General features: G+C 66.5%; 213 protein-coding genes, 4 tRNA genes, 4 pseudogenes, 1 CRISPR repeat array, 1 riboswitch and 1 other annotated feature (2 of these 224 running past the window's edge). Of the genes and pseudogenes, 50 read left to right on the forward strand and 171 right to left on the reverse strand.

Annotation, left to right across the window (positions count from 1 at the left end; translation table 11 throughout):
* The 43 genes from V5F84_RS14125 to fumC form a co-directional block, all read right to left on the reverse strand.
* Positions 1–444: the 5' portion of an ATP12 family chaperone protein gene (locus V5F84_RS14125; RefSeq protein ID WP_394044978.1), read on the reverse strand. The gene continues 327 nt to the left of window position 1, outside the view; only the first 444 of its 771 coding nucleotides appear in the window; the start codon lies at positions 442–444; its stop codon lies off the left edge, out of view.
* Between the two features lie 30 nt (positions 445–474).
* Positions 475–1,167 carry an HAD-IA family hydrolase gene (locus tag V5F84_RS14130; protein ID WP_394044980.1) on the reverse strand — a complete coding sequence of 231 codons (693 nt, stop codon included), beginning with the start codon at positions 1,165–1,167 and terminating at the stop codon, positions 475–477.
* Positions 1,164–1,745 (reverse strand): hypothetical protein, encoded by a 582-nt coding sequence (locus V5F84_RS14135; RefSeq protein WP_394044982.1) that lies wholly within the window; start codon positions 1,743–1,745, stop codon positions 1,164–1,166. The genes V5F84_RS14130 and V5F84_RS14135 overlap by 4 nt, the downstream gene beginning before the upstream one ends.
* A gap of 235 nt (positions 1,746–1,980) precedes the next feature.
* Positions 1,981–3,054: an RluA family pseudouridine synthase gene (locus tag V5F84_RS14140; RefSeq protein WP_394044984.1), complete on the reverse strand. Its 1,074-nt coding sequence runs from the start codon at positions 3,052–3,054 to the stop codon at positions 1,981–1,983.
* Between the two features lie 61 nt (positions 3,055–3,115).
* On the reverse strand, positions 3,116–3,502 hold the full coding sequence (crcB, locus tag V5F84_RS14145) for a fluoride efflux transporter CrcB (protein ID WP_394044986.1): 387 nt from the start codon (positions 3,500–3,502) through the stop codon (positions 3,116–3,118).
* Positions 3,503–3,608: 106 nt separating this feature from the next.
* On the reverse strand, positions 3,609–4,919 hold the full coding sequence (locus V5F84_RS14150) for a replication-associated recombination protein A (RefSeq protein WP_394044988.1): 1,311 nt from the start codon (positions 4,917–4,919) through the stop codon (positions 3,609–3,611).
* Positions 4,920–4,943: 24 nt separating this feature from the next.
* Positions 4,944–6,368, reverse strand: a complete 1,425-nt coding sequence (locus tag V5F84_RS14155) for a Do family serine endopeptidase (protein WP_394044990.1) — start codon at positions 6,366–6,368, stop codon at positions 4,944–4,946.
* 230 nt (positions 6,369–6,598) lie between these two features.
* Positions 6,599–7,015 (reverse strand): 50S ribosomal protein L17, encoded by a 417-nt coding sequence (rplQ, locus tag V5F84_RS14160; protein ID WP_348845072.1) that lies wholly within the window; start codon positions 7,013–7,015, stop codon positions 6,599–6,601.
* Between the two features lie 75 nt (positions 7,016–7,090).
* The gene (locus V5F84_RS14165; protein ID WP_394044992.1) at positions 7,091–8,116 is read right to left on the reverse strand and encodes a DNA-directed RNA polymerase subunit alpha; all 1,026 of its coding nucleotides are present in this window, start codon (positions 8,114–8,116) and stop codon (positions 7,091–7,093) included.
* Positions 8,117–8,243: 127 nt separating this feature from the next.
* The gene (gene rpsK / locus V5F84_RS14170; RefSeq protein ID WP_348845071.1) at positions 8,244–8,633 is read right to left on the reverse strand and encodes a 30S ribosomal protein S11; all 390 of its coding nucleotides are present in this window, start codon (positions 8,631–8,633) and stop codon (positions 8,244–8,246) included.
* A gap of 132 nt (positions 8,634–8,765) precedes the next feature.
* Positions 8,766–9,134 (reverse strand): 30S ribosomal protein S13, encoded by a 369-nt coding sequence (gene rpsM / locus V5F84_RS14175; protein ID WP_348931591.1) that lies wholly within the window; start codon positions 9,132–9,134, stop codon positions 8,766–8,768.
* Positions 9,135–9,332: 198 nt separating this feature from the next.
* Positions 9,333–9,917 carry an adenylate kinase gene (locus V5F84_RS14180; protein WP_394044995.1) on the reverse strand — a complete coding sequence of 195 codons (585 nt, stop codon included), beginning with the start codon at positions 9,915–9,917 and terminating at the stop codon, positions 9,333–9,335.
* Positions 9,914–11,248 (reverse strand): preprotein translocase subunit SecY, encoded by a 1,335-nt coding sequence (gene secY, locus V5F84_RS14185; RefSeq protein WP_394044997.1) that lies wholly within the window; start codon positions 11,246–11,248, stop codon positions 9,914–9,916. Before secY ends, V5F84_RS14180 begins: the two co-directional genes overlap by 4 nt.
* Before the next feature lie 291 nt (positions 11,249–11,539).
* Entirely contained in the window at positions 11,540–12,016 is a 477-nt protein-coding gene (rplO, locus tag V5F84_RS14190) for a 50S ribosomal protein L15 (RefSeq protein ID WP_394044999.1), read from the reverse strand.
* A 10-nt stretch (positions 12,017–12,026) separates the two neighbouring features.
* The gene (gene rpmD / locus V5F84_RS14195; RefSeq protein WP_394045001.1) at positions 12,027–12,227 is read right to left on the reverse strand and encodes a 50S ribosomal protein L30; all 201 of its coding nucleotides are present in this window, start codon (positions 12,225–12,227) and stop codon (positions 12,027–12,029) included.
* Between the two features lie 28 nt (positions 12,228–12,255).
* A complete protein-coding gene (gene rpsE, locus V5F84_RS14200; RefSeq protein WP_348845067.1) occupies positions 12,256–12,813 on the reverse strand; it encodes a 30S ribosomal protein S5 in 558 nt (185 codons plus the stop codon).
* An 18-nt stretch (positions 12,814–12,831) separates the two neighbouring features.
* Positions 12,832–13,194 (reverse strand): 50S ribosomal protein L18, encoded by a 363-nt coding sequence (rplR, locus tag V5F84_RS14205; RefSeq protein ID WP_348845066.1) that lies wholly within the window; start codon positions 13,192–13,194, stop codon positions 12,832–12,834.
* A 12-nt stretch (positions 13,195–13,206) separates the two neighbouring features.
* Positions 13,207–13,740, reverse strand: coding sequence for a 50S ribosomal protein L6 (gene rplF, locus V5F84_RS14210; protein ID WP_394045003.1), 534 nt, complete (start codon positions 13,738–13,740; stop codon positions 13,207–13,209).
* 19 nt (positions 13,741–13,759) lie between these two features.
* Positions 13,760–14,158: a 30S ribosomal protein S8 gene (rpsH, locus tag V5F84_RS14215; RefSeq protein WP_394045005.1), complete on the reverse strand. Its 399-nt coding sequence runs from the start codon at positions 14,156–14,158 to the stop codon at positions 13,760–13,762.
* A 10-nt stretch (positions 14,159–14,168) separates the two neighbouring features.
* On the reverse strand, positions 14,169–14,474 hold the full coding sequence (rpsN, locus tag V5F84_RS14220) for a 30S ribosomal protein S14 (protein WP_348845063.1): 306 nt from the start codon (positions 14,472–14,474) through the stop codon (positions 14,169–14,171).
* 136 nt (positions 14,475–14,610) lie between these two features.
* Positions 14,611–15,168 (reverse strand): 50S ribosomal protein L5, encoded by a 558-nt coding sequence (gene rplE / locus V5F84_RS14225; RefSeq protein WP_348845062.1) that lies wholly within the window; start codon positions 15,166–15,168, stop codon positions 14,611–14,613.
* The gene (rplX, locus tag V5F84_RS14230; RefSeq protein WP_394045008.1) at positions 15,161–15,478 is read right to left on the reverse strand and encodes a 50S ribosomal protein L24; all 318 of its coding nucleotides are present in this window, start codon (positions 15,476–15,478) and stop codon (positions 15,161–15,163) included. The genes rplE and rplX overlap by 8 nt, the downstream gene beginning before the upstream one ends.
* Complete coding sequence (gene rplN, locus V5F84_RS14235; RefSeq protein ID WP_029006297.1) at positions 15,478–15,846, reverse strand: 50S ribosomal protein L14; 369 nt, start codon at positions 15,844–15,846, stop codon at positions 15,478–15,480. Before rplN ends, rplX begins: the two co-directional genes overlap by 1 nt.
* Positions 15,847–16,004: 158 nt before the next feature.
* A complete protein-coding gene (gene rpsQ, locus V5F84_RS14240; RefSeq protein WP_394045010.1) occupies positions 16,005–16,253 on the reverse strand; it encodes a 30S ribosomal protein S17 in 249 nt (82 codons plus the stop codon).
* A 7-nt stretch (positions 16,254–16,260) separates the two neighbouring features.
* The gene (rpmC, locus tag V5F84_RS14245; protein ID WP_348845059.1) at positions 16,261–16,470 is read right to left on the reverse strand and encodes a 50S ribosomal protein L29; all 210 of its coding nucleotides are present in this window, start codon (positions 16,468–16,470) and stop codon (positions 16,261–16,263) included.
* Between the two features lie 10 nt (positions 16,471–16,480).
* Positions 16,481–16,894: a 50S ribosomal protein L16 gene (gene rplP / locus V5F84_RS14250; protein ID WP_348845058.1), complete on the reverse strand. Its 414-nt coding sequence runs from the start codon at positions 16,892–16,894 to the stop codon at positions 16,481–16,483.
* A gap of 29 nt (positions 16,895–16,923) precedes the next feature.
* Positions 16,924–17,667, reverse strand: a complete 744-nt coding sequence (rpsC, locus tag V5F84_RS14255; RefSeq protein ID WP_394045012.1) for a 30S ribosomal protein S3 — start codon at positions 17,665–17,667, stop codon at positions 16,924–16,926.
* Positions 17,667–18,047: a 50S ribosomal protein L22 gene (gene rplV, locus V5F84_RS14260; protein ID WP_348845056.1), complete on the reverse strand. Its 381-nt coding sequence runs from the start codon at positions 18,045–18,047 to the stop codon at positions 17,667–17,669. Before rplV ends, rpsC begins: the two co-directional genes overlap by 1 nt.
* A 6-nt stretch (positions 18,048–18,053) precedes the next feature.
* Positions 18,054–18,332: a 30S ribosomal protein S19 gene (rpsS, locus tag V5F84_RS14265; protein WP_209105111.1), complete on the reverse strand. Its 279-nt coding sequence runs from the start codon at positions 18,330–18,332 to the stop codon at positions 18,054–18,056.
* Between the two features lie 11 nt (positions 18,333–18,343).
* Entirely contained in the window at positions 18,344–19,177 is an 834-nt protein-coding gene (rplB, locus tag V5F84_RS14270) for a 50S ribosomal protein L2 (RefSeq protein ID WP_394045014.1), read from the reverse strand.
* Between the two features lie 22 nt (positions 19,178–19,199).
* Positions 19,200–19,508 (reverse strand): 50S ribosomal protein L23, encoded by a 309-nt coding sequence (locus tag V5F84_RS14275; RefSeq protein ID WP_348845054.1) that lies wholly within the window; start codon positions 19,506–19,508, stop codon positions 19,200–19,202.
* A complete protein-coding gene (gene rplD, locus V5F84_RS14280; RefSeq protein ID WP_394045016.1) occupies positions 19,505–20,125 on the reverse strand; it encodes a 50S ribosomal protein L4 in 621 nt (206 codons plus the stop codon). The genes V5F84_RS14275 and rplD overlap by 4 nt, the downstream gene beginning before the upstream one ends.
* Positions 20,125–20,859: a 50S ribosomal protein L3 gene (rplC, locus tag V5F84_RS14285; RefSeq protein WP_394045018.1), complete on the reverse strand. Its 735-nt coding sequence runs from the start codon at positions 20,857–20,859 to the stop codon at positions 20,125–20,127. The genes rplD and rplC overlap by 1 nt, the downstream gene beginning before the upstream one ends.
* 22 nt (positions 20,860–20,881) lie before the next feature.
* On the reverse strand, positions 20,882–21,190 hold the full coding sequence (gene rpsJ, locus V5F84_RS14290) for a 30S ribosomal protein S10 (RefSeq protein ID WP_348845050.1): 309 nt from the start codon (positions 21,188–21,190) through the stop codon (positions 20,882–20,884).
* Between the two features lie 65 nt (positions 21,191–21,255).
* Positions 21,256–22,446, reverse strand: a complete 1,191-nt coding sequence (tuf, locus tag V5F84_RS14295; protein ID WP_509277114.1) for an elongation factor Tu — start codon at positions 22,444–22,446, stop codon at positions 21,256–21,258.
* Positions 22,447–22,502: 56 nt separating this feature from the next.
* Positions 22,503–24,578 (reverse strand): elongation factor G, encoded by a 2,076-nt coding sequence (fusA, locus tag V5F84_RS14300; protein WP_394046823.1) that lies wholly within the window; start codon positions 24,576–24,578, stop codon positions 22,503–22,505.
* A gap of 18 nt (positions 24,579–24,596) precedes the next feature.
* Positions 24,597–25,067 (reverse strand): 30S ribosomal protein S7, encoded by a 471-nt coding sequence (gene rpsG / locus V5F84_RS14305; RefSeq protein WP_394014820.1) that lies wholly within the window; start codon positions 25,065–25,067, stop codon positions 24,597–24,599.
* Positions 25,068–25,084: 17 nt separating this feature from the next.
* Complete coding sequence (rpsL, locus tag V5F84_RS14310) at positions 25,085–25,456, reverse strand: 30S ribosomal protein S12 (RefSeq protein WP_012171083.1); 372 nt, start codon at positions 25,454–25,456, stop codon at positions 25,085–25,087.
* A 470-nt stretch (positions 25,457–25,926) separates the two neighbouring features.
* Positions 25,927–26,589 carry a TPM domain-containing protein gene (locus V5F84_RS14315; RefSeq protein WP_394046821.1) on the reverse strand — a complete coding sequence of 221 codons (663 nt, stop codon included), beginning with the start codon at positions 26,587–26,589 and terminating at the stop codon, positions 25,927–25,929.
* A gap of 1 nt (position 26,590) precedes the next feature.
* Positions 26,591–27,400 carry a TPM domain-containing protein gene (locus V5F84_RS14320; protein WP_394046819.1) on the reverse strand — a complete coding sequence of 270 codons (810 nt, stop codon included), beginning with the start codon at positions 27,398–27,400 and terminating at the stop codon, positions 26,591–26,593.
* A 20-nt stretch (positions 27,401–27,420) separates the two neighbouring features.
* On the reverse strand, positions 27,421–28,032 hold the full coding sequence (locus V5F84_RS14325; protein WP_394046817.1) for a LemA family protein: 612 nt from the start codon (positions 28,030–28,032) through the stop codon (positions 27,421–27,423).
* 92 nt (positions 28,033–28,124) lie between these two features.
* Positions 28,125–28,730 carry a ParB-like protein gene (locus tag V5F84_RS14330; RefSeq protein WP_394046815.1) on the reverse strand — a complete coding sequence of 202 codons (606 nt, stop codon included), beginning with the start codon at positions 28,728–28,730 and terminating at the stop codon, positions 28,125–28,127.
* Between the two features lie 72 nt (positions 28,731–28,802).
* Positions 28,803–30,194, reverse strand: a complete 1,392-nt coding sequence (gene fumC, locus V5F84_RS14335; RefSeq protein ID WP_394046813.1) for a class II fumarate hydratase — start codon at positions 30,192–30,194, stop codon at positions 28,803–28,805.
* 281 nt (positions 30,195–30,475) lie between these two features.
* Here fumC and V5F84_RS14340 point away from each other — a divergent pair, with 281 nt between their 5' ends.
* From V5F84_RS14340 to V5F84_RS14365, 6 genes are all read left to right on the forward strand, one after another.
* Positions 30,476–30,652, forward strand: a complete 177-nt coding sequence (locus V5F84_RS14340) for a DUF4169 family protein (protein ID WP_509277213.1) — start codon at positions 30,476–30,478, stop codon at positions 30,650–30,652.
* Positions 30,649–30,927: a ribbon-helix-helix domain-containing protein gene (locus V5F84_RS14345; protein ID WP_394046809.1), complete on the forward strand. Its 279-nt coding sequence runs from the start codon at positions 30,649–30,651 to the stop codon at positions 30,925–30,927. Before V5F84_RS14340 ends, V5F84_RS14345 begins: the two co-directional genes overlap by 4 nt.
* Positions 30,928–31,120: 193 nt before the next feature.
* Positions 31,121–32,257 (forward strand): FtsH protease activity modulator HflK, encoded by a 1,137-nt coding sequence (gene hflK, locus V5F84_RS14350; protein ID WP_394046807.1) that lies wholly within the window; start codon positions 31,121–31,123, stop codon positions 32,255–32,257.
* Positions 32,254–33,210: a protease modulator HflC gene (hflC, locus tag V5F84_RS14355; protein ID WP_394046805.1), complete on the forward strand. Its 957-nt coding sequence runs from the start codon at positions 32,254–32,256 to the stop codon at positions 33,208–33,210. Before hflK ends, hflC begins: the two co-directional genes overlap by 4 nt.
* 17 nt (positions 33,211–33,227) lie before the next feature.
* Positions 33,228–33,413, forward strand: a complete 186-nt coding sequence (locus V5F84_RS14360) for a DUF2065 domain-containing protein (protein WP_394046803.1) — start codon at positions 33,228–33,230, stop codon at positions 33,411–33,413.
* 122 nt (positions 33,414–33,535) lie between these two features.
* Complete coding sequence (locus V5F84_RS14365) at positions 33,536–35,044, forward strand: Do family serine endopeptidase (RefSeq protein ID WP_394046801.1); 1,509 nt, start codon at positions 33,536–33,538, stop codon at positions 35,042–35,044.
* A 71-nt stretch (positions 35,045–35,115) separates the two neighbouring features.
* Here V5F84_RS14365 and serB read toward each other — a convergent pair whose 3' ends face one another.
* On the reverse strand, positions 35,116–36,015 hold the full coding sequence (serB, locus tag V5F84_RS14370) for a phosphoserine phosphatase SerB (RefSeq protein WP_394046799.1): 900 nt from the start codon (positions 36,013–36,015) through the stop codon (positions 35,116–35,118).
* Positions 36,016–36,036: 21 nt separating this feature from the next.
* On the opposite strand from serB, the gene miaA reads away from it, so the two are divergent.
* A complete protein-coding gene (miaA, locus tag V5F84_RS14375) occupies positions 36,037–36,951 on the forward strand; it encodes a tRNA (adenosine(37)-N6)-dimethylallyltransferase MiaA (protein WP_394046797.1) in 915 nt (304 codons plus the stop codon).
* A 110-nt stretch (positions 36,952–37,061) separates the two neighbouring features.
* On the opposite strand, the gene V5F84_RS14380 is transcribed toward miaA, so the two are convergent.
* The 3 genes from V5F84_RS14380 to V5F84_RS14390 all read right to left on the reverse strand — a co-directional run bounded on the left by V5F84_RS14380 (position 37,062) and on the right by V5F84_RS14390 (position 39,646).
* Positions 37,062–37,799 (reverse strand): hypothetical protein, encoded by a 738-nt coding sequence (locus V5F84_RS14380; protein ID WP_394046795.1) that lies wholly within the window; start codon positions 37,797–37,799, stop codon positions 37,062–37,064.
* 72 nt (positions 37,800–37,871) lie between these two features.
* Positions 37,872–38,762, reverse strand: coding sequence for a protein-methionine-sulfoxide reductase heme-binding subunit MsrQ (locus tag V5F84_RS14385; protein ID WP_394046793.1), 891 nt, complete (start codon positions 38,760–38,762; stop codon positions 37,872–37,874).
* An 89-nt stretch (positions 38,763–38,851) separates the two neighbouring features.
* Positions 38,852–39,646 carry a thymidylate synthase gene (locus tag V5F84_RS14390; protein ID WP_394046791.1) on the reverse strand — a complete coding sequence of 265 codons (795 nt, stop codon included), beginning with the start codon at positions 39,644–39,646 and terminating at the stop codon, positions 38,852–38,854.
* Positions 39,647–39,823: 177 nt separating this feature from the next.
* A riboswitch (TPP riboswitch) is annotated at positions 39,824–39,959 on the forward strand.
* A gap of 90 nt (positions 39,960–40,049) precedes the next feature.
* Here V5F84_RS14390 and thiC point away from each other — a divergent pair.
* Positions 40,050–41,915 carry a phosphomethylpyrimidine synthase ThiC gene (gene thiC, locus V5F84_RS14395; RefSeq protein WP_394046789.1) on the forward strand — a complete coding sequence of 622 codons (1,866 nt, stop codon included), beginning with the start codon at positions 40,050–40,052 and terminating at the stop codon, positions 41,913–41,915.
* 69 nt (positions 41,916–41,984) lie between these two features.
* Here the strand turns inward: thiC and V5F84_RS14400 are convergent, their stop codons facing one another.
* A complete protein-coding gene (locus V5F84_RS14400; RefSeq protein WP_394046787.1) occupies positions 41,985–42,359 on the reverse strand; it encodes a hypothetical protein in 375 nt (124 codons plus the stop codon).
* Between the two features lie 336 nt (positions 42,360–42,695).
* Here V5F84_RS14400 and V5F84_RS14405 point away from each other — a divergent pair.
* Together V5F84_RS14405 and V5F84_RS14410 are read left to right on the forward strand one after the other, a co-directional pair.
* Positions 42,696–42,772: transfer RNA gene (locus V5F84_RS14405), tRNA-His, on the forward strand.
* Between the two features lie 120 nt (positions 42,773–42,892).
* Complete coding sequence (locus V5F84_RS14410; RefSeq protein WP_394046785.1) at positions 42,893–43,972, forward strand: alpha-hydroxy acid oxidase; 1,080 nt, start codon at positions 42,893–42,895, stop codon at positions 43,970–43,972.
* An 8-nt stretch (positions 43,973–43,980) separates the two neighbouring features.
* Here V5F84_RS14410 and V5F84_RS14415 read toward each other — a convergent pair whose 3' ends face one another.
* The 3 genes from V5F84_RS14415 to V5F84_RS14425 form a co-directional block, all read right to left on the reverse strand.
* Entirely contained in the window at positions 43,981–44,220 is a 240-nt protein-coding gene (locus V5F84_RS14415) for a hypothetical protein (RefSeq protein ID WP_394046783.1), read from the reverse strand.
* Between the two features lie 193 nt (positions 44,221–44,413).
* Positions 44,414–44,490: transfer RNA gene (locus V5F84_RS14420), tRNA-Asp, on the reverse strand.
* 250 nt (positions 44,491–44,740) lie between these two features.
* Positions 44,741–44,816 (reverse strand) — tRNA-Val (locus tag V5F84_RS14425).
* A 177-nt stretch (positions 44,817–44,993) separates the two neighbouring features.
* On the opposite strand from V5F84_RS14425, the pseudogene V5F84_RS14430 reads away from it, so the two are divergent.
* Together V5F84_RS14430 and V5F84_RS14435 are read left to right on the forward strand one after the other, a co-directional pair.
* Positions 44,994–45,437 (forward strand): annotated as a pseudogene (locus tag V5F84_RS14430) (integrase core domain-containing protein); the annotation flags it as partial.
* 4 nt (positions 45,438–45,441) lie between these two features.
* Positions 45,442–45,536, reverse strand: a sequence feature (AL1L pseudoknot).
* 76 nt (positions 45,537–45,612) lie between these two features.
* A protein-coding gene (locus V5F84_RS14435; protein WP_509277214.1) for an IS3 family transposase occupies positions 45,613–46,742 on the forward strand; the annotation gives its coding sequence in 2 pieces (ribosomal slippage) (positions 45,613–45,856 and positions 45,856–46,742; 1,131 coding nt in all).
* A gap of 33 nt (positions 46,743–46,775) precedes the next feature.
* Here the strand turns inward: V5F84_RS14435 and V5F84_RS14440 are convergent.
* The 9 genes and pseudogenes from V5F84_RS14440 to V5F84_RS14480 form a co-directional block, all read right to left on the reverse strand.
* Positions 46,776–47,036: pseudogene (locus tag V5F84_RS14440) on the reverse strand (transposase); the annotation flags it as partial.
* 408 nt (positions 47,037–47,444) lie between these two features.
* The gene (locus V5F84_RS14445; protein WP_394046225.1) at positions 47,445–48,626 is read right to left on the reverse strand and encodes a polysaccharide pyruvyl transferase family protein; all 1,182 of its coding nucleotides are present in this window, start codon (positions 48,624–48,626) and stop codon (positions 47,445–47,447) included.
* Between the two features lie 321 nt (positions 48,627–48,947).
* A pseudogene (locus V5F84_RS14450) lies at positions 48,948–50,120 on the reverse strand (IS3 family transposase).
* A 546-nt stretch (positions 50,121–50,666) separates the two neighbouring features.
* Positions 50,667–50,945: an HU family DNA-binding protein gene (locus tag V5F84_RS14455; RefSeq protein ID WP_348845029.1), complete on the reverse strand. Its 279-nt coding sequence runs from the start codon at positions 50,943–50,945 to the stop codon at positions 50,667–50,669.
* A 211-nt stretch (positions 50,946–51,156) separates the two neighbouring features.
* Positions 51,157–53,574 carry an endopeptidase La gene (lon, locus tag V5F84_RS14460; RefSeq protein WP_394046227.1) on the reverse strand — a complete coding sequence of 806 codons (2,418 nt, stop codon included), beginning with the start codon at positions 53,572–53,574 and terminating at the stop codon, positions 51,157–51,159.
* Positions 53,575–53,904: 330 nt separating this feature from the next.
* Complete coding sequence (gene clpX, locus V5F84_RS14465) at positions 53,905–55,173, reverse strand: ATP-dependent Clp protease ATP-binding subunit ClpX (RefSeq protein WP_394046229.1); 1,269 nt, start codon at positions 55,171–55,173, stop codon at positions 53,905–53,907.
* A gap of 401 nt (positions 55,174–55,574) precedes the next feature.
* On the reverse strand, positions 55,575–56,207 hold the full coding sequence (locus tag V5F84_RS14470; protein WP_394014840.1) for an ATP-dependent Clp protease proteolytic subunit: 633 nt from the start codon (positions 56,205–56,207) through the stop codon (positions 55,575–55,577).
* Positions 56,208–56,286: 79 nt separating this feature from the next.
* The gene (gene tig / locus V5F84_RS14475; protein WP_394046313.1) at positions 56,287–57,636 is read right to left on the reverse strand and encodes a trigger factor; all 1,350 of its coding nucleotides are present in this window, start codon (positions 57,634–57,636) and stop codon (positions 56,287–56,289) included.
* A 112-nt stretch (positions 57,637–57,748) separates the two neighbouring features.
* A tRNA-Leu gene (locus V5F84_RS14480) sits at positions 57,749–57,833 on the reverse strand.
* A gap of 315 nt (positions 57,834–58,148) precedes the next feature.
* Here V5F84_RS14480 and V5F84_RS14485 point away from each other — a divergent pair.
* On the forward strand, positions 58,149–59,357 hold the full coding sequence (locus tag V5F84_RS14485) for a multicopper oxidase family protein (protein WP_394046231.1): 1,209 nt from the start codon (positions 58,149–58,151) through the stop codon (positions 59,355–59,357).
* Between the two features lie 108 nt (positions 59,358–59,465).
* Here V5F84_RS14485 and V5F84_RS14490 read toward each other — a convergent pair whose 3' ends face one another.
* Positions 59,466–60,959, reverse strand: coding sequence for an NAD(P)H-hydrate dehydratase (locus V5F84_RS14490; protein ID WP_394046233.1), 1,494 nt, complete (start codon positions 60,957–60,959; stop codon positions 59,466–59,468).
* A gap of 214 nt (positions 60,960–61,173) precedes the next feature.
* On the opposite strand from V5F84_RS14490, the gene V5F84_RS14495 reads away from it, so the two are divergent.
* Together V5F84_RS14495 and glnA are read left to right on the forward strand one after the other, a co-directional pair.
* Entirely contained in the window at positions 61,174–61,512 is a 339-nt protein-coding gene (locus V5F84_RS14495; RefSeq protein WP_348845278.1) for a P-II family nitrogen regulator, read from the forward strand.
* Positions 61,513–61,554: 42 nt separating this feature from the next.
* Entirely contained in the window at positions 61,555–62,964 is a 1,410-nt protein-coding gene (glnA, locus tag V5F84_RS14500; RefSeq protein ID WP_394046235.1) for a type I glutamate--ammonia ligase, read from the forward strand.
* Positions 62,965–63,072: 108 nt separating this feature from the next.
* Here the strand turns inward: glnA and V5F84_RS14505 are convergent, their stop codons facing one another.
* Together V5F84_RS14505 and V5F84_RS14510 are read right to left on the reverse strand one after the other, a co-directional pair.
* Positions 63,073–63,420 carry an AzlD domain-containing protein gene (locus V5F84_RS14505; protein ID WP_394046237.1) on the reverse strand — a complete coding sequence of 116 codons (348 nt, stop codon included), beginning with the start codon at positions 63,418–63,420 and terminating at the stop codon, positions 63,073–63,075.
* Positions 63,417–64,076, reverse strand: a complete 660-nt coding sequence (locus tag V5F84_RS14510) for an AzlC family ABC transporter permease (protein WP_394046239.1) — start codon at positions 64,074–64,076, stop codon at positions 63,417–63,419. Before V5F84_RS14510 ends, V5F84_RS14505 begins: the two co-directional genes overlap by 4 nt.
* A 318-nt stretch (positions 64,077–64,394) precedes the next feature.
* Here V5F84_RS14510 and pabB point away from each other — a divergent pair, with 318 nt between their 5' ends.
* Both pabB and V5F84_RS14520 read left to right on the forward strand, forming a co-directional pair.
* The gene (gene pabB, locus V5F84_RS14515) at positions 64,395–65,789 is read left to right on the forward strand and encodes an aminodeoxychorismate synthase component I (RefSeq protein ID WP_394046241.1); all 1,395 of its coding nucleotides are present in this window, start codon (positions 64,395–64,397) and stop codon (positions 65,787–65,789) included.
* Complete coding sequence (locus V5F84_RS14520) at positions 65,786–66,577, forward strand: aminotransferase class IV (protein WP_394046243.1); 792 nt, start codon at positions 65,786–65,788, stop codon at positions 66,575–66,577. The genes pabB and V5F84_RS14520 overlap by 4 nt, the downstream gene beginning before the upstream one ends.
* A 98-nt stretch (positions 66,578–66,675) precedes the next feature.
* Here V5F84_RS14520 and clpA read toward each other — a convergent pair whose 3' ends face one another.
* The 3 genes from clpA to V5F84_RS14535 form a co-directional block, all read right to left on the reverse strand.
* Positions 66,676–69,186, reverse strand: a complete 2,511-nt coding sequence (gene clpA, locus V5F84_RS14525) for an ATP-dependent Clp protease ATP-binding subunit ClpA (protein ID WP_394046245.1) — start codon at positions 69,184–69,186, stop codon at positions 66,676–66,678.
* 158 nt (positions 69,187–69,344) lie between these two features.
* Entirely contained in the window at positions 69,345–69,680 is a 336-nt protein-coding gene (gene clpS / locus V5F84_RS14530) for an ATP-dependent Clp protease adapter ClpS (protein WP_394046315.1), read from the reverse strand.
* A 269-nt stretch (positions 69,681–69,949) separates the two neighbouring features.
* Entirely contained in the window at positions 69,950–70,279 is a 330-nt protein-coding gene (locus tag V5F84_RS14535; RefSeq protein WP_394046247.1) for a phasin family protein, read from the reverse strand.
* A 299-nt stretch (positions 70,280–70,578) separates the two neighbouring features.
* On the opposite strand from V5F84_RS14535, the gene V5F84_RS14540 reads away from it, so the two are divergent.
* Positions 70,579–72,327: a serine hydrolase gene (locus V5F84_RS14540; RefSeq protein ID WP_394046249.1), complete on the forward strand. Its 1,749-nt coding sequence runs from the start codon at positions 70,579–70,581 to the stop codon at positions 72,325–72,327.
* Positions 72,328–72,347: 20 nt separating this feature from the next.
* On the opposite strand, the gene V5F84_RS14545 is transcribed toward V5F84_RS14540, so the two are convergent.
* Together V5F84_RS14545 and V5F84_RS14550 are read right to left on the reverse strand one after the other, a co-directional pair.
* Positions 72,348–73,088, reverse strand: coding sequence for a J domain-containing protein (locus V5F84_RS14545; protein ID WP_394046251.1), 741 nt, complete (start codon positions 73,086–73,088; stop codon positions 72,348–72,350).
* Between the two features lie 42 nt (positions 73,089–73,130).
* Complete coding sequence (locus V5F84_RS14550) at positions 73,131–73,838, reverse strand: VWA domain-containing protein (RefSeq protein ID WP_394046253.1); 708 nt, start codon at positions 73,836–73,838, stop codon at positions 73,131–73,133.
* Positions 73,839–74,047: 209 nt separating this feature from the next.
* On the opposite strand from V5F84_RS14550, the gene panC reads away from it, so the two are divergent.
* From panC to V5F84_RS14575, 5 genes are all read left to right on the forward strand, one after another.
* Positions 74,048–74,893, forward strand: a complete 846-nt coding sequence (gene panC, locus V5F84_RS14555; protein WP_394046255.1) for a pantoate--beta-alanine ligase — start codon at positions 74,048–74,050, stop codon at positions 74,891–74,893.
* Positions 74,894–74,927: 34 nt separating this feature from the next.
* Complete coding sequence (locus V5F84_RS14560) at positions 74,928–75,167, forward strand: DUF6894 family protein (RefSeq protein WP_394046257.1); 240 nt, start codon at positions 74,928–74,930, stop codon at positions 75,165–75,167.
* Positions 75,168–75,277: 110 nt separating this feature from the next.
* Positions 75,278–77,350 (forward strand): hypothetical protein, encoded by a 2,073-nt coding sequence (locus V5F84_RS14565; protein ID WP_394046259.1) that lies wholly within the window; start codon positions 75,278–75,280, stop codon positions 77,348–77,350.
* A 34-nt stretch (positions 77,351–77,384) separates the two neighbouring features.
* A complete protein-coding gene (locus V5F84_RS14570) occupies positions 77,385–77,657 on the forward strand; it encodes a helix-turn-helix domain-containing protein (protein ID WP_394046261.1) in 273 nt (90 codons plus the stop codon).
* Positions 77,658–77,796: 139 nt separating this feature from the next.
* Positions 77,797–78,015 carry a hypothetical protein gene (locus V5F84_RS14575; protein ID WP_394046263.1) on the forward strand — a complete coding sequence of 73 codons (219 nt, stop codon included), beginning with the start codon at positions 77,797–77,799 and terminating at the stop codon, positions 78,013–78,015.
* A 114-nt stretch (positions 78,016–78,129) separates the two neighbouring features.
* Here V5F84_RS14575 and V5F84_RS14580 read toward each other — a convergent pair whose 3' ends face one another.
* The 4 genes from V5F84_RS14580 to V5F84_RS14595 form a co-directional block, all read right to left on the reverse strand.
* A complete protein-coding gene (locus V5F84_RS14580; protein ID WP_394046265.1) occupies positions 78,130–78,645 on the reverse strand; it encodes a DUF4142 domain-containing protein in 516 nt (171 codons plus the stop codon).
* A gap of 67 nt (positions 78,646–78,712) precedes the next feature.
* A complete protein-coding gene (locus V5F84_RS14585; RefSeq protein ID WP_394046267.1) occupies positions 78,713–79,402 on the reverse strand; it encodes an O-methyltransferase in 690 nt (229 codons plus the stop codon).
* A 46-nt stretch (positions 79,403–79,448) separates the two neighbouring features.
* Positions 79,449–79,880 carry a DUF6163 family protein gene (locus tag V5F84_RS14590; protein ID WP_394046269.1) on the reverse strand — a complete coding sequence of 144 codons (432 nt, stop codon included), beginning with the start codon at positions 79,878–79,880 and terminating at the stop codon, positions 79,449–79,451.
* Positions 79,877–80,947, reverse strand: coding sequence for an enoyl-CoA hydratase/isomerase family protein (locus tag V5F84_RS14595; protein ID WP_394046271.1), 1,071 nt, complete (start codon positions 80,945–80,947; stop codon positions 79,877–79,879). Before V5F84_RS14595 ends, V5F84_RS14590 begins: the two co-directional genes overlap by 4 nt.
* Positions 80,948–81,168: 221 nt before the next feature.
* Here V5F84_RS14595 and hemB point away from each other — a divergent pair, with 221 nt between their 5' ends.
* Together hemB and V5F84_RS14605 are read left to right on the forward strand one after the other, a co-directional pair.
* On the forward strand, positions 81,169–82,215 hold the full coding sequence (gene hemB / locus V5F84_RS14600; protein ID WP_394046273.1) for a porphobilinogen synthase: 1,047 nt from the start codon (positions 81,169–81,171) through the stop codon (positions 82,213–82,215).
* Between the two features lie 176 nt (positions 82,216–82,391).
* Positions 82,392–83,651, forward strand: a complete 1,260-nt coding sequence (locus V5F84_RS14605) for a threonine ammonia-lyase (RefSeq protein ID WP_394046275.1) — start codon at positions 82,392–82,394, stop codon at positions 83,649–83,651.
* A 73-nt stretch (positions 83,652–83,724) separates the two neighbouring features.
* On the opposite strand, the gene ggt is transcribed toward V5F84_RS14605, so the two are convergent.
* Entirely contained in the window at positions 83,725–85,494 is a 1,770-nt protein-coding gene (ggt, locus tag V5F84_RS14610; RefSeq protein ID WP_394046277.1) for a gamma-glutamyltransferase, read from the reverse strand.
* 238 nt (positions 85,495–85,732) lie between these two features.
* Between ggt and V5F84_RS14615 the strand changes: the two genes are divergently transcribed.
* The 3 genes from V5F84_RS14615 (at position 85,733) to V5F84_RS14625 (ending at position 87,888) form a co-directional block, all read left to right on the forward strand.
* Positions 85,733–86,260 carry an RDD family protein gene (locus tag V5F84_RS14615; protein WP_394046279.1) on the forward strand — a complete coding sequence of 176 codons (528 nt, stop codon included), beginning with the start codon at positions 85,733–85,735 and terminating at the stop codon, positions 86,258–86,260.
* Between the two features lie 82 nt (positions 86,261–86,342).
* Positions 86,343–87,092 (forward strand): arginyltransferase, encoded by a 750-nt coding sequence (locus tag V5F84_RS14620; RefSeq protein ID WP_394046281.1) that lies wholly within the window; start codon positions 86,343–86,345, stop codon positions 87,090–87,092.
* Positions 87,093–87,180: 88 nt separating this feature from the next.
* The gene (locus tag V5F84_RS14625) at positions 87,181–87,888 is read left to right on the forward strand and encodes a MarC family protein (protein ID WP_394046283.1); all 708 of its coding nucleotides are present in this window, start codon (positions 87,181–87,183) and stop codon (positions 87,886–87,888) included.
* Between the two features lie 3 nt (positions 87,889–87,891).
* On the opposite strand, the gene V5F84_RS14630 is transcribed toward V5F84_RS14625, so the two are convergent.
* Positions 87,892–89,655, reverse strand: a complete 1,764-nt coding sequence (locus V5F84_RS14630; RefSeq protein ID WP_394046285.1) for a chloride channel protein — start codon at positions 89,653–89,655, stop codon at positions 87,892–87,894.
* A gap of 4 nt (positions 89,656–89,659) precedes the next feature.
* Positions 89,660–91,900: a DNA topoisomerase IV subunit A gene (gene parC, locus V5F84_RS14635; protein ID WP_394046287.1), complete on the reverse strand. Its 2,241-nt coding sequence runs from the start codon at positions 91,898–91,900 to the stop codon at positions 89,660–89,662.
* A 282-nt stretch (positions 91,901–92,182) separates the two neighbouring features.
* Between parC and V5F84_RS14640 the strand changes: the two genes are divergently transcribed.
* Positions 92,183–92,446, forward strand: a complete 264-nt coding sequence (locus V5F84_RS14640) for a hypothetical protein (RefSeq protein WP_394046289.1) — start codon at positions 92,183–92,185, stop codon at positions 92,444–92,446.
* Here V5F84_RS14640 and recO read toward each other — a convergent pair.
* From recO to V5F84_RS14680, 8 genes are all read right to left on the reverse strand, one after another.
* The gene (gene recO / locus V5F84_RS14645; RefSeq protein WP_394046291.1) at positions 92,440–93,195 is read right to left on the reverse strand and encodes a DNA repair protein RecO; all 756 of its coding nucleotides are present in this window, start codon (positions 93,193–93,195) and stop codon (positions 92,440–92,442) included. The two genes, V5F84_RS14640 and recO, sit on opposite strands and share 7 nt — an antisense overlap.
* Positions 93,196–93,202: 7 nt before the next feature.
* Entirely contained in the window at positions 93,203–94,138 is a 936-nt protein-coding gene (era, locus tag V5F84_RS14650) for a GTPase Era (RefSeq protein WP_394046293.1), read from the reverse strand.
* Complete coding sequence (gene rnc / locus V5F84_RS14655) at positions 94,135–94,845, reverse strand: ribonuclease III (protein WP_394046295.1); 711 nt, start codon at positions 94,843–94,845, stop codon at positions 94,135–94,137. Before rnc ends, era begins: the two co-directional genes overlap by 4 nt.
* The gene (gene lepB / locus V5F84_RS14660; RefSeq protein WP_394046297.1) at positions 94,842–95,594 is read right to left on the reverse strand and encodes a signal peptidase I; all 753 of its coding nucleotides are present in this window, start codon (positions 95,592–95,594) and stop codon (positions 94,842–94,844) included. The genes rnc and lepB overlap by 4 nt, the downstream gene beginning before the upstream one ends.
* Before the next feature lie 227 nt (positions 95,595–95,821).
* On the reverse strand, positions 95,822–96,238 hold the full coding sequence (gene acpS / locus V5F84_RS14665) for a holo-ACP synthase (RefSeq protein WP_394046299.1): 417 nt from the start codon (positions 96,236–96,238) through the stop codon (positions 95,822–95,824).
* The gene (locus V5F84_RS14670; RefSeq protein ID WP_394046301.1) at positions 96,235–97,008 is read right to left on the reverse strand and encodes a pyridoxine 5'-phosphate synthase; all 774 of its coding nucleotides are present in this window, start codon (positions 97,006–97,008) and stop codon (positions 96,235–96,237) included. Before V5F84_RS14670 ends, acpS begins: the two co-directional genes overlap by 4 nt.
* A 13-nt stretch (positions 97,009–97,021) precedes the next feature.
* The gene (locus tag V5F84_RS14675) at positions 97,022–99,238 is read right to left on the reverse strand and encodes a RelA/SpoT family protein (RefSeq protein ID WP_394046303.1); all 2,217 of its coding nucleotides are present in this window, start codon (positions 99,236–99,238) and stop codon (positions 97,022–97,024) included.
* 131 nt (positions 99,239–99,369) lie between these two features.
* Positions 99,370–100,344, reverse strand: a complete 975-nt coding sequence (locus V5F84_RS14680; RefSeq protein WP_394046305.1) for a quinone oxidoreductase family protein — start codon at positions 100,342–100,344, stop codon at positions 99,370–99,372.
* A 183-nt stretch (positions 100,345–100,527) separates the two neighbouring features.
* On the opposite strand from V5F84_RS14680, the gene V5F84_RS14685 reads away from it, so the two are divergent.
* The gene (locus V5F84_RS14685; protein WP_394046307.1) at positions 100,528–101,706 is read left to right on the forward strand and encodes a UbiH/UbiF family hydroxylase; all 1,179 of its coding nucleotides are present in this window, start codon (positions 100,528–100,530) and stop codon (positions 101,704–101,706) included.
* An 8-nt stretch (positions 101,707–101,714) separates the two neighbouring features.
* Here the strand turns inward: V5F84_RS14685 and V5F84_RS14690 are convergent, their stop codons facing one another.
* On the reverse strand, positions 101,715–102,674 hold the full coding sequence (locus V5F84_RS14690) for an AEC family transporter (RefSeq protein ID WP_394046309.1): 960 nt from the start codon (positions 102,672–102,674) through the stop codon (positions 101,715–101,717).
* A gap of 168 nt (positions 102,675–102,842) precedes the next feature.
* Between V5F84_RS14690 and V5F84_RS14695 the strand changes: the two genes are divergently transcribed.
* Both V5F84_RS14695 and hspQ read left to right on the forward strand, forming a co-directional pair.
* On the forward strand, positions 102,843–103,883 hold the full coding sequence (locus V5F84_RS14695) for an HpcH/HpaI aldolase/citrate lyase family protein (protein ID WP_394046311.1): 1,041 nt from the start codon (positions 102,843–102,845) through the stop codon (positions 103,881–103,883).
* 158 nt (positions 103,884–104,041) lie between these two features.
* Complete coding sequence (gene hspQ / locus V5F84_RS14700; protein WP_394046317.1) at positions 104,042–104,365, forward strand: heat shock protein HspQ; 324 nt, start codon at positions 104,042–104,044, stop codon at positions 104,363–104,365.
* Positions 104,366–104,485: 120 nt separating this feature from the next.
* On the opposite strand, the gene V5F84_RS14705 is transcribed toward hspQ, so the two are convergent.
* Together V5F84_RS14705 and V5F84_RS14710 are read right to left on the reverse strand one after the other, a co-directional pair.
* A complete protein-coding gene (locus tag V5F84_RS14705; RefSeq protein WP_509277115.1) occupies positions 104,486–105,427 on the reverse strand; it encodes an IS481 family transposase in 942 nt (313 codons plus the stop codon).
* A gap of 138 nt (positions 105,428–105,565) precedes the next feature.
* Complete coding sequence (locus tag V5F84_RS14710) at positions 105,566–106,312, reverse strand: invasion associated locus B family protein (protein WP_394043727.1); 747 nt, start codon at positions 106,310–106,312, stop codon at positions 105,566–105,568.
* A 194-nt stretch (positions 106,313–106,506) separates the two neighbouring features.
* Here V5F84_RS14710 and V5F84_RS14715 point away from each other — a divergent pair, with 194 nt between their 5' ends.
* On the forward strand, positions 106,507–108,291 hold the full coding sequence (locus V5F84_RS14715) for an extracellular solute-binding protein (protein ID WP_394043728.1): 1,785 nt from the start codon (positions 106,507–106,509) through the stop codon (positions 108,289–108,291).
* 209 nt (positions 108,292–108,500) lie between these two features.
* A CRISPR array of direct repeats spans positions 108,501–110,035; the repeat unit is 31 nt; unit sequence GTCGCCCCCTCACGGGGGCGTGGATCGAAAC.
* Between the two features lie 59 nt (positions 110,036–110,094).
* Here the strand turns inward: V5F84_RS14715 and greA are convergent.
* Positions 110,095–110,574 carry a transcription elongation factor GreA gene (greA, locus tag V5F84_RS14720; RefSeq protein ID WP_394043729.1) on the reverse strand — a complete coding sequence of 160 codons (480 nt, stop codon included), beginning with the start codon at positions 110,572–110,574 and terminating at the stop codon, positions 110,095–110,097.
* 211 nt (positions 110,575–110,785) lie between these two features.
* On the opposite strand from greA, the gene V5F84_RS14725 reads away from it, so the two are divergent.
* Positions 110,786–111,232: a hypothetical protein gene (locus V5F84_RS14725; protein WP_394043730.1), complete on the forward strand. Its 447-nt coding sequence runs from the start codon at positions 110,786–110,788 to the stop codon at positions 111,230–111,232.
* Positions 111,233–111,280: 48 nt separating this feature from the next.
* On the opposite strand, the gene V5F84_RS14730 is transcribed toward V5F84_RS14725, so the two are convergent.
* From V5F84_RS14730 to V5F84_RS14805, 16 genes are all read right to left on the reverse strand, one after another.
* Positions 111,281–111,778 (reverse strand): hypothetical protein, encoded by a 498-nt coding sequence (locus tag V5F84_RS14730; RefSeq protein WP_394043731.1) that lies wholly within the window; start codon positions 111,776–111,778, stop codon positions 111,281–111,283.
* Positions 111,779–111,895: 117 nt separating this feature from the next.
* On the reverse strand, positions 111,896–115,408 hold the full coding sequence (mfd, locus tag V5F84_RS14735; protein WP_394043732.1) for a transcription-repair coupling factor: 3,513 nt from the start codon (positions 115,406–115,408) through the stop codon (positions 111,896–111,898).
* A 103-nt stretch (positions 115,409–115,511) separates the two neighbouring features.
* Complete coding sequence (locus V5F84_RS14740) at positions 115,512–115,814, reverse strand: FAD assembly factor SdhE (RefSeq protein WP_394014882.1); 303 nt, start codon at positions 115,812–115,814, stop codon at positions 115,512–115,514.
* A 135-nt stretch (positions 115,815–115,949) separates the two neighbouring features.
* Positions 115,950–116,273, reverse strand: coding sequence for a hypothetical protein (locus V5F84_RS14745; RefSeq protein ID WP_394043733.1), 324 nt, complete (start codon positions 116,271–116,273; stop codon positions 115,950–115,952).
* Between the two features lie 81 nt (positions 116,274–116,354).
* Positions 116,355–117,122, reverse strand: a complete 768-nt coding sequence (surE, locus tag V5F84_RS14750) for a 5'/3'-nucleotidase SurE (RefSeq protein WP_394043734.1) — start codon at positions 117,120–117,122, stop codon at positions 116,355–116,357.
* 186 nt (positions 117,123–117,308) lie between these two features.
* Positions 117,309–118,778 (reverse strand): serine--tRNA ligase, encoded by a 1,470-nt coding sequence (serS, locus tag V5F84_RS14755; RefSeq protein ID WP_394043735.1) that lies wholly within the window; start codon positions 118,776–118,778, stop codon positions 117,309–117,311.
* A 103-nt stretch (positions 118,779–118,881) separates the two neighbouring features.
* Positions 118,882–119,682 (reverse strand): twin-arginine translocase subunit TatC, encoded by an 801-nt coding sequence (tatC, locus tag V5F84_RS14760; RefSeq protein ID WP_394043736.1) that lies wholly within the window; start codon positions 119,680–119,682, stop codon positions 118,882–118,884.
* Entirely contained in the window at positions 119,679–120,299 is a 621-nt protein-coding gene (gene tatB / locus V5F84_RS14765) for a Sec-independent protein translocase protein TatB (protein WP_394043737.1), read from the reverse strand. Before tatB ends, tatC begins: the two co-directional genes overlap by 4 nt.
* A gap of 55 nt (positions 120,300–120,354) precedes the next feature.
* Positions 120,355–120,585 carry a twin-arginine translocase TatA/TatE family subunit gene (locus tag V5F84_RS14770; protein ID WP_394043738.1) on the reverse strand — a complete coding sequence of 77 codons (231 nt, stop codon included), beginning with the start codon at positions 120,583–120,585 and terminating at the stop codon, positions 120,355–120,357.
* 173 nt (positions 120,586–120,758) lie between these two features.
* On the reverse strand, positions 120,759–121,850 hold the full coding sequence (locus V5F84_RS14775; protein ID WP_394043739.1) for an ABC transporter ATP-binding protein: 1,092 nt from the start codon (positions 121,848–121,850) through the stop codon (positions 120,759–120,761).
* Complete coding sequence (scpB, locus tag V5F84_RS14780) at positions 121,847–122,566, reverse strand: SMC-Scp complex subunit ScpB (RefSeq protein WP_394043740.1); 720 nt, start codon at positions 122,564–122,566, stop codon at positions 121,847–121,849. The genes V5F84_RS14775 and scpB overlap by 4 nt, the downstream gene beginning before the upstream one ends.
* Positions 122,563–123,369, reverse strand: coding sequence for a segregation and condensation protein A (locus tag V5F84_RS14785; RefSeq protein ID WP_394043741.1), 807 nt, complete (start codon positions 123,367–123,369; stop codon positions 122,563–122,565). Before V5F84_RS14785 ends, scpB begins: the two co-directional genes overlap by 4 nt.
* Before the next feature lie 4 nt (positions 123,370–123,373).
* A complete protein-coding gene (gene nagZ, locus V5F84_RS14790) occupies positions 123,374–124,387 on the reverse strand; it encodes a beta-N-acetylhexosaminidase (RefSeq protein ID WP_394043742.1) in 1,014 nt (337 codons plus the stop codon).
* 131 nt (positions 124,388–124,518) lie between these two features.
* Positions 124,519–125,700 carry a peptidoglycan DD-metalloendopeptidase family protein gene (locus V5F84_RS14795; protein WP_394043743.1) on the reverse strand — a complete coding sequence of 394 codons (1,182 nt, stop codon included), beginning with the start codon at positions 125,698–125,700 and terminating at the stop codon, positions 124,519–124,521.
* 125 nt (positions 125,701–125,825) lie between these two features.
* On the reverse strand, positions 125,826–127,097 hold the full coding sequence (locus V5F84_RS14800) for an alpha/beta hydrolase (RefSeq protein ID WP_394043744.1): 1,272 nt from the start codon (positions 127,095–127,097) through the stop codon (positions 125,826–125,828).
* A 90-nt stretch (positions 127,098–127,187) separates the two neighbouring features.
* On the reverse strand, positions 127,188–127,841 hold the full coding sequence (locus V5F84_RS14805) for a protein-L-isoaspartate(D-aspartate) O-methyltransferase (RefSeq protein ID WP_394043745.1): 654 nt from the start codon (positions 127,839–127,841) through the stop codon (positions 127,188–127,190).
* Positions 127,842–128,085: 244 nt separating this feature from the next.
* Between V5F84_RS14805 and recG the strand changes: the two genes are divergently transcribed.
* Together recG and V5F84_RS14815 are read left to right on the forward strand one after the other, a co-directional pair.
* Positions 128,086–130,194: an ATP-dependent DNA helicase RecG gene (gene recG / locus V5F84_RS14810; protein WP_394043746.1), complete on the forward strand. Its 2,109-nt coding sequence runs from the start codon at positions 128,086–128,088 to the stop codon at positions 130,192–130,194.
* 21 nt (positions 130,195–130,215) lie between these two features.
* Complete coding sequence (locus V5F84_RS14815; RefSeq protein WP_394043747.1) at positions 130,216–130,629, forward strand: YbaN family protein; 414 nt, start codon at positions 130,216–130,218, stop codon at positions 130,627–130,629.
* A gap of 44 nt (positions 130,630–130,673) precedes the next feature.
* Here V5F84_RS14815 and V5F84_RS14820 read toward each other — a convergent pair whose 3' ends face one another.
* The 3 genes from V5F84_RS14820 to glmU form a co-directional block, all read right to left on the reverse strand.
* A complete protein-coding gene (locus V5F84_RS14820; protein WP_394043748.1) occupies positions 130,674–131,840 on the reverse strand; it encodes a nitrogenase component 1 family protein in 1,167 nt (388 codons plus the stop codon).
* Positions 131,841–132,084: 244 nt separating this feature from the next.
* Positions 132,085–133,908, reverse strand: a complete 1,824-nt coding sequence (gene glmS / locus V5F84_RS14825) for a glutamine--fructose-6-phosphate transaminase (isomerizing) (RefSeq protein WP_394043749.1) — start codon at positions 133,906–133,908, stop codon at positions 132,085–132,087.
* 138 nt (positions 133,909–134,046) lie between these two features.
* Positions 134,047–135,390 carry a bifunctional UDP-N-acetylglucosamine diphosphorylase/glucosamine-1-phosphate N-acetyltransferase GlmU gene (gene glmU / locus V5F84_RS14830; protein WP_394043750.1) on the reverse strand — a complete coding sequence of 448 codons (1,344 nt, stop codon included), beginning with the start codon at positions 135,388–135,390 and terminating at the stop codon, positions 134,047–134,049.
* Positions 135,391–135,728: 338 nt separating this feature from the next.
* Between glmU and V5F84_RS14835 the strand changes: the two genes are divergently transcribed.
* Positions 135,729–136,118, forward strand: a complete 390-nt coding sequence (locus V5F84_RS14835) for a hypothetical protein (RefSeq protein ID WP_394043751.1) — start codon at positions 135,729–135,731, stop codon at positions 136,116–136,118.
* On the opposite strand, the gene V5F84_RS14840 is transcribed toward V5F84_RS14835, so the two are convergent.
* Positions 136,078–137,703 (reverse strand): glycoside hydrolase family 17 protein, encoded by a 1,626-nt coding sequence (locus V5F84_RS14840; protein ID WP_394043752.1) that lies wholly within the window; start codon positions 137,701–137,703, stop codon positions 136,078–136,080. The genes V5F84_RS14835 and V5F84_RS14840 overlap by 41 nt on opposite strands.
* 221 nt (positions 137,704–137,924) lie before the next feature.
* On the opposite strand from V5F84_RS14840, the gene V5F84_RS14845 reads away from it, so the two are divergent.
* The 3 genes from V5F84_RS14845 (at position 137,925) to gltA (ending at position 142,860) form a co-directional block, all read left to right on the forward strand.
* Positions 137,925–138,380 (forward strand): hypothetical protein, encoded by a 456-nt coding sequence (locus V5F84_RS14845; protein WP_394014902.1) that lies wholly within the window; start codon positions 137,925–137,927, stop codon positions 138,378–138,380.
* A 214-nt stretch (positions 138,381–138,594) separates the two neighbouring features.
* The gene (locus V5F84_RS14850) at positions 138,595–141,222 is read left to right on the forward strand and encodes a glycosyltransferase (RefSeq protein WP_394043753.1); all 2,628 of its coding nucleotides are present in this window, start codon (positions 138,595–138,597) and stop codon (positions 141,220–141,222) included.
* Between the two features lie 327 nt (positions 141,223–141,549).
* Positions 141,550–142,860: a citrate synthase gene (gltA, locus tag V5F84_RS14855; RefSeq protein WP_394043754.1), complete on the forward strand. Its 1,311-nt coding sequence runs from the start codon at positions 141,550–141,552 to the stop codon at positions 142,858–142,860.
* 196 nt (positions 142,861–143,056) lie between these two features.
* On the opposite strand, the gene lpxB is transcribed toward gltA, so the two are convergent.
* The 14 genes from lpxB to V5F84_RS14925 form a co-directional block, all read right to left on the reverse strand.
* Positions 143,057–144,229 (reverse strand): lipid-A-disaccharide synthase, encoded by a 1,173-nt coding sequence (lpxB, locus tag V5F84_RS14860; protein ID WP_394043755.1) that lies wholly within the window; start codon positions 144,227–144,229, stop codon positions 143,057–143,059.
* Positions 144,226–145,161, reverse strand: coding sequence for an LpxI family protein (locus tag V5F84_RS14865; protein ID WP_394043756.1), 936 nt, complete (start codon positions 145,159–145,161; stop codon positions 144,226–144,228). Before V5F84_RS14865 ends, lpxB begins: the two co-directional genes overlap by 4 nt.
* Positions 145,162–145,165: 4 nt before the next feature.
* Positions 145,166–145,972, reverse strand: coding sequence for an acyl-ACP--UDP-N-acetylglucosamine O-acyltransferase (gene lpxA / locus V5F84_RS14870; protein WP_394043757.1), 807 nt, complete (start codon positions 145,970–145,972; stop codon positions 145,166–145,168).
* A gap of 1 nt (position 145,973) precedes the next feature.
* Positions 145,974–146,489, reverse strand: coding sequence for a 3-hydroxyacyl-ACP dehydratase FabZ (fabZ, locus tag V5F84_RS14875; RefSeq protein ID WP_394043758.1), 516 nt, complete (start codon positions 146,487–146,489; stop codon positions 145,974–145,976).
* Positions 146,486–147,553: a UDP-3-O-(3-hydroxymyristoyl)glucosamine N-acyltransferase gene (gene lpxD, locus V5F84_RS14880; RefSeq protein WP_394043759.1), complete on the reverse strand. Its 1,068-nt coding sequence runs from the start codon at positions 147,551–147,553 to the stop codon at positions 146,486–146,488. The genes fabZ and lpxD overlap by 4 nt, the downstream gene beginning before the upstream one ends.
* 62 nt (positions 147,554–147,615) lie before the next feature.
* Positions 147,616–150,045: an outer membrane protein assembly factor BamA gene (gene bamA / locus V5F84_RS14885; RefSeq protein WP_394043760.1), complete on the reverse strand. Its 2,430-nt coding sequence runs from the start codon at positions 150,043–150,045 to the stop codon at positions 147,616–147,618.
* A gap of 169 nt (positions 150,046–150,214) precedes the next feature.
* Complete coding sequence (rseP, locus tag V5F84_RS14890; RefSeq protein WP_394043761.1) at positions 150,215–151,360, reverse strand: RIP metalloprotease RseP; 1,146 nt, start codon at positions 151,358–151,360, stop codon at positions 150,215–150,217.
* A gap of 198 nt (positions 151,361–151,558) precedes the next feature.
* Entirely contained in the window at positions 151,559–152,731 is a 1,173-nt protein-coding gene (gene dxr, locus V5F84_RS14895) for a 1-deoxy-D-xylulose-5-phosphate reductoisomerase (RefSeq protein WP_394043762.1), read from the reverse strand.
* A 10-nt stretch (positions 152,732–152,741) separates the two neighbouring features.
* Entirely contained in the window at positions 152,742–153,554 is an 813-nt protein-coding gene (locus tag V5F84_RS14900; protein ID WP_394043763.1) for a phosphatidate cytidylyltransferase, read from the reverse strand.
* Positions 153,551–154,321, reverse strand: a complete 771-nt coding sequence (locus tag V5F84_RS14905) for an isoprenyl transferase (protein WP_394043884.1) — start codon at positions 154,319–154,321, stop codon at positions 153,551–153,553. Before V5F84_RS14905 ends, V5F84_RS14900 begins: the two co-directional genes overlap by 4 nt.
* 28 nt (positions 154,322–154,349) lie before the next feature.
* Entirely contained in the window at positions 154,350–154,913 is a 564-nt protein-coding gene (gene frr, locus V5F84_RS14910; protein WP_394043764.1) for a ribosome recycling factor, read from the reverse strand.
* A 220-nt stretch (positions 154,914–155,133) separates the two neighbouring features.
* Entirely contained in the window at positions 155,134–155,850 is a 717-nt protein-coding gene (gene pyrH / locus V5F84_RS14915; protein WP_348844942.1) for a UMP kinase, read from the reverse strand.
* 20 nt (positions 155,851–155,870) lie between these two features.
* On the reverse strand, positions 155,871–156,794 hold the full coding sequence (tsf, locus tag V5F84_RS14920; RefSeq protein WP_394043765.1) for a translation elongation factor Ts: 924 nt from the start codon (positions 156,792–156,794) through the stop codon (positions 155,871–155,873).
* Positions 156,795–156,899: 105 nt separating this feature from the next.
* Positions 156,900–157,901 carry a 30S ribosomal protein S2 gene (locus V5F84_RS14925; protein WP_394014915.1) on the reverse strand — a complete coding sequence of 334 codons (1,002 nt, stop codon included), beginning with the start codon at positions 157,899–157,901 and terminating at the stop codon, positions 156,900–156,902.
* Positions 157,902–158,185: 284 nt separating this feature from the next.
* Between V5F84_RS14925 and V5F84_RS14930 the strand changes: the two genes are divergently transcribed.
* A complete protein-coding gene (locus tag V5F84_RS14930) occupies positions 158,186–158,983 on the forward strand; it encodes a crotonase/enoyl-CoA hydratase family protein (protein WP_394043766.1) in 798 nt (265 codons plus the stop codon).
* Here V5F84_RS14930 and gcvA read toward each other — a convergent pair.
* Together gcvA and dnaE are read right to left on the reverse strand one after the other, a co-directional pair.
* Positions 158,968–159,879 carry a transcriptional regulator GcvA gene (gene gcvA / locus V5F84_RS14935; protein WP_394043767.1) on the reverse strand — a complete coding sequence of 304 codons (912 nt, stop codon included), beginning with the start codon at positions 159,877–159,879 and terminating at the stop codon, positions 158,968–158,970. The genes V5F84_RS14930 and gcvA overlap by 16 nt on opposite strands.
* Positions 159,880–159,894: 15 nt before the next feature.
* Complete coding sequence (gene dnaE, locus V5F84_RS14940) at positions 159,895–163,326, reverse strand: DNA polymerase III subunit alpha (RefSeq protein ID WP_394043768.1); 3,432 nt, start codon at positions 163,324–163,326, stop codon at positions 159,895–159,897.
* Positions 163,327–163,487: 161 nt separating this feature from the next.
* Between dnaE and V5F84_RS14945 the strand changes: the two genes are divergently transcribed.
* Together V5F84_RS14945 and V5F84_RS14950 are read left to right on the forward strand one after the other, a co-directional pair.
* Positions 163,488–163,922 (forward strand): EamA family transporter, encoded by a 435-nt coding sequence (locus tag V5F84_RS14945; protein ID WP_394043769.1) that lies wholly within the window; start codon positions 163,488–163,490, stop codon positions 163,920–163,922.
* Between the two features lie 118 nt (positions 163,923–164,040).
* Positions 164,041–164,592, forward strand: coding sequence for a DUF1353 domain-containing protein (locus V5F84_RS14950; protein ID WP_394043770.1), 552 nt, complete (start codon positions 164,041–164,043; stop codon positions 164,590–164,592).
* Between the two features lie 268 nt (positions 164,593–164,860).
* On the opposite strand, the gene V5F84_RS14955 is transcribed toward V5F84_RS14950, so the two are convergent.
* The 24 genes from V5F84_RS14955 to V5F84_RS15070 all read right to left on the reverse strand — a co-directional run bounded on the left by V5F84_RS14955 (position 164,861) and on the right by V5F84_RS15070 (position 190,166).
* Complete coding sequence (locus V5F84_RS14955) at positions 164,861–165,571, reverse strand: ABC transporter ATP-binding protein (protein WP_394043771.1); 711 nt, start codon at positions 165,569–165,571, stop codon at positions 164,861–164,863.
* Positions 165,571–166,863 (reverse strand): lipoprotein-releasing ABC transporter permease subunit, encoded by a 1,293-nt coding sequence (locus tag V5F84_RS14960; protein ID WP_394043772.1) that lies wholly within the window; start codon positions 166,861–166,863, stop codon positions 165,571–165,573. The genes V5F84_RS14955 and V5F84_RS14960 overlap by 1 nt, the downstream gene beginning before the upstream one ends.
* A gap of 14 nt (positions 166,864–166,877) precedes the next feature.
* Complete coding sequence (proS, locus tag V5F84_RS14965; RefSeq protein ID WP_394043773.1) at positions 166,878–168,200, reverse strand: proline--tRNA ligase; 1,323 nt, start codon at positions 168,198–168,200, stop codon at positions 166,878–166,880.
* A 451-nt stretch (positions 168,201–168,651) separates the two neighbouring features.
* On the reverse strand, positions 168,652–168,924 hold the full coding sequence (locus V5F84_RS14970) for a DUF1467 family protein (RefSeq protein WP_394043774.1): 273 nt from the start codon (positions 168,922–168,924) through the stop codon (positions 168,652–168,654).
* Positions 168,925–168,934: 10 nt separating this feature from the next.
* Complete coding sequence (gene mce / locus V5F84_RS14975; protein ID WP_348844931.1) at positions 168,935–169,339, reverse strand: methylmalonyl-CoA epimerase; 405 nt, start codon at positions 169,337–169,339, stop codon at positions 168,935–168,937.
* 59 nt (positions 169,340–169,398) lie between these two features.
* Entirely contained in the window at positions 169,399–171,066 is a 1,668-nt protein-coding gene (locus V5F84_RS14980; protein WP_394043775.1) for a ribonuclease J, read from the reverse strand.
* Positions 171,067–171,074: 8 nt separating this feature from the next.
* Complete coding sequence (locus V5F84_RS14985; protein WP_509277116.1) at positions 171,075–171,737, reverse strand: biotin--[acetyl-CoA-carboxylase] ligase; 663 nt, start codon at positions 171,735–171,737, stop codon at positions 171,075–171,077.
* Between the two features lie 108 nt (positions 171,738–171,845).
* Positions 171,846–173,273 (reverse strand): NADH-quinone oxidoreductase subunit NuoN, encoded by a 1,428-nt coding sequence (nuoN, locus tag V5F84_RS14990; protein ID WP_394043777.1) that lies wholly within the window; start codon positions 173,271–173,273, stop codon positions 171,846–171,848.
* Positions 173,274–173,287: 14 nt separating this feature from the next.
* Positions 173,288–174,802 (reverse strand): NADH-quinone oxidoreductase subunit M, encoded by a 1,515-nt coding sequence (locus V5F84_RS14995; RefSeq protein ID WP_394043778.1) that lies wholly within the window; start codon positions 174,800–174,802, stop codon positions 173,288–173,290.
* A 2-nt stretch (positions 174,803–174,804) separates the two neighbouring features.
* A complete protein-coding gene (gene nuoL / locus V5F84_RS15000; protein WP_394043779.1) occupies positions 174,805–176,730 on the reverse strand; it encodes an NADH-quinone oxidoreductase subunit L in 1,926 nt (641 codons plus the stop codon).
* 4 nt (positions 176,731–176,734) lie between these two features.
* Positions 176,735–177,043 (reverse strand): NADH-quinone oxidoreductase subunit NuoK, encoded by a 309-nt coding sequence (gene nuoK / locus V5F84_RS15005; RefSeq protein ID WP_348844925.1) that lies wholly within the window; start codon positions 177,041–177,043, stop codon positions 176,735–176,737.
* A 9-nt stretch (positions 177,044–177,052) separates the two neighbouring features.
* Positions 177,053–177,667: an NADH-quinone oxidoreductase subunit J gene (locus tag V5F84_RS15010; protein ID WP_394043780.1), complete on the reverse strand. Its 615-nt coding sequence runs from the start codon at positions 177,665–177,667 to the stop codon at positions 177,053–177,055.
* A gap of 173 nt (positions 177,668–177,840) precedes the next feature.
* Complete coding sequence (gene nuoI / locus V5F84_RS15015; RefSeq protein ID WP_348844923.1) at positions 177,841–178,329, reverse strand: NADH-quinone oxidoreductase subunit NuoI; 489 nt, start codon at positions 178,327–178,329, stop codon at positions 177,841–177,843.
* 52 nt (positions 178,330–178,381) lie between these two features.
* Positions 178,382–179,401, reverse strand: coding sequence for an NADH-quinone oxidoreductase subunit NuoH (gene nuoH, locus V5F84_RS15020; RefSeq protein ID WP_394043781.1), 1,020 nt, complete (start codon positions 179,399–179,401; stop codon positions 178,382–178,384).
* A 113-nt stretch (positions 179,402–179,514) separates the two neighbouring features.
* Positions 179,515–181,593, reverse strand: coding sequence for an NADH-quinone oxidoreductase subunit NuoG (nuoG, locus tag V5F84_RS15025; protein WP_394043782.1), 2,079 nt, complete (start codon positions 181,591–181,593; stop codon positions 179,515–179,517).
* A gap of 9 nt (positions 181,594–181,602) precedes the next feature.
* Positions 181,603–181,809 carry a hypothetical protein gene (locus tag V5F84_RS15030; protein ID WP_394043783.1) on the reverse strand — a complete coding sequence of 69 codons (207 nt, stop codon included), beginning with the start codon at positions 181,807–181,809 and terminating at the stop codon, positions 181,603–181,605.
* 2 nt (positions 181,810–181,811) lie between these two features.
* Positions 181,812–183,119: an NADH-quinone oxidoreductase subunit NuoF gene (gene nuoF, locus V5F84_RS15035; protein WP_394043784.1), complete on the reverse strand. Its 1,308-nt coding sequence runs from the start codon at positions 183,117–183,119 to the stop codon at positions 181,812–181,814.
* A gap of 3 nt (positions 183,120–183,122) precedes the next feature.
* The gene (nuoE, locus tag V5F84_RS15040; protein WP_394043785.1) at positions 183,123–183,995 is read right to left on the reverse strand and encodes an NADH-quinone oxidoreductase subunit NuoE; all 873 of its coding nucleotides are present in this window, start codon (positions 183,993–183,995) and stop codon (positions 183,123–183,125) included.
* Positions 183,995–184,357 (reverse strand): hypothetical protein, encoded by a 363-nt coding sequence (locus V5F84_RS15045; protein ID WP_394043786.1) that lies wholly within the window; start codon positions 184,355–184,357, stop codon positions 183,995–183,997. The genes nuoE and V5F84_RS15045 overlap by 1 nt, the downstream gene beginning before the upstream one ends.
* Positions 184,354–185,562 (reverse strand): NADH-quinone oxidoreductase subunit D, encoded by a 1,209-nt coding sequence (locus tag V5F84_RS15050; RefSeq protein WP_394043787.1) that lies wholly within the window; start codon positions 185,560–185,562, stop codon positions 184,354–184,356. Before V5F84_RS15050 ends, V5F84_RS15045 begins: the two co-directional genes overlap by 4 nt.
* Positions 185,563–185,573: 11 nt before the next feature.
* Positions 185,574–186,200: an NADH-quinone oxidoreductase subunit C gene (locus V5F84_RS15055; RefSeq protein WP_394043788.1), complete on the reverse strand. Its 627-nt coding sequence runs from the start codon at positions 186,198–186,200 to the stop codon at positions 185,574–185,576.
* Between the two features lie 32 nt (positions 186,201–186,232).
* On the reverse strand, positions 186,233–186,817 hold the full coding sequence (locus V5F84_RS15060) for a NuoB/complex I 20 kDa subunit family protein (RefSeq protein WP_394043789.1): 585 nt from the start codon (positions 186,815–186,817) through the stop codon (positions 186,233–186,235).
* Positions 186,808–187,173, reverse strand: coding sequence for an NADH-quinone oxidoreductase subunit A (locus V5F84_RS15065; protein ID WP_394043885.1), 366 nt, complete (start codon positions 187,171–187,173; stop codon positions 186,808–186,810). Before V5F84_RS15065 ends, V5F84_RS15060 begins: the two co-directional genes overlap by 10 nt.
* A 449-nt stretch (positions 187,174–187,622) precedes the next feature.
* Positions 187,623–190,166 carry a response regulator gene (locus V5F84_RS15070; protein WP_394043790.1) on the reverse strand — a complete coding sequence of 848 codons (2,544 nt, stop codon included), beginning with the start codon at positions 190,164–190,166 and terminating at the stop codon, positions 187,623–187,625.
* Positions 190,167–190,399: 233 nt separating this feature from the next.
* On the opposite strand from V5F84_RS15070, the gene V5F84_RS15075 reads away from it, so the two are divergent.
* Positions 190,400–192,652 carry a flagellar biosynthetic protein FliO gene (locus V5F84_RS15075; protein ID WP_394043791.1) on the forward strand — a complete coding sequence of 751 codons (2,253 nt, stop codon included), beginning with the start codon at positions 190,400–190,402 and terminating at the stop codon, positions 192,650–192,652.
* Between the two features lie 104 nt (positions 192,653–192,756).
* Here the strand turns inward: V5F84_RS15075 and dksA are convergent, their stop codons facing one another.
* The 4 genes from dksA to V5F84_RS15095 all read right to left on the reverse strand — a co-directional run bounded on the left by dksA (position 192,757) and on the right by V5F84_RS15095 (position 197,787).
* Entirely contained in the window at positions 192,757–193,173 is a 417-nt protein-coding gene (dksA, locus tag V5F84_RS15080; protein WP_394043792.1) for an RNA polymerase-binding protein DksA, read from the reverse strand.
* A 194-nt stretch (positions 193,174–193,367) separates the two neighbouring features.
* Entirely contained in the window at positions 193,368–194,222 is an 855-nt protein-coding gene (locus V5F84_RS15085; protein ID WP_394043793.1) for a MipA/OmpV family protein, read from the reverse strand.
* Between the two features lie 161 nt (positions 194,223–194,383).
* The gene (locus V5F84_RS15090; RefSeq protein ID WP_394043794.1) at positions 194,384–195,676 is read right to left on the reverse strand and encodes an NAD(P)/FAD-dependent oxidoreductase; all 1,293 of its coding nucleotides are present in this window, start codon (positions 195,674–195,676) and stop codon (positions 194,384–194,386) included.
* Positions 195,677–196,146: 470 nt separating this feature from the next.
* On the reverse strand, positions 196,147–197,787 hold the full coding sequence (locus tag V5F84_RS15095; RefSeq protein ID WP_394043795.1) for an ATP-binding protein: 1,641 nt from the start codon (positions 197,785–197,787) through the stop codon (positions 196,147–196,149).
* 188 nt (positions 197,788–197,975) lie between these two features.
* Here V5F84_RS15095 and V5F84_RS15100 point away from each other — a divergent pair, with 188 nt between their 5' ends.
* The 3 genes from V5F84_RS15100 to V5F84_RS15110 are packed head-to-tail and all read left to right on the forward strand — an operon-like array spanning position 197,976 to position 201,026.
* Positions 197,976–198,497, forward strand: a complete 522-nt coding sequence (locus tag V5F84_RS15100) for a SixA phosphatase family protein (protein WP_394043796.1) — start codon at positions 197,976–197,978, stop codon at positions 198,495–198,497.
* 10 nt (positions 198,498–198,507) lie between these two features.
* Entirely contained in the window at positions 198,508–199,956 is a 1,449-nt protein-coding gene (locus tag V5F84_RS15105; protein WP_394043886.1) for a YcjX family GTP-binding protein, read from the forward strand.
* Between the two features lie 17 nt (positions 199,957–199,973).
* A complete protein-coding gene (locus V5F84_RS15110; protein ID WP_394043797.1) occupies positions 199,974–201,026 on the forward strand; it encodes a YcjF family protein in 1,053 nt (350 codons plus the stop codon).
* On the opposite strand, the gene V5F84_RS15115 is transcribed toward V5F84_RS15110, so the two are convergent.
* Both V5F84_RS15115 and V5F84_RS15120 read right to left on the reverse strand, forming a co-directional pair.
* Positions 200,984–201,610: a hypothetical protein gene (locus V5F84_RS15115; RefSeq protein WP_394043798.1), complete on the reverse strand. Its 627-nt coding sequence runs from the start codon at positions 201,608–201,610 to the stop codon at positions 200,984–200,986. The two genes, V5F84_RS15110 and V5F84_RS15115, sit on opposite strands and share 43 nt — an antisense overlap.
* Before the next feature lie 43 nt (positions 201,611–201,653).
* A complete protein-coding gene (locus V5F84_RS15120; RefSeq protein WP_394043799.1) occupies positions 201,654–202,160 on the reverse strand; it encodes an SAM-dependent methyltransferase in 507 nt (168 codons plus the stop codon).
* 97 nt (positions 202,161–202,257) lie between these two features.
* Here V5F84_RS15120 and mazG point away from each other — a divergent pair, with 97 nt between their 5' ends.
* Positions 202,258–203,088, forward strand: coding sequence for a nucleoside triphosphate pyrophosphohydrolase (mazG, locus tag V5F84_RS15125; protein ID WP_394043800.1), 831 nt, complete (start codon positions 202,258–202,260; stop codon positions 203,086–203,088).
* Positions 203,089–203,134: 46 nt separating this feature from the next.
* Here the strand turns inward: mazG and V5F84_RS15130 are convergent, their stop codons facing one another.
* From V5F84_RS15130 to dusB, 12 genes are all read right to left on the reverse strand, one after another.
* Complete coding sequence (locus V5F84_RS15130; protein ID WP_394043801.1) at positions 203,135–203,488, reverse strand: hypothetical protein; 354 nt, start codon at positions 203,486–203,488, stop codon at positions 203,135–203,137.
* A gap of 70 nt (positions 203,489–203,558) precedes the next feature.
* Positions 203,559–204,947, reverse strand: a complete 1,389-nt coding sequence (gene hflX / locus V5F84_RS15135) for a GTPase HflX (protein WP_394043802.1) — start codon at positions 204,945–204,947, stop codon at positions 203,559–203,561.
* A gap of 6 nt (positions 204,948–204,953) precedes the next feature.
* Positions 204,954–205,211 (reverse strand): RNA chaperone Hfq, encoded by a 258-nt coding sequence (hfq, locus tag V5F84_RS15140; protein WP_348844899.1) that lies wholly within the window; start codon positions 205,209–205,211, stop codon positions 204,954–204,956.
* 146 nt (positions 205,212–205,357) lie between these two features.
* Positions 205,358–206,218 (reverse strand): D-amino-acid transaminase, encoded by an 861-nt coding sequence (locus V5F84_RS15145; protein WP_394043803.1) that lies wholly within the window; start codon positions 206,216–206,218, stop codon positions 205,358–205,360.
* Positions 206,219–206,233: 15 nt separating this feature from the next.
* The gene (locus V5F84_RS15150; protein WP_394043804.1) at positions 206,234–207,652 is read right to left on the reverse strand and encodes a hypothetical protein; all 1,419 of its coding nucleotides are present in this window, start codon (positions 207,650–207,652) and stop codon (positions 206,234–206,236) included.
* A 12-nt stretch (positions 207,653–207,664) separates the two neighbouring features.
* Positions 207,665–209,041 carry a Trk system potassium transporter TrkA gene (trkA, locus tag V5F84_RS15155; RefSeq protein WP_394043805.1) on the reverse strand — a complete coding sequence of 459 codons (1,377 nt, stop codon included), beginning with the start codon at positions 209,039–209,041 and terminating at the stop codon, positions 207,665–207,667.
* 58 nt (positions 209,042–209,099) lie between these two features.
* Positions 209,100–210,464, reverse strand: coding sequence for a nitrogen assimilation response regulator NtrX (ntrX, locus tag V5F84_RS15160; RefSeq protein WP_394043806.1), 1,365 nt, complete (start codon positions 210,462–210,464; stop codon positions 209,100–209,102).
* Positions 210,465–210,467: 3 nt separating this feature from the next.
* Positions 210,468–212,705: a sensor histidine kinase NtrY-like gene (locus tag V5F84_RS15165; protein ID WP_394043807.1), complete on the reverse strand. Its 2,238-nt coding sequence runs from the start codon at positions 212,703–212,705 to the stop codon at positions 210,468–210,470.
* 123 nt (positions 212,706–212,828) lie between these two features.
* Entirely contained in the window at positions 212,829–215,024 is a 2,196-nt protein-coding gene (locus V5F84_RS15170) for a putative bifunctional diguanylate cyclase/phosphodiesterase (protein WP_394043808.1), read from the reverse strand.
* A gap of 149 nt (positions 215,025–215,173) precedes the next feature.
* Entirely contained in the window at positions 215,174–216,616 is a 1,443-nt protein-coding gene (gene ntrC, locus V5F84_RS15175) for a nitrogen regulation protein NR(I) (RefSeq protein WP_394043809.1), read from the reverse strand.
* A 7-nt stretch (positions 216,617–216,623) separates the two neighbouring features.
* The gene (locus V5F84_RS15180; RefSeq protein WP_394043810.1) at positions 216,624–217,751 is read right to left on the reverse strand and encodes a two-component system sensor histidine kinase NtrB; all 1,128 of its coding nucleotides are present in this window, start codon (positions 217,749–217,751) and stop codon (positions 216,624–216,626) included.
* Positions 217,748–218,782 (reverse strand): tRNA dihydrouridine synthase DusB, encoded by a 1,035-nt coding sequence (dusB, locus tag V5F84_RS15185; protein ID WP_394043811.1) that lies wholly within the window; start codon positions 218,780–218,782, stop codon positions 217,748–217,750. Before dusB ends, V5F84_RS15180 begins: the two co-directional genes overlap by 4 nt.
* Positions 218,783–218,975: 193 nt before the next feature.
* Between dusB and V5F84_RS15190 the strand changes: the two genes are divergently transcribed.
* On the forward strand, positions 218,976–220,157 hold the full coding sequence (locus V5F84_RS15190) for a bifunctional 2-C-methyl-D-erythritol 4-phosphate cytidylyltransferase/2-C-methyl-D-erythritol 2,4-cyclodiphosphate synthase (RefSeq protein WP_394043812.1): 1,182 nt from the start codon (positions 218,976–218,978) through the stop codon (positions 220,155–220,157).
* A pseudogene (locus V5F84_RS15195) lies at positions 220,154–220,742 on the forward strand (CinA family protein); the annotation flags it as partial. The gene V5F84_RS15190 and the pseudogene V5F84_RS15195, both read left to right, overlap by 4 nt.
* Here V5F84_RS15195 and V5F84_RS15200 read toward each other — a convergent pair.
* The 6 genes from V5F84_RS15200 to V5F84_RS15225 all read right to left on the reverse strand — a co-directional run.
* Positions 220,654–221,112, reverse strand: coding sequence for a type II toxin-antitoxin system RatA family toxin (locus tag V5F84_RS15200; protein WP_394043813.1), 459 nt, complete (start codon positions 221,110–221,112; stop codon positions 220,654–220,656). The pseudogene V5F84_RS15195 and the gene V5F84_RS15200 sit on opposite strands and share 89 nt — an antisense overlap.
* 4 nt (positions 221,113–221,116) lie before the next feature.
* A complete protein-coding gene (gene lipA, locus V5F84_RS15205; RefSeq protein ID WP_394043814.1) occupies positions 221,117–222,070 on the reverse strand; it encodes a lipoyl synthase in 954 nt (317 codons plus the stop codon).
* Between the two features lie 124 nt (positions 222,071–222,194).
* Positions 222,195–222,473, reverse strand: coding sequence for a GlsB/YeaQ/YmgE family stress response membrane protein (locus V5F84_RS15210; RefSeq protein ID WP_394043815.1), 279 nt, complete (start codon positions 222,471–222,473; stop codon positions 222,195–222,197).
* Positions 222,474–222,511: 38 nt separating this feature from the next.
* Positions 222,512–223,930, reverse strand: a complete 1,419-nt coding sequence (lpdA, locus tag V5F84_RS15215) for a dihydrolipoyl dehydrogenase (RefSeq protein WP_394043816.1) — start codon at positions 223,928–223,930, stop codon at positions 222,512–222,514.
* Positions 223,931–224,095: 165 nt separating this feature from the next.
* Positions 224,096–224,332 (reverse strand): HP1242/YdcH family protein, encoded by a 237-nt coding sequence (locus tag V5F84_RS15220; RefSeq protein WP_394043817.1) that lies wholly within the window; start codon positions 224,330–224,332, stop codon positions 224,096–224,098.
* Between the two features lie 151 nt (positions 224,333–224,483).
* Positions 224,484–225,639, reverse strand: partial view of a pyruvate dehydrogenase complex dihydrolipoamide acetyltransferase gene (locus tag V5F84_RS15225; RefSeq protein WP_394043818.1) — the 3' portion only. Its footprint extends 224 nt past the window's final position; 1,156 of the gene's 1,380 nt are visible here — the last part of the coding sequence; the start codon falls outside the window, past its right edge; the stop codon is at positions 224,484–224,486.

A 225,639-nucleotide genomic window follows, 5' to 3' on the forward strand; every position in this document is an offset into this window, starting at 1 on the left:
ATCGCGGAACCAGTCCAGCACCGGGTCCCAGGCCTGCGCCTGTTGCGCCTCCAGCCGCTCCGGCCCATCGGCGCGATAGCAAAGCAGATCGGTGCCGGCATAGCTCACCACCTCGGCGGCGGAGGCGGCGGGATCGCGCATCACACCGTCCAGCACCACATTCACGAGGCGCGTCAGGGGCATGGCGTGGGGGTTGATCTCGCCCACTTGCGCGTCCCATTCGGCGGCAACCGCTTCGGCGAGGGCGCGCGTGGGCAGGCGCAGGATATCGCGGGCGGGGGTGCGCACCGGCCGCCCATCCAGGAGAATGGTGAAGCCGTCCCCATCCGTGCCGACGCCCGCCGCCTGATAGAAGCGCTTCGGCAACGTCACCCGCTGGGCGGCGCGCACGGATTCCGCTGGGTCGATGCCGGTCGTCTCTATGCCTTCGAGAAGATCACGCATGTGGGGTCTCGTGTTTTCGCCGGGCGCGGTTCATGCGGGAACGCGCGCGAACAAGGTCTCGATGGCCGCCGGCAGATCCGCGAACCGCTCCACCATCAGATCCGCGCCGGCCGCCAGCAGCGCGCCGGGCTCGTGATAGCCCCAGCCGACCGCGATGGCGAAGGCGCCGGCGGCCTTCGCCATTTCCATATCGTAAGTGGTATCACCCACCACGACGGTAAAGCCCGGCTCGGCCCCGGTCTCCGCCATCGCCTGGAGCACCATGGCGGGATGCGGCTTGGAGGGCGCGTCGTCCGCCGTCTGAATGGTGGAGAACCAGCCTTCCATTTGATGACCGGTCAGCACCCGCCGCACCCCGCGCCGCGCCTTGCCGGTGACCATGCCCAATTGCAGGTCGGCGCGGGCGCGCAGCGCTTGCAGCGTCTCGCGCGCGCCATCATAGAGCGGCTCGGTGGGCGCAGCTTCGCGCTGCGTGCGGTAGGTGGAGCGATAGGCCTCCTCCAGTGCGACCACAGGGAAATCCACGGCCCCGCGGGACAGCACCGCGAATGTTTCCGGCAGCGAGAGGCCGACCACGGAGAGAATCTCCTCCCGCGCGGGCGGTGTCACGCCGCAGGAAACGAAAGCCGCGCTCATGGCTTCGACGATCGCGTGCTGGCTGTCCACCAGCGTGCCGTCGCAATCGAACAGGATGAGTAGGGGAAGCCGGTCGTCGGAGGTCATTTCTGGGTCAGCTTGTCTGTGGCGAGATCATAGGTCCAGGATATGGCGTTGGGATCGACGAATTGAATGGTCTTGAAGCCGCGCTGCTTGCATTGACGCGGGAACGGGCCGGAGGCGATCAGTTCCACGGCGGTCTTGGCGGGAAAATTGAACTTGATGGCGATGATCGTCGCCTCGGGTCCGCTGGTGGTGACCTGAAGATCGAGCCCGTTCTGGACGAAATTATCCTGGGTCGTCTTCGCGAACGCGCGCCGGGCCGGCTCGTCGGCGGGCGGCAGGGGAACGCCGGGACGAACGGTGGGCAAGCCGGCTTCGGGTTCCGGGGCGGCGGACGTGGTGGTTTCCGGCTGCGGCACGAGCTGGGGGGCGACGAGCTGGGGCTCGGGAGTCGCCGCAGCAGATGTCGCCGGCGCGGAAGCGGGCATGGGTGCGGCCGGAGCGGGTTGAGCGGGCGCGGCAGCCGGCGCGCTCGCCTCATGGGCCGGTCCGCCGGTCGGCGGGCTCAGCATGATCCACACGCCGGCACCGGCCAGGAGCGCCACCAGCACGCCCGCGGCACCGACAACAAGGGGAAGCATCGAACGGCGCTGCGGCAGGACGGCGCCGCACTCGGCGCATTCATGGGCGTGGGGATGCGTCGGTGCTCCGCAGCCGGGACACGAGTCTGGCTGTCGGCTCATGCATCGTCTCCTCACTCGAGTGGATGGCGCGCCCCCGGCATCCGTGTAGCGCGGTTTGTCCGCAGGGGAAACCTGCCCGGCCCGCGCCGCAGCGGCGACGCGGCCGCAAGCGCCGCCGGATCGCCTGCCAGGATCAGGATTCCGGCGCTTCCAGGATCGGGTCGTATTGCGTGGCGTCGAGCCCCAGCACCGCCCAGGATTGGGCCATGTGGGGCGGCAGCGGCGCCGAGACATCGATGACGCCGGTGCCGCGCGGATGGGGAATCACGATCCGGCGGGCCAGCAGGTGCAGCTTGTTCTGCATCCCGCCGGGAAACTCCCAGTTCTCGATGTTGAAATATTTCGGATCGCCGACGATGGGATGGCCGATATGCGCCATATGGGCGCGCAGCTGGTGGGTGCGGCCGGTAACCGGCTTGAGCGAGAGCCAGGACATCTTCTGCGCCGCCTGGTCCACCACGGCATAATAGGTCAAGGCGTGGCTCGCCTCGTCCTCGCCATGGCGGGCGACGCGCATGCGCTCCTCGCTCTCCTCGCGGGCAAGATAGGTGGAGATGCGGCCTTGCCGAGGCTTCGGCACGCCCGGCACCAGCGCCCAATAGATCTTGCGCGCCTCGCGCGAGCGGAAGCTCTTGGTGAGGATCGACGCCGCAAGCCGGGTCTTGGCAATCAGCAGGCAGCCGGCGGTGTCCTTGTCGATGCGGTGGACGAGGCGCGGCTTCTGGCCGTCGCGATCGCGCATGGAATCGAGCATGCCGTCGACATGGCGGTAGGTGCCCGAACCGCCCTGGACCGCGAGGCCCATGGGCTTGTTGAGAACCATCACATCCTTGTCCTCGTAGAGGATCATGGCCTTCAGCGCGGTGAGGTCTTCATTCTCGCGCCGGGCAGCGGCCGCGATCACGCCGCGCGGCGCGGCCGGGCGTTCACCGGCCTCGCCACCTGCCGCGGCGGCCCGCGCCGCCTCGTCAGCGGCATCCACCGGCTCGATCCCATCGGCATCGACGCCAAGCGGGGGAATGCGCACGCTCTGGCCCGGATCGAGCCGGGTGGAGGTCTTGGCGCGCCCGCCATCCACGCGCACCTGGCCCGTCCGCACCAGCTTCTGGAGATGGCCGAAGGAGAGATCCGGAAAATGGGCCTTGAACCAGCGGTCGAGGCGCATCCCGGCCTCGTCCGCACTCACCTGTTTTACTTCGACCGCCATGGGTCACATCCTCGAAACGGTCGGAACTTGCGCGCAGATTTACGCGTCCCGCGCCCGTCTGTCACGTAATGGCGCGCATGAGTGCCATGCCGGCCGTCACGGCGAGTATGCACAGCACCAGCGAGCCGATGGCATAGGCCATCGCATGCCCCCAGACGCCGCGCTCCATCAGCAGGGCGAACTCGAGGGAAAACGTGGAGAAGGTGGTGAATCCGCCCAAGACCCCGGTGGTCAGGAACAGGCGCGTGGGCTGCGACCAGCTGACCCCGGACCGCATCGCGAACCAGATGGTCGCCACTCCCATGATGAAGCAGCCCAGCACGTTGATGAACATCGTGACATAGGGAAAGTCCACCATTCCCAGCAGGCGCACGCCCGCCAGATTGAAAAGGTGGCGCATCAGGCCGCCCAGGCCCGCCCCGACGAAAACCAGAAGAGCAGGAATCATGGCTGCACCTGCAAGCGCGAAGGACCGCCTTCGTCTTAGCGTTCCCGCAAGCTCCGCATCAAGCTCGCGCGCCGGGATTTTTGCACCGCAGCAGGCGGCCGCGCCGTCACGGCTCGCCCCGCTCCGCGCGCAATCGCGCCCAATAGTCCATGCGTTTCTTGATTTCACGCTCGAAGCCGCGTTCCACGGGATGGAAAAAGCTCTGGCGCCCGAGCTGCTCGGGAAAATAATTCTGACCCGAGAACGCATCGGGCTCGTCATGGTCGTAGCGATACCCCTTGCCGTAGCCTTCGCCCTTCATGAGCTTGGTGGGGGCGTTAAGGATATGCTTCGGCGGCACCAGGGAGCCACCGGCCTTGGCGGTGCGCATGGCCGCCGACCACGCCTTGTAGACCGCGTTCGATTTGGGTGCGGTGGCCATATAGACAGCGGCCTCGGCCAAAGCGAGTTCACCCTCGGGCGAACCGAGAAAATCATAAGCGTCCTTGGCCGCGTTCGCGACCACCAGGGCCTGCGGATCGGCGAGCCCAATATCCTCCACCGCCATGCGCACCAGCCGCCGGGCCAGGAACAGCGGGCTCTCGCCCGCGTCCAGCATGCGCGCGAGATAATAGAGGGCCGCATCCGGGTCCGAACCGCGCACTGATTTATGCAGGGCGGAGATGAGATTGTAATGCCCATCCTCGCTCTTGTCGTAGATCGGCGCGCGGCGCTGCACCACGTCTTGAAGGGCGGCGGTGTCGAACATCTCGCCGGGGCGCGCGGCGCGCCAGACCTCCTCCGCCAGGGTCAGCGCGGCGCGGCCGTCACCATCCGCCATGCGGGCAAGCGCGTCCCGGGCTTCGGCGTCGAGCGGCAGGGGGCGGCCCTCCACCTCCTCCGCACGGGCCAGAAGGCGGGAGATAGCCGTCTCATCCAGGGCGCGAAACACCAGCACCCGCGCGCGCGACAGCAAGGCGGCGTTCAGTTCGAACGAGGGATTCTCCGTGGTCGCGCCCACCAGCGTCACCGTGCCGTCCTCCATCACGGGGAGGAAACTGTCCTGCTGGGCGCGGTTGAAGCGATGGATCTCATCCACGAACAGCAGCGTGCCCCGCCCGGTGGCCCGGCGATGGCGAGCCTGCTCGAACACCTTCTTCAGATCGGCGACCCCGGAGAAGATGGCCGAGATCTGCTCGAAATGCAGATCCGTGGCATGGGCCAGCAGCCGCGCCACGGTGGTCTTGCCGGTGCCGGGCGGCCCCCAGAGAATGAGCGAGCCGAGCGAACGGCCCTCCAGCATGCGCGTCAGCACGCCATCGGGGCCGACCAGATGGTCCTGCCCCACCACGTCGGCGATCTTCTCCGGCCGCAGCCGATCCGCCAGGGGGCGCGGCGCCCCCTGCTCCAGCCCGGCCGCTTCAAACAAGGTCGCCATGAACCGCCCAGACCCCTGTCGCGTTCAGCCGCCGATCACGGCATTGATGACGCGCCCGCGGCGCGCCACGCTCACCTGCCATGCGCGCATGGGCGCGCGCGTGGCCTGCTCCAGATCGCCGGTCCGGGCGATCTTGGTCCCGTTGACCGCCAGAATGACATCGCCCGCGCGGAAGCCCGCGGCGGCGGCAGGGGAATTCTCCGCGACATCCGCCACGACGACGCCGGTGTCGTCCACGTCGACCCGCATCTCCTCCGCGACCGCAGGCGACACATTCACCACCCGCGCGCCGGCGAAGGGCGAGCGGCCACGCAACACGATTTCCTGACGCGGCACGCTTTCCGGCGCCGGCTCCAGGGCGACCTTGACCTGGGTCTCCCGGCCCTGGCGGCTGAGGGTGAAGGTGACGGTGCCACCCATGGGGCGCGTGGCGAACCGATAGCCGAGGGATTCAGGATCATCGACGCCCAGCCCTTCCACCGCAACGATGAGGTCGCCGGTCTTGATGCCCGCCTTGGCGGCCGGACTGTCGGCAAGCACGCCTTGCACCAGCACGCCGGTCGGCCGGGCGATGCCGAGCCCTTCGGCGATCTCGGGCGTCACCCGCTGGAGCTTGGCGCCGAGCCAGGGCCGGCGCACCGTCGCGGAGCCCGCTTTCGCAGATTCGAGCACCACCCGCACCATGTTCGTCGGTATCGCAAAGCCGATGCCGTGCGAGCCGCCGGACCGGGAATAGATCGCCGTATTGATGCCGATCAGCCGCCCTGCCATATCCACCAGCGCGCCACCCGAATTACCGGGGTTGATCGCCGCGTCGGTCTGGATGAAGAATTGATAATCCGACACGCCCACCTGCGTGCGGGCGAGCGCCGAGACGATGCCCTGCGTCACCGTCTGGCCGACGCCGAACGGATCGCCGATCGCCAGCACCAGATCACCCACCGCCAGATCGTCTGAATTGCCGAGTTCGAGGCTCGCATAGGTCTTCTGATCGCCCTTGATGCGCAGCACGGCAAGGTCGGTACGCGGATCGCTGAGCATCAGATCCGCGTCGAACTCGCGCTTGTCGTTGAGAGCGATTCGGATCTGGTCCGCCCCCTGGATCACATGGTGGTTGGTCACCACGAGGCCGCTCGGATCGACGATCACCCCGGACCCCAGCGAGCGCTGCATCCGCTCGGGACCGCCGAGCCCTGGCGCATCGCCCCCCTGCCCACCCCCGAAAAAGCGCCGGAAGAAGGGATCGTCAAAGAACGGGTTGGAGCGCGGCGCGCTCTTGAGCGCATAGACATTCACCACCGCCGGGGCCGTGCGGGCCACCACCGGGGCGAAGCTGAGCGTGATTTCGCCCCGCGACGCCGGCACTTGCGCCCGCTGCGCCGGGGCCGCCGGTGCCGTCGACTGGGCCAGGGCTTCCCCTGCCGCCGCGATCACCAACAGGCCGAGCATCCCGGCCCCGCAGGCGCGCCACGCTCCGCGCAGCCCGGGCCGAGGGCAAACGCCCGGCAATGAAGGTTCGACACGAAAAAAGCGGGAGATGCCAAAAGCCATGAGCCACCCTGGGTCCGCGCCGGCGCCGCGCGGCGCCGCACGCAACATATAGAGCCTGCCTGAAACGAAAGAAGGGCGACCTTGCGGCCGCCCTCCCGAAACGTTCGGAACCTGAAAGAGATCCAGCCTCAGGCGGCGGCGGCCTCGGCGGCCGTGCGCGCGTGATCGGAAGCGCCCTTCGCGTCCACGTCACGATCGACGAACTCGATCACCGCGACCGGGGTCGAGTCGCCATAGCGGAAGCCCGCCTTGACGATGCGGGTGTAGCCGCCCGGACGCGCCTGATAGCGGGGCGCGATCACGTCGAACAGCTTCTTCACAACCGCGACGTCGCGCAGCTCGGCGATGGCCTGGCGACGGGCGTGCAGATCGCCGCGACGGGCGAGCGTAACCAGCTTTTCCACCACCGGGCGAAGATCCTTCGCCTTGGGCAGGGTCGTGACGATCTGCTCATGGGTGATGAGCGCCGCGCTGAGATTCATGAACATCGCCTTGCGATGTTCCCAGGTGCGGTTGAACTTGCGATGTACCTTGCCGTGACGCATGACGGCGAACTCCTAAAATCCGACGGCGTTTCGAGCCGGCTTATGGTTGAGCGGCTCGAGCCGCGTATGGAAAGCTCAGTAATGATCTTCGAAGCGCTTTGCCAGCTCTTCGATGTTCTCAGGCGGCCAGCCCGGCACTTCCATGCCGAGATGCAGACCCATGGAAGCCAGGACTTCCTTGATCTCGTTCAACGACTTGCGCCCGAAGTTCGGCGTGCGGAGCATCTCCGTCTCGCTCTTCTGGATCAGGTCGCCGATATAGACGATGTTGTCGTTCTTCAGGCAGTTCGCCGAGCGCACGGACAGCTCCAGCTCGTCCACCTTCTTCAGAAGCGCCGGATTGAAGGGCAGTTCCTGGATGGCGGTGGATTCGCTCTCGCGCTTGGGTTCTTCGAAGTTCACGAAGATCTCAAGCTGGTCCTGCAGGATTCGCGCGGCATAAGCCAGCGCATCTTCCGCAGAAATGGACCCGTCGGTCTCGATCTGCATGGTCAGCTTGTCATAGTCGAGGATCTGACCCTCACGGGTATTCTCGACCTTGTAGGAGACCTTGCGGACCGGCGAATACAGGCTGTCGATGGGGATGAGCCCGATGGGCGCATCTTCCGGCCGATTGCGGTCGGCCGCCACATAACCCTTGCCCGTATCGATGGTGAATTCCATGCGCAGCTCGGCGCCGTCATCCAGCGTGCAGATGACGAGATGCGGGTTGAGCACCTGGATGTCGCCCACGGTCTGGATGTCGCCGGCGGTCAGCACGCCGGGGCCGGTCTTCTTCGCGACCAGACGCTTGGGGCCTTCGCCCTGCATCTTGATGGCGATGTCCTTGATGTTGAGGATGATGTCGGTCACATCCTCGCGCACGCCGGGGATCGACGAAAACTCGTGCAGCACGCCGTCGATATGCACCGAGGTCACCGCCGCACCCTGCAGCGAGGACAGCAGGATGCGCCGCAGCGAATTGCCGAGGGTCATGCCGAAGCCCCGCTCCAGCGGCTCGGCCACGACGGTGGCGAGGCGCTTGGGATCGCGGCCAGCCGTGACCTGCAACTTCTCGGGCTTGATCAGTTCTTGCCAGTTCTTCTGAATCACTTGCGTCACCTTGCCTTCTCACCGGGCCGCTGCACTCAGGTGCGATCTCTGACCGCGAGGCGCCGACCCGTCCCGTATGCGGGGGGAGGAACCGGGCAGAAGGCTCGCCGACCGGGCCGGCGAGCCAATGGAACGCTCAGACGCGCCGGCGCTTGCGCGGACGGCAACCGTTATGCGGGATCGGGGTCACGTCCCGAATCGAGGTCACCATGAAGCCAGCGGCCTGGAGGGCGCGCAGGGCGGACTCACGTCCCGAGCCGGGACCGGAGACTTCCACTTCCAGGGTGCGCATGCCGTGCTCCGCTGCCTTGCGGGCCGCGTCCTCGGCGGCAACCTGCGCGGCGTACGGCGTGGACTTGCGCGAGCCCTTGAAGCCCATGGCACCGGCGGACGACCAGGAAATCGTGTTTCCCTGCGCATCGGTGATGGTGATCATGGTGTTGTTGAACGAGGCGTTCACATGCGCGACGCCGGAGGCGATGTTCTTGCGCTCACGACGTTTAACGCGGGTAGCTTCCTTGGCCATCTGTACTTTGATCCTTCAGGCGCGCCCGTAACACCAGGCGCTCGGGACAGGTGCTCCCTCGTGGGAGCGGGTCGAGCGAAACACAAAAAGGAAGGCCGGCGCACCGGCCTCCCCACTGCACCTAGGCGCAGATCACTTCTTCTTGCCGGCGATCGCCTTCGCCGGACCCTTGCGGGTGCGGGCGTTGGTGTGGGTGCGCTGGCCGCGCACCGGCAGACCGCGACGATGGCGCAGGCCGCGATAGCAGCCGAGGTCCATCAGGCGCTTGATATTCATCGACACTTCGCGGCGCAGATCACCTTCCACGATATAGTCGCGGTCGATCGTCTCGCGGATCTGAAGCACTTCCTGATCGGTGAGCTGATTCACCCGGCGTTCGGCCGGAATGTTCACCTTCGTCACGATCTCCTCGGCCTTCTTCGGGCCGATGCCGTGGATGTACTGAAGCGCAATGATTACGCGCTTGTTGGTCGGAATGTTAACGCCAGCGATACGAGCCACGTGTCTCTCCATGTGAACCGCCCACGGATGCGGACGGTGTCTCCGCGTCCGGTGGAGGCCGGCCCTTGCGGAGATAAAACAAAGCCCGCACGTCCCACGTCGCCGGAAGCGGCGCGGGCAGCACGGATGCCGAATGAAGGGAGCGCTGATACACGCTTATGAGGGAGGCGTCAAGTCGCACCTCCCTGCCGGTCCCCGTCAGACCGTTTCGAGCACCTCGGAGATGGCTTGCGTCACCTCGTCAATGGGCCGCATGCCGTCGATCTGCTGAAGCTGGCCGCGCGCGGCATAATAAGGCGCCACAATCGCAGTATCGCGATTATAGGCCTCCAGCCGATGGCGGAACACGTCCGGATCGTCGTCCTTCCGGACCGGTTCGCCGCGCGCCTTGGTCTCTTCTGCGCGGCGCAGGATCCGATCCGTCAGCAGCGCCTGGTCCACGACCAGCTCGATCACCGCATCAAGCTTCAGGCCCTTGTCGGCCAGCATGTGGTCCAGCGCCTCGGCCTGCGCGACCGTGCGCGGGAAGCCATCGAGGATGAACCCCTTCTGCGCGTCCGCGTGCTCGAGCCGCTCGGCAATGATGCCGATGACCACGTCATCCGACACCAGCCCGCCCGCTTCCATCACTGCCTTGGCCTTCAGCCCGACGGGCGTCTCGGCTGCCACGGCAGCCCGCAGCATGTCACCGGTCGAAAGCTGGACGATCCCGTGACGGGCCACCAGTCGCTGGGCTTGAGTCCCCTTCCCCGCCCCGGGAGGTCCCAGCAGAATCAATCTCATTTCCGTCTCCCCCCACGCAGCTTGGCCTTCTTAACCAGTCCTTCGTACTGGTGGGCCAAGAGGTGTCCCTGTATCTGAGATACGGTGTCCATCGTGACGCTAACCACGATCAACAACGACGTCCCTCCGAAATAGAACGGAACGGCCGCGTAGGAAATGAGCAGTTCGGGGAAGAGACACACTGCCGCAATGTAAGCAGCGCCCACGACAGTGATTCGGGTCAGCACATAGTCGATATATTCTGCGGTCCGCTCCCCGGGACGGATGCCGGGAATGAAGCCGCCGTGCTTTTTCAGATTGTCCGCCGTTTCCACCGGATTGAACACGATGGCGGTGTAGAAGAAGCAGAAGAACACGATCAGCGCGACATAGAGAATCATATACAGCGGCCGGCCGTGGCCGAGCTGCGTGGTGACGACGCCGAGCCATTCCGGACCCGAACCCTGCATGAAACTCGCGATCGTCGTGGGAATCAGCAGCAGAGAAGAGGCGAAGATCGGCGGAATCACACCAGACGTGTTCAACTTCAGCGGCAGGTGAGACGACTGCCCTTCGTACAGGCGGTTGCCCACCTGGCGCTTGGGATACTGCACCAGCAGGCGGCGCTGGGCCCGCTCCATGAACACGATGAAGGCGATCAGGCCGACCACCATCACCAGCACGAGCAGGATGATCGGGGTGGAAATCGCGCCCTGGCGGCCAAGTTCCAGGGTGCGCACGAAGGCGCCGGGAAGCTCGGCCACGATGCCCGCGAAGATGATCAGAGACGTGCCGTTGCCGATGCCGCGCGACGTGATCTGCTCACCCAGCCACATCAAGAACATCGTGCCGCCGGTCAAGGTGATCACCGTGGACACGCGGAAAAACAGGCCCGGATCCTGAACCACCGAACCGGAGCTTTCGAGGCCGACCGAGATGCCATAGGCCTGGAACAGAGCCAGGACCACGGTGAGGTAGCGGGTATATTGGTTGATCTGTTTACGACCGCTCTCGCCTTCCTTCTTCAGCGCTTCCAGCGTCGGCGAGACGGTGGTCAGAAGCTGAATGATAATGGAGGCGGAGATATACGGCATGATGTTCAAGGCGAAGATCGCCATGCGCTCGACGGCACCGCCGGAGAACATGTTGAACAGGCCGATGATGCCGTTCTGCGCGCCGTGAAAGACTTGCGACAGCGCATCGGGATTGATCCCCGGAAGGGGGATATAGGTTCCCAGGCGATACACCAGAAGGGCGCCGAGAGTGAACCAGATGCGCTTCTTCAGCTCCTCGGCCTTGCCGAGAGCGCCGAAATTCAGGTTCGCTGCGAGTTGTTCCGCCGCCGAGACCATGCCTTGCTCCGCTTGGGCCATCCGCGTGGGAACGGCCTATCCATGAGAGGCGGGAGCGCGCGGCGTCAGGGCGAGAGCCGGCACGCACCGCATCTTTCCATCGGTCATACCCGCACTCGCCGCGGCAGACCATTGGCGAGATGACGCGCCGGGCCTACGCGATGAGGCGGAAGGACCGCCTCTAACTTCGGCCCCATGCCCGGTGGGACCCTAAATTCCTGAACTCAAATGCTTTTCAGAAAACGAACGGACGACGGCGGCGAAGCAGATCCTGCCCGCCGCCGTCAGAAATCACGCAGCTTCCACCGCAACCGCAGACATGGTGACCGTGCCACCCGCCTTTTCGATCGCCTCGACCGCCGACTTGGTGGCATAGGACACCTCAAGCGAAACCTTCGCCTTCAGCTCGCCCGAGCCGAGCACGCGCACGCCGTCCTTGGCACGACGCAGAACACCGGCCGCCACCAGGGCGGCGGCATCGATGGTCGCGCCGGCATCCAGCTTGCCCGCGTCGATGGCGGTCTGAATCCGGCCCAGCGACACCTCGTTGAAGTCGAGGGCGAAGATGTTGTTGAAACCGCGCTTCGGCAGGCGACGATGCAACGGCATCTGGCCGCCCTCAAAGCCCTTGATCGCAACGCCGGTACGGGCCTTCTGACCCTTGACGCCGCGACCCGCAGTCTTGCCCTTGCCGGAGCCAATGCCTCGGCCGACGCGCATGCGCTTCTTGCGCGCGCCTTCGTTGTCTCTGATCTCGTCGAGCTTCATCTGATGGCCCTCACTCGCCCTCGACCACGCGGACGAGATGGCCGACCTTCGCGATCATGCCGCGCACGGCCGGCGTATCCTGGAGAGTGGAGCGGCGATGCCGCTTGTTCAGGCCGAGGCCGACCAGGGTCGCCTCCTGCACGAACGGACGGCGGATCGGCGAGCCGATCTGCTCCACGGTTACGGTTTTTCCTTCAATCGCCTTAGCCATGGCGCGCTCCTGATGGTTGCTGCCTGGCTCAGTCCGTCGCTTCCGCGTCTTCAACGCGGCGGCGGGACTGGAGCTGCGATACCTTGATACCCCGGCGCGAAGCGACGGAGCGCGGGCTGTCCTGATTGACCAGGGCGTCAAACGTAGCGCGTACCATGTTGTAGGGGTTGGAAGACCCGAACGACTTGGCGACGACATCGTGGATGCCGAGGGTTTCGAACACGGCGCGCATGGGGCCGCCGGCGATGATGCCGGTACCGGCCGGGGCGGCGCGCAGGATGACCTTGCCGGCACCGTGATGCCCATGCACGTCATGATGCAGGGTGCGGCCTTCGCGCAGCGGCACGCGGATCAGCGCGCGCTTGGCGCTTTCCGTGGCCTTGCGGATGGCTTCCGGCACTTCACGCGCCTTGCCATGGCCGAACCCGACGCGACCCTTCTGGTCGCCGACGATAACCAGGGCGGCGAAACCGAAGCGCCGTCCACCCTTCACAACCTTCGCGACACGGTTGATGTGGACCAGCTTGTCCACGAACGTGTTGTCACGATCCTCGCGATCTCCGCGGTGTTCCCGTTCACGGGCCATTTCGCTACGTCCTTCGCGTCAGAACTGAAGGCCGCCTTCGCGGGCGCCCTCAGCGAGCGCCTTGACGCGCCCATGATAGATGTATGCGCCACGGTCGAACACGACCGCGGTCACGCCCTTCGCCGCCGCACGCTCAGCAACCAGCTTGCCGATGGCCTTGGCGGCCTCGGTATCTGCGCCGGTCTTCAGGGTGCCGCGCAGGTCCTTTTCGAGGCTCGAGGCGGCCGCTACGGTCTCGCCCTTCGCATCGTCGATGATCTGCGCATAGATGTGCTGCGAGGTGCGGTGCACCGACAGGCGGGGACGCCCGTTGGCCGCAACGCGAATCGCACGGCGCACCTTGGCCTTGCGGCGCGCCAGCGCCTCCAAATCCTTAGCCATGGTTCGCCTCCGTTACTTCTTCTTGCCTTCCTTGCGGAAGATGAATTCGCCTGCGTATTTGACGCCCTTGCCCTTATAGGGCTCGGGGCCGCGGAACTCGCGGATCTCGGCAGCGACCTGACCGACCTTCTGCTTGTCCACGCCAGAAACCAGCACTTCCGTGGGCTTCGGGGTCGCGATCTGGATCCCTTCGGGGATCGCGTAGATCACGTCGTGGCTATAGCCGAGCGACAGGTTCAGGTTCTTGCCGGCAGCCGCGGCCTTGTAGCCGACGCCGGTGATTTCGAGCTTCTTCTCGAAACCCTTCGTCACGCCTTCGACGAGGTTGGCGACCAGGGTGCGGGACATGCCCCACATCGCCCGATGGCGCTGCGTCTCGCCGCGCATGGAGACCTGCAGTTCGGCGCCGTTCAGCTCCGCCAGCACTTCTTCCACGAGAGTCAATTCCAGGGCGCCCTTGGGGCCCTTCACCTTCACCGTCTGACCGTCCACGCTGACATTGACGCCGGCGGGAATGGCGACGGGATGCTTGCCGATCTTCGACATGTTTCTCTCCGTCGCTCGCTCAGAACACCGTGCAGAGCACTTCGCCGCCGACATTCTTGTCGCGGGCGTCGTGATCGGCCATCACGCCCTGGGGCGTGGAAACGACTGCGATGCCGAGACCGTTCGCAACGCGCGGAAGGGTCTTGACGGACGCATAGACCCGGCGGCCCGGCTTGGACACGCGCTTGATCTCGCGGATCACCGGCTGGCCGTCGAAATACTTCAGCTCGATCTCGAATTCGGTCCGGCCGTTGCCGTGATCGGTCGAGGTGTAGCCGCGGATATACCCCTCGTCGCGGAGCACATCGAGCAGGCTGGCGCGCAGACGCGAACCGGGGCTCGAGGTCTTCTCCTTGCGCCGCATCTGGGCGTTGCGGATACGGGTGATCAGATCGCTGATGGGATCGTTGATGGACATGAGCCTCTCCTCACCAGCTCGACTTCACGAGACCCGGGACAAGTCCCTGGGACCCGAGCTCGCGCAGCGCGATACGGCTCATCTTGAGCTTGCGATAAAACGCGCGCGGGCGGCCGGTGACTTCGCACCGATTGCGCACGCGGATCTGCGCGGAATTCCGCGGCATCTGCGCGAGCTTGAGGGTGGCGGCAAACCGCTCCTCGATCGGCAGGGTCTTGTCGTTCACGATCGCCTTCAGACCCGCGCGCTTGCCGGCCAAGCTCTTGGAGAGCTTGCGGCGACGCTCGTTTGTCTCGATCGCGCTCTTCTTCGCCATGTCTTGCTCCTGTTCTCCGCGTCTGAAGAGGCCAAAACCCCTCCACAGCCGGAAAATCACAACCTTCTCTTGATTTGAGAGGGAAACGCGCCCGGCGGGAAACCCGATCCAGGCGCGAATCGCCTCTTCTATACCGTCACTGGCGGAAGGGGAAGTCGAAAGCGCGCAGCAGGGCCCGCGCCTCATCGTCCGTCTTCGCCGTGGTGCACACGATGATGTCCATGCCCCAGACCTGCTCGACCTGGTCATAGTTGATCTCGGGGAACACGATGTGCTCCTTGATGCCCATGGCATAATTGCCGCGGCCATCGAAGCTCTTCGGGTTCAGGCCGCGGAAGTCCCGCACGCGCGGCAGCGCGATCGTGACCAGGCGGTCGAGAAACTCGAACATGCGCGCCTTGCGAAGGGTGACCTTCGCGCCGACCGGCTGGTTCTCGCGCAGCTTGAAGTTCGAGATCGCCTTGCGGGCCCGCGTCAGGACCGGCTTCTGGCCGGCAATGCGCGCGAGATCGGCGGCGGCGGTCGTCGCCTTCTTGGTGTCGGCGGTCGCTTCGCCGACGCCCATGTTGATGACGATCTTCTCGATCGCCGGAACCTGCAGCGGGTTCTTATAGCCGAACTGCTCGATCAGCTTCGGCCGCACGACTTCGTCGTAGTGCGTACGCAGCCGGGGGGTATAACTCACCTCAGCCATCGATCCTCTCCCCGGAACGCTTGGCCACGCGGACCTTGGTCCCGTCTTCCAGCACCTGGAAGCCAACGCGGGTCGGCTTGCCATCCTTGGGGTCGGCGACCGCAAGGTTGGACAGATGGACGGGGGCCTCCTTCGAGATGATCCCGCCTTCCTTGTCCGCCGTCTGGCGCTGGTGGCGCTTGACGATATTGACGCCACGGACGAGCGCACGCTCCTCCTTCGGCATCACCTGAATGACCTCGCCGGAGCGACCCTTGTCGCGGCCGATGAGAACGACGACCTTGTCGCCCTTTTTGATCTTCGCCGCCATCACAGCACCTCCGGCGCCAGCGAGATGATCTTCATGTGGTTCTTGGCGCGGAGTTCGCGCGGAACCGGTCCGAAGATACGAGTGCCCACCGGCTCTTTCTGATTGTTGATCAGCACGGCCGCGTTGCGGTCGAAGCGGATCACAGAACCATCGACGCGGCGAATGTCCTTGGCCGTGCGCACCACGACGGCCTTCATGACATCGCCCTTCTTCACGCGGCCGCGCGGAATGGCTTCCTTGACCGACACCACGATGATGTCGCCAACGTGAGCATACTTCCGCTTCGACCCGCCCAGCACCTTGATGCACATGACGCGACGCGCACCGGAGTTGTCCGCCACGTCGAGATTGGTCTGCATCTGGATCATGACGCACCTGTTCTCGTCATCCAGCGCCGCCGGCAAGCCGGCATTGCCCGTTCCACATACCGTGCCCGCTCATCGGTACACGGTTCTCACTGCGATGCGGTCTCCACTCGGTCCAGGCGTCCCGAACTCGACGGACCCAGCATCGGAGCGCTTCGTTATCAGACCTCGGCCCGCTTCTCGCCCTGGATCACGATCCAGTTCTTGAGCTTAGACAGAGGCCGATGCTCTTCGATCCAAACGATATCGCCCACGTGATACGAATTCTCCGCATCATGCGCGTGATACTTCTTGGACCGACGAACGGTCTTCTTCAGCAGCGGGTGAGTGAAGCGACGCTCCACCCGGACCACCACCGTCTTGTCCTGCTTGTCGCTCACCACGACGCCTTGGAGCACGCGCTTCGGCATCGTTCCCTCACTTCGCCTTCGACGCGGCCGCGCCGCGCTTGGTGGTCTGCACGGTCTTGACCCGCGCGATATCGCGACGGATCTCCTTCGACCGCGCGGTGTTCTCCAGCTGACCCGTCGCCTTCTGGAAGCGCAGGTTGAACTGTTCCTTCTTCAGCTTCAGCAGCTCATCGGCGAGCTGATCGGGGCTGAGGGCCCGAACGTCCTCGGCTTTCATGAGCCTCTCCTCACTCGGCGATGCGCTGAATGAAGCGCGTCTTGATGGGCAGTTTCGCGGCGGCGAGCGTGAGAGCCTCACGGGCCGTCTCGACGCTGACACCGTCGATTTCGAACATGATGCGGCCGGGCTTGATCTTGGCCGCCCAATATTCAGGAGCGCCCTTGCCCTTACCCATACGAACTTCGGTGGGCTTGGAGGTCACGGGCACATCGGGGAAAACGCGGATCCACACCCGGCCGGCACGCTTCATGTGACGGGTCAGTGCGCGACGCGCGGCTTCGATCTGGCGGGCCGTCACACGCTCGGGCTCGAGCGCCTTGAGGCCGAATTCGCCGAAATTCAGTTCCGTGCCGCCCTTCGCGACGCCGTGAATGCGTCCCTTGAACTGCTTGCGGAATTTCGTGCGCTTGGGTTGCAGCATGGCTTATCGCCTTTCTCTCTGCTCGAGCGTCAGGCCGCGTCGCGATCGCGGTCGCGACCATGGTCGCGATCACGTTCACGCCGGGGCGGACGCCCGCTCGGGCCGTCGCTCTCAGCCAGGCGCTTGTCCTGGGCCATGGGATCGTGCTCGAGGATTTCCCCCTTGAAGATCCACACCTTCACGCCGCACGTCCCATAGGTCGTGAAAGCAGTGGCGGTGCCGTAATCCACGTCGGCGCGCAGGGTGTGCAGCGGCACACGACCTTCGCGGTACCATTCCAGGCGCGCGATCTCAGCCCCGCCGAGACGGCCGGAGCAATTGATCCGGATGCCTTCGGCGCCGAGACGCATCGCCGACTGAACGGCGCGCTTCATGGCGCGGCGGAACGCGACGCGACGCTCCAGCTGCTGGGCAATGGACTCGGCCACCAACCGCGCATCGATTTCTGGCTTGCGGATTTCGATGATGTTGATGAAGACCTCCGACTTGGTCATGTCGGCAACCTTCTTGCGAAGCTTGTCGATGTCGGCGCCCTTCTTGCCGATCACCACGCCCGGGCGGGCGGAATGGATCGTCACGCGGCACTTCTTGTGCGGACGCTCGATGACCACCTTGGACACCGCCGCCTGCTTCAGAAGCTTGAACAGCATCTTGCGGATCTTGATGTCCTCGTGGAGCAGCTGCCCGTATTCGCCCTTGTTGGCGAACCAGCGGCTATCCCACGTGCGGTTGATGCCGAGCCGCAGCCCGATCGGATTGACCTTCTGACCCATCAGGCCCGCTCCTCAACTTCACGCACCACGATGGTGATCTGCGCGAACGGCTTCTCGATGCGCGAGGCGCGACCGCGCGCACGCGGCGAGAACCGCTTCATCACCAGGCCCTTGCCCACATGCGCTTCGGCGACGATCAGATCGTCGACGTCCAGCTCGTGGTTGTTCTCGGCGTTGGCGATCGCGCTCTCGAGGCACTTCTTCACGTCGCGGGCGATCCGCTTGCGAGAGAACTCGAGATCGGCGAGGGCCGTCGCCACCTTCTTGCCGCGGATCAAACCCGCGACGAGGTTCAGCTTCTGGGGGGAGACGCGCAGATTGCGCGCAACCGCCTTGGCTTCGTTGTCCGCGAGAGCGCGGGGCTTTGCCTGCTTACCCATGGCCTATCACCGCCGCTTCGACTTCTTGTCAGCCGCATGCCCGTAATAGGTACGGGTCGGCGAGAATTCGCCGAACTTGTGGCCGACCATGTCTTCCGACACATAAACGGGGACGTGCTTCTGGCCGTTATAAACGCCGAAAGTAAGGCCCACGAACTGGGGGAGGATCGTGGAGCGACGGCTCCAGATCTTGATCGTATCATTGCGACCCGAAGCACGCGCGGTGTCTGCCTTCTTGAGCAGATAGCCGTCGACGAACGGGCCCTTCCAAATCGCTCTTGACATAAGTCAGGCCCTCACTTCTTCCGCTTGTGACGGCTGGTCACGATGAACCGATCCGTCGCCTTGTTGTTGCGGGTCTTCTTGCCCTTGGTCGGGAGGCCCCACGGGGTGACCGGATGACGGCCGCCCGAGGTACGTCCTTCACCGCCGCCGTGGGGGTGATCGACCGGGTTCATGGTCACGCCGCGGTTGTGCGGCTTGCGTCCGAGCCAGCGGTTACGACCCGCCTTGCCCAGAGAGATGTTCATGTGGTCCGGGTTCGAAACCGCACCCACCGTCGCGTAGCACGCGCCGTGCACCAGGCGCTGCTCGCCCGAGTTCAGGCGAACGATCACATAGCCATGGTCGCGGCCGACGATCTGCGCATAGGCGCCGGCGGAACGGGCCATCTGGCCGCCCTTGCCGATCTTCAGCTCGACATTGTGCACGATCGTGCCCACCGGCAGGTTCGACAGCGGGCCGGCATTGCCCGGCTTCACGTCGACCTGCTCGCCGGCGATCACGCTGTCGCCCACTGCCAGGCGCTGCGGCGCCAGGATATAGGCAAGATCACCGTCCTCGTACTTGACCAGGGCGATGAAGGCCGAACGGTTGGGATCATATTCGATCCGCTCCACCACGGCCGCCATGTCGCGCTTGGCGCGCTTGAAGTCCACCAGACGGTAGGTCTGCTTATGGCCGCCGCCACGGAAGCGAACCGTGACGCGACCATTATTGTTACGGCCACCCGAGGAGCTCTTGCCCTCGGTCAGCGTCTTCACCGGCTTGCCCTTGTAGAGGCCGGAGCGGTCCACGATCACGAGCTGGCGGAGGCTCGGCGTGACCGGCTTGAAATGCTTCAGCGCCATGGTCTTATTCCCGTCCCTCTGCTCACAGGCCCGTGGTGACGTCGATGGTCTGGCCCTCTTCGAGGGTCACGACCGCCTTCTTCACGTCGGACTGCACACCTTTGCGGCCTTTGAAGATCTTCACCTTGCCCTTGCGGACCAGGGTGTTGACGCTCTTCACCTTCACGTCGAACAGCTTCTCCACCGCCTCCTTGATCTGGGGCTTGGTGGCGGTGCGGGCGACCTTGAAGACGACCTTGTTGAATTCGCTCGCCGCCGTCGCCTTCTCGGTGATGACGGGAGACAGGATCACGTCGTAATGACGTGGCTCGATGTTCCGCTGCGGGCTCATTTGAAGCGCGCCTCCAGCGCGTCCACGGCTGCCTTGGTCAGGACCAGGGTGTCACGCCGCAGGATGTCGTAAACGTTGATGCCCTGGATCGGCAGAACGTCCACGTAGGGGAGGTTGCGCGCCGCCATGGCGACGTTGGCCTCCACTTCGGATCCGTCCACGATCAGCACCGAAGCCCAACCGAGCTTCGCGAACTGTTCCTTCAGGGCCTTGGTCTTGGGGTCGGTCAGCGACATCTGGTCGAGAACGACGATCTGCTCCGCCTTCGCCTTGGACGAAAGCGCATGCTTCAGCGCCAGGGCCCGCACTTTCTTCGGCAGGTCGATGGCGTGGGAACGCACGACCGGACCGAAGGCGCGACCGCCGCCACGGAACTGAGGCGCAGACGCCGCTCCGTGACGGGCATTGCCCGTGCCCTTCTGCTTGTAGAGCTTCTTGGACGTGCGGTTGATTTCCGAACGACCTTTGGTGCGATGGGTGCCGGCCTGGCGACGCGACAACTGCCACGTGACACACCGGTGCAGGATATCCGCACGGGGCTCGAGACCGAAAATCTCGTCCGAAAGTGTCACCGACCCTGCGTCGGATCCATCGAGCGTCTTGACGGCGATTTCCATCACGCGCCCTCCCCGTTCGTCGCTTCAGCCTGCACCTCGGCCGCGCCGCCATTGCCGTCGCGCAGCTTGAACGCGCCGGGCTTGGGGGCTTCGGTGGGCAGACGCTTCTTCACCGCATCACGCACCGTGATCCAGCCGCCGGCGTGACCGGGAACCGCACCCTCGACCGCGATCAGGCCGCGCTCGACGTCGGTCATCACGACCTTCAGGTTCTGGGTGGTCACGGTGACATCGCCCATGTGACCCGGCATCTTCTTGTTCTTGAAGGTCTTGCCGGGATCCTGGCGACCACCGGTCGAACCGATGGAGCGGTGGGAGATCGACACGCCGTGAGAGGCGCGCAGACCGCCGAAATTGTGCCGCTTCATACCACCGGCAAAGCCCTTGCCGATGGTGGTGCCGGTGACATCCACATACTGGCCCACGACAAAGTGGTCAGCGGTGATCTCGGCACCGACCGGGATGAGGCCTTCGGCATCCACGCGGAATTCCGCGAGCTTGCGCTTGGGCTCCACCTCGGCCACCGCGAAGTGGCCCCGCTCGGCGCGGGTGGTGTTCTTCGGCTTGCGACGGCCAGCACCGAGCTGAACCGCGACATATCCGTTGCTATCGAGCGTGCGGTGGGCAACCACCTGGCAGCTCTCAACTTTCAGCACAGTGACCGGGACATGTTCACCAGCATCCGTAAAGATGCGTGTCATGCCGACCTTCTGGGCGATGACGCCTGACCGCATGGTCGTGTCTCCTCGCCTCACTTCAGAGCTTGATTTCGACGTCAACGCCGGCGGCGAGGTCGAGCTTCATCAGCGCGTCCACCGTCTGGGGCGTCGGATCGACGATATCGAGCAACCGCTTGTGAGTACGCATCTCAAACTGCTCGCGCGACTTCTTATCGACGTGCGGAGACCGGTTGACGGTGAACTTCTCGATCCGCGTCGGCAGCGGAATCGGGCCGCGCACCTGCGCGCCCGTGCGCTTGGCCGTGGCGACGATCTCGCGTGTTGACGCATCGAGGATGCGATGATCGAACGCCTTCAGGCGGATTCGAATGTTCTGGCCGTTCATGGCTCTAGGGCTCCACGAAAGAGGGACGCATGGGCGAACCACGCGCCCCCGTTCAAACTTCTATTTCACTCGATGATGGAAGCGACGACGCCTGCGCCGACGGTCCGGCCACCTTCACGGATGGCGAAGCGCAGCTTCTCCTCCATGGCGATGGGGACGATCAGGGCCACGTCCATCGAAACATTGTCCCCGGGCATCACCATTTCGGTGCCCTCGGGCAGCGTGCAGATGCCCGTCACGTCCGTCGTGCGGAAGTAGAACTGCGGGCGGTAGTTGGTGAAGAACGGCGTATGGCGGCCGCCTTCTTCCTTCGTCAGGATGTAGGCTTCGGCCTTGAACTTCGTGTGCGGCTTCACCGAACCCGGCTTGCACACGACCTGGCCGCGCTCCACGTCCTCGCGCTTGGTGCCGCGCACCAGGATGCCCACGTTGTCGCCCGCCTGCCCCTGGTCCAGGAGCTTGCGGAACATTTCAACGCCGGTCACCGTCGTCTTGGTGGTCGGGCGGATGCCGACGATCTCGACTTCCTCGCCCACCTTGATCACGCCGCGCTCCACGCGACCCGTCACCACCGTGCCGCGGCCCGAGATCGAGAACACGTCCTCGATCGGCATCAGGAACGGCAGGTCCACCGGACGCTCCGGCTGCGGGATGTAGCTGTCCACCGCTTCCATCAGCTTCAGGACCGCGTCATGGCCGAGCTCGGGGGACTTGCCCTCAAGCGCCATCAGCGCCGAACCGTGGATGATCGGGATGTCGTCGCCCGGGAAGTCGTACTTCGACAGAAGCTCGCGCACTTCCATCTCCACGAGCTCCAGAAGCTCGGGATCGTCCACCATGTCGCACTTGTTCAGGAACACCACCAGCGCCGGAACGCCCACCTGGCGCGCCAGAAGGATGTGCTCGCGGGTCTGCGGCATCGGGCCGTCGGCCGCCGAGACCACCAGGATCGCGCCGTCCATCTGCGCCGCGCCGGTGATCATGTTCTTCACATAATCGGCGTGCCCGGGGCAGTCCACGTGCGCATAGTGGCGGTTCGGCGTCTCGTATTCCACGTGCGCCGTCGAAATCGTGATGCCGCGCGCCTTCTCTTCCGGCGCCTTGTCGATCTGGTCGTACGCCGTGAACGTCGCGCCGCCCGCTTCCGCAAGCACCTTCGTGATCGCAGCCGTCAGCGACGTCTTCCCATGGTCAACGTGACCAATCGTGCCGATGTTGCAGTGCGGCTTCGTGCGTTCAAATTTTGCTTTGGCCATGGGACTCTCCGTTGGGTCTCTCTGGCGATTTCTCGATCAGGGTTCGGTTATGAAGTTCAGGCGTATTTCGCCTGAACCTCCTGCGCGACGTTCGACGGCACCTGCTCGTAGTGGTCGAACTGCATGGTGAAGGTGGCGCGGCCCTGGCTGAAGGACCGCAGCGTGTTCACGTAGCCGAACATGTTGGCCAGCGGCACCATCGCATTGATGACGTTCGCATTGCCGCGCATGTCCTGGCCCTGGATCTGGCCACGGCGAGAATTCAGATCGCCGATCACCGAACCCGTATAATCTTCCGGCGTCACCACCTCGACCTTCATGATCGGCTCCAGCAGCACCGAGCCGCCCTTCTGAAGGGCTTCACGGAACGCCGCACGAGAGGCGATTTCGAACGCGAGAGCGGACGAGTCCACTTCGTGATACGCGCCGTCGGTGAGCTGAACCTTCACGTCCACCACCGGGAAGTTCGCCAGCACGCCCGCACCGAGCACGCTCTCGAGACCCTTCTGGACGCCCGGGATATATTCCTTGGGCACCGCACCGCCGACGATCACGCTCTCGAAGCTGAAGCCCTTGCCCACTTCGTTCGGCTCGACCGTGAACTTCACCCGAGCGAACTGGCCGGTACCGCCGGTCTGCTTCTTGTGGGTGTAGTCGACTTCGGTCTTCTTCGTGATGGTTTCGCGATAGGCCACCTGGGGGGCGCCGATGTTGGCGTCCACCTTGTAGGTCCGGCGCAGGATGTCGACCTTGATGTCGAGGTGCAGTTCGCCCATGCCCTTGAGGATGGTCTGGCCGCTTTCGAAATCGGTCGACACGCGGAAAGAGGGATCCTCCGCCGCCAGCTTCGAGAGGGCGATGCCGAGCTTTTCCTGGTCCGCCTTGGACTTGGGCTCGATGGCGATCTCGATCACCGGCTCGGGGAATTCCATCTTTTCAAGGATGACCGGCTTGGTGGTGTCGCACAGGGTGTCACCAGTGCGCACATCCTTCAGGCCGGCGAGGGCGACGATATCGCCCGCATAGGCTTCCTTGATGTCTTCGCGGTTGTTGGCGTGCATCAACAGCATCCGGCCGACGCGCTCGCGCTTGTCGCGGGTGGAGTTGAGCAGACCCATGCCGGTCTCGAGCTTGCCCGAGTAGACGCGGCAGAAGGTGATGGTGCCGACGAAGGGGTCGTCCATGATCTTGAACGCGAGAACCGACAGCGGCTCGTCGTCGCTCGGAAGACGAACGGTGTCTTCCTCGGTCTTGAAGTCGATTCCCTTGATCGCGCCACGATCGATCGGGCTCGGCAGATAGTCGACGACCGCATCGAGCAGGGGCTGGACGCCCTTGTTCTTGAAGGCCGAGCCGCAGAACACCGGATTGAACTTACGGGTCACGACCGCCTTGCGGATCAGCGACTTGAGGGTCGCTTCGTCCGGCTCGGTGCCGTCGAGGTACGCAGCCATGGCATCGTCGTCGAGTTCGACGGCGGCTTCCACCAGCTTGTTGCGATATTCGGCAGCCTTGTCGGCGAGATCCGCAGGGATCTCTTCGTCATGAAACTTCGCGCCGAGGGCTTCGTCTTCCCACACGACCGCCTTCATGCGGACCAGGTCGATGATGCCCTTGAAATTGTTCTCGGAGCCGATCGGCAGCTGGCAGCACACGGGGTTGCCGGCCACGCGGTCGATGATCATCTCGACGCAGCGGTAGAAGTCGGCGCCGGTCTTGTCCATCTTGTTGACGAACACGATGCGGGGCACGTTGTACTTGTCGGCCTGGCGCCACACCGTCTCGGTCTGGGGCTCGACGCCCTGGTTGCCGTCGAGCACGCAGACCGCGCCGTCGAGCACACGCAGCGAACGCTCGACTTCGATGGTGAAGTCCACGTGGCCGGGGGTGTCGATGATGTTCAGGCGCTTGCCGTTCCAGAAGGCGGTCGTCGCAGCAGAGGTGATCGTGATGCCACGCTCCTGCTCCTGCGTCATCCAATCCATGGTGGCGGCGCCATCATGGACTTCGCCGATCTTGTGGCTCTTGCCGGTGTAATAGAGAATTCGCTCGGTGGTCGTGGTCTTGCCGGCATCAATGTGGGCCATGATGCCGAAATTACGGTAGTCCTCGACGGCGTTAATGCGCGGCATGACTGAGGTCCTCTCCGATCACCAGCGATAATGAGAGAAGGCACGGTTGGCTTCCGCCATCCGGTGCGTATCTTCACGCTTCTTCACCGCGTTGCCGCGATTGTTGGCGGCATCAAGCAGCTCGGCGGAGAGACGCTCCACCATGGTCTTCTCGTTGCGGGCCCGGGCCGAAGCGATCAGCCAGCGGATCGCCAGGGTCTGGCGACGCTCGACGCGCACTTCAACGGGCACCTGGTAGGTGGCGCCACCGACGCGGCGCGACCGCACTTCGACGGCCGGCGCGACATTTTCCAGCGCGGTGACGAACACCTCGACCGGATCGTGCTTGGCCTTGGACTCGACCACGTCGAGGGCGCCGTACACGATGGTTTCCGCAACCGACTTCTTGCCGTCACGCATGACGGAATTCATGAAACGGCTGAGCACGAGGCTGCCGTACTTTGCGTCCGGAATGACTTCGCGGCGCTCGGCTTTATGACGACGAGACATAGCTCAAGCTCCCCTGATCACTTCGGCCGCTTCGCGCCGTACTTCGAACGGCGCTGCTTGCGGTTCTTCACGCCCTGGGTATCCAGCACGCCGCGGAGGATGTGATAACGCACGCCGGGCAGATCCTTGACGCGGCCGCCGCGGATCATGACCACCGAGTGCTCCTGAAGGTTATGTCCCTCACCGGGGATGTAACCGATCACTTCGTAGCTGTTGGTCAGCCGCACCTTGGCGACCTTACGAAGCGCCGAGTTCGGCTTCTTCGGGGTCGTGGTGTAAACGCGGGTGCAAACGCCGCGCTTCTGCGGGCTCGACTGAAGAGCAGGAGCCTTGTCCCGCGCCTTCTGCGCTTCCCGCGGCTTCCGGATCAGCTGGTTGATCGTCGGCATGTACGCCTTCGCCTCGTCCTGACCTGCGGCTTTCGCCGCATCCATGAATTTTGCGACCCCCTCGGGGACCGCCACGATTTAACGGCCGAAGCCGCCACAAAACAGTTTCGACGCCGAAAGGCTTTCGCCCTTCAGCGGCACCGCAAACGCCTCAGCATCGAATGCTGATTCAACAGCATTCCGCTTCGTTCGCGACAGAGGATCACGCCACTCCATCTCCTTTCGGAGATTGGCGCCGCGATCGTGCACCCTTGTCTCGCAGTGCTCTTCCAGGCAGCTTTTGGCTATTTGATCAGGGCGCCCCGGATACCGGGAAAGCTGCTCCGATCGCTCAGACGCGAACGTCTGCCGTGGAAGTGGAGCGTGGTGTAGCCGCAGAGTCGCCGTGCGTCAAGGGCTCGCAAGCTTCGTGACAGCTTTATTGCAAGTTTCGTCCCGCTTCCCGGGGCAAAACCGGCGTCTGCGTCATATTATATTAATACGACCCTGTCGGAGAGTTCGTTTTTGTCTCCCGGTACCGCCGGCAGGTGCGGCGCCAGCAGTGCGCCCGCCTGGGAGACGGCGGCAGCAATACCCTCCGCGAGCGCACCTTCCCCCGCGCGTTCAACCACCGCGCCACAGAGCGAAGTCCAGGCCTCATGCGGGATTGCCGCTTGAACCCCCTCGTCGGCCACGATTTCCACCAGGCGATCGCGCGGGGCGACGAAGATCAGCAGGCCGCTGCGCGCCTCGGTCTGGTGCAGGCCGTGGGCATGGAACAGCTCAAGAGCGCGCGCACGCGCCGCCTGGCGGCGAGCGGCGAGCGGAACGATGCGGGCAGCGACCTGCGGCCGGGTGAACACCAGGCCGAGCACGATAAAGCACCCCGCCTGGATCGCCAAAAGCGACACTGGGCGCATCGGCAGGACGGCGATGATTCCCCAGGGCACGATCAAAGCGGCAAGCGCCGCCCAAAGGATCGCGTGAAACGGGTGTCCCACCACGCCACCCGATGCGACGACGACGCGGATTTCCGCACGGGTCTCCCGTTCGGCCTGTCCAATGGCCTGGGAGATTCGCTCCAGTTCCGCGGGGGTCAGGATGGCTGGCTGCGAAGGCTGCGTCGGGCGTTCGAGAATGGTATCGCGGCTCATCTCACCATCCCCCCGATGCGCCACCGCCGCCCGACGAGCCCCCGCCGCCGGAAAAGCCTCCGCCACCCCCCGAGCCGCCGCCCCAGCCGCCGGACATGGGGCCGGGAATGAACACGCCGCGGCGGCGGCCGCCCAGTCCTCGTCCACCGCCGGAGCCGCGGTAGATGAAATAGAGGAACAGCAGAACCATGATCGCGAAGACGGCGATCTGAACCCAATCGTCCTCGGTCAATCCGCCCTGCGGCTCTGCGCTACGGGCGCGCGCCTTCGCCTCGTCCGGGTCCAGATTGAGAATCTCCAGGATCGCGGCAGCCCCCGCCTCGATGCCGGCGGGCATGTTCCCGGCCTTGAAGGACGGGAGGATGGCGGTTCGGATGATGGTGCCGGACACCGCGTCGGTCAGGATCCCCTCAAGGCCATAGCCGACCTCGATGCGAACCTTGCGCTCGGCCGGAGCGACCAGCAGGAGCACCCCGTTATTCTTGCGCGCCTGGCCGATCTGCCAGAAGCGGAACAAGCGGTTCGCATAATCCTCGATCGACGTGCCCTGGAGCGAGGGCACGGTGGCGATCACGAACTGGTCGGTGGCCTTGGCCTCCTGAGCCGCCAGTTTCGCTTCGAGACTGCGGACGGATGCGGCGTCGAGAATGCCCGCCGCATCCACCACCCGCCCGCTCAAGGGCGGAAAGCTCAGCTCGGCCCAAGCTGTCGCCGCGAAAAGCGCGAGGGCGCAGAGCAGCCATAGCCCCGCCCACCCCCGCCGGGCCGCGAGGCGCCGCGCATTGGGATCGACCCGGGGGCTCCGGCCCATGGCACCGCCTCCCGCGCGGCTCAGTTGAATTTCACCTTCGGCACCTGCATCTGCTGCTCGGAGATGGTGAAGGTCTCCATGGGCTTGTTGCCGCGATACAGGGTGGCCGCCCAGATCGAGCCCGGGAACGTCTTCAACTCGGTATTATAGACGCGCACCGCCTCGATATAATCGCGCCGTGCCACCGCGATGCGATTCTCCGTGCCCTCGATCTGCGACTGGAGCGCGAGGAAGTTCTGGTTCGATTTCAGGTCCGGATAGGCCTCCGATACGGCGATCAGCCGGCCGAGGGCGCCGGAGAGCTGCGACTGGGCATCCTGAAACTGCTTGAACTGGGCCGGGTCGGTGATGGTGGAGGCGTCCACGCGAATGGATGTGGCCTTGGCGCGCGCCTCGACCACGGAGGTGAGGACGTCCTTTTCCTGCGCGGCATAGCCCTTCACGGTCTCGACCAGGTTCGGGATGAGATCGGACCGGCGCTGATATTGATTGAGCACCTCGCTCCAGGCCGCCTTTGCGCGTTCTTCCTCGGTGGGGATCGCGTTCACCCCGCACCCGGCCAGGACCAGCGCCACGAGCACCATCAGGGACGGGATCTTCACGCGATCCGCAAAAGCGCTGATTGAGGACATGACAAGCCTTTCTCGGGCAGACCGTCTGATGCGACCGATCATATCGATAATGGATGAACGTGCCGCGTCGCGGCGCGCTGCGAAACCCGACCCTATTTTCCCTTGCCCATATATCCCGGCAGGTCCTGCGCCTCGTCGAGCTGCGCCAGTTTGAGCGCCAGATCCTCGGCCAGGTTCAGGCTGGTTTCGATCAAGCGCTTGCTCATGAAAGTGCGGAAATATTCGCCCCACATGAATTCCTTGAAGGGCGTGTCGTCGTCGTCGCGGAACGCCGTCCCGCGTACGCCGCGCGCGAGGGTGCGCCAGGGATTGTCGGTCAATTCGCGCACATGGTCCGGGATCCGCACATAGGGGCGCCGGTTCCCGTCTGCGTCGATCGGCCAGCACATGCCGGCGCGATCCATCGCCGGCCAGAATTCGTCGGCGTCCATGTGCGACCAGTCCTTGGTCGCATCGACATCCTGTATCGCCGTGGAGCGCCCGCACAAAAGCAGGGCGCGGCACAGATGGTGATGGTCGATCATATAGAGCTTGCCCTTGGGGCCGATCACGCACGGCACGGGGCGCTTGCGCACCAGATCGTCGAGATCGTCCTTGTCGAGCGCGGCCATGCGCTTGGCGCGCCGCGTCACCTCGGCCATGCCGAGGGTGAGCTGGGTCGGATGCAGATCGTCGATCGCAATCGTGCGATTTCCCATGGCGCCCCTCGCTGAAGTGCGGGCCGCGCCACGCGCGGCCCATCCGTCTTGTCTTGAAGGCCGAAGCGCCGCTCAGCCCGGCGAGATCATCTGCTCGGGCCGCACCACCGCGTCGAACTCTTCATTCGTCACATAACCACCGCCAACCGCTTCTTCGCGCAAGGTCGTGCCGTTCTTGTGCGCGGTCTTGGCGATCTTCGCCGCATTATCGTAGCCGATCTTCGGGGCGAGCGCGGTGACCAGCATCAAGGACCGCTCGAGCGCCGCCTTGATATTGTCCTCGCGCGGCACGATGCCGACCACGCAATGCTCGGTGAAGCTGTTGGCCGCATCCGCCATCAGCCGCACCGACTGAAGGAAGTTATAGGCCATGACCGGGTTATAGACGTTCAACTCGAAATGGCCCTGGCTGCCGGCGAAGGTGAGCGCGGCATTATTGCCGAAAATCTGCACGCACACCTGGGTCATGGCCTCGCACTGGGTCGGATTGACCTTGCCAGGCATGATCGAGGAGCCGGGCTCGTTCTCCGGCAGCGACAGTTCGCCGAGACCGGAGCGCGGGCCCGAGCCCAGCAGGCGGATATCGTTGGCGATCTTGAACAGCGCCGCGGCCGCAGAATTGATGGCGCCGTGCGAGAACACCATGGCGTCGTGCGCCGCCAGGGCCTCGAACTTGTTGGGCGCGCTGGTGAACGGCAGGCCGGTGATGGCGGCGATCTGCTCCGCCACCTTCTCGGCGAACCCCACCGGCGCATTGAGGCCGGTGCCCACCGCCGTGCCGCCCTGAGCCAGTTGCATCAGGCCCGGCAAGGTGGATTCAAGGCGCGCGATGGCGTTGCCGACCTGCTGCGCGTAGCCGGAAAATTCCTGGCCGAGCGTGAGCGGGGTCGCATCCTGGGTGTGGGTGCGGCCGATCTTGATGATCGTCGACCATTCCTTCGCCTTCGCGTCCAGGGCTGCGTGGAGCGTGCTGAGGGCGGGGAGAAGGCGGTGAACGATCTCTTCCGCACACGCCACGTGCATGGCGGTGGGATAGGTGTCGTTCGACGACTGGCTCATATTGACATGATCGTTCGGGTGCACCGGCTTCTTGGAGCCCCGCTCGCCGCCGAGAATCTCGATCGCGCGGTTCGAGATCACCTCGTTCGCATTCATGTTGGACTGGGTGCCGGACCCGGTCTGCCAGACCACCAGCGGAAAATGATCGTCGAGCTTGCCGTCGATCACTTCCTGGGCTGCGGTGACGATCGCGGCGCCGAGCGCCGGGTCGAGACGGCCAAGCCCCATATTGGTTTCCGCCGCCGCGCGCTTGACGATGCCGAGGGCCCGCACGATGGGCAGGGGCTGGCGCTCCCAGCCGATCTTGAAGTTGCCCAGCGACCGCTGCGCCTGGGCGCCCCAATAGCGGTCTGCCGGCACCTCGATGGGGCCGAAAGTGTCTGTCTCGGTACGGGTCGCTGTCATGTTGGGAGGTTCCCTGTCGCCAAATTCTGGGAGCGACGAGGCTTTTAGCACAGCCCGGAACAAGGCCGAGGCCCAACGAATGGTAAAATAGTTATAAGACGGTACCGGAGGAGGGCCGTTCTCTCTAGATTTGCCATAGGTTCGCCGAGGATCAGGCGTGTTGTGACCTGATCGCGCTTTCAGGTGGATAGACCAAGGTTTTATCTATTCTGAAGGTCGTGAAGCTCGGCCCGGTTTGGGGGGAACCATGCCGCTTGTCGAGGCTTGAAGTGAGCGAGATCGTGAATCTTCGGCGTTCGCGCAAAGACCGCGCACGCAGAGAGGCGCAGGCTGAGGCCGCCGAGAACCGGATTCGGTTCGGACGCACCAAGGCTGAGCGGGAAGCTGAGGCCGCGGAACAGCGGAATAAAGCCCTGCGTCTTGAGGGTCATTTGCTCACGAAGAGGGAAAACACATGAAAAGCCCCGTTGTGAAAAGATCCATCGTGATCGCCGGTCACAAGACCAGCGTGAGTCTCGAAGATGCCTTCTGGGACGCCCTGAAGGAAATCGCGAGCAGCCGCCGCCTCACATTGTCTGACCTTGTCGCGACCATCGACTCGTCGCGCACGCAGGGGAATCTGTCTTCCGCAATCCGCCTCTTCGTTCTCGATCACTACCGCGGTCATGCGGCACCCAGTCGCGCCTCCAGCGCCACCGACCGCACGGGAGCAACCGGAACTCCCGTTGCGTAAGCTTGGTGGGGCCCCTATCTGACTCTCTTGTGAAGCACGCGCTGCGTTGAAACGTGGCGCGTGCCTTTCTATAACCCGCTGCCAGTCAGACGATCCGGACGCGCCTTCTGGGCGAGTCGTTGGAGCTCAGAGACGCAGGCGGTTTCGATTGTGGTGGACCGCCCGTGTGTGGCGCTCCAACGGGAGACGGCGGATGTCGTGGAAGAATCAGGGCGGTGGCCCGTGGGGAAGCGGGCCGCGCGGTCCCTGGGGTACGGGACCTTCCTCTTCGGGACCAACGCCAACGGACATTGAAGACCTGATCCGGCGCGGTCAGGATCGGCTCAAGAACATGCTTCCGGGGTCCCTGGGCACCAAGGGCGCGATTCTCGTGGTGGCGCTCGTCGTGGCCGGCTGGTTGCTGTCCGGCTTCTATCGGGTCGAGCCCGACGAGCAGGGCGTCGTGCTCCGCTTCGGCCGGTTCGTGGAGATTACCCAGCCGGGCCTCAACTACCACCTGCCCTATCCCATCGAAACGGTGATCACGCCCAAGGTGACGCGGGTGAACCGGCTCGATATCGGCATGCGCCTCACCGAGGATCCGCGCCGCGGCAGCACCGTGATGCGCGACATTCCCGAAGAGAGCCTGATGCTCACGGGTGATGAAAACATCGTCGACGTCGACTTCGCCGTGTTCTGGGTGATCAGCAACGCCGAGAAGTTCCTGTTCAACGTGCAGAATCCAGAGGGCACCATCAAGGCGGTGGCGGAAAGCGCCATGCGCGAGGTGATCGGCCGCACCAATATCCAGCCGATCCTCACCGGCGCCCGACAGACCATCGAGCAGGACGTGCACGACCTCATGCAGCGCACTCTGGACAGCTATGGCGCCGGCGTGCAGATCACCCAGGTGCAGATGCAGAAAGTCGATCCGCCCTCGCAGGTCATCGATTCCTTCCGCGACGTCCAGGCCGCCCGCGCCGATGCGGAGCGCGCCCAGAACGAAGCGCAGACCTATGCCAATCGGGTGCTTCCCGAGGCGCGCGGACAGGCGGCGCAGATCGACAACGCAGCGCAGGCCTATCGCGAGCGCACCGTGGTGGAAGCCCGTGGTCAGGCCGAGCGCTTCCTCAGCATCTATGACCAATATGTGAAGGCGAAGGACGTGACCCGCCAGCGCATGTATTTCGAAACCATGGAGCGCGTGCTCGGCGGCATGGACAAGGTGCTGGTGGATCAGAATTCCACCGCCCGCGAAGGCGGCGTGGTGCCGGTGCTCCCGCTCGCCGACATCGGACGCAGATCGACGGCGCCCCAGGGCACCACCCAGCCCCAAGGAGCCGCCCGATGAAAAATCCCGTTCTCGGCGGCATCCTGGCCGTCATCGCCGTGGTCGTGCTGATCGGCCTTTATTCCTCCGCCTTCATCGTCAACCAGACCCAGCAGGCCTTGGTGCTGCGGCTGGGCGATCCCCTGACGCCCATCACCACGCCTGGCCTGCACTGGAAGATCCCGTTCATCGACAGCGTGGTCTATCTGGATAAGCGCATCCTGGACCTGGAAAATCCCTCCCAGGAAGTGATCGCCTCCGACCAGAAGCGCTTGGTGGTCGATGCCTTCGCCCGCTACCGCATTTCGAACCCGCTGCGCTTCTATCAGGCGGTGGGCTCGATCGAGGCCGCCAATTCCCGGCTCGCGACGATCCTCAACTCGTCGCTGCGGCGCGTTCTTGGCGAAAGCACCTTCACCAGCGTCGTGCGCGACGAGCGCGAAGGACTGATGCGCCGGATCGCCGAGCAGGTGAATCGGGAAGCGTCCAACTTCGGTATCGTCGTCGTGGATGTGCGGATCCGCCGCGCCGACCTGCCCGAGGCCAACAGCCAGGCGGTGTTCCAGCGCATGCAGACCGAACGCCAGCGCGAGGCCGCAGAAATCCGGGCGCAGGGCGCGGAGGCGGCCCAGCGTCTACGGTCGCGGGCGGAGCGTGAAGCCACCATCGTTGTGGCCGAGGCAACCTCGCGCGGCGAGCAGTTGCGCGGTCAGGGCGACGCGGAACGCAATGCCATCTTCGCCGATGCGTTTGGCCGCGATCCGGACTTCTTCGCCTTCTATCGCTCCATGCAGGCGTATGAGGCGAGCCTCAAGCCCGGCGACACGCGCCTGCTGATCAGTCCGGACTCGACTTTCTTCCGCTATTTCGCCGACCCGTTCGGCAATGGCGGAAAGCCGGTCCCGTCCGCGTCCGTGCCGACACCGGCCGCCGGCGCGGCCTCCGTCCCGGCGCAACCCGCGCCCGTGCGCTGATCGCGGCGCGGGAGTCGATGCGCGATCTGGTTGCCGCCCTCGGCTTGGTCCTCGTGATCGAGGGTCTTTGCCTCGCCGCCTTTCCGGCGGCGTGGCGCAGCGCCATAAAGGCGGTGCTGCAAGCGCCGGAAACGCCGGTCCGCATCGCCGGGCTGGTCGCCGGGGCGCTGGGGGTGGTTCTGGTCTGGCTGGTCCGCGGATAAACTGCGCGGCACGGTTGACGCCGCGTCGCGTTTCCGCCGCATTGACAGGCGAGGCCTAGCACTCGCCGCCGTCGTGCGGCTTTGCCTGGGTCCTTGTTTCGCCCCGCCCCTGAGGAGAGGCCATGTCCGCTCGCTTCATGTCCGCTCGCCTTTTCTCCGCGCTCAAGATGCCGCTGCTCGCGGTGGCGCTGAGCGCACCCCTCGCCTGGTCGGCGCCGACCCTCGCGGCTCCCGGCAAAGGCCCCGATACCGTCGCCGACGTGGCCGAAAAGGTCATGGACGCGGTGGTGAACATCTCCACCTCGCAGAATGTGGCGCCCTCTCGCAGCGTGCCCACGCCGCAGCTGCCGCCCGGTTCGCCGTTCGAGGATTTCTTCGACGAATTCTTCAAGCGCCGTCAGCAGCAGGACGGCGATCAGAACGGTGAAGGTCGGGACGGCGGACGCGGCCGCAAGGTTTCCTCCCTCGGTTCCGGCTTCGTCATCGATCCTTCGGGCCTGATCGTGACCAACAATCACGTGATCGCCGATGCCGACGAAATCTATGCCAATTTCAACGACGGCTCGAAGCTCAAGGCGGAACTGGTCGGGCGCGACACGAAGACCGACCTCGCGCTGTTGCGGGTGAAGCCCGAGAAGCCGCTGACCTTCGTGAAGTTCGGCGATTCCGACAAGATGCGGGTCGGTGACTGGGTGATGGCCATCGGCAATCCGTTCGGCCTGGGCGGCACGTTGACGGTGGGCGTGGTTTCGGCGCGCAACCGCAACATCAATGCGGGCCCGTACGACAACTTCCTGCAGACCGACGCCGCCATCAATCGCGGCAATTCCGGCGGTCCGCTGTTCAACATGGACGGCGAAGTCATCGGCATCAATACGGCCATCATCTCCCCCTCGGGCGGCTCGATCGGCATCGGCTTCGCCGTGCCCGCGTCCACGGCGACCCCGGTGATCGCCCAGCTTGAGCAGTTCAAGGAAGTGCGCCGCGGCTGGATCGGCGTGCGCATCCAGAGCGTCAGCGACGAAATCGCCGAGAGCCTCGGCCTCGGCAAGCCGCGGGGCGCGCTGGTGGGCGGCGTCAATGACGGCGGGCCGGCCGCGAAGGCGGGCCTCAAGGCCGGCGATGTCGTGGTGCGCTTCGACGGCAAGGACGTGAAGGAAATGCGCGACCTCCCCCGTCTCGTCGCCGATACGGCGGTGGACAAGGAGGTGGATGTGGTGGTCGTGCGCAAGGGGAAGGAAGAAACCCTGCGCCTGAAGATCGCGCGCATGCCCGATGACGAAAAGGCCGCCGCCGCCACGAAGGCGCCCGGCGATGCGGCAAAGCCGGAAGCCAAGAAATCGCTCGGCCTGGAACTCGCGCCCATGAGCGATGACCTGCGCAAGCGCTTCAAGATCAAGGACACCGTGAAGGGCGTCGTGATCCTCAATGTGGATCGCAATTCGCCCGCGGCCGAAAAGGGCCTCAAGCCCGGGCAGATCGTGGTCGAGGTGGGCCAGGAAGCGGTTTCCAGCCCCGACGACGTGCAAAAGCGAGTCGACGGGTTGAAGAAGGACGGCAAGAAATCCGCCCTGCTGCTGATTTCCGATGCCGACGGGCAGGTCCAGTTCGCGGCCATCCCGCTGAACTGACCGGTTCATCCAGGCGCAGAAAAAGCCCGGCACCTCCGGGCTTTTTTATCCCGTTTGATTTCCCGATGTGTTCAAGCCTGCCGGATATCTTCGGCCGAATAGCCCTGGAGATACAACAGCGCGGTGAGGTCCCCATGGTCGATGCGAGCATGGGCCGCCTCGGCCACCTTCGGCTTGGCGTGGAACGCCACCCCAAGGCCCGCCTCGCCCAGCATGCCGAGATCGTTCGCGCCATCTCCCACCGCCAGGGTCTCGGACGGGGAAAGATGCAGCCGGTCCCGCAGCTCGATGAGGGATGCGGTCTTGGCATCGCGCCCCAGGATCGGCTCCTCCACCCGCCCCGCGAACAGGTCCTCTTCGATCACCAGCCGGTTCGCCCGATTTTCATCAAAGCCGAGCAGCGAAGCGACCGCATCGGTGAACAGGGTGAAGCCGCCGGAAACCAACGCCGTGTATGCCCCGTTCGCCTTCATGGTGGCGACCAGCTCGGCACCGCCGGGGGTGAGCGAAATGCGGCTGCTCAGAACCTCATCGACCACGCGCGCCGGCAACCCCTTGAGCAACGCCACGCGCTCGCGAAGCGCCGGCTCGAATGCGATTTCGCCGCGCATCGCCCGCTCGGTGATCGCCGCCACATGGGCCTTGATGCCGATCACGTCCGCCAGTTCGTCGATGCATTCCTGGCCGATCATGGTGGAATCCATGTCGGCGATGAATAAGCGCTTGCGCCGGGCGGCGGCCAGTTGCACCACCACGTCCACCGGCGCGCCGGCGAGCGCGGTGCGTACTTCATCGGCGAGGATGCGCGTATCAGCCCCAAGTTCAGGGTCGAAGGGAATGTCCACCGCCACCTCGGCGGCCAGAACGCGCTCCTCCTCCGCGCCGGGCAGAACGGCGCGTGCGGCGTGAATCATTTCGCGCGTTAAGGTCGCGTCAGAGGGATTTACGATAAGTGTCGCGACATACACCATGGTCTGTCCAATGAGGAAAGCTTGAAACCGTCGGCGGTGCTCATCGCAGGTCCAACGGCCAGCGGCAAGTCCGCGGTCGCGATAGCCCTCGCCGAACGCACCGGCGGTGTCGTCATCAATGCAGATTCCATGCAGGTTTATGGGGACTTGCGCATTCTCACCGCGCGACCCAGCCCTGAGGAGGAAGCGCGGGTGCCCCACCGGCTCTACGGCCATGCCGCCGCAGCGGAGGAGTATTCGGTCGGCCGCTGGCTCGCCGAGGTGATCGCCGCCATCGCGGCGGCGCGGGAGGCGCATCAGCTTCCCATCGTGATCGGCGGCACGGGCCTTTATTTTCGTGCCCTGACCGAGGGGCTGGTCGCCATTCCCCCGATCCCCGGCGAGGTGCGGGCCGCCCTTCGCGCCGCGGCCGAAGGCGAGAGCGCACCCGTGCTCCACAGCCGTCTCGCGACACTGGACCCGGAGACCGCCTTCCGCCTTGCGCCCAACGACCGCCAACGCATCTTGCGCGCGCTGGAAGTGGTTGAGGCGACCGGCCGTTCGCTCAGCGCGTGGCAGCGCACCATGCAGCCGCCCGCCTTGCCGGCTGAAGGGGTGGTGAAGCGCGTGCTTCATCTCGAGCGCGAGGTCCTGCGCCGTCAGATCGACCTGCGATTCGACCTGATGATGGAAGCCGGCGCCCTGGCCGAGGTGGAACGGCTCGCCGCCCGCGGTCTGGCCGCGGACCGGCCGTTGCTCAAGGCCTGCGGCGTGCCGCCCCTGATGCGCCATCTCGCCGGCGAGATCGCGCGCGACGAAGCGGTCGCGCTCGGCCAGGGCGACACGCGCCGCTATGCCAAGCGCCAGGAAACCTGGTTTCGCCACCAGATGCCCGACTGGCCCCGCACCTCCCCCGCCACGGCGCTCGATGGGCTGATGGACGAGATGGCCGCCTGAGGCGCGCTCTAGAGTATTTTCGCGCGAAGCGGACACCGCTTCGCGTAAAGAAAATGCGCTAATGCAATGGGTTAGAGATTTTCATCGCTTCTACGAAACGATGAAATCCTTTAGGCGGCCGCAAGGCCGGTGCGGGCCACGGCCGGCCGGGCAGAAAGGCGAATCCATGCGCCTGCGACCGCCAGCAGCAGGAAGCCGATGGGTCCATGGGGGCTGGCGTGGGCGGTCTGGATCTCCCAGCCGAACGCCACCAGCAGAACCAGCGCCGGCCAGGGCGCCCGCCGGGTCAGATGCAGGGCGACGGCGGCGCAGAGCGCGGCCAGGAAGATGGTCCACGAGCCGGACAGGCTGATGAAGGAGCCCACCCCGCCCACCCAGGGGTCGGTCCAGTTCCGGTTCAGCAGGGCGATCGCACCCTGGGCCTGCTCGGCGCTCAGCGTTCCGTCCAGGCGCATGGCATCGATATTGAGCATGCTGCGGCCGAGCCCGATTCCGCCAATGGAATCAAGCGCCGTATAGGTGATAAGAAACAGGAAGGTGGCGATGCGGGACAGCCACGCCAGAAGGCAGGCGACGCCCTCTTCGATACCGCTCACCGCCATCCAGAGCCCCACGGACACCAGGCCGAGCATCGGCAGCTGGATCATATGCATGGTGAACCACCAGTGCGGTCCGAAATAGCCGAGCGCCCAATAGCGCGGGTCGAACGGCTGGGACGTGCACAAATAGGCATACATGCCTGGATCGGTGGTGAAGCCCGCCGGGTGGAAAAGCTCCATGCCGGCGAGAATGAGAGGCGCCACGACCAGGCACGCCCACCACAGGATTCCCTTGATCTTCTTGTCCATGCCCGCCCCCCTGCGATCCCCGTTCAAGCTTAGCCCATCGGGCGGCCGGCCGAAACGGATCGCGGGAGCGCGTTATCGGGCGAGCGTGGACTGGGGCGCCGGCGCCTTCGCCCCGGTCGGCTTGCCCGCACGGGTCGCCTTCGCCGGCGGGAACGCGACCTGCCGCACCGCCGCCGCCAGCGCCAGCGAAAGGCCGGCGATCAGCACCCATCCGGCAGGGCTAACCCCCAGCTGCGGCTGAAAATTCGCAGTCGCCACCAGCCAGGGATCGACGCCGGTCAGAAGGCCGTACCAGGCGATTTCGCCGAGCCCGGTCAGCACGGCGCCGACCACCGCAACGCCGGCAAAGGCCAAGGGCCCCACGCGGTTCGTGAAATGGAAGACGATGCGATAGACGAACAGCACGATCAGCAGGCCGCCCATCATGACGGCCTCGGTCACATCCAGCTTCGACTGGATGAGGAAATGCGCGATGGCAAGGATCGCAATGGCATAGACGCTGGCGTGTAAGGCATTCCAGCGCTTTGCCCCCATGCGGCGGATGACGCGGTCAAACGAGGTTCCCCCCAGCGCCAGCAGCAGGGCAACGGCCACGGCGCCGATGGTCAAATAGAATCGCAAGACGATTTCACGCCCCGCCGCCGTAAAGCTATACCCTTGATCCACAACGAACAATCCGAGATGGAGCACGGCATAGAACAGGGCCGCGAGGCCGAGATTGCGGCGCGCCAGGACCAGTTTCGGCCAATGGAACAGGCGCCGGACCGGGGTGACGGCGAGGCTCAGGAGCAGGAAACGCACCGCCCACAGGCCGGTGAAATGGATCGCCGCCGCGACCGGCCGGCCGCCGAGATCACCGGCCAGAGCCCAGCCCGCGAGCCAGAGTACGGGGATCGCCGCCCCAAGAAGAGTGAGCGTCAGTTCCGGGCTGAACTTGCCGTTGCGTTCGTGAAACAGGGCCATGGGGCGTATTCTCTCGCTGTCGCCCAAGTTACGCAAAGCCCGGCGCCGAAGTTACGGCCGCGCGTTACACAAGGGCGTGAGGCCCCACATCATACGGCCACCGGTGCCTTGATGGCCGGATGGGGATTATAATCCTCGATCGCCACATCCTCATAGCGAAACGCAAAGATGTCGCGCACCTGCGGGTTCAGCACCAGACGCGGCAGGGGGCGCGGGGCGCGGGTCAATTGCTCTCGCGCCTGCTCCATATGGTTGGAATAAAGGTGAGCGTCGCCCAGCGTGTGAATGAATTCGCCAGCTTTGAGCCCCGTTACCTGCGCCGCCATCGCGGCCAGCAGGGCATAGGAGGCGATATTGAAAGGAACGCCGAGGAAAACGTCCGCCGACCGCTGGTACAGCTGGCAGGAGAGCTTGCCGTCCGCCACATAGAACTGGAACAGGCAATGACAGGGCGGCAGCGCCATCTTCGGCACATCGGCCGGGTTCCATGCGGTTACGATGAGGCGCCGGGAATCCGGAGTGCGCTTGATGTCGGAAACAACCTGGGCGATCTGGTCGATCACGCCGCCTTCCGGGGTCGGCCAGGACCGCCACTGATGGCCGTAGACGGGGCCAAGATCGCCGTTCGCGTCCGCCCATTCGTCCCAGATGGAAACGCCGTTTTCCTTGAGATATCTGATATTTGTGTCGCCCGCCAGAAACCACAGCAGCTCGTGGACGATGGATTTCAGATGCAGCTTCTTGGTGGTGACCAAGGGGAAGCCATCGGCCAGGTCGAACCGCATCTGGTGGCCGAACACGGAGAGCGTGCCGGTGCCGGTGCGATCTTCCTTGCGGACGCCTTCGGCCAGAATGCGCAGAAGAAGGTCGTGGTACTGGCGCATCTCAGCCCTTCTCCGTCCGAATTCCGCGCTTCTCCGCGAGATTTAGGCACTCCACCAGGAAAAGTCATGGCCGCAGGCTGCAAAGCCGCCTCCGGACCCACACAAATCCGTGTTGCGACGCACCGCGACATCGCTGCACCGCAGCGTTGACATGGATCAATCCCCTGCCCACTGTGGACGCATTCCAAGGGGAGCCCCGCGAGGGGGCTGAGAGATCGCCTTCCGGATCGGTCGTCACGACCGCCGGCGCCGCGATGACCCTTCGAACCTGATCCGGGTCATGCCGGCGAAGGGATCGGAATAGGCGCGCCGGGATTCGCATGCGAATCGCTCTGCGGGCCCCCCGTCTCCTAAGCTCGAATCCCCGGATCTCATTTGAAGCGCGAGCTTGAAGGAGATCCGTATGCTCGACGAAGCCTCCACCTCATCCCTGAAGGTGACGACAGGCCCCCTGCTCCAGTCCCGCAAGGTGTTCGTTCCCGCCACCCGTCCCGACGTCCAGGTGGCGATGCGGGAGATCAGCCTGTCCGATCCCGCCGAACGCCCGGTGCGGGTCTATGACACCTCCGGCCCCTATACCGATCCCGCGGCGCTGATCGACCTCACCAAGGGCCTCGCCGAGCTGCGCCGCGGCTGGGTGCTCGAACGCGGCGATGTCGAGGAAGTGGAAGGCCGCGCGCAGAAGCCGGAGGACGATGGCCTGAAGCCGGGCCAGACCAGCCACCTACCGGCGTTCGACCGCACCGGCAGGAAGCCCCTGAAGGCCAAGCCGGGCAAGCGGCCGACCCAGATGGCCTATGCCCGCGCCGGCATCATCACCGCCGAGATGGAATATGTGGCCGCGCGCGAAAACCTCGCCCGCGCCAATGGCGGCGCCCACCCGCACCACAAGGCCATGGGCTTAGGCTCGGCCATCCCCACCGACATCACGGCCGAGTTCGTGCGCGAGGAAGTGGCGCGCGGCCGGGCCATCATCCCCAACAACATCAACCATCTCGAAACCGAGCCGATGGCCATCGGCCGGAACTTCCTGGTGAAGATCAACGCCAATATCGGCAATTCCGCCGTCACCTCGGGTGTTGCCGAGGAGGTGGACAAGCTGGTGTGGGCGATCCGCTGGGGCGGCGACACGGTCATGGACCTGTCCACCGGCAAGAACATCCACACCATCCGCGAATGGATCATCCGCAACTCCCCCGTCCCCATCGGCACGGTGCCGATCTACCAGGCGCTGGAGAAGGTGAACGGGGTCGCCGAGGACCTCACCTGGGAGATCTTCCGCGACACGGTGATCGAGCAGGCCGAGCAGGGCGTGGACTATATGACCGTCCATGCCGGGGTGCGCCTCGCCTATGTGCCGCTCACCGCCAACCGCGTCACCGGCATCGTCTCGCGCGGCGGCTCGATCATGGCCAAGTGGTGCCTCGCGCACCACAAGGAGAGCTTCCTCTACGATCATTTCGAGGAATTGTGCGAGATCTTCGCCCAATATGACGTCGCCTTCTCGCTCGGCGACGGCCTGCGTCCGGGCTCCATCGCGGATGCCAATGACGCGGCCCAGTTCGCCGAGCTGGAGACCCTGGGCGAGCTCACCGAGATTGCCTGGAAGCACGATTGCCAGGTGATGATCGAGGGGCCGGGCCATGTGCCGCTGCACCTCATCCGCGAGAATGTGGAAAAGCAGCTGAAGGTCTGCCACGAGGCCCCCTTCTATACGCTCGGGCCTTTGGTCACCGACATTTCCCCCGGCTACGACCACATCTCCTCGGCCATTGGCGCGGCCATGATCGGCTGGTTCGGCACCGCCATGCTCTGCTACGTGACGCCGAAGGAGCATCTCGGCCTGCCCAACCGCGACGATGTGAAGACGGGCGTCATCTCCTACAAGATCGCCGCCCATGCGGCGGATCTCGCGAAAGGCCATCCGGCCGCGCGCATCCGCGACGATGCGCTCTCCCGGGCCCGCTTCTCGTTCCGCTGGCGCGACCAGTTCGCGCTGTCGCTCGACCCGGAGACGGCGGAATCCTTCCACGACGAGACCTTGCCGGCGGAGGGCGCCAAGGTGGCGCATTTCTGCTCCATGTGCGGGCCGAAATTCTGCTCCATGAAGATTTCCCAGGAGCTGAAGATCGAGGCCGGCGACATCGCCCGCGCCGAAGCCGACAACCAGGCCGCGGCGGGCATGGCGGAAATGGCGCAGAAATTCCGCGACGGCGGCAGCAAGATCTACACGCCCGCGCCCGACGTCGCCGAACCGCCCGCGGCCTGAGCGCCCGCATCCGCAAAAGAAAACCCCGCCCTTCACAGGGCGGGGTCAAGACACGGAAAGTCGCCTTGCTCAGTCGAATGTTGCGCTCGTGGTATCAGATTTACGATTATAGCGAATCGTAATCTTGGCCACGCTGCAAAGATCGATATTTTTCCACACGGCGGAGGAGTCGTCGTCCGAATAGACCACCTTCAGGTCCCATTTGCACGCGTTCGTGTTGCGGCTGAACTTGATCGTCCAAGCATCGCCGTCTTCCAGAACATCCTTGCCGAGAACGTCTTCTTCCCAGTCGTCAGACTTCACGGGAGACACATAGACGTGGCTGATGTCATAGCCAGTTTTATTGACGAGCACGAAATCCTGTTTGCCGGCCGCATTCGCCGGTACCGCGATCATCAACAGACAGGACAAAGCAAAGCAGAGACCTGCGAACGTGTATTTCATTACCTCCACCCCCATAAAACCCTTAATCGGGTGAATTTTTTTAAGATTTTATTTGATCCCGTCAATCGTGACGCTTTGTCATATGGAAAAACTTGGATCTCATTCATGACGGCTGAGAGAGATGTGCGCGGCCGGCGACGCACCCATGGGTCGCACCCCGCGCAACAGGCGGCAGATCCAAATTCGGTCTACGGCGATGAGGCGCCGACGCGGCGCCTTCACCGCTGAGAGAAAGCTCAAAACGGCGCTGGACAATCCGCGCCGCCCCCCTTGAAATGCCGGAACGTCCCGAGTAGGTTCCGCGCTCTCTTCGGCGCCCCCGCGCGCCGGAGCTTCGCAGGTGTAGCTCAGTTGGTTAGAGCGCCGGTCTGTGGAACCGGAGGTCGGTGGTTCGAGCCCACCCACCTGTACCATTGCCAATCCCCACCATTTCTGCGCGCCGGTCTTGCGTCCCCTCCCCGTGCCCGAAGCGCGGGGCCGCGCTCGCATCCCGCCCCGCGCATCGCGCGCGGCGCTGGTGTATGAAACGGAGCATGGATTTCTCAACCCCCGCCGTCGCCCTCGCCGATTATGAAGCGCGCGCCGAACAGCGCATGAGCGAGAGCGCGCGCGCCTATGTGAACGGCGGCGCGGCGGACGAAATCTCCCTGCGGGAAAACCGCGCCGCCTTCTCCCGCATCAAGCTTCAGAACAGCGTGCTCGCGGACCTTTCCGGCGCCGAAACCCGCCTCTCCCTGCTGGGGGTGGCGCTGGAACATCCGATCCTGCTGGCGCCGGTGGCCTATCACCGGCTGGTCCAGCCGGAGGGCGAGATCGCCACCGTGATGGGCGCGGGCGCCGCCAAGGCCTTGACGGTGGTCAGCACCCAGGCCAGCGAGAGCCTGGAGCGCATCGCCGCCGCCGCCACCGGGCCGCTGTGGTTCCAGCTCTATATCCAGCACGACCGGGGCTTCACGGCCGATCTGGCGGCGCGCGCCAGGGCGGCCGGCTATCGCGCCCTGGTGGTGACGGTTGACGCGCCGGCGAGCCTGCGCAACCGCGAGCAGCGCGCCGGCTTCCGCCTGCCGCCCGGCATCGAGCCGGTAAACCTCTACGGCATGCGCGCCGGCCCGCCGGCCAACGCCGAGATCGGCCGCAGCCCCCTGTTTTCCGGCTTCCTGGAAGGCGCGCCCACCTGGCGCGACCTGGATTGGCTCGCCGGCCTCACCGATCTGCCGATCGTGCTGAAGGGCATTCTCAACCCCGCCGATGCCCGGCGGGCGGTGGAGGCGGGCGCGGCGGCCGTGATCGTCTCCAACCATGGCGGGCGCGCGCTCGACACGGTGCCCGCGACCATCGAGGCGCTGCCCCGCATCGCCGAGGCGGTGGCCGGCGCCCTGCCCCTGCTGCTGGACGGCGGCGTGCGGCGTGGCACCGATATCCTCAAGGCCCTGGCCCTGGGCGCGAGCGCGGTGCTCATCGGCCGGCCCTATATCCACGCCCTGGCGGTGGCGGGCGCCGCGGGCGTGGCGCACGCGGTTCACCTGCTGCGGGCGGAGCTGGAAGTCGCCATGGCGCTCACCGGCCGCGCCAGCCTGGCGCAGATCGATTCCGGCGTGCTCTGGCGGGCATGAACTGCCCCTCATCCCGGCGGCCGGCGCGGGCGCGCGGGACGGCGCACAAAGCCCGCCGAGGCGCGCAGGCTCATGTCCCGTTCCAGCATGGCATAGGCCACCAGCAGCGCCCGGACGGTCGCGCGCGCATCGCCCTCGCAGGCGGTGATGGCCTCATCGATATCCTGCTCGCTGACATCGAACGCGGCGAGGTCCGCGTCGGCGCGGCGGGATCGCGGGGAAGGACCGGGCTCAGGCTCTCGCGGCATGGGGCACCTCGTTGGATGAGCCCCAGGATTCCATAAGAACAAATCAGGAACAAGAAGAGTCTGGGATCATACCCGGCGGCGCCGGCGGAAAACCTCCGCACAAGGCCTGCCGCGAGGCCGAAGCCTCATGCACGGTCACGCGTCGCGTCACGGCGACGCAACGCAAGACGATCATGATCTGTCTGGGAATGAGTGGCGGGAGTGACGGGGCTCGAACCCGCGACCTCCGGCGTGACAGGCCGGCGCTCTAACCAACTGAGCTACACCCCCCGAGCGACGCTGCCTTCGTGGCGGCGCGTCGAGATGGCGGGTGATAAGGCGCGCCCCGGACCAAGTCAAGCGAAGCGCCGGCATTTTTAGCCGGCCTGTGCAAAACTCTCCGTCCCGCCACCGCCACGCCGCACGCAAGCTGGATTTCACACGCCGCGCCGCACGCCGCGCCGGACACGCCTCCGCGCGGCCGCGGCCAGGGTCGAACCGTCTCACGCGGCAACGGAACACTGAAGATTCGGAAGAGAAATGGTGGGCGGTGACGGGCTCGAACCGCCGACCCTCTCGGTGTAAACGAGATGCTCTACCAACTGAGCTAACCGCCCGAACCGTTCAAGCTGCTCGCTTTTCCGGTTCCCGCCTTTTCCTCGCTGGCGCGTAAATGGCGCGAACCAGCTTTTGCAACACCTCACCACCGGCAGCCATATAGGCCGGGTCGGCGTGGGCGTAAACCTCCATGATGTGGGACCCAGGCAGAGGGTGCCCCAGGAACGCAGCTTCGCTCGCGAACTCTCGATCGGCTGCTGGCGGAGCGTGGCCGCCCGCTGATGATCGCCAGCGCCAATGGCAGCGCATTCACCTCCAATGTCATTCTGGGCTGGGCGGACTCGGCTCGAGTCGAATGGCATGACATCACCCCTGGCAAGCCGATGCAGAATGGCTTCATCGCGAACTTCAACGGCCGCCTACGGGACGAGCTGCTGAATGAAACGTTATTCTCCAGCCTGATCCAAGCCAGAGCGGCTCTCGCCCAGTGGCAGCTCGACTACAACACCGCGCGGCCGCACTCGAAGCTCGGACGGCAGACGCCAACGGCCTTCGCCTCAACGTGCCATCCGCGGAGGGATCAGACGCTCCGGGCCAAGAATGGCTCCGTGTCTGCCCCCGCCGCTCCGCAAGCCCGACAGGGCAAATACAACCGTCACAGCAAACTCACAGCTGGATAGAAGTTGGGACAACGTCACCCCATATGCCCCGCGATGATCGTCGATAAATGCGACGATGGCTTGAACCGGCGGTCGAGCTCCGCCTGGGCAAAATACGCCGACGCCTTGCGCAGGATTGAATAGCCCCTAGATTTTTGGACGCCTTCTTCCCTAATTTTGAGGCAAGGAGGCCATGATGGGGCCCGGACATTTCACGGACGATTTCAAGCGTAACGCGGTCGCGCAGATCACGGAGCGGGGCTACCCTGTTGCAGAGGTGTCCAAGCGGCTCGGCGTTAGCCAGCACTCGCTTTACGCCTGGAAGCGGAAGTTCTCGAAGCCACCGGCCCCGGCTGGTGTTGACCAGGCTGCAGAGATCCGCCGTCTGAAAGCGGAACTGGCGCGGGTCACCGAGGAGCGCGGCATCCTAAAAAAAGCCACCGCGTATTTCGCCAAGGATGCAAAGTGAGATACGCGTTTGTGGCCGAGCATCGCCGCCAGTTCCCGGTGCGGGCGATGTGTCGCTGCCTGCGCATCCAGCCCAGCGGTTTCTATGCCTGGCTGAAGAATCCGTTGAGCCGGAGAGCTCGGGAGGATGCGCGCCAGATCGAGCTTCTCGATAAGGCCTGGAAGGAAAGCGGCCGGGTCTATGGCTACCGCAAGCTGCATGACGACCTGCTCGATCAGGGCGAGACCAGTTGCGCCAACCGGGTCGCCCGCCTCGCTAGGCTGGCCGGGATCAAGGCTCAGATCGGCTATCGACGCCGGCCAGGATCTCATGGCGGCAAGCCGTCGGTCGTGGTCGACAACACCCTCGCCCGACAGTTCGATGTCGAGGCGCAGGACAAAGCGTGGGTGACGGACATCACCTACATCAGGACCCAGGAAGGCTTTGCCTATCTGGCAGTGTTGATCGACCTGTTCTCCCGCCGTGTCATTGGTTGGTCACTGCAGAGCCGGCAGGTCACCGACGTCGTGCTGCAGGCGTTGCTCATGGCGGTATGGCGACGGAAGCCGAAGACCACGGTCCTGGTTCACTCGGATCAGGGCTCCCAGTTCACCAGCATGGATTGGGCTGCCTTCCTGAAGCACCACAATCTTGAGCACTCGATGAGCCGGCGCGGGAACTGCCACGACAACGCGGTGGCAGAGAGCTTCTTCAATCTGCTCAAGCGGGAGCGAATCCGCCGCAAGACCTACCGAACGCGCGAAGAGGCAAGGCAGGACGTGTTCGACTACATCGAGATGTTCTACAACCCCAAGCGCAAGCACGTCAGGAACGGGATGCTGTCACCCGTGGAGTTCGAACGGCAGCAAAATACGTAGCCCGACGGCGTCTACGAAACTCGGGGCTATTCAGATCTCGTTCGCCTGCCGCAGCTCGCAATTCTCGCGTTCGAGCGCTTTCAACCGGACGTCTGTATCGGTCGGGACGCCCCGCCCGCTTGCCGGCATCAACTTCGGCCTTCTTGATCCATTCGTTCAGGGCCTGGGCAGTGCAGCCGATATTCTCGGCCACAGAGACAATCGTTGCCCACCGGGACGGGTGCTCGTGATCGAGGACCAGGCGCACAGCGCGACCCGCACCTCAGGCGAAAACTTGTTCGTCGTCTTGCTCATGGTGGCCCCACCTTCTCAAGAGTTGGAGCCTCCGGCAAACCCTGGGCGGTTCAGTTGAAGCTCATAGGCCTCAGGCCGGATAACAGCATTTCCACCCAGAGATCATGCCTCTCTTAAAGAGAGAATTTTCGACTTCACGCGCAAAGCATGAGCCAATTGTGAATACAGAGGCCGGAGCGGGCCGGAGCGTCGAGTTTTGAACTTTGGCTTATGACAATCGCCGGAAAATCACGCCTAATGCCGCGTTCAAATCCGCTGCGCTCTTCGCCAGCGGCGCGGGCAAAAATGCGCTGTTTATTTGCGCTGACCTTATCCCAGACTGACGTAAAGTCATTACATTTCATCTTTCACCCTGACATATTCAGAAGAACGGGTGGGAGAAAATTTGTTGAATATACCTAGATGAAATCACATTCTATTTGGAATTCCCGCATTGTCCAGGTACCCTTTAAACTGGTCGTAGTTCGCGGGGAAGTTCGAAAGAAACGCGTTGAACTGTTCTTGGGCGAACATTTCGTCGAAGGGGCGCGCCAGTACCTCCTTGTCAGCCGCACGCGGAATCGAGAATGTCTCGGCAAGCTCGCCCGAGCGGCTATCATAGTCAACAAGCACGCCCGGCGTGCCGTTGGCCAGCGCCGGCAAAATGCCATGGACGCGATAGCCGATCGCGAAATCCTGCGTCCGAATAAGGGCATCATAATCTTCTACGCGATCGTTGAGGAACAGCCGCGCGCCGTAAATCTCGGTCAGCCGCTGTTCGAACTCCGGCGTGAACCAGCCGTTTTTGCGAAGCGTCTCGGTGGCCCTGGCGATGGCCGCGGCATCGCCGGTGAAGAAAGCCTTTTCCTCCGGTTCTCCATGGATGGTCACTGTGGTGTCGTAGGCGCTGGCAATGCGCAGCAGCAACTCGCGTTGTGTTGACACGAACGACTTCATATCGGCTGCGTAATAGTGGCTCGTCTCACGTCTCAAGCTGAATGCCACCTTCTTAACATCCATTGGCACCCTTAATCGCAATCCAAGGTTGCGATCGCGGTTGCGGAACAAAGATGGGCAGCCGACGATCTCGGTGTTCTTGATTCCGTTGTCGTTCAGGACTTCCGCTGTATACGATCCGCGTACGCCGACCGCCACCGAGCGCTCGGCGATCAGCTCCCAGACCTTCCGGCTCTCCGGCGGCAGCGAGATCTTGCGTCGGGTCTCAGCCTGGGCGCCGACGCCGATAGCGTACACCGGGATCTTGATTTGGTTCAACACCCATTCGGCTTTCTCCCATTGCATATGCTCGTGGATGAAGTTTGAGCCGCGCAGAATGACGTAGTCAAAGCTTCTATTGTAGCGGTCAATATCGGCTTCCGTTGGATTGGCGATCTTGAGCACGTCCATGTCATGGAAGTCGAGCAACTTGAGCATGGAATCATAGACCATCATGTCGCCCGTGTTGAAGTACGACCTGATATAGTCGTCGCGGACTTGGTCGTAGATCATCACATTGTCGTGCTGGTAGCGCTTGCCAGCAGGGATCATCACGAGTATGCGCGGCTTGTGGCCGTATTTTTTTACCGTTGCTTGCGGCGATTGTTCAACCACTAGTCTTAACTCCATTGGCGATCAGCGGGTTTAATGCGCTCTCGTCAGCCGCGCGTCGCTATCGCAATCCGTACGCACCAAGACAACAATGTTTCGTTGAGCCTTAGCGTGGCCCGCCACACGGCACAAGTCCGGCGCAATAGCTGCAACTGAGCATGGACGGCGCTCGGCGATAGCCAGGAAGCCGGGGCGATGCGGCTAACTGTGAGCTGCCGTCGAAGGGGTCGAAGGACAGATTTTATGACAGACAGCTCGCATTCACGATGCTTTGATCACGGAAGTGAAGCGAGGGGTGATCTTCTCCCGAAAAAGTGGACGGGGTTAAGCCGCTCTGCGTTCCATCTCGGCCGGGCTGATGTAGCCGAGGGCCGAGTGCAGGCGGCGTGAATTGTAGAAGCCCTCTATATACCCGAACAGGTCCCGTCGCGCCTCGGCCCTGGTGGCATAGAGGCGATGATGGACCCGCTCGGTTTTCAGGGTATGGAAGAAACTCTCCATCGGTGCATTGTCCCAGCAATCGCCCCTGCGGGCTCATGGATGGGGTGATGCCCGCGGTGGCAAGCGCCCCGCGGTAGGCCTCGGCAGCATATTGAATGCCGCGGTCCGAGTGGTGGATCAGGCCGGGTGCCGGCCTCTGGCGCTCGATGGCCATGGCGAGGGCCTCCAGCGCGATCTGTGTGTGCAGTGTCTCGCGCATGGACCAGCCGACCAGCTTGCGGGTGTGCATGTCGAGCACGCCGGCAAGGTAGAGCCAGCCCTCGCCTGTGGGGATGTAGGTGAGGTCCGCCAGCCAGACCTGGTTCGGGGCGGAGGTCGTGAAATTGCGCGCGAGCCTGTTGGGAGCGATCGGATAGGAATGGCGGCTGTCGGTCGTCCGCGTGCGCCTTGGCTAGGCGGCCAGGCCCCGGATGCCAGCGCGGCGCATCAGCCGCTCGATCCGGGAACGGCCCACGCGCCGACCGTGCCCCCGCAGGACCGCATGGATCCGCGGGGCACCATAGGTCCCGCTGCTCTCGGCGTGGATCAGCCGGATATCTTCGGTGAGCGCCCGGTTGGTCTGCGCGCGCGAACTCTCCGGCCGGGCGCGCCATGCATAATAGCCACTGGCCGACCGCCCCAGGGCCTCGCACATCACACGGACCGGCCACACATCGCGATGCTCATCGACGAACCCGAACGTCATCGGGAGGCCGCTCCGAAGATGAGCGCGGCTTTTTTTAGGATGTCGCGCTCCATCCGCAGCCGTTCGTTCTCCCGCCTGAGCCGCGCGTTCTCCGCAGCAAGGTCTGCCGGCGAGGGGGCCGGCGCCTGCGGGATCGGGCGCCGCGCCGGCCCCCTCGCCTGGGGGGCGAGGTCTCTCACCCACCGGCGCAGCACCGTCTCGTGCAACCCCAGCTCCTGTGCCACCTGCCTGGTGGCAACGCCGCTGGAGGTCACCCGGTCAACGGCCTCCTGCTTGAACGCCTCTGGAAACACCCGACGCCGTCTGCCCATCGAACACTCCTCTGAAGCTCGCAAAAGCTAACATGGGTGTCCACCAAATCGGGGGAGGATCACATCTCAGGTCCGGGGGACCGTTACCGGACGAGCTTTAAGCGCCGTCCGCTCCGCACGCAAGCGACGCGCGGCGGCATCCCCAAATGCCAAAAACCCCGCGCGGAAGGCCTTCGATGCCGGACGATCCCAGCGCCGCCTCGCAGGCGCGCACGGCCTGTTCGACGCCGCAGCGAAGAGAACGGGATGGGGAGATCATGGTCTGGCTCCTGTGGAGCCTTCAAACGCTCGGGAGGGGCATCGCGCCGATGCGCATTCGGCGCCGCAGCCCACCCAAACGTCCCGGACGACCCAGGAGCCGGAACCCAAGCGGCCCGCAGTCCGATTTGCGCGCACTGGGCGGCCGGCCCGGCGAAGCCTCACATGGCGGCAGAGGCGATCGGCGCGCGTGAGACAACACGCATCCTCCGGCGCCGGCTGCACCGCCGCGACCCGGGGGGCGCTTCTTGGTCTTGGCGACGAAGCAGCACCCCCACGGGTGGACGATCAGCCGTTGACGGCTTCCTTGAGGCCCTTGCCGGGCGTGAACTTCGGAGCCTTGGAGGCCTTGATCTTCACGGGCTTGCCGGTGCGGGGATTGCGACCTTCGCGCGCCGCGCGGCTCACCACCGAGAAAGAGCCGAAGCCGATGAGCTTCACTTCTTCACCCTTCTGCAGGGCCTGGGCGATGATATCGAACGTCGCGTCCACCGCGGCCGCCGCAGCCGCCTTCGTCAGCTTGGCCTCGTCGGCCACCGCGGCGATCAGTTCGTTCTTGGTGGTCATGTGACCGTTCCTTCCGTTGTTATCTTCGAATCGAGGGACATCAAAGCCCGCAGCGATGGGCGGGAAGCTTTACGGAAAATGCGGCTTTTGCAAGCGCGATCCGCCACAAACCCGCATCAATGCACGATTTCCCGCATGACGTGACGCAAAACGAAAGAGGCGGCACCCTTTCGGGGCCGCCTCTCTTTATGGCTTAAGTCTTTGAAATTGCTCAGTGAGCAACCACGCCAGCGGCATCTTCCTCCGGCACGGCGGCCGTGATGGGCCGTTCGGTCCATTCGATGGGCTCGGGCGTGCGAACCAGCGCATGCTTGAGCACTTCGTCCATCCGCGAGACCGGAATGATCTCCATGGCGTTTTTCACATTGGCCGGAATATCGGCCAGGTCCTTCGCGTTTTCCTCGGGGATGAGGACGGTCTTGATGCCGCCGCGCAGGGCCGCGAGCAGCTTTTCCTTCAGCCCGCCGATGGGCAGGACACGGCCGCGCAGGGTGATTTCACCCGTCATGGCCACGTCGCGCCGCACCGGAATTCCGGTCAGCACCGAGACGATCGTGGTCGCCATGGCGACGCCGGCGGAAGGGCCATCCTTCGGGGTCGCGCCTTCGGGCACGTGGACATGGATGTCCCGGCGCTCAAACAGCGGCGGCTCGATGCCGAAATCGACCGCGCGCGACCGGACGTAGGACGCCGCCGCCGAGATGGATTCCTTCATCACGTCCCGCAGGTTTCCCGTCACCGTCATCTTGCCCTTGCCGGGCATCATGACGCCTTCGATGGTCAGCAGTTCGCCGCCCACCTCGGTCCAGGCGAGACCCGTCACCAGGCCCACCTGATCCTCGCCCTCGATCTCGCCATAGCGGAAGCGCGGCGCCCCGAGGAAGTCCTCGAGATTCTTGGTGGTGACCTTCACCGACTTGCGCTTGGACATCACCAGCTCCTTCACGGCCTTGCGGGCCAGTGTGGAGAGCTCGCGCTCCAAATTGCGCACGCCCGCCTCGCGGGTGTAGCGGCGGATCAGCAGCATCAGGGCGCCATCGTCGATGGCGAATTCCTTCGGCTGCAGGCCATGCTTCTGAACCGCGTTCGGGATCAGATGCTTGCGCGAGATCTCCGCCTTCTCATCCTCGGTGTACCCGGCGATGCGGATCACCTCCATCCGGTCCAGCAAAGCCGGCGGGATGTTGAGGGTGTTGGCGGTGGTCACGAACATCACGTTCGACAGGTCGTAATCGACCTCCAGATAATGGTCGTTGAACGTGGCGTTCTGCTCCGGATCCAGCACTTCCAGCAGGGCCGAGGACGGATCGCCGCGGAAGTCCGCGCCCATCTTGTCGATTTCGTCGAGCAGGAAGAGCGGGTTGGACTTCTTCGCCTTGCGCATTGACTGCACGATCTTGCCGGGCATGGAGCCGATATAGGTCCGCCGGTGACCGCGAATCTCCGCCTCGTCCCGCACGCCGCCGAGGGAGACGCGCACGAACTCGCGGCCGGTCGCCTTGGCGATGGACTTGCCCAGCGAGGTCTTGCCGACGCCCGGAGGGCCGACGAGGCACAGGATGGGGCCCGAGAGCTTGTTCGCGCGGCTCTGCACGGCGAGATATTCGACGATCCGCTCCTTGACCTTGTCGAGGCCGTAATGGTCGGCATCGAGGATCGACTGGGCGAACGGCAGGTCCTTCTTGACCTTGCTCTTGATCCCCCACGGGATCGACAGCAGCCAGTCCAGATAATTGCGCACCACGGTGGCTTCCGCCGACATGGGCGACATCTGGCGCAGCTTCTTCAGCTCGTGGGTCGCCTTTTCACGGGCTTCCTTGGAGAGCTTGGTCTTCTTGATGCGGTCTTCCAGCTCCTGAAGGTCGTCGCGGCCGTCCTCGTCGCCGAGTTCCTTCTGGATCGCCTTCATCTGCTCGTTGAGATAATACTCGCGCTGGGTCTTCTCCATCTGGCGCTTCACCCGCGTGCGGATGCGCTTCTCCACCTGGAGCACGGAGATTTCGCTCTCCATCAGCCCGAGCACCTTCTCCAGGCGCTCGGCGACCTTGATGGTCTCCAGCACGCCCTGCTTCTCGGGGATCTTCACCGCGAGATGGGAGGCGATGGTATCGGCGAGCTTGGAATGGTCGTCGATCTGGCCGACGACGCCGACCACCTCGGGCGACACCTTCTTGTTGAGCTTCACATAATTCTCGAACTCATTGACCACCGAGCGGGCCAGCGCCTCGCCCTCGACGCGGTCACCGACCTCGTCGTCGAGCGTGATCGCCTCGGCCTCATAGAGGTCGGTGCGCTCGGTATACTTGACCACCTGCGCGCGGGTGATGCCTTCCACCAGCACCTTCACGGTGCCGTCGGGCAGCTTCAGCAATTGCAGCACGGTGGCGAGCGTGCCGACGTTGTAGATCGCGTCGGTCGCCGGATCGTCGTCGGAGGCATTCTCCTGGGTCGCCAGGAGGATATAGGTGTCGCCGCGCATCACCTCTTCCAGCGCGCGAATGGACTTCTCGCGGCCGACGAAGAGGGGAACGATCATATGGGGGAAAACAACAATATCCCGAAGCGGAAGCACCGGGAACGTCTGAGAGACGCCGGCAACGAGCGCAGGGCGCGGCTTTTGGCTCGTCATGACCCAATCCTTTCTTTTGACGCCGGCACAGACGGACGCCTGTCCGCCTGCACAGCGCAGCCGGGACGGGAGCGGATTTTCAATGCTGGAGCGGGCAATGCAGAAGGGGCAAAGCCGCGAGAGGCACGAGTACCGAGCCCGGGGACCGGATTCTTCGAAATTGAAATGGAGAGCCGACCCACGGGTTTCAAGATCGCCGGATCAAGTCTCCGGCGGATCGGCTCGAAAGTGCCAGATCCCGTTCCGCCGAAAAGAAAAGCCGCGCCATGGGCAAGCTTCGACACCACCCCCGCGCGCGCGGCGCGAGGGGCTTGAGCGGAATGCGAAGCGTCACGCACTGGCGCCGGCATCGCCGACACGGTCGGCGTAGATATAAAGCGGCCGGGCTCCCTGCTCGACCACCTCCTTGCTGATCACCACTTCCTCCACGCCCTCAAGGCCGGGGAGGTCGAACATGGTGTCGAGCAGGATGCCTTCCATGATGGAGCGCAGGCCACGGGCGCCGGTCTTGCGCTCGATCGCCTTGCGGGCGATGGCGCCGAGTGCCTCCTCGTGGATGGTGAGATCCACGTTCTCCATCTCGAACAGGCGCTGATACTGCTTCACCAGCGCGTTCTTGGGCTCGGACAGGATCTGCTTCAGGGCCGCCTCGTCGAGATCGCCGAGCGTCGCCAGGACCGGCAGACGGCCGATGAACTCGGGGATCAGGCCGTACTTCAGCAGATCCTCGGGCTCCACCTCGCGGAACACTTCGCCCGGCCGACGCTCTTCCACCGGCGCAACCTTGGCGCCGAAGCCGATGGAGGTGCCGCCCTTGCCGCGGGTCGAGATGATCTTGTCGAGCCCGGCGAACGCGCCGCCGCAGATGAACAGGATGTTGGTCGTGTCCACCTGCAGGAATTCCTGCTGGGGATGCTTGCGGCCGCCCTGGGGCGGCACGGAAGCGACCGTGCCTTCCATGATCTTCAGCAGCGCCTGCTGCACGCCCTCGCCCGACACGTCACGGGTAATGGAGGGATTGTCGGACTTGCGACTGATCTTGTCGATTTCGTCGATATAGACGATGCCGCGCTGCGCCCGCTCCACATTGTAATCGGCGGCCTGGAGCAGCTTGAGGATGATGTTCTCCACATCCTCGCCCACATAGCCCGCTTCGGTGAGCGTGGTGGCGTCGGCCATGGTGAACGGCACGTCGAGGATGCGCGCGAGCGTCTGCGCCAGCAACGTCTTGCCCGAGCCGGTGGGCCCGATCAGCATTATATTGGACTTGGCCAGTTCGACGTCGCCATGCTTCGTGGCGTGGTTGAGGCGCTTGTAATGGTTGTGCACGGCCACCGAGAGGACCTTCTTCGCATGCTCCTGGCCGATGACATAATCATCCAGGACCTTGCGGATTTCCTTCGGGGTCGGAATGCCATCCCGCGACTTCACCAGCGAGGATTTCGACTCCTCGCGGATGATATCCATGCACAGTTCGACACACTCGTCGCAAATAAAGACCGTAGGTCCTGCGATGAGCTTGCGGACCTCGTGCTGGCTTTTGCCGCAGAACGAGCAGTAAAGCGTGTTCTTGCTGTCGCTGCCGCCGGTCTTGCTCATCTTCTTCTCCGTCCGGTCCGCCCGTCCACCCGCCTAAGCGCGCTGACGTTGGACCAAATTCAGGACCAGACGCGGCAGAGGCCGCCCCCGGTACCGTTCGGCTTTCGGCCGAAGTTCAGCCAATCACCCTCTCGCGTTGCAATCAAGGCACATGCACAGATTATGCCCAGACCGCTTGCCTGAGGATGGCATCGTCGAAAAGAGGTGAAGCTTCCCGATCGACGCAGTGACGCCAGTCGACACGGCCTGCCGTGGCGGGTCCCTGAACAGTGTCCCGAGGCGGGAAGAACCACAGGGTACCGCCACAGCCGGTTCAAATGCCGGCTCATGGCCCCATGCAAGCGCGATCTTGCACTGCACGCAAGGGCCGTGCGTCCACTTGGCCCCTAAAAAGGGGCGGATCAGGCCTTGGCGGGCTCTTCCGCGGGGCGCTGGTCGAGCACGGAATCGATCAGGCCGAATTCCTGCGCGGCCCCGGCCGTCATGAAGTTGTCGCGTTCCAGCGCGTTCTCGATTTCGCCAAAGGTGCGGCCGGTGTGCTTCACATAGATTTCATTCAGCCGCTTCTTGAGGCTGAGGATTTCCTGGGCGTGGAGCATGATGTCCGTGACCTGGCCCTGGAACCCGCCGGACGGCTGGTGGACCATGATTCGGGCGTTCGGCAGTGCGAAACGCAGGCCCTTTTCGCCGGCGGTGAGCAGCAGCGAGCCCATGGACGCGGCCTGCCCGATGCACAGGGTGGACACCGGCGGGCGAATGAACTGCATGGTGTCGTAGATCGCGAGGCCCGACGTCACCACCCCCCCGGGGGAGTTGATGTACATCGAGATTTCCTTCTTGGGATTCTCGGCTTCCAGGAACAGGAGCTGCGCCACCGCCAGGGTGGACATGCCGTCTTCCACCGGCCCCGTGAGGAAGATGATCCGCTCCTTCAGCAGGCGCGAATAAATGTCGTAGGACCGCTCCCCGCGATTGGTCTGCTCGACCACCATGGGAACCAGATAGCTGTTGTACGTTTCAATGGGGTCGCGCATCTCGCATCCTCAGGCGCGGCCACCCCGGACGGGGCGCCGCGCGATATCGTCGCAGTGGAAGCAGGTGACGACCTGAGGCTCAGGCCGCCTTCTCGTCTTCCTCTTTGTAGAGCTCTTCGCGGGAGACCGGCTTTTCGGTCACGTTGGCAAGCTCGAGGAGGAAGTCGACGACTTTTTCCTCGTACAGGGGAGCGCGGACGGAGGCCATCGCCTGCGGATTGCGGCGATAATAATCCCACACCTGCTGTTCCTGTCCGGGAAACTGGCGCGCGCGCTCCACCACCGCACGCGTCACTTCATCGTCGCTGACCTGAATATTGTTGCGCTCACCGATTTCCGCAAGAACCAGCCCGAGGCGCACGCGACGCTCGGCGATCCGCATATAGTCGCCGCGCGCGGCTTCCTCATTGGTGCCTTCGTCCTCGAAGGTCCGGCCCTGGGCCGTGAGGTCCTGCTGGACCTGCTGCCACACGCCGTCGAACTCCTGCGACACCAGGGTCGGGGGCACGTCGAACTTGTGCAGCGCGTCGAGCGCGTCGAGCAGCGCGCGCTTCACCCTCTGGCGGCTGGCGCCGGCATGCTCCTGGGTGATGCGGGCGCGCACCTGCTCCTTGAGCTTGTCCAGGCTTTCCTGGCCGAGGGTCTTGGCGAACTCGTCGTCCAGCACCAGTTCGCCGGGCACTTCCACGAGCGTCGCGGTCACCTCGAACGAGGCCGCCTTGCCGGCCAGTTCGCGGGCCGCATAGGCCTCGGGGAAGGACACGTTGACGGTGCGGGTCTCGCCGGCAGAAATGCCGAGCAGCTGCTCTTCGAAGCCGGGGATGAAGCTGTTGGAGCCGATCACCACCTGGATGCCTTCGCCCGAGCCGCCCTCGAACGCCACGCCGTCGATGGTGCCGACGAAATTGGTGGTGACGCGGTCGCCCTTCTCGGCGGGACCCTGCTTCTCGCTATAGGGGCGATTGGAATCCGCGAGCCGGCTGAGGGTCTCGTCCACTTCGGCGTCGGACACGTTCGCCACCAGCTTCTCGATGGAGATGTCCTTGAAATTGCCCAGCTCGATCACCGGCAGGATCTCAAGCTCGACGGTGTAGGCGAGGTCGGCCTTGCCCTCGATCACGTCCGTGACCTCGGCTTCGTCCTTCGGCAGCTCGACACGCGGCTGGAGCGCGAGGCGGAAGCCATGCTCCTCGACGATCTTGCCGTTGGCTTCGGTCACGGCCTGCTCGATCACCTCGGCCATGACGGACTTGCCGTACACGCGCTTGAGATGGGCGACCGGGACCTTCCCGGGGCGGAAGCCGTTCAGACGGACCTGGCCCTTGAGCTCGGTCAGGCGGCCATTGGCCTTGGCATCCAGGTCCGCCGCGGGAAGCACCACGCGAAAGGCGCGCTTGAGGCCGTCGGCCTGGGTTTCGGTCACCTGCATCGTCTTGCCTTCGTTCATTTTCCGCCGCGGCGGTGTCATTCCATCAAAACTCAAAGTGCGCCGCGTCCGGCAAGGCGCATGGCGCATCCTGAAAGGGTGCGGTCCGGTGACGTGGTGCGGGCGGAGGGGCTCGAACCCCCACGACTTTCGTCACGGGAACCTAAATCCCGCGCGTCTACCAGTTCCGCCACGCCCGCGTGCCCGAATTTCACGCACTCGGGAGCCGCGCGAGGCGCGCTTCTCTTACGTGCGCGACCGATTGAATCGGCACCGGCCGGGCTGGGGCTTATATCATGCTGCTGTCACCGTGCAGCAAGAAAAAGCACCGGCGAGCGCCGCTCGCGCGGCCGTCCTCGGGAATTTTCCCGCCTGCCGGCCGCGATGGTAAATCCGGCTTGCCCTTTGCCCGGCGGCAGGAGAAGGTCCGCTCCGCTCAACCGTTCATTTCCAGGAGAGCTGCCTTGCGCGTTCCGGCCCCTTCCCGTCGTGCGGTTCTCAGCGGAGCCGCCGCCTTGGCGCTCAGCGCCCCGTTTGCGCGCACCGCTTTCGCCCAGCCGGCAACCCCGCCGGACACCGCGAACCGGCTCAAGGCCGCCGATACCGTGCGCATCGAGCTTGGCGGGCAATCTCCCATCGCCCTGTTCGGCGAATCCATTCCCGGCCCGGTGCTGCGCGTGAAGCGCGGCGCGCCGTTCGCGGTGAATGTGGAAAACACCATCGACGCCCCCCTCTCCCTGCACTGGCAGGGCGTGCGGGTTCCCAATGCCGTGGATGGCGTGCCGGGCCTCACCGGGACCGCCATTCCCAACGGCGAAACCCGCAGCATCGCCTTCACGCCGCCCGACGCCGGCACCTTTCTCTATCGCGCCTTTGTGCCGGAGCGCGCGTCCCGCACGCTGGTCGGCGCCTTCATCGTGGAGGAGGGGCAGCCCTCGCCCTTCTCGGCGGACCTCACGCTGCTGGTTCAGGCCTGGTCGCCGGATCCCAAGATGACGGTTCCGCTGCTGACCGTGAACGGCGCCGTCTCGCCGACCCTGGAAGCCCCGGCCGGCGGGCGGGCGCGGCTGCGGCTGATCAACGCCAGCGCGCAATTCCTGCGGCTGAAGATGGGCGATGCCCCCTGCTTCGTGCTGGCGGTGGACGGGCAGCCGGTGCAGCCGTTCGCCCTCAAGGACGGCCGCGTCCAGCTCACGCCCGGCGGACGCATCGATCTCACCCTCGATGTGGGCACCGCCGATCCCATCCGCCTGGATGTGGAAACCACGCAATTGCCGATCCAGCTCGCCCTCGTGGTGCCCGTCGGCGCCGGCAGTTCCGCCCAGGGCCAGGCCCTGCCCGCGCCGGAGGCCCTGCCCTCCAACGGCCTGCCGGAGAAGATCCCGCTGGAAAACGCCGCCCGCTTCGAGGTGCCGCTGTCCGGCGAGGCCTCGCTGTCCTCTTTCCCGAGCCTCGGCACGGTGAAGGCCGGGCAGAGCGTGGTGCTTTCGCTGGTGAACAAGCTGGAGGCGCCGGTCGCGGTGCTGCTGCACGGGACCCCGGCTCGCATTCTCGACGGCGTGGACGACGGGTGGAAGCCCTGGTGGCACGATGCCATTCCGGTCGCGCCCCGCACCACCGTGCGTGCCGCCCTTATAGCGGGAACGGCTGGCAAATGGGCGGTGGTCGGCCAGCGCGGCGGCGATGGCGCCATCGTCGCGGCCCATTCCTACGACGTGGCCTGAGGGAGTTGGCCTGAGGGAGCTGGCCTGACGGGGCTGGCCTGAGGGGCCAGCCTCACCGCATCATCGCGCGGCGCGGGAAGCCCCACGCCGCGGGGTTCTCGTGAAGACTCAACGCGGTGGCAGATCCGTCATAAGTCGGCTATAGACCGCCGGCAGAGCCTCTGGCAGATCGTCGGCGATGAGGCCCGCGCCGGCCTCGTTGCCGGCTTCGCCATGCAGCCAGACAGCGGCGCTCGCGGCCTGGAACGGCGGCATGCCCTGCGCCAGCAGCCCGCCGATGAAGCCCGAAAGCACGTCGCCCGAACCCGCCGTTGCCAGCATGGGCGGGGCGTTCTCGGCGATGGAGGCGCGCCCGTCCGGGCTGGCGACCACCGTATCGGCGCCTTTCAGCACCACCACGGCCCCGATCATGCGCGCCGCCGCCCGCGCCCGCGCGAGCTTCGACGGGGCGTCGAGAATGTCGGCGTGCCCGGCAAACAGGCGAGCGAATTCCCCGTCATGGGGCGTCACCACCGCCCCGGCGCAGCGCCCCAGAAGATCGGCGAGGCGGTCCGCCGCCCCGGCAAAGCTGGTGAGGCCATCGGCATCCACCACAAGACTGCGGTGCGCGCCGGCCGCTGCTTCCAGCAGTTCTTGCGTCCGCGCGCCCACGCCGAGCCCCGGTCCCAGCACCACCGTGGAGAGGCGGCGATCCTCCAGCAGCGTGACGAGGTCCGCCGGCGCGTCGCACCGGCGCATCATGACGGCGGCGTAGGAGGCGGCATGGATTGCGAGCGCCTCGCTCGGGCAGGCGATGGTGACCAATCCCGCCCCGGCGCGCAGCGCTCCGCGCCCTGACAGCCGCGCCGCGCCCGCCGTCCAGGCGCCGCCGCTGACGACCACCGCATGGCCCCGCGCATATTTGTGGCCCATCGTGCCCGGCACCGGAAAATGCGCGCCCCAGGCGGCGGGCGCGTTCACGCATGTGGGCGGGCGGATGGTTTCCAGCACCGGGTCCGGAATGCCGATATCCGCGACCCGCACCCGGCCGCAGAGCGTGCGGCCCGGCAGCAGCAGGTGGCCCGGCTTGCGGCGGAAGAAGGTGACCGTCTCGACCGCCTGTGCCGCCGCCCCCCGCACCGCGCCCGTGGCGCCATCCAGGCCCGAGGGCAGATCCACCGCGACGATGGGCTTGCCGCTGTCCGCCATGCGCTCCACGAGGGCGCGCGCGGTGCCGTCGAGATCACGCGCAAGGCCGGCGCCGAACAGGGCGTCCACGATCAGGTCGGTCTCGCCGAAATCGACGGTGGCCGCCGCCTCCACCGGGCCGGTCCAGCGCTCCGCCGCCCCGGCGGCATCGCCCTTCAGCGCGGCGCGATCCCCCAGCAGGGCGAGGCGGACGCGAAACCCGCGCTGCTTCAGCACCCGCGCCGCGACGAAGCCGTCGCCGCCATTGTTTCCCGGCCCGCACAGGATCGTCACCCGGGTCGAGAGCGCCTGACGGGCGACCGTATCCGCCACGGCGGTGCCGGCCCGCTCCATGAGCAGGCTGCCTGCGATTCCGGCAGCCATCGCCAGCTGGTCGGCCCGGCCCATTTCGGCGGGGTCCAGAAGCTCGATCATTTGGGTCTCCATCGCCTCGTGCCTAATTCCCATCCAACAACTGTCGATAAGCCCATGGAACACTGCCTAATATTTGGCCATTGAGACTAGTTTTTAGTCACGGTTGCCAATGGGCAGGGAAGAGGTCATGTATTGCCGTGCATGGCACGCATCCTGCTTAAGGGGAAACCGGCTCGGCCAGTTGCCGGTAGGACGGGCCAGGGAGACGGAGCGCATGAAAAAGATCGAGGCCATCATTAAACCCTTCAAGCTCGACGAGGTGAAGGAGGCGCTGCAAGATGTCGGTCTCCAGGGCATCACCGTCACCGAGGCGAAGGGCTTCGGGCGCCAGAAGGGCCACACCGAGCTCTATCGAGGAGCCGAATATGTGGTCGATTTCCTCCCGAAAGTGAAAATCGAGGTGGTTATCGCCGACGACATGGTCGAAAAAGCCGTGGACGCGATTCGTCGCGCCGCGCAGACCGGCCGTATCGGTGACGGCAAGATCTTCGTCTCCAACATTGAGGAAGCGATCCGCATCCGTACGGGCGAATCTGGTCTCGACGCCATTTAATAAAGTACCAAGAATAGTACTAGAGGAAAGGCACTTACCAGCATGTCTACGGTCAAGGATGTCTTCGACTCCATCAAGAACAACGACGTCAAGTACGTCGATCTGCGCTTCACCGACCCGCGCGGGAAGTGGCAGCACGTGACCTTCGACCTGTCCATGGTTGATGAAGACCTGTTCAGCGAAGGCACCGCCTTCGACGGCTCGTCGATCGCCGGTTGGAAGGCCATCAACGAATCCGACATGCAGCTCCTGCCCGATCCGGCAACCGCCTGCATCGACCCCTTCTTCTCCGAAACCACCATGTCCATCGTGTGCGACGTGCTGGAACCCACCACCGGCGAGCCCTATGCGCGCGACCCGCGCGGCATCGCGAAGAAGGCGGAAGCCTACGCGAAGTCGACCGGCATCGGCGACGCCGTCTATTTCGGCCCCGAGGCCGAATTCTTCATCTTCGACGACGTGCGCTTCAAGGCCGACCCGTACAACACCGGGTTCAAGCTCGATTCCGTCGAGCTGCCGATCAATGGCGACACCGAATATGAAGGCGGCAACCTCGGCCACCGCATCAAGACCAAGGGCGGCTATTTCCCCGTTCCCCCGCTCGACAGCGCGCAGGACATGCGTTCGGAAATGCTCGGCGCCATGGCCAAGATGGGTGCCAAGGTGGAAAAGCACCACCACGAAGTTGCCTCCGCCCAGCACGAGCTGGGCCTGAAGTTCGGCCCCCTCGTCACCATGGCCGATCATCTTCAGATCTATAAGTATTGCATCCACCAGGTCGCCAACATCTATGGCAAGACCGCGACCTTCATGCCCAAGCCCGTGTTCGGCGACAACGGCTCGGGCATGCACGTCCACCAGTCCATCTGGAAGGACGGCAAGCCGCTCTTCGCCGGCGACAAATATGCCGACCTCTCGCAGGAATGCCTGTGGTACATCGGCGGCATCATCAAGCATGCCAAGTCGCTGAATGCCTTCACCAATCCGCTGACGAACTCGTACAAGCGCCTGGTGCCCGGCTATGAAGCCCCGGTTCTGCTCGCCTATTCCGCGCGCAACCGTTCGGCCTCCTGCCGCATCCCCTACACCAACAATCCCAAGGCCAAGCGCGTGGAAGTGCGCTTCCCCGATCCGGGCGCGAACCCCTATCTCGCCTTCGCGGCCCTGTTCATGGCCGGCATGGACGGCATCCTGAACCGCATCGATCCCGGCGCGGCCATGGACAAGGACCTGTACGACCTGCCCCCGGCGGAGCTGAAACAGATCCCGACCGTGTGCGGTTCGCTGCGCGAAGCGCTGAAGTCGCTGGAAGAGGACAATGCCTATCTCCAGAAGGGCGGCGTCTTCGCATCCGATTTCATCGAAGCCTATATCGATCTCAAGATGACCGAAGTGATGCGTTTCGAAATGACGCCGCACCCGGTCGAATTCGAGATGTATTATTCGGTCTGAGGCCGATCCGGCCGGCGGTTCGCCGCCGGTCTCTTTTCAGATGTGACCCTCCCGGCTGGGGCGCCCAAGTGGCGCCCCTTCTTTTTGCCGGCGCCGCGGGCCGCGGCCTCAGCCCAGAAACCACCAGGCGCCGCCCAGCAACATCGCTTCCCCCGCCAGAACCCCCAGCAGGATCGAGCGCCGGCAGGCGAAGAAGACGGCGACCGCGATCCCGACACTCGCAAGGCGCAACGCCAGCGGCATCTCCGCCAGCGCACCCGCGGGCACGAAGATCAGCCGGCCCACCACCGCCGCCAGAAGCGCGGTCGCCACCGCCTTGACCCATCGGAACAATTCGCTGCCCGCCTCGACCTTGCGGCCGGCCACGATGGCCAGGGCCCGCCAGATCTCGGTCGGCAGGAAGCCGACGAGGATCACCACAAGGATCGCCGCCGCTTCCCCGGAAATCATGCTCATGCGCGCCTCCGCAGGATGCGCCCGACGAGATAGGCCGCCGTTCCCCCGCCGATGCCGCTGATCATGAGGTCCGCGCCGCCGGACAGCCCGGCCACGAACGGCACGCTCAGCAGGCCGGCGGCGAGCGCGAGCCAATCCATCAGATCCCGGCCGGCATTGCGGATCATCATCAGCGAGAATGACACCGGCGTCAGGAACAGCAGTCCCGCCGCGAGCGCCGGCGGCAATTCGCCCGCAAGAAAGAAGCCCACCGCCGTGCCGGCAAGGCTGATGGCGAGCAGCGCATTGCCGAGCCCGAGCGCAAAGGCGACGCGGCCCTCCCCCGGAACCTTGGGCAGCAGGCGCAGCCCCTCCACCCAGAAGGTCATGGCCACATAATGGGAGCACAGCAGCTCCGCCCAGAAACTGCGCCTCTGCCCGCGCAGGAAGGGCGCGATGGCGACCGTCATGGGCAGCAGCCGCAGGGAGGACAGGCCGATGGCGAGGGCGAGCGCCGGCAATGCGGTTCCCGCGCCGATCCCGCCCGCCAGAATCACCTGCGCGGGAAGCGCCCAGATCAGCAGCGTGGAGAGCAGGCCGGCGAAGAACGGGAAGCCGACCCCGTGAAGCAGGCCGCCCAATCCGACATAGCCGGCGAACAGAACCACGCCGGGCACGGAGAGCGCGTGTCGCGCGCCGCGACCGGCCCAGCCGAGGGGCGTTAAATTCTCACAGCTTTCGCGTTCGGGCGCAGGGGGTGGCAAATCGGCCGGGGCGGAGACGGGGGGCGGCACGGGCGGCTTCTTGTCCGTTCTGGAGTGCGTTCCGAGCAAATTAGCATCACATGCCGGGGCGGCGTCTGCATCCTTTGCAGAGCTCCCGAAATCGCCATGCGGGAGCCCCGCCGGCGCCGGGCCGCTCGTGCGGATGCCTTTCGCCTCCAGCCGTTAGGGCATAGAAGGAATGGCGTCTTCTCCAGCTTTCCAGCGAGTCCCGTGCGCGTCGTTCCCTTTCCCTATGCCGATCCGGTGGCGCTGTTCGAGACCTTCGCGGGCGAGCCTTTCGCGGCCCTGCTCCACAGCGGCGCGCGCGATGGCGAACGCGGGCGCTATTCCTATATCGCCGCCGATCCGTTCCTGCGCATCGCCGCCGAAGAACACGGTGTTCGGATCGACGGGGCCGCGCTCGCGGTTGATCCCTTCACCGCGCTTGAGCGCGCGCTTGCCCGCTTCACCCTGGCGCCGGGCGAAAGCCCCGTGCCCTTCGCCACCGGCGCTGTGGGATTTCTCTCCTACGAACTCGGCCGCCACCTGGAACGGCTTGCGCCGCCGAAGCCGAGCCCCGCTCCGTTTCCCGAAATGCTCGTCGGGCTCTACGACACGGTGCTCGCCTTCGATCACCAGGAGACGGCGGCCTATGTGCTTTCGAGCGGGCTCCCTGAGGCGGAGGGACAGGCGCGCGAGGCACGCGCGCAGGCACGGGCCGAGCGTCTGCTCGCCCGCCTCGCCCGCGCCTCGCTCCAGCGCCGCCCGGCGGACTGGACCGCGCGCGGCGCCTGGACCCCGGTGCAGCCACGCACGAAAGTGGAAGCCGGCATCGCCCGCGTGATCGAATATATCCGCGCCGGCGATATCTTTCAGGCCAACCTCACCCAGGCGATGCTGGCGGAGCGTCCCGCCGCCCTCACCGATTACGACCTCTATCTGCGCCTGCTGGAGCTGAGCCCGGCGCCCTTTTCCGCCTTACTCACCGGGGACGGCACACACGCGGTCATCAGCGCCTCACCGGAACGCTTCCTCCATGTCACCTGCGAGGGTGCGGTGGAGACCCGCCCCATCAAGGGCACGCGGCCGCGCGATCCCGACCCCGCCCAGGACGCGGCGAACGCCGCCGCCCTGCTGGCGAGCCCGAAGGACCGGGCGGAAAACCTGATGATCGTCGATCTCATGCGCAACGACCTTGGCCGGGTCTCGCGCATCGGCAGCGTCGGCGTGCCGGTGCTGCACGGGCTGGAGACCTTTGCCTCGGTCCATCATCTGGTATCGGTGGTGGAAAGCCGGCTGCGCCCCGGCATCCGCCCCGTGGACGTGCTGCGGGCCTGCTTCCCCGGCGGCTCCATCACCGGCGCCCCGAAGATCCGGGCCATGGAGATCATCCACGAACTGGAGCCGGTGCCGCGCGGCATCTATTGCGGCACCATCGGCTGGATCGGCTTCGACGGGGCGATGGACACCTCGATCGTCATCCGCACGTTGGCACGATCGGGTGAAACACTGATCGCCCAGGCCGGCGGCGGCATCGTCGCGGATTCCGTGCCGGCGGACGAATATGAGGAAAGCATGGTGAAGATCGCGCCTTTGCTGCAGGCGGTTTCGGGAGCGCCCACATGATCCTGTGGCTGAACGGCACGCTGATGGAGCATGGCGCGGCGCATATCGCGCCCGATGACCGCGGCTTCACTCTGGGCGACGGCCTGTTCGAAACCATGCGCGCCAAGGGTGGCGCGCTGTGGCATCCCCATGCCCATCTCGCGCGGCTCGCCGCCGGCGCGCGCCTTCTGGGCCTGCCGCTGCCGCAGGTGGATTTCAAGGCGGCGGCGCTCGCGGTCCTGGAAGCGAATCGGCTTTCCGACGGGGTGGTTCGCATCACGCTGAGCCGAGGGTCGGGTCAGCGCGGCGTGCTGCCGCCGGCCGACCCCCGGCCAACGGTTCTGATCACCGCCGCGCCCGCCCCGCCGCCCGCGCCCCCCGCCCGTCTCGTCATCGCCCGTGTCACACGGCGCAACGAGCTGTCGCCGCTGCACGCCGTGAAAACTCTGAACTATCTGGACAATATTCTCGCCCGCCAGGAAGCCGCCGCGCGCGGTGCGGACGATGCCCTGTTGCTGAATACGCGCGGACGGGTGGCGGAAAGCACCATCGCGAACCTGTTCGTGGTGATCGGCAACATGCTGCTGACGCCGCCCGTCTGCGAAGGCGCCCTGCCCGGCATCATGCGCGCCGAGGTGCTGCGCGAGCACGGCAGCGAAGTGAACCTGACCGAAGAGGATTTGGCCCAGGCGCAGGAAATCTTCCTCACCAGTAGCCTCGGCATCCGCTCCGTGTCCCATCTGGAGGGGCGGGCCCTCCCCGAAGCCACGCCGGTCGCCCGGGCCCTGCGCGCCAGCCTCGGCCTGTGAAAGCCCGGCCCGCGCAGGACGCGGAATAGACAAACGGTCGGCAAAAACAAAACGGGCGGCCACTGGCCGCCCGTTTCGCATTCCTGTCACCTCACGGCTCATGCCTTGACGAGGGGAACCTTCGGCACATGGCTGCCGCGCCGCGGGCCCGAACCCGTGGTACCGCCGCCCCCACCGCCGCCGGAACGCGGCGTCTTGGGGGGCGCCTTGGGACCGCCCTTCGCCCCCCCGGACCGGGAGGGACCCGGCTTGGCCGCGGCCGCTTCCGTCTTGCGGCGCGGGGCGCGCTTGACCGGCGCGGGGACGATCTTGTCCGGCTTCGGCGTCACGGGACCGTCCGGGAACTCGAAGCCGAGCTTCGAGTCCTTTCCGGTGCCCTGCACCACCACGAGCACATGCCCGCCACCCTTGAGCCGGCCGAACAGAACCTCGTCGGCCAGCGGCGTCTTGATATATTCCTGGATCACCCGCGCCATGGGCCGGGCGCCCATCTGCTCGTCATAGCCGCGTTCCACCAGCCAGGCGGTCGCCTCGTCGGACAGTTCGATGGTGACGTTGCGATCCGCAAGCTGGGCCTCCAGCTGAAGGACGAACTTCTCCACCACCTGCCCGATCACCTCGTGCGGCAGGTGCGCGAAGGTCACCACCGCGTCGAGACGATTGCGGAATTCCGGCGCGAAGGTGCGGTTGATGGCCTCAATGTCGTCGCCCGAACGCTTGGTCCGGGTGAAGCCATAGGCCTCCTTCGACAGGTCCGCCGCACCCGCATTGCTGGTCATGATCAGGATCACGTTGCGGAAATCCACGGTCTTGCCGTTGTGGTCCGTGAGCTTCCCGTGGTCCATGACCTGGAGCAGGATGTTGAACAGGTCCGGATGGGCCTTCTCGATCTCGTCCAGCAGCAGCACGCAATGCGGGGTCTGGTCGACGCCGTCGGTCAAAAGGCCGCCTTGGTCGAAGCCGACATAGCCCGGAGGCGCGCCGATCAGCCGCGAGACCGTGTGACGCTCCATATATTCCGACATGTCGAAGCGCAGCAGGTTCACCCCGAGAATGGAGGCGAGCTGCTTGGCGACTTCCGTCTTGCCGACGCCGGTGGGGCCGGAGAACAGATAGGAACCGATGGGCTTCTCCGGTTCGCGCAGGCCGGCACGCGCCAGCTTGATCGACGCCGAGAGCGCCTCGATGGCCTTGTTCTGGCCATAGACCACCCGCTTGAGCGTGCTTTCCAGGTGGGCGAGCACTTCCGCGTCGTCCTTGGAGACGGTCTTGGGCGGGATGCGGGCCATGGTCGCGATGGTGGCCTCGATCTCCTTCAAGCCGATGGTCTTCTTGCGCCGGCTCTCGGGCATCAGCATCTGCGCCGCGCCGCTCTCGTCGATCACGTCGATCGCCTTGTCGGGCAGCTTGCGGTCATGAATGTAGCGCGCGGACAGCTCCACCGCGGCCTTGATGGCCTCGTTGGTGTAGCGCAACTTGTGGTAGTCCTCGAAATAAGGCTTGAGGCCCTTCAGGATCTCGATGGTGTCAGGCACGGTGGGCTCGGCCACGTCGATCTTCTGGAACCGGCGCACCAGGGCGCGGTCCTTTTCGAAATACTGGCGATATTCCTTGTAGGTGGTCGAGCCCATGCACCGCAGCGTGCCGGAGGCGAGCGCCGGCTTCAGCAGGTTGGACGCATCCATGGCCCCGCCCGAGGTCGCACCCGCGCCGATGACGGTGTGGATCTCGTCGATGAACATGATGGCGTTGGGATAGGCCTCGATCTCCTTCACCACCTGCTTCAACCGCTCCTCGAAATCCCCGCGATAGCGGGTGCCGGCGAGGAGCGCGCCCATGTCGAGCGAGAAGATGGTGGCGGTGGCGAGCACTTCCGGGACGTCGCCATTGATGATGCGCCGCGCAAGGCCCTCGGCGATGGCGGTCTTGCCGACGCCGGGATCGCCCACGAACAGCGGATTGTTCTTCTGCCGGCGGCAGAGAACCTGGATCGTGCGCTGGATTTCCTTGTCGCGGCCGATGAGGGGATCGATCTTTCCCTCATGCGCCTTCTTGTTGAGGTTGACGCAATAAGCGTCGAGGGCATCAGCCTTTTTCTTGGTGTCGTCTCCGGATTTCGTCTCGGTCTCCTCTTCAGCGCCGCGCACCGGCCGGCTCTCCGAAAGGCCGGCACGCTTCGCGATGCCGTGGGAAATATAATTGACCGCATCGTACCGCGTCATGTCCTGCTCCTGCAGGAAATAGGCGGCATGGCTCTCGCGTTCGGCGAAGATGGCGACGAGCACATTGGCGCCCGTCACTTCCTCGCGCCCCGACGACTGGACATGGATGACGGCGCGCTGAATGACGCGCTGGAAGCCGGCGGTGGGCTTGGAATCGTCGCCGGCGGCCTGAATCAAATTCTCAAGTTCACTGTCGACATATTCGATGAGATTGCGGCGCAGCTTGTCGAGATCGACATTGCAAGCCCGCATGACGGCGGCGGCGTCCTGATCGTCGACCAAAGACAGCAGCAAATGCTCGAGCGTCGCGTATTCATGGTGGCGCTCATTGGCAAGGGCGAGCGCCCGGTGAAGCGATTGTTCGAGGCTGCGTGAGAAAGTTGGCATCTAGACCTCTATCTCGTGCGCCATCCGAAACCCGGAACGTCCGTCGGCCCCGTTTGCGCACGCGCTCCTTCAAACTTTGTACCGGCTCTCAGATTACGCAAGAGCCTTGCCTGAACATCTCCATCACCAATTTGAGACGCTGACCGACGCAAATGCACCTATTTTTTTTCCATCACACATTGGAGAGGATGTTGGTGTTTGCGGGCGAAGTCCATCACCTGCGTCACTTTTGTCTCGGCGACCTCGTAGGTGAACACGCCGCACTCGCCGACACCGTTCTGGTGGACGTGCATCATGATGGTGTTCGCCTCCTCGCGCCCCTTGTTGAAGAAGCGCTCGAGGACGTGGACCACGAATTCCATGGGGGTGTAGTCGTCGTTCAGCAGCAGGACGCGATAGAGGCTGGGCCGCTTGGTCTGCGTCTTGGTGCGGGTGATGACGGCCGTGCCGGGATTGTCGCTACCGCTGCGGCGCGGCGGTTCGCCTGCGGCCATGGGCAGCGCATACGCCGGACGCCCCAGGCGCGACGGGAAACGGGAAAAGGCGGGGCGGGAAGAGGGCTGCATCATTTCATCGGCATCCGTGCCAGGTTTTGACGGGCCGCGCGGATGCGGTCGGGCGTCGGGCACGTGCCAGATAATAGGAACGGGGGCCCGGCAATGCCAGACCACCGTTGATCATAGGCTTCAAAATGACGCCGCGCGGCGCACTTTGGAAAGCCACGCGAAAGGCTCCCGTGGGAGCCTGAGCGTGTCGTGTACGATCACTGCACCTTGGAGAAGGCGCTCTCGTACGGCTTGTAGGCTTCCTTGGCGAGGTCCTTGTACAGCTCGCCGAGCTTGGTGGTTTCCGCCACCAGGCCTTCGTACGCGGTCTTCAGGTAGGACTGCTGGATCTCGACGGCCTGTTCGAGCGTCTTGGCGCTCATCAGCCTCTCGAGAGTTGCAGTGCCGAGCTCGAACGAGCTCTTGGTGTAGTCGGCGATTTCAAGGGCGATCGCCTGGGCGCTCTTGGAGAAGGTGCCGAAGCTCTTCATGGCGAGTTCGACGTTTTCCTTACCGAGCTTCTGAAAGTCTTCGATATTCTGGGCCATGGGTGTCCTCATTGCGTTTGTTAAGGCTGCCACTCATTCAGTGCGGTGCGGTGGGCCATTCGGAGCCGCCCCAGTTGCATTAAGATGCATTGCAACAAAGCCGTCAACAAAATTGTGCAGTGCACCATGTCTCATTTTGGCTTGGTTTACGGCTTGGTAACCGCGGGTTTTTAGGCTGTAGCCAGTCATTCCCCGGTTCATGGACCCGAGCCTGCCTGAATTTTCGTGCATGCGCACGAGATTGAGACGCTCCACTCCAGGCCGACCCTTTCCTGGACTGACCCACGGGACACGGTTTCATGCGTATTGCGATCGCGAACGGCTCCTTCTCCGCCAAGCTCGTCGCGGCGGCTCTTGCCGCGGTGATGGTGATGGCCAGCGCCAGCGGCGCGGATGCAAAGCCGCGCAAGCAGAAGAGCGCGCAGACGCAGTCCCAGTCCAAGAAGGCCAAGGCGACGGTCGACCGCTCCGACGAGAATACCGGCCCCGGCTGGAAAACGGGAAGCTCCGCGATCATCGTCGATGGCAACACCGGCAAGGTGCTCTACGAGGATAATGCCGACGCCCTACGGCATCCCGCCTCGGTCACCAAGGTGATGACGCTTTATCTGCTGTTCGAGCAGCTGGAAGCCGGGCGGCTGAAGCTCGACAGCGAAATGGTGGTCTCCGCCCGCGCCGCCGCCCAGTCGCCCTCCAAGCTGAACGTGCGCGCGGGCTCGACCATCGATGTCGAAGACGCGATCAAGGCGATCGTCACGCGCTCGGCCAACGACGTCGCCGTGGTGATCGCGGAAACCGTCGGCGGGACCGAGGAAAGATTCGCCGACATGATGACCCGCAAGGCCCATGCCCTCGGCATGTCGCGCACCAATTTCGAGAACGCCAACGGCCTGCCCAATCCGCGCCAGGTGACCACCGCCCGCGACCTCTCCGTGCTCGGCCGCGCGATCCAGGAGCGCTTCCCCCGCCAGTACAAATATTTCGCCACCCGCTCCTTCACCTACAAGGGCGAGACGATCGGCAACCACAATCGCCTGCTGGGCCGCATCGATGGCGTGGATGGGATCAAGACCGGATACACCCGCGCTTCCGGCTTCAATCTCCTCACCTCGGTCCATCGCGACGACCGCTACATCATCGGTGTCGTGCTGGGCGGCAGCAGCGCGTCGTCCCGCGATGCACGCATGGCGAGCCTGATCGCCAATAATTACAACCGGGCCTATGCTGGCGCCCGTGTCGCACCGAAGGTGACCGAGACCGCCTCCAACGACGAGGATGCGACCCCGGCCGCGGTGGCTGCGGCGCGTCCCGCCGCCCCGTCCTATCCCATCGCCCCGCTGCCGGCGCCCCAGCGCCTGGCCTACGCCGCGCCCGATCCGGTCGTGACGGCGAGCATCCCCGCGCGCGGCCCGGCGCCCGGCTCTGCCGAGCCCATCAAGCCGGTTGCGGTGAAGACGGTTTCCATCCAGCGCCCGGTCGCGGCGCCGGTGCCCGCGCCGACCTTCTCCTCCGGCAACGGCACGCTGGGCTTCATCGGCTCCAACGGTTCGCCGGTCGCCGCCGCCGACGTCCCGGCCCAGCAGGCCGCCCAGCTTCAGGCTCCGCAGGTCCAGACCGTCTCGGCCCCCGCGCCTCAGGTTCACGCCGCGCCCATCGCCATGGCGGCGCCCAGCCAGCCCGCAAAGCCGATCCGCACCGCATCCGCCGGCCCTGTCGCCCTGCCCGCGTCCTCGTTCGAATCCCAGGCCCGCCCCGCCGAGGCCGCCCCCCGCGCGTCCGGCGAGACCGCCACGCAGCCCCGCCATTCGGGCTGGGGGATTCAGATCGGCGCCTTCGGTGCCGAGAAGGAAGCGCGGGCCAAGCTCGATGTCGCCCAGGCGAAAGCCAAGAGCGTTCTGGGCCAAGCCGATGGATTTACGGAGAAAGTCTCGAAGGGTTCGACCGATCTTTACCGTGCTCGCTTTGCCGGACTCGATGAAAAGGGCGCAAAGGAAGCCTGCCGTTTACTGCAACGCAATGATTTCGCCTGCATGATTTTCCGCAATTGATGTAGTGCGTTTGGAGAGAATCAGCGATGTTTGTTGAGAATGACATCTTTCGCTTGATTCACCCTCGCAGCAAGATAACTGGATCCGCCATGATCGGGGTGGAGCTTTTTCATCAAGGCGCGATGCGCGGTGCGAACCGCAGTTTCGCCCGCCCCAGGTTCAAGCCCAAGTATTTGATGGGCCTCCTCTTCCGTCATCGCGCTATTGCGCGCACTCATATTGTTTCCATTCCCGCTCCTGCCACTCGCATTAGTCTGCGAGTCTTCACGCCATGCGGGCGCCCGGCGGTCGAGATAAGCTTCGATTAGTGCCAGCGACTGGGCATCGAGCGCGCCGCGCATCGCCACAAGCTCGGAAACCGCGAGATCGTCCAGCGCCGCACCTGCGCGCGGACCGGCGATGACACGCCCGGTGAGGATGCCGGTGTCGTGGTTCAGCTCCATTTCGAATACGGGCGAAGACACGCGGGAAACCCGCGGCGTCCGCTGGCCGCCGAACCGGCCCTGGCCGAACAATCCGGACAGCCAACCGCCGATCCCGCCGCCGTTCACCTGCGCCAGCAGCCCGGCGCCCAGCATCGCGAGCGGAACCGCCGCCGCGAAGCGCCCCGTGACCAGTGAGACCGCCGCGCCGGCGAGCATCAGATAGCCCGCGATTTTGTAAAGCGCGGTCGCGAGTGCCCTGGGCGAGGCTTTGGTCCATAGCTTCAGCGCATAAAGGCCGAGCAGCAGCAGAAGCGCCCCCGCGATCAAAGTCACCACACGCGCTCTCCCTTGAATGTCATGTCAGGGCCGGACTCCAGGTCACCGGCCCATGGCCGAGAGCAGCCGCACCGCCCCCGCCTCCCGCCCCGCCAGAAGGGCTTGCCGGCCACCGGCCGCATAGGCCGCCACCGCCCGCAGCAGGGCACGCAATTCCTCATCCGCGCCGGGGCGGAAGCGGCACCAGGCACCGGAGGTCAGGCGCGCGAGTTCCTTGAACACCGCTTCTACCTGCCGGTCGTCGCCTTCCTGGAACAGGAACAGGCGCACGCCCAGCACCGCGAGTTCCCCCGCCTTGGCGGCGAGGGCGTCGGGATTTTCCTCCACCGCGTCGCCCACGAACACCGCCGCCTTCAGCCCGGAGCGCTGCGCCTCATTGGCGAGGTGCCCGAGCACGCGCGAAATCTGCGTCTGGCCGCCCTGACAGGTGATGGCGCCCATCAAAGCGCCGAGCCGCGCCGGATCGGACACCCAGGCGGACGCCCGGCACTCGGAGTGGCCGCGATAATAGATCAGCTGAACATCCAGCCCGCCCAGATCTGCGGCGGCGGAAAACAGGTCACCCTGGATGCGGCAGGCGAGATCCCAGGTGGGCTGGCGCGAGAAGGTGGCGTCGAGGGCGAAAGCGAGCCGGCCGCGCTGCCCCGCGCCCCGTGTCGGCCCGAGTTCGCGCGCCGCGGCAAGGAAGGCCGCAAGCTCGGCCTCGCTGGCGGACCCTGCGGGCGTCAGGGGCTTCTTGGGTCCGCTCATGGGGCGATAGTCCCGTGCATGGGGCCGGGGCGGCAAGGCGGAAGGGAATCCTGATCCATCCTTAGCAAAATAGGCGTTCTGGCGCCGGGCACCAGGGGGCGCGAAACCATGGCCGCAGCGCCGCGCTGCGCGGTTGACCCGGAGGTTTCTGGCGCTAGGGTCTGCGCCGCAAAAAGAAGGCGGGCGGTTTGCCCGGCGGGAGAGACACGATGGCGGGCAAGCCCGAAGTGGTGGAAACGGTTGACGCTCTGCGGGCCCAGGTGGCCGCATGGCGGGCAGCGGGGGAGAAGGTCGCTCTGGTGCCGACCATGGGCGCCCTGCACGAGGGGCACATCGCCCTGGTGCGCCAGGCCAAGACCCTGGCGCGGCGGACTGTGGTCTCGATCTTCGTCAACCCGACCCAGTTCGCGCCCAACGAGGATTTCTCCCGCTATCCGCGCACGTTCGAGAATGACGTCGCCCTGCTGGCGGCGGAAGACGTGGACGTGGTCTATGCCCCCACGGCCGCCGACATGTATCCGCAGGGATTCGCGACCCATTTCGCCATGGGGGGCCCGGCTCTGGGGCTCGAGACCGATTTTCGCACGCACTTCTTCGCTGGTGTCGCGATCGTGGTGAGCAAGCTGCTGATCCGCACCGGGCCGGACTTCGCCATGTTCGGCGAGAAGGATTATCAGCAACTGAAGGTCGTCACGCGCCTCGCCGCCGATCTCGACCTGCCGGTGCAAATCGTGCCCGGCGCCACGGTGCGCGAGCATGACGGGCTCGCCCTGTCGTCGCGCAATCGCTATCTGTCCCCCGAGGAACGCGCGATCGCGCCGGTGATCCAGCAGGCGCTGAAGGATGCCGCCGTCACGATCCGGGCCGGCACGCCCGCCGATGCCGCAGCCACCGCCGCAGCCGATCGCATCGCCGCCGCCGGACTGAAGGTGGATTATGTGGCCGCCCGCCACGCCGAGAGCCTCGCACCGCTGACCGGCGCGGACGAACCGGTCCGGCTGCTCGCGGCCGCATGGCTCGGCAAGACGCGCCTCATAGACAACATCGGCGTTTGACGCCTCACGCATTCCACCGGCAGGAGCCGCGCGCATGCCTCGCTATTTCTTCCACACCCAGTTCGGCGCGGACACGCTGACGGACACGGACGGGGTTGTTCTGCGCGATCCCGATGCCGCATGGGAAAGGGCGCACAGCCTCGCGGCCTCGCTCCTGGCGACGCAGGCGGGCGATGCGCGCCTGCTCGCCGCGATCATCGCGGTGCAGGACGAGGCGGGGGAGATCGTGCTGGAATTCCCGGTCTCGGAGGCCGTTCGGCCGGAACGGCACTAAGGTTGCGGCCGGATGCGCGCGGGGCTTTCCCGCCGTCGTCCCGATCGTTAGCGTAGTCGCAGTCTCTGGTTTGTGCGTCGTGCCGCCAACCTGGCAAAGGCAAGGGTTCGATGAAGGATGCGCTTGTAGTTCTGGGCATGCACCGCGGCGGCACGTCATCGCTCGCGGGGACGCTGGTGCATCTCGGCGCGGCGCCGCCGAAGACGCTGATGCCGCCGACAGAACACAATGTCCTTGGTTATTTTGAATCGACCCGGATCGTCGACCTCAATCAGGCCATTCTCAAATCCGGCGGTTCGGACTGGAACGACTGGCGGGCGTTCAATCCGCGGTGGAAGGACAGCGCGGTCGCCCAAGCGTTTTCCGAATCCGCCCGGCAAACGCTGGAGGATGAGTTTGGCGGCGCGCCGCTGATCATGCTCAAGGATCCTCGCATCAGCCGGCTGGTGCCGTTCTGGTTCGAGGAATTGAGGGCGAGCGGCTATACGCCCCATGCCCTCTTGCCGGTCCGCAACCCGCTCGAGGTTGCGCTTTCGCTGCGCGCGCGCGACCGGCTGCCCGTTGCCCACGGCCTGCTCACATGGCTGCGCCACGCCCTGGATGCGGAACACGCGTCCCGCGCGACCCCGCGCGACGTGATCTCATGGCGGACGTTTCTTTCCGACTGGCGCGGTACGCTGGAAACCACGGGTACCCGGCTTCATCTTGCCTGGCCCCGCTGGTCCGATTTCTCCGCCATTGAAATCGATGGCTTCCTCTCGGACACCCTGCGCCACCAGCGCATTGACGATCCCAATTGGCGCACGCGGCCCGAAATTCATGAATGGGTCCGCCTCACCTATGACGCGCTTGAGGAACTGAGCCGCACCCCAAGCTCCAACAGCGCCCTGGAGACGCTGGACCAGGTGCGGATCGAATTCGATCGCGCCTGCACCATCTACGGACCCGCACTCGCCTTCTTGCAGGACCGCCTGGAACGGGCCGATGCACGGGTCGGGCAACTCGATCTCCATGTCGAGCACCTCGGCAGCACGGCTGAGGCGTCCGGGCGCGAGAGGGATGACCTGCGCGCCCGGATCGGCGAACTCGAGGCCGAGATTTTCGCCCTCTCGAAGGACCGCGACGCGATCCGGGCCCATGTGGAGAATCTGCAAGCGGCCCTCGATCTGGCGGAAAGCCGCCCCGCCGCCTCGGAGGCCGAAGGCGCCGCACTGGCGCTTGAGGTGGAGCGGCTGACGGCCGCGCTTCAAGCGACGCAGGAGAGCCTCGCCGCCGCCGAGGCCGCGCGGGAAAGCGCCGCACGACAGGCGGAAGAGGCGCGCCTTGCCCGGGAAGCCGAGGCCCAGCAGGCTCAGGAAGCGCGCGCCTTGCAGGCCGAAGCCGAGTTGAAAGCGGCGCGCGCCGAAGTGGAAGCCGCGCAGTCGTCCTTCTGGATGGAAGAGATCGCGGCCCTCACCAAGGATCGCGACGCCGTTCACGCCCACGCTCTCAACCTCGAGACGACGGTGAAGTCGTTGGAAGCCGAGGTTTCCGCGGTGCGGAGCGAGCTGGCGCACACCGTTGCCGATCGCGACGCGGCCCGTGCCCAGGCCCTTGATGTCGAACGTCTCTTCGAGGAAGCGCGGCGGCAGAATGAGGACGCCATCAAGGCCGCCACCTATGAAGCGGAACTCTCCGAGCTGCGCGCCGCGTTCGAGGCGAAATCCGTTCAGGAAGAAGCCTTCAAGGAAGAGGCGCGGGTCCTGCGCGACGAAATTCAAGGCCTTCTTAGCGGTGTGGATGCGCTCAGGATCGATCGGGAGGCCGCGCACGCCGATTCGCGGCGCCTGGAAGCCGAAGTGTCCGAACTCCGCGCCGTGCTCGCCGCGAAGTCGCTTGGCGAAGCCGAACAGATGCGCCTGCGCGACGAAGCCTCGCTCTTGCACGAGGAAGTGGCCGCGCTGACGGCGGATCGCGATGCCGTGCATGCCCATTCGCTGCGGATGGAGCGCGGGCTCAGCACCGCGCGCTCGGAATTCATAAACCTTGAACGCCAGACCGCTGCCCTTCAGGCCGAGCTTGAGCGCGTGCTGGCGCTTCGCGCCGCGAGCCGGCGGCGCGCGTGCAAGCTGCTGGGTTCCAAGCTCGCGAGATGGCTCGTCCCAGACGTGACGCCCAGCAATCCGCCCCAAGGCGACGCCTGAGACACCTCTCATCCCCAGCCCAGAGGGAGCCCCCATGCCCAATGCCCCGATCCTCCGCCAGCAGATCAAGGCCGCCCGTGCGCTGCTCGGTTGGACCAAAAGCGATCTTGAACGCACAAGCGGGGTTCCGGCGCCCACGATCAAGGCCATCGAGAGCGGCGGCCTGAACGATCAGCCCGAGGCATTGGAGCGCATGCGCGCGGCGCTCGACGCTGCGGGTGTGGACTTCATCGAGGCGGGTGTGCGGCTGCGCCCCACCGGCGAGGGCCTGCGCGCGGACCAGCTCAACGCTTCGAACGACGATTAACCCGTTCTTCGCCGGCCAGGGCTAGAAAGCCCGCGCTTGTCGGCGGCCCGCTATGGTCTATCCTTAAAAACGGGCCGCGCGCGCATCAAGACCGCACCGCCTTCATCCTGGAGGCGGAGCCCGGGTTTGGGAGACAGAAATGCTGAAGCAGCCGCGGGAACAGTTCATCGAAGGCCTCGGCGTCATCGAGACCACCCAGACCGACAATATCCTGCGGTGGGATGGCGACATGGTTTATGTCGAATATGACGTTTACCACAACGGCCAGATGGTTCACTCAAAGTATAAAAAGCGCGTGACGCGTGAAGTCGCCACCGCTTTGCTTGCCGTGCTCACCGAAAAATCCGCCTCGAACTGAACGAGGATCCAACAGATATGGCGCGGCACGACGTTCCGGTGCCGCGCACCCACCCTTCGCCGCTGCAGACGCGCAGCTGCAGACGCGCAGATGCAGCGCGCACCGGCCGCGCGTTCAGGTCTTGATCTGGATCTGCTTCACCTGCTCGAAATGACGCTCGAGCATGGGCAGGGTGCGAGCGGCATATTCCTTCAGGGCGGTCTGATCGCCATCCTTGGCGAAGCTGGCGAAGATGCCGACCGCGGCATCGTGCGCGCTGGTCTGCAACTGGACGAACAGCGTGTCGAAATCCGCGCCGGTCGCGGCCTTGAGCTGCTCGATCTTGGCCTCGTGCTTGGGATCGAGGGTGGAAGGCACAACGATCTGCCCATCGGCCTTGGCCGCGGCCGCCTTTAGCTCCGCCAATGCGTGCGTGTGATCCGCCACCAGGCGGGTGGCCAAGATCTTGATCTGGGGATTCTCGCTCTTTTCCAGCGCGAGGCGGCCGGCCTCGATCTCGAACCGGTCGGCAATCCCCGCCGCCTCGACGAATTTCGGTCCGGACAGGGTGCCGGCCAATTGCGCGTGGGCGAGTACGGGCGCGAGCAGCCCGGCGAAACAGGCGAGGATGAGGGTCGTGATGCGGGGCATGGGCGCCTCCTTGCGTTACGGAAGAAACCTTCCGCGACGCCGGCGGTTCCCCCACGCTCCGCCGTCCCTATGCGGGATCCTTCACGAAGGTCAGCGCGAAACCGTCATAGCCTTTGCTGCCCACGGTCTGGATCGCCGTCGAGGTGAGGCGCGGATCGGCGGCCACGAGGTCGAACAGGCGGCGCACGCCCTGGACGCGCGGGTCCGCGCTGGCCGCATCCGCCACAGCGCCGTCGCGGATCACATTGTCCCACACGATGAGCGTGCCGGGTCGCGACAGACGGAGCGCCCAGGCGAGATAGTCGGGATTGCTCGGCTTGTCGGCATCCACGAAAATCAGGTCGAATGGTCCGACCCCATCGGCCTCGACGCCCGGCAGGGTATCGAGCGCACGACCGACCCGCAGGTCGATCCGCTGCGACAGGCCGGCGCGGTGGAAATTCCCTTGCGCCACCTTGGCATAATCGCCGTCGGCCTCCAGCGTCACCAGCTTGCCGTCGGCCGGCAGGGTGCGGGCGAGCCAGATGGTGCTGTAGCCGCCCAGCGTGCCGATTTCGAGAATGCGCCGGGCGTTCACCATGCGTGCGAACAGGGCCAGCATCTGCCCTTGGGCGGGGGAGACATTGATCGCGGGAAGGCCCGCCGCCGTGCTCGCCTCCAATACCGCATCGAGCAGCGGATCGGCGGGCACGAGGGTGTCGACGATGTAATCGTCAACCCGCGTCCAACGCTGCTGGCTGAGATCCGCTTCGCTCATGTGATGCTCCCGATCCGTCCGCGCTTCGTGAAACACGAGGCCGGCCTCAATCCTCGTCGCTCTCCCGCGCCGCGCGGATGGAGAGCACCGCGTAAGCCACCACGAGCCCGAGTTCGAACAGCGTGAGGATCAGCAGGCGCCCCATGCCGGCGGGCGCCCAGGCGCCGAGAACCACCTGGCTCAGCGTCGCCAGCAGCCACAGCACCACCGCCCAGCCGGCGCCGAGCCACAGGCCGACCCCGGCGATCGGGTCGATGATCGCCGCCCATATGATCGCCGCCTGGACCGACGGTGGCAGGCTCTCGAAGGAATTGGCGGCACCATCGCCGATGCCGCAGATGATCGCCCAATGATAGACGCCCTCCGCGAGCAGGAAGAGCGCCACCGCCCGCAGGAAGAACACCAGCCGCCGACGCCAGGGCGTAAGGCGCTCCAGATGGGCGCGGGCACTGGCGTCGATGGGATCGTAATGGGTCATGCAGGGTCCGGCGTGAGCGTCAGTTCATGATCGATGGGCGCGAAATGGCCGGCGATCACGGCTGGATCGATGTCTTCCAGCCGCGTCGGTTCCCAGCGCGGGGCATTGTCCTTGTCCACGATCACCGCGCGCACACCTTCGTAGAAATCGTGGCCGCGCGCCACCCGGTTCACGACCCGATATTCGGCGACGAGGCATTCCCCAAGGTCGAGGGAGGGCCCGCGCCGCATCTGCTCCATGGCCAGCGCAACGCTGGTCGGGCACTTGGCGCGCACCGTGGCCGCGCTCTCGCGCGCGAAGGCCGCATCCTCGTCGGTGCCGGCGCCGATCTCGTCCAGCCGCCCGAGGATCGCCCACACGTCCGGCCGGCCAAACGCATCGGCGATCACGGCCTTGTGCCGGTCGAGGGGCGCGGGGCCGGGATCGCGCGCATGGGCCGCGAGGGTCGCCGCGACGTCGCCGCCCGCGACCAGCGCCTCCTCCAGCGCCGGAAAGCCGGCCGACGGCACGAAATGCGTGGCGAGCCCGGCGGACAGCGCATCCGCCGCCTTGATGCGCGCCCCGGTCAAGGCGAGGTACACGCCCTTCGCATCGGGCAGGCGCGGCAGCACATGTGTGCCGCCCACGTCGGGAAACAGGCCGATGGCCACTTCCGGCATGGCGAACAGATAGCGTTCCCCCGCCACGCGATAGGGGCCGTGGGCCGAAAGGCCGAACCCGCCGCCCATGCAGATGCCGTCGATCAGCGCCACATAGGGCTTGGGATAGGTGCCGATATAATGATTGAGCTGGTATTCCTCGAACCAGAAGCGCAGCGCATCGTCCACCTGCCCGACGCGGCCATGCTCATAGATGGCGCGGATGTCGCCGCCGGCGCAGAAGGCCTTCTCGCCGGCCGCCTTGATGATGACGCGCGTCACGCCCGGGTCTTGCGCCCAGGCCTTCATCTGGGGGTGGATCGCGCGCACCATGGTGAGGTTCAGCGCATTGAGGGCCTTCGGGCGGTTCAGGGTGATGACGCCGGCTTCCCCCCGGCGCTCCAGCAGGACGTCTGGCTCGGTGCTCACGGCGGCTCCTTAGGAGAGATGATGCGGGCGCGCGCCCGCCGGATCAGGCTGCGGGAGGGTTAGACGGCGCGCTCGCGTGCGTCAACGGAGCGGATGGCGCGCAAGCGGGACGGCAGCGCGTCACCCCGCCGCTCGCCATCGTCTCGCCCTCGCGCGGATCTAGGCTTATAAGACATGCCTTGCGGCCCGAAGGCCCGCCGCACCATTGCGAGTGCCCGTCCATGTCCTCTCCCGTTGCCCGCTTCCCCTCCGCCCTGCCCGCCGGTCCGGGCGCCGAAAGCCTCGATCTCGTGCAGCGTCCGCGACGCAACCGCAAATCGGGCTGGGCGCGGCGGCTGGTGCGGGAAAACACGCTCACCGTCGATGATCTGATCTGGCCGGTGTTCGTGGTGGAAGGCACGGCGACGCGCGCGCCCATCGCCTCCATGCCGGGCGTGGACCGCCTGTCGGTGGACGAGATCGTGCGGGCGGCCGAGAGCGCCGCCAGGCTGGGCATTCCTGCCATCGCCCTGTTTCCCTATACCGAGCCCACCTTGCGTGATCCCACCGGCAGCGAGGCGCTGAACGAGCAGAATCTGGTGTGCCGCGCCCTGCGCGCCATCAAGGCCGAGGTGCCGGACATCGGCCTCATCACGGACGTGGCGCTGGATCCCTACACCAGCCACGGCCATGACGGCCTGCTGGAGGGCGAGCGCATCCTGAACGACGAGACGGTCGCCGTCCTGGTGCACCAGGCGATCGTACAGGCCCAGGCGGGCGCCGACGTGATCGCCCCATCGGACATGATGGACGGGCGCGTGGGCGCCATCCGCGCGGGACTGGACAAGGCCGGCTTCGAGGACGTGCAGATCATGTCCTACGCCGCGAAATATGCCTCGGCCTTCTACGGCCCGTTCCGCGACGCCATCGGCACCGCGAAAACCCTCACCGGCGACAAGCGCACCTATCAGATGGACCCCGCCAATGGTGCCGAGGCGCTGCGGGAAGCCGCGCTCGACGTGGACGAGGGCGCGGACATGCTCATGGTGAAGCCCGGGCTGCCGTATCTCGACATCGTCTACCGCTTGAAGGAAGCGTTCGGCCTGCCGACCTTCGCCTATCAGGTGTCCGGCGAATACGCGATGATCGAGGGCGCGATCCGCAATGGCTGGCTCGACGGCGAGCGCGTGGTCGAGGAAAGCCTGATGGCGTTCAAGCGCGCAGGCGCGGACGGCATCCTCACCTATTTCGCCCCGCGCATGGCGGAGCGCCTCGCCGCCGGCCGCTGAACCGGGCCGTGCGCGCACAAGCTTCCGCCGCGACGGGAGGCGCTGCCCTGGAAGGCTGAGCCATACCCGCCTTGGCGTCGCCGCGCGCAATCGGCTGGCGCGGCTCTCGGCGGATGACAATTCCGAGCTTTGGGCGCATTGCCTGCGCTCCGTTTGCCCGCTCCCGAGGACTGCCCATGCGCGTCGACGCGCTTTCCACCGATCTTCCGCCCCTCCCCGTCACCCTGGCAGATCTCCTGGCGGCGCGAAGCATCGTGGAAGCCGCGGTGGTGCGGACCCCGACCCTGCGGGCCCCGCGCCTCTCCGCGCTCACCGGCGCGGATGTGTGGGTGAAGTACGAGACCTTCCAGACGACCGCCTCGTTCAAGGAACGCGGCGCGGTGGTGAAGCTCGCCCGCCTTACGCCCGAGGAAGCGCGGCGCGGCGTCATCGCCATGTCCGCGGGCAACCATGCCCAGGCGGTGGCCTATCACGGCACGCGGCTCGGCATCTCCACCACCATCGTGATGCCCGAGAGCACGCCCCATGTGAAGGTGGCCGCCACCGAGGCGTTCGGCGCGCGCGTGGTGTTGCACGGCGAGGGCGTGGGCGATGCCGAGCAGGAAGCCCTGCGCATCGCGGCGGAGGAAGGCCGCGTGTTCGTCCATCCGTATGAGGACAAGGACGTGATCGCCGGTCAGGGCTCCATCGGCCTCGAGATGATCGAGGACGGGCCGAAGTTCGATGCGCTGATCATTCCGGTCGGCGGCGGCGGTTTGATCGCCGGCGTGGCGCTCGCCGTGAAGGGCCTTTCGCCGGACACCGAAGTGGTGGGCGTGGAAGCGGCGCTCTATCCCGCCATGTGGTCCGCCCTGAACGGCCACGCGCGCCCCTGCGGCGGCCCCACCCTCGCCGAGGGCATCGCGGTGCGCAATGTCGGACAGATGACCACGCAGATCATCCGCGATCTCGTCGCGGAGATCGTTCTGGTCGAGGAAACCACACTGGAACAGGCGGTCAACGCATTGCTGACCCACCAGAAGGTGCTCGCGGAAGGCGCCGGCGCGGCCGGCCTCGCCGCCATGCTGGCGCAGCCGGAGCGCTTCAAGGGCAAGACCGTGGGCCTGATGCTGTCCGGCGGCAATATCGACCCGCGGGTGTTGGCCAGCATCCTTGTGCGCGAGCTGGAGCGCGAGCACCGCATCGTCTCGTTCCGCCTCACCATATTGGACCGACCCGGCATGCTCGGCATGATCACCACGCGGCTGGGCCAGCTCGGCGCCAACATCCTGGAAGTGCACCACCGCCGCACGTTCCTGGACGTGCCGGCCAAGGGCACGCGGCTCGACCTGACGGTGGAAACCCGCGATGCGCTGCATGCGGAAAAAATCCAGCGCGCGCTGGAGGCCGAGGGCCTGCCGGTGGAGCGGCTCGCTGCCGGCGGCACCGAGTGGTGAGCAACCGCGCCTGAACGCGGCGCGCGCTCGACGAACCACGCGCTGTTGCCCCTCGCCCGCGCCACGCCGCCCATCACGGCGCCTCGGCGGCCCCGGCCGGCCGGCGATTGTCGTTGGCGCCGTAGAGGGTGCCGGGTCGCGGCTTCCAGAGCCGCAGCGTATCCGCGCCGAAGGCCGGCTGCTGCGCCGGGGCGGGTCCCGCGTCCAGGAATTGGATCGCCTCCACCGCGCTCCAGGGACGCTGCACCACGACCTTGTGGCCCTTTTCCGCGAGCAGGCGGATGGTGTCGGGGGAGAGGGCATAGGGTTCGGCGAACAACACGTCCGGTAGCCATTGATGGTGAATGCGCGGCGCATCCACCGCTTCCTGAAGCGTCATGCCGTGGTCGATCACATTCACCAGCGTCTGCACCACGGAGGAAATGATCCGCGATCCCCCCGGCGAGCCGAGGACGAGAAAGGGCTTGCCCTCGTGCACCACGATGGTCGGGCTCATGGAGCTGAGCGGCCGCTTGCCCGGCGCGATCACGTTGCGCGCGCCCTGGACGAGGCCGAACGCATTCGCCGTGCCCGGCTTCGTGGTGAAATCGTCCATGGTGTCGTTCAGGAACACTCCGGTGCCCGGCGCCATCACCCGCGCGCCGAAATAGGCGTTCAGGGAATAGGTCACAGCGACCGTATTCCCAGCCGCATCGGCCACCGAATAATGGGTCGTCTCGGTGCCTTCATGGGGCGCGGAGGAGGAATCGTCCAAGGTGGAAGGGGCCGCCCGCTCGGGATCGATGCGCGCCCGGATCGCCACCGCATAATCCTTGGACAGCAGTCGCTCCAAGGGATTGGTTCCGAACGCGGGATCGATGAGCGCGGAATTGCGGTCGATGAAGGCCTGCCGCATCGCCTCGGCCATGACATGCACCGTTTCCGCGCCGCCCGCACCGGACGAGGACAGCGCATAGCCCTCCAGGATGTTCAGGATTTCGCAGATCGCCACGCCCCCCGCGCTGGAGGGCGCTGCGGTGAGAATCTCGTAGCCGCGATAGGTACAGCGCAACGGCTCCCCCACACGCACCGCATACCGGGCGAAATCCTGCGCGCTCAGCAGGCCTCCGCCCGCCGCGCTGGCGGCAACGATCCGCTGGGCGCTGTCGCCCTGGTAGAAGGCGGCGGGACCACCGGCCGCGATCGCCGCGAGGGTCGAGGCAAGATCATGCTGCACCAGCCGGTCGCCGGCCTTGAGCGCCGCTCCGTCCTTGAGGAAGATTTCCGCAAGCGTGGGGTCGGCGCGGAAATCCTCCGTTCCTGTGGCGAGGATCGCCGCGTCGCCTGAGGACAGCACATAGCCTTCCCGCGCCAAGGCAATGGCCGGCGCCATCACCTGGGGACGCGACATGGTGCCGAAGCGCTCCAGCGCGGTATCGAGGCCCAGCACGGAACCCGGCACGGCCACGGCGCGCCAGCCCTTCAGGCTGGCACCGGGGACCAGATTGCCCGCGCCATCCAGGAACATGCCGGCACTGGCGTTTCCCGGCGCCGCTTCGCGGAAATCGATGAAGGTCGCGGTGCCATCGGCGCGCCGCACCACCATGTAGCCGCCGCCGCCGAGATTGCCGCAGCAGGGATGCACCACCGCCAGCACGTAGCCGACAGCCACCGCCGCATCCACCGCATTTCCGCCGCGCCGCAGGATGTCCGCGCCCACCTTGGCGGCGATGGCCTGCTCGCTCACCACCATGCCGCCCTGCCCCTCGACCGGACGGGGGGAGATGGCGAGGGCTTTGCCGGCCGGGCCGAGAAGGAGAAGCGCGAGCAAGGCGGCACGGCCGGCGGCGGCAAAAACATCCATGGGCAATCCGGTCCTGAGATAAGATCACGCGTGCCCCGCCCTTGTCCGATGCCACATGGGCGACGGCATGGCGGCACGAGCGGGTTTGCCACAATCCGCGGCAAGCATCCAACGCGCGACCTGCAACCGGACGCGCCACAGCCGGCGTGTGGCGCAGCCGGCAAGCCGCGCTCCGCCGGCCCGGTTCTTGCGCCCCAAGGTGAGGCGCACCACTTTAATGCGCATGGAGCGAAATGAGATGACATACACGCCCGGCGACAGCCGTCCCTATTCGGATTCCGCGCGTCCACATGCCTTCGACCCGGTCACCCAGCCGGAATATTTCGAGGGCGTGCTTTCGCGTCGCCTCGTGGCCTTCGCCGTGGACGCGACGATGATCATCGGCCCGATCGTGCTGCTGGCCGTCTTCATCTTCGTGTTCGGCATCTTCACCTTGAGCCTCGGATGGATGCTGTTTCCCCTGCTGGGGCCGGCATTCGTCATCTGGGCCATCTGCTACAATGCGCTGACCCTCGGCTCGCCCGCCTCGGCCACGCTCGGCATGCGGCTGATGGAGCTGGAAATGCGCACCTGGTACGGCGCGCCGGCCTATGCCGTGCTGGGCGGCGTGCATGCGGTCGCGTTCTGGGTTTCGGTGAGCGTGTTCACCCCGTTCGTTCTGTTGGTGGCGCTGTTCAATGATCGCCGCCGGCTGCTGCACGATTTTCTTGTGGGTGCGGTGGTGGTGAATACCGAATCGCGCGCCGCCCTGCTGCGCCGCAGCTAAATTTCGCAAGGCAGGGCGCGCAAATTCTTTTGACCGACTCGACCCTGGGAGCGATGCTCACAAAATTCGAGGCCTGAGTGTCGTGACCGAGCATCCGCGTGACACACCCCAATTTTATCTGACCGCACCCTCGCCCTGCCCCTATCTGCCGGGCAAGGAGGAGCGGAAGGTGTTCACGCACCTTGTGGGCGAGCGCGCGACCACGCTCAACGACGTGCTCACCCAGGGCGGATTCCGTCGCAGCCAGTCGATCGCCTATCGCCCGGCGTGCGAGGGGTGCCGCGCTTGCGTTTCCGTGCGCATCTGCGTGGACGAGTTCAAGGAAGGCCGCAGCTTCCGCCGCGTGCGCGCCGCCAATGCCGACATCGGCGGGACCCTGCGGGAGACCGTGCCCACCTCCGAGCAATATGCGCTGTTCCGCTCCTATGTGAGCACCCGCCACGGCTCGGGCGGCATGGCCGACATGAGCGTGCTGGACTATGCCATGATGGTGGAGGACACCCATGTGCAGTCCCGCCTCGTGGAATATCGCAAGCTTGGTCCGGACACGCGCATCAACGGGCGGGGCATCGGCGATCTGTTCGCGGTGGCGCTGACCGATGTGCTCAGCGACGGGCTGTCCATGGTCTATTCCTTCTACAACCCCAATATCCCCGACCGCTCGCTCGGCACGTTCCTCATTCTCGATCACATCGCCAAGGCGCGGGCGATGGGCCTGCCCTATGTCTATCTCGGCTATTGGGTGAACGGCTCGCGCAAGATGGACTACAAGCGCCGCTTCCTGCCGCAGGAGCGGCTTTCCCCGCAGGGCTGGGAGCGGGTCGAAGCTTGAACCTCCGCAAGCCTGCGCCGGCTATCTTGCAAACCCGCGTGGAAAGCCGCAAACGGCTTGCGGTGGGGTCGCCGTGGGAGGCGTTTGAGTGAGCCAGTTCATCAATGTTTTTCTTGCGGTGTTCGCCGCCCTGTTCCCGGTGGTGAATCCTCTGGGCGGCGCGCCCATCTTCTATCAGTTCACGCGCGGCGCCCCGAAGGAGACGCGGGCGATGATCGCCCGCAAGATCGCCACCTACGGCTTCGTCCTGCTGCTGTGCTCCATGGTTCTGGGCTCGCACATCCTCACCTTCTTCGGCATCAGCCTGCCGGTGGTGCGCGTGGGCGGCGGCATGGTCGTGGCGTTCGTCGGCTGGCAGATCCTGCATCAGGGCAATACCACCGCCGACCGCGCCACCGACCACACCTCCTCCGAGGACGTGGACCTCATGCGCATCGAGGAGCAGTCCTTCTATCCCCTCACCATGCCACTGACCGTGGGCCCCGGCTCGATCGCGACCGCCATCGCTCTGGGCAGCCAGGTCTCGGAGAACAATTTCTTCTCCTACGAGATGCTGGTGATCGAAGTCGGCGCCGCGCTGCTGGGGCTGATAGCCATCGCCGCCACGATCCTGCTGGCCTATCGCTATGCCGGCGACATCGAGCGCGTCCTCGGGCCGAACGGCACCAACATCCTGGTGCGCCTGTTCGCCTTCGTGCTCCTGTGCATCGGCCTTCAGATCATGTGGACCGGGGCCAGCGAATTGCTGAGCAGCCTGCCCCTTCCCCACCAGGCCGCCAAGCCGCTGGGAACCTGAGGCTCACTCCCCGCCGGAGAGGTCGCGGCGGGCGGCCTCCACTTCCTGCGCATAGCGGCGCAGCGCCTCCACCTCATGCAACTGGCCGAGCACGCGGCCGGTTTCGGGGTCCACCACCGCCAGCAGCTCGGCATCGGCGTGACGGAACACCGCCTGGGCATGGGTGACGTTCATCTGCGGATGCAGCATGTCATGGAGGTGCTGGGCAAAATCGCCGATCGGGCCGTCGCGCCCGGCGGAATAGACCCGCGCCACGCGCACCATGCCCGCATATCGGCCGTCCACGTCCAGCAGAGCCACATAGCGGACCTGGCCGAGCGGAAATGTCGCTCGCAGGTCGGCCTGCGTCCCATTGGCGGGAAAGGTGGAGAGCCCCTGTTCCATCAGCCGCGCCACCGTCAGGTCGCGCAGCCATCCGACGTCGTGCGCGCCGCGGATGCTTTCGCCCCGCAGGTGCAGGCGCCAGGTGGAGAAGGAATAGCCGAAGGTTTCGCGCACGGTGAGCGAACAGGCGATGGCGGCGGAGAGGACGAGCCCGGAGATGACGAGGTCGCCCGTGGTCTCCAGCGTCAGGAAAGTCATGGTGAAGGGGCCGCCCACGATGCCCACAGCAAGCGCCGCCATGCCCACCACCGCCGAGACCACGGGATCGACCGCCACGCCGAGGAACGCGGCTCCCGCAGCGAACAGCTTTCCCATCATGGAGCCGAGGAACAGCGCCGCCAGAAACAGGCCGCCGCGAAAGCCCGAGCCCAGCGACAGGGACGAGGCGCAAATCTTCAGCAGGAATACGCACAGGACCGAGAGCGTCACGCCGGTGCCCACCTGGATGTGAAGCGCGCCTTCCCCGCTCGACAGGATCTGCGGGCTGTAGAGCGCCAGTGCCCCGACCCCCAGCCCCCCGATCACCGGGCGCAACGGCACCGGCACGCCGCTGCGGGCGAAACCCTGCTCCACCAAGGTCACCAGCCGCATGATGGCGATGGCAACGCCGGCACCCACAAGCCCGAGCAGGATGAAGGGCGGGTAATCCGCCGCCGTTAGATCCGGAATGGGCGGCACGAGGATGGGAAACGGCGTCGCCCCCAGCATCCGCGCCGTGAGAAAGGCGAGGAGGGCCGCCGTCATCACCGGCGCGACCGAGGGAATGGCATAGACGCCGATGACCAGCTCGAAGCCGTAGAAGGCGCCCGTGAGGGGCGCATGAAACGCCGCGGCGATGCCGCCTGCCGCCCCGCATCCCACCAGGACGCGCCATTGGCTGCGGCTCAGGCGGAACCTTCCGGCAATGGCGGAGGCCATGCCCGATCCGGCCTGGGTATATCCCGCCTCCATGCCCACCGAGGCGCCGAAGCCGTTGCAGAGCATCACCTGGAGCGAGAGAATCGCACTGTCGAGCAGCGACATGCGCCCGCCGTGAAGTGCATTGGCCTCGATCGGATCCACCATGGGGCGCGGCCGCCAGCGCCGGATGAAAAGGCCGAGGATGCCCAGCACCAGCCCGCCGAGGGCGGGAATGAAATACATATAGGCGGCGGAAAGCGTCGGCAGCGGCGAAAGCATGCCGTCCGCCCCGGTCTCGAACAGCACGCGGTGCATCCATTTGGCGCCGGAGCTGATGCCGACGGCGGTCGCACCCGCGAGAATGCCGACGATGGCCGCGAGCGCCACGAACCCCAGTTCCTCGCGCCATCGCGCGGGATGCCCCGCGCCGACGCGCGCCTTGATCGCGGCGCTGGAGGCGTGTCCAGGGGCCGCTTCCGTCATCGCGTCAGCCGAATTTATTGTTGCGCGGAAATCCCTTGGGCGGCAGGCGGCCGGAGGAGGCCCGTTCGCCCTGCCATTCCAGCAATTCGGTCACCGTCCAGGTGCGGCCGGACGTATCCTCCCAGGTGAGGCCGTCGGCGATGGTGAACACCTTGATGTCCGAAAGCCCCCCCTCGCGGTAGCGTTGCAGCCGCACGCCCCGTCCGCGCACCATCTCCGGCACCTGGCTCAGCGGGAACAGCAGCAGCTTGCGATTGTCGCCGATCACCGCCACCCAATCGCCCACCGCGGGCACGACCGCGGTGGCGACGTCCGGCGCGTCCATGGAGAGCACCTGCTTGCCCTTGCGGGTATTGGCGAGGCAATCGTCCTCCGCCACCAGGAAGCCGCGCCCCTCGCGCGAGGAGACCAGCATCTTGCGCCCGCCCTGATAGGCAAAGACGCTGACGATCTCCGCCTCCTGCTCCAGGTCGATCATGAGGCGGATCGGCTCGCCATGGCCGCGCCCGCCCGGCAGCTTGGAGGCATCCAGCGTGTAGAAGCGGCCGTTCGTGGCCCAGACCATGATGCGCGAAGTGGTCTCGGCGAAGAAGGCGTGGGCGAGGCTGTCGTCACCCTTGAACTGAAGGCCGGAGAGATCGGCCACATGGCCCTTCAGCGCGCGGATCCAGCCCTTCTGTGTGACCACGATGGTGACCGGCTCGCGCTCCACCAGCGCCTCTGAGAAGGCATCCTCGTCGAACACCGCCGCGACGCCGAAGCTGGTGCGCCGGCGGCCGATGGCGGTATCCGGGCCATAAAGCTTGTGGGTCTCGCGGATCTGCTTGCCGATCGCCTTCCACTGGGCCGGCTCGGAGCCCACGAGCTTGTTGAGCTGGTCCTGTTCCTTGCTCAGCTTGTCGTGCTCCTTGCGGATCTCCATCTCTTCCAGGCGGCGCAGGGAGCGCAGGCGCATGTTGAGGATGGCTTCCGCCTGCACGTCCGTGAGTTCGAACGTGGACATCAGCGAGACCTTGGGCTCGTCCTCCTCGCGGATGATGCGGATCACCTCGTCGAGGTTGAGATAGGCGATCAGATAGCCGCCCAGCACCTCCAGCCGGTGCGCGATCTCGCCGAGGCGATGACGCGAGGAGCGCAGCAGCACGTCGCGACGGTGGGCGAGCCACTCGCGCAGGGCGTCCGCCAGCGACAACACCTTGGGAATTTGACCCCGCACCAGCACGTTCATGTTGAGCGGGACGCGGGCCTCAAGCTCGGTGAGCTTAAACAGGCTCGCCATCAGCACTTCGGCGTCCACCGCGCGGGTGCGCGGCTCCAGCACCAAGCGGATGTCCTCGGCGCTCTCGTCCCGCACGTCGGCGAGCAGGGGCAGCTTCTTGTCGGTCAGCAGCTCGGCGATCTTCTCCACCAGGCGCGATTTGGGCACGCCATAGGGAATTTCCGTCACCACCACCAGATAGGTGCCGCGGCCGGTGTCTTCCTTGTGCCAGCGCGCCCGCACGCGGAACGAACCGCGCCCGGTGGCATACGCTTCCGCCGCGCCGACCGGATCCTCCACCAGCACGCCGCCGGTGGGGAAATCCGGGCCGGGCACGAATTGCAAAAGGTCGGAAGCCGGTGCGTCGGGATGATCGAGCAGATAGAGCGCGGCATCCAGAAGTTCGGCGGCATTGTGGGGCGGGATCGAGGTCGCCATGCCGACCGCGATGCCCTGGGAGCCGTTGGCCAAGAGATTCGGGAAGGCGGCGGGGAGGACGACCGGTTCTTCCTCGGACCCGTCATAGGTGGGGCGGAAGTCCACCGCGTCGTCGTCGATGCCGTCCAGCAGCAGGCGCGCGGTCTCGGTAAGGCGCGCCTCGGTGTAACGCATGGCGGCGGCATTATCGCCGTCCACATTGCCGAAATTGCCCTGCCCGTCCACCAGCGGATAACGCTGCGCGAAATCCTGCGCGAGGCGCACGAGGGCGTCATAGACCGCCTGGTCGCCGTGCGGATGGAACTTGCCGATCACGTCGCCGACGACGCGCGCGCATTTCTTGAAGCCGGCTTCCGGATCCAGCTTCAGCAATCGCATGGCATGGAGGATGCGGCGGTGAACCGGCTTCAGCCCGTCGCGCGCATCCGGCAGCGCGCGGTGCATGATGGTGGAGAGGGCGTAGGCCAGATAGCGTTCTTCGAGCGCCGCCTTCAGTTCGACCGGCTCGATATTGCCATCGCCTGCGGGGGGAAGGGTGCGGGTAGCCATCAGATCGCACTAGCGCGCCCTGCGTCGCTGCACAAGCCGGCGCGTCTTCGTGCACAGCTTTGTCACACCCGAAACACCCCGACGCCGCAAGACTGAACAAATAGGCCGATTCGATTTATCTATGTGAATGGGCGTTCAAGAAACGTTGGCAACGTTACGTTTTTCGTTACCACGAATTAATCTGAAGTGATGAGCGGGAACATAACCCCGACATCCGAGCGTTTCACCTTGTGCCCATACGCCGAAACGGCGTCACTTGGAGCTTCAGAGGAGAAGCGGAATATGAAACGTCTCGTGATTGCTTTCTGCGGTGCGGCGGCACTGGGACTCGTCTCGCTGGCGAGCGGCGCGAACGCCACGCCGCTGACACCCGCCAAGCCTCTCGGCCTCGCGGAAAGCGGTGTGCAGGCTGAGTCGGTGGCTTGGCGCCGCGTCTGCCGTCCGGTGACCCGCTGGGCCTATGGTCGTCGCATCGTCACCACGCGCTGCACCAATGTGTGGGTTGGCCCGCCGCGTGGCCGCTATTACGGCCCCCGTCCCTATTGACGTGATCGACTGAACGGGGAGGCCTTCGCGGCCTCCCTCTTCACAGCCGAGAGAAAGCTCTCCCGCGCATCCGGCAATTTCATGCCGCGCGGCTCGAATATCCGCTGCGTCAGAAAATACCCCGTCAGAGCATAGGCGGCGTCCAGATCTTCCGGCGGCGGAGGAACGGGACCGCCGACGAGGAAGTTCGGCAAGGCCAGCAGCCGCTCCGCATAAGGCGCGCCCGCCCCCTCAGATACCGCCCGCCCGGTCCGTGGCGACACGTATACCAAATCATTGCGCCCCCCCGTGGCGGCGCAGGCCTCTAGTTCCAGCCCGAAGCCCAGTTCGGCCAGCATCGCCAGCTCGAAACGCGCGAGAAGCACCCCGGCTGACTCCGGATCCTCGATGGCGTCGAGGATCGCCGCGAGCACCGCGTAAAGGCCGGGATGGGGATCGCGCTCCGCCAGCAGATGCAGCAGGCTCGCCATATGGCTCATGCCGAAGGCCGCATGGGGCACCCGGATCATCAGATCCGTACGCGCGGTGAGCGCTTCGAGCGCGTAGATCCCCAATTGCCCGTCGACCCGCGCACGCCAGACCGCGCGCATAACGTTCCCGGGCTGCACGAGCGGCGCCTGGCGCTTCGATGTGGCGCCGCGAAGCAAGCCGAGGTGTCGCCCGTGCTGGCGCGTCATCAATTCCACGATGGCACTGCTCTCCCCGTGCCGCCGCACGCCGATCACGATGCCCTCGTCGGTCCATTCCACGGCGGCGTCAGTCCCCCCGCGGGAATTCCAGGCCCATTTCGCGATAGCGCTCGGGATCGTCGGCCCAATTCTCGCGCACCTTCACGAACAGGAACAGATGCACCGGACTTTCGACGATCTCGGAGATTTCCTTGCGGGCTTCCGTGGAGATCGCCTTGATGGCCGCGCCGGCCTTGCCGAGCACGATTTTGCGCTGGCTTTCCCGCTCGACGAAAATCGTCTGCTCGATCCGCACCGAACCGTCGCGCAATTCCTTCCAGGAATCGGTCTCGACGGTGGAGCGGTAGGGCAATTCGTCGTGCAGGCGCAGGAACAGCTTTTCCCGCGTCACTTCCGCCGCCAGCATGCGCATGGGGGCATCGGTGATCTGGTCTTCGGGATAGAGCCATGGCCCATAGGGCATCGCCTGCGCGAACCAGTGCTTGATGTCCTCGATCCCGTCGCCCTTGAGCGCGGAAATCATGAACACCTTCTCGAACGGCAGGCGCTCCGTGAGCCCCGCGACCAGAGCCAGCAGCGACTCGCGTTTCACGAGGTCGATCTTGTTGATGATGAGCGCGCGCGGATGACGCACCTGGCTCAGAGGCTCCAGCAGCGCCTCGATCTCCGCATCGACGCCGCGATTGGCATCCACGAGCAGCGCCACCAGATCGGCGTCCGAGGCGCTGGTCCAGGCGGTGGAGACCATGGCCCGTTCCAGCCGCCGCTTGGGCGAGAAGATGCCGGGCGTATCCACCAGGATGATCTGCGCCGGCCCGTCGAGCACGATGCCGCGCACGATCGCCCGGGTCGTCTGCACCTTGTGGGAGACGATGGAGACCTTGGTTCCCACCAAGGCGTTGGTCAGCGTGGATTTTCCGGCGTTGGGCGCGCCGAGGAGAGCGACGAAACCGCAGCGCGTCTGTCCCTCGGCCGTGCTCGGCGGGGTGACCGCGTCGTTCATGCTTCGCTCCCGGTGGGCACGCCCTCGCGGGCGAGAAATGCCGCGGCCGCAGCCTTCTGCGCCGCCTGCTTGGATGATCCTATGGCTTCCGCGGAGGCAAGGCCAGGGAGTTCGACCCGCACACGAAAGCTCGGTGCGTGGTCCGGTCCGCTGCGCTCCACGTCGCGATAGGAGGGCGGCGGCAGGCCGCGCGCCTGCGCCCATTCCTGCAAATGCGTCTTGGCATCGCGCAGCGGACGACGCGGGGCCAGCAGCCGCGCGCGCCAGAAGCGCTCCACCAGGGCGTGGGCAGCCTCGTAACCGCCATCAAGATAGACCGCGGCGACCACCGCTTCCGTCACGTCGGCGAGAATGGTGCGGCGGCTGCGCGCGCCCGACTGGGTTTCGCCGTTGCCGAGCCGGATGAAGGCGCCGATGTTCATGTCCTCGGCGACTTCCGCGCAGGCTTCCTCGCGCACGAGATCGGCGAGCCGGCGGGAGAGTTCCCCCTCCTCCGCCTGCGGGAAAGCGGCATAAAGCATGTGCGACACGATCGAGCCGAGCACATGGTCGCCGAGAAACTCGAGCCGCTGGTAGGAGCGCACGCGCGGCGCATCCCCCTTGACGACGCTGATGTGCGTCAAGGCCAGTTCGATGAAGCTGTGATCCGCGAACGTATAGCCGAGATGGGCTTCGAGCGCGGACAGGTCTGACCCGACGCCGTTCATCGGACCATGCTGAACAGGCGTGACCACCGCACCGACCAGGGCCACGTCCAGACCTGCCAGGCCTGCGCGTGATCGTCGATGGAGAAGAAGATCAACTGCGCCTTGCCGATGAGGTTCTCGAACGGAACATAGCCCACCTGGCTGAGAACGCGGCTATCGGCCGAGTTGTCGCGATTGTCGCCCATCATGAAATAATGGCCGGCGGGCACATTGTAGACCTGCGTGTTGTCGTAGAATCCATTGTCCACGAGATCGAGGGTCTCATAGGAAACGCCGTTCGGCAAAGTCTCCTTCCACCGCTTGACCGGCACGACCCGTCCGCTGCCATCGTCCTCGGTAATGTCCGAGAGGCGTTCGCGCTTCACCGGCACACCATTGATGTTGAGCACGCCGTCGATCATCTGGATGGCATCGCCGGGCAAGCCGACGACGCGCTTGATATAGTCGGTTTCATTGTCGCGCGGCAGCTTGAACACGACCACGTCGCCGCGCGTCGGCTCCGCTCCGAAGATGCGACCGGAGAACAGGTTAGGCGAAAACGGAATGGAAAATCGGGAATAGCCGTAGCTGAACTTCGAGACGAAGAGATAATCGCCGATCAGCAGCGTGTCCTTCATGGATCCCGAGGGGATGTTGAAGGGTTGGAAGAGCACCGTGCGAATCACCAGCGCGATCAAAAGCGCATGGATGATGACCTTAACGGTTTCGAGGAAACCGCCTTCCTTCTTGGAATCGCTGGCTGCGGTCATAGACGGTCCGATATTCCGATATATCGCGTGCGCACACGGTGTGCCGCAAACTTTGCCCAGAAGGCGGTCGCATGGACGCCGGGGGCTGCAATTCCCCACGGCGCCGGGCAGCTATAGACCGTTCGGTTCCGGGCGGCAACGCAGCCGCCATGCGCTGGGCGCGGGCATCGCGTAAACGTGCATCGTCGATGCAGACCCATGTCACCCTGCGGAATGCCGGCCTTTCCTCACCGAGGGAGGGTCGTGCCGGCCGGTACCGCGCTAATGATCACATAGGCGGCCGTCAGCGGCCCCTCGTCCGTCAGGCTCAGTTCGATGCGCGGCTCGTAACCCTCCGGCACCATGGCGGCGAGACGGGCCGCGGCGCCTCCGGTCAGCGCCAGGGTCGGCTTGCCGGTGGGCAGGTTCACCACCCCCATGTCGCGCCAGAACACGCCGTGGCTCAGCCCGGTGCCCAGGGCCTTGGCGCAAGCCTCCTTGGCGGCGAACCGTTTCGCATAGGTCTCCGCGCGGCGCACGCGCCGGTCCGCCTTCGCGCGCTCAAGCGGCGTAAACACGCGATCCAGGAAGCGGTCGCCGAACCGCTCGATCGAGCGCGCGATGCGCCGTGCGTCGGTAAAATCCGAGCCCATGCCTAAAATCATGCGGCCTGCTCCGTTCGCAGATGCGTGCGGCCTCGGGCGATCGCGTCGCGCATCCGCCGGATCACGCTTTCGAGCCCGTGAAACACGGCCTCCCCCATGATGTAATGGCCGATGTTGAGTTCCACCACCTGGGGCAAGCGCGCCATCTGTTGGGCGGTCACATAGTCCAGCCCGTGGCCACCATGGACCTCAAGGCCGAGATCCGCGGCCTGAACGGCGGCGGCGGCGAGGCGGGCGAACTCGTCCTCGGCCTGCGCATCCCTGCCCGCCGCGCGCAGATCGCACCAGGTGCCGGTGTGCAATTCGACGATGTCGACGTTGAGGGCGCGGGCGGCGTCGATCTGCACCGGATCGGGCGCGACGAACAGGGAGATACGAATGCCGCCGGCCTTCAGGGCGGCGATTTTCGGGCCGAGGTCACCCGCCTGCCCGGCCGCGTCGAGGCCGCCCTCGGTGGTGCGTTCCTCGCGCTTTTCGGGCACCAGGCAACAGGCATGGGGCGCCGTCTTCAGCGCGATTTCCACCATCTCGTCGGTGGCCGCCATCTCGAAATTCAGCGGCAGGGCAATTTCCGCCTTCAGCCGCGCCATGTCGGCATCGCGGATATGGCGACGATCCTCGCGCAGATGGGCGGTGATGCCGTCGGCGCCGGCGGCAAAGGCGAGCGCCGCCGCGCGCACCGGATCGGGATGGCTGCCGCCGCGGGCATTCCGCACCGTCGCCACATGATCGACATTCACCCCGAGCCGCACCGGACGCACACCCTTCATTTCTCTCAACTCCTCAGCCGTTGACGCGCTCCGCGCTGGATACCACCGGCTTCGACCGCAATTCGGAAAGAATGCCGTTGAGGTGCCGCAGGTCGAACACCTCCAGGTCAATCACCAGCTCGGTGAAGTCCGGCGAGCGCGAGCGCATGTTGATGCCCTGAATATTGCCGTTCCGCGAGCCGATGACGGTCGCCACCTGGGCAAGCGATCCCGGCTCGTTCACCGCCGTGACGACGATCTGCGCCGGAAAGCGGCCATCGCTCAATTCGTCCACGTCCCAGCGCACGTCCAGCCAGCGCTCGGGCGCGTCCTCGAAATTCTGCAACGCCGGCGACTGGATGGGATAGATGGTGATGCCCTCCCCCGGCGTCAGAATGCCGACGATCCGATCGCCCGGCACCGCCCCGCCATTGGGCGCGAAGCGCACCGGAAGTTCGCCGTTGATGCCGCGAATGGGGATGGGGCCCACCAGCGCTTCCTCGGGGCCGTCGGGAATCTTGAACTTGAGGTTCTGCCCCCGCTTCAGCTCGAACCAGCCTTCTCCCTTCGGCGCCTTCTCGGCGGAGGTGCGCTCGTCCGGGCGAACCGCGCTCCAGTCGGGATAGACGGCGCGGATCAGATCGTCGGTCTTGATCTCGCCGCGGCCCACGGCGGAGAACACATCGTCCAGCGCCATGCGGGCGAGGCGCGGCAGGGCCTTGGAGAGCGAGTCGTCGGAAAACGCCTTGCCCGCCTTGGAGAACGCACGCTCGGCGATCTTGCGTCCGAGGCCCGCATACTGCGCCCGCACCGCCGCCCGCGTCGCCCGACGCACCGCAGCGCGGGCCTTGCCGGTGACGGCGATGGTTTCCCATGCGCCGGGCGGCGTTTGCGCCTTGGAGGTGATGATCTCCACCTCGTCGCCATTCTTCAGCTCGGACACCAGCGGCGCGACGGTGCCGTTGATCTTGCAGCCGACGGCGGTGTTGCCCACGTCGGTGTGCACCGCATAGGCGAAGTCGATGGGCGTCGCGCGGCGCGGCAGCGCGATCAGCCGCCCCTTGGGGGTGAAGCAGAACACCTGGTCGTGGAACAGTTCGAGCTTGGTGTGTTCCAGGAATTCTTCCGGGCTCAGGCCCTGGGCGAGGTTCTCGATGGTCTTGCGCAACCAGGCATAGGCGCGGCTCTCGTTGGAGAGCATCGCCACCTGCTCGCCGGAGGCATCCTTGTAGAGCGCATGGGCCGCGATGCCATATTCCGCGATATCGTCCATGTCGCGGGTGCGGATCTGCAATTCCACGCGCTGGCGGCGCGGGCCGATGACCGTGGTGTGGAGCGAGCGGTAGTCGTTCGGCTTGGGGGTGGAGATATAATCCTTGAAGCGGCCGGGGACGATGGGCCATTTCGTGTGCACGACGCCGAGCGCGCGGTAGGTGTCTTCCACCGTCTCGACGATGACCCGGAAGCCGTACAGGTCCGACAATTGCTCGAAGCCGATGGCCTTGCGCTCCATCTTTCCCCAGATGGAATAGGGCCGCTTCTCGCGCCCCTTCACATCGGCCTTGATCTCGCGCCGCGCCAGCTCGGCCTGGAGCTCGCGCTCGATCTCCTCCACCAGCAGGCCGTTGCGCTCGCGCAGCTCGGACACGCGGGCGGCGATCGAGGCATAGGCTTCCGGCGAAAGCTGGCGGAAGGACAGGTCCTCCAGTTCCTCGCGCATGTCCTGCATGCCCATGCGGGCGGCAAGCGGGGCGTAGATGTCCAGCGTCTCCTGGGCGACGCGGTCGCGCTTTTCCTGCGGCACCCATTTGAGCGTGCGCATATTGTGCAGGCGGTCCGCGAGCTTCACCAGCAGCACCCGCACGTCATCGGCGATGGCGAGCAGCAGCTTGCGCAGGTTTTCCGCCTGCTTGGCCTGCTTGGAGACCAGATCCAGCTTCTTGATCTTGGTGAGGCCCTCCACCAAAGTCGCGATCTGGGTGCCGAACAGGCGCTCGATCTCGGCCTTGGTGGCGCCCGTATCCTCGATCGTATCGTGCAGGAGCGCGGCGATAATGGTCGCGTCGTCCAGCTTCAAGTCGGTCAGGATCGCCGCGACTTCGAGCGGATGGGAAAAATAGGGATCGCCCGAGGCGCGAAGCTGCGTGCCGTGCGCCCGCATGGCGTAGACATAGGCGCGGTCGAGCAATGCTTCGTCGGTGTTGGGATTATACCGGCGCACACGCTCGACGAGTTCGTATTGGCGCATCATGGCGCAACGGACCGTCGAAGCAGGGGGGAGCAGCGGGACGCCGCCCCGTTTGAGACATTCCAAACCATATCATGGACGCCGCGCCCCGGCGCAAGGCTGAACCGGGGCGCAAGGTAAATTTATGAATGTCCTCAAGGAAGAAGCAGGGTCGATCCGGTGGTCCCGCGCGATTCCAGGTCCCGATGGGCGGTCTGCGCGTCCCTCAGGGCATAGGTCTGGTGGACGGGAATCTTCACCGCCCCCTTGATCACGGCCTCGAACAGATCGTTCGCCGTGGCCAGAAGATCCGCGCGGGTTGCGACATGGGTGGCGAGGGTCGGACGGGTCGCATAAAGCGAGCCCTTTTGCGACAGGGTGAGCAGATCGAAATTCTTGATGGCGCCGGACGCATTGCCGAAGCTCACCCAGAGACCGCGCGGCTTGATGCAGTCGAGCGATGCGGGATAGGTCGATTGCCCGACCCCGTCATAGACCACGTCGCACAGCTTGCCGTTGGTGATCTCCTTCACCCGGTGCACGAAATCCTCGTCGCGATAGAGGATGACGTGATCGACGCCGTTGGCGAGCGCCAGTTCCGCCTTTTCCTTCGACCCCACGGTGCCGATGACGGTCGCGCCGAGGAAGCTTGCCCATTGCGAGAGGATGAGCCCCACCCCGCCGGCCGCGGCCTGGATCAGCACCGTATCGCCCTGCTTCACCTCGAAGGTGCGGCGCACGAGATATTGCGCGGTCATGCCCTTCAGCATCATCGCCGCCGCCGTGCGGTCGTCGATGGAGGCGGGCAGATGCACCAGAGCCGTGGCCGGCACGTTGCGCACCTCCGCATAGGCGCCGAGCGCGGTGGCATAGGCGACCCGATCTCCGGCGTGGAAATCGTTCACGTGCGGCCCCACGGCCTCAACGACGCCCGCCCCCTCGCTGCCGGGCGTGAACGGCATCTGCGGCGCCTTGTAGAGGCCGGTCCGATAATAGGTGTCGACGAAATTGAGGCCGATGGCGGTGTGGCGAATCCTCACCTCGCCCGGCCCGGGAGGCGCGATCTCCACGTCCTCGAAACTGAGAACTTCCGGACCGCCGGTCCGGTGCACGCGCACGATGCCCACCATTTTGCCGCTCCCAGCATTCGAGTTTGCCCGGATGATAGGCACTCGCCGGCTGGCGGCAAGCCGCGCGCCGCCGAAAGCGCCGACCTTGCGCCATTATCGGCCTGAGACGACAGGGCGCGCGACAGGCCGGCGGCGTGCCGATAAAATGAACATCAGGAAGATCAACACCGCCGGGAAGCCCAGATGTCTCAGTCGATGCCCTATGACGTTGCGGTGATCGGTGCCGGGCCCGCCGGCCTTGCCGCCGCCCTCGGCATGGCCCGCAAGGGCCTGCGCACCGCGCTCGTCACCGGGCCGGAGCGCGGCCAGGACCATCGCACCACCGCCCTGCTGGAAGGCTCGGTGCGAATCCTCACCGAATTCGGCGCCTGGGACGATCTGGCGCCCCAGGCGACGCCGTTGCGCGACCTGCGGATCGTGGACGGCACGCGCCGGCTGGTGCGCGCCCCCGAGGTGCTGTTCCGCTCCAGCGAGATCGGGCTCGAGGCCTTCGGCTATAATCTCGAAAACGAGGCGCTGCGCGGCGCGCTGCGCGCCCTGTGCGAGGCGATGCCCGGCCTCGACCTCTTCGCGGCCTCGCTCGATGATCTGGCCTGCGAGGATAACGCGGCCCATCTCGCGCTGGATACCGGCGCAACCCTCTGCGCCCGCCTCGTGATCGCCGCCGACGGGCGCAATTCGCGGGTGCGGGAGGCGGTGGGCATCGCCATGCGGCGCCGGGCCTATCCCCAGGTCGCCCTCACGATGACGGTGCGCCACACCCGGCCGCACGACGATATTTCCACCGAATTCCACATGGAGCACGGTCCTTTCACCCTGGTGCCGCTCTCCGGCAACCGCTCCTCCATCGTGTGCGTCGTCAGCGAGCGCGAGGCGGTGGACCTGCTCGGGTTGGACGCAGACGCCTTCGCGCGCGAGATGGAGCGGCGGGCCTTTTCCCTGCTCGGCGCGTTCGAGGTGGAAAGCGGACGCGGCACCTATCCGCTTGCCGCCGAAACGGCGGAGAGCGTGACGGCCCCGCGCGTCGCCCTGATGGGCGAGGCGGCTCATGTCATGCCACCCATCGGCGCGCAGGGGCTCAACCTCGGCCTGCGCGACGCCGCGACTTTGGTGACGCTGGCGAGCGAAGCGGTGGCGCAGGGCGGCGATGCAGGCAGCGCGGCGGTGCTGGAACGCTATGCCCGCGAGCGGCGCAACGATGTGAGCGGCCGCATGGCCGCGGTGGATCTGCTCAACCGCTCGCTGCTGTCGGACCTCGTGCCGATCCAGGGCGTGCGCGGGTTCGGGCTGTATCTTCTCGATCGCATCGGCCCGCTGCGGCGCGGCCTGATGCGGCTCGGCATCGGCGCCCGCGCCGCCTGAGGCCAGGCTCAGCGGATCATGTGCAGCGGCAGAAGGTTCTGCTGGATCAGATAGAGCACGCCCGTCACCGTCACCACCGAGAGAACGGTGCCGAGGAGGACGCTCGCCGAGGCCTCCTCCACATAGACCTTGTACTGCCGCGCTAGCACGAAGGCATTGAGCGCCGGCGGCAGGGAGGCCATCAGCACGCCGGTCTTCACCCAGGTGGGCGAGAACACGCCGAGCGTGGTCAGCGCCATCAGCGCGACCAGGGGGTGAACCAGAAGTTTGAGCACAAGCAAAGGCGCAAGCTCGCGCGGCACCCGGCCGAGCGGCCGCAGCGCCACCGTCACGCCGAGCGTGAACAAGGCGCAGGGCGCGGCGGCATTCTTCAGGAAATCCAGCATGCGTTCCACCGCCCCCGGAGCGCGGAACTCGAACGCGGCGGAAACGATGCCGAGCAGGGTCGCCACGTTGAACGGATGGGTGACCACCCGCTTCAGCACGCCGGCGAGCGTGTGGAGCACGCTCTCACTGCGGCCGTGCACCCCCATCAGCAGGGGCACCAGGGTGAAGAAAAAGAGGCTGTCGCAGGCGAAGATGAGCGCCGCCGGGGTGGCGGCGTCCTGCCCCAGCGCCGCAAGCGTCAGGCCGGGACCCATGTAGCCGACATTGGCATAAGCGCCGACCGTCGTCGCGATCGCGGCTTCCCCGACATTGCCGCCCCGCAGCCACAGGGCAAGGATCAAGGCGAGCAGCGCGCAGAAGGAGGTCGAGACCACCACCGCCAGGATGAAGCCCGGATTGATGAGCTGGGCAAACGGGGTCTGCGCCACGATGCGATAGAACAGCGCCGGCAGGGCGATATAGATGATGAAGAAGGACAGCCAGGCGAGCCCCTCCTCCGGCAAGCGCACGAAGCGCCCGCACGCATAGCCCAGGAAGATCAGGCCGAAAAAGGGAAAGGCGAGGCCGAAGAGGTCCGACATGAATTGTGCACTGCGGAAGGGAGCCGCCTGCTAGCGGCTTTAGCGTCGCAGGTCAAACGGTGCAGCAGCGACGGACGGCAACCCAGCGGCATGTTGCAGCGCATCTGGGGGCTTGCCGCGTGCCGTGGCCATGGTCATGCTGAAGGCGCACTGTCTGGGGGATCCCGCATGAAACTGCCGCGCAATTTCTTCAAGCCGCTCGCCATCGGCGCCCCCGCGCCCTATCGGGAGCTGCCGGTGCGGCTGGAGCGGATGATTCATTTCGTGCCGCCGCACATGGAGAAGATGCGCGCCAAGGTGCCCGACCTTGCCAAGCAGGTGGACGTGGTCCTCGGCAATCTGGAAGACGCCATTCCCATCGATGCGAAGGAGGCGGCGCGCTCCGGCTTCATCGAAATGGCGCGCAATGTGGATTTCGGCTCCACCGGCCTGTGGACGCGCATCAATGCGCTGAACAGCCCTTGGGCGCTGGACGACATCGTCGAGGTGGTCGGCGCCATCGGCAACAAGCTCGACGTCATCATGCTGCCCAAGGTCGACGGCGCCTGGGACATCGCCTATCTCGACCAGCTCCTCGCCCAGCTCGAAGCCAAGCACGCCATCGGCAAGCCGATCCTCATCCACGCCATTCTGGAGACCGCCGAGGGCGTGAAGAATGTGGAGGAGATCGCCGCCTCTTCGCCCCGCATGCACGGCATGAGCCTCGGCCCGGCGGACCTTGCCGCCTCCCGCGCCATGAAGACCACCCGCGTCGGCGGCGGGCATCCGGACTATCAGGTCCTGGCCGATCCCGACGGCGACAAGCCCCGCGCAGGCTATCAGCAGGATCTTTGGCACTATACCGTAGGCAAGATGGTGGACGCATGCGCGGCCAATGCCATTAAGCCCTTCTATGGGCCGTTCGGTGATTTTGCCGATCTGGCCGCATGCGAAAGCCAGTTCCGCAACGCCTTTCTTCAGGGATGCGTCGGTGCATGGTCCTTGCATCCGACACAGATTGCCATTGCGAAGAAGGTTTATAGTCCCGATCCTGGTGAGGTCGCCTTCGCCCTGAAGATCCTCGAAGCCATGCCCGATGGGGCGGGCGCGGTGATGATCGACGGGAAGATGCAGGACGACGCCACCTGGAAGCAGGCCAAGGTCATCGTCGACCTGGCCAAGCTCGTGTCGGAAAAAGATGCCGAAATGGCAAAGGTTTACGGCCTCTAGACGAGAAGGGCCGGAAAGGTTGAAAGGGTAAGAGTCACATGCCACGCGATCCAAAACCCCGGGAGCGCACCATCTCCCCTTCGCGCGCCGACAAGGCGATGATGACTCGCGACATCGGTAAGGCGGGTGACGCGTTCGCGACACCTGCACCCGACACCATGCGCCTCGCCAAGTTCCGCATCGGCGAGGTGGTGCGCCACAAGCACTTCCCCTTCCGGGGCGTGGTGTTCGACGTGGACCCGGTGTTCGACAATACCGAGGAATGGTGGCAGGCGATTCCCGAGGAGATCCGGCCGCGCAAGGACCAGCCCTTCTATCATCTGCTCGCGGAGAATGCGGAGAACGAGTACGTCGCCTATGTCTCCGAGCAAAATCTCGAAGCCGATCACTCCGGCGAGCCGGTGCGTCACCCACGGGTGGCGGAGGCATTGACCGAGGACGGCGAAGGCGGCTGGCGCATGCGCCGCGATCTTCTGAATTGAGCGGCCGGACCGCGCGCGGCCCAAGGCGGCGACCACGCAATCACCGCTGGGCAGACACCCAAACCTCGCCGAAACGAAAACGGCGCGCCCCGTGGCGCGCCGTTTCCTTTTCCACCAGACCTAGGTGTCGTTTCCAAGAAGGTTGTTCAGCCTTTTCCAAGGTGGCAGTCCGCCGAGAGCGGTGTGGGGTCTGGAGAGATTGTAGGTGTCTGCCCAGGTGTGGGCGGCGGCCGCCCGTTCCCTTGAGGAGCAATAGGGCCTGGCGTAGGCCCACTCGCGCAGGGATGTCTGGATGAAGCGCTCGGCCTTGCCGTTAGTGCGCGGGGTGTAGGGGCGGGTGCGGACGTGACGGGCGCCGGCGTCCCGCAAGGCATCGGCGAATAGCCTGGAGCGATAGGCCGAGCCGTTGTCGGTCATCACCCGCTGGACGGTGATGCCGTGGCGGGCATACCAGGCCAGGGCCCGCCGCAGGAAGCCGGTGGCATCCTCGCGCCCCAGGCTCGGCAGCAGCTCGACATAGGCCAGGCGCGAGGCGTCATCGACGGCGACGTGCAGGTGTTCGTAGCCGATCCCCCGGGCCCGGTGATGGCCCGCATGCTGGCCGGTGATGCGGTGGCCGATCCCATCGATCCGGCCCAGGCTCTTGATGTCCATGTGGATAAGTTCGCCGGGCGCCGCCTTCTCGTAGCGGACGACCACAGGTTTGGGGTCCAGCGCCGAGAGCCGGCCCAGTCCCAAGCGCCGCAGGACCGCCCCAACCGTGGAGCGCGCCATGCCGAGCAAGGCTGCGATCTGGGGGCCGCTCATGCGCTGGCGCCGGAGCCGCTCGATCTCGGCCACCCGCCCTGCCGGCGTGGCACGGGGACATCGGCGGGGCGCCGAGCTGCGGTCACAATGCCGGCCCGCGCCCCCTCGCCGATGCCGGCCCAGCCACTTGTAGGCCGTTCGCACCGATACACCAGCAGCGGCCGCCGCCGACCGTACGCGCCAGCCCGTCTCTATCCGATCCACAAGCAGGGCTCGACCCGACGGTGTCAGCCGGGCATTCTTATGAACGTTCATCCGGGAAGCTCCGGCTCAGGGTTGGTTGGCTCGCAACCCCAGCTTCTCAGCCAAGCTCCGGATGAACAACCTTCATAGCTTCGACACCTAGGCCGCGCGCTGGCGCAAGCTCACCCTCGCAAGATCACGCTCGCAAAATCACTTGCCGGCGGGAGCTGCGGGGGCGGCCGGTGCAGCGGCGGGCGCCGCCTGCCCGGGCTGGCCACCGCGCTCTTCAAGCTTCTTCTGGGCGAGCTTCTGGAGTTCCTCGGCGAGCTTCTGGCGCTCGGCGGCAACCACGTTGGGATCCGAGGCCGGGCCGTCGTAAGCCTTGGCGAAGTCCTTGGCCGGCAGTTGGAAGTTCAGCGTGCGACCGCCCATCTGAAGGGCCTGGATGGTGATCGTCTGGGACTTCTTCAGCTTGGACACGAACTCGGCGTTCACGTCCATGGAGGCAAAGCAGCCGTTCGGGAAGCAGATCTCATACTTCAGCGCCAGGGGCGGCTGCTGGTCGATGATCACGCGGGTTCCGGGCTGAACCATCATGCCGATCGGAACGGACACGATGAACTTCATGTTCGGATCGCCCTGAACTTCGCGGATGGCCGCGGAGGCCAGCGGCTGGCCGGTTTCGGCCGTGAAGTCCTGGGTGGTCATGCAGATCTGCTTGTTGGCCTGCTGGTCGTTGCCGCAAACCTTGGTCCAGGGCGTGTTGATACCGGGAACCGCGACCGAGGCCGGCGCGCCGCCCTGCGCCTGGGGCTGGCCCTGGGGCGCGGCCTGCGCGGGGGCAGCCGGCTTGGCGGGCTTTGCGGGTTGCGTCTGCGCGAACGCGCCGCCGGCGACGCCGAGGGTCAGCGCCATTGCGGCAAGGCCGCCAACACGGCGCAAAATTTTCGCTTTCATCATATTTCAAAAATTCCCTGTCGCGTGGCACCGGCCGGGTGGATCGGCTGGACCCCTCTTAACCTCGGCTCTGTCGGTGTCAATTGAGGCAACACGGTGACGGGGAACCGCTTCCGTGTGCGGATGTGATACCTTGCCCAACATTGCGGCTGTCACACGACAGCGTCGCTGCTGGAGATCACGAACACCTGCCCATGCGACAGGCTGCCGCCATCCTCTTCGCGCTGCTGCTTTTCGGGCCGGTGCCTGCCGGTGCTCAGCCGGCGCATGCGATCGCGATGCATGGGGAACCGGCCTACCCCCCGGGGTTCGACCATTTCGCCTATGCCAATCCGGCGGCGCCCCAGGGCGGACGGCTGACGCTCTCCCTCCCCGGCACGTTCGACAGCCTCAACCCCTTCATCGTAAAGGGATCTTCCACCGCCTTCATCCGCAACAACGTGGTGGAAAGCCTGATGGTGCGGGGCTTCGACGAGCCCTTCACCCTCTATGCGCAGCTGGCTCAGGAGGTGGAAACCGACCCCCAGCGCAGCTTTGTGACCTTCACCCTCGACCCGCGCGCCCGGTTTTCCGACGGAACGCCGGTGACGGCGGATGACGTGGTGTTTTCCTACCAGCTCCTGCGGGAGAAGGGGCGGCCGAACCATCGCCTCTATTATGGCAAGATCGCCCGCGCGCAGGTTCTCGCCGACCGCGTCGTCCGGTTCGATTTCATGAGCCCGGACAGGGAGTTGCCCCTCATCATGGGGCTGATGCCGGTGTTCGCGCGCCACGCCACCGACCCGGATAAATTCGAGGAAACCAGCCTGAAGCCGCCGCTCGGGTCCGGGCCCTACAAGGTGGCGGCGGTGGAGCCGGGCGCCAGCGTGACCTTGGCCAAGGACCCCTCCTATTGGGGCCGCGACCTGCCGACGAATCGCGGATTCAACAACTTCTCGCAACTTCGATTCGACTATTTCCGCGAACAAAACAGCGAATTCGAAGCTTTTAAGCGTCGGCTTGTCGATGCGCGGTTCGAAAGCGATCCGGGCCGCTGGGAAACCGGCTATGATTTTCCTGCTGCACGCGCCGGAGAGGTAACCCGAGAGGTTATCCCCACCGGGCTACCGAAGCCCCATTACGCCCTGGTGTTCAACACGCGGCGGGCGGTGTTCGCCGACGTGCGGGTGCGCCGGGCGATCATCGAGCTGTTCGATTTCGCCTGGCTCGACCGCAATTTCTACCACGGCCTCTACGCCCGTACCGCCGGTTTCTTCGACGGCTCGGAGCTTTCCGCCATCGGGCGCAAGGCGGATGCGGCCGAGCGGGCGATGCTCGCCGCCTTCCCCGGGGCGGTGCGGGCCGACGTGCTGGAGGGCACCTATGCCCCGCCCGCCGCCGACGGCACCGGCCGCGACCGGCTGCGGCTGAAGACGGCGCTCGACCTGTTCGCGCAAGCCGGCTGGCAGCTGAAGGACACGAAGCTGCGCCGCGTCGACACGGGCGAGCCGTTCCGCTTCGAGATCATGGTGATGACCCGCGAGCAGGAGCGCCTGTGCCTCGCCTTCGCCAGCCAGCTGGCGCGTGCCGGCATCGCGGCCAATGTGCGGATCGTCGATGCGGTGCAGTTCGACGCGCGGCGCAATTCCTATGATTTCGACATGGTGCCCTTCGTGTGGGGGCAGTCGCTCTCGCCCGGCAACGAGCAGGCCTTCTATTTCGGCTCGGCCGCCGCCGACCAGCCGGGCACGCGCAATTACATGGGCATGAAGAGCGCCGCCGCCGACACGCTGATCGCGGCCATGATCGCAGCCAGCAGCCGGGCCGACCTCGTGGCCGCCTCGCGGGCGCTGGACCGGGTGCTGATTTCCGGCGCCTATGGGGTGCCGCTGTTCCACGCGCCCGGCCAATGGCTCGCCCGCTGGAGCACGATCCACCTGCCGGGCCAGCCCTCGCTCTATGGCACCTTGCCGGAAACCTGGTGGCACACGCCGCAGTGAAGCGGCGCGGCGCCCGCTGCCGGGAGGGTGGCGCGAACCCCAAGCGTGCGCTTTTATCCCCGGCGGTTCGCACCGGCTTCAGCCGCTTGATTTCCTTGCACCTCTCCCGCGCCCGGCCGCCCTCCCGCCATGCTGGAGGCGCCCCCAGGCCGGGGTTCGCGGAACGGCGCCAAACTTGTGCGTGGCTTCAGCATCTTACACATTTGGGGGTCGCCCCCTCACGGGGGCGTGGATCGAAACCCCTGTCGATCGGCGGCGTTGCGCTGCCGGGGTAGTCGCCCCCTCACGGGGGCGTGGATCGAAACATCCCCTTGATCGTGACTTGCCATTGCTTGAGCGTGTCGCCCCCTCACGGGGGCGTGGATCGAAACGGCAACACCATGTGCCAGTTGGTCGGATCGCGCCGTCGCCCCCTCACGGGGGCGTGGATCGAAACGTCTGGCGCGGCGATGTTCTGGCGGCGGGCTAGGGTCGCCCCCTCACGGGGGCGTGGATCGAAACGTCGATCTCGGATTCGGAAACGTCAAAAGGGCTCTGTCGCCCCCTCACGGGGGCGTGGATCGAAACACAGAGAGGGAATGGCGCAACCGCGCCGCCCTTCGGTCGCCCCCTCACGGGGGCGTGGATCGAAACGACATGAAGGTGCTGACCGGCTCAAAGCCGGTGCTGTCGCCCCCTCACGGGGGCGTGGATCGAAACTCATGTGAGCTTGCCCCTGAAGCGGGGGTGAGTCGTCGCCCCCTCACGGGGGCGTGGATCGAAACATCGGCGCCGAGCGCGATCTTTCCAATGAGGAAGGTCGCCCCCTCACGGGGGCGTGGATCGAAACTGCTCCCGAGCGGCGTTGTGGCGGTCATTCAGGGCGTCGCCCCCTCACGGGGGCGTGGATCGAAACATCCGCTGGATGCGGCGGGAGAGGATGTATTCCCGTCGCCCCCTCACGGGGGCGTGGATCGAAACCGGTGCCCGGCGCGTCACCGGACGCGCCTCAGGCGGTCGCCCCCTCACGGGGGCGTGGATCGAAACAGCGGCATCCTGCGGGGTGACGTGTTTCCCGAGCGTCGCCCCCTCACGGGGGCGTGGATCGAAACTCGACGGTTCGCCCGCCGAAATAAGCGCCGACGATGTCGCCCCCTCACGGGGGCGTGGATCGAAACAATTGCGGCGAAGGATCTCTCGCCAATATTGCCCGGTCGCCCCCTCACGGGGGCGTGGATCGAAACTATCGCTGGTACGCGATGATCGAAGGAGGCGGGAAGTCGCCCCCTCACGGGGGCGTGGATCGAAACAGCGGCGCGACCCCACCCACCGGCGACAGCGACAGTCGCCCCCTCACGGGGGCGTGGATCGAAACGGCGCTAGCTACCCTGTGGCCGGCTCCGGGGGCGAGTCGCCCCCTCACGGGGGCGTGGATCGAAACATTCGCAACCTGAAGAGCCCGCAGGACGAGATCAGTCGCCCCCTCACGGGGGCGTGGATCGAAACCGAATCCACCACGGAGTCGGTGTAGATCGCCATGGTCGCCCCCTCACGGGGGCGTGGATCGAAACGAGAAACGGCCGGGCGGGGCGGTGCCCCTTGGTGTCGCCCCCTCACGGGGGCGTGGATCGAAACCCGACACGGCCGAGGGCGAGCAGCTGATCCGGCAGTCGCCCCCTCACGGGGGCGTGGATCGAAACACGCCGGTCGCCCGGAAGGACGATCTCGGCAATCGTCGCCCCCTCACGGGGGCGTGGATCGAAATAGAGGCGGGCGGGGCATGATCGACACCGTCGTGCGTCGCCTGCCCACCGGCGCCCGACCCTAGGCGATCTCCACCACTTCCACCTCGGCGCCGGCCAGTTGGGCCACATCGCCCACGGCCTTGCCCATGAGCGCGCGCGCCAGCGGCGAGACATAGGAGACCGAGCCCTGTGCCGGGTCCGCCTCGTCCTCGCCGACGATGCGATAGGTCTGGCGGCGCCCGTCCGCGCGCTCGAAAGTCACGCGCATGCCGAACTGGAGCGTGTCGGCGCCGGGCTCCGGCTCGACCAGGCGGGCGCTGGCGCGCCGGGCCGTGAAATAGCGCAGGTCCCGCGTCGCCCGCGCCATGGCGGTGCGGTCCGCCTGGACCTCGCCCTGCGCCTGCGCCGCGCCATAGGCCGCCCGCGCGTCCGCCAGGGCCGCGTCCAGCGCCGCCAGCCCCTCAACCGTCACCAGATTGGGATGGGGCGAAATCGGGCGGTCGGGCAGATCGGCGGCGGTGGCTTCAAGATCGTTTTCGCGGGTGAAGGCAACAGACATCGCAACAGGGTTTCGGGGCTGGGCGCCGCGCCGGCGCGGAAGGAAACGTCCTTCTCATATAGTCAGCAAAGCATGCCGTTCCATCCCGTCCCCGCCCGACGGCGCCGCCTTTCCCCAGGGTCGTGGGAAAACCGGGCCCCTCCCCTGCGAGCCGCCCCAACGGAACCGTGCCACTTGCGTCGCGTTCTTTCAAAAAGAGGAGATCCGAGCCATGAAGACAAGCATCGTATTGGCCTTCGTCGGCCTTGCCGCGCTCACCGGCCCCGTGGCCGCGCAGGGCGTGGTGCGCGGCGCCCAGGAAGGCGCGGCGGTCGGCAATAATGCCGCCGGTCCCGTGGGCGCGGCCGTGGGGGGCGCCGTCGGCGGCGTCACCGGAGGCGTGGTCGGCGGCGTGAAGGGCGTGCTGGGCATTCCCCAGAACACCAAGGTGAAAAAGCACACCGCGAGCAAGACGCAGAAGGCGACCAAGTCGAAGACCACCAGCGCGGCTTCCACGTCCACCCCGGCGCCCACGCCCGCATCGGCCCCCGGCACGCCCGCGGCTGCGAGCCCCGCCGCACCGGCACCCGCCCCCACGGCGGCGAGCCCCGCGCCGGCCCCGGCTCAGCCGGTCACGACGGCGAACCCGCCGGCCCCGGCGCCGACCACCAGCAATTGACGCGTCCCCATCGGGACGCGCCATAAGGGGTGAGGCTCCGCGCCCGGCTCAGGCCAGCGCGGAGCGGACCGTGATGCGCGAGAAGCGCCGCGCGCTGAAATAGCCGAGCGCGATGAAGGCCACGAGCACGCTCACCTGGGCGATGGCGAACGGCGGCTCGGCCCCGGTGGGGGCGAGCGCACGCAGCGCCGGCACCTTCTGGAACGCCTGCGCCACCGCCACGAACACCAGGAAATACAGGCTGATCACCGCCGTGATGGCATAGACGCGGCGCCATGCGCCCATCATGTGGCGGCCGTAGCGCGCGATCACCGCCACCGCAAGCACCAGCAAAGCGATCGCTCCGACGATGTGGGAGGGCAGCACGCCATTGAACGGAAAGCCGAATCCCGTGCCGCTGGTGAGAATGGCGGTGAACAGGAACAAGGCGGTCGTGACCGGCTTGCCGCGCCCGCCGAGCAGCCCCGCGACCACCAGGATGCCGGAGGCGATGGCGATCAGGCTGAGCCAGGTATGAAAGCCGGTGAAGGTCGTCGGATCGAACATGCCGTCCCCCCAATGCCATGCCGGGGCCCATGCCCCGGCGGTATCCCGGAACAAGACTAATCCAAGAGGAGATTAACGGCGCGGGGCGCGCGATCATTTTTTTGCGCCGCACGCGCCTCACGCCACCCGGCGCTTCTCCACCAGGGCGGCGAGCTTCTTGAGCACGGACAGCGTGCCCTTCAGCCGCGCCTCGGCGCTGGGCCATTCGCGCAGGAACACCACCTTGAAGTCCGGCCGCACCTTGGCCTGCGGCCCCTCGGCGTTGATCATCTGAACGAGGCCGGCGGGATCGGCGAACTGGTTGTCGCGGAAGGCGAGCACCACGCCCTTCGGGCCGGCATCCACCTTGCCCACATTGGCGCGACGCGCCAGCGCCTTGATCTGGGTGAGGCGGATCAGGTGCGTCACCTCCTCCGGTGCCGGGCCGAAGCGGTCCACCAGCTCGGCGCCGAAGGAATCCAGCTCCGCATCGGTCTCGATGTCCGCAAGGCGCCGGTAGAGCGCGAGGCGCACATGCAGGTCGGTGACATAATCTTCCGGGATCAGCACCGGCATGCCGATGGTGATGTTGGGCGACCATTTGTCGGCGGCGATCTCGGTGATGCCGGCTTTGAGGTGCGCGATCGCCTCCTGCAGCATCTCCTGATACAGCTCGTAGCCGACTTCCTTGATATGGCCGGACTGCTCGTCGCCGAGCAGATTGCCGGCGCCGCGAATGTCCAGATCGTGGCTCGCGAGCTGGAAGCCGGCGCCGAGCGTCTCCAGGGATTGCAGCACCTTCAGCCGCCGCTCGGCCTGGGTGGTCATGGGCTTTGAGGCGGGCGTGGTGAACAGCGCATAGGCCCGCGCCTTCGCCCGGCCGACGCGTCCGCGCAATTGGTAGAGCTGGGCGAGGCCGAACATGTCGGCGCGGTGCACGATCAGCGTGTTGGCGTTCGGCACGTCGAGCCCGCTTTCCACAATGGTGGTGGAGAGCAGCACATCATATTGCCCGTCGTAGAAGGCGGACATGATGTCTTCCAGGGCGGTTGCCGCCATCTGGCCGTTGGCCACCGCCACTTTGAGTTCCGGCACCTGCTTTTCCAGGAACTCGCGCACCTCGGCGAGATCGTCGATGCGCGGCACCACATAGAAGCTCTGGCCGCCGCGATAGCGCTCGCGCAGCAGGGCTTCGCGGATGGTGAGCGGGTCGAACGGCGTGATGAAGGTGCGCACCGCGAGGCGATCCACCGGCGGGGTGGCGATGAGGGAGAGTTCGCGCACGCCCGTCATGGCGAGTTGCAGCGTGCGGGGAATGGGCGTCGCGGTCAGGGTGAGGACATGCACCTCCGCCCGCAGCGCCTTCAGCCGCTCCTTGTGGGCGACGCCGAAATGCTGCTCCTCGTCCACGATGACGAGGCCGAGGTCGCGGAAATGGATGCCCTTGCCGAGCAGGGCATGGGTGCCGACGACGATGTCCACATGGCCGTCGGCGAGGCCAGCCTTCACCGCCGTGAGATCCTTGCCGGTGACGAGGCGGGAGGCCTGGGCGATGTTCACCGGCAGGCCCTTGAACCGCTCCGTGAAGGTGCGGAAATGCTGGCGCGCCAACAGCGTGGTCGGCACCACCACCGCGACCTGCTTGCCGGAAAGCGCCACCGCGAAGGCGGCGCGCAGCGCCACTTCCGTCTTGCCGAAGCCCACGTCGCCGCACACCAGGCGGTCCATGGGGTGGCCGGAGCCGAGATCGTCCAGCACCGCCTCGATGGCCGCCTGCTGGTCGTCGGTCTCCTCATAAGGGAAGCGGGCGCGGAATTCGTCATAGAGACCGGCGGCGGGCACGAGGCGCGGCGCTTGCGAGAGCTGGCGCGCGGCGGCAATCTTGATGAGCTCGCCCGCCATCTCGCGGATGCGCTTCTTCATCCGCGCCTTGCGCGTCTGCCAGCCGCCGCCGCCCAGTTTGTCCAGCTGGGCCTCGGTATCCTCCGAGCCGTAGCGCGTCAGGAGTTCGAGATTCTCCACCGGCAGGAACAGCTTGTCGCCGCCGGCATAATGGATCTCCAGGCAATCGTGCGGCGCGCCCATGGCCTCGATGGCCTTGAGCCCGATGAAGCGGCCGATGCCGTGGTCCACATGCACCACGAGGTCGCCGGCGGTGAGCGCGTTCAGCTCGGAGAGCACATCCTGCGCGCGCCGCGCCTTGCGCTTGGGCCGCACGAGGCGGTCGCCGAGAATGTCCTGTTCGCCGATGATGGCGAAGTCGGGCGTCTCAAACCCCACTTCCAGCCCATAGACCGCCAGCGCCGCCTTGGTCTTCGGCAGCGCATCCAGCAGGGCGAAGCGGGAGATCGCCGTGGTGTCCTTCAGCCCATGATCGGCGAGCACGGTGCCGAGGCGCTCGCGCGAGCCTTCCGACCAGCCGGCGAGGATCACTTTCTTGGTCTTCTGGAGCGTGCGCACATGCTCCACCGCGAGGTCGAAGACATTCACCTCCGGGTCGGCGCGCTCGGCCGCGAACGAACGGCCCTGCACGCCGCCGATGTCGATCACCTTGCCGCGGGACGTCTCGGGCGTCGCGAAGGAGGAGATGCGCACCAAAGCCGAGGCGGCGAGCCGGCCGCTCCATTCCTTGCCGGAGAGATAGAGCCGGTCCGGCGGCAAAGGCTTGTAGACCGCGCCGCCGCCGGCCAGCGCCAGCGCTTCCTTGCGGGCGGCGTAATATTCCTCGATCTGGCCGATGCGCTCGCCCGCCGCTTCCTCGGTGAGCGGATCGACGACGAGGGGGATGCCCTCAAGATAGTCGAAGAGCGTGTCCAGCCCCTCGTGAAACAGCGGCAGCCAATGTTCCATGCCGGCATGGCGGCGGCCTTCGCTGACCGCCTCATAGAGCGTGTCGCCCTTGGTGTTGGCGCCGAATTCCGCCAGATACGCCATGCGGAAGCGGCGCATGGTGTCGGAGGTCAGCTGGAACTCGGCCATGGGCACCAGTTCCAGCGCCGACATCTGGCCGGAGGTGCGCTGCGTCTCCGGATCGAAGGCGCGGATGCTTTCCAGCGTGTCGCCGAAGAAATCCAGGCGGATCGGCTGCGCCAATCCCGGCGGGAACAGGTCGATCAGGCCGCCGCGCACGGCATATTCGCCGGTGTCGCGCACGGTGGGCGTGCGCAGATAGCCGTTGCGCTCCGCCCATTCCACGATGCCTTCCAGCGCCATGGCATTGCCGGGCTTCGCGGCGAGGGACTGGGCGGCGAGCACCTCCTTCGCCGGCACGCGCTGCACGCTGGCGTTCACCGTGGTGAGCAGGACGCTCGCCTCCCCGCCGCGCACGCGGGCGAGCCGCGCCAGCGTGGACATGCGCCGCGCCACGATGGCGCCGTTGGGCGAGGCGCGGTCATAGGGCAGGCAATCCCAGGAGGGGAAGGTCAGCACCTCCAGCTCGGGCGCATAGAAGGCCAGTCCCCGCTCCAGCGCCGCCATGCGCTGGCCATCGCGGCACAGCACGACGAGGCTCGGCCAAGGCGCGTTCTTCTTCGCGGCGAGCGAGCGGGCGAGATCGGCGACGATCAGGCCTTCCAGCCCGTCCGGCACGCGCGAGAGGGTCAGCGGCACGCCGGGGGCGATGTCTTCGGCAAGGGGACGGGGACGCTTCACGGATCGGTTCCAATTGGACGGGCGGGCCAAATTCGGCCCGTCCCGATGGCCCTGGGGCCGGACTCTTCAAGAACGAGGGGCGCGCAAGGACACGGGACCGGCGCTAGAGCCCGCGCGGCACGCCCCGGCCGGACAAATGGAAGCCCTGGAGCCGGCGAAATATCTCGGTGTCATGGTCGGGGGGCACCGGCACATTGCCGCCGATCCAGGAGATCAGGTCGGGGTCTTCCACCTCGATGAGGATCTCGAACGCGGTCACCTCGTCCTCGGTGAGGGTCTCGATCTCGGCATCGGCGAAGCGGCCCATGAGCAGGTCCATCTCCCGCGTGCCGCGATGCCAGGCCCGGAACAGGATGCGCCTGCGGCGTACATCCAGCCCTGCGCTCGATTTCTCGGTTCCCGTCACGATTGGCATCCTCCCGCGCGATCCGGCGCGCGCAACAGCAAAGCGCGGCCGGGCCCTTGGGAGCCCGTCCGTGCCAATGCTTATAGTCGCTTTTGAAGCGCGCTGGCCAGTGCCGGGCGCGCGCCGGCGCGGCGGCTATTTCTTGGAGAGATCGCGGCCGAGATAATACAGGCCGAGCGGCGGGATGAGGGTGCCGAAGAAGGTCTCGGTGGCCTCGGTCTGCGTGAGTTCCCGATGCTGCGTGACGGCCACATAGCCGGCGGTGAGGATCATGGAGGCGGGCAGCGCGAAGCCCATGCCGAGCGCGACCCCGCCCAGGGTGGTGATGCCGACTCCGGTCTTGCCCGCAAGGTGCACGGGGGCCGGCGGCGGTGCCGGCTCAAGAAAAGCCCAGGCGCTCGAACACGCCCCGTTCAACAAACCGGCAACCGCCAGCGTCGCCATCCACTTTGCGCGCATCCACGCCCCCTTGAGTGAGTCGAGACCCAAGATTAGGCGGCGAACAACCCCCGGCACAGTGAAGCTCAAGCTATCTTACGGTTACTTTTCCTCGAACACCTGGGCGAGGCGGGTCATGAAGGGCTCGTCGGTCATGTCGAGCCGCAGCGGCGTCACGGAGATGCGGCCCTCGTCCAGCGCCCGCAGGTCCGAGCCCGGCACGGTGCCGAAGACGCGGCGCTCGAAGCCGATCCAGTAATACGCATTGCCGCGCCCGTCCTGGCGCGCATCGATGCGCATGAGATTCTGGTCGCGCCGGCCCTGGGCGGTCACGGCGATGCCCTGCACGTCGCGCGGCGGGCGATCCGGAAAATTCACATTCACCAGGATGCCGGCGGGGATGCCCTCCTTCAGCAAGGTGCGGATCACGTCCGGCGCATGGGCCTCGGCGGTGTCGTAGGAGGGATTGGCGCGCGTTGCCGGGCCGAACGCCTGCGACAAGGCGATGGAGGGAATGCCGAGGATCGTCCCCTCGATGGCGCCCGCCACGGTGCCGGAATAGCTCACGTCCTCGGCGATGTTCTGCCCGCGGTTGACGCCCGAGAGCACGAGGTCCGGCGCCTTGCCTTCCATGAGGTGGCGCACCGCCATGATGACGCAATCGGTGGGCGTGCCCTTCACCGCGAAGCGCTGCGCCTCCACCTGCCGCAGGCGCAGCGGATCGCTAAGGGACAGCGAATGGGCGACGCCCGACTGGTCGGTCTCCGGCGCCACCACCCACACATCGTCCGACAGGGCGCGGGCGATGCGGGCGCATGCATCGAGGCCCGGCGCGTGGATGCCGTCGTCATTGGTCACCAGGATGCGCATGGGAATGGGTCCTCGTGTGCGGCCGGCCGGTGCCGGTCGCGTGGAATGGCGCGCGGCGCCGCGCGCTGGCCAGGGTCGGCCGGCGGCACCCGAAGTGCGCTGCTTACCCGGAGTGGGCGCCCGCTGCAACGAAAGGGGGAGGTATTCGGCAGGGCGTGGGCCGCAGCCGGGCCCGGGCCGAACCGCCTATTTCAATTTCTCGATCACCTTGAGCCCGCCCATATAAGGCGCGAGCGCGGCGGGAACGGCGACCGCGCCGTTCTCCTGCTGGTAATTCTCCAGCACCGCCACCAGCGCACGGCCGACCGCGACGCCGGAGCCATTCAGCGTGTGGACGAAGCGCGGGCTCTTGCTCTCCGCCGGGCGATAGCGGGCGTTCATGCGGCGGGCCTGGAAATCGCCGCACACCGAGCAGGAGGAAATCTCGCGATACATCCCCTGCCCCGGCAGCCACACCTCGATGTCATAGGTCTTCTGCGAGGCAAAGCCCATGTCGCCGGTGCAGAGCGTGACCACGCGATAATGCAGGTCCAGCTTCTTCAGCACCGCCTCGGCGCAGGCGAGCATGCGCTCGTGCTCCTCCAGCGATTTTTCCGGCGTGGTGATGGAGACCAGTTCCACCTTGGTGAACTGGTGCTGCCGGATCATGCCCCGCGTATCGCGCCCCGCCGACCCGGCCTCGGCCCGGAAGCACGGCGTGCAGGCGGTGAGGCGCAGGGGGAGCTCTTCTTCCGAGAGGATGGATTCGCGGACGAGGTTCGTCAGCGGGACTTCGGCGGTGGGGATGAGCCAGAGCGCCTTTTCAATGAGTGGCCTGATCTGCTCTTGAAAGGACCCTTCGCCACTCAGAAAGACTTTTCCACCCCAGCTCTTTCGAAGTTCCTCAGACCGATTTCCAATGAAGTCGAAGTGAGGGCGACCAGGGTCTGGAAAGGACAAGTGATATTCGGAAGGAGAAACCAGCTCCTGTGAAACGGCGGCGAACTGATCATCCCGAAACTTCGGCAATTGCGCGGTGCCAAACATCGCCTCGTCGCGCACCAGCAGCGGCGGATTTACTTCCGTATAGCCGTGCTCTTCGGTGTGCACGTCCAGGAAGAATTGCCCCAGAGCCCGCTCCATGCGCGCCAGCGGGCCCTTATTGACCACGAAGCGCGCACCCGAAAGCTTCGCCGCCGTGTCGAAATCCATCATGCCGAGGCCTTCGCCCACCTCGAAATGCTGTTTCGCCGCGAAATCATAAACGGGCTTGGTGCCGGAGACGCTCTTCTCCACATTGTCGTGCTCGTCCGCGCCATCCGGCACGCTGTCCAGCGGCACGTTGGGGATGGCGGCAAGCTCGGTGGTCAGCGCGGCGTCGAGCGCCTTTGCTTCCTGCTCAAGCGCCGGAACATCCACCTTCAGCCGGCCGACTTCCTCCATGAGGGCGGCGGCGCGGGCCTCGTCCTTCGCCGCCTTGGCCTGGCCGATTTCCTTCGAGGCCGCATTGCGGCGGGCGAGCAGGCCTTCCAGCGTGGTGAGGGTGGCGCGGCGCTGCTCATCGAGCGCCAGCAGCTTGTCGCGCAGGGCAACCGCCTCCGCCCCATCGACGCGGCGGCGCGTCAGGGCGGTGACGAGGCCTTCGGGCTGCTCGCGGATCCATTTGATATCGTGCATGAAACCGGCTCCGCCGCGAAAAGGCGACGGGGCCGCGCCGCCCCCTCGGGACGGTGAGGCTTCATCCCTCGCCGAACAGTGTGGGATGCGCCCCTTGGGAGCCTCAGTCCGCCGCTTCGGCAGCCTCGCGGGCCGCTTCCGCCGCGTTCCGCCGCTTCTCGACGATGCGCACCAGATAGACCGAAATCTCGTAGAGAAGCAGCGTCGGGATCGCAAGAGACAGCTGGCTGATCACATCCGGCGGGGTGAGCACGGCGGCCAGGATGAACACCCCGACTATGGCATAGCGCCGCGCCTTGGTGAGCATGTCCGCCGTCACCACCCCCACCTGCGCCAGCAGGGTGAGAATCACCGGCAGCTGGAAGCAGATGCCGAACGCCAGGATCAGCGTGGTGATGAGCGAGAGATATTCGCTCACCTTCGGCAGCAGCGAGATTTCCGCCCGCCCGTCGCCGCCCGCCTGCTGCATCCCGAGGAAGTAGGTCATGGCCAGCGGCATGGCGACGAAATAGACGAACGCCGCGCCGATCAGGAAGCAGATGGGCGTCGCGATCAGGTAGGGAACGAACGCATTCTTCTCGTGCTTGTAGAGGCCCGGCGCCACGAACATGTAAATCTGCGTCGCGACCACCGGGAAGGAGATGAACGCCGCCCCGAACATGCCGAGCTTGATCTGGGTGAACAGGAATTCCTGCGGCGCGGTATAGATGAGCTTCACCCCGGGCGCGAAGCCGGAGGCGAATTCATAGGGCCACAGCAGGATATTGTAGATCTGCTTCGCCAGCATGAAGCAGAGGAAGAAGGCGATCAGGAACGCGATCACCGATTTGATCAGGCGCGAGCGCAGCTCGATCAGATGTTCGATGAGCGGCGCCTTCGAGGCGTCGATATCGTCCGTGCTCATGGGCGCGGCCCGTCCGCGTCGGGAGCGGGCAGCGCGGTCGCCTCGGCGGGCGGCGCGAGAAGGGTCGGCTCGGCGGCGGGGGGCGGTAAGGGCACGAGAGGCTCGCTGGATACGGCGACGGTGGGCGCGGCCTGAACCGGCGCCCCTTCCGCCGCCCCCGCGCCGGGCAATGCGGCCTGCGCGGGAACCACGATCTGGGCGGTGGCGGCGGTGATCGCGGCCGCAGCGCTCATGGCGGCGGCCTCATGGGGCGAAAGGGTCTTGGCAACCACGGGCGGGTCCACGGGGAGCGCGTCGCCGGAGGCGGCAGGCGTGGCCGTGCCCTCGACCGTGGAGCGGATCTCCTCGCGGATGCTGCGCAGCGGGTCGAACACGTCCGACCCGGGGAAAGAGGATTTCGCGCTCTCGGCAATGTTGCCGATCTCGCTGCGCATGTCCGAGAGGTCCGCTTCCCTAAGGGCATCCTGGAATTGCCCCTGGAACTCGCCCGCCATGCGGCGCAGCTTGGTGACCGTGCGCCCCACGGTGCGCAGAACCGATGGCAATTCCTTGGGCCCGATGACGATCAGCGCGACAACGCCGATCAACATGAGCTCAGACCAGCCGATGTCGAACATGACGGCTCAATGCCTGCGGCTCAGCCGCGGCCTCCTCTAGCGCCCGAATGAAGCCTCAGACGGCCTTCTTCTCTGCCTCGGGTGCAGCCGATGCCTGGTGCGGAATCGGACGCGGCGCTTCCGGCGCGGAGGCCGGCGCGGGCGTGTCGTCTTCCGCCAGGCCCTTCTTGAAGGACTTGATGCCCTTGGCCACGTCGCCCATCAGGTCGGAGATCTTGCCGCGACCAAACAGGAGGAGCACCACGGCCAGCACGATGATCCAGTGCCAGATGCTCAACGAACCCATCACACTTCCTCCAAAAACGTCGCGCGCACGGCGCCGATCGCGCGGCTTTGCGCCGCTCTCATGCCACCGACTCTAGAGCATGTGCCGACAAAGTTGAACGACTTTTCCCGATCGGAAGCCGCGTTCCACTCACCTTGCGGCATCCGCCCGGCCGGCGCGCCCGAAATCGAGCGTTATCCCCCGGAAGCGGCGAAAACAAGGACTTCGGACGGGTCCACCATGACCCCCACGTCCCGTCCGGGCACCGCGCCCGGCGGCGCGCGCAGCCGCGCCACCACCGGACGGTCGCGCCCGGCCACCATCACTTCGACGAGATCGAGTTCCCCCAGGAACCGCCGTTCCACCACCCGGCCGCGAATCCCGCAGGGATTTGCGGTCAGCGAGATGCCCTGCGGCCGCACCGCCAGCACGGCCGCCCCCTCCGCCGTGCCGCGCGGCGCGGGAAAGCTGCCGAGCGGGCTGTCCACCCATCCGCCGCGCACGATCGCGTCCATTTCGTTCAGCTCGCAGAAGAAGCGCGCCGCCCCAAGGTCGCGGGGCGCCCGATACAATTCCTCGGGCGGGCCCACCTGCACCAGTTCGCCGTTGCGCAGCAGCGCGATGCGGTCGGAGAGGCGCATCGCCTCCTCGGGATCGTGGGTGACGATGATGCAGGTGGCGCGCGCATCGCGCAGCACCGCCAGCGTGTCGGCGCGCACCTGGTCGCGCAGGCGCCGGTCGAGGCCGGAGAAAGGCTCGTCCAGCAGCAGGATGCCGGGACGCGGGGCAAGCGCGCGCGCCAGCGCCACGCGCTGCTGCTGGCCGCCCGACAATTCGTGGGGATAGGCGCCCGCATAGCGCTCCAGATCGACCCGGGCGAGCGCGCGCAGCGCCTCCCCCTCGGCTTCCGACTTGCGCAGGCCGGACAGGCCGAACATCACGTTCTGCAGGTTGGTGAGATGCGGAAACAGCGCGTAATCCTGGAACACCAGGCCGATGCCGCGCCGTTCCGCCGGCACGAAGGCGGACGGCCCGGCCATCTCGATGGTATCGACGCTGATGCGCCCGCTGTCCGGCCGCTCGATGCCCGCCGCGAGGCGCAGCAGCGAGGTCTTGCCGCAGCCGGAATTGCCGAGCAGGCACAGCACCTCGCCGGGCCGCACATGCAGAGTGATGCCGCGCACGGCCTCCACGTCGCCGTAGGACAGGCGCACGTCCTCGAAGCTCAGGCCCTTGGCGATGGCGGCGGGGGTTCGCTGGCGCACGGTCTTGGTCTCGATATTCATTCCTCGTCCTCGTCGCCCGGCTGCGGCGGCGGCACAAGGGCGAAGTCCAGCGGGTCGGCCTCCAGCGGGTCTTCATCCTCGCGCAGCGTGTCATCGTCGGACGGCAGAGGGATGGAGAAGCCGGAGGGAACGCGCCCGTCCAGCAGCCCCGCGCCCTTCAATTCGTCCAGGCCGGGCAGATCCTGCACGCCGTCGAGCCCGAAATGGACCAGAAAGGCGGGCGTGGTTCCATATGTCACGGGCCGGCCCGGGGCCTTGCGACGGCCGCGCAGGCGCACCCAGCCGCTTTCCAGCAGCACGTCGAGCGTGCCCTTGGAGGTGGAGACGCCGCGGATCTCCTCGATTTCCGCGCGCGTCACCGGCTGGTGATAGGCGATGATGGCCAGCACCTCGATGGCCGCGCGCGAAAGCTTGCGCGGCTCCGGCGCGCCGGCCGCCACCACATGGGCAAGGTCCGGCGCCGTGCGCAGCATCCAGCCACCGGCCACCTTCACCACATTCACGCCGTGGCGGGCATAATCGGCGGTGAGCGCGTCCATGAGCGCGGGGATATCCGCATCGGCCGGCAGATGCGGGCGCAGCGCGGCGGGATTCAGCGGCATAGACGAGGTGAACAGCAGCGCCTCGATGATCCGCAGGTCGCGCGCGAGCGCAAGCGCCCGCTCGTCCTCGGGACGGGCGTCGAACAGATCGACACGCGGCGCGGCGCGGTTCATGCCTCGCCCTCCTCCCGCGTGCGATTCCGCAGCCAGAGCGGGGCGAAGGGCGCATCCTGGCGTATGTCCAATGTCCCGTCCTTCACCATCTCCAGGCTGGCCGAAAAGCTCGAGGCCAGCGCCGTCGCCCGTTGCTCGGGCGTGGTGAGATAGTCTAGCAGGAAGTGGTCGAGGCGCATCCAATCGCCGGGAACGCCGCCGAGCAGACGCTCCAGCCGCGCCCGCGCCTCGGCCAGCGACCAGACCGCGCGGGTCTTCAGCGTCACATAGGACAGCGCCTGCCTCTGCCGCTGGGTCGCGTAGGCGGACAGCAGATCGTACAATGTGGCGGTATAGGTGACCGGCTGGTCGCCATCGCGCGGGCGCTCGGGCACTGCGCGGGAAAACACGTCCCGTCCCATCCGCTCGCGCGCCATCAGCCGCGCCGCCGCCTGGCGGATGCGCTCCAGGTGCCGCAGGCGCCGGGCGAAGGCGGCGGCCATTTCCTCGGCGCTCGGCCCATCCTCCTGTGGCGGCAGGGGCAGCAGCAGGCGCGACTTGAGATAGGCGAGCCAGGCGGCCATCACGAGATAATCGGCGGCAAGCTCCAGCCGCACCTTGCGGGCCGCGTCGATGAAGGCGAGATACTGGTCGGCCAGCGCCAGGATGGAGAGCCGCGTCAGGTCCACCTTCTGGGTGCGCGCCAGGGCGAGCAGAAGATCCAGCGGGCCCTCGAACCCGTCGATGTCCACCACGAAAGCGCCCTCCCCGGCCGAGGCCGGGCGGTCCTCGGCGAAGTCGGGGCTGTCGGACGCGGTGGACATGGCCTTATCTGGATACTCCCAACAGGCTGGCGAGCCGCAGCCGCGCTTCCATCGCATCGAAACGGTCGGACACGACGCGCAACGCCAGCGCCCGGTCCGCCCGCGCGGCGGCGAGCCCTGCGAGCGGCGGGGCATTGTCCGCCACCTCGACCATTTCTTCCAGCGTGCCGTTACAATGCAGGAGCATGTCGCAGCCGGCGGCGATGGAGGCGGCGGCGCGCGTCCCCACGGAGCCGGACAGCGCGCCCATGGAGAGATCATCGCTCATCACCAGGCCGGAAAAGCCGATGAAACCGCGGATGATCTCTTCCATCACCACGCGCGAGGTGGTGGCGGGCCGCTCGGCGTCCAGCGCCGCATAGACCACATGGGCGGTCATGGCGAGCGGCAGATGGGCGAGCGGACGGAAGGCGGCGAAATCCGTGCGTTCCAGCTCGGCGCGGTCGGTTTCCACCACCGGCAGGCGCTCGTGGCTGTCCACGCGGGCGCGGCCGTGGCCGGGGATATGCTTCACCACCGGCAGCACGCCGCCATCCAGCAGGCCGCCCGCGGCGGCGCGGGCCAGCGCCGCCACCTGGGCCGGCGTCTCGCCATAGGCGCGATTGCCGATGATGCCGTGGCCCTCGGGCAGGCGCAGGTCCGCCACCGGCAGGCAATCCACATCGATGCCGAGGTCGGAGAGATCGGCGGCAATCAGCCGGGAATTGAGGCGCACCGCCTCCAGGCCCGCCTCGCGGCTGCGCTCATAGAGCACGCCGAAGGCTTCGGCCGGCGGATATTCGGGCCAATAGGGCGGGCGCAGGCGCTGCACCCGACCGCCTTCCTGGTCGATCAGCACCGGCGCGCGCCAGCCCAGCGCGTCGCGCGCCTCGGCCACCAGAAGGCGCACCTGATCGGGCGTCTCCACATTGCGCGCGAACAGGATGAGGCCCCAGGGCGCGCGCGCCTTGAGGAAATCGCGCTCCTGCGGCAGCAGGCGGGGGCCGGCGAGCCCGACGATGAAAGCATTCGCGGTCATGGGATCGGCCTATCGGGGCGTCATGCGCGCGTCAAGGCACGGCACGCCCCGGGCCGGGCCGACGAAAAAAGGCCGGGACGACGCCCGGCCTTAAGGTGGTTCTTGGAGGAACAGCGTCGGACGGTCCTGGCTCAGAGGCCCGCCACATATTGGCTCGGGTCCACGGGCTGGGAGCCCTTGCGGATCTCGAAGTGAAGCTGGGGCGTGGTGACGCCGCCGCTCTGTCCGGCCTTGGCGACAATCTGGCCGCGCCGCACGGTGTCGCCGCGCTTCACCATCAGCTCGCTGTTGTGGGCATAGGCGGTGACATAGCCGTCCGCATGCTTGATGAGCACGAGATTGCCGTAGCCCTTCAGCTCGTTGCCGGCATAGGCGACGGTGCCATCCTCGGCGGCGCGCACCCCGGTGCCTTCGGGCACCGCGAAGTTCACGCCGTCGTTGCGGGTGCCGCCCGGCTTGGGACCAAAGCCGGAAATCACCCGGCCGCGCACCGGGGCGCGGAACTGGGGACCGGAGCCGGGGGTCCGGGCGGAATCGTCGGCATCCTCCGCCGGCGTGACCTTGGCGGCGGTCTCGACCTTCGCCGGAGCGGCGGCGGACGCGACCTTGGCCGGCGCGGCGGCAGCGGCCGGAGTCGCGGCGGTGACGACCGGCGCAGGCGCAGGCGGAACCGCTGCGGGCTTGGCGGCGACCACGGTCTTGGGCGCGGCAGGCGGAGCGGCGACCGGCGGCGGGGCCGCCGCGACGACGCTCGGCTTAGCGGCCGCGGGCGCCGGCCGGATCTGCGCCAGATTGCCGGCGGTGCCGGGCGGCACGACGAGAGTCTGGCCGATCTTGAGCTGCGCATCCGGGGAGAGGCCATTGACCTGCGCAAGATGGGCGCGGGTCATGCCGTAGCTCTGCGCCACCGAGGTCAAAGTTTCACCCGAAGTGACCACGTGGCTGGCGGCGCGCGCCGTCGCATGCGTCTGCGCCGGGGCGGGCGGAGCGGCGGCGTAGGTCGCGGCGCCATAATTGGGTGCGCCGTAAAGGGGCTGGCCGCCCGAGGGCGGCGGCGGGGCCGCGGCATAGGCGACCGGCGGACCGGCCGGCGCCAGAGGCGCCGAGGCGATGGGGCCGGAATCGACCCGGCCCGTCGGCGCGGCGCCGAGCGAACCCGTCACCTCCGGCGATCCCTGGCTTGCCATGGGCCCTGGAGCGGAGGAGAAGCGCGCCGAATCCGAGCTGCACCCGGCGAGCGCACCGGAGACGAGCCCGACCATGGCGAGCCGCGCCAAGACGTTTTGTCCCAAGGTTTCGCGGGAAGAAAGCATGTGACCGAACTCGCACGCAACGAACATGCGGCCACTTAAGAGCCCCAGCAGTAAACGGCGCCTTAAGCTCCCGAGCCTTCCTCAGCATTTCCTTCAGTGTGACAATTACGCAACGTCGCCCGGGATCACTCTACCTTCGGCGCGGTGGTCAGGAGATGGGTGGCGGACCCCGCCGTGGCCGACACCTGCCCGGTCAGGCTTTCCACCTGCGCGCCGTAATTCTCGCGGGTCGAGGGATCGAGCACCGCCGCGGGGGCGGAGAGCACCACGCCGGCCGCCGTGCCGATGGTGGTAGCGGTGCCGGCCGTCACCTGGATGATGCGGTCGCCCACGCCCTCGCGGCCGTCGGTCATGGTCTGGCCCTCGGCGAGGCGGCCGCCGATCATCTGCACCACTTCCGGGCTTTCGGCGAACTTGCCGTGGTTGAGCTTGTCGTCGGTCTGGAGCTTGGTGAGATCCAGCACCGTGATGTGATCGCGCTCGAACTCCGAGCGGAATGGCTCCTGCTGCGGATCCACCTGCCCGAGCCGCGCGGCCGAGCCCCACACCTGCTTGGACACCTGGAGCGCGCGGTCGTCCTGCGACACGAAGATGGTGAAGCTGGGCTTCGGGTTGCCGAAATCGGAAAACTGGGTGCGGAAGATGTCCACGTCCACATCCGGCGCGGCCAGCATGACGTTGCGGATCTTCGGCGCGATCCGGCCATTGCGGATCGCCATCTGGCGCAGGGCCTCCAGCGTCACCCAATTGCCCATCGAATGGGCGAGGATGGAAATTTCCCCCACATCCGGGTCCTTGGCCAGGCCCGCGAGCAGCTTTTCCAGCGCGTCGCGCGAATAGCTGGCGCTCTCGCGGTCATAGCCATAGGCGAGTAGGCTGCCGCGCGAGGGCCAGGTGAACAGGATCGGCGTCACCGGCGCGTTGGAATCGTGCACGATCTGCGCGAACCGGAAAACGGCGTCCTCGAAGCGGTTGTTATAGCCGTGGATGAACACCAGCGCCTGCCGGCGCGGCGTCTTCTTGATGCGCTTGTTGAACCAGTCGAGCGCGGCGCTCTGGGTCAGGACATCGGCGCGCAGGGTGACGAAATCGGTGGCGGGATTGCCCGGCACGCTCTTCGGCCATTGCACGTCGCCCACCTTGCGATTGGCGGCGGGCGGAATGGAGACCGCAATCTCCGCAAAGCTGAGCGTCGAGCCGCGGTCGCCGGAGAACATGTCGAGATTCTTGGCGGGGGCACGGGTGGTGGCGACCACCATTTCAACCACGCTGGCGCCCGGCACCGTCGCTTCCACCGGCACCAGAATGCCGGCCGGGCGACCACCGCACGCAGCCAGCCCAAGACTGAGCGCCATGGCGAGCGCCACGGCGCGACCGTGCGATCCGAGCCGCATCATGTCCCCTGAATTCCCCTCCGCAGCGGATGCGGAGACATGTGGATAGAGGAGCAAAGCGGCCGGTGCAATGCGGCGGCGGGGGCAATTTGTTTACAAAGTCGCGGCTGCCCCAGCGACAAGCGGCACGAATCGCACCGGCATCATCTGCGTCGCCACGAGGCCGGAGGCGCCCTTCACGAAGCGCGTCAGCATCTGCACTTCGTTGGGATCGCCCATGGGGGCGACGAGGATTCCGTCCATGCGCAGCTGGTCCGCCAGGGCCTGCGGCAGCTCTGCCGTGGCGGCGGTGATGAGGATGCGATCAAACGGCGCGCGGGCCGGCAGGCCGGTGCGCCCGTCGCCCACGAATGCGGTGACGTTGCGCAATCCCAGCACATTGAACCGCACCTGCGCCTCGCTCACCAATTGCCGATAGCGATCGACGGTCGTCACCTGTCCGGCGAGATGGGAGAGCACGGCCGCCTGGTAGCCCGAGCCGGTGCCGATCTCCAGCACGCCATGCTGGGCGTTCACCGCCAGCGCCTCGGTCATGGCGGCGACCACGCTCGGCTGCGACATGGTCTGCCCGCAGGCGATCGGCAGGGCGACATCGTCATAGGCGTGCCGGCGCAAGGTCGGGTCGACGAACAGGGCGCGCGGCACCAGCTCCATCGCCCGCAGCACCGCCAGGTCCTGGATGCCGCGATGGCGCAGGCCGAGCACGAACGAAATGCGCTCCTGCTTCTCGGCGTCGGTATCCGCCATCGCGCCGTCCTGCTCCACAGATTGCTCGCCGGACATGATACACCACTTTCAAAAGCGGCTGGCGCGGGCTTTTCGCGAGCCCGGCCGCCAACACCTTGATGGCAGGGGCATTCCCGGCTCCGTGGAAAGATGGGATGGCCGCCGCACGGTTCAACGCCGCCGGCCGCGGTTAAGTTTCCCCGTCCCCCCGGTTTGCAGGGCGCGCCCTTGCGCGCGGCGGCGCGCTCGGCCACTTTCCCCGCGCATGCGCCCGGCTCTGCTCGATCCCCTCTTTGCGCCCCTGACCAGCCTTTCGGGCATCGGCCCCAAACTGGAGAAGCCGTTCGCCCGCCTGCTGGCGCGCGAGACGCCGCGGGTGATCGACCTCTTGTTCCACCTGCCCTCCGGCTATGTGGACCGTCGCGCGCGCCCCCGCATCGCGGAGGCCGCGCCCGATACGGACGTGACGGTTGAAGTGCGGGTGGAAGACCATCAGCCGCCCGCCCCCGGCCGCCGCGCACCCCATCGCACGCTGGTGAGCGATTCCAGCGGCGACCTGACCGTGGTGCATTTCAACATCGACCGCATCCGCATCGAACGCCTGCTGCCGGTGGGCGAGACGCGCTGGCTGTGCGGGCGCATCTCGCTGTACGACGGCATGCGGCAGATGACCCACCCGGACCGCATCCTGGATGCCGCCGGCCTCGCCAAGCTTCCGCCCATCGAGCCCACCTATCCCCTCGTGGAGGGGCTTGCCGCCGGCCATGTGCGCCGGGCGATCGAGGCGGCGCTCGCCCGCGTCCCGGACCTGCCGGAGATGATCCCGGTCGACGCATTTCCGGCAGACCTGTTCAAGGACGGCCGCTGGCCGAGCTTCCGCGATGCGCTCCATCGCGTGCACCGGCCGGCGGACCTCGCCGAAGCGCAGCCCACAGGCGCCGCCTGGCAGCGCCTCGCGTTTGAGGAATTGCTCGCCCATCAGGTCACATTGGCGCTGGTGCGGGCGCGGCAGATCGAGACCGGCGGGCGGCCGAGCCTCGGCGACGGACGCCTCGCAGGCGCGATCCGAGCCGCCCTGCCCTTCTCGCTCACCGGCGCGCAGGAAGCCGCGCTCGCCGCCATCGCCGGCGATATCGGCTCGGACAAGCGCATGCTGCGCCTGCTCCAGGGCGATGTCGGCTCGGGCAAGACCGTGGTGGCGCTGCTGGCGGCCGCCGGCGTGATCGAGGCCGGCCGACAGGCGGCGCTGATGGCGCCGACCGAGATCCTCGCCCGGCAGCATCTGGAAACCATCGCGCCGCTGGCCGCCGCCGCCGGGATCGAAACCGCCATCCTCACCGGCCGGGAGAAGGGACGCGCCCGCGAGGCCATCCTCGCCGGCCTGCGGGAGGGGCGCATCGGCCTCGTGCTCGGCACCCATGCGCTGATCCAGAACGATGTCGCCTTCGCCGACCTCGCGCTCGCCATCGTCGACGAGCAGCACCGGTTTGGCGTGGAACAGCGCCTCGCACTCTCCCGCAAGGGGGAAGCGGTGGACATGTTGCTGATGACCGCCACCCCCATTCCCCGCACCCTCGTGCTCACCCTGTTCGGCGACATGGAAAGTTCCGAGCTGCGGGAGAAGCCGCCGGGGCGCCAGCCCATCGACACGCGCTCGGTCTCCATCGAGCGGCTCGACGAGGTGGTGGCCGCCGTGGGGCGCGCGCTCATGCAGGGCGCGCAATGCTATTGGATCTGCCCGCTGGTGGAGGAGAGCGACGTTTCCGACCTCGCCGCCGCCAGCGAGCGCCACGAGAGCCTGCACCATTATTTCGGCGACAAGGTCGGGCTCGTCCACGGCCGGCTTTCCGGGGCGCAGAAGGATGCGGTGATGGCCCGCTTCGCGAGCGGAGAAACGCGCATTCTGGTGGCGACCACGGTGGTGGAAGTGGGGGTGAACGTGCCGAACGCCACCATCATGGTGATCGAGCATGCCGAGCGCTTCGGCCTCGCGCAATTGCACCAGTTGCGCGGGCGCGTGGGGCGCGGCGACAAGGCCTCCACCTGCCTGCTGCTCTATCGCGGGCCCCTGAGCGAGACCGCCAAGGCGCGGCTCGCCATATTGCGCGAGAGCGAGGACGGTTTCGCCATCGCGGAGGAGGATCTGCGTCTGCGCGGCGAAGGCGACGTGCTCGGCACCCGCCAGAGCGGCTTTCCCGGGTTCGCCCTCGCCCGCCTGGACGTGCATGCGGCGCTGGTGCCCAAGGCGCGGGAGGTTGCCGCGCGGATCGTCGGCGCCGACCCCACGCTCGGCGGGGCGCAGAGCGCGGCGGTGCGCATGATGCTGTATCTCCACGAGCGCGATGCCGCGATGCGCTTGCTCTCGGCGGGCTGAAGGGCGATGGTCCCGCCCGACATGCCGGCACCCCCCTCCCCCGATCCGCGCGCGCGGCCGACCGACCTGCGCGCCCTGCTGCTGCACCGCGCCATTTTCGCTGCCGGCTGCGTGTTCCTCACGCTCGGCGCCATCGGCATGGTGGTGCCCATGATGCCGGGCACGGTGTTCCTGATTCTCGCCGCCTGGTGCTTCGCCCGCACCTCGCCGAAGTTCGAGGCCTGGCTTCTCAACCACCGCTACCTCGGCCCGAGCGTCGCCCGCTGGCAAGAGACGGGCGCCATTCCCTGGCCCGTCAAGCTGCTGGCGCTCACCAGCTTCATCGGCACCTGGAGCGCCTCCTGGTATGTGGGCGCGCCGATGGCGGTGCTGATCGGGCTCGGGATTTTCTTCTCGGTGCTGGCGATCTTCATGGTGACGCGGCCGTCGCGCTGAGGCGGACGGGGCGCGACCCGCGGCCGCTCCGGTCCCGCCCGTGCTCAGACGATGTCATACTCGGCGATCAGCTCGCCGATCTCGTCGAGATTTTTACCATCCAGATAGGCATCGAGCTGATTTTTCTTTTCTTTAATCAGCTTTCCGTCTTTATACTTGCGATAAACTTTTATTTTTGCGTCACCAAAATGGAGATAGACAAACTTTCCTACTTTTCTTCCAAGCTGAGAAGTATCAATTTTCTTCGCCACCGCCTGCGAAACCTCTTCTTTTCTGAATATTTTGGCGACTACATCTTTCTTTATCTCACTAATTTCAGAAATTTCGCCAATTTCCTTGTCTGTTATTTTTTCCTGATTTCCCTTCGAATGATTAAATCCATAACTCTTTGCAAAATTTTCAACTTTAGAAAAATGCTCTTTCTCCCTATTTTCATCTTGGATCAACTTCATTTCCTTTTCTAATTCTCGCTCCTCCTCCTCCAATTGCAACCGAATGAGGGTCTCGGTTTCCGGTAATGTCTTGACCATCCCGACGTTCGGACTCTTGAATGCCGTCGTCATACCCACAACACTTGTGCGCGCGGTCATGATGTAGGAAGATTCTTTCTCAGCTCTGCACAGGCGATCGAAGAATTTGAACGCGAAGCTGTCCTTGATCAGCGAGGGATCGGCAAGCTTATCGTGATCTTCTTTCATCCCTGAGGCCGACCGCGCGCCGTAACACATCACCAGGGAGAGCAAATGCTGCTTTTTGCCAACCAGCGCAGAGCCGACCCACTTGGCGAGATTGTCATAACTGAGAAATTTGGAGAGCGGCTCCGTTATCCCGTTCGCACTCATGTCTTTCGAATTTGAATTCGCATAGGTCCAGCAATTCTCGCTATCGCCCGCCTTTCCATGGACCATGATAATAATTTTGCGCGCGGACGCACAAGACTCGATGATATAATCCATCGAATCCCGATCCAGAAATTCTTTTTTATTTGAATCAACAAAGTGAGAAAAATTGACAAACAATGTAAGATTATTTTCTTTCAGACTTGTTGTAAGAATTTTTTTCTTTATACTATATTTGCGCCATAATGCTCGATTTGTTGGTCCGCCAACCCCTTTATCTTCCGTCTCGTGAACGTTGACTGAGGGAAAATATTCATAATACCCTTCGTCGGTTTCCGCAGCGCAATGAAGAATGACATATTCAAAGGACATGGGAGCTCGCACCCCTGAAAATATTCAGTGGGCCCCAATAAACGTCCATCCGGCGACAGAAACACGACACTACGCGCGCCGGGCAATAGTATGAATTACAACTCTCGCCTGCATGGCGGCGGCCGAAGACAATGGCCCGGCTGCCTGGCCTGCCAGAAACTTTGGCCGGCTTCTTTCCCGATTAAACCGGGTGAGGCGTCCCGAACTGATGCGCGGGCGCAGGAAAGGGGATCTCTCCGCCCCTTCACTCCACGGTGACGGATTTCGCCAGATTGCGCGGCTGGTCCACGTCCGTGCCCATGATCACCGCCGTGTGGTAGGCGATGAGCTGCACCGGAATGGAATAGACCAGAGGCCCCACGGTCGCCGGCATTTCCGGCAGGATCAGCTTCTGGATCGCATCCACATTCGCCTGCGCCGCGCCGGCCGGGTCGGTGACGAGGATGATCTTGCCGCCGCGCGCCGCGACCTCCTCCATGTTCGATACGGTCTTGTCGAAGATGCGGTCGGACGGGGCGATCACCACCACCGGCATCTTCTCGTCGATCAGCGCGATGGGTCCATGCTTCAGCTCGCCGCCGGCATAGCCCTCGGCATGGATGTAGGAGATTTCCTTCAGCTTCAGCGCGCCTTCCAGGGCCAGCGGATAATTGGTGCCGCGGCCGAGATAGAGCACATCCTGGGCCTTGGAGAGGGTGCGGGCGAGAACCTCGATCTCCGGGCTCAGCTTCAGGGCCTCGGTCATCAGGCGCGGCACTTCCATCATGGCGCGCACCAGGCGATGCTCGTCCACAAGGGAAAGATTGCCCTTCGCGCGGCCGGTCGCCACCGCAAGGCACAGCAAGGTCGCGAGCTGGCAGGTGAAGGCCTTGGTGGAGGCGACGCCGATTTCCGGACCGGCGAGGATCGGCAGCACCACATCCGCCTCGCGGGCGATGGTGGAGGTGGGCACGTTCACCACCGCGACCACCTTCTGCCCGCATTCCTTGGCATAGCGCAGGGAGGCGAGCGTATCGGCGGTTTCCCCCGACTGGGAGATGACGATGGTCACGCCGCCCGGGGGCAAGGGGGTTTCGCGATAGCGGAATTCGGACGCGATGTCGGTGCTCACCGGAATGCGGGCGAACCGCTCGAACCAATATTCCGCAACCGCCCCCGCATAGAGGGCCGTGCCGCAGGCGGTGATCGAGATGTGGCCGATGTCGGCGAGCGCGAACGGCAGCTCGGGCAGGCACACCACTTCCTCTGCGATGTCCACATAATGGCTGAAGGTGTGGGCGATGACCTCGGGCTGCTCGTAGATCTCCTTCGCCATGAAATGACGATGGTTGCCCTTGTCCACCACCAGCGTGCCGGCAGCCACCTTCTGGATCGCGCGCTGGACGATCGCGCCGCGCTCGTTGCGGATCTCGACGCCGCCGCGATGCAGGATCGCCCAGTCACCTTCTTCCAGATAGGAGACGGTGTCGGTGAAAGGGCCGAGCGCGATCGCGTCGGAGCCCAGGAACATCTCGCCCTCGCCATAGCCGATGGCGAGCGGCGAGCCGCGCCGGGCCGCGATCATCAGATCGTCGAAGCCGTCGAACACGAAGGCCAGCGCGAACGCCCCCTTCAGGCGCGGCAGCACGGCGCCCACGGCGCTCACCGGGTCCAGCCCCGCCAGCAATTCGCGATCCACGAGCTGGGCGACCACCTCCGTGTCGGTGTCGCTCTTGAAGGTGATGCCGCGGCCGATCAGCTCTTCCTTCAGCTCGCGGAAATTCTCGATGATGCCGTTATGCACCGCAGCAACGCGCTTGGTGGCATGCGGGTGGGCATTGCGCTCCGAGGGCTTGCCGTGGGTGGCCCAGCGGGTGTGGCCGATGCCGGTGTGGCCGTGCAGCGGATGGCGATCCAGCTTCTTCTCGAGGTTCCGCAGCTTGCCTTCGGCGCGGCAGAGCGTGAGGTGATTGTCCTCCAGGGTCGCGATGCCGGCGGAATCATAGCCGCGGTATTCCAGGCGGCGGAGCGATTCCACCAGATTTTCCGCGACCGGTGTCTTACCGAGAATGCCGACGATGCCGCACATGACCGATTGCGCTCCGTGAGTGTCACACCCGTGGCCGGTTAAAGCCTGCTTCATGCCACGCCGCCAGCCTCCGTGGCGCGGCGCAGCATCACTTCCTCTTTCGCTTCCTGACCGCAGGTTTGCCGGCGGGCGGCGCGGTCAGTCCTTGTGCTTGGCGCGGTCGCGGAACCCGGGCGCCCAGCCGGGCTTCACCACCTGCCGTCCACGGGCGATCGCCAGCGCATCGTCGGGCACATCGTCGGTGATGACCGAGCCGGTGCCCACATAGGCCCCCGCACCGATGGTCACCGGCGCCACCAGCGCCGAATGCACGCCGATGAAGGCGCCCGCGCCGATCTCCGTCCGCGATTTGGTGAAGCCGTCGTAATTGCACGTGATGGTGCCGGCACCGAGATTGCTGTTCGCGCCCACATGGGCGTCACCGACATAAGAAAGATGGTTCACCTTAACACCGCGTTCAAGGTGAGCCGCCTTGGTCTCCACGAAATTGCCGATGCGCACCCCGGTATCGAGCCGCGTGCCCGGCCGCAGCCGCGCGTAGGGGCCGATGGTGACGCCGCTTTCCAGGCGCGCCCCTTCCAGGTGGCAGAAGGAATGGATCACCACGTCGTTGCCGACGCTCACCCCGGGGCCGAACACCACGTGCGGCTCCACGATCACGTCGCGGCCAAGCTCGGTGTCGGCGCTGAAGAACACCGTTTCGGGCGCGACCAGGGTGGCCCCGCCCGCCATGGCCGCGAGCCGAAGGCGCTTCTGGATGATGGCTTCCGCCTCGGCCAGCTGGATGCGGCTGTTGACGCCCGCCACGTCCTCCGCCTCGCCCTCGGCGGCGATGGTGGCGTGGCCCTGGGCGCGGGCGATCTCCACCGCATCGGTGAGATAATATTCGCCCTTGGCATTGTCATTGCCGATGCGCTCCAGCAGATCCAGCGCATGGGCGCCGGAGAGCGCCATCAGCCCGGCATTGCAGAAATCGACCTGCCGCTCGCTGGGGCTCGCATCCTTCTCTTCCCGGATCGCCAGCAATTCCCCGCCATGGGTGATGAGGCGGCCGTAGCCCGTGGGATCGGTCGCGTAAAAGCCGAGCGCCACGACGGCGGCGCCGCTGGCCAGGGGCGCGCGCAGGGCGAGCAAGGTCTGGGAGCGCACGAGCGGCGTGTCGGCATAGAGCACCAGCACGTCGTCCACCGGCTGCTCCAGCGCGGCACGGGCGGCGAGCACGGCATGGGCCGTGCCGAGCCGCTCTTCCTGGAGAAACACCTGGGCATGGGGGGCGATGCGATGCGCTTCCTCGGCCACATCGGCGCGGCCGGGACCCACCACAACGGCGACGCGCGTCGCGCCCGCGCCGCGTGTGGCTTCCAGCACATGGTGCAGCATGGTGCGGCCGGCGATCTTATGGAGCACCTTCGGCAGGCGCGACGCCATACGCGTGCCTTCGCCGGCAGCCAGAATCACGACAAGAAGACTGCGTTCGCTCATGGGAATCCTCGCGCCACGACCAACGCGGCCCTTCTAGAGCGAAAACGGCATCCTTGTCGCCATCCGATGTCGGCGGTGGGCGCTCGTGCCGGCTTGCAACCCGCCAGGGTTGACGCGCCCTTCCCGGCCCGCGCGGCAGCGAAGCCGATGCGGCGCCCCGCTTTCCCCCGGACAGGGCATGCCGCCCGCGCCCGGGTCGGTTTCGCACCGCGCGCGCCTTATAAAGGGGCGCCAGGATCCCGCTCAACGGGATGTGGCGGCACGCAAACCGCCACGGGGGAGTTGTCTCGCGGCGGGGATGATGCCATCTGGCGGGAGATCATTGCAGGACGCCGCCCATGGATACCACCACCGATCGCAGCTTCCGTCCCGGACCGCGTGCCATGAACTGGCTGATTGCGATCGGCATGGGCGCCACCGGCTGGGCGATCTATGTGCGCTATATGATCATCGAGCCGTCGGTCGTGGGCCTCGCCTGCGATGCCGGGCTCGCCACCTTCCAATGCAAGCTGCGCGCGGCCACCATCGCCCTGTTCGGCTGGTCGGTGTTCGGCGGCATCGCCCTTGCCGCGGCGCTGGTGCAGCTCCGGCGGCCGCGCCTCGTCACCTTCGCCGTCGGCATCGCGTTCGCCGGGATCGCGCTGGTGCTTTACAACAATATCGCCGGGGCGATCGCGGCGATGCTGCTCATCCTGTCGCTCGCGCGGCCCGGACCCGCCACAGCGTAGCGGCAAGCGCCAGGCAGATCAGGCCGAACCAGAGCGCCTGCCAGTTCTGAAGCGTTTCGTTGAGGGGCACGAAGAGGCCCGCAACCAGCAGCCACCAGAAAGCGGTGCGCTCCGCCATGCCCGCCCCCGCACCGGCCGGCAGGCGCAGAAAGGCGAACACCGCAAGCGCCGCCGCGACCGGCGTCAACGCATTGATCGGAAAGTCCTTGTAGCGCGGATCGAACACCAGTTCGAACGCCGCTTCGCCGATGGCGAGGACGCCGAGCGCGAAGACGGCCGCAGCGGCCACCGCAAATCCGTCCGCCTGCCGGCGGCGCGCCCCGTCGAGCACGGTGGCAAGCGCCGGCAGCCGCACGCCGGCGCCGATGGCGGCGGGGATGATTGCCATCGCCGCGAGCGAGACCGCGACGAAGGCGAGATTGCGCGTCCAGCCGATCCAGCCGAGGCTCTCCAGCGGCAGCGCCGCGAGCGCCGGCCCGAACGTCGCCCCGCCGGCAAACGCGATCACAGCGACCGCCAGCCAGTCGCGCGGACGCACGCTCTTCGCCCGCTTCTTGGAGCCGTACAGCGCAGCGCCGAAGGCCAGCACCACGATCGCGACGCCCGCCGCCGCCTGGCCGCGCCAGAAGGGATGATCCATGACCGGCTCGCCCCAATGGAACTTGGGTTCGCGCGTTCCGGCGTCGATCAGGCCCCAATGGCCGCCCACCGTGCCCTCGTTCGCCCGCTTCCAGGGCTGGTCAAAAGCCTCGATGACATTGACCCGATAGCCCTTCTCCTTCGCGAGCTTCAACAGCTCGTGCATCACGAGCGCCTGTTGAGAAGGCGCGGGAAGAGCCCCTTCGCGCATGCGCCCGGCGCTCGGCCAGCCGGTCTCGCCGATCAGGATCTCCTTGCCGGGAAACATCTTCGCCACATGCTGGCGCGTTTCGTCGATATGCCGCGCCGCCTGATCCGCCGCCACCGGCAGGTCCTCCCAATAGGGCAGGATATGGACGGTGATGAAATCCACGTCCGCCGCGAGGGCCGGCGCGCGCTCCCAGAACTCCCAGACGTCGGCATAGGTGACGGGGGTCGCGCCGACGCGGGATTTCACCTCACGCAGGATGGCGGAGATATCGGAGGAAGACAGTTCGCCGCGCAGCATCACCTCATTGCCGACGATCACCCCCTGGATCACGTCGGGATATTGCTGCGCCAGCCTCACGCCGGCCTCGATCTCGATCCGGTTCTTCGGCCGCTCGGAGCCGAGCCAGATGCCCTGGAACACCTTGAGACCGTGCTTGCGGGCGAGCGGAGCCACCTTGTCGAGCCCCATTTCCACCGAATAGGTGCGCACGCAATCGGTGATCTTCGCCAATTGCGCGAGATCCTCGTCGATCTGCCGTTCGGGAATCACCAGCCCCGCCATCATCGGCGACTGGCCGTCTCGGAACGGAGCGTACGAGACGCATTGCAGCTTTTCCCCGGCGGCCAGGGGCGACGGCGGCATGGTCACGGGCCGCCCCATCCAGCCGGCAAGCCCCACCACCGCCGCGCCCACCACAAGTGCCAGCAAGAGCGGCAACCGCAAAGAGGATGTCATGAAATCTCCCGAAGCCTGGGGCGGCAGCGCATGTCCAGCGACATAAAGCTTCACGACAACCCTGTGAAGCCATTGCGGTGCAACCAGGGCACGGGATAATCCTGCCCCGGTGCGACGCTGCCCGACGCCGCGTTTGCGCTGCGTCCTCATGCTGACAAATTCCCGACATTCTCCTAAGGTGCAGCCGCGGATCGTCTTCCGCCTTTCAGCCTTCGAACCCAATGGCCAATATGGACCGTTTCCGTCTCACGCTCCTCGCGGGCGCCCTGTTCCTCGCGTTCGCCGGTCCCGTTTCCGCCCAATCGCAGGGAACCGACCAGAAGCCCGCCACTCCCGCCGAGCAGATCACGCCGGAACAGCAGGCGGCGCGGGATGCCCAGCGCCGGTCCGTGGAGGAATTCACCGAAGCCGCGAAGCTGCCGGGCAATGCCGGTCTGCCGGAATGCGTCTGGACGGGGCGGCGCATTGCCGCGCTGCTGTGGCGCGACGATATCGACACCGCGCGCCGCCACCTGGACATGTACGAGCGGTTCGGCTGCCCGACCGAGCACCTCAAGCTCGCGTTCCGCTGCCTGGTGCGCCAGGGCAACATCGATCAAAAAGCGCAGGAGCGGCTCGGCGCCCGGGTTCATCAATGTTGGGTTAACCCCGACTATGTTGCTGCACCAGCGCAATAATTACATCACGGCGGGGCCTCCGGGCCGCCCAGCGGCCGCCATACTTCCCATTTACCTCTTGATTTGAGAGGTTTAGTGTCTCGATGCAGTGCCGCGAAGGCGGCGCTGCCGACCTTGGGGCAGGTCGAAAGGGTGCTCCGTAGCTTAAGATCAGGAACCGACGTCTTAAGCCTGCGTTAACGGTTCGATTTCCCTTTCGAGTGGGTCTCCGCCAATGCGTCCCGGCCTTGCTGCTGCTGCAGCCATCATCACGGTTGTGATCGGATTTCACGCCGCGATCTGGTATTCCGTGCGCCCGGAAGTTCACGCTCCGGGCGTCACGGAGCGCTTTTCGAGCCTGTCCTTCGCGCCCTATAGCCGAGACGTTCGCCACCCCGACAAGGGCCCCCCGGTGACGGCGGAGCAGATTCGCTCGGACGTGAATGCGGTGGCCGACTACACCCGCGCCATCCGCACCTATTCCTCCACCATGGGCCTGGAGCTGATTCCCGCGATCGCCGCCGAGCGCGGGCTGAAGGTGACGGTCGGCGCCTGGATCGACAAGGACGAGACCCGCAACGAAAAGGAAATCCGCGCCGCCGTCGATCTCACAAAGCGCAATCCCAACGTCGAAGGCCTGGTGATCGGCAACGAGACCATCTTCCGCGGTGAGAAGAGCGCGGGCGAGATGGCCGAGCTGATCCGCAAGGTGAAGCGCGAGACCAGCACGCCGGTCACCACGGGCGAGATCTGGAACGTCTGGCTCGACCATCCCGAGCTGGTGTCGGCGGTCGATTACATCGCCGCGCACATTCTCCCCTATTGGGAAGGCGTGAGCGCCGAGCAGGTCGTGGACCGCTCCATCGACATCTACAACCGCTTGCGCGCCGCCTATCCCGGCAAGCGCATCGTGATCGCCGAGTTCGGCTGGCCGAGCGCCGGCTTCAACCGCGACGGGGCGGTGCCGGGCGAACTTGCCCAGGCGAACGTGATCCGCACCTTCACCGCGCGCGCCGAAGCCCTCGGCATCGAATATAATATCATCGAGGCGTTCGACGCCCCCTGGAAGAGCTTCGAAGGCTCGGTGGGCCAATATTGGGGCGTGTTCGACGCCAACCGGCACCTGAAGTTCCCGCTGACCGGCCCGATCGTGCCGAACACCTTCAACCAGACCGCCATTCTCGCGCTGCTGCTGGGCCTCGTGTTCTCGCTGCCCATGCTGCGCGCCTCGCAGACCGTGACGGTATCGCAGGGCGCCGTGCTCGCGGCCGCGGCCAACGGCGTCGGCGCCTGGGTCGCCCTGGTGTTCAACCATTGGGCGACGCATTACGTCACCGGCGGCAATTACGTGACGCTGCTGCTCTCCGTCGTGCTGCTCGTGCCGCTGGTGATCGTGCTGCTCTATCGCATCGAGGAGCTGGCCGCGGTCGCCTTCGGCCCCACCCCGCGGCGCCTGGTGGAGGCGCGGCCCGCCGCCACGCTCTCGCGCCACCCGAAGGTGTCGATCCACATCCCCGCCTATCGCGAACCGCCGGAAATGCTGAAGCAGACCCTGGATGCGGTGGCGCGGCTGGATTATCCCAACCTCGAATGCGTGGTCGCGCTCAACAACACGCCCGACCCGGCGATGGTGGAGCCGATCCGCGCCCATTGCGCCGCGCTCGGCGAGCGGTTCAAGTTCCTGAACCTCGAGAAGATCAGCGGCTTCAAGGCCGGCGCCCTGCGCATCGCGCTGGAGCACACCGCCCCCGACGCCGAGATTATCGGCGTGATCGACGCCGACTACGTGGTGGCGCCCAATTGGCTGAAGGATCTCGTGCCGGTGTTTGAGGATCCCACCGTGGGCCTCGTCCAGGCGCCGCAGGATCATCGTGACGGGCATCTCAGCCCCATGCACGAGGCCATGAACGCGGAATATGCCGGCTTCTTCGACGTCGGCATGGTGCAGCGCAACGAGGATGACGCCATCGTCGTGCACGGCACCATGTGCCTGGTGCGTCGTGCCGCCATGATGGAGGCCGGCTCCTGGTCGTCCGACACGATCTGCGAGGATACCGACCTCGGCCTGACCATCGCCGAGAACGGCTGGAAGACCCATTACACCCGCATCCGCTATGGCTGGGGCCTGCTGCCCGACACCTTCGAGGCGTTCAAGAAGCAGCGCCACCGCTGGGCGTACGGCGGCTTCCAGATCATTCGCAAGCATTGGTCCCGCTTCCTGCCCGCCCGTTCGCGCCTGACCACGGCCCAGCGCCGGCACTTCCTGCTCGGCTGGGTCGCCTGGCTGGGCGCCGAATCGGTGGGCGCGCTCGCCGCCATCCTGTCGCTGCTGTTCGTGCCGTTCGTGTTCGCCTTCGGCATCGCGGTTCCGGCCCACATCCTCACCCTGCCGATCATCGCCACCTTCGTGGTCTATGTTCTGCACTTCGTGGCGATGTACCGCATGCGGGTGGCCACCACGCCCTTGCGCATGCTGGGCGCGGCGATCGCCGCCATGGCGGTGCAGTTCACGGTCGCCAAGGCAGTGTTCGACGGCTTCCGCTACAAGGATCTCGCCTTTGCCCGCACTGCCAAGGGCGGCGGCTGGCTCTCGGGCGCGGCCCGCTCCTTCCCGGCCCTGCCCGAAGCGGTGGTGGGCAGCTTGCTGCTGGTCTCGGGCGTCACCCTGCACATGACCAACTGGCATGTGGTGCGCGAGGTCGATCTCTATGCCCTCGCGCTGGTGGTGCAGAGCCTGCCGTTCGTCGCGGCGGCGCTGATCGGCCTCGGCGAAACCTCGCGTCTGAACGATTTCGCAACCTGGCGCGCCATGAGAACCCGCATCGCGACCGTCGCCCGCCGCCTGCCGGCAGTCGCCGACTGAGCCTGCGGTGGAGGCCCCCTGACGGAACGCCCGGCCCTGCGCCGGGCGTTTTCGTTTGCGCCCCCTTCGGCCGGTTTCCGGCCGGAATGAACGCCGATTTTCCCGCGTCGCGGCAGGGGATTGAGCGGGGACGCGCGAAAAATCGGCGTCCGCCGGCACAATGGAATCCAGGCGCGGCAAAGGGTTTCACGCTAGTTCACCGCGTGTTGCGCCCGTTAAGGGCATGGTCACGCTTGCGGCAAAATTGGGGAGGGTTTACGACTGCGCGCCAGACCCTTCGCATCCGCGAAGGTGGTACCATTTCCCCGCCTACAGATGGGAGACTTTATGGACGCCACCACCAAAACCGCAGGTTCAGCCGCCAAGCTGACAGTGGGTGAGAAGAGCTGGGACCTGCCGATCAACGGCGGCACCATCGGCCCCTCGGTCGTCGACATCTCCAAGCTGTATGGCCAGACCGGGATGTTCACCTACGACCCGGGCTTTACCTCCACGGCGTCGTGCGAAAGCAAGATCACCTATATCGACGGCGACGAAGGCGTTCTGCTTTACCGCGGCTATCCCATCGAGCAGATCGCCGAAGGCGGCGACTTCCTGGAGACCTGCTATCTCCTGCTCTATGGTGAACTGCCCACCGCCGCGCAGAAGGCCGATTTCGATTATTCCGTGACCCGTCACACGATGGTTCACGAGCAGATGACCCGGTTCTTCCAGGGCTTCCGCCGCGACGCCCACCCCATGGCCATCATGGTGGCCTCGGTCGGCGCGCTCTCCGCCTTCTATCACGACTCGACAGATATTTCCGACCCGCAGCAGCGCCTGATCGCGTCGATCCGCATGATCGCGAAGATCCCCACCCTCGCCGCGATGGCCTATAAATATTCCGTCGGCCAGCCGTTCGTGTATCCCCAGAACTCGCTGGATTACACCTCGAACTTCCTGAACATGTGCTTCGCCGTTCCGTGCGAGGATTACAAGGTGAGCCCGACGCTCGCCCGCGCCATGGACCGGATCTTCATCCTCCATGCCGACCACGAGCAGAACGCCTCCACCTCCACCGTGCGTCTCGCCGGCTCCTCGGGCGCCAACCCGTTCGCCTGTATCGCCGCCGGCATCGCCTGCCTGTGGGGACCGGCCCATGGCGGCGCCAACGAAGCCGCGCTGAAAATGCTCACGGAAATCGGCCGTCCCGAGCGCATTCCGGAATTCGTGAACCGCGCCAAGGACAAGAACGATCCGTTCCGCCTCATGGGCTTCGGCCACCGGGTCTATAAGAATTACGACCCGCGCGCCAAGATCATGCAGCAGACCTGCCACGAGGTTCTCGCCGAGCTCGGCATCAAGGACGATCCGCTGCTGGACGTCGCCGTGGAGCTGGAGCGCGTGGCGCTGCACGATGAATATTTCATCGAGAAGAAGCTCTATCCCAACATCGATTTCTATTCCGGCATCACCCTGAAGGCGATGGGCTTCCCCACCACCATGTTCACGGTGCTGTTCGCGGTGGCCCGCACGGTCGGCTGGATCGGCCAGTGGAAGGAAATGATCGAGGATCCGGGCCAGCGCATCGGCCGTCCCCGTCAGCTCTATACCGGCGCCGAGCGTCGCGACTACGTGCCGATGGCCAAGCGCAAGTGAGGCGAGCGCCGTGAGCCCTTCGGGGCCCACGGCTGCCGGCCTGTGCCGGGCTCCGCACGCGCATTAAGAGCGCGCGGATGAAGAGCCCGCGGATAACACAATAAGAAACGCGGCCGAAAGCCCGCGTTTTGCGTTTCAAGGGCGTTGCACTGGAACGACGTCCTCTGGGACTTTGCGCTGAAACGACAGGCGCCGATCAGCGGCGGGCGGCCGCCGTGGCGAGCACGACCCGCGCGGCGCGCAGGCTCGGGGCTTCGTCCTGTGCGCCGAAAATATCGTCGAGGCGCGCGAATGCCTCGATCTGCCGCTCGCGATCCGCGCCGTCCTTCAGCAGCCGGCCAAGGGCGCCGGAAAGCCGTTCGGGCGTGCAATCATGCTGGAGGAATTCCGGCACCACATTCTCCCCGAGAATGAGATTGGGCAGGATGACGCTCGGCAGTTTCAGGATATAGGGCGCGATCACCGCCTCCCACGCCGCCACCTTATAAGCGGCGATCGTGGGCACGCCTGAAAGCGCCAGTTCCAGCGTCACCGTGCCGGAGGCCGCGAGCGCGGCCCGCGCCATGCGGAACGCGGCATATTTCTCGTCCGGATCGGTGATGATGCGCGGGCGCACCGGCCAGTCGGCCACCAGCGCCTCGACCATGGGCAGCAGCCGCGGCAGCGTGGGCAGTACCGCTTCGAACGGGCGCTGGCTTGCCAGGTGCCCGAGCGCCTGCCCGAACACCGCGCCCAGCCGCTCCACCTCGCTGCGCCGGCTGCCCGGCAGGACCAGCACCAGCGGCGGCTCGTGCGCGGGGCGCGCTTGCGCCGCACCCGCCCGCAGTTCGGCAAGCCGCTCCAGCAGCGGATGGCCCACATAGGTCGTGGGCGGCCCGCCGAGCCGCAGATGCACCTCCGGCTCGAACGGAAGCAGGGCCATCAGATGATCGATGGACGGCCGCATGGCCTTCGCCCGGCCCGGCCGCCACGCCCACACCGTGGGCGAGACATATTTCACAATCGGGATCTGCCCGTTGCGTCGTCGCACCCGCGCCGCCACGCGATGGGTGAAGTCCGGCGCATCCACCAGCACCAGCACATCCGGCGGGGCCGCGCAGATCGCATCGACCGTCTCGCGCAGGCGCTTGAGGATGGTGGGCAGCTTAGCGAACACCTGTCCGAAGCCGATGGCGGTAAGATCATCCATGGGGAACAGGCTGACGAGGCCGGCCGCCTGCATGCGCGGCCCGCCGACACCTGTGAAAGCCACCCCCGCCGGCGCGAGCTGGCGCAAGCCGGCCATGACCGCGCCGCCCAGCACGTCGCCCGATTCCTCGCCCGCCAGGATGAACACGCGCAGCGGGCGCGCCGGCAGGCCGGTGCTCACACCCGTCCCCCCGGCGCGACGCCGAGCACGAACAGACCCGCCGCATCGGCCGCGCGGATCAATTCCTGCGGATCGGGAACAATCACGCCGCCGGCCTCGAAGGCGATCCCCGCGAGTCCCGCCTTGGCGGCGCAGGTCACAGTGGCAGGGCCGAGGGAGGGCAGATCCACCCGGCGATCCTGGTCGGGCTTGGGCGCCTTCACCAGCACGCCCGCGCGCATGGGAAAGCGCAGCCGCCCGCTGGTGCGCAGCGCCTCGTAGCGCGCGAGCACGGCATCCGTGCCCTCGGCGGCCTCCACGGCGGCGACGAAGCCGTTCACCACGATGACCCCCTGCCCCACGTCGAACGGGCCGAGTGTGCGCACCACCGAAAGGCCGAGCGTGATATCGGCTTGCTGTTCGGCGCTCGGCTGCACATGGCCGAGCACGCCTTCCGGCAGCAGCAGGCCGGGCACCGCCTCGTGCGCGCCGATAAGATGAAAGCCCTGCTCCGCCACGAGGCCCAGCACGCCCGACAGCAGATGATTGTCGCCGCCGCGCAGCAGCCGCGCGATGCGCGGCAGCAGGCGAATGGTGGTCCAATCAAGCCCCAGGTCGGACAGGCGCGGGCGGGTGAGCGTTCCCACCATCACCACGTCGCGCACGCCCCGCGCGCGCGCCACGGCGGAGACGCTGCCGAGCGAGCCGAGGCGGAACCAATGGTGGGGATAGCGTTCCAGCGCCGGATCGGCGAAGCCCTTCATGAGCAGGAGCAGGACGTCGCGGCCCTGCGCCCGCACCGCCTCCGCCACCGCCGCCGGGAACGCGCCGCCGCCGGCAACGATGGCCAGCGGCCCTGCCTGAACCGGGGCCTTGGCACCCGCCCCCGGCGTGTCGTCGGCCGGGGGGAGGCCCTGTGCCGCAAGCCCTTGCTGTGCCGGCGCCGGGCTCACCGGCTCATTCCTCGTGCACGACGCCGCGCGCGGGCTGGCAGAGCGCGCGGTTCTTTCCGGCGTCGATGAAATCCACAATCTCGCGTGCGAACGGGGAGGCTTCGGTCTGTTCGCGCAGCCGCGCGAGACGTTCGGCGAACACGCCGGTGCCGAAGAACAGATCGCGATAGGCGGCGCGCGCCGCATGCAGATCCGCCCGCGTGAAGCCGCGCCGCTTCATGCCGATGGTGTTGAGCCCCACGAGGCGCCCGGCCTGGCCGAGCACATAAGCGTAGGGGATCACGTCCTCGCGCACGCCGGTGATGCCGCTGACCATCACCTGGGCGCCGATGCGGGTGTATTGATGCACCGCGCACAGGCCGCCGAGAAACACGTGGTCGCCCACGTCCACATGGCCGCCGAGGGTGGCGTTATTGGCGAAGATCACGTGGTTGCCGACGACGCAATCGTGCCCCACATGGGCGGCGGTCATCAGCATGCAGCCATCGCCGATGCGAGTGACGCCGCGCCCGCCGGCGGTGCCGATATTGGCCGTCACATGCTCGCGGATCACGCAATCCACGCCGATGGTGAGTGCGGTGCGCTCACCCTTGTAATGCACGGATTGGGGCGGCGTGCCGAGCGAGGCGAACGGATAAACCTCCGTGCGCGCGCCGATGGTGGTCTGCCCCTGCACGTTCACATGGGAGATCAGCCGAACGCCGGCATGCAGCGTGACGTCCGGCCCGACGGTGCAGAACGGGCCGATCTGGACATCGTCGGCGAGAATGGCGCCGTCGGAAACACGCGCGAGAGGGTCGATCAGGGGCACATCAGAATCCGGTAATCATCGCGCCAAGGCGCGCCTCGGCGACAAGCTCGCCGCCCACTTTCGCCTCGCCGCGATACCACCACATGTTGCGGCGCCGCGAGATCTTGGTCATGTGATATTCCAGCACGTCGCCCGGCACGACCGGACGGCGGAACTTGGCCTCGTCGATGGTCATGAAATAGACCAACGGCGGCGGCAGGTCCGCCGGCCGCTCGGGCTTGGAAAGAATGCAGATCACGCCGGCGGTCTGTGCCATGCCCTCGATGATCAGCACGCCGGGCATCACCGGATTTCCCGGGAAGTGGCCCTGGAAATGCGGCTCGTTGACCGTCACGTTCTTCACGCCGACGCAGGAATTGTCGCTGTCGATGCGCTCCACCCGGTCCACCAGCAGGAACGGATAACGATGCGGCAGGCACTGGAGGATCTTTTGCAGATCGGCGCTCGTGAGCACCTTGCATGCGGCGGTTGCGGCATCGGCCGAGAGCGCCTCGGGGCTGCTGCTGGCTTCGCTCATTGGTCCCCCCCTTCGTCGCTGCGACGGGCGCTTGCTTGCCCCAATTTCTTCAGCGCGGTCAATTCCCGAAACCATTCGCGCACGGGCTTGGCCGGCGATCCGCCCCAGCGCACGCCGGGGGGAACATCGTCCTTCACGTTGGACGAGGCCGCGATCTGGGCCGCATCGCCGATGCGCACATGGCCAATCACGCCCACCTGGCCGCCCAGCATGACGAAATCGCCGAGCGTCGTGCTGCCGGAAATACCGGTCTGCGAGACGATCACGCAATGGCGGCCGATCACCACATTATGGGCGATCTGCACGAGATTATCGATCTTGGTGCCTTCGCCGACCACGGTATCGCGCAGGGCACCGCGATCGATGGTGGTGCCGGCTCCGATCTCCACATCGTCCTGGATCACGACCCGGCCGATCTGCGGCACTTTGAGATGGCCGCGCGGGCTCGGCTGATAGCCGAAGCCGTCCTGGCCGATGCGCACGCCGCTATGCAGAATGACGCGGTTGCCGACCAGGGCGTGGATGAGCGTCACGCCGGCGCCGACCGCGGTTTCCCGGCCGATGCGCACCCCAGCGCCGATGACCGCATTGGCGCAGATCACCGACTGCGCGCCGATCTCCACGTCCGGCCCGATCACCGCGCCGGGATCGACGGTCACGCCGTCTTCGAGCCGGGCGGTGGGGTGAATGAAGGCGCCGGGCGCAATGCCCTGGTGGCCGAACACGGGTTGCGGCCGCAGCGCGGTCGCGAACAGGGTGCGGGTGACATTGACGAAAGCCAGGGCGGGACGCGGCGACACCAGCACGATCAGGCCGGCCGGCGCGCCTTCCGCGAGCTTTTCGGTGGTGATGCAGACGCTGGCCCGGGTCGCCTCGAACTCGCCGCGATAGCGGGGCGCATCGAAAAAGGCGAGATCGCCGGGCCCGGCGTCGGCGAGGGTCGACACCCCGCGGACAAGAGCACCCTCGGGCAGGTCGCCCGCCAGGGTGCGCGCTCCGCTCAGTGCCGCAACCTCCGCGAGGGTCAGCGGTGACGGCAGGGGAAAGAAGAGAGGATCGCTCATATTTTAGATACGCTGCGGGCGTCAGACGGAACGACCGCCGACGCCCGCATAAGAGGACAGGATTAGAACTTGGTGCCGCCGGAGAAGCGGAACGCCTGGTCCTTGTCGTAGGCCTGCTGGCTCAGCACCCAGGCATAATCGAAGCGCAGGGGGCCGAACGGCGACTGCCAGATCAAGCTTGCGCCAACCGAAGACCGGATGCCGTTGTCGTCGAACACGCAGACATTGCCGGTCGCGTTCTGGGCACCCGCCGGGCAGGTGTACGGCGCCGGGGCGCCCGCAAAGGTGGTCTGGCCCTGATAGTCGAACAGCGAGCCGGCGTCCGCGAACACCGCGGCCTTCAGGCCGATGTCCTTGGGCAGGAAGGCCAAGGGGAACTGAACTTCAGCCGACAGACCCCAGTAGGACGTGCCGCCCAGCGAGTCCTGGGAGAGCGAGGCCATGTCGCGCGGGCCGATACCGTTCGGAGCAAAGCCGCGCACCAGGTTCGGACCCATGAAGAAATTGTCCATGATCCGCAGGTCCTGGTCGCCCCAGGCGTTCACGTGACCCGCCTGACCGTGCACCAACAGCACCCAGTCGCTGATCAGCGGATAGTAATAGCGGACATCAGCCGAGGTGCGGATGAAGTTCACGTCGCCGCCGAGACCGGCGAAATCCTGCTTCAGTTCCGCATAGAGGCCGGAGGTCGGGTTGATGTTGCTGTCCAGCCCGTTGAAGGAGAGCGTGTAGCCCGCCGCCGACGTGATGGTTGCACCCTGCGCCACCGCCTCGATGATGGCCCACGAGGCCGTCCCCGCGCAGGTCAGGAAGGGGTCGCCCCACACCGCGCAATCGAGGTTGATTTCGCGCTGATAGAGATTGTAGCGCAGCGCCAGGGTGATTTCGTCGGTGATCGGCAGACCGAAGCGGAAGCCCCCACCCAGCGTGCTGGTGTTGTAGGAGGTGTAGCTGGTTGCGCTGGTTTCCTTCCAATAGAAGTCAATGCCAGCGGAGAGCCGATAGCCGAGGAAGTAGGGCTCGGTGAAGGAGAATTCCGCGCCCTGGGCGTTCTGGCCGAAGGAGCCGGAAATCTTCACATACTGGCCACGGCCGAGGAAGTTCTTCTCGCCCAGGGACACTTCGGCGATGAAGCCGTCCGAGGTCGAATAGCCGCCCGACACCGAGAACTCACCCGTCGGCTGATCTTCCACATCCACCACCAGGATGATGCGGTCAGGCGCCGAGCCCGGCTCGTTGGTGATCTTGACGCTCTTGAAGTAGCCGAGGTTGCGCAGGCGGCGCTCGGCGCGATCGACCATCACGCGGTTGTAGGCATCGCCTTCGCCGATATCGAATTCGCGACGGATGACCCAGTCGCGGGTACGGGTGTTGCCGCGCACCTCGATGCGCTCGACATAGACCCGCGGCCCTTCTTCCACCACGAACAGCACGTTGATGCGCTTGTTCTCGAAGTCGCGATCGCCGCGCGGCCGCACCTGGGCGAACGCATAGCCGCTCTTCGACACTTCGATGGTGATGTTCTCGACCGACTTCTCGACCAGCTCGGCATTATAGACCTGGCCGTCGCTCATGCGCAGCGCGTTGCGCAAGTTGGCGGCCGGAACGTCGCGGATGTTGGAGACCACATCCACCTTGCCGAAGCGGTATTGCGCGCCTTCGTCCAGGGTGAAGGTGATCACGTAGCCGGCCGGCGAGCCGCTCGTTGCGGGCACGAGTTCCGCCGTGGCGGCGACGATGCGGAAGTCGGCATAGCCGTTCTTCAGATACCAGCGGCGCAGCAATTCCTGGTCCGCATTCACGCGGTCCGGATCATAGACGTCCGTGGACTTGAGGAAGGACAGCCAGTTGGTGGTCGTCGTGGTGATGACGTCCTTCAGCTTGTAGTCCGAGAACGCCTTGTTGCCGACGAACTTGATGTCCTTGACGCCGACCTTCTCGCCCTCGGTGATCTCGAACACCAGATCGACACGCCCGTTGCCGCGATCGATGGTGACGGGATTGACCTTCACGTCGGTCCGGCCGGCGCGGCGATAGACTTCGATGATGCGCTGGGTATCCGCCTGCACCACCGCCTTGGACAAGGTGCCGCGGGGCTTGGACTGGATCTCCGCCAGCAGCGCGTCGTCCTTGAGCTTCTTGTTGCCCTCGAAGGCGATGCGGTTGATCACCTCGTTTTCGGAGACGCGCACCACCAGCCGGCCACCCTGCTGGGAGATGTTCACGTCCGAGAACAGGCCGGTCGCATAGAGGGCCGCGAGGCCTTCGTTGATCTTGGCGGGCGAGAGCGACTCGCCCGGCTTCACCGCGAAATAGGACCGGATCGTCGCCGCGTCGACGCGGCGATTGCCTTCGACCACGATGTTCGAGGCGGATTGAGCGGCCGCGGGACCGGCGATGAGGATGGAACCGGCGGTCGTCGCCATCGCGGCGCTGAGCGCGATGCCGAGGACGGCGGCCAGTTTCACGATGACTCGGACCCGAGAAGTCATATGGCGCGCAACCTTGAATTCGTTGTTCTCAAACCCGGGCGCCTGGGCGCTCGGATTCTCACCGTCGAGGCGCTTGTACAGGCTTTTCCCCGCACTGCAAACGCCTGTCGAACCAGCGGCTTCCGCTTTTCCGCCGACCGTGGCCGCTGCGCCACGACTGGCCCCTTCGTCACATGGTGGCCAAGTGCAGCACGTCGTTCCATGTGGCAAAAACCATCAGCATCAACACAATGGCGAGGCCGATGCGAAAGCCGATATCCTGCGTGCGGGCGCTGAGCGGCCGCCCGCGCACCGCTTCAACAGCGTAGAACAGCAGGTGCCCACCGTCCAACAGCGGGATCGGAAAGAGGTTAAGAAGACCGATCGAAACCGAAAGAACCGCCGCAAGGGACAGAAGCGCACCGATTCCATAGGTGGCTACCTGCCCCGACACCTGGGCGATGCGGATCGGGCCTCCCAGCTGATCGGCCGATTCCCGCCCGGCGATCAGGCCGCCGAGATAGTCGAAGGTGCGCGCGACCACGAACCAGGTCTCCTGCGCACCCATGGCGACAGCCTCCACCGGGCCATAGCGGCGCGTGCTCACATCGGCGGCCGCAAGCGAGCGGGAAATGCCCAGCAGGCCCATCTTGTGGGCATTGCCGAACGCGTCCTTCACCTCGCGCAATTGCGGGGTCGCGGTCAGCGAAAGCTCGGCATTGCCGCGCTCCACCTTGAAGCTCAAGGCCTGGCCGGCATTGGAGCCGACAATGCGCTGCATGTCGGCGAAACTCTCCACCGCCGTGCCGTCGATGCTGAGGACCAGGTCGCCGGGCACGAATCCGGCCTGCTCGGCGGCACTGCCGGCGGCCACCTGATCCACGCGCGGCGCCGTCACCTGGCGGCCGAACACCATGAAGACCATGGAGAAGATGACCACCGCCAGGAGGAAATTGGCGATCGGCCCGGCCGCGACGATGGCGGCGCGCCAGGCGAGCGGCGCGTAGAAGAAGCTTTCCTTGCGCTCTTGGGGCGTCATCTGCCGCAGCTTTTCGGTGTTCGGCGTGCTGGCCGCGTCTTCATCGCCGAAGAATCGCACATAGCCGCCGAGCGGTACGGCGGCGAGGCGCCAGCGGGTGCCGTGGCGATCGTTGAAGCCGGCGATCTCCGGGCCGAACCCCAGGGAGAAGGTCAAGACCCGCACGCCTGCACGCCGCGCGACCCAGAAATGGCCGAGCTCGTGAAAAAATACCACCAGGGTCAGCACAAAGAGGAACGGCACCACATAGCCAAGGAGCGAGGTGCCCCAGGCGCCCAGACTCGCAAACACTTCCATCGTCCGTTCCTCGCGTGCGCCGCGCCGGCCCGTGGCGAAGCGCCGCGCAGCCGATGGCACCGAATGTTGGGCGAAGGTCGCGCCTTGCGGCCTTCGCGATCCACAGGAGATGAGGCCGAATGCCCCAGCGCTGAGCCTTAGGATGCCTTTGCGGCAAACTTAGGCAAGGGCGAAAGCGATAATCGGTTGGAACCGGTCTCAGGCGACGGCGGCGGCCGCATATTTCGGCAGCAGGGACACCGCGACGCGGCGCGCCTGCGCATCGAGCGCCAGCGCCTCTTCGAGGGAAGCCGGAGGGCCGTCGGCGGGGAGCGTCGCCAGCGTCTCCTCGACAATCGCCGCGATGCCGAACATGCCGATCGCACCTTCAAGGAAGGCGGCGACGGCGATCTCGTTGGCGCCGTTGAGGATGGTCGGGGCGCTGCCGCCCGCTTCCATCGCTTCCATCGCAAGACGCAGGGCGGGGAATCGCTCCAGGTCCGGCGCCTCGAAGGTCAGCCGGCCCACCTTGGTGAGGTCGAGCCGGCGGCAGGAGGTTTCCAGCCGCTCGGGGAAACCGAGGCAATGGGCGATGGGCACGCACATGTCCGGTACGGCAAGTCCTGCGACCACCGATCCGTCGCGGAACGAGACGAGGCCATGCACCACCGATTCGGGATGCACCACCGCGTCCAGCTGGGCGGCCGGGATGGCGAACAGATGGTGCGCTTCGATCAGCTCCAGCCCCTTGTTCATCAAGGTGGCGGAATCGATGGTGATCTTCGCGCCCATGGACCAGTTGGGATGCTTCAGCGCATCGGCGGCGCGGGCACGGGCAATCTGCTCGCGCGGCGCGGTGCGGAACGGGCCGCCGGAGGCGGTGATGGTCACACGCTCCACATCCGCCCGCGGCCCGGCGCCGAGCGCCTGATAGATGGCGTTATGCTCGGAATCCATCGGCAGCAGCATGGTGCCGGTGCGCGCGGCCTCGGCGATGAAGAACGCGCCCGCGGCCACGAGACATTCCTTGTTGGCCACCGCGAGCCGCCGGCCCGGCCCGAAGGCCGCGACGGTCGGCGCGAGGCCGGCCACGCCGGAAATGGCGGCCACCACGAGATTCGCCTCGCGCTGGGCCGCCTCGATGATGGCCGAAGGCCCCGCCCCGGTTTCGATTCCCGTGCCCGCGAGCAGTTCGGCCAGTTCCGCGCCCTTGGCGGCATCGGCGATGGCGGCGAAGCGGACGTCGAGGTCGCGCGCGACCTGCGCCAGGGCCTGGGGATCGCGCCCACCCGCGACCGCTTCCACGCGATAGCGGCCGGGTGCTTCGCTCAGCACCTTCACCGTGCTGCGGCCCACCGAGCCGGTGACCCCAAGGATGGAAATGACGGTCATGGCAAGAGACCTACCACAAAAGCAGACCCGCCGCTGGGGCAAGGTCGTTGCGGGCAAAACCGATCAGGCCGGCGAGCAGCACGGCGGCGAGAAATCCGTCCAGCCGGTCCAGCACGCCGCCATGTCCGGGGATGAGGCTTCCGGCATCCTTCACGCCGAAGGCCCGCTTGAAGGCCGATTCCGCGAGATCGCCGGATTGCGCCACCGCGCTCAGCACGATGCCGAGCGCCACCCACATGGGGTTGAAGACAAGCCCGGCGGCCAGCAGCAGCGCGATTCCCGCAGCCATGCCGCAGACCGCGCCACCGAGCGCGCCGGACCAGGTCTTGTTGGGCGAAAGGCGCGGCCACAGCTTGGGGCCGCCGAGGGTGCGGCCGGTGAAATAGGCGCCGATGTCCGTGCTCCATACCACCGCATAGAGGAACAGCACGGCGACGAGGCCCAATTGGTCGGTATCGCGCAGCGCCACGATGGGCAGGCTGGCCACCGCGCCGCATGCCACGCCCGCCCCGGCCCACAAGCGGCCGCGCGCGACCAAGATCGCAAGCACCGCGCCGACGAGGCAGATCAGCGTCGCCCCCGCCCCGGACCCGGTGGCGGCAAGCACGGCGCTCGCAGCCAGCACGGCGGCGGCGCCGATGGCGATCGGCAGCGGACGGGGCGTCACGCGCGCGACCGTGCCGCATTCATAGACGATGGCGATGCCCGCGAGCGCCCAGATGAGCGCGAAGGGCCAGCCGCCGAACCAGGTGAGCGCCAGGACGAGCGGCGCCAGTATGGCGGCGGAAAGGGTGCGCTGGCGGAGGTCTTTTCCGCCGATCACGTGCGCACGCTGCCGGCGCGGGCGGCAATGCCGCCGAACCGACGGTCACGCCGGGCATATTCCTCGATGGCGCCCACCAGCGCCGCGTGGTCGAACTCGGGCCAATAGATGGGCAGGAATACGAGTTCCGAATAGGCGCCCTGCCAGAGCAGGAAATTGGACAGGCGCTGCTCGCCGCTGGTGCGCACGATCAGGTCCGGATCGGGAATTCCCGCCGTATCAAGATGGGCGGAGATCATGTCCGCGCTGATGTCCTCGGGGCGGATCCTGCCGGCCACCGCCTCGGCGGCGAGGCGCGCGGCGGCGGCGGCGATCTCCTGCCGCCCGCCATAATTGAACGCCACGATCAGGGTCAGGCCCGTGTTGTCCTTGGTCAGCGCCTCGGCCTCGTCCAGCAGCTGGCAGATGTCCCGGGCCAGCTCCGCCCGCTCGCCGATGATGCGCACGCGCACATTGGCGCTGTGCAGCTCGGCCAGATCGTGTCGGACGAACCGCTTCAGCAGGCCCATGAGGTCGGAGACCTCGCTTGCCGGGCGAGACCAGTTCTCGCTGGAGAAGCTATAGATGGTGAGATAGCGGATGCCGATCTCGCGCGCCGCGCGCACGCACCGGCGCAGCGCCTCGAGCCCGCGCCGGTGGCCTTCGAAGCGGGGAAGGTTGCGAGCCGTCGCCCAGCGCCCGTTGCCGTCCATGATGACGCCCACGTGCACCGGAATGCACGCGCCACCCGTGGCTGGCGTCGCTGAGGCGCCGTTGCGCACCGACATGGCCCCTTCCCCTTTCATGCCATGCTCCTCAGACCGAGAGGATTTCCTTTTCCTTGTGGGCGAGGGTCTGGTCCACTTCGGCGATCACCTCGTCCGTCGCCTTCTGCACCTGGGTGGAGAAGCGATCGAGGTCATCGGCGCTGATCTCGCTGTCCTTTTCGAGCTTCTTGAGCAGGTCCATGCCATCGCGGCGCACATGGCGCACCGAGACGCGGGCCGCCTCGGCATATTTATGGGCGACCTTCACCATCTCCTGGCGCCGCTCCTGGTTCAGCTCGGGGATGCGAATACGCATCACCTGGCCCTCGGTGGAGGGGTTGAGGCCGAGATTGCTGTCGCGGATCGCCTTTTCCACCGCGCTGACCATCGAGCGGTCCCACACCTGGACGGACAGCATGCGCGGCTCGGGCACCGAGACCGTGGCCACCTGGCTGATGGGCATATGGGTGCCGTAGGCATCCACCTGGATCGGCTCCAGGAGGCTGGCCGACGCGCGGCCGGTGCGCAGGCCGCCGAGTTCCTGCTTCAGCACGCCCACCGCGCCCTGCATGCGGCGCTTGAGATCGGCAAGGTCGAATGCGTCGGTGCTCATGGCAAATTCCTGTTCTTCATTTTCCCGGCGCGACAGGCCGGTTCTATCCTTCCCGCCCCGCCTGACGACACGGCCGAAGGCCAAGGCCTCTGAAACCCGGGGCACACGGGACCCGCGCGCCGGCGGCCATGCGCCGCGTTCCGGCGAGACGGCTGCCGCGCCGGCACCCGCAGGTACCGGCCGGCGGAACACGACGCGCCGCGCTTCCCGACTTATGCCTTCACGGCGCAACCACGGTCACGTGACCTTCGCCCTTGGCGGCCGCCACGATGGCACCCGGTTCGCGAATAGAAAAGACGATTATCGGCAAGGCGGCTTCACGGGCAAGGGCGAACGCAGCGGCATCCATCACCTTCAGATCGTAGGCCAGGGCCTGATCATGGGTGAGGCGGTCATAGCGGCGGGCGTTCGGATCGAGCTTGGGATCGGCGGTATAGACGCCGTCCACATTGGTCGCCTTCAGCACCGCGTCGCAGCTCAGTTCGGCCGCGCGCAGCACCGCGCCGGTGTCGGTGGTGAAGTACGGATTACCCGTGCCCCCCGCCAGCAGCACGATCCGCCCGCGCCGCAGATGCCGCATGGCCGGCTGGCGGGCATAGGGCTCGCAGACGGTGGGCATGGGAATGGCGGACATGGTCCGGGCCGGCTCGCCGGCCGCTTCCACCGCCTGCTCCAGGGCGAGGCAGTTCATGACGGTGGCGAGCATGCCCATATGGTCGGCGGTCGACCGGTTGAGGTCCTCGCCGGCCACGCGGGCACCGCGCAGGATATTGCCGCCGCCCACAACCACGGCAACCTCGCAGCCGAGCGCACGCACGGCCACGAGATCGCGGGCGATCCGCGTCACGGTCGGGGGATGGAGCCCGAACGGCTCCGGTCCCATCAAGGCCTCGCCGGAGACCTTGATGAGGACGCGGGGATAGGGAAGGTCGGACATGGCCCCCTCCCCCGACGCGGTCAGGACTGACCCGCTGCGGCGGCGACTTCCGCCGCGAAGTCGCTCTCTTCCTTCTCGATGCCCTCGCCGAGCGCATAGCGCACGAAGGCGGTGAGCTTCACCGGCGCGCCGACGCCGCCCTCGGCTTCCTTCAGCACCTGGGCCACCGACTTGGAGCCGTCGTGCACGAACGGCTGCTCAAGCAGGGTGACTTCCTTGAAGAAGGTCTTCATGCCGCTTTCGGCAATCTTGTCCTGCACGTTGGCGGGCTTGCCCTGGTGCTTCTCGAGCAGGATCGCCTTCTCGCGGGCGACCACGCTCTCGTCGATGCCGGAGGCATCGAGCGCCAGCGGGCTCAGCGCCGCGACATGCATGGCGATCTGGCGGCCGAGGGTGGAGAGCTTCTCCACATCGCCCTTGGATTCGAGCGCCACCAGCACGCCGATGCGGCCGAGGCCCTCGGACACCGTGCCGTGCACATAGGAGGCGATCACGCCATGCTCGACCTGGAGCTTGGCGACGCGGCGCAGCGCCATGTTCTCGCCGATGGTGGCGATAAGGGTGGCGAGCTTCTCGGACACGGTCACGCTCTCACCCGGGAAATGGGCGGCGGCCAGGGCTTCGAGCGAGCCATCGGTATTGAGGGCGATCTTGGCGGCTTCGCGCACGAACGCCTGGAAATCGGCGTTGCGGGCGACGAAGTCGGTCTCGGCATTCACTTCCAGCGCGACCGCATAATGGCCCGAGGATTCCACCGAAACGAGGCCTTCGGCGGCCACGCGGCCGGCCTTCTTGGCGGCCTTGGCGAGACCCTTCTTGCGCAGCCAGTCGATGGCGGCCTCGATGTCGCCGGCGGTCTCGGTGAGAGCGGCCTTGCAGTCCATCATGCCGGCGCCGGTCTTGTCGCGCAATTCCTTCACGAGTGCTGCCGTGATCGCGGCCATGCTCAGCTTCCTCTTCTTCTCATGCCACGGCCGGCCAAGGGGGTGCCCAAGCCGGCCGCCGGGGCGCTTATCGCCCCTTCACTCAAATGACCTCCGGAGAAGGGATCACTCCACTTCGGCGGAGAACTCCTTGGCCTGGGCGATCCAGCCGTCAACGCGGCCCGGCAGTCCCACTTCTTCACCGATGTGATGCGCGTCCTGGGCATCCAGGCCGGCGATCTGGGTGAAGTGGAAGATGCCGAGATCGTTGAGCTTCTGCTCGATCTCCGGGCTCACGCCCGTGAGCTTCTTCAGGTCGTCGGCGACGCCGCGCGGACCCGACAGGGGCTCGAAGGTGGACCACACGCTCAGCTCGGCGGGCAGGTCCTCGATCAGGGGCTCCTCGGCCGCGCCCACATCGCCGAAATCGCCGGCGCCGCGGGAAATGCCGTCGATGGCGGCGCGGGCGACCAGGTCGCAATAGAGCTGGATCGCGCGGCCGGCGTCGTCATTGCCGGGAACCGGGAAGGCGATGCCGTCGGGATCGCAATTGGTGTCGAGGATGGCCGCCACCGGGATGCCGAGGCGCTGGGCCTCCTTCACGGCGATGTCTTCCTTGTTCGTGTCGATCACGAACAGCAGGTCGGGCAGGCCGCCCATGTCGCGGATGCCACCGAGGGCGCGTTCCAGCTTCTCCTTTTCACGGGAGAGCGTCAGGCGCTCCTTCTTGGTGTAGCCGGAGCCCGCCTCGGGGCCGGCCAGCATCTCTTCCAGCTTCTTGAGCCGGGCGATGGAATTGGAGATCGTCTTCCAATTGGTGAGCATGCCGCCCAGCCAACGGGAATTGACAAAATACTGCGCGGAGCGGCGGGCGGCGTCGGCCACCTGGTCCGCGGCCTGGCGCTTGGTGCCGACGAACAGCACGCGGCCGCCATTGGCCACCGTGTCGGACACGGCCTGGAGGGCGCGATGGAGCGCCGGCACGGTCTGCGACAGGTCGATGATGTGGATGTTGTTGCGGACGCCGAAGATATACGGCGCCATCTTGGGGTTCCAGCGGTGGGACTGGTGACCGAAATGCACGCCAGCTTCCAAAAGCTGACGCATGGAATAATCAGGAATTGCCACTTCTACTCTCCGGTTGAGCCTCCGCGGACGTACCCTCGGCCCGTCGGGGACGAAGGCACCGGATTGGCCAATTGGCCGACTGTCCGCGTGCGGAATGGCGCGGCTTATAGGCGAAGGGGGGCAAAAGGGCAAGGGCACCGCGGCTTTTCACCCGCTCCTCCCCAGGCTATCCGCCGTTTAGGTGAGATTCTCTCACCTCTGCACGGATTTTTCGCGTTTGCCCGCATGGGGCCTGGGCGGCCAGCCTTGGGGCACATTCAATGCCAGCCCCGATGGAGCCGCCCATGTCCACCCTGCACCCGGTCCTCTGCGACATTCGCGAAGGAATCGCCACCCTCACCCTCAACCGCCCGGAAAAGCTGAACGCCATCGACTATGCGCTGGCCGATGCCCTGCTCGCCTTCCTCGACACGCTGGAAACCGACGACAGCGTGAAGGCGGTGATTCTAACCGGCGCCGGGGAGAAGGCCTTCTCCGCCGGCGGCGACATCCATCAATTCTCCCGCAGCGTGCGCCTCGGCCCGCTCGGCGCGGTCCGCGATTTCGTGCGGCGCGGCCAGACGCTCACCTCGCGAATCGAGGCCTTTCCCAAGCCCATCATCGCGGCGGTCAACGGCATCGCCTTCGGCGGGGGATGCGAGATCACGGAGGCGGCGCCGCTGGCCATCGCCAGCGAGCGCGCGCTGTTCGCGAAGCCGGAAATCAAGCTCGGCATGCCGCCGACCTTCGGCGGCACGCAGCGCCTACCGCGCCTCGCCGGCCGCAAGCGCGCGCTGGAGCTGCTGCTGACCGGCGAAAGCTTCTCGCCGGAGCACGCTCTCGCGATGGGGCTGGTCAACCACGTTGTGCCCGCCGCGGAGCTTATTCCGGCGGCGCGGGCCTTGGCGCAGCGCATCATGCGCCACTCGCCGGTGGCGGTGACCAGCGTGCTCACGGCGGTGACGCGCGGCATCAACCAGACCATCGGCGAGGGCCTTCAGGTGGAAAGCGAGCAGTTCGCCCGCATGGTGCCCACCCACGACCTGCGCGAGGGCCTCGACGCCTGGATCGAGCGGCGCCAGCCGCGCTACATGGGGCGCTGAGGTCGCGTCTCCGGCTGCGGGGCGGCGAGTTCGTCCCGCAGCCAGTTCCGGAACGCCGCCACCTCCGGCCGGTGGAGCGAGGCCGGATCGGCCAGCAGCCAATAAGCGGTGCGGGCCTCGACCGGCGGCCCGAGCACGGCCACCAGCCGGCCCGCGTCGAGGTCCGCCCCCACGACCGGCAGCCGCCCGATGGCGACGCCGAGCCCCTCGGCCGCCGCCTCCCAGGCCAGATGGATGGAATCAAAGCGCAAGCCGCGCTCCAGATCGAGCGCGTCGACCCCGCGCAAAGCGGCCCAGGTGCCCCAGTCCTCGGCCACATCCGTCACATGCAGCAAGGTGTGGCCCGCGAGATCGGCGGGCGTGCGCAAGGCGGCGGCCAGGCGCGGCGCGCACACCGGCACCAGGTGCTGACGCACCAGCAGGTCGATCGATACCCCCTCCCAGCCGCCCTCCCCCATGCGAATGGCGAGATCCACGCCGTCACGCGGGAACTCGACCCGGCGGTGGGCGCTGTCGAGGCTCACGTCGATGCCGGGATGGCGGGCCTGGAAACGGGAGAGATGGGGGATGAGCCAGCGCAGGCCGAACGTTGGCGCAACGCTCACGCTCAGCCGGTCCGCCGGGCGACGCCCGGGCACCGCTTCGGTGGCGGATGCGATCTGCGCCAGGATCTCCCGGACGCGCGGCAGATAGGCGCCCCCGGCCTGTGTCAGCGTCAATTGCCGGTGGCCGCGGGCGAACAGCGGCACGCCGAGCCAATCCTCCAGGCCCTGGATGCCGTGGCTCACCGCGCTCGGCGTGAGGTTGAGTTCCTCCGCCGCGCGCTTGAACGAAAGATGGCGGCCCGCCGCCTCGAACAGGCGCAGCGCATTGAGCGGCGGCAGCCGATAGGCCATGGAGCGGCCCGCCGCTCAGGCCGCTTCCACCGCGACCACGCCCGGAATCGCCTTGAGCGCCCCGGCGATCTGCGGCGAAACCGGATACCGCCCCTCAAGGCGGATTTCGACCTCGGCCTTCCCCTGGTCCATCATCAGGATCAGGCTGACTTCGCCATCGCCCTTGCCGCCCGACAGGCGCTTGGCGATTCCCTCCAGGGGATCGACAGACTGCACGAAAATCCGCAGGCTCTTGTGATGCTTGGCAGTGGCCGCGTCGAGCCGCTCGCAGGTCTGGATGCGCACGCGCACGTCCTCGCCCTGAAGCTCCGCATTGACCATCATGAGCACCGGCGTGCCGGGCTCCAGCAGGTCGCGATAATGGGCGAGACCCTCCGAAAAGATCACCGCCTCGAAATGGCCGGACGGGTCTGAGAGGCCGACGATGCCCATGCGCGTGCCGGTCTTGGTGCGGCGTTCCTGCTTCGACACCACGGTGGCGGCGAGCCGCCCGGCCGCCGCGCCGGCGCGCACGCCGCGGGCAAAATCGCTGAACGGCTGCACCCGCAGCTTCTTCAGGGATTGCGCATAATCGTCCAGCGGGTGGCCGGTGAGGAAGAAGCCGATGGAATCATATTCGCGCTGCAAGCGCTCAGTGGCATCCCAGGCAGCCGAATCTGGCATGTGAAGCTTCTCCTTCATGCCAACATCTGCGAAGCTTATTTGACCTGCTGACGACTCCTTCTTTTCTGAATAGCCAATAATGAACTCAAGCGCACCGAAGATGCGCGCGCGATTTTTTTCTAAATGATCAAAGCACCCCGCGGCGGTTAGGCTTTCAAGAACGCGCTTATTCACCAGCTTCACAGGGAGTCGCTCGGCAAAATCCGAGAGGCTTCTGAACGGCCGATCGCCCCGCGCCGCTACCAGCGCGTCGACCGCATGCCCGCCCACGCCCTTGATGGCCGCCATGGCATAGATGATCTGGCCATCCACCACGGCGAACTCGCGGGCGGAGAGATTGATATTGGGCGGCACCACCGCGATGCCGAGCCGCTGCGCCTCCTGACGGAATTCCGCCAGCTTGTCGGTATTGCCCATGTCCAGCGTCATGGAGGCGGCGAGGAATTCGGTGGGATAATTCGCCTTCAGCCAAGCCGTCTGATAGGCCACCAGCGCATAGGCCGCCGCGTGGGATTTGTTGAAGCCGTAATCGGCGAACTTGGCCAGCAGGTCGAAAATGGTGTCGGCCTGCGCCTTCGGCACGCCGCGCTCGCTGGCGCCGGAGACGAAACGCTCGCGCTGCTTTTCCATCTCGGCGCGGATCTTCTTGCCCATGGCGCGGCGCAGAAGGTCGGCTTCGCCGAGCGAATAGCCCGACAGCGCCTGCGCGATCTGCATCACCTGTTCCTGATAGATGATGACCCCGAAGGTTTCCTTTAAGTAAGGCTCAAGCTTGGGGTGGATATAGTCCGGTTCCGCGCGCCCGTGCTTGCAGTCGCAATAGACCGGGATATTGGCCATGGGGCCGGGACGATAAAGCGCCACCAGGGCGATCAGGTCCTCCACGCGGTCGGCCTTCATGTCCACGAGCGCACGGCGCATGCCCGCGCTTTCCACCTGGAACACGCCCACCGTCTCGCCCCGCGCCAGCATGGCGTAGGTCTTGGGATCGTCGAGCGGGATCTTCGAGATATCGAGGTCGATGCCGCGCTGATGCACCAGCTTCACGGCCTTCTCGATGGTGGTCAGCGTTTTCAGGCCGAGGAAGTCGAACTTCACCAGGCCGGCCTGCTCCACCCATTTCATATTGTACTGGGTGACCGGCATGTCGGACTTGGGATCGCGATAGAGCGGCACCAGCTCGTGCAGGGGCCGGTCGCCGATCACGATGCCGGCGGCGTGGGTGGAGGCGTGGCGGTTCAGCCCTTCCAGGCGCACGGCGATATCGAACGCGCGCTTGACCACCTCTTCCTCGGCCTGGGCGGCCTGCAGGCGCGGCTCGTCGTGGATCGCCTGCTTCAGCGTGACCGGCGCGGCGGGATTCTGCGGCACCAGCTTGCAGAGCTTGTCCACCTGGCCATAGGGCATTTCCAGCACCCGGCCGACGTCGCGCAGCACGCCGCGCGCCTGGAGCGTACCGAAGGTGATGATCTGCGCCACCTGCGCCCGGCCGTAGCGCTGCTGGACGTAATGGATCACCTCGTCGCGGCGCTCCTGGCAGAAGTCCACGTCGAAGTCCGGCATGGACACGCGATCCGGGTTCAGGAAGCGCTCGAACAGCAGGCCGAAGCGCAGGGGGTCGAGGTCGGTGATCTGGAGCGAATAGGCCACCAGCGAGCCGGCGCCCGAACCACGCCCGGGACCCACCGGAATGTCGTGCGCCTTCGCCCATTTGATGAAGTCCGACACGATGAGGAAGTAGCCGGGAAACTTCATCTTCGTGATGACGGACAATTCGTAGGCGAGCCGCTCCTGATAGACGGCGACCTCAAGCCCCGGGGCCGGCCCGTGCTTGGCAAGGCGGGCGACAAGCCCTTCCTTCGCCTGGCGCTCAAGTTCGGCCGCCTCCGCGGCCAAGGGATCGCCGTCGCCGCCGCCGGTGGTGAAGCGCGGCAGGATCGGCTTCACCGTGCGCACCCGATAGGCGCAGCGCTGGGCGATCTCCACCGTATTCGCCGTCGCCTCGGGCAGGTCGGCGAACAGGGTCAGCATCTCCTCGCGGGTCTTGAAGCGATGATCGGGGGTGAGGCGCGGGCGATCGCCATCGGCCACCACCCGGCCCTCGGCGATGCAGCCGAGCGCATCATGGGCCTCATAATCGCCCTGCGCCCCGAAGAACGGCTCGTTGGCGGCCACCAGCGGCAGCGCGCGGGCATAGGCGAGCTCCAGCAATTGCGGCTCGACGATGCGCTCGCGCTCCATGCCGTGGCGCTGAAGCTCCACATAGAGGCGGTCGCCGAACATCTGCGCCAGCATGTCCAGCCGCTCGGCGGCAAGATCGCCATGACCGCCAGCGAGCGCGCGGTCGATGGGGCCGTTCGGCCCGCCGGTCAGCGCGATCAGCCCCTCGTTCGCCTCCCGCAGCCAGTCGAGCGAGATGCGCGATTCCTCGTCGCTCGGCGTCTCCATGAAGGCGCGGGAGACCAGCTTCATAAGATTGCGCCAGCCGGTCTCGCGGGCGGCGAGCAAGACCAGGCGCGGCTTCTTGGGCGGCAAAGCGCCGCGCGGCCCGGGGGCCTCGGGCAGATCCACCGCCAGCGAACAGCCCATGATGGGCTGGATGCCGGCCCCCGCCATCTTCTCCGAAAATTCCAGCGCACCGAAAAGATTGCCGGTGTCGGTCAGCGCCAGGGCAGGCTGGGAATCGGCCTTGGCCAGATCCGCCAGCTTGCCGAGCGAAAGCGCGCCCTCCAGCAGCGAATAGGAGGAATGGACATGGAGATGGACGAAGCCAGGAGTGCGCATGGATCTTCCGGGGCGATGCGCGCGGACGCCGCGCACGAGTCGCGATGTCGTATCGTACCCCAGATGGGAGGCCCAGCGACGCGGAACAAGTCAACTTTCCATTTGCCTCGACCCCACGATCCACGACAGTTCCCCGGGCTTTTCCTGAACGGGGCATCACCATGCGGGGCTTCATCGGCAGCTGGCAGTTCTGGGCACTCGGAGCCGCCCTGTTCGCGGCGCTGACCGCGATCTTCGGCAAGGTGGGCGTGAGCGCCGTTCACAGCGATCTGGCGACCCTCATCCGCACCGTCGTCATCCTCGCCATCATCTCGCTGATGGTGGTCGCCGGGCAGGCCTGGCAGCCGCTCGATACCATTTCCTCCAAGACCTGGCTGTTCCTGATTCTTTCCGGCGCGGCGACGGGCGCGTCCTGGCTGTGCTATTTCCGCGCGCTGCAAATCGGCGAGGCCGGGCAGGTGGCGCCGCTCGACAAGCTCAGCGTGGTGATGGTCGCCCTGTTCGGCGCCCTGTTCCTGGGCGAACGCCTTTCCGCCCTCAACTGGCTGGGCGTCGCGCTGATCGCCGGCGGCGCAGTGCTGGTGGCCCTGCGCTGACGACGGGGCGCGCTTTCCAACCCGCAAGGGCGACGGCACGCCGCGCCACACGTTTCGGCTGCCTCTTTTAAGAATGCGCGGAATAAGGGTAAATAGGGCGCCGTGCAGGGAGGCCAGCATGCCGCAGACCGCGCCGACGGAAAACAGCCCGCAACCCGTTCAGCCCGTTCCGTCGGGCTGGGTGAACCGCTTCACCGGCAAGCTCGTGCTGGTCCTGCTCGATAACAAATATGGCCCCTCGCTCCGCGCCGGGCGCTCCTTGTGGGGGCTTTACGAGACCCTCACCTATCGCCCCGGCGACGGGGCGGACACGATCACGGTGCCGAAGGGATTCGTCACGGACCTCGCCTCCATCCCGCGCTGGGCCTGGATCATCTTGCCGCCGGACGGCCCCTGGGTGAAGGCCGCCATCATCCATGACTTCCTGTACGCCACCGAAGGCACGGGACCCTGGAAGGGCCACGCCTCGGGCAATTCCCGGGCCGCGCCTTATACCCGCGCGGAGGCCGACGGCATCCTGCGCGAGGCGATGGAGAATCGCGGTGTCGATCCCGTGCGGCGCGCCATCATCTGGGCCGCGGTCCGGGTGGGCGGGGCCGGCGGCTGGAAAGCGGATAGCCCGCGCCGGCGGCAGGCACTGGCGGCGGAGGTGGCGCCGCCCGGCGAATGACCCCGGCACGCCCCGGCGCTGGGCGTGATCGACCTTCGTGGCTGGAGGCCCGCGCAGGGGCCGGCGTCACGCAGGGGCTTATCCCGTGCATCCACGCGGAGCCGCCGGCGCCGGCTTTCGTGCATCGCGCGGGCCGGCGGCAGGTGGATGGCCCGGACGATCCCGGCCATGACGTGGAGAAGACGACGACCGGTCCAGGAACCGCCAAGGCCCGCACCTGCTGTCAGGCGCCGGATCGATACAGCGTGCCGCCGAATGTTGATCGGCGCTAATCCAGCTCCACGATCCGCCCGTCCATGACGGTCACGCGCCGATGCATGCGCGCCGCCAATTGCAGATTATGCGTGGCGATGATGGCCGCGACCCCGGTGGCATGGACCAGTTCGGCGAGGGCGGCGAACACATGGTCCGAGGTCTTCGGGTCGAGATTTCCGGTCGGCTCGTCGGCCAGCAGCAGGCGCGGCGCATTGGCGAGCGCGCGGGCGATGGCGACGCGCTGCTGCTCGCCGCCGGAAAGCTCGGAGGGACGGTGTGTCAGGCGCTGCGCCAGCCCGAGATAGCTCAGCAGATCCTTCGCGCGAAGCGCCGCGTCCTTCTTGGACAGGCCGCGGATCATCTGCGGCATCATGACATTTTCCAGCGCCGAGAATTCCGCCAGCAGATTGTGGGATTGATAGACGAAACCCACATGCACGCGCCGCATGCGGGTGCGCTCGCGGTCCGGCAGCTTCACGGTGGGCTGGCCATCGATGAAGACTTCGCCCTCGTCCGGGTGCTCCAGCAGGCCCGCCATGTGCAGGAGGGTGGATTTGCCCGAGCCGGAGGGCGCCACCAGCGCCACGGACTGGCCGCGCTCGACCCTGAGATCCGCCCCGCGCAGCACCTCGATGGTGCCTGCGCCCTGGGCGTAGCGCCGCCCGACGCCGGCAAGCGCCAGAGCGGCGGGGGTGGGCTCGGTCTGGAAGGGAGAGGTCGCCATCACTCGTATCTCAACGCTTCCACCGGATCGAGCCGCGCGGCCCGCCAGGAGGGATAAAGGGTGGCGAGCAGCGACAGCACAAGCGCCATGAGCACGACCGAAGTCGTTTCCCCGACATTCATCTGCGCCGGCAGGCGGCTGAGATAATAAAGCTCCGGCGAGAACAGCTCCGTGGACGTAAGATAGGAGATGAAGCGGCGGATCTCCTCGATATTGAGGCAGACCAGAACGCCGATCGCCAGCCCCACCAGCGTGCCCACGACGCCGATGCTCGCGCCCGTGATGAGGAACACGCGCATGATCGCCCCTTGCGTCGCGCCCATGGTGCGCAACACCGCGATATCGCGGCCCTTGTCCTTCACCAGCATGATGAGGCCCGACACGATGTTCAGCGCGGCCACGAGCACGATCAGCGTGAGGATCAGGAACATGACGTTGCGCTCCACCTGGAGCGCGTTGAAGAAGGTGGCGTTGCGCTGGCGCCAGTCCACCAGATAGACCGGCCGCTCCGCCGCCGATTGGATCGCCGGCTTGAGGATCGCGACATCATCGGGATTGTCGATATAGACCTCGATGGCGTTCACATCGTTGGCGCGGTTGAAATAGGCCTGCGCCTCCGGCAGTGGCATGAAGAGAAACGCGCTGTCGTATTCCGACATGCCGATCTCGAACACCGCCGCGATCTTATAGACCTTGATGCGCGGCGAGGTGCCCATGGGCGTCACCGCGCCGCGCGGCGCCACCAGCGTGATGTTGTCGCCCGCCCTCAGGGCCAGCTGGTCGGCGAGGCGCTTGCCGATCGCCACCCCCTGCCCCTGGTCAAAGCCTTCCAGGCTGCCCTGGCGAATATTGTTGGCGATCGAGGGCAGCCCGCGCAGGTCCTTTTCCGACAGCCCGCGCGCCAGGACGCCGCTCGCGTTATAGGGCGAGGAGGCGAGCGCCTGCCCTTCCACCAGCGGCACGGCGAGCCGCACGCCCTTGAGCTTGGCGATGCGGTCGGCCACCGCGATGTAGTCGGTCAACGGCGTTTCCAGCGGCTGCACCAGCAGATGACCGTTGAGGCCGAGGATCTTGCCGAGCAATTCCTGGCGGAAGCCGTTCATCACCGCCATCACGATGATCAGCGTCGCCACGCCCAGCACGATGCCGAGGAACGAAAAGCCGGCGATCACCGAGATGAAGCCTTCCTTGCGGCGCGCCCGCAGGTAGCGCAGGGACAGCATCCACTCGAAGGCCGAAAACGGCCGCGTGCCCGTCGGTTCTTCCGAGCGGACCGCAGAAGCTGGAGCCATGCGCTGGCCTCCCGTCATTTCTTGAGCCTTTCATAGGCGTCCGCGATGGACATGAGTTCGCGCGACCCGTCGGAGCGGCGCTTCAGCTCGACCTTGCCCTCGGCGAGGCTCTTCGGCCCCACCAGGATCTGCCAGGGCAGGCCGATGAGGTCGGCGGTGGCGAATTTCGCCCCCGCCCGCTCCTCGGTGTCGTCATAGAGCACGTCGACACCGCACGCGGTGAGCTTCGCGTAAAGCTCGGCGCAGGCGCCGTCGACCGCCGCGTCGCCCACCTTCAGATTGAGGATGCCGACCTGGAACGGCGCGACCGCGTCCGGCCAGATGATGCCGTTCTCGTCGTGGGAGGCTTCGATCATCGCCGCCACCAGGCGGGACGGCCCGATGCCGTAGGAGCCCATGTGGATCGGGTGCTCGGCCCCGTCGGGGCCCTGCACCTTGGCGCCGAACGGATCGGAATATTTGGTGCCGAAATAGAAGATGTGCCCCACCTCGATGCCGCGCGCGGCCATGCGGCGCGCCTCTGGAATCGCGGCGAATGCCGCTTCGTCGTGCTTCTCCGACGTCGCCGCGTAGAGGTTGGTCCACTGGTCGAACACGCCCTGGAGCTGGGCCGCATCGTCGAAGTTCACGTCGGCGGCCGGCGGGGCGAGATCCAGGTAGTCGGCGTGGCAGAACACCTCGCTCTCGCCGGTCGAGGCGAGAATGATGAATTCGTGCGAGAGATTGCCGCCGATCGGCCCGGTATCGGCCACCATGGGAATCGCTTTCAGCCCCATCCGCGAGAAGGTGCGCAAATAGGCGACGAACATCTTGTTGTAGGAATGGCGGGCGCCTTCCGCGTCGAGGTCGAAGGAATAGGCATCCTTCATCAAAAACTCGCGCGAGCGATAAACCCCGAAGCGCGGGCGCACCTCGTCGCGGAACTTCCATTGGATATGGTAAAGGTTCAGCGGCAGGCTCTTGTAGGATTTCACATAGGCCCGCACGATCTCGGTGATCATTTCCTCGTTGGTGGGGCCGAACAGCATCTCGCGATCGTGACGGTCGCGGATGCGCAGCATCTCCTTGCCGTAGTCGTCATAGCGTCCGCTCTCGCGCCACAGGTCCGCCGACTGGATGGTCGGCATCAGCATCTCATTGGCGCCGGCGCGGTTCTGTTCCTCGCGGATGATGTTGCAGATCTTGGTCAGCACCCGGTGGCCGAGCGGCAGCCAGGCATAGATGCCCGCGCTCTCCTGCCGCACCATGCCGGCGCGCAACATGAGCCGGTGCGAGACGATCTCCGCCTCCTTCGGAACTTCACGAAGGATGGGCAGAAAATAGCGGGACAAGCGCATCTGGATGACTCTGCGGCTGGACGTTTCAAAAGCGTGGCGGAGAGAAAGCGGAACGGTCGGCAAAATACAAGCCCGCCCCGCCCGCATCCGTGCTGCGACGCAACAAATGATCTATTGCGGCGCAAGGATGACAAAGCCGTAAATCTTGTTCTACTTTGAGCGCGCCAAAAGAAAGGGGACCGCCATTGTGCCCGCGCGGCACGATGGGGAGGGTCCGGGTCTCGGGAGGATCATCAACAACAAGCCGACCGACGACCGTCAAAGATGGCGCGCGCAATTCGGGAACGGCAGCACTGAAGGATCGAGCGGCTGCACCCGCGGCGAACCAGAATAAGGTGCATTAAAACGAGAAAAAGGCGAGACCTCGGTCTCGCCTTTCTTTTTTCATCCGCGCCTTTTCACGCCGGGTCCCGATGATCCGCGCGGCGGCGAATCTCCGGGGCCGGCCCGCTCACTCGTCGCTGACGCTGAACGGCATGGGGAAATCCTCCAGTGTGAGGATGCCGTTCATGACCACATAGAACAGCCCGAACGTGACGACAGCGGCCACCACCGTGGTCGCCGCAACCTTGCGCATCAGGAACGGGCGCGTCGGCGCGCCGGGATCGGTGCCCGGGTCGACGTCATCGGCCTCGGCCTGCGAGCGCACGCCGAACGGCAGGATGGCGAACAGCACCGTCCACCACACGATGAAATAGATGGCGAGTACCGATCCGATCTTCACGCCCGGTCCTCTAAGCCTGTTCCAGCTCGACGAGCGTGCCGTTGAAATCCTTGGGGTGCAGGAACAGCACCGGCTTGCCATGGGCGCCGATCCGCGGCTCCCCGCTGCCGAGCACGCGCGCGCCGGTCGCCTTCAGCTGCTCGCGGGCCGCGAGAATATCCTCGACCTCGTAGCAGATGTGATGGATGCCCCCGTCGGGATTGCGCTCCAGGAACTTCAGGATCGGCGAATCCGCTCCGAGCGGCTCCAGCAGCTCGATCTTGGTGTTCGGCAGGTTGATGAACACCGTGCTCACGCCATGTTCGTGCTGCGGCACGATCTCGGAAACATCCGCCCCGAGCGTGTCGCGATAGAGGGCGGAGGCCGCCGCGATATCGCGCACCGCAATGGCCACGTGATTGAGCCGGCCGATCATGAACCCCTCCTGAAGCACCGTTGAGCCGCGGGCGCCGCCCCGGCGCACGCAGCCTCGCATCAAACTTCGAGAATGTGGACGTGGCAAACCGGCTTTTTGCCCCACAGGCCATTCACCGCAGCCCGCACCGCGCGCTCGATGGTTTCGGCCAGGGCATCGGGATCGCGGCGGCGGGCGCGCGGCAGGCCGTTCATGGTCGCGACGACCGTGTCGAACACATGATCGAGCATGTCGATGCCGCCCTCCCCGCGCTCGGGAATGCCGGTCAATTCGAGCGCCGGCTCTCCGACGAGCGCGCCCTTCTGGTCCACCGCCAGGGCCACCGACACCACGCCCACGAACCCGAGGCGCCGGCGCTCCGGGATGGTCTGCGCGGTATCGGCCACCAGCAACCGCCCATCCTTGTAGAGACGGCCGAAGGGAATATCGTCCACGCGCTCCGCCGGCCCCGGCGCCAGACGGATGACATTGCCATCATAGCAAGTCACCACTTCCGGCACGCCCATGCGGCGGGCAAGCGCGGCATGCTCGGCAAGATGCAGCGGCTCGCCATGCACGGGCACGGAGACCTGCGGGCGGACCCAGCCGTACATCTGCTCCAATTCGCCCCGCCGCGGATGTCCGGAGACGTGAACCAGGGCATCGCGATCGGTCATCACCCGCACGCCCCGCTTCACCAGGCCGTTGATGACGGTGTTCACCACCTTCTCATTGCCGGGAATGGTGCGGGAGGAAAACACCACGAGATCGCCCTTGGACAGCGCGATCTCGGGATGATCGTCCGTGGCGATGCGGCTCAAGGCGGCGCGGGGCTCGCCCTGGGACCCGGTGAGAAGCGCAACGACCTTGTCGCGCGGCAGATAGCCATAAGCATCCGCGCCGCGAAACGGGGGAATGCCGTCCAGCATGCCATGCTCGCGGGCAACCCCGATCACGCGTTCCATGGCGCGCCCCACGACCACCACTTCGCGATCGGCCGCAAGTGCGGCCTCGGCGATGGACCGCACGCGCGCGACATTGGACGAAAACGTTGTGAAGCAGATGCGATGCTTCGCGGTCGCGACGATTTCCTTCAGGGTCGCACCGACATCCGCCTCGGACGGCGAGACGCCGTCGCGAATGGCATTCGTCGAATCGCAGATGATGGCGCGCACGCCCTCATCGCCCAGCGCGCTCAGCCGCGCGATATCCGTTACCGATCCAACCACGGGGGTCGGGTCCAGCTTCCAGTCGCCCGTATGGAGCACCAGCCCGAGCGACGTGCGGATCGCCACCGCATGGCTATCGGGAATCGAATGGGCGACGGGGATGAATTCCACCTCGAACGGGCCGATGGAAATCCGCGCCCCCGCCCGCACCACATTGACCGGAATATTCGGCGCGCCCGGCTCGCCCCAGCGCTTGGCCTCCAGCAAGCCGGCGGTGAAGGCTGTGGTGTAGATCGGGCATTTGAGGCGCGGCCACAGATCGATCACCGCCCCCACATGGTCCTCGTGGCCATGCGTGAGGATGAGCCCGACGATGTTCGCCTTTTCCTTCTCCAGGAAGCGAATATCCGGCAGCACCAGGTCCACGCCGGGCGCCTCGTCCCCGGCGAAGCTCATGCCGAGGTCCATCATCAGCCATTTGCGGGCGCGACGCGGACCGAAACCGTAGAGACCAAGATTCATGCCGATCTCGCCCACCCCACCCAGGGGCGCGAAGACCAGCTCGTTCTGTTCCGCCATGTGACCTATCATTCCGCCTTCGGCAGGGAGACATCGCCGGCGGTGATGATCTCTGCAATTCCGTCCCGCCGCCGCAACATCATGGCGCCGCGGGCATCGATGCTCTCGAAACGTCCCGTCACTTCCCGCTCGCCGATGCGCACGCTCACCGTATCGCCGATGGCAAGGGCGTGGCGCATCCAGTCGGTGCGTACCGAGGGAAAGCCGTTGCCGCCGTTCCATTGGTTGAGGCGCACCGCCATGGCCCGGTCGAGGGCTTCCAGCACCCGGTCGGGCGCCGTGGGCGCGCCGGCCGCTTCCAGGCTGGTGGCGCGATAAGGCAGGTCTTCGGGGTGGTGAAGGCAGTTGACGCCGAACCCGATGACCGCCGCCGGGCGCCCCGCCGCGTCGGTGCCGCCTTCCACCAGGATGCCGGCGAGCTTGCCGCCATCCAGGATCAGGTCATTGGGCCATTTCAGCTTGAGCCCTTCAGTCGTCAGCAAGGGCGCGGCGGCCAGCACGGCATCGCGCAGCGCCAGGCCGGCGACGAAGCAGAGCTGCGCCACATGGGCGACCGGAGCCGGATTCGGCAGTACGAGCGTTGCAAAGAGATTGCCGAGTTCGCTCGTCCACGGCCGGCCGCGGCGGCCGCGGCCCGCGCTCTGAATATCGGCCACCAGCCAAACGGGCATGGCCTCGCCACGGGCGAGCCGCGCGAGACCTTCCGCGTTTGTTGAGCCGATCTCCGTGAATCGGACGATGGGAATCGTGGAGCTTTGGAAACGCTGCGCCGCCATAGTTCAGAAAAGTGCCCGGGCGGCCACGCCGGCCGCGTTGATCAGCGGCGAGGGATAGACGAAATAGAAGATGGTGAACAGGCCGGAAAGGCCGAGCACCGCCTTCAGTTCACCGGGCATGGGGTCGAAAGCCTCCGCCGGCTCGTCAAAATACATGATCTTGACCACCCGGAGGTAATAATAGGCGCCGACCACCGAGGCGAGCACGCCGATCACCGCAAGGCCATAGAGGCCCGCCTCGATCGCCGCGAGAAACACGTAATATTTGGCCAGGAACCCGGCGAGCGGCGGAATGCCGGCGAGCGAGAACATCAGCCCGCCCAGCAGAAGCGCCATCATCGGATTGGTCCGCGCAAGGCCGGCCAGATCGTCCACATTCTCCACCGCATTGCCGTTTCGGCGCATGGCGAGGACGCAGGCAAAGCTGCCGAGGGTCATGGCGACATAGATCGCCATATAGACCAGCACGCCCCGGATGCCCTGCGGGGTCGCGGCAGCCAGCCCGACCAAGGCGAAGCCCATGTGGCCGATGGAGGAATAGGCCAGCAGTCGCTTGATGTTGCGCTGGCCGATGGCGGCGAACGCGCCGAGCACCATCGAAGCGATGGACACGAAGGCGATGATCTGCTGCCAGGAATGGGTGATGTGCGGGAAGGCTTCCGTGGCCACGCGCAGGAACACGGCCATGGCCGCCACCTTCGGGGCGGTGGCGAAGAAGGTCGTCACCGGCGTCGGCGCACCCTCATACACATCGGGCGTCCACATGTGGAACGGGACCGCCGAAACCTTGAAGCACAGGCCGGCGAACAGGAACACGATGCCAAACACCAGCCCGATCGTGGGGGTCGTCGCGGCGGCGGCGATGGCGCCGAAATTCACCGAATCCGTGAAGCCGTAGATCAGCGAGGCGCCATAGAGCAGCATCCCCGAGGACAGGGCGCCGAGAACGAAATATTTCAGGCCCGCCTCGGTGGAGCGCACCGAATCCCGATTGTACGCGGCGACCACGTAGAGCGAGAGGCTCATCAGTTCGAGGCCGAGATACAGCGCGATCAGATCGCCCGCCGAGACCAGCATGCACATGCCGAGCGTGGCGATGAGAATGAGGACGGGATATTCGAACTTGCTCTGCCGTTCGCGGTTCAGCCAATGCACCGACAGGATCAGCGACACCAGCGCGCCGAGGATCGCGAGCGCTTTCATGAAGCGGCTGAAGTCGTCGATCACCAGGCTGCCGCCGAACGCGGAGACGGCGGTGTGCGGCGCCACCAGAACCAGGATGCCGGCCGCGGCGAGCACCGCGATGGCGAGGCCGTTCACCAGATTGGCGGCCGCTTCGCCGCGGATCGCACCGACCAGCAGCAGCACGATCGCCGAAACGGCAAGCGTGACTTCGGGAAGAACGGCGCCGAGCGGAGGCAGGGACGACATCGGGCGACCTCGGGTCAGAAGCTGAACATCAGCGTGGCGGTCTTCACCGCCGACGCGACAGTATCGGTACGCGCGACCACCGCATTCACCGCCGTGGACGTCATATCCAGGATCGGCGCCGGCCAGAAGCCGAACAGAATGGTGATCACCACGAGCGGAACGAGGATGGCGATCTCGCGCGGGCCGAGATCGAGGATGTCCTTGAGATTGTCTTTCTCAAGCGGCCCGAAAATCACGCGCCAGTAGAGCCACAGGGCATAGGCGGCCGAGAAGATCACGCCGGTCGCCGCGAAGAATGCGATCCAGCTGTTGCGCTCGAACGCGGCCAGCATGGTGAGGAATTCGCCCACGAAGCCGGAGGTGCCGGGCAGGCCCACATTGGCCATGGTGAAGACCATCAGGGCGGTCGCATAAAGCGGCATGCGCTTGACGAGGCCACCGTACGCGGCGATGTCGCGGGTATGCATGCGGTCGTAGATCACCCCGACGCAGAGGAACAGCGCCCCCGAGACGAAGCCGTGCGAGATCATGAGGAACATGGCGCCCTGGAGGCCCTGTTCGTTCATGGCGAACAGACCCATGGTCACGAAGCCCATGTGGGCGACCGACGAATAGGCGATCAGCTTCTTGATGTCGGTCTGAACCAGCGCCACCAGCGACGTGTAGATGATGGCGATCACCGACAGCGTGAACACCAGCGGTGCGAACAGGTGCGAGGCATCCGGGAACATGGGGAGCGAGTAGCGGATGAAACCGTAGCCGCCCATCTTCAGCAGCACGCCCGCCAGGATCACCGAGCCGGCGGTCGGCGCTTCCACGTGGGCGTCCGGCAACCAGGTGTGCACCGGCCACATGGGCATCTTCACCGCGAACGAGGCGAAGAAGGCGAGCCAGAGCCAGGTCTGCATGCCGACCGGGAAGCCGTGGGTCATCAGGGTCGGCACATCGGTGGTACCGGCCTGCCAGTAGATCGCCATGATGGCGAGCATCATCAGCACCGACCCGGCGAGGGTGTAGAGGAAAAACTTGAAGCTGGCATAGATGCGGCGCGGGCCGCCCCAGATACCAATGATGAGGAACATGGGGATCAGGGCTGCTTCGAAGAAGAAGTAGAACAGCACCAGATCGAGCGCGCAGAAGGTGCCGACCATCAGGGTCTCAAGCACTAGGAACGCGATCATATATTCCTTCACACGCTTCTTCACGCTCTCCCAGCTCGCGAGGATGCAGAACGGCATGAGGAAGGTGGTGAGGATGATCAGCGGCAGCGAAATGCCGTCGACGCCCATGTGGTAGGCGGCGATGTCGCCGAGCCAGGGGTGCTTCTCCACGAATTGGAAGCCCGCCGCCTTGGAGTCGAAGCCCGGCAGCAGCAGCAGGGACACGATAAAGGTGACGAGCGTGGTCCACAGCGCCACCCAGCGGGCGTTGCGGGCGGAGACCAGATCGTCACCCCGGACCACCAGGATGAACAGCGCTCCCACCAAGGGCAGGAAGGTGACGACGGAGAGGATGGGCCATGTGGTCATCGTCACACTCCGGCGAACATGAACCAGGTGATGAAGGCGGCGACGCCGATCAGCATCACGAAGGCATAGTGATAGAGATAGCCGCTTTGCAGGCGCACGACCGAGGCGGTCACGTCCAGCACGCGGGCGGAAATCCCGTCCGGCCCGATGCCGTCGATGATGCGGCCGTCACCCTGCTTCCAGAGCACGCGGCCGATCCACAGGACCGGGCGGATGATGATGAAATTGTAGATCTCGTCGAAGTACCACTTGTTCAGCAGGAACTGGTACAGCGCGTCCTGGCTGCGGGCGAGCGCGACCGGCACCGTCGGATCGAGAACGTAGAACCAATAGGCGACCAGGAAGCCCAGCACCATCATCACGGTGGGCGCGAGACCGGCCCAGGTGGGCACTTCGTGCATCTCGTGCAGGATGTGGTTTTCCGTGCCCATGAAGATGGACTGGCGGAAGAAGTCCTGCACGTGGTGGCCGACGAAATCGCCGTAGAACACCATGCCGGCGAACACCGAGCCGACGGCGAGGACGCCGAGCGGGATGGTCATCGCCAGCGGCGATTCATGGGCGTGTTCGTAATGGTGATGGTCGTGGGGATGGCCGTGGAAGGTCATGAACACGAGGCGCCACGAGTAGAAGGAGGTCAGCGCGGCGGCCGCCACCGTCATCACCCAGCCGTAAAGGGCGAAGCTGTTGTCGCTGGCCCAGGCCGCTTCGATGATCGCGTCCTTGGAATAATAGCCGGCGAGGAACGGAAAGCCGGTAATCGCCAGCGTCCCGATCAGCATCATGGCATAGGTGAAGGGGATCTTCTTATAGAGCCCGCCCATGTGCCGCATGTCCTGCTCGTGGTGCATCGCATTGATGACCGAACCGGCGCAGAGGAACAGCAGCGCCTTGAAGCAGGCATGGGTGAAGAGGTGGAACACGCCGACGGAATAAGCCCCCGCACCCATGGCCACGAACATGTAGCCGAGCTGGGAACAGGTGGAATAGGCGATCACCTTCTTGATGTCGTTCTGCACCAGGGCGACGGTGGCCGCGAACATCGCGGTCGTCGCGCCGACCAGCATCACCACGTTCAGCGCGGTGTGTGAGAGTTCGAAGATGGGCGACATGCGCGCCACCATGAACACACCGGCCGTCACCATGGTCGCGGCATGGATGAGCGCGGAGACCGGGGTCGGCCCCTCCATCGCGTCCGGCAGCCAGGTATGGAGCAGGAACTGGGCCGACTTGCCCATGGCCCCGACGAACAGCAGCAGGGCGATCACAGTCGGCGCATCCCAGGCATGGCCGAGGAAATTGATGCTCTTGCCGACCAGCGAGGGCGCCTGGGCGAACACCGCGTCGAAGGTGACCGAACCGGTCATCACGAACACGGCGAAGATGCCGAGCATGAAGCCGAAGTCGCCGACGCGGTTCACCACGAAGGCCTTCATGGCCGCCGCGTTCGCCGAAGGCTTCTCGTACCAGAAGCCGATGAGCAGGTAGGAGGCGAGGCCCACGCCCTCCCAGCCGAAGAACAGCTGGACCAGATTGTCCGCCGTCACCAGCATCAGCATGGCGAAGGTGAAGAGGGACAGATAGGCGAAGAAGCGCTGGCGGCTCGGATCCTCGTGCATGTAGCCGATGGAATAGAGGTGAACCAGCGAGGAGACCGTCGTCACCACGATCAGCATGATCGCGGTCATGGTGTCGACGCGGAACGCCCAGTCGATCTTGAGGTCGCCCACATGGATCCAGCGCATCACCTGCACGTGCGCGTCGTGGCCGCCGAAGCCCACCTGGAAGAAGGCGACCCAGGCGAGCGCGCAGGAGACGAACAGGAACGCGGTGGTGAGGATTTCCGCCGGGCGCGCGCCGATCACGCGGCCAAACAGCCCGGCAATGAGAAAGCCGATGAGGGGAAGAAAGACGATCGCCTGATACATGGCCTCAGCCCTTCATGGCATTGATGTCCTCGACGGCGATCGAACCGCGGTTGCGGTAGAACACCACGAGGATGGCGAGCCCGATGGCCGCCTCGGCGGCAGCGACGGTCAGCACCAGGAGCGCGAACACTTGGCCGACGATGCTGCCGTGGAAGGCGGAGAAGGCGACCAGATTGATGTTCACGGCGAGCAGGATCAGCTCCACCGACATCAGGATGACGATCACGTTCTTCCGATTGAGGAAGATGCCGAGCGTGCCCAGCGTGAACAGGATCGCCGCGACCGTGAGATAGTGGGAAAGCGAAATGTCCATCTTTCCCTCCTAGATGCCCTGGCCCGGGCGCACCTTGACCACTTCCATCGCGGTCTCGGGCGTACGGGCAACCTGGGCGGAGACGTTCTGGCGCTTCACGTTCGCCTTGTGGCGCAGCGTGAGCACGATGGCGCCGATCATGGCGACGAGCAGCACCATGCCCGAAGCCTCGAAGAAGTAGACATAGTCGGTGTAGAGGACCAGGCCGAGCGCCTTGGTGTTGCTGATGGCGACGCCGCCGGCGGCCGCCGCCTTCGGCAATTGCGCAACCGCGGGCGCGGTCGCCCAGGTGCCCACCACCAGGATCAGCTCCACCAGGAACACCACGCCGACCAGCGCGCCGACCGGCAGATATTGCAGGAAGCCCTGGCGCAGCTCGACGAAGTCCACGTCCAGCATCATGACGACGAAGAGGAAGAGCACCGCCACCGCGCCCACATAGACCACCACCAGGATCAGGGCGAGGAACTCGACGCCGATCAGGATGAACAGGCCCGCCGCATTGACGAAGCATAGAATGAGGAAAAGGACCGAGTGGACCGGATTGCGGGAGGAGATGACCATGAAGGCCGACGCCACGAGGACGCCGGCGAAGAGATAGAAAAATACTGCCGCGACACTCATGCGCCGAGCTCCCCTCTCCGCGGCGCCACGGCGCCGATCCTATGCGGCCGCACGTGGCGGCCGGCCCGTCGATAGCCCGTACCCATCACATTAGTCCACTGTCTCGGGTGCCCGCAGGACGCGTGCCCCCTCAGCCCCAACCCTCACCACCCGCCGGAGGCGGGCGAACCCTGTCACCGATAAGGCGCGTCCAGCGCGATGGATTGCGCGATCTCGCGCTCCCACCGGTCGCCATTGGCGAGCAGGCGCTCCTTGTCGTAGTACAATTCTTCGCGGGTCTCGGTGGCAAACTCGAAGTTCGGCCCCTCGACGATGGCATCCACCGGGCAGGCTTCCTGGCAGAAGCCGCAATAGATGCACTTCACCATGTCGATGTCGTAACGCGTCGTGCGGCGGGTGCCGTCGTTGCGGCGCGGGCCGGCCTCGATGGTGATGGCCTGGGCGGGGCAGATGGCCTCGCACAATTTACAGGCGATGCAGCGCTCTTCCCCGTTGGGATAGCGCCGCAGCGCATGTTCGCCCCGGAAGCGCGGCGAGATGGGGTTCTTCTCGAACGGGTAGTTGATGGTCGCCTTGGGCGCAAAGAAATAGCGCATGGCGAGCACAAAACCCGAGAGAAACTCGGTGAGGAAAACGGCGCGGGCCGCTTGATCCAGTTTCATGGCATCGCTCCCGCCGCGCCGACGCGGCCGAATGAAAGGTCAGAGGGCTCGATCATTGGGGCGCCGTCCCGGTGAAGTGAAGGACGCTCGCCACCACCACGACGGCCACCAGCGAAATCGGCAGGAAGATCTTCCAGCCGAGCCGCATCAGCTGGTCGTAGCGATAACGCGGCACCATGGCCTTCGCCATGGCGAACAGAAAGAACATGAAGCACAGCTTCAGCACGAACCAGATGATGCCCGGCACCCAGGTGAAGGGCGCGAACGGCAGCGGCGAGAGCCAGCCGCCGAGGAACAGGATCGTCCCCAGGGCGCACATGGTCATGATCGCCACGTACTCGCCGAGCATGAACAGCAGGTAGGGGGTGGAGGAATATTCCACCATGAAGCCGGCGACGAGCTCGGATTCCGCTTCCACGAGGTCGAAGGGCGGGCGGTTGGTCTCCGCGAGCGCCGACACCAGGAAGATCACGAACATCGGCAGCAGGGGCAGGAAATACCAGTTCAGCAAGCCCAGCCGGCCGTTCTGCGCCTCGACGATGGCGGAGAGGTTTTGCGACCCCGCGCACATCAGCACCGTGATGATGACGAAGCCGATGGACACCTCGTAGGACACCATCTGCGCCGCCGACCGCAGCGCCGCCAGGAACGGATATTTCGAGTTCGACGCCCAGCCGGCCATGATGATGCCGTACACGCCCAGCGAGGAAATCGCGAAAATATAGAGAATGCCGATGTTGAGATCGGCGATCACCCAGCCCGAGGCCAGGGGAATGGCCGCCCAGGCCGAGAGCGCGAGCACGCAGCTCACCAGCGGCGCCAGGATGAAGATGCCCTTGTTGGAGCCGGCCGGGATGATCGGCTCCTTCAGCACGAACTTCAGCAGGTCGGCGAAGGATTGCAGCAGGCCGAACGGGCCGACCACGTTGGGGCCGCGGCGCATCTGCACCGCCGCCCAGATCTTGCGGTCCGCCAACAGGATGAAGGCGATAAAGATCAGCAGCGCCACCAGCAGCGCGAGGCTCGCGCCGAGGATGATCAGCACCTGGATAAGGGTATCCTGCCAGCTCATGGGTTCTTCCCGCCCCTCAATCCGTCATCCGGCAGGGCGCATGCCCGGCCGGCTTCCCGCAGGCCGAGGCCCGCTCACCCAGCGTCCCGTATCGTGTCCTGCCCGCCATGGTCCTACTCCGCCGCCACGGCATCGCTGCCGAGCCGCAGTTTCGAGCATTCCGCCATCACGGCAGAGGCCCGCGCGATCGGGTTGGTCAGGAAGAAATCACCAATGGTGGAGAGGAACGCTCCCTTGTCCGTCGTCCCGCCGATGGCCGCGAGTGCGGCGATGGCGGCGGCGTCCGCCGGCTCCACCTGATCCAGCCGGCCGAGGTGCGGATGGACCGCGACCAGTGCCGCGCGCAGCGCCAGAAGCGTGTCGTAAGGCAGCTTGTGGCCGAGCACCTCCGACAGGGCGCGCAGCACCGCCCAATCCTCGCGCGCATCGCCCGGCGGAAAGGCCGCGCGATTGGCGAACTGGGGCCGTCCCTCGGTATTGACGTAAATGCCGGATTTCTCCGGATAAGCCGCGCCCGGCAGGATCACATCCGCCCGGTGGGCGCCGCGATCGCCATGGGTGCCGAGGTAAACGACGAAGGCGCCTGGCGCCACGTCCACTTCGTCCGCACCCAGCAGGAAGGCCACATCCAGCGCGCCGGCGGCGGTCATGGCCGCAACGTCGAGACCGCCCTCGCCGGGAACCACGCCCACATCGAGCGCACCGACGCGGGAGGCCGCGGTATGCAGCACCGCAAAGCCGTTCCAGCCATCCTTCACCGCACCGACAGCCACCGCCACGCGGGCCGCGAGCGAGAGCACCGCCGCGCCGTCGGGGCGGGCAACAGCCCCCTGCCCCACGATCACCAGCGGCCGCTCGGCCGCCTTCAGCGTCTCGGCGAAGGTGCCGGAACCGGCGAGCTCGGCCAGCGTCTCGGGGCCGGCCCCGAGATATTCATAAGGATAGGTCAGGTCCACGCGCGGCCCGATCACGCCCACTTTCAGCCCGCCGGCGCGCCAGCGCTTGCGGATGCGGGCGTTCAGGACGCTCGCCTCATGGCGCGGGTCGGTGCCGATGAGCAGGATTGCGTCCGCCTCCTCGATGCCGTCGATGCCGGCATTGAAGATGTAGCTGGCGCGCCCGAGGGCCGGGTTGAGCGCCGCGCCGTCCTGGCGGGAGTCGATGTTCTTTGAGCCGAGCTTATCGAACAGCCCCTTCAGGGCGAATGCTTCCTCGACGCTGGCGAGATCGCCCAGGATCGCACCGATGCGGCCCGGCGCCGCCGCCTTCACCTTCGCGGCGATCACACCGAAGGCCTCGGTCCAGGTGGCCGGCACGAGGCGCCCGTCCTTGCGCACATAGGGGCGGTCGAGGCGCTGGGCCTTCAGGCCGTCCCACACATAGCGGGTCTTGTCGGAAATCCACTCCTCGTTCACCGCCTCGTTGGTGCGCGGCAGGATGCGCATCACTTCGCGGCCACGGGTATCGATGCGGATGTTGGAGCCGACCGCGTCCATCACGTCCACGGATTCGGTCTTGGTCAGCTCCCAGGGCCGCGCATGGAAGGCATAGGGCTTGTGGGTCAACGCGCCCACCGGGCAGAGGTCCGCCACATTGCCCTGCAATTCGGAATGCATGGCATGTTCGAGATAGGTGGTGATCTCCATGTCCTCGCCACGCCCGATGGCGCCGAGGTCGGCCGCGCCGGCAACTTCGGTGGTGAAGCGCACGCAGCGGGTGCAATGGATGCACCGGTTCATGGAGGTCCGCACCAGCGGGCCGATGTACTTGTCTTCCACCGCCCGCTTGTTCTCGGCGAAGCGGGAGGTGTCCACGCCATAGGCCATGGCCTGGTCCTGCAAATCGCACTCGCCGCCCTGGTCGCAGATCGGGCAATCCAGCGGGTGGTTGATGAGCAGGAATTCCATCACCCCTTCGCGGGCCTTCTTCACCATGGGGCTCTTGGTGAGCACCACCGGCGGCTCGCCATTGGGGCCGGGGCGCAGGTCCTTCACGGCCATGGCGCAGGAGGCGGTGGGCTTGGGCGGACCGCCCTTCACTTCCACGAGGCACATGCGGCAATTGCCGGCGATGGACAGCCGTTCATGGAAGCAGAAGCGCGGAATCTCGACGCCCGCCACCTCGCACGCCTGCAACAGCGTGTACTCGGCGGGGACGTCTACCTCGGTGCCGTCGACGATCAGCTTGGCCATGACAGGTCCCTACTGCAAATCGATCGGATCGAGCGCGCGCTCGATCCGGCCGACGCGGTGTTCCAGGCGTTCGAAGCGGCGAGTGTTTTCCACAATGGCCTCCTCGATCGCGGTCACGCGAACTTCCAGATGATGGATATCCTCCGCCATCCGCTCGGTGCGAGCGTCGATCCGGCGCACGAGCGTGAGGAGGGGGCTATCCGGTTCGTCGGCCATGCTCACTCCGCCGCCACCGGCATGTGCACCGGGTCGGAATGGGGATTGGCCGCATATTGGTCGATGCGCTTCTCGATCTCATGACGGAAGTGCCGGATCAGACCCTGGACCGGCCAGGCCGCCGCGTCGCCGAGGGCGCAGATGGTGTGCCCCTCGATCTGGGTGGTCACTTCCAGCAGCAGATCGATCTCGCGCTTCTGCGCGCGGCCTTCGGCCATGCGGTTCAGCACCCGCCACATCCAGCCCGTGCCTTCACGGCACGGCGTGCACTGGCCGCAGCTCTCATGCTTGAAGAAATAGGAGATGCGCGCGATCGCCCGCACGATATCCGTGGACTTGTCCATCACCAGGATGCCGGCGGTGCCGAGGCTGGACTTCACGGCGCGGGTGCCGTCGAAATCCATGATCAGGTCTTCGCACTGCTCGGCCGGGATCACCGGGCAGGACGCGCCGCCGGGGATGATGGCGAGCAGATTGTCCCAGCCGCCGCGAATGCCGCCGCCGTGGCGCTCGATCAATTCCTTGAACGGCGTGCCCATGGCGTCTTCGACCACGCAGGGCGTGTTCACATGGCCAGAAATGCCGAACAGCTTGGTGCCCACGTTGTTCGGGCGGCCGATGCCGGCGAACCAGGCCGCGCCGCGCCGCAGGATGTCCGGCGCGACCGCGATGGATTCGACGTTGTTGACCGTGGTCGGGCAGCCGTAGAGGCCCATGTTGGCGGGGAACGGCGGCTTCAGCCGCGGCATGCCCTTCTTGCCTTCCAGGCTCTCCAGCAGCGCGGTTTCCTCGCCGCAGATATAGGCCCCGGCGCCGTGGTGCACGTAGAGATCGAACGGATAGCCGTGGACATTGTCCTTGCCGATGAGCTTGGCCTCATAGGCCTGCTCCACCGCCGCTTCGAGCTGCTCCCGCTCGCGCACATACTCGCCGCGCACATAGATATAGGCCGCGTGGGCCCCCATGGCGAAGGAGGCGATCAGGCAGCCTTCGATCAGGAGATGCGGATCATGCCGCATGATCTCCCGGTCCTTGCAGGTGCCCGGCTCGGATTCGTCGGCGTTCACCACCAGATAATGGGGGCGCCCGTCCGACTGCTTGGGCATGAAAGACCATTTGAGCCCGGTCGAGAAGCCGGCGCCACCGCGCCCGCGCAGGCCCGAGACCTTCATCTCATTGATGATCCAGTCGCGGCCCTTCTCCAGGATGCCCTTGGTGCCGTCCCAATTGCCGCGCGCCAGGGCACCCTTCAGGCCCCAGTCGCGAGTGCCGTAGAGATTGGTGAAGATGCGGTCCTTGTCCTGGAGCATGGCTCACTCCTCCGGATCGCGCACGCCGGTGCCGGTCTTCGGCGCCTCGCGCTCAGAGCCCGTCACGGAGGGGCTGCTCTCCTGGGCGGCGCGCGCCACCTCTTCCCGCTTTTCGCCGGCATGCTGGCCGTTCACGGCCTTTTCCTGCGCCGCCGAGGCGATGCCCACGGGATCGACCGGCGTCTCCACCGCGGCGGCCGGACGCCCGGCCTGCAACAGATCCGGCTGCTCCCCATCGACGGCGGCCACGGCGGCTTCGGCAGCGCGCGGCTCAAAGATCTGCGGATCGGTCAGCGAGGTCAGATCGCCGGCCGGAGCGGAAAACTGCCGCCCGGTCTGCGGGCCAGGCTTCACCGGGCGTCCGGCCGCGAGATCGTCGAGGATCTTCTCCAGGATCTCGGGGCTCAGGTCCTCGAAATAATCGTAATTGATCTGGACCATGGGGGCATTGGCGCAGGCGCCGAGGCATTCCACTTCCAGCCAGGACAGCGCGCCATCCGCCGTCACGTGGCGCTCGGGCCCGATCTTGCGCTGGCAGACCTCTTTCAGCTCGTTGGCGCCGCGCAGCATGCAGGGCGTGGTGCCGCAGAGCTGCACGAAGTGGCGCCCGACCGGCTCCAGATTGAACATGGTGTAGAAGGTGGCGATCTCCAGCACCCGGATATTCGGCATGCCGAGCCGGTCCGCCACCACACGGATGGCCGGCTCCGGCAACCAGCCGCCGCATTGCTCCTGCGCCTTCCACAGGAGCGAGATCACGGCGCTGGCCTGGCGGCCCTCGGGATATTTGGCAATCTGACGATCGGCCCAGGCATCGTTCTCCGCCGTGAAGGCGAAGCTTGCGGGCTGTTCAGCTGCGAGGCGGCGGACGGACATCAGCGGCTTCCCGGGCTGACAATGTGACAATCATTATAGGCGCCGCCCACCTGGGCGAGGCCGCAATAGGCATAGACGCCATTCTTGTAGAGCTTCACCGCAGCCCCGTCCGCATGGGCGAAGCTGCCCCGCGTCCCGGGAATGCCGCTTTCGGGGATGAGCGCCGCATCCACCGGCTGCCACCCGCCGTTCAGCAGGCTGAACATCGTGAGCTTCTGCACCACCATGGCCGGCGGCGGCTCGGCCGGCGGCCCCAGCGGAACCACCACGTCGAGCGTCGTCGGCGCGCGACCGTAATCGGCTGCCTCGCCGGCGCCGCAAGCCAGCGGCAGGAGCGCGGAGGCGGTCAGGAGTGCCTTCACCGATCCACCTCCCCGAACACGATGTCGAGGGAGCCGAGGATCGCCGAAACGTCCGCCAGCATGTAGCCGCGGCAGAGGAAATCCATGGCCTGGAGATGGGCGAAGCCGGGCGCGCGGATCTTGCAGCGATAAGGCTTGTTGGTGCCGTCGGCGACCAGATACACGCCGAACTCGCCCTTCGGGGCTTCCACGGCCGCATACACGTCACCGGCGGGAACGTGATAGCCCTCGGTATAAAGCTTGAAATGGTGGATCAGCGCTTCCATGGAGCGCTTCATCTCGCCCCGCTTGGGCGGCACCACCTTATTGTCCACCGTGGCCACGGGGCCCGGCTCCTTCAGCAGGCGCTGCACGCACTGCTTCATGATCTTGATGGACTGGCGCATCTCCTCCATGCGGACCACGTAGCGATCATAGCAATCGCCGTGCTTGCCGATGGGGATGTCGAAGTCCAGCTCGGAATAACATTCGTAGGGCTGCGCGCGGCGCAGATCCCAGGCCGCGCCGGAGCCGCGCACCATCACGCCCGAGAAGCCCCAGGCCTGCGCCTGCTCCAGCGTCACCACGCCGATATCGACGGTGCGCTGCTTGAAGATGCGGTTGCCGGTGACCAGCGCGTCGAGGTCATCGAGGGTTTGGAGGCACGGGTCGCAGAACGCGCCGATGTCTTCCACCAGCTTCGTCGGCAGGTCCTGGTGGACGCCGCCCGGCCGGAAATAGGCCGCGTGCATGCGGCTGCCCGATGCGCGCTCATAGAACATCATGAGCTTTTCGCGCTGCTCGAAGCCCCAGAGCGGCGGGGTGAGCGCACCCACGTCCATCGCAAACGTGGTGACGTTCAGGATGTGCGACAGCAGGCGGCCAATCTCGGAATAAAGCACGCGAATGAGCTGGCCGCGGATCGGCACCTCAATGCCGAGGAGCCTTTCCACCGCGAGGCAATAGGCGTGCTCCTGGTTCATCGGCGCGCAATAGTCGAGCCGGTCGAAATAGGGCACGGCCTGGAGATAGGTCTTCGCCTCGATCAGCTTCTCGGTGCCGCGATGCAGCAGGCCGATATGCGGATCGACGCGTTCCACCACCTCGCCGTTCAGCTCCAGCACCAGGCGCAGCACGCCGTGGGCGGCCGGATGCTGGGGGCCGAAATTGATCTGGAAGTTGCGGACCGGGGTGGCGGTGGCGGGCGAGTCGAGGGTCTGGGCCATGGGGCGCTCCTTCAGCTCGCCTTGGGGGCGCCGGGCTGCGAGGCAGCCTTCTCGTCGCCGGGCAGAACATATTCGACACCCTCCCAGGGGGAGAGGAAGTCGAAGTTGCGGAATTCCTGCGCAAGCCGGACCGGCTCGTAGATCACGCGCTTGGCTTCGTCGTCATAGCGCACCTCGACGAAGCCCGTGAGCGGAAAGTCCTTGCGCAGGGGGTGGCCGTCGAAACCATAGTCGGTCAGCAGGCGGCGCAGCTCGGGATGGCCGGTGAACAGGATGCCGTACATGTCGTACGCCTCCCGCTCGAACCAGTTGGCGCCCGGAAACACGCCACAGATGGAAGGCACGGGCGTCGCTTCGTCGGTCTGCACCTTCAGGCGGATGCGCATGTTGTGCTTCAGCGAAAGCAGGTGGTAGACGACCTCGAATCTCAGCTCGCGCGCCGGATAATCGACACCGCACACGTCCACGATGACGTGGAACAGGCACGCCGGATCGTCGCGCAGGAAAGTCGCGACCTTCACGATCTCGGCTCCCTCCACTTCAAGGGTCAATTCGCCGAACGCGATATGCGTCGCGCGGATCGCGGCGCCGAGCACACCCGATACGTGAGCCGCGAGGTCCTTCAAGGTCTCGTCCATCTGCCTCTTCCCGTCGCCGTGCGTTCAGCGATTCAGCGTTCGATGGTTCCGATGCGGCGAATCTTCTTTTGAAGAAGAAGAACGCCGTAGAGCAACGCTTCCGCAGTGGGCGGGCAGCCGGGGACATAAATGTCCACGGGCACGATCCGATCGCAGCCGCGCACAACGGCATAGGAATAATGATAATAGCCGCCGCCATTGGCGCAGCTGCCCATGGAGATCACATAACGCGGCTCCGGCATCTGGTCGTATACCTTGCGGAGCGCGGGCGCCATCTTATTGGTGAGCGTGCCGGCGACGATCATCACATCCGACTGGCGCGGAGAGGCGCGCGGCGCGAAGCCGAACCGCTCCACGTCGTAGCGCGGCATGGAAACCTGCATCATCTCCACGGCGCAGCACGCAAGGCCGAAGGTCATCCACATGAGCGAGCCGGTGCGCGCCCAGGTGATGAGGTCGTCCACATTGGTCATCAGGAAGCCGCGATCCGCCAGCTCGGAATTGATCTCCTGGAAGAAGGGATCGTCCAAGCCGACCGGGCGGCCAGTATTGGGATCGACGAGACCGCGCGGCGCCTGGGCCACCAGCGTCTTCGTCGCAGAAGGGGTCAATCCCATTCGAGTGCTCCCTTGCGCCATTCGTAGATGAACCCGACGGTCAGAACGCCGAGGAAGAGCATCATGGACCAGAAGCCGAGGTCACCGAGGCCGCCGAACGAAATCGCCCAGGGGAACAGGAAGGCCACTTCCAGATCGAAGATGATGAAAAGGATGGAGACGAGATAGAAGCGCACGTCAAACGTCATGCGCGCGTCGTCGAACGCATTGAAGCCGCATTCGTAGGCTGAAAGCTTCTCCGGATCCGGGCTGCTGTACGCGACGATGAACGGCGAGATGAGCAGAGCAAGGCCGATCACCACCGAGACCCCGATGAAGATGACGACCGGGAGATAATCCTGGAGCAGCAGGTTCATGATCCGCACCTTGGGGCGCATGGGCGATCCGCTTGAAGCGTTACCGCGCCGGCCTCGGTTGGAGGAGTTCGAAACGAGCGAGGCTTATCGCAGCGCCAGATGGGTGGCAAGTGCGACCTTGCCATTGAAGCGCAGAACACCCCAAACTTACCGAAGTGCCGGTGCGACAGGTGCCAGATCCCGCAAAAGCCACGCAAATTTTTGTAGGTTGTCGATTTTCACCGCCACGCCTTGACCCCGTTGCGGCAGCTGAAAAAGGCGCCGCGCGCCGCATCGTACGCCGCGCCTCGCCGAATCCGCGGAACCCCCTCGCGCGCCGGCTCGGTTGCAATGCAATAAGCAGGCACTTTGCGGCTTGACGCAGCGCGTCATTCATCCGCCCGCGTTTCACGGCCAAGGTGAGGCTGCGACAGTTTGACAGGGGAAAAGACCCGTCGCGGGGGCGCCCCTCACGGGCGGGTGGCCTCCTTCACCGCGGCGACCAGCTGCTTCAACGAGAACGGCTTCGGCAAGAAGGCAAAACGCTCGCCCTCGGGGAGATTCTTGGCGAACGCCTCCTCCGCATAGCCCGAAATGAAGATGATCTTCAGCTTGGGATCGCGGCGGCGCAGCTCGCGGAGCAGGCTCGGGCCGTCCATTTCGGGCATCACGACGTCGGACACCACCACGTCGAAACTGGTGCCGGGCTCGTCCATCGCTTCCAGCGCCTCGGCCCCGTTCGCCGCCGCAACGACGCGATAGCCGCGCGCGCTCAGGGCGCGGGAGGCGAAGGCGCGCACCGCGTCCTCGTCCTCCACCAGCAGCACCGATGCCTGCCCGGTCAGGTCGGGCACCCTGGCTTCCGGTTCTGCGGGACGCGCCTGCGCCTCCTCGACGGCCCCCTCGTGGCGCGGCAGGAACACGCGAAACAGGCTGCCCTTGCCCAGTTCGCTCGTGGCCAGCACGCTGCCGCCGGTCTGCTTGACGATGCCGTACACCGTGGAGAGCCCAAGGCCGGTGCCCTTGCCCACGTCCTTGGTGGAGAAGAACGGCTCGAAGATCTTCTCCAGGATTTCCGCCGGCATCCCGGTGCCGGTGTCGCCCACTTCGACCAGCACATAATCGGCAGGCGCAAGATTGCTGGCGTCGCCATAGGTGGCGCAGGCCGCCGCCGGAACGTTCAAGGTGCGCAAGGTCACGACACCGCCCGAGGGCATGGCGTCGCGCGCATTGACCGCGAGATTCACGATCACCTGCTCGAACTGGTTCACATCCACGAGAATCGGCCACAGCTCGCGCCCGTGTTCCACTTGCAGCGAGATGCTTTCACCCATCAGGCGGCGCAGCAGCATGGAAAGGTCGGAAATCACGTCGGTGAGCTGGATCACCTGCGGCCGCAGCGTCTGCCGGCGCGAGAAGGCGAGCAACTGGCGCACCAGCCCCGCCGCCCGATTCGCGTTCTGCTTGATCTGCATGATGTCGGGGAAGGACGGATCGCTCGGCCGGTGATTGGCCAGGAGGAGATCGCAATATCCGAGAATGGCGGTCAGCACATTGTTGAAATCGTGCGCCACCCCGCCGGCGAGCTGCCCGATCGCCTGCATCTTCTGGGATTGGGCGAACTGCGCCTCGAGCGCGCGTTGCGCCGTGGTGTCCACCGCATAGATCGCCGCGCCGGCGCCGCCCGGCCCGAGATTGGCGGCATAGAGCCGAGCCGAGCGCCCGCCCTGCCCGGCGATGCCAACCTCCACCGGCGATGCGCTCCCCTCGCCGGACAGCGTCTCGCGCACCAGGCTTTCCACCGCCGGCACGTCGCGTTCGGCGACCAATTGCTCAAGTCTCGTGCCGGCAAGCATGCTTTCGCGGCCCGCGAACAGGCGGGCGAAGCTGCCATTGGCCTCGCGCACGGCGCCGGCTCCATCGACATTCGCCATGGCGAGCGGAGAGCGCGAGAAAAACGAAGCGTCGGAGCCGCCGGACAGGCGCGGCGCGGGGTCCAGCACCTGCCGCTCCGCGACGACAGGCAGCGCCATCGCATCGCTGCGCGGGATCACGACGGCGATGCAATCCGCCCCGGCGCGTCCGCCGATCCAGACGCGGCCGGACGCGATGGAGCCGTCCTGGCGCACGAAATCCATGTCGATTCCCCGCGGCCCCGTCTGGCCCCGCTCCATCACAGCCTTCGCGATGGCGGTGCTCTGCGGCTCAATCAGCTCCGCCAGAGGCAGCGCGCCCGTGCCGAGTTCCGCCAGCCCATAGCCGAGCCAGCGGGCGAAGGTGCCGTTCGCCAGCCGCCCTCCGTCTGGGGAAAGCAGCACCATGCCCACCGGCGCCTGCTCCCAGATCTCGGCGAGCGCGGCTGCCCCCTCGGCCGCCGGCAGGGGGGCCGCCTCTTGTGCCGGGCGAGGACCGGGGAGCGCCGCGATGGGGGCGGACGGCACAGCCTCGCCGGCCAGATGCAGGACCCACAACACGCGCCGCGCACCGGCCAGCGGCTGCACCGAGACCACAAGGCGCCGGCCGGCCGGATTGGGATCGAAGGGGAAGGTCTGCATGCCCCGCACGCCCTCGGCGGCACTGCGCAACAGCAGGCCCACCATGGCATGCCCGCCAGGAATGCGGCCGAGAAAGCGATCCGGCGTCGGAACCTGGCCGGCGGCGCTGCGGCTGAGATTGAGATAGGTGGTATTGACCGCGAGCACGCGCTCACCGGCCTCCACCACGATCGCCGCGTCGCTCATGTTCGCCAGCAGAGCCTGGACCAGTTCGTCGCTGCGCTTGTCGGTGCCGCTCCATAGCCGCATGGTCGCGCTGACGATGGCGAAGATGCCGATCGCGGCGAGCCCGGCGAGGATCGCGGTGAGCCCGCCGCTGGTGCTGGCTTCGAGCGCCGCAACGACGATGCCGCCCGCGAACGCCGCCCCGCCGACCACCAACCGTTCACGCCCGGACGTCCTGCGGCTGAACACCCCGCTCAAAAAACCCGAGCGCGCATCGCCCGCGTCGGTGCTCATGAAGTCGTCCTTCCGATGAGCGCAGAAACGCCCTTTGCGGCTCTAAACCGCTCCGAATCCGCGAAAATTAACGCAAAGTTACGGCATTGGTTGAAATCATGCCATGATCGTCAACAATTTCTTGGTTCGCCGGTTGATGTTGTACCCTACGGGCGCCCCCGGCCCGATCGCACGGCGCTGGGGCGTTGGGCGCGGGACGTGGTACATCGCACGGGCAGCGAAGAGGACACACGATGTTGCAGAATTTGTTTGGGGCGCAACTCGATCTGCCCGTGCGCTTGGCCATCGCTTTGCTGGTGATCGGCGTGCTGCTGGGTCTGACCGTGTTTATCGTACGCCACCTCGGGCGCGACGGCCGGGGCGGCGCGGCGCGCTCCCGCCAGGCGCGTCTGGCGGTGCTTGACAGCATCACCATAGATCCCCGGCGGCGCCTGGTCCTGGTGCGGCGCGACGAAGTCGAACACCTGCTGCTGGTCGGCGGCTCCACTGATATTGTCGTGGAACCTGCAATCTCCCGCGCGGGAGCGCGCGAACCGGCTGCGCAGCGCGAACCCGCCATCGTCCGGGAACCCGCCCGCGAAGCCATGCCGCTGCGCGAAGCGCGGGAGGCTTTGCCGCCCCGCGAGCCGCGCGAAGCCTTCGCGCCCCGCGAAGCTCGCGAGGCCCTGCCGCCCCGCGAAGCCCCGCCGCCGCGCGAGATTTCGTCTCAGCGCGAGGTCCCTGTTCAGCGCGAGGCTCCCGTTCAGCGCGAGGTCCCTGCGCCACGGGAATCCATCTATGCGCGCGATCCCCAGGCGCCCCGTCGCCCGCTGGGCGCGCCCGTTGCGGCGAAGCCTGTGGTAGAGAGCCCCGCCGGGGACGCTGCCGCCTTGCCTCCGGTTCCCGCCGCCCCTCCGGCCCCCGGCACGGCGGAAGAGGTTGCCCCTCTGACTGCGGAAGCGGCACGCGAGCCGGCCCCTGCGCCCGCCCCGGTTCCGCCGGCCGCGGGCGAAGCCGCGGCCCCGGAGATCCGTCGGCCGATCCCCACCCGGCGCACGACGGACCGCAGCGCACCAGCCATCGATACGCCGCGCCGCGCCGAAGCCGGCGGACCGCGCGCGCCCTTCACGCGGCCGCAGCGCCTCGACCCAAGCATCGATCCTTCCCGCCCCGCCACCGCCGCGGCCGCTCCCGTGATCGCGCCGGTTGTCGCGCCGGACGCGTCCCTCACGGCGCCGGCACAGCCTGCGTTGGCGCAGGAGAGCGTTTTCACGGCAAAAGCGAAGGCTCCGTCTGCGACGGGCGTCGCACCCCGCGTGAGTGTGGCGCCGGAGGTCAAGCACGAGGCGGAGAATGCGGCCGCGCCCGCAGTCACGCCGGACCTGCCGCCCGCCGCGGCCCCCGTCGCGCCGCCTGTGGCACCGCCGGTCATCGAACGCCCCGCCCCGCCCGTGTTCCCGGCTGCACCGGTTCCGGCCGCTCCTGCGCCCGCCGCGGCGGTTCCGGCCGCCGCGCGAGCGGACGCGCCGGCGCCGCGTCGTGGCACGACCTTCACGCTCGGCAAGGAGATTCGGCCCGCCGAAGCGCCGCGTGCCGAGCCGCGCCTTACCGACGCGGCACAGGGGCGCCCGGCCGTCCAGCCTGCGGCAGTTGCGCCGGCCGCTCCTGCGTCTGCGCCACCTGCGCCGGCCGCTTCTGCGCCCATCGGAGCCGATTTCGAAGCCGCCCCTGCGCGACCGGCCGAAATCATCCCCGCACTGACCCTCGAGGATCTGCTGGGACCGGATGCGGCGGAGATTCCGGCCGATGCCACCGGCGCCGCGCCGCCGCCGGCCGAAGAGCCGGCACCCGCGCGGCGTGGGCTTGGGGCGCTGTTCCGCGCCGCGAACATGAAGGCGCGTCCGGAAGGGGAGCGTTCCGAGGCGCCGGAGCCGACCCCCGCCGCCGCACCCGCGCCCGAGCCCGCCGCCGCGCTGGAAGTCATGGCCCGCCCGGCTTCGGCGCGCGTGGTGGAACCGACCGACCTTCCCACCATCGAGCCGGAACGCCCCGCCGCCGAAGCGGCGCGCCCGACCATTCGCCCGGCGCCGGAAGTGCGTGCGCGGCTTGCCGATCCGCGAGATCTGAAGGTCAGGATGCCGCCGCCCGCGCCTCCGATCGTCGTCGAACCCGCCGCACCCTCTGCGCCGGCGCCAACCCCGGTCGTGGCCGCCCCTGCCGCACCGCCGGCCCCGCCACGCCGCTGGGTCCTGCCGCGCGCCACTCCGCCGGCGGCACCGCAGCCGGATGCCTTCGCGCGCGAATTGGCCAATCCGTTCGCCCTGGATTCGGGCACCATGGTGTCGATCGACACGCCGCCCCTCGCTCCGCCGGTGGCGGAATCCAAGGCCCCCGCCCCGCCCAAGGCCGAGCCCGCAAAGGCCGAACCGGCGGCGGAAAAGGACCCGTTCGAGGATCTGGAGGCGGAAATGGCCAACCTGCTCGGCCGGGGAACCGGTCCGCGCTGATCCCGCCGCATCGTCGCACGCATGAAAAAGCCGGGCCCATGGCCCGGCTTTTGTCTTGGTCTCCGACTTGGTTCCGGCTCTGCCCTCGCACCGGCGCGCCTCGATCAATCGTCGCGATAGACCCGCTCGCGCCGCTCATGCCGCTCCTGGGCTTCCACCGACAACGTGGCGATCGGTCTGGCTTCCAGGCGCTTCAGCGAAATCGGCTCGCCGGTATCCTCGCAAAAGCCGTAGCTCCCGTCCTCGATTCGCCCGAGGGCCGCATCGATCTTGGAGATCAGCTTGCGCTGGCGATCACGGGCCCGCAACTCGATCGAACGATCCGTCTCGGAAGACGCACGGTCCGCAAGGTCCGGATGATTCTGGTTCTCGTCTTGAAGGTGCTGCAGCGTTTCACGCGCCTCCCGCAGGATATCCTCCTTCCACGCCAACAGCTTCAGCCGGAAATATTCCCGCTGGCGGTCGTTCATGAAGGGCTCGTCCTCGCGGGGGCGATAGTCCTGGTCGATTTGGACCGACATCAGCAATGTCCTCGATACAGCGTCGCTGATCCCCACCGGGTCGCCGCGCTTATATCCACCGCCTCGCCTCACGACAACCGCCATCAACGCTATGGCGCTCGGCAGATACCCGCCGGTGGGGCGTCTCCCCTTCCCCTACTATAAAAGGATACCGTCACGATAAGCACCGCGGTCGAGGCGACGCGCGGCCTCGCTCACCACCAGGCCTTGCCGATATTGAACGTATAGGCCAGCGAGACGCCTGCGGTGAACTGGTTGGCGCTCTGCGTCAGGGGAGAATCTGCGGCGCCCCCAACCAGCCGGCCATAGGTCCCGAACACGCCGGCGGTGAAGCCCTTGCCGAAATCCTTGGTCAGTTGCGCGGTCGCTCCCCAGGAGTAAAGGCCGCTGCCGGCCTCATACACGGGTAGGGGATTGCCGAGGAAATTGGCGCCGAGCGCCTGGAACGGCGTGACCCCGAAATAGGCATTCTGATAGGCGGAGGAGCCGAAGGCGAGGCGGGGGCCGATGGCGAAACGCCAGGTTTCATAAGGCACGATCACGTCGGCGCCGAGATCGCCGACCCATCCCTCATACCCGCCGAAGCCATAGCGCAATTCACCGCGCAGGCGCAGCCAGTCGACCGGATACCATTCGGAGAACCCACCGATTTCCAGCGAGGGGTCGAGATTGCCAATGCCCTTCAGGTGGTCCGAATCGTCCTCGTCCCGCCCCCAGTCGATCCGGCCGACCGCGCCGATGCGGAACTTGCCGGTGTCGAAGAGGGCGATCGAGGGATTGTCGTCGACACTGTGGAAGGAGTTGAGTTCGCTCGCTTTTTCGACGCTGAAAATCAATCCGGGGCGGAACTCGTAGGTCTCGCTCCCGGGATATTGAGGTATAATGTTGCCGGACCCGCCGATGGTCAGGTACCAGTCTTCCTTCGGCTTTGCGGGGGTGGGCGCGGTCATGCCCGGCGCCACATCGGCAGCGGCGACGGGGCCGGCGGCGGCGAGAAAAAGGCCCGTGGCACAGAGCGTGACGAAAGAAAGAAGGCGCGGCTCGGCCATGGTCCACCCAGTGTAAATCCCGAGCCGTACCCTACCCCGCACCCTCCATATGGTGGTGCCAAATTTGTCACTCGTGTAGAATTATCGCGATTGACACGCGACTTACGCGCCTGTTCGGCACGGATAAGGTGAATGAATCCCGAATTTCGGCGGCATGACTGTCAAGCGCTGGAAAATTCCACGGTGCTGACCTCCTGGCGGTCGGCGACCCGGGCGCGGCGACGCTCTCCCCGGTCGGCGAGGCGGCCGGCCCAATAGGTGCTCCAGCGCAGGCCGGCGCCGAGCGCGCCCCAGGCGGAGGGCAGCGGCGGAGCGCCGAACACGGCGATCCGGTCGTCGCGCTCGACGATGGCGTCGCCGATCAGGTCGGCGGCCAGGCTCACATTGGCGAGCGGGTCCTGTCCGAGGGCGAGGGCATACCACACGCCCGGACGATAGCTGCCGATCAGGGGCAGGCCGGAGGGCGCGCGGGCGGCACGCCAGCCGAAGGCATGTCCCACCATCGCGGACGAGAGACGCGGATAGAGCGCGCCGGCGCGGCGCCGCAACGCGCATGCGGCGGCCACCTCGCGGCCCTGATAGGTGGCGGTGGGCGCGGTGAAGGTGAGGTGCCCGCCATCGAGCGCGAAGCGCACCGGCCGGGCGCCGGTCTCGCGCACCGCCGGGCCGCCATATCCGCCGCCCGAGACATGGAAGCTGCCGGTGACGAAGGTGGCCGGATAGACCGCGCGGGCAAGCCAGGGCGCCACCCGCCCGAGCCCGCGCGTGGCGCAGAAGATGGCATGATCCGCCCGCACCCGGCCGGTCGCGAGCTGGATATATTTGCGCACCCCGTCGAGGTCGACGCTCTGCACCGGCGCGGACATGAACCGGCGCACGCCGGCGGCCACCGCCGCCTCGCCCAGCAACTGCGCCAGCGGCCCGACGTCGAACCGGCGCGCATGGGGATCGAACAGGGCGCCCGAATAGAAATCGGTGCCGATGAGATCGAGCAGGTCCGCCTCGCCCACGCGCTTCAGCTCGGAAAGCCCGAGCACGTCGCGGGCGGCGGCTTCGTCCAGCAGGTCGGCGAGGCCAGCGGGTCCGGGAACCAGCAATTCCCCCTCCCCCGTCTGCTCCAGGCGCAGCACGTCCAGGAGCCGCAGGGCGCTGCGGGCGGCATCGGCGGAGAGATCGTAAAGCATGCGCGCGCGATCGCGGTCGGCACGCGCGCACAGGTCCATGGCGGTGAGGTCGAGGCCGGCGGCGACCACGCTTTCCTGCCGCCCGGCGTCCGGCGCCCTGGTTTCCAGCAGCACCACTTCGCGGCCGCGCAGGGCCAGCACGAGCGCGATCCAAAGCCCCGGCGTGCCGTCGCCGATGACGCAGACGTCGCAATCGAGATCGCCCCGGACCACGGGCGCTGGCTCGGCCGGGGCGATGCCCGGCCCGGTCGCGCGCACGGCTGTGCTCATCGTACCGAAAGGGTCATGGTGCCCCCGTCTGGTTCCAGAAAGTCCCGCCTTCGAAGTGCCAGCCCGGCGCCACCCCCGATAATGGCAGGAAAGTGGCGCAAATCCATCAGCGATAAGGCGTAGCATCGCAGCGCGCCCCATCCAAGGGGCGATCGCAAGCTGGCGGTATCATTCAGCTGCCGCACCGTGATCGAAGGACGGAAATGGCCTACGGAGGTATTTCGACACCCCTTCCGGCCGGTCGACGTTCCTGGCCCGATGCCGGTGCAAGGTGACATCGTCCGCAAGAGACCCCGTCCTGAACGGGCTTGTCCCGGCCATGACGCACGAAAGGCCATGACGACGGGGACGACCCAAAGGCGCCGACCGAAAGGCGCAGGAAAAGCGCGCGCATCCGCTTTCGGATACCCCCGATCCCGCTTCCCCGAGGTCGGTCGGCCCGAAAGCCGTTCCAAGGGCGGGACCGCCGCTCAGGGGCGGTTGACGCCGCGATCCGCCAGCACGTCGTCCACCTTGCGGGCCAGTTGATCGAGGGTGAAGGGCTTGGGCAGGAAGGCCACTCCGTGGTCGAGAATGCCGTTATGCACCACCGCGTTGCGGGTATAGCCGGTGGTGTAGAGGATCTTCAGGCCGGGGCGCGCGGCGGCCGCCTTTTCCGCCAGCTGGCGGCCGGTCATGTCCGGCATGACGATGTCGGTGAACAGCAGGTCGATGCGCGGTTGCAGGACCAATTGCTCCAGGGCCTGGTTGCCGCTGCTCGCCTGCACCACGGTATAGCCGAGCTCCCGCAGGGCATCGACGCTCATGTGGCGCACGTTCTCCTCATCCTCCACCACCAGGATGGTAATCTCCGGCCGGCCGTGCGGCAGGTCCGCCGCGCCGCCGCCCACGCGACCGGCGCTTGCCGGCTCGCCCACGTGGCGCGGCAGATAGAGCTTCACCGTCGTGCCCTGGCCGATCTCCGAATAGATCTTCACATGGCCGCCGGACTGCTTGACGAACCCGAACACCTGGCTGAGCCCGAGGCCGGTGCCCCGCCCGACGCCCTTGGTGGTGTAGAACGGATCGAACGCCCGCTCGATCACATCCGGTCCCATGCCGGTGCCGGTGTCGGTGACGCTCACCAGCACATATTGGCCCGCGGTCACCTCGGCATGATTGCGGGCATAGCGCTCGTCCAGGTCGGTGTTGGCGGTCTCGATGGTCAATCGGCCGCCCTCGGGCATGGCGTCGCGCGCATTCACCGCCAGATTGACGATGGCGTTTTCCAATTGCGCGGGGTCGGCGAACGCACGCCAGAGGCCGCCCGCCAGCACGGTTTCCACCTGAATGGTCTCGCCGAGCGTGCGCCGCAGCAATTCGGACATGCCGCCCACCAGCTTGTTGGCATCCAGCACCTGGGGTTCCAGCGCCTGCTGGCGCGAGAAGGCGAGCAGGCGGGCGGTCAGCGCGGCCGCGCGCTGCGCGCCCTCCAGCGCATTGTCGAGGCAGGTGCGCACCATGTCGTGCTCGGCGCCCGTGAGACGGCGGCGCGCGATGTCCAGCGAGCCGATGACGATGGCCAGCATATTGTTGAAATCATGCGCGATGCCGCCCGTTAGCTGGCCGATCGCCTCGGTCTTCTGCATCTGGCGGATCTGCGCCTCGGCGACGAAGCGCTCGGTCATCTCCTGCTGCAATTCGCTGGTGCGCTCGGCGATCCGCATCTCCAGTTCGGCATTGAGGCGCCGCAGGGCCTCGTCGCTCGCCTTCTGGCGTCGGAGCGCGGTCAGAAGGCTGCTGGTGAGGCTGATGATCAGCAGCGAGGTGAGGGCATAAAACAGCATGCCCACATAGCCGGACGGCCAGTCGAGCCCGAAGCCGTCCTGCGGGGTGATCAGATAATAGGCCACCAGCAGGCCGCCGAGCACCGCGGCCACCATGCCCGGCCCGAAGCCCCCCAGAAACGCCGCGAGGCAGATCACCGGAATGAAGGTGATGAAGGGATAGCCGGCAAACAGGTCGCCGGCGGCCAGCCGCACCAGCAAGGCCAGGACGCTGAGGATCACCGCAAGGAGATAGGAAAGCCACGGGCGACCGCGCACGCCTTCGGCAAGCCCAGTGAATGTCATCGAGCCCCGCCCCCCCGCATCCCTATGCGCGACGCAGCACAGGATATTCATGATACGGGCAAAAGTCTCGCCCTAGCTTGATACCGGCGCCGGTCGGGGCGGCCCCATGCGGCGCCGACCGTTCGCCGCACTGCACCAGGGGCGCCCGCATGATAAGGTGCGAATCCTCGCCACGCCCCGGATGGTCCATGCGCCGCCTCATTCTGCTTCGCCACGCGAAATCCGATTGGCCCGAGGGCATTGTCGATCCAGAGCGGCCGCTGGCCCAGCGCGGGCGCGCGGCGGCTCCCCTGATCGGTTCCTACATGGCCGCGCAGGAGCTGGTACCCGACCGGGTGCTGGTCTCCCCCGCCCGTCGCACCCGCGAGACCTGGGATCTGGTGGCCCCCGCCCTGCCCGCCACGCTCGCGGTGCTCAGCGAGCCGCGCCTTTATGAGGCCGGCGTCAGCCGCATTCTCACCGTGCTGCGCGAGCAGCCGCGCGAGGTCCATGCGCTGATGCTGGTCGGGCACAATCCCGGCCTGGAGGAGATCGCCGACGTGCTGACCGACCAGGGCCCGGCGGCGACGCGCGCCCTGATGGCGGAAAAATTCCCCACCGGCGCGCTCGCGATCATCGATTTGCCCATCGACGACTGGGCCGACGTGATGCCGCAGTCCGGCCGGCTGGACCGCTTCGTCACCCCGCGCTCGCTGATGCTGGAGATGTAGCGCCTTGGCCATGGGCCTGCTGGATGAAGCCTGGATCGGGCTGCGCGCGGTCGCGGACCGGTTCGAGGATCTTGCCCATCCCACCTTGCGCCTGGGCGTCACCGGGCTTGCGCGCTCGGGCAAGACCATTTTCACCACGGCGCTGATCCACGCCCTGATGCACGGCGGCCGGCTGCCGGTGTTCGAGGCGATGAATTCCGGCCGCATCGCCGGCGCGCGCCTCGCGCCCCAGCCGGACGACGCGGTGCCACGCTTTCCCTATGAAGACCATCTGGCGCGGCTCGCCACCCTGCGCGAATGGCCGTCCTCCACCACCCGCATCAGCGAATTGCGGCTGGAGATTTCCTATGCGCCGCTCAAGGGCGGGCTGCGGCGCCTGACGCTCGATCTCGTGGACTATCCCGGCGAATGGCTGCTCGACCTGCCGCTGCTGGACATGAGCTATGCCGATTTTTCCCGGCAGGCGCTGGAGCTTGCCCGTGCTCCCGCGCGCGCGCCTTATGCCGAGGCTTTGCTGGCGGCGCTTGCCGCCGCCGGTCCCGCGGGGCCGGCGGACGAGAGCACGGCGCGCGAACTCGCGGCCGTTTTCACCGCCTATCTTTCCGCCTGCCGGGGCGAGCGCGTGGGCATGAGCCTGCTGCCGCCGGGTCGCTTCCTGATGCCCGGCGACCTGGAAGGCTCGCCGGCGCTGACCTTCGCCCCGCTCGATCTGCAGGACGGCGCCACGCTGCCCGCGGGTTCGCTGGGCGCCATGATGGAGCGGCGGTTCCAATCCTACAAAAGCGCCGTGGTGCGCCCCTTCTTCCGCGATCATTTCGCCCGGCTGGACCGGCAGATCGTGCTGGTGGATGCGCTGTCCGCGCTGAACGCCGGGCCGGCGGCGCTCTCCGACCTTGAGCGCGCGCTGGATTCGATCCTTGTGGCGTTCCGCGTCGGCCGCAACAGCCTGATGAGCGCCCTGCTGCGCCCCCGCATCGAGAAGGTGCTGTTCGCCGCCACCAAGGCCGACCATCTCCACCGCGCGAGCCACGACCGCCTGGAAGCCATCCTGCGGCGGCTGGTGGACCGTGCGCTCGCCCGCGCCCGGGAAGGCGGGGCGCGCATCGATGTGGCCGCGCTCGCCGCCATTCGCGCCACCCGCGAGGCGGATGTCTCCAAGGGGGGACGCAGCATCGCCGCCATCATCGGCACGCCGGAGGCCGGGCAGGAAGCCGGCGGGCAGGTGTTCGACGGCAGCGGCGAGGTGGCGCTGTTTCCCGGCGCCCTGCCGGCCGATCCCGACGCCCTGTTCGGCGCCGAGGGCGCGGCTTTTCGCGGGCTCGCGAGCGGGCCCGACAGCGAGGCGGATTTCCGCTTCCTGCGCTTCCGCCCGCCCGCCGGCATTGGCTCCACCAGCCCCCTGCCCCATATTCGCCTCGACCGTGCGCTCCAGTTCCTGCTGGGCGACCGGCTGAGCTGAGAGATCCGAACCGCTTCATGCCAGACCCGCACGCCGACCGGCACCGATCCGACGCCGCCCGCCCCCAGGTGTTCCGCCTGGACGAGGCCGGCATCGTCGTCACCGAGGCGCCGGCGCCCCTCGACGAGGCGGAGGAGATCCTCATTGCCGCCGCGCCCCGGCGGCGCCGGGGATTTTCGCTGGGCGCCCTGTTCTGGACCGCCCTCGGCGGGCTCGCGAGCCTCGGCATCGGCCTTGCCGTGACACGCTTGATCGAGGATCTGTTCGCGCAGACCCAGGCGCTCGGCTATCTCGGCCTCGCGCTTGCGGGCCTGCTGGCGGTGGCGGTCGTGGCCATCATCGGCCGCGAGGTCGCCGGGCTGATGCGCTTTTCCAGCCTGGATTCCATTCGCGAACGGGCGGTGCTCGCGCTCGCCAATGACGACCGGCCGCTGGCTGAAGCGGTGACACACGATTTGCTCGGCATCGCCAAGGAGATGCCCGTCCTCGCCCGTGCGCGCGCCGATCTCTCCTCCCATCTCGGCGCGATCATCGACGGGGCGGACCTGGTGCAGCTCACCGAACGCACCTTGATGGCGCCCCTGGATGCGCGGGCGCGGCAACTGGTCTCCGACACGGCGAAGCGGGTGTCGGTGGTGACCGCCGTGTCACCGCGCGCGGTGGTGGACCTTCTGTTCGTGCTCTACAGCGCGTTCGTGCTGATCCGCCGGCTGGCGGAACTCTATGGCGGGCGCCCCGGCGCGCTCGGCATGCTGCGCCTGGTGCGCCATGTGTTGAGCCACCTTGCAGTCACCGGCGGCATGGCGGCGGGCGACACGCTGGTTCAGGAATTGGTGGGCTCGGGCATCGCGGCGCGCCTCTCGGCCCGGCTCGGGGAAGGGGTGGTGAACGGCCTGCTCACGGCCCGCCTGGGCCTTGCCGCCATCGCGGTGACGCGCCCCCTGCCCTTCACCGCCTTGCCCGCGCCCCGGGTCGCCGATGTGGCGGCGGGGCTGATGAAGAAGGCACAGGAAGACGAGGCCCGCCCTCAGCTCGGCAGCAGGCGCCCCGGCAAGGCCGAGGGCGAATAGGGCGCCGGCCGGTTGCGCCACAGCATCTCCCAGAGCGGCCACGCCAGCAGCGGGCACAGCACCGCGATCAGAGCGCCCACCATCCAGTCGGCATTGCCGAGCGCGCTCGCCAGCACCGCCACCAGCCCGAGGGCGGTGATGGCGGCCAATCCGCTCATGAGCCACCAGCGCCAGGGCGGCAGGCCGCCGTCGAACACGATGGCGCCCGCATGGGGCCGCAGCGCCCCGTGCAGCGCGGCGATGAAGGCGGCATAGGCCTTGCGGTGGTCGTCCACATTGGTGATGGAGGTGCGCGAGAGCGAGCCGATGGTGAGCTTTTCCCCCGCCTTGCCGTGAATCACGGTCTCATAATTGGGCGAGGCCAATTGGCCGGGATGATAGCTCAGGCGCACCCGCGCCACGTCGCGCAAGGCCAGCGCGCCGGAGCGGGCGCCGACCGCCCAGTGCAGCGTCTCGCCATCGAGTCGGAAGCGCGAGCCGGAGCCGATCAGGCGCGGCCGGAAACTATAGATCAGACCCTCTTCCGTCGGCGGTGCGCCGTCCGCTGGAGCCGCGCCGAAGGAAAGACCGGTGGATGTCGTCAAGGCAAACCTCGTCAAAGCTCAAGCACGCGGACACGACATGACGCTAAGTCACATCGTGCGCCAGGGTACAATATTGCGGCTTGAGGTCCACCAGGGGCGTACCGTCGATGCAATCGAGCCCGCGCACCAGCACGCTCAGCCCCTCGCGGGCGACGAATAGCACCACCGAGGAGGCGATGGGATTGGGCCGTACCGGCGAGCGCAGCGCGAAGGTGCCGGACGCCGCGCTGGCGCGCCGGGGCATCTGCACCACCAGGTCGCGCCGGGCCTGGTCCATGAAATAGAGCACCTGAAGGCGCGGCTCGCGCCCCACGCCTTCCAGCGCGGCTTCCCAGCGCGGATCGATCTCCAGCCGGCAGACGGGGCCGTCCTCGCTGCCGCGCTTGGGGCAATCGTCGCGCCGCGCCCAGGGCGTGCGGATGCGGCCGATGAAATAAAGCCCGGTATCGAAGGCCGGGGGCAGCGCGACCGCGATCTCTCCGGGGCGGATGCCCGCGTCGTCGTCGGACGGTGCGGGCGCAGCCGCGCTTTCGGTTGAGGGGGAACTCATGCTTTATCCTCGCCAGACCCGCGTTCACGGCAACACAGACCGATGATAGCCCCACCCGTCCGCCGCCGCCATGCGGCGCCCTTCTCCGGAGCCTCCCATGCAGCCTTCCCGCGATCTTGCCCGCCTCGTGGAGATCATGGCCGCGCTGCGCACGCCGGGCACCGGCTGCCCCTGGGACCTGGAGCAGGATTTCTCCACCATCGCCCCTTATACCGTCGAGGAAGCCTATGAGGTGGTGGACGCCATCGGCCGCAACGACATGGCCGACCTGCCGGACGAACTCGGCGACCTGCTGTTTCAGGTGGTGTTCCATTCCCGGCTCGGCGAAGAGCAGGGCCTGTTCGATCTCGGCGACGTGGTGGAGGCCATCACCTCCAAGCTCATTCGCCGCCATCCCCATGTGTTCGGCGACACGCGCGACCTCACCCCCCAGGCGGTGAAGGCCCTGTGGGGAGAGATCAAGGCCCGGGAAAAGGCCGAGCGCGCCCAGCGCCGCGCCGCCGCCGGCCGCCCTGCGGAAGATGGCGGACGCACGCTCGACGGCGTGCCCGTGGCCCTGCCGGCCCTGACTCGCGCCGTGAAGCTCCAGGAAAAGGCCGGCCGCGTGGGCTTCGACTGGAATGATGCGCGCCAAGTGCTGGCCAAGATCCGCGAGGAGACCGACGAGGTTTCCGAGGCGCTGGAGGCGGGCGGCACGGACGCCATCAAGGACGAGATCGGCGACCTGCTGTTCGCGGCGGTCAATCTCGCGCGCCATGCGGGCGTGGACCCGGAGGCGGCCTTGCGCGGCACCAATGAGAAATTCTCCCGCCGCTTCGCCTTCGTCGAGGACCGCCTCGGCGAAACCGGGCGCGTGCCGAAAGACGCGAGCCTCAACGAGATGGAGGCGCTGTGGGTGGCGGCGAAGGGCGTGGAGCGGCAGGTGTGAGGGCGGGGACTGAGGGCGGCCGGGCTGGCGCTTTCCCGCCGGCATCCTACCCGAGATAGATGGCGATGATCCCGGCCTCTTGGCGCAGCAGGTCCGCCCGCTCCAACTGACCGAGGCGCGTCAGTTCCGCCGCCGCCTCATGCCGGGCAGCGACCTCCGATTCGAGGAGCCGCCTGACCGCAGCGGCAGCGAGCGACAGCCGGGGCACCTCCACCGAAGGGGAGCCGAAGTCGCGCACGACATAAGTCTCATGCTCGCAGGTAAGCGGCACGGCCTGGGCATTGTCCAGCGCGCCCACGAGCAGGCGCAGCACGCGCACGCGAACCGGCTGCCGGGCGACCATCGCGTCGCGAAGGTCCTTGCGCAGGCGCACCTTCAGCGCCTCGGCTTCGTCAGGCATGTCGTCTCTGCTCATTCGGCTCGCCTGCGCGGGCGGACGTCGGGCTGACCGTCGCCGCCCCGCCTGGTTCTCACATCTGATTCACGCGGCCGGCGCCGAACCGCCGCGTCACCAGGGGCGCGCGCTCGGGCAGGATGCGCAGGGCGAAATGCATCACGCCGTCCTCATCGGTGCGGCGCTCCAGCACCTCGCCATGGCGATAGAGCCAGCCCTGGCCTTCGCCATCGTCGGCGGCCACCGTCACGTCCAGTGTCACACGGCCGGCAGTGATCTGGCGTTCCACCACATCCAGCAGATCGGACGTGCCGGCCCCGGTGAGGGCGGAGACCAGGATCGGCCGGTCCGCGAGATCGGCGCGCGCGGCGGTGTTCTCCATCGCCTCGCGGGCTTCCTGCGAAAGCAGGTCGATCTTGTTCCACACTTCCAGCACGCGCCCGCTGGCCTCGATATCGATGCCGAGGTCGGTGAGCACGTCCTTCACATCGTCGGCCTGCGCCTGGCTGTCGGGGTGGGAGACGTCCCGCACGTGCAGGATGACGTCCGCCTCGATCACCTCTTCCAGCGTGGCGCGGAACGCCGCCACCAATTGGGTCGGCAGATCCGAGATGAAGCCCACGGTGTCAGACAGGATGATCCGCGTGCCATGGGGCAGGTCCACTGCGCGCAAGGTCGGATCAAGGGTTGCGAACAGCAGGTCCTGCGCCATCACCTCGGAACGAGTAAGACGGTTGAACAATGTGGACTTACCCGCATTGGTATAGCCAACCAATGCAACCACGGGATAGGGCACGCGCTTGCGGCTTGTGCGGTGCAGCGCGCGGGTGCGCTTCACCTGCTCAAGGTCGCGCTCGATGCGGATGATGCGTTCGCCGATCTGCCGGCGGTCGGCCTCGATCTGGGTTTCACCGGGACCGCCCAGGAAGCCGAAACCGCCGCGCTGGCGCTCCAGATGGGTCCAGGACCGCACGAGGCGCGAGCGCTGGTAGTTCAGGTGGGCGAGTTCCACCTGAAGCGTGCCTTCCTTCGTGCGGGCGCGGCTGCCGAAGATCTCCAGGATCAGGGCGGTGCGGTCCACCACCTTGGTGGACCACGCCTTTTCCAGATTGCGCTGCTGCACGGGGGAGAGCGCGGCATCGAAGAACACGAGGCCGATCTCTTCCGCCTGGACGATTCCGGCGATCTCTTCCACCTTACCGGAGCCGAGATAGGTGGCAGGCTTCACCTCGGCCAAGGGCACGAGGCCGCGATAGACCACCTCCAGATCGATGGCCATGGCGAGGCCCACCGCCTCGTCGAGCCGCGCTTCGGGAGAACGGCGCTCGTGCGCCGCGCCCTTCTGCGTCCAACGGGCCCGATTTGATGAAAACGGCGTGATCACTGCGCACCGTGTGGGCGGGGCCTGGCGTTCGACGCTTCTTGCCCCGACCTTCGGCGCGCTCCGTTCGTCCTTATGCTCCACGTATCGTTACGCCTTCTCCGCCGCGACCTCGTCGGTCGGGTCAAACAATTGCACGGGATGACCGGGCATGATGGTCGAAATCGCGTGCTTGTAGACAAGCTGAGAGTGGCCATCGCGCCGCAGCAAGACGCAGAAATTGTCGAACCACGTCACCACACCTTGCAACTTTACCCCGTTCACCAGGAAGATCGTGAGGGGAGTCTTGTTCTTGCGGACGTGATTGAGGAATGTGTCCTGCAGATTTTGTGTCCGTTCCGCCGCCATTTTCGTATCCGTTTCTTTCGGCGTTGCCCCGCCCTACCCGACGCGAAGCAGCGATCGAAGGGCGGGAGTTAGCAGCCTAGGATGGCACAGCGAAAAATCGGTGCAACTGCAATTTTTGCCCCGCAGCATCAGGATATTGTGCTGCATCAAGCGGAGGCCTCGGCGAATTTGTGGAACTGGGCCCGCAGATTGCGGGCTACCGGGCCCACCTCGCCCGTCCCCACCGGCGTATCGTCAATGGCGATCACGGGCATGATCAGCGAGGTGGCGGAGGAAACGAACGCTTCCTTGGCCGCCTTGGCCTCGTCCAGGGTAAAGGCCCGCTCTTCAACCCTGAGCTGCATCGCGGCGGCGACGTCCATGAGCACGGTGCGGGTGATGCCGCGCAGGATGCCGTGCTCCGCCGGCCGGGTCACGAGCCGCCCGTCCTGGGTCACGATCCAGGCATTGGTGGAGGCGCCCTCGGTCACATGGCCCTGCGCATCCACGAACCAGGCCTCCCCCGCCCCGGCCTCGCGCGCCGCCTGCTTGGCCAGCACATTGGGCAGAAGGCCGACGGTCTTGATGTCCACCCGGTCCCAGCGATTTTCCGGCAGCGAGATCACCTTCATCCCCGCCGCCGCGGTGGCGTCGTTCTTGGCGAAATTGGCCGAACGGGCGGTCACCACGATGCTCGGCGGCACGCTGGCGGCGGGAAAGCCATGGTCGCGCCGGGCAACGCCGCGCGTCACCTGGAGATAGACCAGCCCGTCGCGCACCAGATTGCGGCGCACTGTCTCGTGCAGCACCGTTTCCAGGGCGGCGCGCGACATGGGCGCGGCGATGCGCAATTCCTTCAGCGAGCGGTCGAGCCGGTCGAGATGGCGGCGTGCGTCGATCAATTTGCCGCCACGCACCTCGCAGACTTCATACACGCCGTCGGCGAACTGATAGCCGCGATCCTCCACATGCACGAAGGCGTCGCGGTGGGGCAGGTAGCGGCCGTTCACATAGGCAATGCGGGACATGGCGGAATTCGAACCTCAACTGCGCCAGAAGGCAAGGTGGATGAGCACGAACGCGCCCACCGTCTCCAGCCGGCCGGCGATCATGGCGAAGGCGGCACCGAGCACGGATAGCGGCGGCAGGGTGGAAATGGCGGGCCAGTCCGCATTCGCCGCGTCGTAGATCGGCCCGCTATTGGTCAGCGCAGCCACCGCCGCCGTGATGCCGGCCTGGAGGCTGGGCATGGAAATGCTCATGAGTATGGTCGTGAGAGCGAGCGTCGCGAGCACCGACACGAGGCCGATCCACACGCCTCGCATGGCCGAGCCCACCCCCCCTTCACCGGTGCGCGCCGGCTGCACCAGATGGGGCGAGATGAGCCGCATCAAATCGCCCTGGGCCCGCAGCAGCATGGCGCGCAGCCGCAGCAATTTGATGCCTCCGGTGACCGAAAGCGCCCCGCCTCCCACCAGCACCATGCCCAGCACCAGGGCCGGCGGCACGATGCCATAGACTTCCGCGCCGCTGACGAGACCGCTGGTGGCGATCAGCGAGGCGGCGCTGAACACGCCCATCTCCAGCGACGCGCGCACCGAGATATCCGACGGATCGCGGAAAATGATGGCACCGAGCACGATCGCTGCCACCACCCAATAGCCGAGCAGCAGCACGCTTTCCGATTGCTCCGGCGCGGCATGAATGCGCCGGGTCACCAGCGCCCGGTGCCAGCGCACGCTGGTGGCCGACCACAGCAGGAACGGGACCATCGCCAGCGGCGTGGCGACGCTGGTGCGCAGCGCCTCCACCGCCTGGGGCGGCACATGGGCGCCGGAGGAGGTCGCCGCCGAAGCAAGGCACAAGGCCACATAGAGCGAATTGCCGCTCGCCAGCAGGACGATCAGCGCCAGCAGGGTCGCCGCGGCATAGATCGGCGCAATATCGCGCACCACGCCGGCGGTATCGACGATTTCCAGCCCGTCGACCCCCGCCTGGGCGCGATGGGGCAGGCCCGCGAGCCCGGCCGGCGCCAGCACCGCCACGCCGGAGACGATGGTCAAAAGGCCGCCGCTCCATTGCAGCAAGGCGAACCACACATAAAGGCTGCGCGGCGCCTCGTGCACCGCCGTAAATCCGGTGGTGGTGAAGGCGGACAGCGCCTCGAACCAGGCGCGCCACAGATCGAGGCCGCTCGCCACCGCCACCGCCGGCGCGGCCACCACCGGCACCAGCAGCCAGAGCGCGGCCAGCGCGGCGAACGCATGGAGCCGGCGCATCCGCACCTTCACCCCGGCGCAGGACAGCCGCATGGCCCCGGCAAAGAAGACGCAGGCGAGCGTGGTGGCGAGGAAAATCGGCGCCTGCCCTTCCCCGTTGCGCGCCGAGACCAGCGCGGGCAACAGCGCGGCGCCGCCCACCCACAGGAGCGCCAGCGCGAGAAGCCGGAGAATGGAGGGCATGGAGGCGGCGCTTTAAAAGAATTCGAGGCTCACGCGGAACAGCTGTTCCACGCGCTTGATGCGCTCCGCCAAGGCGAACAGGATCACCCGGTCCTGCGCGCGCACCACCGTGTCGCCGGTCGGCAGCAGCACTTCGCCGTTGCGCACCAGCGCCCCGACGCGCAGGCCCTTCAGCAAATCGATGTCGCGCAGCGGCTTGCCGACCAAAGGCGAGGTCTCCAGCGCTTCCGCCTCGATCATCTCGCCCGCCCCGTCGAGCAGCGAATGCACGCCCCGGATGCGACCGCGCCGCACGTGCTGAAGCACCTTGGACACCGTGATCTGGCGCGGGTTCACATGGGCATCGATGCCGAGGCCCCGGGCGAAGGTGGTGTAGCCCGGCTCGTTGAGCAGCGCGAGGATGCGCCGCGCGCCGATCTGCTTGGCGAGCAGGCAGGCGACGATATTGATGCGATCGTCATTGGTGAGCGCGATCATGGTGTCGGCGTCCCCGACCCCCGCCTCGTCCAGGATCTCGCGCGAGAGCGCATCGCCGTTCAGCACCACCGAGCGCGACAGGATTTCGGCGATCGCCTGCGCCCGCTCGGGCACGTTCTCGATGATCTTGATCTTGGCGATCGGATTGCGCTTTTCCAGCTGGTCGGCGACATAAAGGCCGATATTGCCGCCGCCGGCGATGACGATGCGCTGCCCAGGCACTTCGTCATGGCCGAAGATGGACAAGGTGCGCCGCACCTGATCGGAGCGTGCGACGAAATAGGCGATGTCGCCGGCCTGGATGGTATCGCGCGAGGTGAGCACGAGCGGCTTGCCGCCGCGGTTGACCGCCACGATGGTGGCGCGCAGATCCGGGAACAGCTGGGTCAATTCGCGCAGCGGCGTGTCGAGGATCGGGCATTCCTCGGAACAATACACCCCGGCCACCACCACCGCGCCGTCGGCGAACGTGACGGTATCGATGGAGCCGGGCAGCGACAGGCGCCGCAGCACCATTTCGCCCACCTCGATCTCGGGCGAGATGACCACGTCGATGGGCAGATGGTCGCGCGAGAGCATGTCGCGCCATTCGGGCATCAGATAGGTCTGGGCCCGGATGCGGGCGACCTTGGTCGGCACGTTGAACAAGGAGTGCGCGACCTGGCACGCCACCATGTTCACCTCGTCGTGGAGGGTCACGGCGATCAGCATGTCCGCCTGCTCGATGCCGGCCTTCGCGAGCACGTCGGGATGCGAGCCGTGGCCGACCACGCCGCGCACGTCCAGTTGCTCGGTCGCGATCTGGATGCGGCGTGCGCTGGCATCGACGATGGACACGTCGTTCTGCTCGCTCGCGAGGCGCTCGGCAATGCCGAGCCCCACCTGCCCCGCCCCGCAGATCACGACCTTCATGCGCGATTCCCCCTCACCCCGGCCGCAGCTTATCCCCTCGACGCCGCAGCGCCTATGCCTACCCTACGCCGAGAGCCTTGAGCTTTCGATGAAGAGCCGAGCGCTCCATGCCCACAAATTCCGCCGTGCGGGAGATATTTCCACCGAAGCGATTGATCTGCGCGGCGAGATATTCGCGCTCGAACACCTCGCGGGCCTCGCGCAGCGGCAGGCCCATCAGATGCTCCCCGCCGTTTCCGTTGGGCAGGTTGGGCACCAAGGCCCCCACGTCCGGCGGCAGCATGGAGGCGGTGACGATGGCGTCGGGATCCCCGCCCGCCAGGATCAGCACCCGTTCCACATTGTTGCGCAGCTGGCGCACATTGCCCGGCCAGTCGTGGGATTGCAGCACCGCCATGGCGTCGTCCGCGATCTTCCGGCTCGGCAGGCCGGTGGTCTGGGAGATCAGGTCGATGAAGAAATCCACGAGGTCCGGGATGTCCTCGCGCCGCTCGGCCAGCGGCGGCACGCGGATCGGCACCACGCTGAGGCGGTGATAGAGATCTTCGCGGAACCGCCCCTGGGCAATTTCTTCCTCCAGATTGCGGCCGGTGGAGGAGATGATGCGCACATCCACGCTCACCTTGTCCGTGCCGCCGATGCGCGTGAAGGTCTGTTCCACCAGCACGCGCAGCACCCGGTTCTGGGTCTCGCGCGGCATGTCGGCGATCTCGTCCAGGAACAGCGTGCCGCCGTGGGCTTCCTCCAGCGCGCCGCGCCGGGCCTCGCGCCCCTCGCCGGCCTCGACGCCGAACAATTCATATTCCAGCCGCTCCGGCGTGATCGCCGCGGCGTTGATGACGATGAACGGCCCCTGATTGCGGTTCGACACCGCGTGAACCATGCGGGCGGTCAGCTCCTTGCCCGATCCCGACGGGCCGATGATCAGGATCCGGCTGTTGGTGGGGCCGACCCGGTCGATGGTCGCCTTCAGCTGCTGGATCGCGCTGGAGCGGCCCACCAGGGTCTGCGGCTGGGTCATCTGCTTGAGTTCGCGCACTTCCCGCCGCAGGCGCAGGGTTTCCAGCGCGCGCTCGGTGATGACGATCAGGCGATCCGCATTGAACGGCTTCTCGATGAAGTCATAGGCGCCGCGCTTGATGGCGGCGACGGCGGTTTCGATATTGCCGTGGCCGGAAATCATCACCACCGGCACGTCGGGGTGCGCCAGCTTGATGGTGTCGAGCAATTCCAGCCCGTCCATGCGGCTGCCCTGGAGCCAGATGTCCAGGAAGATCAGGTTCGGCCGGCGGGTGGCGATGGCGGCGAGCGCGCTGTCGGCGTCCCGGGCGGTGCGGGCGGAATAGCCTTCGTCCTCCAGGATGCCGGCCACCAGGCCGCAGATGTCGGCTTCATCGTCGACGATCAGAATGTCATGGGCCATGGTTCAAGCCCCCTTCTTCTGGTCGGCCGGCACCAGGATCGGCCCGTCGGCGCGCATGCGCAGCCGGATCCAGGCGCCGCGTCCCTCGGGCGAGTCGTAAAGCTCGATGCCGCCGCCGTGCTCTTCCATGATCTTGCCGACGATGGCGAGGCCGAGGCCGGTGCCTTTTTCACGCGTGGTCACATACGGCTCCAGGAGGCGGTTGCGCTTCTCCTGGGGCAGGCCGGTTCCGTTGTCGATCACATCAACCACCAGATCTTCGCCGGACTGGTCCGCCTTCACGCGGATCAGCCCCTTGCCACGTTGTTCCGCCGGAACGGCCTCGATGGCCTCGGCGGCATTTTTGAGGATGTTGGTCAGGGCCTGGGAAATCAGGCGACGGTCGAACCGCGCCGGGAGGGAGGAAGGGATGTCGGCCTCGAACGTGACTTCGGGATGACCGACCTTCATTAAGAAAAGCGTCTGTCGCAGGGTCTCGGCGAGATCCTGGCTGTCCACCACCGGCTTCGGCATGCGGGCGAAGGAGGAGAATTCATCCACCATCCGGCCGATATCGCCCACCTGGCGGATGATGGTGTCGGTGCACTGGTCGAACACGTCGCGATCCTGCGTGATGTGCTTGCCGTACTTGCGCTTCAGCCGCTCCGCCGAAAGCTGGATGGGCGTCAGCGGGTTCTTGATCTCATGCGCGATGCGGCGCGCCACGTCGGCCCAGGCGGAGGTGCGCTGGGCCGAGATCAGCGCCGTGATATCGTCCAGCGTCACCACCCACCCGTGGTCGGCCTCGGAGGATTGCTCCGTGGTGACGCGCACGGCGAACACCCGCTCGCGCCCCTCGCGCTGCACCGTGATATTGCCCTGGACGACACGCTCGCGCCCGGCCTCGGCCTCGCCGATCAGGGAAGCGGTCTCGGGCACCACCTCGGCCAGGGGATGGCCGAGCGCATCGGCCTCCTTCACGCCCAGCAGCTTTTCGGCAGAGCGGTTGAGGATGGTGACCCGCTCGTCGGAATCGAGCCCGATCACCCCCGCCCCGACGCCGGAGAGAACCGCCTCGGTGAAGCGGCGGCGCACGTCGATCTGATCGCGCGCCCGCAGCAGCGCGTCATGCTGGTTGCGCAGCTCGGCGGTCATCTTGTTGAAGGTCTCGCCCAGCGTCGCGAAATCGCCCTCGGAGCGATAGATCGGCACCTGCACGTCGAGATTGCCCGCCGCCACGTGATCCGCCGCCGACATCAGCCTGCGGATCGGCGCCACCAGCCATTTCGACACATTGATGCCGAGCCAGACCGCCGAGAGCAGCACGATCAGCGTGATGACCGCATACATCAGCGCGAACGCCACCTGCACCCCGAAGCGGCGCTCCTCCAGGCTCTGATAATCCGCGAGCGTCTCCCGCGTGGTATTCAGATAGCCAATCACCCTCGGATCTATGGGCCGCGCCACATAGAGATAGAGATCGGGATAATCCTTCAGCTTGATCAAGGCCCCGACGAAATTCGCATCGGACGGCAGATAGATGATCGGCTGCTCGGTTGTCGCCTCCCCAATGGCGATATTGGCCGGCACCAGGAACTCCCGGCCCGGCATCACCTGCGCGCCCTCGACCACTTTCAGGTCGCGCTCGATCATCAGCGCGGCGGGCAGATTGCGCACGGTCGCCTGGGCGGTGAGGATCTGCCGGAAGTGCGTCCGGTCGGTGTCATAGAGCGGCTTGAGGCGATTGAGATCGGCGCTCATGGCGAGAACGTCGCCGCGAATGTTCAGCGCATGCTCGCGCACATAGGTCTGCGCCACCTGCACCGCATTGGCGACGATTTCCTGGGTGCGCACGGAAAACCACCGATCCAGCCCGCGATCCAGGGTCAGGCTCGCGACGCCCGCCACCAGGATGGCCGGAACCACGGCGACCACCGCGAACAGGGCGACGATGCGCACATGCAGTCGCGAAGCGGCCCGGCCCCTCGCCCGCGCCCGGACGATCCGCCACACCTCGCGCCCCACCATGGTGGACAGGATGGCCACCGCAAGCGCGTTGCCGGCCAGCAGGCCGATCACCACCTCGTGGCTCGGCACCACCGGCGTCAGGCCCATCAGGATCAGGAAGGTGGCCAAGGCGGAACAGAGCGCCAGCACCACCAGCGCCGGCGCGAACAGGCCCACGCTCAGCAACGGGCTCGCTCCTGGCATTCCCCCGCCCGTGGCACGGTTGTCGGCGGTGTCCAGGCTGGCATTCGTCATGGAGAAAAGGGCCCTGAAGCGCGCCGGGAATCAGCACGACTGATGCAATGAGACAACACTGGTGCAAAAATGTGACAATTGCGACGGGTCCAGTCGCTTGTCAGGGATCGCGGGCGAAAAGTGTCAGGCGCTGCGGCCGCCGTCGGGCCAGTGCAGGGCCTCGTCCTCGCGCATGGGACGGCCCACGAGGAAGCCTTGGACGCAATCGCTGCCGAGGGCCACGATCTCGTTCAGGGCCGCGTCGTTTTCCACACCCTCCGCCACCACCTCGATGCCGAAGGCGTGGGCCAGATCCACCATCACCCCGACGATTCGCCGCGACCGGGAATTGTCGACGATCTCGCGGATGAAGGAGCGGTCGATCTTCAGCACGTTCACCGGCAGGCGCTGGAGATAGCTGAAGGAGGAATACCCGGTGCCGAAATCGTCGATGGCTACCTTGCAGCCCAGGGATTGCAGCTGGACCATGACCTCGACGGCCTTTTCCGGCTCGGACAGCAAGGTGCTCTCGGTCAGCTCGAACAGCACCTGGTCGCCGTTCAGGTTCACCTGTTGAAGGATATTGGCGATCCGCGCCACGAGATCGGGGGCCATCACCTGCGGGGCGGAGAGATTGACCGACACATAGCGCGCACCGAGCCCGAGGGAGGTGCGGTCGTGGTTCCACCGGGCGCAGGCCGCCACCGCCCGTTCCAGCACCAGCTCGCCCAATTGCTCGGACAGGCCCGAGGCCTCGGCGATGGCGACGAACTCGCTGGGCTCCACATTCCCCAGCGCGGGATGGCTCCACCGGGCGAGGGCCTCGAAGCCCATCACCGTCCCGGTCTTGCAGCACACGATGGGCTGAAACACCATGTAGAGGTCGCGCGAGCGCCGCAGGATCGCGTCCCGCAGGTCGGTTTCCAGCGCCAGGCGCTCCTGATGGTCCGCGCGCAGCGACTGGTCGAACACCACCGCATGGCCGCGTCCCTGGGCATGGAGCGCCATTTCCGCATCGCGCAGCATGTCTTCCAACTGGCCCTGCTCGCGGGCGATGCCGATGCGGGCGCGCAGATAGAAGCGCCGGCCCTCGCTCTCCAGCGGCGCCTGGAACAGCGCATCGACGCTGCGCCCCGTGGCCAGCGCATCCGAGCCGCGAAACAGGATGATGGCGAATTCGCGCTCGCCGGTGCGCGCCAGCATGGCATCGCCCCGCAGCGCCAGGCGCAGCCGCAAGGCCAGTTGCGCGGCCACCGGCTCGGTGAATTCGCGCCCGAGGCTCGCGGCGAGCACGTCGAGATCGCGGAAATGCACGACGACCACGCCGGTCGGCGCGCTCGGCGCTTCCGCGACCAGGCGCATCAGGCCGGCCCGGTTGGGCAGTGCGGTCATGGCGTCATGATAGGCGAGCCGCTCCAGCGCCTCCTGGGCATCCACGAAATTGGAGATGTCCCGCAGATAGGCGGTGAAGACGCGCCGTGTGGCCCCGCGAATCTCGGTGACGGTCAGTTCCACCGGAAACAGGCTGCCGTCTGCCCGCCGGCCCTGAAGCTCCACGCGGCGCCCGAGGATGTGGGGCGTGCCTTCTTCCAGATAGCGCTTGAGGCCGGCCTGGTGCGACATGGCATAGCGCGGCGGAATGATGGTGGCGCCAAGCGTGCGGCCGATCGCATCCGCGCGCCGAAACCCGAAGATCCGCTCGGCCGCCGGGTTGAACTCCAGGATCATGCCGGCTTCGTCGATGGTGACGACGGCATCGAGCGCCGAGCCGAGCATGCTGCGCAACGTGACGTCGTTCAATTCCCGCTCGGCCCGCATGCATTCGGCGGACCGCGCCACCATGCTCGCCACGAGATGGCACAGCGCTTTCACGGCCTCGTCCCACGGCTGGTCCGGGTCGTCGTGGGCGATGCAGAAATGGCCCCACCAATGGCCGGTCGCCATCACCGGCACGGTGTAGAAGCGCACGATCTGGTGGGCCTCGAAATAGGCGCGCAGATAGCCGGTGAGATCGCGGGTGAACCCTTCGATCACCTCGCCGCGGATGCGCCGGCGCGCCCAGTCGCGCTGGAGATCGTCGGGGCTGTCGGGGGCGATGGCGCGGTGGCGGGTGCGGCCTATGGGAGCAAGGCCCGGCCGCGCCCAATCGGCCCTGCACACCACTCCGAGCCCCGGCTGTCCGTCCTGCTGTCCGTCCTGACTGATCTCGAACAAGGCGACGCGGCTGAGGCCGAAGGTCTGGCCGATTTCGGCGCAGACCCGCCCCAGCGCCTCGCTCCAAAGGTCGCCGTCATCGCTCTGGGCGACGAACGCATTCATCGCCCAGAGCAGCTGACTCAAAGCGACCTCACCCATAGCAGGTCCTTGCATCCAGCCATCAACAAACGCGGTGCCTTATCGCGCGTCATCGCGTAACCGGACCGCCCCCAGCGGAAATCTTATTCCCTGGATTTGCGGCTTGCACGCATAAGATCACGTTTAGTCCCAGATTAACGGCTGGTGCGAATGACCTGAATATCCAGATCCCGGATCTTCTTGCGCAAGGTATTGCGGTTCAGGCCGAGCAATTCCGCCGCCTTGATCTGATTACCCCGCGCTGCAGCAAGAGCCGCCGACAGCAGTGGATATTCCACGTCGCGCAGGATCCGGTGATAAAGACCGGGAGGCGGCAGGTCTTCGCCGAAGCCGGCGAAATATGTATTGAGGTGCCGCTCCACCGACGCCGCCAGCGTGGCATCCACCGGCCCGTCCTCGGCGCCCGCGCTCGGCACCGGCTCGGACAGCTCGGCCTCGATGATGCCGGGGGTGATGATCTCCTGCGGGTACAGGGCCGAAAGCCGGCGCACGAGGTTTTCAAGCTCGCGCACGTTGCCGGGCCAGCGATAGCGCTTCAGCCGGTCCAGGGCGGCGGTATCGATCTGCTTCGCCGGCAGGCCCTCCCGCTCCGCCTGGAGGAAGAAGTGGCGCACCAGGTCCGGCACGTCCTCGGAGCGCTCGCGCAGCGGCGGCAGGCGCAGCGGCACCACGTTCAGGCGGAAGAACAGGTCCTCGCGGAACAGGCCCTGCTGGATCAGCGTGCGCAGGTCCTTGTTGGTGGCGGCGATGATGCGCACGTCGGTCTTGATGGGCGTGCGCCCGCCGACCGTCGTGTATTCCCCCTGCTGGAGCACCCGCAGCAGACGGGTCTGCGCCTCCATGGGCATGTCGCCGATCTCGTCGAGGAACAGCGTGCCGCTCTCCGCCTGCTCGAAGCGGCCGGTGTTGCGGGTGGTTGCGCCCGTGAACGAGCCCTTCTCGTGGCCGAACAATTCGCTCTCGATGAGGTCGCGCGGGATCGCCGCCATGTTGATGGCGACGAACGGGCCGGTGCGGCGCTTGCCGTAGTCGTGCAGCGCCCGCGCCACCAGTTCCTTGCCGGTGCCGCTCTCGCCGGCGATCATCACCGTGAGGTCGGTCTGCATCAGGCGGGCGAGCAGGCGGTAGATTTCCTGCATCGCCGGCGAGCGGCCAACCAGCGGGATATTGTCCTGCTCCTCGGAGCCGAGCGGATGCTGGTCCGACTTCTTCGGCTCGGCGAGCGCGCGGCCGACGATGGAGATCAGCTCCTTCAGGTCGAACGGCTTGGGCAGATATTCATAGGCGCCGCGCTCGGAGGCCCGGATCGCCGTCATGAACGTGTTCTGCGCGCTCATGACGATGACCGGCAGGTCGGGCCGTGCCTTCTTGATGCGTGGCAGGAGGTCGAAGGCGTTCTCGTCCGGCATCACCACGTCGGTGATGACCAGATCGCCATCCCCCTGGCTCACCCAGCGCCAGAGGGTGGCCGCATTCCCGCATGAGCGCACCTCATATCCGGCCCGCGACAGGGCCTGATTGAGCACGGTACGGATCGCAGCATCGTCGTCGGCGACCAGAATGCTTCCCGTGGGCATGGATACCTCAGTTGTCCTCGGAGGCGACACGTGTGCCGCGATACATGGGAAGGAGAACCCGGAAGCTGGTTCGCCGGGGCTGGCTGTCGCATTCGACGATCCCGCCATGATCGCCGATGATCTTCGCCACCAATGCAAGGCCGAGGCCACTTCCCGTCGGCTTGGTGGTCACGAACGGGTCGAACAGGTGGGGCAGAAGGTCGTCCGGCACGCCCTTGCCATTGTCCTTGACGCAGAATTCCAGCGGCAGGCTGACGCGGGAGGAGGCGCCGGGCACCGTGAGCCGCACGCCGGGGCGGAACGCGGTGGTGAGATGGATTTCCCCGTCGGTCTCGGAATCGATGGCCTCGGCCGCGTTCTTCACCAGATTGAGGAACACCTGCACCAATTGGTCGCGGTTGGCATAGACCGGCGGCAACGAGGGGTCGTATTCCTCGATGAAGCGGATATGCCGCGCAAAGCCCGAGGCGGCGAGCGTGCGCACATGCTCCAGCACCGCATGGATGTTCACCGGCTCGCGGGCGATGGGCCGCTCGTCGGAGAACACCTCCATGCGGTCCACCAGCTTCACGATGCGGTCGGCCTCGTCGGTGATGAGGCGGGTGAGCGCGCGGTCCTCGTCGCCCGCCGACTGCTCCAGCAATTGCGCCGCGCCGCGAATGCCGGAGAGCGGATTCTTGATCTCGTGCGCCAGCATGGAGGCCAGCGCGCTCACCGAGCGGGCGGCGCCGCGATGGGTCAGCTGGCGGTCCATCTTGTCGGCGATGGTGCGCTCCTGGATCATCACCACCACATGGCCCGGCCGCTCGGAAACCGGCCCGACGTGGATGTCGACGACCCGCTCGCCGCCGTTCTTGGGCGTGCCGAGGTCCACGCGATATTCGTTCACCGGCGCGCCGCGCGCCCGCACCTGATCGATCAGGCCGAGCAGCGGCGTGCCGAACGGCACGAATTCCGCGAACGGCCGGCGCCGCAGCACCGGCAGGCTCACTTCAAAGAAGGCCTCCGCCGCCACATTGGCGTCGACGATCTGCCCGGTATCGGAAACCGTGATCACCGGATGGGGCACCGCGTCGAGGATGGCGCGGGTAAAATTCGTCTCCGGCTCGGGCCGGCGCTTTGCATCTGCCTTCATGCCGCGGCCTTCCAATTGGCATCATCGAACGCGGCGCGGATCCCGCCCATCACCGCTTGAGGGTCTTCCATGCGCAGCAGCCTTGCCCGCCATGGCTTGACCCAGTCTTGCTCCCGGCCGGCGCTCGCCGCCGCCGCCTCCAGCGCCCAGCCGATATGCTTGCGGGCCTGCCGCAGGCCGAGACCGGGGCCGTAGAGGGCGAGCCAGCCCTCATACATTTCCAGCAGCACGTCGCGCTGCTCGCAAAGGCCGGGGTCGGCGGGCGCCCGCCCGGTTTCCAGGAAGCGCGCCACCTGTCCGGGAAACCAGGGGCGCCCCTGCGCACCGCGCCCGATCATCACCCCGTCCGCGCCGGACGCGGACAGCATGGGGCCGACATCGGCGCAGCTGGTCAGATCGCCATTGGCGAGCACGGGAATGGCGACTTTCGCCTTCACCTCGGCGATCGCGCCCCAATCGGCTTCGCCGGTGTAGAACTGGCACCGGGTCCGGCCATGGATGGTCAGCAGAGCGATGCCCGCATCCTCGGCGATGGTGGCGAGCACCGGCGCGATCCGCGCCGCGCCGTCCCAGCCCAGGCGAGTCTTGAGCGTCACCGGCACGCTAACCGCCGCGCGCACCGCCGCGATGATCCGCGCCGCCAGGGGCAGGTCCCGCAGCAGGGCCGCACCCGCCGCGCCGGTGGTCACGCGCTTGGCCGGGCAGCCCATGTTGATGTCGATGATGTCCGCGCCTTCCGCCTCGGCCATGCGGGCGGCCTCCCCCATCCAATGGGGATCGTTGCCGGCCAATTGCACGGCGTGGAGCGGAATGCCGGCCCGTTCGGCGCGAAGGGTGGTCTCGCCATGGCCGTCGAGCAGCGCCTCGCTGGCGACCATCTCGGACACCACGAGCCCGGCGCCATATCGTACCGCCATGCGCCGCACCGGCGCATCGGTAATGCCCGCCATCGGGGCGAGCACGACCGGGTTCGGCAGGGCGTGGGGGCCGATTCGAAGACCTGAAAGGGATGAAGGAAGAAGCTCTTGCACAGATTTTAGGCCACCTAGGGAATGCCTACATTCTAGACAATTGCGTTGCACACGCAAGGGCAGCGTTGCAATGAAGCGCATGGTGCGGTGCGAAGGCTGCCGAAGGCACAGGCGACCGCCGCTTTTTTGTCCCCTTGCGCGGCGGGTTCCGGCGCGGTTCAAGGAGCAAATGGCGAAAAAAGGAACGGACCTCATGACGACGTGCGCGGTCATCGTGGTGGCGGCGGGTCGCGGGACCCGCGCCGGCGGGCCGTTGCCCAAACAATATCATCGTCTCGGCGCGGAAACCGTCCTGCGGCGCACCTTGCGCCTGTTCGCTGAGCATCCCGGCATCCATGCCATCCAGGTGGTGATCCATCCCGATGACGAAGCGCGCTTCGCCGCCGCCGCCGACGGCCTCGCCAAGGTGCGCCCCGCGGTGGCCGGGGGACGCGAGCGGCAGGATTCGGTGCGCGCCGGCCTCGAGGCCCTGGCGGGCGAGGCTCCGGACCTGGTGCTGGTGCACGATGCCGCCCGCCCGTTTGTCAGCGACGCCCTGATCGCCCGCGCGGTGGAAGCAGCAGCCACCCATGGCGCGGCTGTGCCGGTGACGGGCGTGACCGATACCATCAAGGTGGTGGACGGTTTCGGCACCGTCGCCTCCACGCCCGTGCGCGCCACGCTGCGTGCCGTGCAGACACCCCAGGCTTTCCGGTATGACATGCTGCGCGCCGCCCATGATGCGGCGCAAGCCGGCGGTGTCGCCGGCCTGACCGACGACGCCGCCGTGATGGAATGGGCGGGGCACGCCGTCGCAACCTTTGAAGGAGAAGCGGGCAATATGAAACTCACCTCCGCCGACGATCTGGCCCGCGCCGCCCGCGAGGGCGCGGCTCCGCTCACCGATGTGCGCACCGGCACCGGCTTCGATGTGCATGCCTTCGGTCCCGGCGACCATGTGATGCTCGGCGGCCTCGCCATTCCCTTCGACAAGGGCCTGGACGGCCATTCGGATGCCGACGTGGGTCTTCACGCGCTCACCGACGCCGTGCTCGGCGCCTTGTGCGACGGCGATATCGGCGCCCATTTCCCGCCCTCCGACCCGCAATGGAAGGGCGCGACCTCCGACCGTTTCCTGGTGTTCGCGCTCGACAAGGTGCGCGCGCGCGGCGGCCGCATCGCCCATCTCGACCTGACGCTGATCTGCGAAGCCCCGAAGATCGGCCCGCATCGCGACGCCATCCGCGCCCGCATCGGCGAGATCACGGGCGTCGCCCTCGGCCGCATCAGCGTGAAGGCCACCACCACCGAGCGGCTCGGCTTCACCGGCCGGCGCGAAGGCATTGCCGCCATGGCGTCCGCCACCATCCGCCTGCCCGAGGAGGATTTGCTGTGAGCGATCTGGAAACCCAGGACCGTGCCCGACGTGTGCTCGAAACCTGCCGCGCTGCCGGCCTCACGCTCGCCACCGCCGAATCCTGCACCGGCGGCCTCGTGATCGGCGCGCTGACCGATATCGCCGGGTCGTCCGACGTGGTGGATCGCGGCTTCGTCACTTATTCCAACGCCGCCAAGATGGCGATGCTGGGCGTGCCCGAGGCGATCCTTGCCGCCCATGGCGCGGTGAGCGAGGAGACCGCGCGCGCCATGGCGCGCGGCGCGCTCGCCGCCGCCGGCACCGGCCTTGCGGTCGCCATCACCGGGGTCGCAGGTCCGGGCGGTGGATCTGATGAAAAGCCGGTGGGGCTGGTGCATTTCGCGGCCGCCAAGCGCGGCGGACTGGTGGTGCACCGCGAGGAGCGCTTCGGCCCGCTGGAGCGTGCCGACATCCGCGCCCGCTCGGTGCTTGTGGCGCTGGAGATGCTGGAGACGCTGGCGCGGTTCTGAGCGCGTCAAGCCGCCCCGTACACCGCATCCGCCCGCTTCTCGAACGCATCGGCGAAGCGGCGGAAAGCGGCGTCGAACATGGCGCCCATCAGCAGGCCCAGGGTGCGCGAGCGGAATTCATAGGAGATGAAGAAGCTCACCTCGCACTTGCTGCCACCCTCCAGGTCGCGGAACTCCCAGCGATTGTCGAGGCGGCTGAACGGCCCGTCCAGATATTCCACATGGATGGTGAGCTTCGGCCGGTCCAGTGTGACACGGGAGGTGAAGGTCTCGCGGATCAGCTTGTAGGCGACCGTCATATCCGCGACGAGCACCTCCTGTCCTTCCCCGCCGGGCGAGCGGCGGCGCACCCGCAAGGCTTGGCAGAGCGGCACGAATTCCGGGTAATGGTCCACATCCGCCACGAGATCGAACATCTCGGGCGCGGAATGGTTCACCACGCGCTTGCTGGAGAAAGACGGCACGCGCTCACACCCGACCGAGCTTTGCCTCGCGGGCGCTGCGCAGGCGCGCGAAGTCATCGCCCGCATGGTGCGAAGAGCGCGTCAACGGGCTCGACGACACCATCAGGAAGCCCTTGGCATAGGCGACCGTCTCGAAGGCGGCGAATTCATCCGGCGTCACGAAGCGTTCCACCTTGTGATGCTTGCGGGTGGGCTGGAGATATTGGCCGATGGTGATGAAATCCACCTCCGCCGAGCGCAGGTCGTCCATGAGCTGGAGCACCTCGTTCCGCTCTTCGCCCAGGCCCACCATGATGCCGGACTTGGTGAAGATGGAGGGGTCCAGCTCCTTCACCTGCTGCAACAGGCGCAGTGAGTGGAAATAGCGCGCGCCCGGCCGCACGGTGAGATACTTCGCCGGCACAGTTTCCAGATTATGGTTGAACACGTCGGGCTTCGCCGCGACCACCACCTCGATGGCGCCCGGCTTGCGCAAGAAATCAGGCGTGAGGATTTCGATGGTCGTGCCGGGGCTTGCGGCGCGGATGGCGCGGATGGTGCGGGCGAAATGCTCGGCGCCGCCGTCCGCGAGATCGTCCCGGTCCACGGAGGTGATGACCACATGGGAGAGGCCGAGCTTCGCCACCGCCTCGCCCACCTTCTGCGGCTCATCCAGATCCAGTGCCTGCGGCAGGCCGGTGCGCACATTGCAGAAGGCACAGGCGCGGGTGCACGTGTCGCCCATGATCATGAAGGTGGCGTGCTTCTTTTCCCAGCACTCGCCGATATTGGGGCAGCCCGCTTCCTCGCACACCGTGTGCAGGCCGTTCGCCCGCACGATATCGGCCGTCTTGGACCAGCCGGCGGAACCGGGCGCCTTCACGCGGATCCATTCCGGCTTGCGCAGGATCTCGCTTTCGGGCCGATGCGCCTTTTCCGGATGGCGCGGCCGGTTCAGGGTATTGACGAGCGTGACCATATCTTCAGGCGACTTTCGCGCGCGATAAAAGCATTCGCTTCAAAATCTAGTCTTCCCTCGCGCCAGCGTCGAGCCGGCGCGATGCAGTGCTGACCTGCCGGCAGCGCCGGACCGGCGGCGCTGCTCAGCGAGCGCGGATGCGGCGCCACACCCATAGCACGATGATGGCACCGATCACGGCGGCGATGAGCGTCCGGAAAAATCCGTAGACCGGCACGTCCGCCCATTCCGCCAGCTTGCCGCCGACGAACGCCCCGATCAGGCCGAACACGAGGTTCGTCAGCAGCCCGTGGTCGCTCTCGGTGATCCGTTCCGCGATCCAGCCGGCGATCAGGCCGATCAGGATCATGGTGAAGAAGCCGACCCCCGGCTGGCTCAACGCCGCATAGGTCTCGCCAGTCATGGACCACCCCCGGTTGCCGCCCGACGTGGGCCGCCGCCTCACATATGGATAACCCGGCCGTAGGCGTCCAGCACGCTCTCGTGCATGGTTTCCGAAAGCGTCGGGTGCGGGAAGATGGCGTGGATCAGCTCTTCCTCGGTGGTCTCCAGATTCATGGCGATCATGAAGCCCTGGATCAGCTCGGTGACTTCCGCGCCGACGAGATGGGCGCCCAGCAATTCGCCGGTCTTCTTGTCGAAGATGGTCTTCACCAGGCCCTCGGGCTCGCCGAGCGCGATCGCCTTGCCGTTGCCGATGAAGGGGAAGCGGCCGACGCGGATGTCGCGGCCCTGCTCCTTGGCCTTCTTCTCGGTGAGGCCGATGGAGGCGACCTGCGGGTTGCAATAGGTGCAGCCCGGAATCTTGTTCTTGTCGATGGGGTGGGTGTGCAGGCCCTTGATGGTCTCCACGCAGATCACGCCCTCATGCTCGGCCTTGTGCGCCAGCATGGGCGCGCCCGCCACATCGCCGATGGCATAGATGCCGGGCACATTGGTGCGGCCATAGCCGTCAGTCACGACGATGCCGCGCTCGATCTTCACGCCGACCGCTTCCAGGCCCAGGCTGTCCACATTGCCGACCACGCCGACGGCGGAGATCATCCGGTCGACCGCAAAATCGTGCTTGGCGCCCTTGTCGTCCTCCACATGGACGGTGAGGCTTTCGCCATGCTTGGTGACGCCGCTCACCTTGGCGCCGGTGAGGATTTTCATGCCCTGCTTTTCCAGGCGCTTGCGCACATGGGCGGCAATCTCCTCATCCTCCACGGGGAGGATCTGCGGCAGCACCTCGACCACCGTCACGTCGGCGCCCATGGTCTTGTAGAAGGACGCGAACTCGATGCCGATGGCGCCCGAGCCCATGACCAGCAGGGACTTGGGCATGATGTCCGGCACCATGGCCTCGAAATAGGTCCAGATCAGCTTCTTGTCGGGCTCCAGGCCCGGCAAAGCGCGCGGGCGGGCGCCGGTGGCGACGATGATGTGCTTGGCGGTATAATCGCCGCCGCCGAGCGCGCCCTTGGGCGCATTCTCGGCCGCTTCCACCTTCAGCTTGCCGGGGGCGGAAAGCGTCGCCTTGCCCCAGATCACGTCCACCTTGTTCTTCTTCAGCAGGAAGCCGACACCCGTTGAGAGCTGGCCCGCGACGCCGCGCGAGCGCTTCACCACCGCGCCGATATCGAAGCCCACCTTCTCGGCGGAGAGGCCGTAATCCTTGGCGTGCTCCATATAATGGAACACCTCGGCCGAGCGCAGCAGCGCCTTGGTGGGGATGCAGCCCCAGTTCAGGCAGATGCCGCCGAGATGGCTCTTTTCCACCACCGCGGTCTTGAAGCCCAGCTGGGCTGCGCGGATGGCGGCCACATAGCCGCCGGGGCCGCCGCCGATGACGATGATGTCGAAATTGGTCTCAGCCATGGATCTCTCCTTCCCCTCCTGGGCCGCCGGACGCACCGCATCGGCAGAAGGGACCGGGTGGGAATGGGGCCGTGCCCGCCTCGCGCCCACGCCGGCCAGAGGCCTCGGCAGGCGGCAAGGCCGGTGGGCCGGGTCCAGCGCCGCAGCGGCGCCGGACCCCAGCCGTCAGCGGGTCAGATAGGCGTAGATTTCGTCCTTCAGCCGCACGCGCTCCTTGCGCACGGTGTCGAGGGCCAGATCGTCCATGGGCTCAAGATCGCTCTCGGCCTTGTGGACCACCTCGTTCACCTTGTCGTACTCGGCGACCAGATGGGCGAAATGCGGATCGCTCTCGCGCAGGTCGTGGAGCTTGCCGGCAAGGTCCGGGAAGTCGGCGGCCAGCTGATGGGGCGTATGGGACATGTTTGCCTCGTTCTATCTTGGGCGCGGCGGCAGGGCGCCGCATGCGCCCTGCTACACCGAAGCCGCCGCGCGACCTTTGATTTGCCGCACAGGAAACCGGCCTTCCGGCCGGCTTCCGCCACGATCCTCGCGCCGGATCAAACCGGCAGGGTCACACCAGCATCGTCATGGGCTTTTCGACGAACTCCTTGAACGCGGCCAGCAGCTCGGCGCCCAGCGCCCCGTCCATCACCCGGTGATCGCAGGTGATGGTGGCGGTCATCTGGGTGACGATCTTGATCTCGCCGCCGCGCACCACGGGGCGCTGCTCCGACGCGCCGATGGCGATGATGGAGGATTGCGGGGCATTGATGATCGCCACGAAATCGCGCACGCCCATCATGCCGAGGTTGGAGATGGAGGTGGAGCCGCCGGAATATTCCTCCGGCTTCAGCTTCTTGTTGCGGGCGCGCGAGGCGAGGTCGCGCATCTCGTTGGAGATGGCGGAGAGCGTCTTCGTCTCGGCCTTCTTGATCACCGGGGCATAGAGGCCGCCGTCGATGGCCACCGCCACGCCGACGTCGGAATTCTTCATGCGCAGGATCCGGTCCTCGGCCCACACCGCATTGGCGGCCGGCACCTTCTGGAGCGCCAGCGCCATGGCCTTGATGATGAAATCGTTGACCGAGACGCGATAGACCGGCTTGCCGTCCTTGTCCTTGGACGCCATGGCATTGACGGTCTCGCGCAGCTTCATCAAATCGTCGAGGTCGCAATCCACGCTGAGATAGAAGGTGGGGGTGAGCTGCTCGCTCTCCACCAGCCGCTTGGCGATGGTCTTGCGCATGCCGTCGAGCTGGACTTCCTCGTACGACCCGGGCTCGAACAGAGCCTTCACCTGATCGGCGGTCGGGCCGCTCACGGCAGCCTTCGCCGGAGCGGGCGCCGCTGCGGCCGGCGCGGGCGCAGGCGCCGCGGCGGGAGCCGCGGCCGGCTTCGCGCCGGCCTGGGCGCCTTCCAGGTCGCGCGCGACGATGCGGCCATGGGGACCGGAACCGGGGAGCGCGGCCAGGTCGATGCCCTTTTCCTTGGCGAGGCGACGGGCGAGCGGAGACGCGAACACGCGTCCACCCTGGCCGTTCGCAGCCGGGGCGGCGGCAACCGGCGCGGGTGTGTGCGCCGGAGCAGCCGCAGGCGCGGGAGCCGGGGCAGCGGCGGGCGCGGCGGCGGCGGGCGCCGGAGCCGGAGCCGGAGCGGCCGCCGGGGCCTTGGCGCCGCCGGCGCCGGAGGCGACCGCCTTGGCGTCCTCGCCCTCCCCGGCCAGAACC

Origin of the sequence: Roseixanthobacter liquoris (assembly GCF_043195135.2) — a bacterium.
In the GTDB taxonomy this organism is placed as follows: domain Bacteria; phylum Pseudomonadota; class Alphaproteobacteria; order Rhizobiales; family Xanthobacteraceae; genus NCEH01.

Bases quoted from the DNA above. Each gene is read 5' to 3' on its own strand.
- V5F84_RS14130 (WP_394044980.1), bottom strand. From the start codon at position 1,167: ATGACCTCCGACGACCGGCTTCCCCTACTCATCCTGTTCGATTGCGAC.
- V5F84_RS14135 (WP_394044982.1), bottom strand. From the start codon at position 1,745: ATGCTTCCCCTTGTTGTCGGTGCCGCGGGCGTGCTGGTGGCGCTCCTG.
- V5F84_RS14140 (WP_394044984.1), bottom strand. From the start codon at position 3,054: ATGGCGGTCGAAGTAAAACAGGTGAGTGCGGACGAGGCCGGGATGCGC.
- crcB (WP_394044986.1), bottom strand. From the start codon at position 3,502: ATGATTCCTGCTCTTCTGGTTTTCGTCGGGGCGGGCCTGGGCGGCCTG.
- V5F84_RS14150 (WP_394044988.1), bottom strand. From the start codon at position 4,919: ATGGCGACCTTGTTTGAAGCGGCCGGGCTGGAGCAGGGGGCGCCGCGC.
- V5F84_RS14155 (WP_394044990.1), bottom strand. From the start codon at position 6,368: ATGCTCGGCCTGTTGGTGATCGCGGCGGCAGGGGAAGCCCTGGCCCAG.
- rplQ (WP_348845072.1), bottom strand. From the start codon at position 7,015: ATGCGTCACGGCAAGGTACATCGCAAGTTCAACCGCACCTGGGAACAT.
- rpsK (WP_348845071.1), bottom strand. From the start codon at position 8,633: ATGGCCAAGGAAGCTACCCGCGTTAAACGTCGTGAGCGCAAGAACATC.
- V5F84_RS14180 (WP_394044995.1), bottom strand. From the start codon at position 9,917: ATGAGATTGATTCTGCTGGGACCTCCCGGGGCGGGGAAGGGGACTCAA.
- secY (WP_394044997.1), bottom strand. From the start codon at position 11,248: ATGGTCTCGGCGGCGGAACAACTCGCAGCGAACCTGAATTTCGGCGCT.
- rplO (WP_394044999.1), bottom strand. From the start codon at position 12,016: ATGAAGCTCGACGAGATCAGAGACAACGAAGGCGCGCGCAAGAAGCGC.
- rpmD (WP_394045001.1), bottom strand. From the start codon at position 12,227: ATGGCTAAGGCGATTGAAGGAAAAACCGTAACCGTGGAGCAGATCGGC.
- rpsE (WP_348845067.1), bottom strand. From the start codon at position 12,813: ATGGCCCGTGAACGGGAACACCGCGGAGATCGCGAGGATCGTGACAAC.
- rplR (WP_348845066.1), bottom strand. From the start codon at position 13,194: ATGGCTAAGGATTTGGAGGCGCTGGCGCGCCGCAAGGCCAAGGTGCGC.
- rplF (WP_394045003.1), bottom strand. From the start codon at position 13,740: ATGTCGAAGATCGGCAAGCATCCCGTCGCCATTCCCGCCGGCGTCAAT.
- rpsH (WP_394045005.1), bottom strand. From the start codon at position 14,158: ATGTCCATCAACGATCCCATCAGCGATCTGATCACCCGTATCCGCAAC.
- rpsN (WP_348845063.1), bottom strand. From the start codon at position 14,474: ATGGCGAAGAAGAGCGCGATCGAGACAAACGAGCGTCGCCGCAAGCTC.
- rplE (WP_348845062.1), bottom strand. From the start codon at position 15,168: ATGGCTGAGGTGAGTTATACCCCCCGGCTGCGTACGCACTACGACGAA.
- rplX (WP_394045008.1), bottom strand. From the start codon at position 15,478: ATGGCGGCGAAGATCAAAAAGGGCGACAAGGTCGTCGTTCTCATCGGC.
- rplN (WP_029006297.1), bottom strand. From the start codon at position 15,846: ATGATCCAGATGCAGACCAATCTCGACGTGGCGGACAACTCCGGTGCG.
- rpsQ (WP_394045010.1), bottom strand. From the start codon at position 16,253: ATGCCGAAGCGCGTGCTCCAAGGCGTCGTGGTGAGCGACAAGCAGGAC.
- rpmC (WP_348845059.1), bottom strand. From the start codon at position 16,470: ATGAAAGCCGAGGACGTTCGGGCCCTCAGCCCCGATCAGCTCGCCGAT.
- rplP (WP_348845058.1), bottom strand. From the start codon at position 16,894: ATGCTGCAACCCAAGCGCACGAAATTCCGCAAGCAGTTCAAGGGACGC.
- rpsC (WP_394045012.1), bottom strand. From the start codon at position 17,667: ATGGGTCAGAAGGTCAATCCGATCGGGCTGCGGCTCGGCATCAACCGC.
- rplV (WP_348845056.1), bottom strand. From the start codon at position 18,047: ATGGGTAAGCAGGCAAAGCCCCGCGCTCTCGCGGACAACGAAGCCAAG.
- rpsS (WP_209105111.1), bottom strand. From the start codon at position 18,332: ATGTCAAGAGCGATTTGGAAGGGCCCGTTCGTCGACGGCTATCTGCTC.
- rplB (WP_394045014.1), bottom strand. From the start codon at position 19,177: ATGGCGCTGAAGCATTTCAAGCCGGTCACGCCGAGCCTCCGCCAGCTC.
- V5F84_RS14275 (WP_348845054.1), bottom strand. From the start codon at position 19,508: ATGAGCCCGCAGCGGAACATCGAGCCACGTCATTACGACGTGATCCTG.
- rplD (WP_394045016.1), bottom strand. From the start codon at position 20,125: ATGGAAATCGCCGTCAAGACGCTCGATGGATCCGACGCAGGGTCGGTG.
- rplC (WP_394045018.1), bottom strand. From the start codon at position 20,859: ATGCGGTCAGGCGTCATCGCCCAGAAGGTCGGCATGACACGCATCTTT.
- rpsJ (WP_348845050.1), bottom strand. From the start codon at position 21,190: ATGAACGGCCAGAACATTCGAATCCGCCTGAAGGCGTTCGATCATCGC.
- tuf (WP_509277114.1), bottom strand. From the start codon at position 22,446: ATGGCCAAAGCAAAATTTGAACGCACGAAGCCGCACTGCAACATCGGC.
- fusA (WP_394046823.1), bottom strand. From the start codon at position 24,578: ATGCCGCGCATTAACGCCGTCGAGGACTACCGTAATTTCGGCATCATG.
- rpsG (WP_394014820.1), bottom strand. From the start codon at position 25,067: ATGTCTCGTCGTCATAAAGCCGAGCGCCGCGAAGTCATTCCGGACGCA.
- rpsL (WP_012171083.1), bottom strand. From the start codon at position 25,456: ATGCCGACGATCAACCAGCTGATCCGGAAGCCGCGGGAAGCGCAGAAG.
- V5F84_RS14315 (WP_394046821.1), bottom strand. From the start codon at position 26,589: ATGAGCCGCGATACCATTCTCGAACGCCCGACGCAGCCTTCGCAGCCA.
- V5F84_RS14320 (WP_394046819.1), bottom strand. From the start codon at position 27,400: ATGGGCCGGAGCCCCCGGGTCGATCCCAATGCGCGGCGCCTCGCGGCC.
- V5F84_RS14325 (WP_394046817.1), bottom strand. From the start codon at position 28,032: ATGTCCTCAATCAGCGCTTTTGCGGATCGCGTGAAGATCCCGTCCCTG.
- V5F84_RS14330 (WP_394046815.1), bottom strand. From the start codon at position 28,730: ATGGGAAATCGCACGATTGCGATCGACGATCTGCATCCGACCCAGCTC.
- fumC (WP_394046813.1), bottom strand. From the start codon at position 30,194: ATGACAGCGACCCGTACCGAGACAGACACTTTCGGCCCCATCGAGGTG.
- V5F84_RS14345 (WP_394046809.1), top strand. From the start codon at position 30,649: ATGAAAAGCCCCGTTGTGAAAAGATCCATCGTGATCGCCGGTCACAAG.
- hflK (WP_394046807.1), top strand. From the start codon at position 31,121: ATGTCGTGGAAGAATCAGGGCGGTGGCCCGTGGGGAAGCGGGCCGCGC.
- hflC (WP_394046805.1), top strand. From the start codon at position 32,254: ATGAAAAATCCCGTTCTCGGCGGCATCCTGGCCGTCATCGCCGTGGTC.
- V5F84_RS14360 (WP_394046803.1), top strand. From the start codon at position 33,228: ATGCGCGATCTGGTTGCCGCCCTCGGCTTGGTCCTCGTGATCGAGGGT.
- V5F84_RS14365 (WP_394046801.1), top strand. From the start codon at position 33,536: ATGTCCGCTCGCTTCATGTCCGCTCGCCTTTTCTCCGCGCTCAAGATG.
- serB (WP_394046799.1), bottom strand. From the start codon at position 36,015: ATGGTGTATGTCGCGACACTTATCGTAAATCCCTCTGACGCGACCTTA.
- V5F84_RS14380 (WP_394046795.1), bottom strand. From the start codon at position 37,799: ATGGACAAGAAGATCAAGGGAATCCTGTGGTGGGCGTGCCTGGTCGTG.
- V5F84_RS14385 (WP_394046793.1), bottom strand. From the start codon at position 38,762: ATGGCCCTGTTTCACGAACGCAACGGCAAGTTCAGCCCGGAACTGACG.
- V5F84_RS14390 (WP_394046791.1), bottom strand. From the start codon at position 39,646: ATGCGCCAGTACCACGACCTTCTTCTGCGCATTCTGGCCGAAGGCGTC.
- thiC (WP_394046789.1), top strand. From the start codon at position 40,050: ATGCTCGACGAAGCCTCCACCTCATCCCTGAAGGTGACGACAGGCCCC.
- V5F84_RS14400 (WP_394046787.1), bottom strand. From the start codon at position 42,359: ATGAAATACACGTTCGCAGGTCTCTGCTTTGCTTTGTCCTGTCTGTTG.
- V5F84_RS14410 (WP_394046785.1), top strand. From the start codon at position 42,893: ATGGATTTCTCAACCCCCGCCGTCGCCCTCGCCGATTATGAAGCGCGC.
- V5F84_RS14415 (WP_394046783.1), bottom strand. From the start codon at position 44,220: ATGCCGCGAGAGCCTGAGCCCGGTCCTTCCCCGCGATCCCGCCGCGCC.
- V5F84_RS14455 (WP_348845029.1), bottom strand. From the start codon at position 50,945: ATGACCACCAAGAACGAACTGATCGCCGCGGTGGCCGACGAGGCCAAG.
- lon (WP_394046227.1), bottom strand. From the start codon at position 53,574: ATGACGAGCCAAAAGCCGCGCCCTGCGCTCGTTGCCGGCGTCTCTCAG.
- clpX (WP_394046229.1), bottom strand. From the start codon at position 55,173: ATGAGCAAGACCGGCGGCAGCGACAGCAAGAACACGCTTTACTGCTCG.
- V5F84_RS14470 (WP_394014840.1), bottom strand. From the start codon at position 56,207: ATGCGCGACCCCATTGAAACGTACAACAGCTATCTGGTTCCCATGGTG.
- tig (WP_394046313.1), bottom strand. From the start codon at position 57,636: ATGCAGGTGACCGAAACCCAGGCCGACGGCCTCAAGCGCGCCTTTCGC.
- V5F84_RS14490 (WP_394046233.1), bottom strand. From the start codon at position 60,959: ATGATCGAGCTTCTGGACCCCGCCGAAATGGGCCGGGCCGACCAGCTG.
- V5F84_RS14495 (WP_348845278.1), top strand. From the start codon at position 61,174: ATGAAAAAGATCGAGGCCATCATTAAACCCTTCAAGCTCGACGAGGTG.
- glnA (WP_394046235.1), top strand. From the start codon at position 61,555: ATGTCTACGGTCAAGGATGTCTTCGACTCCATCAAGAACAACGACGTC.
- V5F84_RS14505 (WP_394046237.1), bottom strand. From the start codon at position 63,420: ATGAGCATGATTTCCGGGGAAGCGGCGGCGATCCTTGTGGTGATCCTC.
- V5F84_RS14520 (WP_394046243.1), top strand. From the start codon at position 65,786: ATGATCCTGTGGCTGAACGGCACGCTGATGGAGCATGGCGCGGCGCAT.
- clpA (WP_394046245.1), bottom strand. From the start codon at position 69,186: ATGCCAACTTTCTCACGCAGCCTCGAACAATCGCTTCACCGGGCGCTC.
- clpS (WP_394046315.1), bottom strand. From the start codon at position 69,680: ATGGCCGCAGGCGAACCGCCGCGCCGCAGCGGTAGCGACAATCCCGGC.
- V5F84_RS14535 (WP_394046247.1), bottom strand. From the start codon at position 70,279: ATGGCCCAGAATATCGAAGACTTTCAGAAGCTCGGTAAGGAAAACGTC.
- V5F84_RS14540 (WP_394046249.1), top strand. From the start codon at position 70,579: ATGCGTATTGCGATCGCGAACGGCTCCTTCTCCGCCAAGCTCGTCGCG.
- V5F84_RS14550 (WP_394046253.1), bottom strand. From the start codon at position 73,838: ATGAGCGGACCCAAGAAGCCCCTGACGCCCGCAGGGTCCGCCAGCGAG.
- panC (WP_394046255.1), top strand. From the start codon at position 74,048: ATGGCGGGCAAGCCCGAAGTGGTGGAAACGGTTGACGCTCTGCGGGCC.
- V5F84_RS14560 (WP_394046257.1), top strand. From the start codon at position 74,928: ATGCCTCGCTATTTCTTCCACACCCAGTTCGGCGCGGACACGCTGACG.
- V5F84_RS14565 (WP_394046259.1), top strand. From the start codon at position 75,278: ATGAAGGATGCGCTTGTAGTTCTGGGCATGCACCGCGGCGGCACGTCA.
- V5F84_RS14570 (WP_394046261.1), top strand. From the start codon at position 77,385: ATGCCCAATGCCCCGATCCTCCGCCAGCAGATCAAGGCCGCCCGTGCG.
- V5F84_RS14575 (WP_394046263.1), top strand. From the start codon at position 77,797: ATGCTGAAGCAGCCGCGGGAACAGTTCATCGAAGGCCTCGGCGTCATC.
- V5F84_RS14580 (WP_394046265.1), bottom strand. From the start codon at position 78,645: ATGCCCCGCATCACGACCCTCATCCTCGCCTGTTTCGCCGGGCTGCTC.
- V5F84_RS14585 (WP_394046267.1), bottom strand. From the start codon at position 79,402: ATGAGCGAAGCGGATCTCAGCCAGCAGCGTTGGACGCGGGTTGACGAT.
- V5F84_RS14590 (WP_394046269.1), bottom strand. From the start codon at position 79,880: ATGACCCATTACGATCCCATCGACGCCAGTGCCCGCGCCCATCTGGAG.
- hemB (WP_394046273.1), top strand. From the start codon at position 81,169: ATGTCCTCTCCCGTTGCCCGCTTCCCCTCCGCCCTGCCCGCCGGTCCG.
- V5F84_RS14605 (WP_394046275.1), top strand. From the start codon at position 82,392: ATGCGCGTCGACGCGCTTTCCACCGATCTTCCGCCCCTCCCCGTCACC.
- ggt (WP_394046277.1), bottom strand. From the start codon at position 85,494: ATGGATGTTTTTGCCGCCGCCGGCCGTGCCGCCTTGCTCGCGCTTCTC.
- V5F84_RS14615 (WP_394046279.1), top strand. From the start codon at position 85,733: ATGACATACACGCCCGGCGACAGCCGTCCCTATTCGGATTCCGCGCGT.
- V5F84_RS14630 (WP_394046285.1), bottom strand. From the start codon at position 89,655: ATGACGGAAGCGGCCCCTGGACACGCCTCCAGCGCCGCGATCAAGGCG.
- parC (WP_394046287.1), bottom strand. From the start codon at position 91,900: ATGGCTACCCGCACCCTTCCCCCCGCAGGCGATGGCAATATCGAGCCG.
- V5F84_RS14640 (WP_394046289.1), top strand. From the start codon at position 92,183: ATGAAACGTCTCGTGATTGCTTTCTGCGGTGCGGCGGCACTGGGACTC.
- era (WP_394046293.1), bottom strand. From the start codon at position 94,138: ATGAACGACGCGGTCACCCCGCCGAGCACGGCCGAGGGACAGACGCGC.
- rnc (WP_394046295.1), bottom strand. From the start codon at position 94,845: ATGAACGGCGTCGGGTCAGACCTGTCCGCGCTCGAAGCCCATCTCGGC.
- lepB (WP_394046297.1), bottom strand. From the start codon at position 95,594: ATGACCGCAGCCAGCGATTCCAAGAAGGAAGGCGGTTTCCTCGAAACC.
- acpS (WP_394046299.1), bottom strand. From the start codon at position 96,238: ATGATTTTAGGCATGGGCTCGGATTTTACCGACGCACGGCGCATCGCG.
- V5F84_RS14670 (WP_394046301.1), bottom strand. From the start codon at position 97,008: ATGAAGGGTGTGCGTCCGGTGCGGCTCGGGGTGAATGTCGATCATGTG.
- V5F84_RS14675 (WP_394046303.1), bottom strand. From the start codon at position 99,238: ATGATGCGCCAATACGAACTCGTCGAGCGTGTGCGCCGGTATAATCCC.
- V5F84_RS14680 (WP_394046305.1), bottom strand. From the start codon at position 100,344: ATGGTGGGCATCGTGCGCGTGCACCGGACCGGCGGTCCGGAAGTTCTC.
- V5F84_RS14685 (WP_394046307.1), top strand. From the start codon at position 100,528: ATGTCTCAGTCGATGCCCTATGACGTTGCGGTGATCGGTGCCGGGCCC.
- V5F84_RS14690 (WP_394046309.1), bottom strand. From the start codon at position 102,674: ATGTCGGACCTCTTCGGCCTCGCCTTTCCCTTTTTCGGCCTGATCTTC.
- V5F84_RS14695 (WP_394046311.1), top strand. From the start codon at position 102,843: ATGAAACTGCCGCGCAATTTCTTCAAGCCGCTCGCCATCGGCGCCCCC.
- hspQ (WP_394046317.1), top strand. From the start codon at position 104,042: ATGCGCCTCGCCAAGTTCCGCATCGGCGAGGTGGTGCGCCACAAGCAC.
- V5F84_RS14705 (WP_509277115.1), bottom strand. From the start codon at position 105,427: ATGAACGTTCATAAGAATGCCCGGCTGACACCGTCGGGTCGAGCCCTG.
- V5F84_RS14710 (WP_394043727.1), bottom strand. From the start codon at position 106,312: ATGAAAGCGAAAATTTTGCGCCGTGTTGGCGGCCTTGCCGCAATGGCG.
- V5F84_RS14715 (WP_394043728.1), top strand. From the start codon at position 106,507: ATGCGACAGGCTGCCGCCATCCTCTTCGCGCTGCTGCTTTTCGGGCCG.
- greA (WP_394043729.1), bottom strand. From the start codon at position 110,574: ATGTCTGTTGCCTTCACCCGCGAAAACGATCTTGAAGCCACCGCCGCC.
- V5F84_RS14725 (WP_394043730.1), top strand. From the start codon at position 110,786: ATGAAGACAAGCATCGTATTGGCCTTCGTCGGCCTTGCCGCGCTCACC.
- V5F84_RS14730 (WP_394043731.1), bottom strand. From the start codon at position 111,778: ATGTTCGATCCGACGACCTTCACCGGCTTTCATACCTGGCTCAGCCTG.
- V5F84_RS14745 (WP_394043733.1), bottom strand. From the start codon at position 116,273: ATGCGCGCAAAGTGGATGGCGACGCTGGCGGTTGCCGGTTTGTTGAAC.
- surE (WP_394043734.1), bottom strand. From the start codon at position 117,122: ATGCGCATCCTGGTGACCAATGACGACGGCATCCACGCGCCGGGCCTC.
- serS (WP_394043735.1), bottom strand. From the start codon at position 118,778: ATGCACGATATCAAATGGATCCGCGAGCAGCCCGAAGGCCTCGTCACC.
- tatC (WP_394043736.1), bottom strand. From the start codon at position 119,682: ATGAGCACGGACGATATCGACGCCTCGAAGGCGCCGCTCATCGAACAT.
- tatB (WP_394043737.1), bottom strand. From the start codon at position 120,299: ATGTTCGACATCGGCTGGTCTGAGCTCATGTTGATCGGCGTTGTCGCG.
- V5F84_RS14770 (WP_394043738.1), bottom strand. From the start codon at position 120,585: ATGGGTTCGTTGAGCATCTGGCACTGGATCATCGTGCTGGCCGTGGTG.
- V5F84_RS14775 (WP_394043739.1), bottom strand. From the start codon at position 121,850: ATGAATATCGAGACCAAGACCGTGCGCCAGCGAACCCCCGCCGCCATC.
- scpB (WP_394043740.1), bottom strand. From the start codon at position 122,566: ATGAACCGCGCCGCGCCGCGTGTCGATCTGTTCGACGCCCGTCCCGAG.
- V5F84_RS14785 (WP_394043741.1), bottom strand. From the start codon at position 123,369: ATGTCCACCGCGTCCGACAGCCCCGACTTCGCCGAGGACCGCCCGGCC.
- nagZ (WP_394043742.1), bottom strand. From the start codon at position 124,387: ATGACCGCGAATGCTTTCATCGTCGGGCTCGCCGGCCCCCGCCTGCTG.
- V5F84_RS14795 (WP_394043743.1), bottom strand. From the start codon at position 125,700: ATGCTTTCTTCCCGCGAAACCTTGGGACAAAACGTCTTGGCGCGGCTC.
- V5F84_RS14800 (WP_394043744.1), bottom strand. From the start codon at position 127,097: ATGATGCGGCTCGGATCGCACGGTCGCGCCGTGGCGCTCGCCATGGCG.
- V5F84_RS14805 (WP_394043745.1), bottom strand. From the start codon at position 127,841: ATGGCGGATACCGACGCCGAGAAGCAGGAGCGCATTTCGTTCGTGCTC.
- recG (WP_394043746.1), top strand. From the start codon at position 128,086: ATGCGCCCGGCTCTGCTCGATCCCCTCTTTGCGCCCCTGACCAGCCTT.
- V5F84_RS14815 (WP_394043747.1), top strand. From the start codon at position 130,216: ATGCCGGCACCCCCCTCCCCCGATCCGCGCGCGCGGCCGACCGACCTG.
- V5F84_RS14820 (WP_394043748.1), bottom strand. From the start codon at position 131,840: ATGTCCTTTGAATATGTCATTCTTCATTGCGCTGCGGAAACCGACGAA.
- glmS (WP_394043749.1), bottom strand. From the start codon at position 133,908: ATGTGCGGCATCGTCGGCATTCTCGGTAAGACACCGGTCGCGGAAAAT.
- glmU (WP_394043750.1), bottom strand. From the start codon at position 135,390: ATGAGCGAACGCAGTCTTCTTGTCGTGATTCTGGCTGCCGGCGAAGGC.
- V5F84_RS14835 (WP_394043751.1), top strand. From the start codon at position 135,729: ATGGATACCACCACCGATCGCAGCTTCCGTCCCGGACCGCGTGCCATG.
- V5F84_RS14840 (WP_394043752.1), bottom strand. From the start codon at position 137,703: ATGACATCCTCTTTGCGGTTGCCGCTCTTGCTGGCACTTGTGGTGGGC.
- V5F84_RS14845 (WP_394014902.1), top strand. From the start codon at position 137,925: ATGGCCAATATGGACCGTTTCCGTCTCACGCTCCTCGCGGGCGCCCTG.
- V5F84_RS14850 (WP_394043753.1), top strand. From the start codon at position 138,595: ATGCGTCCCGGCCTTGCTGCTGCTGCAGCCATCATCACGGTTGTGATC.
- gltA (WP_394043754.1), top strand. From the start codon at position 141,550: ATGGACGCCACCACCAAAACCGCAGGTTCAGCCGCCAAGCTGACAGTG.
- fabZ (WP_394043758.1), bottom strand. From the start codon at position 146,489: ATGAGCGAAGCCAGCAGCAGCCCCGAGGCGCTCTCGGCCGATGCCGCA.
- lpxD (WP_394043759.1), bottom strand. From the start codon at position 147,553: ATGAGCGATCCTCTCTTCTTTCCCCTGCCGTCACCGCTGACCCTCGCG.
- bamA (WP_394043760.1), bottom strand. From the start codon at position 150,045: ATGACTTCTCGGGTCCGAGTCATCGTGAAACTGGCCGCCGTCCTCGGC.
- rseP (WP_394043761.1), bottom strand. From the start codon at position 151,360: ATGGAAGTGTTTGCGAGTCTGGGCGCCTGGGGCACCTCGCTCCTTGGC.
- dxr (WP_394043762.1), bottom strand. From the start codon at position 152,731: ATGACCGTCATTTCCATCCTTGGGGTCACCGGCTCGGTGGGCCGCAGC.
- V5F84_RS14905 (WP_394043884.1), bottom strand. From the start codon at position 154,321: ATGTCGGTGCGCAACGGCGCCTCAGCGACGCCAGCCACGGGTGGCGCG.
- frr (WP_394043764.1), bottom strand. From the start codon at position 154,913: ATGAGCACCGACGCATTCGACCTTGCCGATCTCAAGCGCCGCATGCAG.
- pyrH (WP_348844942.1), bottom strand. From the start codon at position 155,850: ATGTCCGACCTTCCCTATCCCCGCGTCCTCATCAAGGTCTCCGGCGAG.
- tsf (WP_394043765.1), bottom strand. From the start codon at position 156,794: ATGGCCGCGATCACGGCAGCACTCGTGAAGGAATTGCGCGACAAGACC.
- V5F84_RS14930 (WP_394043766.1), top strand. From the start codon at position 158,186: ATGTCCACCCTGCACCCGGTCCTCTGCGACATTCGCGAAGGAATCGCC.
- gcvA (WP_394043767.1), bottom strand. From the start codon at position 159,879: ATGGCCTATCGGCTGCCGCCGCTCAATGCGCTGCGCCTGTTCGAGGCG.
- dnaE (WP_394043768.1), bottom strand. From the start codon at position 163,326: ATGCGCACTCCTGGCTTCGTCCATCTCCATGTCCATTCCTCCTATTCG.
- V5F84_RS14945 (WP_394043769.1), top strand. From the start codon at position 163,488: ATGCGGGGCTTCATCGGCAGCTGGCAGTTCTGGGCACTCGGAGCCGCC.
- V5F84_RS14950 (WP_394043770.1), top strand. From the start codon at position 164,041: ATGCCGCAGACCGCGCCGACGGAAAACAGCCCGCAACCCGTTCAGCCC.
- V5F84_RS14955 (WP_394043771.1), bottom strand. From the start codon at position 165,571: ATGGCGACCTCTCCCTTCCAGACCGAGCCCACCCCCGCCGCTCTGGCG.
- V5F84_RS14960 (WP_394043772.1), bottom strand. From the start codon at position 166,863: ATGGCTCCAGCTTCTGCGGTCCGCTCGGAAGAACCGACGGGCACGCGG.
- proS (WP_394043773.1), bottom strand. From the start codon at position 168,200: ATGCGCTTGTCCCGCTATTTTCTGCCCATCCTTCGTGAAGTTCCGAAG.
- mce (WP_348844931.1), bottom strand. From the start codon at position 169,339: ATGATCGGCCGGCTCAATCACGTGGCCATTGCGGTGCGCGATATCGCG.
- V5F84_RS14980 (WP_394043775.1), bottom strand. From the start codon at position 171,066: ATGGCGGAACAGAACGAGCTGGTCTTCGCGCCCCTGGGTGGGGTGGGC.
- V5F84_RS14985 (WP_509277116.1), bottom strand. From the start codon at position 171,737: ATGCCCGTTTGGCTGGTGGCCGATATTCAGAGCGCGGGCCGCGGCCGC.
- nuoN (WP_394043777.1), bottom strand. From the start codon at position 173,273: ATGTCGTCCCTGCCTCCGCTCGGCGCCGTTCTTCCCGAAGTCACGCTT.
- V5F84_RS14995 (WP_394043778.1), bottom strand. From the start codon at position 174,802: ATGACCACATGGCCCATCCTCTCCGTCGTCACCTTCCTGCCCTTGGTG.
- nuoL (WP_394043779.1), bottom strand. From the start codon at position 176,730: ATGTATCAGGCGATCGTCTTTCTTCCCCTCATCGGCTTTCTCATTGCC.
- nuoK (WP_348844925.1), bottom strand. From the start codon at position 177,043: ATGGACATTTCGCTTTCCCACTATCTCACGGTCGCGGCGATCCTGTTC.
- V5F84_RS15010 (WP_394043780.1), bottom strand. From the start codon at position 177,667: ATGAGTGTCGCGGCAGTATTTTTCTATCTCTTCGCCGGCGTCCTCGTG.
- nuoI (WP_348844923.1), bottom strand. From the start codon at position 178,329: ATGAAACTGGATCAAGCGGCCCGCGCCGTTTTCCTCACCGAGTTTCTC.
- nuoH (WP_394043781.1), bottom strand. From the start codon at position 179,401: ATGAGCTGGCAGGATACCCTTATCCAGGTGCTGATCATCCTCGGCGCG.
- nuoG (WP_394043782.1), bottom strand. From the start codon at position 181,593: ATGGCCAAGCTGATCGTCGACGGCACCGAGGTAGACGTCCCCGCCGAG.
- V5F84_RS15030 (WP_394043783.1), bottom strand. From the start codon at position 181,809: ATGGCCGACGAACCGGATAGCCCCCTCCTCACGCTCGTGCGCCGGATC.
- nuoF (WP_394043784.1), bottom strand. From the start codon at position 183,119: ATGCTCCAGGACAAGGACCGCATCTTCACCAATCTCTACGGCACTCGC.
- nuoE (WP_394043785.1), bottom strand. From the start codon at position 183,995: ATGTCCGTCCGCCGCCTCGCAGCTGAACAGCCCGCAAGCTTCGCCTTC.
- V5F84_RS15050 (WP_394043787.1), bottom strand. From the start codon at position 185,562: ATGGCCCAGACCCTCGACTCGCCCGCCACCGCCACCCCGGTCCGCAAC.
- V5F84_RS15055 (WP_394043788.1), bottom strand. From the start codon at position 186,200: ATGGACGAGACCTTGAAGGACCTCGCGGCTCACGTATCGGGTGTGCTC.
- V5F84_RS15060 (WP_394043789.1), bottom strand. From the start codon at position 186,817: ATGGGATTGACCCCTTCTGCGACGAAGACGCTGGTGGCCCAGGCGCCG.
- V5F84_RS15065 (WP_394043885.1), bottom strand. From the start codon at position 187,173: ATGAACCTGCTGCTCCAGGATTATCTCCCGGTCGTCATCTTCATCGGG.
- V5F84_RS15070 (WP_394043790.1), bottom strand. From the start codon at position 190,166: ATGAGCACCGACGCGGGCGATGCGCGCTCGGGTTTTTTGAGCGGGGTG.
- V5F84_RS15075 (WP_394043791.1), top strand. From the start codon at position 190,400: ATGTTGCAGAATTTGTTTGGGGCGCAACTCGATCTGCCCGTGCGCTTG.
- dksA (WP_394043792.1), bottom strand. From the start codon at position 193,173: ATGTCGGTCCAAATCGACCAGGACTATCGCCCCCGCGAGGACGAGCCC.
- V5F84_RS15085 (WP_394043793.1), bottom strand. From the start codon at position 194,222: ATGGCCGAGCCGCGCCTTCTTTCTTTCGTCACGCTCTGTGCCACGGGC.
- V5F84_RS15090 (WP_394043794.1), bottom strand. From the start codon at position 195,676: ATGAGCACAGCCGTGCGCGCGACCGGGCCGGGCATCGCCCCGGCCGAG.
- V5F84_RS15095 (WP_394043795.1), bottom strand. From the start codon at position 197,787: ATGACATTCACTGGGCTTGCCGAAGGCGTGCGCGGTCGCCCGTGGCTT.
- V5F84_RS15100 (WP_394043796.1), top strand. From the start codon at position 197,976: ATGCGCCGCCTCATTCTGCTTCGCCACGCGAAATCCGATTGGCCCGAG.
- V5F84_RS15105 (WP_394043886.1), top strand. From the start codon at position 198,508: ATGGGCCTGCTGGATGAAGCCTGGATCGGGCTGCGCGCGGTCGCGGAC.
- V5F84_RS15110 (WP_394043797.1), top strand. From the start codon at position 199,974: ATGCCAGACCCGCACGCCGACCGGCACCGATCCGACGCCGCCCGCCCC.
- V5F84_RS15120 (WP_394043799.1), bottom strand. From the start codon at position 202,160: ATGAGTTCCCCCTCAACCGAAAGCGCGGCTGCGCCCGCACCGTCCGAC.
- mazG (WP_394043800.1), top strand. From the start codon at position 202,258: ATGCAGCCTTCCCGCGATCTTGCCCGCCTCGTGGAGATCATGGCCGCG.
- V5F84_RS15130 (WP_394043801.1), bottom strand. From the start codon at position 203,488: ATGCCTGACGAAGCCGAGGCGCTGAAGGTGCGCCTGCGCAAGGACCTT.
- hfq (WP_348844899.1), bottom strand. From the start codon at position 205,211: ATGGCGGCGGAACGGACACAAAATCTGCAGGACACATTCCTCAATCAC.
- V5F84_RS15145 (WP_394043803.1), bottom strand. From the start codon at position 206,218: ATGTCCCGCATTGCCTATGTGAACGGCCGCTACCTGCCCCACCGCGAC.
- V5F84_RS15150 (WP_394043804.1), bottom strand. From the start codon at position 207,652: ATGCCCTCCATTCTCCGGCTTCTCGCGCTGGCGCTCCTGTGGGTGGGC.
- trkA (WP_394043805.1), bottom strand. From the start codon at position 209,041: ATGAAGGTCGTGATCTGCGGGGCGGGGCAGGTGGGGCTCGGCATTGCC.
- ntrX (WP_394043806.1), bottom strand. From the start codon at position 210,464: ATGGCCCATGACATTCTGATCGTCGACGATGAAGCCGACATCTGCGGC.
- V5F84_RS15165 (WP_394043807.1), bottom strand. From the start codon at position 212,705: ATGACGAATGCCAGCCTGGACACCGCCGACAACCGTGCCACGGGCGGG.
- ntrC (WP_394043809.1), bottom strand. From the start codon at position 216,616: ATGCCCACGGGAAGCATTCTGGTCGCCGACGACGATGCTGCGATCCGT.
- V5F84_RS15180 (WP_394043810.1), bottom strand. From the start codon at position 217,751: ATGAAGGCAGATGCAAAGCGCCGGCCCGAGCCGGAGACGAATTTTACC.
- V5F84_RS15190 (WP_394043812.1), top strand. From the start codon at position 218,976: ATGACGACGTGCGCGGTCATCGTGGTGGCGGCGGGTCGCGGGACCCGC.
- lipA (WP_394043814.1), bottom strand. From the start codon at position 222,070: ATGGTCACGCTCGTCAATACCCTGAACCGGCCGCGCCATCCGGAAAAG.
- V5F84_RS15210 (WP_394043815.1), bottom strand. From the start codon at position 222,473: ATGACTGGCGAGACCTATGCGGCGTTGAGCCAGCCGGGGGTCGGCTTC.
- lpdA (WP_394043816.1), bottom strand. From the start codon at position 223,930: ATGGCTGAGACCAATTTCGACATCATCGTCATCGGCGGCGGCCCCGGC.
- V5F84_RS15220 (WP_394043817.1), bottom strand. From the start codon at position 224,332: ATGTCCCATACGCCCCATCAGCTGGCCGCCGACTTCCCGGACCTTGCC.